We start from the raw sequence: 230,686 nt of genomic DNA on the forward strand, positions 1-230,686 counted from the left end.
GGTGTCGCAACGCACTCGGTCTTTAATGCTTTGGTATTGAAAGCCTTCTAGGCGCAGGTAGTGGCGCAGGGTGTGGGGGTGTAGCTCTAGGGCTTTGGCTATTTCATTAAAACTGGGGTTGTCGGCTACTCTCGATTCTAGCTCGGTGCTGGTTTTGTAATACCAGCTTTTCTGGGTATAGCTTTGAGTGATCATGGCGAGGTTGGCGTGCTCAAGAAACTTAGTCAAAGCCTGCGGTGATTTGCGTATATTTTGATTGAGTAACGATGCCGAAAAATGGATTTGGGAAGTTGCTTGCTCATATTGAATATTTTGGCACAAAAATAGATTCCAATATTCGGCGGCCTGCGGGGTTTCGGCAAAACAGAAGTCGACCCTGTGCAAGGGTATCTGTCGTGCAATTAACCAGTTGGCCGTGCGGTGGATATAGAATAAAAATGACTCATATAGATACGGGTCGAAGTCTTGCTGTGGTTCGCTTGGCAGCAAGGATATTGTTGCGTTGTCACCGCTAACACTGAGTCGCGTTTCTAGCCCCCAGGGGATTAAGCGGTAAAAGCGACTTAAACGCGCTAAGGCTTCGCCTAGCGTGGTAGTGCTGGCGGCAAGCTCGGTCATGGTTGCCCAGCAGCCTAGTTTTTGTGCTTGCTGACCAAAGCCCATAAGCTCGTCATTCATGGCCTGCATGGTGTCACGCAGCAGATTTGCGTAGTTCTCTGCGGGTATGCGGGCGCTGTCTTTGCTGAGCAAATTGGCGCTTATGTGGTTCTTGGCGAGCAGGGCTCTCTGGATCTGTGGTTGCTGGTGTAGATTCTGGAGGCACTTGTGTACAAAGTAGATTGAGATGGTGGGCGATCTCATGGCGATTGACTCATAAATACCGAGCTTGAATTGTAACAAAATGTCTATTTTTTGTCAGGCCTACGTCATTGTTGTGGCCGCGCGATTTCACCGACAATAGGCGTTTTGTTTGTAGTGTTATCACATTTGGCCGTGCAGCGTGTCTCGCGGCTTACTTCTTAATCAAACTTGCGCGTGGCGCGGGGAGTCGATATGAATATTCAAGGTAAAGTAGCCGTTGTTAGTGGTGGTGCGTCAGGAATGGGTTTGGAAATTGTCCGTCGCTTAGTTAGCCTCGGCGCCAAGGCAGTAATATTCGACTTGAACGCCACCGCAGGCGCAGCGGTAGTTGCCGAATTGGGTGAGTCTGTGGTGTTTGCCGAGGTTAATGTTACCAGTGAAGACTCTATTAAGGCTGGTATTGAGCAGACCATGACCGCCTTCGGTGCTATTCATATTTGTGTTAACTGCGCGGGTATCGCTACCGGTAGTAAGACTTTGGGTAAAGATGGACCGTTCCCATTGGATTTGTGGAACAAAACCTTGGCGGTAAATTTGACTGGCACCTTTAATGTGCTGCGTTTGTGCGCTGAGCAAATGGCAAAAAATACCCCTGAAAACGAAGACGGCGTGCGTGGCGTGATTATGAATACGGCCTCGGTAGCGGCGTTTGAAGGCCAGGTTGGGCAAGCGGCGTACAGCGCGAGTAAAGGTGGAATTGTTGGCATGACTCTGCCAATTGCCCGTGACCTATCAAGCATTGGTATTCGCGTTAACTGTATCGCGCCCGGTTTGATCAATACTCCAATGTTTGAGTCGCTACCTGCACCTGTGTATGAGGCACTGAGCAGCACGCCACTTTTCCCGAAACGTCTTGGCCGCGCTACTGAAATTGCTCACATGGTGACGAGCGTGATTGAGAACGATTATATCAACGGCGAATGCATTCGCATGGATGCCGGTTTGCGAATGCAGCCTAAGTGATGTCTGAGCTTTGAGGGAAGTCTAGGCTTCCCTTGAGCTCAAGTTGGCCTAGCATGTAGTAAGTGCATCTGGGATATATCCCTAATTAATACTAGGGGTAGCTGGCAGTATTTAATAAAGCAGGCGATCAATATGAATTTAAATCTATCGGAAGAGCAGCAGTTTATTCAGCAAACTGCACGGGATTTTGCCGAGAAGGAGCTGGTCGACAATGCCGTCAAGTTGGACGCCGGCGAGGGCAAAAGCGAGTTTTTAGCAAATCTTAAAAAATTAGCTGATTTGGGCTTTATGGGTCTGAATGTTAATGCCGAGTACGGTGGCACTGAGGCCGGCTCTGTTGCTTTTAGCTTGGCCATTAGCAGCATTGCTCGGGGTTGCGCATCTACCGCTGTAACGGTGTCGGTGACTAATATGGTGGCCGAGGTAATCCAGTCGGTGGCAAGTGCCGAGCAGAAACAGAATTATCTGCCCAAAATTTGCTCTGGCGACTATTTGGCCGCGGGCTTTTGCCTGACTGAATCTGGCGCCGGTTCTGACCCCTCGGGCATGAAAACCACAGCGGTGCGCGATGGCGACAGTTGGGTGCTAAACGGCTCCAAAGCCTATATCACCAGTGCTGAGTACGCTGGGGTATTTGTGGTGTGGGCGGTAACCGACAAAGAAGCACCTCGCGGCAAGGGTATTTCCTGCTTTTTGGTTGAGCGCGAAACTGCCGGTCTTACGGTAGGGCCAGCTGAAGAGAAGATGGGACAGAAGGGCTCGGCAACCAATCCGGTGTATTTCGATGATTGCCGTATACCCGCCAGCGCTTTAATGGGCACGCTGAATCGCGGCTACCAAGTGGCCTTGGGCGAGTTGGCGGGTGGTCGCATTGGTATTGGTTCACTGGCTTTAGGTTTAGGTGAAGCGGCCTTGGATTACGCCAGAGACTATGCCAAAGAGCGTCAGCAATTTGGTCAGCCGATTGCGAACTTTCAAGGTTTGCAGTGGATGTTGGCCGATGCCTACACCGAAATGGAGGCGGCGCGTTTGCTATTAATGCAAGCGGCGTTCACCAAAGAGAGTGGCGGCGATTTTGGCAAACAGGCCTCGATGGCGAAATTGTTTGCCTCGGAAGCCGCTAATCGGGCTTGTTACACCGGCCTGCAAATTCTGGGTGGCAATGGTTATAACCGTGAATATCCGCTGGAGCGTTTGGCCAGAGATGTGCGCATTACCAGTATTTACGAAGGCACCAGCGAAATTCAGCGCATGATTATTTCGCGCAGTATTTTTAGCTGAGTAGCGCGCTTTACCCTTGCTTTACCGTTAGTTAGAGCTTGCCAGTGCTTGTTGTTTTAAGGTGCTGGCCAGTTCCTCGCCCAAGTATTTTTCAATAAGGTAGTGCACGCCATACAGCACCGGCGTCATGACTACTGCCATCAAAAACTTGTAGATATAGTTCACCACGCCTATCGCGAAAACCAGCTGTAAACTCCAATCGGCGCCTATATAAAAAGCGATGAATAACACCACAAAGCTGTCGATAAACTGGCTAACGAGGGTTGAGCCGGTGGCGCGCAGCCATATCCAGCGCTCGCCAGTGATTTCTTTTACCCGATGAAAGACCTGCACATCAATAATTTGGCCAAGCAAAAAAGCCACCAGTGAGCCGAGAATAATCCACAGGCCCTGACCAAATACCAGCTTAAATGCCGCGTCGTAATTGCTTACTAGCGCCCGTAAATTATCTTGTTCGATTTGGGGTAGTGCCGGATTAATGTGTGATTGGGGCCAAAAATCGGCGGGTACCAAGCGAATACCAATAAAGAACATGGCAAAGGCGTAAACAATTAAACCGGCGGTGAGATAAGACAATAATTGCACGCCGCGCTTGCCGTAGTACTCATTAATAATGTCGGTAAGCACAAACACAAAGGGCCACAGCAAAACCCCCACGGTGAGGTTGAATGAGAGGTGCTCAATGCCAAATATATTCAGGTCCAGCGGGTTGATGCCGAGGCTGTGTTCTAGCGAGAATATTTTTACACCGATCAATTCGGCAATCAGGGCGTTCGCCACAAAAAAGCCGCCCAGCAGAATAAACAGGCGGGTGGCCTTATTGTTAAGGGTATTGTTAATCATGGACGTATCCTAGTGGCGAAATCGCTGAGCGGGAATACTGGCGCCGAAATGAGGTAATATGGCGGTTCAACACATTTTACATTAATTGGCGTTGAGCTAAAGGCTTTGTATTTTACAGGCTTGGTATAGTGCAGCGACGAGTGTATTGCTAGGTGAGTTTCTATGTTCGATAAACACCCCGCGCCCTTGGTGCTAATCACCGGCGCCTCGCAAGGTATTGGTGCAGCGATTGCCAAGTGCTTTGCCACGGCAGATTTCCCCGTGCGCCTCGCGCTTGTTGCCAGAACCGCTAGCCGCTTAAAACAGGTCGCCGCCGAATGCACTGGCGCAGAAGCGGTAAACGTTTACGCTGTGGATGTTAGCGATGCCGAGCAGGTTGCTGAATTCGCAAAAACTCTTAAAACAGAAATGGGCGACGTAGACGTGCTCGTCAATAACGCTGGCAGCTGGCTGGGCGCGAGTATTGTCGATATGGCTGTTGCAGACTTTGACCGCATTATTGCCGCCAATTTACGCAGCACCTTCTTGCTATCTAAAATGGTATTGCCCGCCATGATGGCGCGCCAATCGGGAGATATTTTTACCATGTCGTCAACCGCGGGCTTTGAAGGCTACGCCGGTGTGTCGGCCTATTGTGCGGCCAAACACGGGGTTAGCGGCTTTACCAAGGCGCTGCGCGAAGAAGTGCGGGGTGCAGGGGTGCGGGTGTGTTGCGTGTCGCCAGGGCCAACTTACTCGCCATCGTGGCAGGGCAGTGGGGTGAACAAAGAGCAGTTGATGCCGGCAGAAGATGTGGCTAAGGCATTTTTAGAAATTTATAAGCTAGATCGCAATGTGGTGGTAGAGGATATTGTGTTGCGCCCACAAGCGGGTCATATCACCAGCAACTAATCCAATAGCGTAAAGCGGCTGGCTGGCAATCCACCGCTTATTGTTAACTACGTATTTTAGAAAACTCCTCGTCCATACGCATAAACATATAAATTCCCATTTTATTTTCTTCCTCAGAAAAGTTTGCGTTAATGCGCTTAATCACCTCGCAGGCACTGGCGATCATTTCGTCGCAGTGTTGTTTGCCGGCTGGGGTCATTTCGATTAGCTTTTCGCGGCCTGAATTTGGGTCTTCCAGAATAGTGATGTAATTCAATGGCTCTTTGGCAAGCGCACGTAGCGCTTTAGAAACGCTGCTGCTGGTAATGTCATACCAGTTGGTCATCAATTTAACGATGTCTTTGCGACGAATAACAGACTCATCTCGGCGCTGCGCTTCCGACCGCAGAATCCACATAATCACGGTTTGGTGGCGATCTAGGCGGCCACACTCCATTAAGCCGGCCTCAATTTTCATCCCTATCGAAAAATGGATGGGGTAGAAATAGTCCAAAAACATATTGGGTGCATTATCTGCTGTAACAGGTACGTCGGCAGCGGTTTTCCAATGGTTTTTCAAAGCGAGCCTCAATATATTGATTTGTATGTGAATTTAGTGACGAAAGCAGTCTAGTGTCAAGATATTTGAATTAAGGTACTTGGTTTATTGGAAACTATTTCCTGTTGACACTATTTCTTATAAGTATTACATTTCGTGAAAATGATAATACGAGTAAGCAATGAACACTTTATCTTTAGACTCAAATTTACAGGCGGCCTTTGGCACGCTTCGCCGTGGCTATGCCGATGAGCGCTTTCCCAGTTTAAAGACCCGCGTAGACCGGCTCACTCGTTTACGGGCGTTGTTGGTAGAGAACGAAACTGCGCTGTGCGCTGCGTTGTCAGCCGATTTTGGCTATCGCTCGGCAGATCAAAGCTCCTTTGCGGAAATTACCACCACCATCAAGTCGGTGAATTACGCCCTTAAGAATCTTAAATTTTGGATGCAGGCTTCGCGGCGCAGCCCCGATTTCAGCCTGTGGCTGAGTGGTGCTAAAACCTTGACCCAAGCCTTTCCAAAAGGTGTGGTGGGTATTGTCAGCCCGTGGAATTTCCCGATAAATCTTGCGCTGTCGCCGCTGGTGTCGGTGTTGGCGGCGGGCAATCGGGCCTTAATAAAACCTTCGGAATTTACCCCAGCCAGCTCGGCCTTGCTTGCGGAGCTTATTGCCAAATATTTTGCCGACACCGAGGTTGCCGTGGTGTGTGGTGAGGCGGCGCTGGCGCAGCAATTTGTAACACTGCCCTTTGATCATCTTATTTATACCGGCGGTGAAACCGTGGCCCGCCATATTATGGCCGCAGCAGCCGTTAATTTGGTGCCGCTAACCTTGGAGTTAGGCGGCAAGTCGCCGGTGATTGTTAGCGAGTCTGCCAACTTAAAAAAGACCGCGCAGCGCATCGCCTTTGGCAAGTATTTCAACGCTGGCCAAATCTGTATTGCCCCAGATTATTTGATGATCGCCGCCGACCGGCTCGAAGAGTTTCTTAACTGCCTGCGCGAAGCGGTAGCAGCAATGAACGCCAACGCCGGCTCGGTAGACAGCGTCACCGTGATTAACGACCGCCATCGTCAGCGCCTGGCCGGATTGGTGGCCGATTCTGCGGCGCAGGGCGCGCGGGTCGTCAGCTTTGGCGATGACATTGGCGAACACGCTTACCAGCTGAATATTGTTATTGATGCCCCTGCAAATACCAAAATCTGTAGTGACGAAATTTTCGGGCCGCTGCTGCTTATTAAAACCATCGGTAATTTAGACGAGCAACTATCTGAAATTCGCCGTGGTGGCCACCCTCTGGTGATTTATTACTTTGGTAGCGATGACCGCGAATTTAAGGCTATTGCCGAGCAGACTTGTTCTGGCGCACTAGTAAAAAACGACGTGATATTTCAATACGCCAATGATGACCTGCCCTTTGGCGGGGTGGGCCGCAGCGGTATGGGTAAGTATCGCGGCCTCGACGGCTTTAATGAGTTTTCACATACACGGGCGATATTTAAGTCTGGCTGGCTGGATATTTCCGGCTGGGTGACGCCGCCCTACACCCCCCAGTTCAGAATACTTAATAAAATAATGAGGAAGATATGAGTAGTCATGTACTTGAAAATAGCGCAGATGATTTGAGCCTAGTCGTTGCCAATATGCTGGCGCCGGAATGTATTCAAAATCCCTATCCGGTGTATAAAAAACTCCGTGGCCAGCCGCCGGTAAATGGTTTGCTCGACTACCCGCCGGGCACAGTGCCAGGGGTGGATACGCCATTTCCCGCGTGGGTGATTACCCGCTATGCAGATGTGGACTATGTGCTTAGCAATCCCGATATTTTTTCATCGGAAGATCCTATGCAGGCAAATTCCAGTGCGCCGAGCTTAATGTTGGTCAATCACGATAAGCCGCGCCATACCGAATTGCGCAATCTCGCCAAAATGGCGTTCACCCCTAAGCGAATTCACGACAATATTGTGGCGCGATTGCGCAATGACGTTAGCACAATTATCGACCACAACCTTGGCGTAACCATCGATTTTATGACCGAGGTCGCGGGGGTGATTCCCGCTATGGTAATGACCTATTTGATGGGCTTACCCAAAGAAGATTACAAAAAACTCGTGCGCTGGGCCAATGCCTTTATGGTGTCTTCAGATTTTACGCCCGAAGAGCGGCAAAGCTGTAATGAAGAGTTATTCCATTACTTTGTTGCCAAAGTGGGGGAGCGCTACCACAACATAGAAGCGGGTAATGAGGTTACAGACGACTTAATGACCGCCTTTATCACCGCCGAGTACGAGGGCAATGGCCTGAATAAGGAAGAGGTAATTTTGTTCTGCATCACCTTGGTGGTGGCTGGCGCCGAAACGACGACCTATTTCCTCGGCAATTTGATGGGCGTGCTGCTAGAAGACAACAGCTGGTTTGAACGCCTCAAGCAAGACCGCAGTTTAATTCGCCCCTTTATGGAAGAGAGTCTGCGGCGCGATGGTCCGCCGCAGCGTTTATTCCGCTGTGTTACACAAGACTGCGATATTGGTGGCCAGCAGATTAAGTCTGGCGATTGGGTGGCCTTTTTTATGGCTGCGGCCAATCACGATGAGTCGGTATTTGAAAATCCCGAGCAATTTAATATCAATCGCAAAAATGCCAACAAACACTTCACCTTTGGTCGTGGTATTCATCATTGCTTGGGCGCGCCTTTAGCGCGTATTGAAGGCGAGATTATGTTGAATATGATTTTAGATAAATGCACCGGAGTGGAGGGCAGCTTGTTAAATTCTAGCCGTCAATCCGGCGGTTTACTGGCCTATGGCTTTAGTACCTTGCCCTTAAAATTAGCGTCAAGCTAACTTGGTAAACGCGTTTCGAATCAATAATGATGGTATTTAATAAAAGGAAATAGCAATGACTGATAGCGACGTAAAGACTCTTGAAGCAGCCAACTTAGCCCTAACCAAAGAAATTTTTGTGCGCTTTGGTAGTCACGATGTCGATGGCATTGTAGAGCTGCTACACGATGAAGCGACCATCGAGTTTTACGGGCCAGCGGCGATCCCTTATGCCGGTGAATACCATGGCAAAACCGAGTGCCGAAAGTTTTTTAGCACGGTGTTGTCGTCTGTAGATATTCATGTGTTTGACGCCGATGAATTTATTTGTGAGAACGACAGGGTGATTGTGGTTGGCAAACTTAGACTGACCACCAAAACCAATGGCAATGAAATTAAGTCGCCCTTTGTGCATGTGATTACCTGCAAAGACGGACGCTGGTTGTGGTTCCGCGACTTTATGAACACCGCCGTTGCACAACAGGCGTTTGCTCCCAATGGCGTTTAATCATCGCAGTGTTTATCGCTCAGATGTCGGTTTGTTCGTGCTGCTGGCCACGCCGGTGCTCAATGACTATGTTGTCGAATTGTTATTGGGTTTTGGCGAAAGTGATATTTATCGCGGCGGCGCCAAGGCTGCGATAAATACCTTTGTTGGGGTTGCTGGGGTGCTTGGGCTTGGCTTTGCGCTATTACGGCTGCAATTGGCAGATTCGCGGGCAATAGTCGGTATTAGCTTGTTTGTAAAAACGAGCGCCGCAGCTTGGTTGTTGTTTGCCTATATGCAGGGCGTGTCGCCGGCGTTTATGGCCTTGGCGGCAGCCGATTTTATGTCGGCGCTGCTTTTATTGAGGGCATTAGTGAGTCGAAATGAGTCTTAATTTATAAGCTAATAAAAGCAAACCTATAAAAATTGCAATGTATATAACAATAAATAGTTTTATAAAAATGGTGAGTGCCCAATGAGAATTCAATACAAAAAACTGTGTTTAGCAATGATTGCAAGCGCGGGAACGGTGGCTTCTGTTCCCAGCATGGCCGCTGGCCAAGGCAGTCGTTTAATAGAAGAGGTGATGGTTACTGCCCAAAAGCGCGAGGAAGATTCCCAAGATATTCCCATTATGATTAGCGCCTTTAGCAGTGAAAAACTCGATGCCATGGGCGTGGAGTCGACAGCCGATTTACAAAAAGTAACGCCTGGCCTGACCTTTACTTATGCCTATGGCTACACGGTTATTTATTTGCGTGGGGTGGGCAGTGATGCGTTTTTGCCCAATGCAGACCCCAGTATTGCCACCTACATCGACGGCATTAATATTGGTCCTAGCCAGGGTAAGCAAGACACCCTTGGCGCAGTAAAACGGGTGGAAGTACTTAAAGGCCCGCAGGGCACCTTGTTTGGTCGCAATGCCACTGGCGGCGCCATTAGTATTATTACCGAAGATCCGCCAGAGCAGTTTGGTGGTTACTTAAAAACTGAATTCGGTAACTACAACGCTCGGGAAAATCAGCTCTATTTCGGCCTGCCAATTGGTGAGCATTTTGGCGCTACCGTTTCCTTGTTTGAGAGCTATCAAGATTTGTACGGCCGCAATGAAGTTTACGGTGAAGCTGGGCCAATGCGCGATGAGTTTGCCGAGGGCGCCCGTGTGAAATTGCGCTGGGACCCTACCGACAGCTTTGCCATGACCTTAATTGCCGCATACGGAAACCAGTTTTCGAGCAATTCGCTGTCTCAGGAAAACACGCGGCCATCGCCGCTATTGGGTGGCGGTGTAGAGCCAGATGAGCTAGATCGGGTGTGGCACAATAATGATCTGGGCGGCAACTCCACCATGAACGAACTCTACGGCGGTATTGTTGAGTGGCATCCTGGTCCGGTAGACGTGAAGTTTATTTACTCAGAAAATTACGCGGTGGTTGACGAGGCCCATTACGATTTAGACTCTACCGAAAAAGCCGAGGCCTATTTTTACAGCGCCGATCAGTTTAATGATCAGAAAACCTATGAATTGCAAATCTTATCCAATGAAGACACTTGGCTGGCCGACGACGTTGAGTGGGTAGCGGGGCTTTATCGTTTAGAGGGCGAGGGCGGTTTTGGCAGCTTATACCTCACCTTGAATGCGGCCGGCGTGGCGGCGTCTGCACTGGGCTTGCCGAGTTTGTTGGCGCCAATTATTGGCCCGCTATTAAACTCCACGCCAGATATTGTGCTCGGTAACGGCGGTATTCTCACCACCGAGTCGAATTCTGCGTATGCGCAGGCAACGTGGTTTACCACTAATTGGTTAAATATTACTGCGGGTGTGCGCTATCAAGAAGAAGTGCGCGGCATTACCAATAGCTATTTAGACGTGGTTAGCCCGCTGGCGGGTGACCCGCCAAACGAGTATTACCGCTCCGGTGATCGCTCGCAAAATACTCGGCTCTCTAATTTTAGCGCGCCGGATTTAGAAGAGAATACCGTGTCGCCGCGTATTGCCCTGCAAATATTCCCCACAGAGAATATCCAGTTGTTCGCCTCGGCGCAGCGTGGTTACAAAAGCCCTACCTACAATATTGTTAACTTCTTTACTAACCCCGACCCAGTCGAGCGCGAAGAGGCCACCGCTTTTGAGCTGGGGATTAAGACGGACTTGATGGATGGCACACTGCGTTTAAACGGCGCGTTGTTTAAAACCAAAATAGACGGTTTGCTCACCGCTCTGGTGGCGATTCCCTCTGGCGGGGTGGTGACGTTTAAAAACGCCGGTACTGGCGAAATTGAAGGGGCCGAGATTGACTTCCAATGGCAGCCAATGCCGAGTTGGAATGCGGGTTTAGTGATTACCGGCGGTGCCACCTATTTAGATGCGATTTATACAGACTATAAAGACGGCGCTGGCTTTGATGACGACACCGGCCTGTACTTTGGTTCCGATAGCCTAGTGGGCGACACTTCTCGTGACTTTAGCGGCAACCGCATTGTGCGCACGCCACGCTTTAGCTCCAGTGTGTCGGCCAACCAGTTTGTGAGTTTAGGGGATATTGGCGACCTCGAGTTTGGCGTTGACTACTACTTTAACGGTGGCTACAACACCACGCCGCAAAACTCGCCCTTTTACGAGCAGAGCCAATTCGAAACTTGGTCTGCGCGAGTTTCTTATTTTTACGATCCCCTCGGCTTGCAGCTAACGGGCTTTGTAAATAATGCGAAGGACGAACAATACACCCAAGCAATGGTGCAGCAAGACTTTGGTCGCACCGTTACCCTAGCGCCGCCGCGCACATATGGTCTGCGGCTAAAGTGGGATTTTGGCGGTTAATGATGCTTGCCTTGCCGGAGCCTCTACCTGTGGGACGATGGGCGAGTGCTTCGGTTTTTTAATAATACTGAAAAGGATGAAGTGATATGACAAAGATAAAAAATTACGCTTGCTTAAAGCGTACCCTTGGATGTTTCACCTTGTCGTTAATGGTGAGCTCGGTGAGTTTTGCCCAAGAGGGCGTGGCGAATTTGTTCAGCCTGAGCGCGGGTCCTGGTGCGGCGTTGTTTGCACCAGTACTGGACTTGGGGCTGTTGCCGCGCAGTGTACAAAACGGCGGGGTGGTGTTTCAGACTGGTGAAGATATTGTACTGGGCGACTTAGGGCCGGTAGGGACGGTAATTGGTTTGGGCGGGCCATTAAAGGGCCAATTAATTCCGGTGCTGGATGTGCTAATGGAGAATCCACTGGGCCTGGGTGATTATTTGCTGGCGGGGGGTACGCTAATTTCTACTGAGCTTGCGCTGCCGCCAATACCGATTGTAAACGCGCCATTAACGGGCTTGTAAGCTCAGCGTAGCAAAGGTCTTAGCATTCCCTCTAGGCCGTTGAGTTTGATTTCGTACATGAGGCCCAGCTGCTCGCCAAGCTTTCCTGCCGGAAAACCCTGTTTGTGAAACCACACTAAATAGGGCTCCGGCAACTCTAGTAATTTTCGGCCCTTGTATTTACCAAAGGGCATCACTTGATTAACCGCGTCGATCAATTGCTGAGGGTTCTGCTCAAGATCCATTAGTGCTCGCCAGTGATATTGTTGTCGGCAAGGGCGCTACTTTCTGAGCTTTGCCACAAACTGGCGCCTAGGGCGATGAGCCGCAGCTGCTTTTCGGCAAGATTGATCAGCTCCGCGTCATCTTCGCCGCGGGGTCTCGCCATCAATTGTTGGTTTACGATTTGAATCATGGACCTGATCATTAAGTTGGCGAGCATCCGTAAATCGGCCTCACTCCAGTTTTCATTGGCAACGATGCGACCTAAGTCACGGGCGAGTTCCGCCTCTAATTGTTTGAATTCATCATTGATTGCGTCGCGGACACAGGCAACACCACCAAAGGTTTCGCGAGCAATAAACTGAAACTGACGGCGGTGGGCGCGCACGTAAGTGATAAATGTCTCTACTGAGCGGCGAATGATCAATTCTTTTGGCAGCGGGTTGGCGCGTACGGTGATAAGCATCGCGCGCAGTGTGCTGAAAGAGGATGTCACCAGTTCCAGTCCAAGGGTATTCATGTCTGGAAAATGTCGGTAAAAGGCGCCGGGGGTAATGCCAACCTCGCGGGTGACCTCACGAAGACTAATCGCATCGAAACTCTTGTCGCGGCTAATGAGTTCCAGTACCGCTTCGAGCAGTGCCTGACGTGTGTTGATCAGGGTGTCACTGTGGCTGCGGTGGCGTTTTTGGGGGCGACTCATTGAGCGTACTCTGGCTGTGCTAGGTTAATGGGTTTAAGTGTACAAGCCTCAGCAGGCTGAGGCTACGACTTGTATTTAAACCTAGCCCAGGGCTAGAGGTTTTAGGCTGCTAAAGGGCGTGGCGTATTGCGTGGTGGTAGCGCTAACTTAAAGATCTTCATCCATACCGTGGCGTACTGGCTATATAGCGGGCCAGTATTGTAGGGCAGGCCGTATTTTTCGCAGATTTGGCGAACTTCTACTGACATTTCTGCATAGCGGTGAGCGGGTACATCTGGAAATAGGTGGTGTTCAATCTGGTGCGACAGATTGCCACTCATTACATGGAAAAGCTTGCCGCCGCTGAGATTGGCTGAACCAAGCAATTGCCGGTAATACCATTGGCCGCGACTTTCGTTTTCGCAGGATGCTTCGGTGAAGGTGTGTACACCGTCGGGAAAGTGGCCGCAAAAAATTATGGAGAAGCTCCAAATATTGCGTATAACACTCGCGCTGGCATTGGCGGCTAGAATGATCGGAAAGAATGGCCCAGCTAGGGCGGGATACAGAATAAAGTCTTTTCCCCAAATTTGGGCAGTTTTGCGAAGTGACTGCTTTAACTTTGGCCACACGTCTTTAAAGGTTTTGCGGCCAGCGCGAAGACTGTCCATTTCGACGTCGTGTAGGGCAACACCCATATCAAAAAGCAGCATCAGCAATGTCGCGAAAACTGGGTTGGCAAGATAGGCTGGGTGCCATTTTTGCGCGGGATCCATGCGTAAGATTCCGTAGCCGATATCCCGATCTTTACCCAAAATATTGGTATAAGTGTGGTGCTCGTAATTATGTGAATTTGCCCACTGTGAACCTGGACAGTTAGTGTCCCAGTCATAGTGGCGTGAATGAAAGCGTGGGTCGCCCATCCAGTCGTACTGGCCGTGAATGATATTATGGCCAATTTCCATATTGTCGAGAATTTTGGCAATGCCAAGCCCAATGCTACCGGCGCTTAATAGCAACCAGAATAGCGGCCAACTGGCGATGTTTAGTGCAATACTAAAGCCGAACAGCTCGGCGGGTAAAAATAACAGCGATGCAAAAATACTAAGGCGAGCGCCAATGGTGAGCAGGTCGTGAATTCGCATCAGTTTTTTGATGTAGCGGGCATCACGCTCGCCGCGATCGGCAAGGGCGCGCTGCTTTACGGCTTCTATTTCGCTGCCAAAGGCATCGAGTAACTCTGGATTCATTGTTGTGGTATTCGAATTCATTCTAGTTTCTCCTGTAATGTGGCTCACTATATGGCGAGGCTGACATCACCAAGTGGCTGGGAAATACACAGGCGAATATATTCTTCGCCGTGGCTTATTTCACCGCTATTCATATTGCGTACGCTGCCTTCGGTTTTAAGGCAGCTACAGCTGTGACAAATGCCCATGCGACAGCCCGCTTGGGGCTGTAGACCAGCGGCTTCGGCTTGTTCCAGCAAATTGCGATTGTCGCTGCTTACTTCACATTGGCTGCTTTTAAAAGCCAGTTTGCCAACGACCTCGGTATTCCCCGATACATTGATTACCGGCTTAAAGCGCTCGGCGTGGAATTTTTCGGCGTGGCCAAACTGTTTATATTCCTCGCTTACGGCCTGAATTAAAGACTCCGGCCCGCAAACAAAGCACTCGGGTAAGCTCACTGCTGCGGTGTGCGCACTAAGGGTGTTTTGAAAACTCAATGCCTTGAGTAAATGATGCTGGTTGAAATGGCCACTCAACTCACTGCTGCCATCGCTAAAAACGGGTAACAGCGAGAAATGTTGATTGGCGCTGGCAAGTTCTTGTAGGCGCTTAATGAAGATGGTGTCGGCTTCGCTGCGGTTGTAGTAGAGCAGGGTGATACCGCCTTGGTAGCCCTTTTTTAGCGCTGCTTCTACCATTGCCATGATTGGCGTAATACCGCTGCCAGCTGCGATCATTAGCATGGCGTCGGGCAACTGCACCGGTAAAACAAAGTCGCCCATCGGCGGCGATAAACGGATTATGTCGCCCACGTTTAATTTGCTGTTGATGTGCTTGGAAACCAAGCCATCGGCCTGCGCTTTTACGGTAATCGCGAGGTGGCCAGCGCGGCGGTTTAAGGAGTAGCTACGGCTATGCAAGCGACCGTTAATTTCGATATACAACTGGCAAAATTGACCTGAGCGAAAGCCCGGCCAGTCGCCATTTGGCGAAAGCTCTAGTGTTACTGAATCGCTGGTTTCACGGTGAATTGCAGTGATATAAGCCGGGATTCGATTCTGATCCAGCGACCACATTGGATTTAATGCCTCTAAATAACGGCCCATGCCATTGGGGGCTGCGAGGGCATTAATTAGCCGAGAGTCGGCAATTTTCCGCCAAGTACTACGCGATGGATTGGTGCTGAGGTTCATTGCTTTCTCCTTGTGGTGGGGCCTGCTAAAAGATTTATTTGTGAACATGTGTGCACTTTATGGGTGGCAAGGTGTTAAGTCAACAGGTGTTCACAAATAATTAATATGGTGTTCTAACTCGCTTGTATGGCTTTTTTTATTTAAATATTTGAAAAATATAGTTTTTATTGGATATCTGATAGCAATTACGGTAATTGATCTGCTGCTGCGGCGAATTATTACCAATAAATTTACGGCGATATGCTTGGCTACTGAATTGCCAGCGGTATGTGTAACTGGGATTGCCAATAACAATTCTGTTAAACTTCGCCCCCCAGTATCCGCCTAGAACGAGATTGAATATGACGGAACAAGCTTCTGCCCAGCAGGTGGTTCGCGATCATTTGGCCAAGATCCACGAGCAGCCTCAGGTGCCCGCCGCTGAGCGCGTTGAATTGCGAGACAAAATTAAGCGTTTATTGAACGAGCGCAATGCAGTGCTGGTTGCCCATTACTACACCGACCCAGAGATTCAGGCCTTGGCCGAAGAAACAGGCGGTTGTGTCTCCGACTCATTGGAAATGGCCCGTTTTGGCCGCGACCATCCAGCATCGACCTTGATTGTTGCTGGGGTCAAGTTTATGGGCGAAACCGCAAAGATTTTGTCGCCAGAGAAACAGGTGTTTATGCCGACCTTGGAGGCAACCTGCTCTTTAGACATCGGCTGCCCTATTGAAGAGTTTTCGGCATTCTGCGACCAGCATCCGGACCGCACGGTGGTGGTGTATGCGAATACGTCTGCTGCGGTAAAAGCGCGAGCCGACTGGGTTGTGACCTCGAGTATTGCGCTAGACGTTGTAGACCATCTCGACAGCGAAGGCCAAAAAATTCTGTGGGCGCCAGACAAACACCTCGGTGATTATGTGCGCCGCGAAACCGGCGCCGATGTTTTACTGTGGGACGGCGCCTGTATTGTTCACGAAGAGTTTAAAGCCCAAGGTATTCTCGATCTTAAAAAGGTCTACCCCGACGCCGCGGTGCTGGTGCATCCCGAGTCGCCAGAGAGCGTGGTCGCGCTGGCTGATGTAGTGGGTTCCACCACTCAAATTATTAACGCGGCGCGGGATCTGCCCAATAAGCAAATGATCATTGCCACCGATCAGGGTATTTTCTACAAGCTGCAACAGCTGGTGCCGGATAAGGAATTTATTATTGCGCCCACGGCAGGCAGTGGCGCGACTTGCCGCAGCTGCGCAAATTGCCCGTGGATGGCCATGAATGCCCTCGATAACCTCGCCTATGTCTTAGAACATGGCGGCAATGAAGTGCATGTTGACCCCGCCCTTGGCGTGCAAGCCATGAAGCCGCTCACGCGGATGTTGGACTTTGCCGCGGCCAAGCCCAAGTCTTGAGTAGCTCGCCAGCAGCGCCAGTATTCTTCAAAACCAGCGCCGCCTGCGATGCCATGGCGGCGCGCTTGGGTTTAACCTTAGTTAAAAAATGGCTCCCCGACCCAGAACAGCTGTATGTTTTTTTTGAGCAAGGCCGCTTGGGCATCGGCCTAGCGCCATCGCAAAGAGAAAACCCGGTCGCCGTAGATTTTGCCTACGCACTGCAGCACCGCCACCCCGGCAAAGAATTATTAATCAAAGCGCTAGGCGGCAAGCGGCCGACGGTGGTAGATGCCACCGCCGGTCTCGGCCGCGACAGTTTTGTGATGGCCAGCAATGGTTGCACGGTAACAATGTGTGAGCGCATGCCGGTGGTCGCTGCGCTGTTAGAAGACGGCTTAATGCGCGCCAATATCAGTATTGATACCATGGAGTTTGCCGCGAGAATGGCCTTGGTGAAGGCTGGCGCGGTGGACTATCTTGAACAACTCGGCGAGGGCGACTGCCCCGATGTGGTGTATTTAGACCCGATGTTTCCGGTGTCGGGTAAATCAGCCTTGGTTAAAAAAGAAATGCGACTCTTCCATTCTCTAGTAGGTTTGGATGAAGACAGCGCCGCTTTGCTGGATATTGCCCTGCAAAGAGCGCGGCATAGAGTGGTGGTTAAACGCCCGCCGAAAGCTCCGTATTTAGCCGAGCGCAAACCTCAGCTGTCGGTGGCGGGCAAGGCGGTGCGCTTTGATATTTATCCGCTTAGGGCGTTTCCTAAGTAACTGGAAGCGGAATGCTATACGTTAGACGATGAACGCAAAAGCTTGGCCTAGTGCTGGTTTCTTAATATTAGGCTAGCAACTCTTTTAACATTCCCTCATACATCAACGACAGCTTATCTAAATCTTCGGCTTTAACGCATTCATCTACTTTGTGGATGGTGGCGTTAACGGGCCCGAGTTCGACCACTTGCGCGCCTGTTGGGGCAATAAAGCGGCCATCGGAGGTGCCGCCGGCGGTAGATAAAATGGTGTCCTTACCCGTTACCGCTTTTATGGCGTGCTGGGCGGCTTCTACCAGCGGGCCTTCTGAGGTGAGGAAGGGTTGGCCGCTTAGATTCCAGTCTATTTGGTAATCCACACCGTGGCTGTCGAGTATGGCATGGGTGCGTTCTTTTAATATCTCGGCGGTGAGTTCGGTTGAAAAACGAAAGTTAAAAACCACTTCCAGCTCGCCGGGAATGACATTGGTGGCGCCAGTGCCGCCATTGATATTGGATATTTGGAATGAGGTGGCGGGGAAGAAATCATTGCCTTCGTCCCACTGCTCCGCAGCCATCGCCGCGAGTGCTGGGGCGGCTACATGGATTGGGTTGTTGGCTAAATGTGGGTAAGCGACGTGGCCTTGGATGCCCTTGACCGTCATTACGGCGCCCAGCGAACCACGGCGTCCATTTTTAATTACATCGCCAACATGGTCGGTTGAGGACGGTTCGCCAACCAAACACCAGGTGATTTTTTCGTTTTGCTGTTCTAGCCACTCAACTACTTTTACGGTGCCGTTAATCGCTGGGCCTTCTTCGTCGCTGGTAATTAAAAAAGCGATACGGCCGCTGTGGTCGGGATGGGCGGCAACAAAGTTTTCGCAGGCGGTGATCATCGCCGCGAGGCTGCCCTTCATGTCGGCGGCGCCGCGGCCCCGTAACATGCCGTCTTGAATTACCGCATTAAACGGCTGGGTTTGCCAGTTGGCGGCGGGGCCAGTTGGCACTACATCGGTATGACCAGCAAAGCAAAATATTGGCCCGCTGCGGCCGTGTACCGCCCAGAAATTGTCAACGTCACCAAAGCGCAGCGATTGGCACTCAAAGCCAATAGCGCTTAGCCGCGCCATCATAATGGTCTGGCAGTCGGCATCGGCAGGGGTCACCGAGGGCCGTTCAATGAGCTCGCAGGCGAGTTGCAGGGTTGGGGAGAGGGCTGTCATAGAGTGTCGGCTTCTGTAGCGTAAATTGGTGTTGCGGCGGGCGCAGAGATAAGCGGCGTATTCTAGCAGAAGTTTGGCAGTGGGCCGAATACCTCAGGTGCTCAGTGGCGTAGTTAGCCATATTAGACGCCGCTTTTGGCGACTAAAATAATTTTAAAGCTGTCATAAAACCGTCCCGAAACTGTCATTGCTCCCCTATAGCATTCTCTTTGCCGCTGGCGAGGTGGCTTATATACCTAACAGTGTAAAGGGATTGAGATATGAATCGTTATATAAAACAGCATGGCACGTATTCGAATCAATATCAGCAGGGGCTTAGGGCTGAAATCTCTCGGCAGGTCGATGATTTTTTAAATAAGGGCGGCAAGATAGAACAATTGCACGGCCCGCAGTTTCAGCCCCACAGGGCGGTGCGCATAAGCAATGCGCTAATCACTGAAGCCTTGTAACAGAATAATAAAAAAACGCTGGTTAGCCCTAGAATATAGGGCCCGCCAGCGTAATTGATTACGTTATGCGCTTCTGACCTGAAAGCCTTAGAAGATAATTAGGCAAGCTCTAATTGCCATGACAAGCAAGGCTAGTGAAGTCAGCACAAATAGGCCAAAGCGGACCAAGACGACATTCGTTGTGGCGTGAACCAAGCTGTGGACGATACGACCACCAACATAAAACCACGCCAATATTAGGTTCAAACCTTCGCCTGCACCAAGCATTGCCAAAACCAAGGCCGTTGCATAGAAAATGGTGGGTTGTTCCATTAAGTGGTTGTAGTTGTCGGCCTTCCATTGAATGTGGGGAGGCATTTTCTCGCCTAAATCTTTGGTGCGTTTACCTGCATCGCGCCCTAGCTTTAATTTGGGAATGGCGGGTAGGCGGGTCCCGGCCATCCAAAACATCATCACAAAGCTCCACAGCACCAAAATCATAACCGGCGCTAAAATTGCTGAGGGTTCAAACATAGTGGTTTCCTTCTTATTAAAATGTCGCTAAGAGAGCGGTTATTGTACCGCGAGTATTACGTTGGTGTGCAGCTGTTGGATGTCCTGCAGCTGCCGTAGTTTAGTGTACCTTACGTTCGCTGGCACTGCTTTTGCGCTTGCCCCTTGGGGTATCAAGCTCAAATTCTATCCAATTCATATTATTGCCGGGCAGGTAGCCGACGCTGCGCAGCTTGTCGCGAATCAATTGCTTTAAGGCCAAGCCCTCGGCGCTGCTAGCAATTGCTTTAAGGTCGGCGTCGGGATCGAACACGCAGCGCACGGTTAGGCTCTGTTGAATGTTGCCGTAGTCCAATTCATGGCTGAGCCAGCGGAAATCAGCAATACTGCTCAGGGCCTCGTCGCAGGCTTCGGTTAATACCTCAATAATGTCGTTTTCGGCTTTCTTGTCTTTTTTACGCATAGTACTGGCTGATCTTGGGGATTCGGGTTGCCCAGTATAAGGGAAATACCAGCGTAAAGGGGGCACAGCGGGAGGTGTCGCACTTAGTTGGGGATTTGCGGTCAGAGGCTTAGTGATGATCTTTCTTACCTAGATTCAGTGGCTTGTAAGGGGCGTCGTTTTAATTTGTTTCATTGAAGGACTTAATTATGAAAATAAAAGCGCTTTTAGGAATTATGTTGGCCTCGGGCGTGCTACTGGCTACCGCGCCGGCAATGGCTAAGCAAGAGGGCAAGTCTCTGCCACCTGGCTTACAGAAAAAAGTGGCTGAGGGTCGCTCACTACCGCCAGGGTGGCAGAAAAAGTTGGCGGTGGGCCATCATTTAGACCGCGATATATACAGTCATGGTCGCATCGTTGATCCTGTCGATAATTACGGCTATATCACTGTCGAGATTGAAGACCGGCGCCTGCGTTTACTTGCTGCCACTTTAGAAATTATTGAAATTTTGCACTAACTAAGCGTACCGGTGTTTTCGCTATATCCGTTTATAAAGAGGTGGGCAAATGAAAATTCACGGCAAACTTAATTATCTTGAAATGGCTGCGGTGGATATAGAGGCGACCAAGGCATTCTTTAGTAGTGCTTTTGATTGGCACTTTACCGATTATGGTGCAGATTACACTGCTTTTTCTGACGTAGGTTTAGATGGTGGTTTTTACCGCGCGCCACTGTGTAGCAAAGCTGAGCAGGGCGGCGCGTTGCTCGTGTTTTATAGCAGCACCTTGGAGGAAACCCGCAATGACGTAGTGCGCGCTGGCGGCATTATTCTCAAGGAAATTTACGATTTTCCTGGCGGCCGCCGTTTTCATTTTGCCGAGCCGAGCGGTAATGAATTTGCGGTGTGGTCTGAGCCTGCGTAAGTCATTAAGGCCTGTTGGCTCAGGCCTTTTCTTCTTGCCACTCAGTTTCGACAGCCTTGTTCGCATAGGCTTCATCGACCCATTCAGGATGCTTGTAAAGAATGCGTAGATCTTTATAGCGCCATACGTCTTGCGCCATTTCTACCCAGCCGTGAGTCTGTAAATACCAAGGGTTATACGGTTTGGCCGGCATATGAGTGACGCCATATTTAATTTCACCGGCATCGCTTTCGTCGCGGAAAGTATTGAATATTCTGTCCCAAAAAATAAAGATACCGCCAAAGTTGCGGTCGATCTGTGCAGGGTTACTGCCGTGGTGTACTCGGTGGTGAGAAGGGGTGTTCATGAATTTTTCTAAGAAACCTAATCTGCCAACTTGCTCAGTGTGCAAAAAGAATTGGTAGAGTAAATTGCCTTCAATTGCGAATAACACCCAGTCTTTATCAAAGCCAATTAAGGCGGCGGGTAACCACCACAATATCCAGGTGCCCGACAGGGCGAAGGTGAAATTTTGACGCAGGGCGGTTGAAAAGTTCATGTGCTCTGAGGAGTGATGGGTTATATGGCCACTCCAGAACCAGCGCACTTTATGCATCATGACGTGGTTTACAAAAAAGCAGAAATCTATAAATACGATCAGAGCCAAAATACTGAGTACTGAGGCCTCGGGCTGCCACTGTAAACCCCACTCGTAAACACTTAAATAGAAAGCCTGTATAAATAACGCAATGGCGATGCCATCGACCACTTTGTAGGAGAATCCCGCCGCCAAATTGGCCAGTGTTTCGCGGGGGTGGTAAACCCCAGTTTGGCCAGTTTTACGCACATAAAGGTATTCGGCGCCGATAACCGCGAGGAATAATGCGCCAAAGGCAGTGACAAAAAACAGGGCGTGGAGAACGTCTTGCACGGTAAATCCTCGTTGTCGTAATTATTGAGCTACTAATACCTTACTCTTTGAAGTGTAGAGGATAAGTGGAATTATTGGGTAGAGATTGACTAAGCCAGACAGATTTTTGACATTTAGCGCCAATATGCCGATGATGTTTGTTTCTAATGGTTGGTGTTAGGAGTCGCAAACGTGACGACATTACAGCTAGCGCAATTGCAGGTAAGCGGGGATTTAGCGGGTTTACTCCGCGATTTCATGGAATCTGAGGGCGATATACACTGCGAGCTGTACACCCAATTACAGGCCTTTAGCGCCAGTAGTCGAATTAGTTTTGGCCAGTGGTGGGCTTTGTTAAGCCGCCTGCGGCAACGCTTTCCAACGCGTCACATCGGCTTAGAGCTGGGCCAGCGAGTTCGACCTGCGCACCTGGGTATGCTCGGCTATTTAACCCTTGCCAGCGACACCGTGGCGGAGGCTTTGTTGGAGTTTCAGCGTTATCAAGGCTTACTTCACGACGGTGATCGGGCCAGTATTGAGCTGCTTGAAGAGCGTATGGTATTGAGCTGGAGCGCTAATTACGGACCATCGACGAATTTATCGGATGAGGTATTGGTTGGCGGTCTTCTGCGCTTCGTGCAGTTGATGACCGGTCGCGACGATTTGCGTCCCCTCGCCGTGGACTTCACCTTTGTCGCGCCACTAGATACTCAAGCTTATATTGATGTGTTTGGCGCGCCAGTCCGGTTTGGACAGGCTTGTACCGCATTGGAGTTTCCGGTCGCGTATTTGGATTTGCCGGTAAGCAATAGCGATCCAGGTCTGAAATTATTGCTAGAGCGTCAGGCCCAAGCCGCGTTGGCGGTGCTGCCGCATAGCGAGGGCTTTATGCAAGGCTTGCGCAGAGCGCTGTTGCGGGCTATGCAGAGTGGCCGCGCCAATTCGGCGCAGGTTGCCACCAGCCTGAATATGTCAGAGCGAACTTTATTTCGACGGCTTAATGAGCAGGGCCTGAGTTTTAAAGTGATTTTGGCGCAAACCCGTACCCAGTTGGCTCAGGAGTATCTGCGGGACAAGCGGCTGACCTTAAGTGAAATTGCTCTGCTATTGGGCTATTCGGAACAAAGCGCGTTTAATCGTGCTTTTAAACGCGAGACGGGCTTGTCACCGCGTCGCTACCAGCAGCAAGCCGACGGCACTTAGTTATTTTTTGCGGCATTAAATAGCTTGCGCAGGGTTTCGACCCGCTCGCGATTGACCTCGAAATCGTAGTAGCCAAGGTATGAGGCGCTGCGCACCTCAGCCCGATTCGTATTTGGCTGATAGCGCAATTCGATATCGTCGCGGTAGCGCATAATTGCGCTGTGAGTGACGGCGTGCAGGTAATTAGCTTGGCGCTCGACTACTTTAGTGCGAGGCATGTTGAGCAGCGTTTCCTGCAATAACTGCCACTGCTCGGCGGAGTTAACGGTAAGAGCTGCGATGTGCTTGCTGCCCACCTCCAAGCTCGACACACAGCGTGGGGCGCTGGGGCAGGGGCCGAATTGGGTGTTGGCAGCATTTTGCATTGGTGCTGTGCTACAGGCGCTAAGTGCGCTGGCGGCGAGTAGGATGATTGATTTATACATTTGCTCTCTCCTGAACTCGCCTTAGATACGAGTCGCGTAAATGGGGTTGGCCCCCGAGTTTTACGTTAACGTATTCTTTTTAGAGCTTTTGAATTTATAGCCGCTTTTGCAAATTAGCAGCGGGTGATCAATTGCACATCAACATTGCTGGTGGCGTCGGAAAACCACACTGAACCTTCGTCGATGGTGCACTGCAATTTCATGGTGCGCTGTGCCATGGCGGTAAGTACGGCGGAGTCTTCGGTATTTACTTCAATAACCCGCACATTGCCGTAGCGGCTGATTTTACTGCTGTGCTCATCCCACCACATTTGCGCGGTGCGACCGCCGTAAATTAGCAGCACAACTTGCTTAGCAATGCCGCGGGCTTTGCGCATGCGTTTTTCGCTGGGCAGGCCGAGCTCGATCCATAAGTCGATTTCGCCGGTGAGCGACTTGAGCCATAAATCGGGTTCGTCGTCAGTGCTCAGGCCCTTGGTAAACTCCAGATGCTCATCGGCATAGAGCGCAAAGGCGAGTATGCGCAGCATCATACGTTCATCGGTTTCTGATGGGTGGCGTGCCACCGTAAACTGGTGGGTTTGATAATAGTGACGACGAATATCACTGACATCGAGGGTGGTTTTGAATAGCGTGGCATTTAAGGCCATGGTCTAACTCACGGTATTTCAGGAGGCCTTATTCTACGCTGTTTTTACCGTTAAAAGGCCGCTAGACCAATAATTACCAGTGCATAGCGCAGGCCTTTGCCAATGCCAACCAGTATAAAAAAGGCGGGGGCGGGCACTTTCATCATGCCGCCAACCACAGTCAAGGCATCGCCACCAATCGGCATCCACGACATGAGTAGGGTCCATTTCCCGTAGCGGGCAAACCAATTTTGGGCGCGCTGCAAATCGACTTTACGCGCTGGAAACCAGCGGCGGTCGGCGTATTGCACAAATTTAGATCCCATCCACCAATTCACGCCGGCGCCCAGGGTATTGCCGGTGGTTGCAGCCAGCCATAGCCAGCCAGGATGCAGACCTTCGCGCAATTGCGCGACCAAGAGTATCTCAGAGTAAAAGGGCAGTAAGGTGGCGGCGCCAAAGGCAACTGTAAAGAGTAGAAGATACGAAGAGATCACCGGCGCGCACTCGCTACTAAGTGCCTGAATAAATGTAATTGGCGCAATTGAAAGGGCAGGTATTCGGGGTGCCATTGCACACCAATGCGGCAGCGGTGCTCGGGATCTTCTACAGCCTGAATAATATAATCGGCGTCGCGACCTGCAACCCGTAAACCTTGGCCAAGGTCTTTAATCGCTTGGTGGTGAAGACTATTTATTTTGCACTGCTCTTTGCCAAAGATTTGAAAGAGTTTGCTATAGGTTTCTAAATGTAGGGTTTTACGTGGCAAGAGCATGCGCTTATTTGAGGTTAAACGACGCATCATCGTCAGGTCGCTGTGCAGGGTGCCGCCGAGCACCACATTCAGTAATTGCGCACCGCGACAAATACCCAGTATCGGTAAGCCGCGGCTGAGGCTGAGTTCTAATGCGATCATTTCGAAACGGTCGCGCTCGCGGTTGATGGGCGCTATTTCTGGCGCATCTGGCAAATATAAGCGTTGATCGATATCGTCGCCACCACTAATGATAATCGCGTCCAAATGGTCGGGGAGGGCGCTGCGCCTGGGGGTGAGTCGATAAGCCTCCGCGCCACAGCGCTGCAGCGCGAAGCGAATAAACCACCACGCCAGTGGCAGGCGAGTGTCGTCGCCGGTTACACCAATAAGTGGTCGATTCACAGCAGCTCCGGTATTAACCATTGGCTAACGCTGTGCGACCAATTGGTGAATAGATTTGCAGTGGGGTTATCCAAATAATTGCGATAGGCATGACACACGGTGTCTAGGCGGTTTTTGTCCATGGCCAAATTATCCACTTGCAGCCAGTCGCGGTAGGGATGAATTAAACCCCACTGCGGATCGTCAATTAAGCTATTGGGCAGACGGTAGTGCAGAGTGGGGCGGGCTTTGACGCGGTCGTCGTCGACTTTGGCGCGCAGCCGTGGCTCATCAATATGGGCGAACAGCGGCAGCATATCCAAGGCGCGGTTGCGGGTGGGATTGAACTCTAAGTAATCGTCGATTAGCTGGTCGATATTAGGTTGGTAACTTGGTTTGAGGATCTTGCGGATATAGTCCTTACCAAAGGGATCGACGTAGGAGGTTAGGCGGCGACTGAAGTCGACATCACAGCGCATTTTTAACCACTCATAGAGGCATAAAAAGGCGCGTAGGTAATTGAGTATGGTGCCCGCTTCACAGTTGGGCATTTCGGGATTGAGCTGTAAACCGAAGGCATTTTTAGCCGAGGCGTGGGTGCCTTGGGCATCGCAATTGCGCAGGTTTACAAACAGGTCTTCCAGCTGCCATAAGTCGCTCATGGCGATGGGGGGTGCAACGACTTCGAAAGGTACTAATTGCTTGGCAATGGCGCCAACAATGGCCTCGGCGAGCTCTTCTAAGTCATTAGTGTCCGCAGACTCATGGCGCTCGCGGCTGATACGTTTGATGTAGGAAAAGTCCAGTTCAACGCCAAATTGGCCCAGCGAGGTGTCGACAACATTTACCTCGTAGTCAGAGAGCGGTTCAGCGCTACCACCGTACTGTTGAATGATGGTGTCGACAATGCCGTCAATTTCCATGCCGGTAAATTCAATTTCAACCCCAAGCCGGCGCACTGCACCGGTCTGGGTGTGCAGTTGCATGGGTAGCGGCCAAAGTTGCTTGCGGTAGGCATCTAAGGGCTTAGTCATTGGTATTTCCTATGATATGGGCAAGTGGAAGGAGGCGTTCGGTGTGTTGGCAAACCACCTGAAATAGAGTCAGCAGCGGTACCGCCAGCAGTACCCCCGGGGCACCCCACAACCAGCCCCAGAAAAAAATCCATAAAAACACCACAATGGGGTTGAGGCTAAAACGAAAGCCGTGCACGAAGGGGTCGATAAACTGACCTACGGCGGCGGTAAATAATCCGTAGCCTAAGGGCACGGCGATCATGGCGGCGGCAGTTGGATAGCTGACTGCACTGACAATACTCAATAGTATTAAGGTCATGCTGACCCCGAGGTAGGGTATGAAGCGCAGCAGTGCTGCCACGGCGCCCCACAATGCGGGGTCGGGGAAATCAAATAAATATAAGGCTATAGCGGTAATGCAACCCACCGCGCCATTGACGGCCGTTATCGTCATTAGGTAGCGGGACATTTGTGTTTGCGCACGTTGAGCGATCTGAGTGACCACGGCTTTGTCTCTCTGGGTCGGTAAGCTGTGGATAAAACGACGCATTAATGCTTCCCCCGACGTTAGCAGGAAGAATAAAAGAATAATACTCAGGGTGCCGTAAACCCCAAAATTTTTCGCAGTTTCCCCGAGTTCTGAGCGCCAGCCCGCTTCGCTAATAACGACCTTTGTCACTTCAGGGTTGCTGGGGGTAGCGCTAAGTTCTTGGGCCAGTGAATCGATGCTACGGGTGGCGGCGTCAACGTCGGTGCTGTCGGTATTAACACTGCTGAGTTGCTCGCGAACGATCTCAACTGCTTCCGGTACCCGCTGCAGCCACTGGCTGGCGGGTTTGGCTAGGGCGTAAATACCACTGCCGGCGATGCCGAGGCAAATGCTCATTACTGCCAGCGCCGCGAGGCTGCGAGGTATTCGCAAAGTCTGTAAACGGACCACTGCGGGACTGAGTAACAGTGAAAAGATAAGCGCTAAGGTTATCGGCAGCATGACATCTCTGGCGACCTGTAAGGTGTACAGAATCGCGAGTATGGCAATGACTTTTAGCGGCCAGTCAGCTGAAGTATCAGGCATGGTTTTCACGGGAGGTTTTTTCCCTAGCGTTGGTGAATGCATTTGTAGGCGACGTTAGCGCGGGTCGCGAGGACCGGCAAACCACCAGATGGCTAGGCCTAGCACAGGTAGAAACAGAATCAATACAATCCATAATAGCTTGGTGGTAGAGCTTTCTTTGCTTTGCACGATATTGAGAATGGCCCAAATATCGGCAATAAAAATAAGAAATCCCAGTACCCCAGTGATCTGCAGTTCCATGTTCTTCCCCGTTTATAACGTAAAAAACTGTCGTTGCGCGATGAATAACAGCAGGTGGTGACAACGCAAGCTTAGAGTCGTCTTACCGCTAGGAGTTCACTGACTCGCAATCCACACTGCCAGACCAAGGTAAATTACATCGGAAAAAAGCGGACATCACGCTATTGCTATAAGGTATAGCAGCTTGCTGGAAAAGATGCGCACAGAGATAGTTAGCTTAAATTTAACATAGCGAGGGGGCAGTTTTTCCTCGCTATGTTATGTGGATATGGTCGCCGGAAAGCTACGCAAATTTTTTTTGATGCCCGCTTATATCTCGTTTTGTGTCTGAATTATTTTCTAAGAGTTTGCGGGCAGGCTGAACGCTACGCCATCTTCGCCAATAGTATAGTTTTTAAATATTTGTCTGCGCCATTAAGGTAAAGCGCTTTTCGCTCGGGAATAACCAGCGGCGGCACAGTATGGTAATACACTAAGTGGCCTACGTTCGCATCTCGGGCGGTTTCTGCGGCTTAGACGGGGCTGGCGTGATAATTCAAGATGTCATGTGTTATATGCTCCAACGGCATTATCAGTTTTATGGGCCACCTCGTTCATCATGGTGACCAAATTGGGTGCCAATGCTTCGTGCACGAGAAAGTCGATGTTATTCGCAAATTTTTTAATGTTGGCTGATTTTATTGGGCTGCCGCTAATCAGCAGTGCGCGCCCCTTATCGCTAAAGCGGTACGCAACCGCCGGATCAATTGGGGCGTGGTTAACCGCTAGGGTTTCAATGGTCAAATGCTACATCTGCAAGTAGCACCGTTAGCTCACCCAGTAAGTGCGAAAAGAAATAGGAGGCTTATTAATTTATTGTATTTTTTCATTATCTATTCCGGCATCAATTGGCGTTTATTTATATTAGAATGCTTATAATGGCATTCTTGGTGTCAATACTTGTGGGTAACATGTTATTTGTAAAGAAAGGAGTCAATGGCCGACTTATGTGCTGTGTTAAAAGTTGCTTTTCGACTGAATAATAATGATTGTCGCGCTATAAAGTGACAGTGGATAAAAGAGGTCGACCATGTCTGAAAACTTTAAAAATCAGGGCGGCGTATCAAACTCTGACCCGAGCCGACTATATCGCTGGCTGACCTCAAAACTGTTTATGTCAAGGCTTGCGAGTTTGCGCTACCAAGCTAAACTGCGCGCTAAATTTGAGCGCCGCCGTCTTAGTGCTGGCTCTCCACATATTGTGGAGTACTTTCATCAAGTTGATGATGGCTACAGCCACCTCAGCGCGCAGTTATTGGCGGCAATCAGTAAGCGCTACCACTTAGTGGTGGTCTGCCATTTGGTATCCGCGTCACAAGACGCAAATGCTCCTGAGCCCCAATTGCTGAGTGATCTTGCTCGGCAAGATGCCATTCACATTGCGCCACACTACGGTTTGCATTTTCCCAATGGCAACACCCAGCCGCCTAAGGCGCTTGTGGATCAAGCACAGGCGATACTGGCTAAGCAAACTGCGCAGGGATTTATTGATTGCCTCGCTGACGTGAGCACAGCGCTATGGAATCACGATCAGACTACGCTGGCCGCCCTTGCTGAGAGGCTAGGCGCTGCAAGCCCTGAAGTCACCGCGGCGCGTATTCAGCAGGGTAATGCGCAACGCGCTGTGCTCGGTCATTATTCTGGCGCGATGTTTTACTATGGCAAGGAGTGGTATTGGGGTGTTGACCGTCTCTACCATTTAGAAGCCCGACTGGCGACGCTCGGCGTCGATAAGCAGCCAGATGCCGCGCCGTTAGCACCACGTAAAGCGGTAGAAATCGGCGAGCTAAAAGATAATGGCTCGCTGACCTTTGAAATTTACCCCTCATTGCGCAGCCCTTATACCGCCATCATCTTTGATCGGGCACTAAAACTGGCCGCAGACAGTGGCGTTAAGCTAGTAGTGCGGCCGGTATTGCCAATGGTAATGCGCGGTGTTCCGGCAACGCGAGTCAAGGGGGCTTATATTATGACTGATTGCGGTCGTGAGGCGCGGGCGAGCGGCGTGCCATTCGGCCCTATTTACGACCCTATTGGTGACCCAGTGCGGCGCTGTTACGCAATCTACCCCTGGGCTTGTGAGCAGGGTAAGGGCAATGCTCTGCTCTCCAGCTTTTTGCGTTTGGCCTTTGCGGAAGGGGTGAATACTAATAAATTAAGTGGTTTGCAGGAGGTTGTCGAGCAGGCGGGATTGGACTGGCAGGTGGCTAAGGGCCAATTAGCAGAGACGCGCTGGGAAGCGATGGTCGAACAAAATCGGCTGGCTATGTACGAAGCTGGTTTATGGGGCGTGCCGAGTTTTCGTTTGTTAGATAAGGACGGTAATCAAGTGTTGGCGCTGTGGGGTCAAGATCGCCTTTGGTTATTTAGCCGCGAAATTCAGCGCTTGCTCAAGGCTGGCTGAGTTTCGCCGCGCTTGTTACGGCGCGGCGAATCCCTTACTTGTTTACAGCGTTAGACCACCGTCAACAACTATGCATTCGCCCGTGGTATAGCTGCTGGCGTTGGATGCCAAATACAGCACGGTGCCGGCCATTTCCTGTGGTTCGGCGTGGCGACGCATGGGGATTTTTTCCATGGCGGCTTCGTATATTTTATCGTGAGTAAAGAGTGCGCTGGCGAATTTGGTTTTTGTTAAACCGGGCAGTATCGCGTTGCAGCGGATATTGTGTTTCGCGCATTCTTTGGCAAAGGTCTTGGTCATATTGACCACGGCGGCCTTGGTAATAGAGTAAATGCCCTGCATATCACCGGGCTGTAGCGCGTTGACCGATGCAGTGTTAATAATGACGCCACCGCCGTTGTCGCGCATGATTTTGCCGCCTTCGACGCTCATAAAGAAATAGCCGCGTATATTTACGTCTACCGTTTTATTGTAAGCCGCCAAGTCGGTATCGAGTACGTCGCCGAAGTAGGGGTTGGCGGCAGCGTTATTCACTAGGATATCGAGCTTGCCGTGTTGCTTACGAATTGTTTGAAAAATATCGGCAATTTGTTCCATATCACCAACGTGGCAGGCCAAGGCTTCCGCGCGGTGACCGGCGGCAATAATACTATTGGCGACGGTGTGACAGTCGTCAATTTTACGGCTTGAGACAATAACATGGGCACCTTGCTCCGCCAAAAGTCGGGCAATGGCCTCGCCGATACCACGGCTTGCGCCGGTAACCAGCGCCACTTTTCCAGTTAAATCAAACAGATTAGTGCTCATATTATATGATCCTTGTTTTGCGATGAGGGCTTACACCTTACTACCTAATATTGTCAGTCGAGGTGTTTAAGCGCTTTGGGTCAGGTTTAGTAGCAGGCCGTTAATAATCTCTATGCAAGTTTTGACGCTTAGGCCCTGATGTTCTCTAAGCCGATGCCACATCTCAAAAGAGGCAATAGCATCTATGGCTTCCCTTTGTTCCGAGGCAATGGCCTTGAGTTCGGGTAACCAGTTATCGAGGTCTTTGCGTAAACCTTTCTGCACGCGGGCGTAGTTTTTTTGCAGTACTTCAAGACGCCAGCGCTGTGCAGTCGTCGCTAAGATAATATTGTAGTTTTGCTCGTAGACCTCGGCGTGACGCTCCACCGCATGCAGAATGCGCTCCTCAAGTGTGCCGCTGCGGTCGGCGTCGAGCATGGCCGCTTCGTATTGCCCGCGAATACTTTCATCAACTGCTTGGGCGAGGGCGCCCATGTCTTCAAAGTGGCGAAAAAAGGTGCGAATGCCGACGTTGGCGCGGTCGGTAATTTGTTGAGCCGTCGCGATCAGTACGCCTTCTTCGATTAATTCGAGGGCGGCATTAATGATGGCGCTGCGGCTGCGCTCGGTGCGTTGACGGCGGCCATCACTTTCTACTGGTGTTGCGTCTTTTGGCATAATTAATCGCTTAGCGAGTATGATTGTTGGAGCCGCGATAGGCGCAATGAGACGCTGTATTACAACGCGGGCTTTGAATTTAGGGCATTGTAACTAGTGGCATTGTTACTGTCTATTTGACTGGGGTATGCCACTAGTTTACCGAGTGCCTATTTTTGTAAGAGCTTATTTGCGTTGTCGGTAAATTTCTTTTGGGCGTCTTTGTCTTCTAATAAATTATCGAGACTAAACGGCACTTCAATGCCTTTTTGCATGCCGGGCTGCTCGCCCATGGTATTTAGCCAGCGTCCTAAATGATCGAGGCCGTCGACAGATACCCCAGACCATTTGTGGGTGCGCACCCAGCACCAATTGGCGATATCGGCTATTGAGTAATCTTTGGCAAGCCATTGGTTTTCGCTCAGGCGTTTGTCTAATACTTCGAATAAGCGGCGACTTTCATTTTGGTAGCGATCAATTGCCGCAGGTATTTTTTCAGGGAAATAGCGAAAAAATACATTCGCTTGGCCCATCATTGGTCCTACTCCGCCCATTTGAAACATAAGCCATTGCATGACCATTGCACGGCCTTTCGAGTCTGTTGGCAGTAAGCGTCCCGCCTTTTCGGCGAGGTGAATCATAATGGCGCCAGATTCAAAAATCGGGAAGTCGCCCAAGTCGCGGTCGACAATGGCGGGAATTCGCCCGTTAGGATTAATTGCTAAAAATTCCGGCTTTTTCTGTTCGCCCTCGGTGATGTTTACAAAATGGGTATTGTATTCAAAACCAAGCGCTTCCAAGGTGCAGGAGGCTTTGTGACCGTTGGGGGTGGGGGCGGTATAAAGGTCGATCATTATTGTGACTCCAAAATTGCGGGTAAATAACTTTTAGCTAAAATAATGGCGCTGCGCGTTTATTTTGCCGTGCAAACTTAGTGGAGGGGGTTACCCCACACTTCTAGATGATTGTGACGCTCAACGCGCCGTGTTACTCGCAGTGTGAGTAAGTCAGCTAAGCCGCAGGCTTTGAAAGCGTTTTGGATGAGGGCTTTATCTGTCTGCGGCGCCGAGTCAAAATGATCCTGCAAATTTTGTAATAAATAAAAGCGATATGGCAGTACCGCGGTGCGTAGCTTTATGCCCCGCCATGCAAATTCGGCATTGCCTATAAAGCGTTGGCTGGGCTTGTCGCAGCCATTGCTGCCTGATTTAAGATCTGGCCTTTCGGCAAGCCAGTTGTTGGTGAATTGAATATGTGCGGACATCTCAGGTAGGAAGTCCACGGCGATGTAATGCATTAGCGATTTGAGGGTATCTGGCAGTTCATTGTCGACTTCAAACTCCGCTTGGTCTGCACAGTGGTCTGCCCAGTTATTCTCTGGGGCATTCATCCGCTCTACCCAGCGCGCCACCAGCGGTGCATGCTGACGCATCAATTGGCCTGGCTTAGGGTCGCGGTACAAGTGAGCGTAGAGCGGCGCCATAAGCGCGTAGTCGCCCAGCGTCGGCTTAGCGCCGAGTAAATAGGGGTGTTGCCGCAAATGGGCTGAGAATAGATCTAAAAACTCGCGGTAGGAAGATTCAACAAGCGGCGCGCTATTTTCATTTACCCCAAAGGAAAGCGCGGCCTTGCGCATGAGCCCACTGCCGAAGTCAAAAATCTGTTGGTAGCTGGCATCGTCGGTGCCAGGTGGCGCCAAGCAAGCGAATTCTGAATGGAGGTAGTGTAAATTCACATCGTCAAAACTCCAGCGATAATGCATGGCGGGGCGGAGTAAACCCTCACCACCGTATAACTCAAAAAGATGGGCAACAGCTTGTAATAGCGGTGTTTTCGGCAGGCTTGGCGATAAGCTTGCGTGCACGTTTTCGAGGTAGCGAATAATGTCTGCGCTGTCTTGAATAATCTCGCCGTTAGGCGCTTCAAGTACGGGCATAATCATTCGCCCTAGCTGCGGAATAATGTTTTTTTGGTAGTGCGGATCAGATACCGCATACTCCACAAAGTCGATTTTTTGCTTGCGCAAGTAGCTACGCGCTTTCGCGGTATACAGCGAGGCGGGGATGCCGTAAAGCTTATAAGGTGTACTCATGCTTGCGCCTTGTGAGCGATAATCGTCGCTGGAAAATAACATTGTGGCACATTCTGTGTCAATATAATGCGGGAGCGATGGCCGCTACCGCTTCAGCGCAGTTAAAAGCGAATTAATAATACGTTTATGGCATCTATCTGCAGTGACTATAGTGGTGCTAAGTTCGAGTGTGACAAAGCGACTGTCGCGTACAGAGGAAAAGGTCTGTTGAATACCCCTTGGTTACGATTAAAAATATTGTGTCTTTTCGCTATTTTATACGCGCCCTTGGCCGTGGCCGATAGCGCTTGTGGGGCTTGCCATGCAAAAGAAGTCGCACTCTGGGAGCAGTCCCACCACGCCAAGGCCATGTTGCCCGCGACGCAGGAAACCGTTGCTGGGCGGACCTTTCATAACCTCAATTAGCTCACATCGGCGAGGTCGCCCATACCAATGCCTGAGCGCGACCGAAAGGCGCCGTCAATAAATAGGCCGGTGGCTGGCTCAAAATGGGGGATATTGCCGGCGTTGCCGATATTGCGAATTATAAAGGTGGTGGTCAGCGGGCTAATATTGGTGAGCACGATCAGTGACGGGTATACCGAATAGCATCTTTCCTAATGAGGTGTGAATACAGGTGTTATTTTTACTCATATCGACTTCCCGAGGGGGCGCCTAAAAGCGCGCTGGGGTGTCTATGATAACGTTGCTGAGACAAGAAATTTACACGGGGAGAGGCTTTCGAAAGACTTGCTTATAGTTGTTAGCGGAGAGCAGGGGAGTGTGCTGTGGGAAGTGGCTCTAGCCCCAAGGGGTGCTAGAGCCGATTTAATTGCGCTTAGTTGTGGGCGTGGAGCATTTCATTAAGCGCAATGGCTGATTTATTGGTTAACACCTCAACAGCACCATTCTTAGAATTGCGGCGGAACAGTAAGTCTGATTGACCAGATAGATCGCGAGCCTTAGTAGTGCCTGCAACTGCACCGTCGGAATCGACCATAGTGATTACTGAGCCTGCAGTGATGTAGAGGCCGGCTTCAATAGTGCAGCGATCACCTAGTGGAATACCGACGCCAGCATTGGCGCCAATCAGGCATTCTTTGCCCACTGAGATAATAATATTATTGCCGCCAGACAGGGTGCCCATAGTTGAGCAGCCGCCGCCAAGGTCGGAGCCCGCGCCAACCATAACACCTGCTGAAATGCGGCCTTCAATCATGCCGGGGCCTTCGGTGCCAGCGTTAAAGTTAACAAAGCCCTCGTGCATGATGGTAGTGCCTTCACCAAGGTAGGCGCCTAAGCGAACCCGCGCGGTGTGGGCGATGCGCACGCCGCTTGGCACGACGTAATTGGTCATTTTTGGAAACTTGTCCACGGACATTACTTCTAGCATTTCCCCTTTAAGGCGCGCATCGAGCTGGCGAGCCTTGAGTTCGCTCAGGTCTACCGCGCCTTTATTTGTCCACGCGACATTGGGTAGAGCGCCAAACAGGCCGGTAAGGTTGATCGTTTGTGGTTTAACGAGGCGGTGAGACAGCAAATGCAGCTTTAAATAACCTTCGGGTACGGAGCTTGGTGCGTCGTCGGTAGTGAGCAAGGTGACGACCAAGGGCTGGCTACCGCTGGCTAGTTGCACTGCGAGTTCGGCTTGGTCTTTATTGCCGGCGGCTTTAAGGGCCTCGGCAATTTGTGCCATTTGGTCTTTGGTGACTGCGCTGGCAGTATTGCCTTGTACTGGTTCGAGAACACTGAGGATGGCGTCTACCATTTTGGCCGCAGGTGCTAGTAGGGGTTGGGGGTAGAAGGTATCTAGCCACTCGCCTTTACGATTTTGGGTGCCGAGGCCGAGGCCGAGTGCGAAATATGTCTGGGTCATTTGCAGTGTCTCTTAAAGTGTTTAAAGGGTGTGGTGGGTGAACAGCGACTGGTAATGATCGGCTTTAAAGCCGAGGTGTAACGCGCTGCCGGTGTCCAGCAGGGGGCGCTTCATCAGTGTCGGATGTTCCAAAAGTAATGGAATAGCGGTGTCTATGCACAGCCCTTCGCGTTGGGCCGGACTAAGCTGTTTCCATGTTGTGCTGCGCTTATTGACTAAGGCATTTACGCCTAGGTCTTGCAGCCAAACTTGTAATTGCGGCTCGGTCAGCGGGGTTTCGCGCACATCGTGAAATGTAAAGTCGACATTGTGCGTTTCTAGCCAGCGTCTGGCGGTGCGGACGGTGTCGCAATTTTTAATGCCGTAGAGTGTGGTGCTCATATTTCTGCTCTTGTTGGAAATGAGGGCGGAATTTACGGGCCGCTAAGGATAGCAAATTCCTGCGCGTGGATCACGACGAGGTATTGCTAAGGCTTGTAAACCGTCGGCGGTTTTTTACGCTTAGGGTATAAAGTAGTGCATATTTCGCACACGGTGCCGTCGCAGCCTCTGGCACTGCAGTATTCGCGGCCATAAAAAATAATTTGCAGGTGCAGCGGATTCCACTTTTCCTTAGGAAAGAGGAATTTGAGGTCTTTCTCCGTTTGCACCACGTTTTTGCCGTTTGTCAGGCCCCAGCGCTGGGCCAAACGGTGAATATGAGTGTCGACGGCGAAGGCGGGCACGCCAAAGGCCTGGGACATTACTACGCTGGCGGTTTTGTGACCGACGCCGGGCAGGGTTTCTAGCGCGGCCATATTTGCAGGAACGACGCCGTTGTATTTTTCAACGAGAATTTCTGACAGGCGTTTAATAGCGCTGGATTTTTGTGGCGACAGGCCGCAAGGGCGAATTATTTGGCGGATAATCTCCACATTTTGCTCGGCCATATCAAAGGGGTTGTCAGCTAACTCAAATAGCGCTGGGGTAATTTGGTTGACTCTGGCATCGGTGCACTGGGCAGACAGTAATACCGCAACTAAGAGGGTGTAGGGGTCTTTGTGGTCCAGCGGTATCGGTTGCTCGGGATACAGTTCTTGTAGGCGTTTTTCAATAAACGCAGCCCGTTCCTTCTTTAGCATGAGCCACGCTCAACTAGGCTTTGCACGTAGGCTTTTATGCGATGCGCGGCGTCGGCACATTGCTCTGTTTCGGCGACTAGGGCCATGCGTACGTAGCTTGCCCCCGGGTTGAAGCCGTCTACTTCTCGAGATAAATAACTACCCGGCAGTACTGTGACGTGCTGCTGCTCGAATAGGCCTTTTGCGAATTCGGTGTCGCTAATCGGGGTTTTGGCCCATAGATAAAAGGAGGCGTCTGGGCGGCTAACGTCGAGGCAGCCATCGAGAATCTCGAGCACCTCAGCGAATTTTTTGCGGTAGAGGTCGCGGTTAGCTTTAACGTGGTTTTCATCGCTCCACGCGGCAGTACTGGCTAGTTGGTGTTGAATCGGCATCGCGCAACCGTGATAGGTGCGGTAGAGCAAAAAGTCTTTGAGAATGGCGGCGTCGCCGGCCACAAAACCAGAGCGCAAGCCAGGCAAGTTGGAACGTTTGGATAGGCTGTGAAAAACTACGCAGCGCTGGTAGTTATTGCGGCCGAGTTCTGCGCAGGCTTGCAGTAAGCCGGGCGGCGGGCTGTCTTCGTCAAAATACAGCTCTGAATAACATTCGTCGCTGGCAATGATGAAGTCGTATTGATCGGCTAGGGCGATGAGCTCTTTAAGTTGCGCGCTGCTCATTACCGCACCGCTGGGATTGCCCGGGGTGCAGATGAACAGTAACTGGCAGCGCTGCCAAACGTCGGCACTCACTGCTGCAAAGTCGGGAATAAAACCATTCTCCACGCCGCAGGCTAGAAACTCTGGCGTGGCACCGGCTAGTAGCGCGGCGCCTTCGTATATTTGGTAAAAGGGGTTGGGGCTGCACACTAGGGCATTGGGACTGGAGTTAACCACCGTTTGAGCAAAGGCAAATAACGCCTCGCGGGTGCCGTTAACCGGCAGGATTTCGGTCTCGGGGTCGAGCATGCTCAGGTTAAAACGCTGGCATGCCCAGCGCGCGATCGCGTTTCTTAACTCTGGAATCCCCTTGGTGGTGGGGTAGTTGCTGAGTTTGTCGATATTGTTAGTAATGGTTTTGGCGACAAAGGCCGGCGAGGCGTGCTTGGGCTCGCCGATAGACAAGGCAATATGCGCGAGTGCGGGTGGTTGTAGTCCGGCAAATAAGTCGCGTAATTTTTCAAAGGGGTAGGCTTGCAGTGCCAATAAGTTGGGGTTCATAGGGGCTTGCTACTCGCTTTCTCGTCTAGTTCTCGGCAAATTGCCTGCTGTATTTCTTCGCAGAGCACAGGGTCGTCAATGGGCCGCTGATTTTGGTCGGTGATAAAAAATACGTCTTCAACCCGTTCGCCGAGGGTGGCGATTTTGGCATTTTGTAAGCGAATGTCGTATTGGTTGAAAATTCGGGCCAAGCGTGCGAGCAAGCCCGGGCGGTCGGGAGTGATGACTTCGAGCACGGTGTGGCCCTTGTTAAGATCGGTGGCCATGCTGGTTCGGGTTGGGATTGAAAATAGACGCATTTGCCTAGGTGTGCGCCGATTGATCGTGGTGGGGAAACGTTCTGGATGCTCTAGATGTTCCTGCATAAATTCAATGATGTGGGCAATGCGGCTGGGGTTGTCGCCAATGGATTCCCCTTCCGAGCCCAACACATAGAATGTATCTAGGGTAAAACCGGTTCCGCTATTGTAGATGCGGGCATCTTGAATGCTTAGGTCCAATTGCTCTAGTGCTTCAGCGAGTAGGGCAAATAGACCTACTTGGGCTTTGGTGTGCACAAAGATCTGGGTTGCGCCCTCGTGGTCGAGCAGGCCGCCTTCTTTGACGAGCACCACGCTGGCATTGGCGCTAGTGCGCTGGGCGATAGCGCGGGTGTGCCAAACGATGTCGTCGATTTGCTCGCGAATAAAATAATCTTCGCCAGTATCCGCCCATAGGGTGCGAATTTCGGTTTCGGTAAAGCCATAGTCCTCAAGTTTTTCAATGGCACCAGCTTGGGTCTCATCGATCCACTCCTGTTTGTCGATGGGCGTCTCGAGGCCGCGGCGCAGTGCGCGCCGCGTTTCAGCGTAGAGTTGGCGCATCAATGACGCACGCCACGATGTCCATAAATTGGGGTTGGTGGCGTTGATATCGGCCACCGTCAAACAAAACAAATAGTCGAGGTGCTGAATGTCGCCCATGGTCAGCGCAAAATCGCGAATCACCTCTGGATCTTGAATATCTTTGCGCTGTGAAACTGAAGACATTTCGAGGTGTTTTTCTACCAGCCAGGCCACCAAATTGCCATCGCGTTTATTTAGGCCGATGTATTCACAAAACTCCCGCGCATCCACGGCGCCAAGACTGGAGTGGTCGCCGCCACGGCCCTTGGCTATGTCGTGGAATAAACCCGCTAGATAAAGCAGTTCGTGCTTGGGCAGACGCTGCATTATTCGGCAGGCCATGGGGTATTGGGCGACCATACTGGGGTAGCGGAAGCGGCTGATATTTTTAATCAGCTCAAGGGTGTGCGCATCAACCGAGTATATGTGGAAGAGGTCGTGCTGCATTTGCCCAACAATATGGGCAAAGGCGGGTATAAATTTGCCGAGAATACGGAAGCGCTTCATGCGTCGCAGGCTCAGTGCAACCCGGTTGGGCGAGCGCAATAGTTCTAAGAAGTAGCGCTTGTTTTTAGGGTCAGCGCGGAAGCGGTCGTCAATTAAATGCCGCGACTTACGGATTAGGCGAATGGTGCTCGCTCTAACGCCGTCGATGCCCTCGTGATTGGCCATCAGCACAAATATTTCCATTAGCGCTGAGGGTGTCTTAGTAAAGACTTTGTCGTTGGCCGCTTCAATATGGCCGTTTCGAATGCGAAAACGGGGGTTAATCTCTAATACGGTTTCGGCTTCGCACGCGCGCAGTATGGTTTCGTCAAAGTGCTGCATAAGCACGTCATTGAGTTCGCCTAGGTGCATTGCCCAGCGATAGTATTGCTGCATAAATTGTTCAACGGCGAGCCTGCCATTGCCATCGGTAAAACCGAAAGATTCCGCAAGGGTGCGCTGATGGTCGAAGAGAAGGCGATCTTCTTCGCGGCCGGCCAAGAGGTGCAGGGCAAAGCGTACCCGCCATAAGAAATCCTGGCCTTCTTTCAGGGTGTCTAGCTCGTCTTGGGTGAGGAATTGACGCTCTAGCAATTCGTCGATAGATTGCGCGCCAAAATGCCGTTTGACCACCCAGCCAATCATTTGAATGTCGCGCAGGCCGCCCGGCGAGCTTTTAACGTTGGGTTCTAGATTGTATTCGGAGTTGGCAAACTTGCGGTGACGATGGATTTGCTCGTCCCATTTGGCCCTAAAAAACTCGCTACTCGGCCAAATTTGATCAGGGCCAACACAGTTTATTAAGTCCTCGTAAATTGCGTCGTTGCCGGCGAGTGGACGAGACTCCATGAGGTTTGTGGCAACGGTGATGTCGTCGGCGGCGGTTTGCTGACACTGGCTGATCGTTCGGACACTGTGGCCAATTTCGAGATTAATATCCCATAACAGAGTGATCAGGCTTTCGATATTGTCGCGGTAGTCGCTGGCATCGTCGGTAGTTAATATCAATAAATCGATATCGGAATAGGGGTGCAGCTCACCGCGGCCGTAGCCACCTACGGCAATTAGGCTGATGTCATCTCGCCACTGGTAACTGGCCCAAATGTTTTGCAATAAGGCGTCCATACGGCTTGAGCGCAGGGCAACTAAATCGCGTATATTTTCTTTGGCCTCAAAGCGGGTCTTAAGGTCTTTGGCTAACTCTTTTAGGTAGGTTTTATATACCTTGATCGGTTTGCTGGTGCTTGGGTCTTGCTGGCTGAGAAACTGAGGATCCGGTAGGGCAGCAATACTCATTTTAATTCCTGGTAAAAAGGTTCGTCAGGGCGCGCGGTAAGCACTTCTACGCCGTCGGCAGTTACTACCATGGTGTGCTCCCACTGGGCGGACAGGCGGCGGTCTTTGGTGGTTACCGTCCAGCCATCTTTCATGTTGAGCTTGGTTTGCTTTTTACCGGCATTGATCATAGGTTCGATAGTGAAGGTCATGCCTTCTTTTAATACCAAGTCATTGCGGCGGTTGTAGCCCTCGCCGTAGTGAAGAACTTGCGGGTCTTCGTGAAAGACTAGGCCGATGCCGTGGCCGCAGTACTCTTCAACCACGCTGTAGTGCTTGCCGCGGGCATGCTTGGCGATAATGGTGCCAATATCGCTGAGTTTGCAGCCTGGTTTTACGATTTCTATGGCTTGATATAGGCATTCTTGCGCAACCACGCAAAGGCGTTTGGCGTGTTCGGGCACATTGCCAACATAAAACATGCGGTTGGTGTCGCCATGCCAGCCGTCTTTGATCACGGTTACGTCAATATTAAGAATGTCGCCGTCTTTTATTACTTTCGTATCTGAGGGGATACCGTGGCAAATAACCTCATTTAAAGAGGTGCACACCGACTTGGGGAAGCCGTTGTAATTAAGCGGTGCGGGGATGGCGTTTTGAACATTAACAATATAGTCGTGGCAGATGCGGTCTAACTCGCCGGTGCTGATACCCGGCTGGACGTGGGGAGTAATCATTTCAAGCACGTCGGCAGCCAAGCGGCCAGCAATGCGCATGGCGGCGATTTGCTCGGGGGTTTTAATGCTTACATTCATAACATGGGTCCGTGCGCGGAATAAATAGGGCGACTAAAGCTCGCTATTGTAAACCATCGCTTTGGGAGTGGCGAAGGTAGTGAGGATTTTTACGTTTGAAAGCGGTTTTGGCTTTATGTGGCAGGGGCTCTGTGGTATAAATACGCGCCCCAATTATGGCTCAAGCTGTAATTGGTTAAACGACGCGCAAAAACCGACACGTAATCCCGGGTGCTCTAGCTTAGCTGGGGTTGGCTTACGGGGTTTTTGCAAGTTAGTAACCCGATGTTAATTAAGGAAAAATCATGTCACATATAAGCATGCGTGAAATGCTGCAAGCCGGCGTTCACTTTGGTCACCAGACTCGCTACTGGAACCCAAAAATGGGTCCCTATATTTTTGGTGCCCGCAATAAGATCCACATAATCAATCTTGAGCACACTGTTCCTGCGATGAATAACGCGCTGGACGCAATTGCCAAGATGGCTGCAAATAAGAACAAAATCCTGTTTGTTGGTACCAAGCGTGCTGCAAGCAAGATTATTGGCGAGCAAGCTACCCGCGCTGGTATGCCTTTTGTGAGCCACCGCTGGTTGGGCGGCATGCTAACTAACTACAAAACTATTCGTCAGTCAGTGCGTCGTTTGCGTGAGCTTGAAGCCCAGCAATTAGACGGTACGTTTGACAAATTGACCAAGAAAGAAGCCCTGATGCGTCGCCGTGATATGGAGAAGCTTGAGCGCTCCATCGGTGGTATCAAGGATATGGCTGGTCTGCCAGACGCATTGTTCGTAATTGATGTTGACCACGAGCGGATTGCTATTCAAGAAGCCAATAAGCTGGGTATTCCAGTATTTGGTATTGTTGATACCAATAGCAACCCAGATGGTGTTGATTTTGTTATTCCTGGTAACGACGATGCGATTCGCGCTATCAAACTTTATGTTACTGCTGTTGCCGATGTTGCTATTAGTGCAGCGGCAAACGATGGCGTAGCAAAAGATGAGTTTGTTGAAGTTGCTGCTAGCCCAGAAGGCGAAAGCGCTGCCGAGTAAATCTCGCCGCTAAGCAGTCTGCGAAAGGGGGCAAGGCCCCCTTTTTTTGGATATTTATTGAGCGGGTCTCTTTGCTGGGGCTGCGCTTGAGGTCAAACAAGAGGATTTTAGGATGGCTGTATCAGCATCAATGGTTAAAGAATTACGCGATCGTACTGGCCTGGGCATGATGGAGTGCAAAAAAGCACTGAATGAGTCCAATGGTGATATCGAGCTGGCAATTGAAGAGTTACGTAAATCAAGTGGCATGAAAGCGGCTAAAAAAGCCGGTCGTACTGCTGCTGATGGCGTTGTTACTACTAAAGTTGCTGAAGACGGTAGCTACGGCGTAATAGTAGAAGTTAATAGCGAGACCGATTTCGCAGCTCGCGAGCCAGGTTTTCAGGCTTTTGCCGCACTGGTTACTGATAAAGTGTTTGCCACCAAAGAAACTGACATTGCAGCTCTGATGGCTGGCGAGTTGGAGTCTGCTCGTGAGGCGCTGGTTCAGAAAATTGGTGAGAACATTAGTGTGCGTCGCGCTCTGCTGGTGACTGCTGAAGATGGCGTTGTTGATAGCTATGTTCACTCTAATAACCGTATTGCGGTATTGGTTGCATTGAAAGGCGGTGACGCTGAGCTGGCTCGCGATGTGGCAATGCACGTTGCTGCGGTTAACCCGCGTGTTGCTAAGGCAGAAGACATGCCTGCTGAAGAAATTCAGAAAGAGCGTGAAATCTTCACTGCTCAAGCGGCAGAAAGCGGCAAACCTGCTGAGATCATTGAAAAAATGATCGATGGCCGGATCCGTAAGTTCCTGTCAGAAAGCTCTCTGGTTGATCAGGCTTTCGTTAAAGACCCTGAACTAACTGTAGGCAAATTGCTGAAAAACAGCAGTGCTGATATTCAAGAATTCATCCGCTTTGAAGTGGGTGAAGGTATTGAGAAAGAAGAAGTAGATTTTGCCGCCGAGGTGGCTGCTCAGCTGAAAGGCTAAGCCACTTAGTAAATCGGGGCCTGCGGGCCCCGATTTACTATAGGCGATATACAACTGTGACAAAAAAATATCGTGCAATGTGGTGGAGTAAACGATGTCTAGCCAAAGTCGGGATAAGAAATACAAGCGCATACTTCTGAAGTTAAGTGGCGAGGCTCTAATGGGGAGCCTGGGATTTGGTATTGATCCCAAGGTCTTGGACCGCATGGCGCTCGAAGTAGGGCAGTTAGTTGGTATTGGTGTGCAGGTTGGTCTGGTGGTGGGCGGCGGTAACTTATTCCGTGGCGCAGCATTGCAGACGGCGGGGCTCGATAGAGTTACCGGCGATCATATGGGCATGCTGGCAACAGTTATGAATGCGCTGGCGTTACGTGATGCGCTGGAACGCAGTAATATAAAATCCTCGGTAATGTCGGCAATTCCCATGAGCGGTGTGGTAGATCACTATGATCGCCGTAAAGCAATTCGGGCATTGACGCGTGGTGAGGTGGTTATTTTTGCCGCAGGCACTGGCAATCCGTTTTTTACAACGGATTCCGCAGCGGTGCTGCGGGGTATAGAAGTTGACGCCGACCTAGTGCTCAAGGCAACTAAGGTTGATGGGGTGTATAGTGCAGACCCAATGCGTGATCCAGACGCAGTAAAATACGACTACCTCAGCTATGATGAGGTGCTGGATAAAAAACTCGAGGTAATGGATCTTACGGCAATCTGCTTGTGTCGTGATCACAATATGCCTTTACGAGTATTTGCCATGGAGCAGCAGGGTGCTCTTTTGAATATTGTTGTGGGTGGCGAAGAGGGAACGCTAGTGGCTACCGCAAAGCGCGAGGAGAAGAAAGCGTGATTAATGAACTGAAAGAAGATGCCAAAGTACGTATGGCAAAGGCGATTGAAGCCCTGGGTAGTAATTTCAATAAAATCCGTACCGGTCGCGCGCACCCGAGCTTATTAGACGGCGTGCGAGTATCGTATTACGGTACTGATACCCCGCTGTCGCAGGTTGCCAATATTGGCATCGAAGATGCGCGCACGCTTACCGTTACACCTTGGGAAAAGAATATTGTTCCCGATGTTGAAAAAGCCTTGATGAAGTCAGATCTGGGTTTGAACCCCAGTACCGCTGGCAGCGTGATTCGCATTCCAATGGCAATGCTTACCGAAGAAACCCGTAAAGGTTACATCAAAACCGCACGTGCTGAAGCCGAGAGCGCGCGGGTGTCGATTCGCAGCGCCCGTCGGGATGTGCTTTCTGATATAAAAGACCTCCTAAAAGAAAAAGAAATTAGCGAAGACGATGAGCGTCGCGCGCAGGACGAAGTGCAGAAAATCACCGATCAGTTTATTGCAGAAGTTGATAAGGCACTTGCGGCCAAAGAAACTGATTTGATGGTTATCTAAGCGGCGAAATTCCTTGTCATGGTAGTAAGTACGCGGTCCGCCGCATCCCCAAGTGTTCCGCGTCATGTTGCCATCATTATGGATGGCAACAATCGTTGGGCTAAGCGTCAAGGTCTAAAGTCGTCGGCGGGGCATCGCGCCGGTGTCGAAGTGATTCGGCCACTACTCAAGCTGACTCGCGAACGCGGCGTTGAGATAGTGACCTTGTTCGCTTTTTCCAGCGAAAACTGGCAGCGTCCCACGCTCGAAGTTCAGGCTTTGATGCGCTTGTTTTCCAGTTATTTGGATTCAGAAACCAAACAGCTTCACGCCGACGGTGTGCGCATGCGTTTTATTGGCGAGCGCAGTCAATTTTCGGCTAGTCTGCGCAAACAGATGGACTACAGTGAGCAGCTAACGCGCTTCAATAGTGATACTCAGTTAGTGATTGCGGTCGATTACGGCGGTCAGTGGGATATCGTGAATGCTGCAAAGTCGCTGGCGGAACAAGTGCAGGCAGGAGAATTAACGCCAGCAGACTTTAGTGTTGAGCTGTTTGATAAACAAATGTCGCTTGCTGATGTCGCCAAACCGGATTTGTGTATACGCACAGCCGGCGAGCAGCGCATCAGTAATTTTTTATTGTGGCAGCTGGCCTATAGCGAGCTGTATTTTACCGATTGTTTCTGGCCGGACTTCGACGCTGCCGAGCTGGATCGTGCGCTACATGCCTATGCCCACCGCGACCGCCGTTTCGGCGCTCGCGATAATGAGAATGACGCGGCAGGCACGGAGTAGGGGAGTCAATTTATGCTGAAGCAACGGGTCATCACCGCGGTGGTGATTGTTTTAGTGCTATTTACGGCGTTAGCCTATTTGTCGATGCCAGCCTTGTCTGCGGTATTTGGCCTTGTTGTGCTAATGGCTGCTTGGGAGTGGGCGAATCTAAGTGGTTTTTCTAGTCGCCTTGGTCGCAGTGTGTATGTGGGTTGCTGCGCACTGGTAATTGCGCTGGCTGGGCAACAAACCGCTATATTTGGCGAGCTAAATTTTATCATTTTGCGAGAAATACTCGTGGCCGCCTGTGTGTGGTGGGCTATCGCTCTGCTGTGGGTTAAAGCCTACCCCTTGAGCGCTGGCTTGTGGGGCTCTAAAGCAATGCGCAGCGTGCTGGGCTTGCTGGTGCTGGTTCCAGCTTGGTTGGCGCTGAGCTATTTGCGGAGCTTAAGCGGCGGTGTTTATCTTATTTTAGTGGTTATTGGTCTAGTCGTTGCCGCGGATGTTGGCGCGTATTTTAGCGGCCGCGCCTTTGGTAAGGCTAAGCTAGCGCCTGCGGTGAGCCCTGGAAAATCGTGGGCCGGATTTTGGGGCGGCTTGCTTAGCAGCGTATCCTTAATGGCTGGGCTGTGGGTCGTTTGGCCGGGCGGTATGCCAGTCGGCTTAGTGCCTGTATTGTGCCTTGCGATTGTCACAGCGCTGGCTTCGGTATTAGGTGATTTACTGGAAAGCATGGTTAAACGTCATCGCGGGATTAAAGATAGTGGTAATTTGCTGCCGGGCCACGGCGGTATTATGGATCGAATCGACAGTATTACAGCCGCTGCCCCTGTATTCGCTCTCGGCCTAATCGTAATAGGGTGGGTGTAATGCAGTCGGTTACCGTATTAGGATCGACGGGGTCTATTGGGCTAAGTACGCTCGATGTACTTGCTCGCCACCGCGATCTTTACTCTGTCTATGCTTTAACCGCGAATACCAGTGTCGATGAGCTCTTTGCCCAAATTATTGCGTTTGCTCCAAGATACGCGGTTTTACGGGGCGAGGGTTTGGCTGCCGAGCTTGCTAAGCGCCTAATTGCGGCCGGTAGTGCCACGAAGGTGTTAAGTGGCGAATCGGGCTTGTGTGAGGTTGCCGCCGCCGCCGATATTACCATGGCGGCCATTGTTGGCTCGGCGGGCTTGCTGCCAACACTGGCAGCGGTAGAGGCCGGTAAAAAGGTTTTGCTGGCCAACAAAGAATCACTGGTCATGGCTGGGCGCTTGTTTATGGACGCGGTGGCACGGAGTGGCGCCGTCTTATTACCGATCGACAGCGAACATAATGCGATATTTCAGTGTCTTCCCTTAGCGTGTGACGCGGGTATAAAGGCGCAGGGTGTGCAGCGAATTTTACTCACCGGTTCCGGCGGCCCATTCCGTTCGACGCCACTTGCTGAGCTTGCCACGGTTACGCCAGATCAGGCTTGCGCGCATCCCAATTGGTCGATGGGACGCAAAATTTCGGTTGATTCAGCAACCATGATGAACAAGGGGCTTGAGTTAATCGAGGCCTGTTGGTTGTTTCATACCGATCCCGCCAGTATTGATATTATTATTCACCCGCAGAGTGTTATTCACTCCATGGTTGAATACGTTGATGGCTCAGTGCTGGCGCAGCTGGGTAATCCGGATATGCGTACACCTATAGCTCATGCTTTGGCTTGGCCTGAGCGGATTCACTCCGGGGTATCGAGTCTGGATATTATTAGTCAGGCGCGGCTAGATTTTGAAGCGCCAGACGAAGTGCGTTTTCCTTGTTTGCGTCTCGCTCGAGAAGCAGCAATTCGTGGTGGTACTGCACCAGCGGTATTGAACGCTGCGAATGAAATTGCAGTTGCGGCATTTTTGGAAGGCGAACTCGCGTTTGCTAGTATCGCCAAGCTGATTGCTGAGGTGATGGCAGAACACGTTATTGTTGAACCGCTGTCGCTGGCCGATGTCCAACAAGCCGATGCGTCTGCGAGGGCCTTGGCTGAAGCGATTGTTGCTGGTAAAACATTGGTTTAAGTTCGAATAAAAATGTTAATTGGCCTAGGTTTAGGTTTGCTTTAGGGCTCAAATACAAGGGACGACAGGCGTGCTGGATATTTTGCAAACAATTGTTGTGACCATTGCGACCTTGGCGATATTGGTTGCTGTTCATGAATTTGGTCACTTTTGGGTGGCTCGACGCTGTGGTGTCAAGGTATTGCGTTTTTCGGTGGGCTTTGGTCGGCCGCTCCTGAAATGGACTGACCGCAGCGGCACAGAATACGTGGTGGCCGGGATTCCCTTGGGCGGCTATGTGAAAATGCTGGATGAGCGCGAAGCCCCGGTGCCAGAAGAGCTGCAAAGCCAAGCGTTTAATCGCGCGTCGCCAAAGTCGCGGATTGCCATAGCCGCAGCAGGTCCGCTAGCGAATCTCATTTTGGCGGTGTTTGTATACTGGCTTATATTTTTAAATGGGGTAAGCGGCGTAGCGCCCATCGTTGCCGAAGTTGAAGCGGATTCATTGGCCGCCCGCGCAGGGATTGTTGCTGGGCAGGAGTTTATTGCGGTCGACGGCAAGGCAACGCCAACTTGGGAAGCGTTGCAGATGCAGCTGTTGGAGCGAATTGGTGAAGACGGTGATATTCATTTCTCCCTCAAATACCCCGATTCCGATTTGATATACCAAAGCACCGTGACTTTGAATGGCTGGATGCACGATGTAGACGAGCCTAACCCAGTGCGGGAATTGGGCGTTAGTTTGTATATGCCCACTTTGCTGCCCACGCTCGACCAAGTGATGCCAGGTAGCCCTGCTGAACGCGCTGGAATGCAAACCGGCGATGTGGTTTTGAGTATTGACGGCAATGCCGTTGGCACGTGGAATGAATGGGTTGAGTTTGTTCGCGGCATCCCTGAGCAAACCGTCAAGATTGTTGTTGAGCGGGCTGGTCAGCAGCGCGAATTACAGATTACACCTGAGCGCAAACTGGATGAGGCGAATAAAGCCTACGGTTATGTTGGGGTGAGCGTGGCTATGCCAGAATGGCCTGAAGAGATGCTCCGTAACGTGCAATATGGCGTGTTTGGTGCAGCGACAGCTGCTGTAGATAAAACCTGGCAGATGAGTGTTTTTACATTGACATCCATTAAAAAGATGCTGACGGGCTTGTTATCGCCGAAAAACTTGAGTGGACCGATAACCATTGCTAAAGTGGCGAGCTCCTCAGTGCAGTACGGCTTCTTTTCTTGGCTGACGTTTTTGGCGCTATTGAGTGTTAGTCTTGCCGTACTGAACTTGCTACCAATCCCTGTGCTAGACGGTGGGCATATTGTTTATGCTCTTGTGGAGTGGGTAATTGGTAAGCCGGTAGCAGAGCAAGTACAAGTCTGGGCGAACCAGCTGGGCTTGGTGTTGGTAGTTTTTGTCATGGTATTTGCTTTATATAACGATGTGTTGCGGCTGTAATTTATAGTTTACGCGATGCTTTTTGTCTTACATATTGGCGCTGTTGGTTTAGTTTTAGCAGCCGCCCCGAGCCTTGGTTTTTAGCTGTTGATGAAACGCTTTTTAGCACTTAGTCTTTTTCTGTGGTCGGCGAGTTTTTTCGCCTCGGCCCAAGATTCACTCGCCGTGTCGGATATTCGCGTAGAAGGTTTACAGCGCATATCGTCGGAAACTGTGTTTTCGGCACTGCCGATTAGCGTTGGTGATCGTCTAGATCCTCGCGCCTTGGCTAATGCCTCACGAGCATTATTCAATACTGGTAATTTCGACGACATTCAAATCGGTATCGATGGCGATGTGCTGGTAGTGCGGGTGGTTGAGCGCCCAGCGATCAGTGCGATCAATCTCGAGGGTAACAAAGCCCTTGCTACTGAAGCACTGATGGACGGCTTAAAAAATGCTGGCCTTGCCGAGGGGCAGGTTTTTAAACGCTCTACCCTCGAAACCATGGGCATGGAGTTAACCCGGCAGTACGTATCCCAAGGCCGTTATGATGCGAGTATTGAAACTGATGTGGTGGCTGAACCCCGCAACCGCGTATCGATCAGTATTAATATAGATGAGGGCAGCAATGCGACCATCGAACACATTAATATTGTTGGCAACACCATTTACGACGACGACACCTTACTCGATTTGTTCGAATTGAAAACCGGCGGTTGGTTGTCATTCTTTAGTAGTAGCAATAAATACTCCCGCGAAAAATTAAAGGGAGATCTTGAAAAGCTCAACTCTTATTATCTCGATCGCGGTTACTTATTATTTAATGCCGATTCCGTTCAAGTTGCCATTAGCCCCAACCGCAAGTCGGTTTACATTACTGTCAACGTGGAAGAGGGCGAGAAATACACGGTCAGTGGTGCGGAGTTGTCAGGTGACCTAGTGTTGCCAGAAGAAGATTTGTCGCGCTTTGTCTTGATTCAAAAAGGCCAGGTATTTTCGCAGGCACTGGTAACAAGTACCGAAGAATTCCTAACTAAGCGCCTGGGCAACGAAGGCTATAACTTTGCCAAGGTTCGCGGTATTCCCGAGCGCGATGAAGAAGCGAAAACGGTTGCCCTGAAGTTCTTTATTGATCCCGGTAAGCGTACCTATGTGCGCCGCATAGATTTTGAAGGCAATTCACGGACTTCTGATGAAGTGTTGCGCCGCGAGATGCGTCAGTTTGAAGGCGCACCAGCGTCGGCAGATAAAATAGAATTGTCGCGGGTGCGACTAGAGCGTTTGGGTTATTTCAAAGAAGCCAAAGTCGATACCCTCGAAGTACCCGGTACTGACGACTTAATTGATTTGCGCTATCAGGTTGAAGAACAGAGTTCAGGCAGCCTTGGTGCCAGCGTTGGCTTCTCCCAAGATAGCGGCTTAATGCTGAGCGCAAATATTCAGCAAAACAACTTTTTTGGTACTGGCCAACAGGTTGGCTTTGGCGTGTCACGCAGTGATTTTGCCACCAGCGCTAGCTTTAATTATATGGATCCATACTTCACTGAAGATGGTGTGAGTCGCGGCTTTTCGATGTATTACCGGACCACCGATTACGAAGAGATCAACGTCGCCAGCTATACCACAGATACCTATGGCAGCAGTGTGAACTTCGGTTATCCAATTTCAGAAACCGAACGTTTAGGCTTTGATTTGGGTGTCAATCGTACGTCGATCACTGCTGGCGTGAGTGCGGTAAAAGAAATTAAGACCAGCCCGCGCATACTCGATGTAATTGATAATTACTTTGTTAGTACCAGAGATGTTACCACCGGTAAATATACGGTGGCGGAAGTGCTCGAAAACATCAGCAGCCTTGATCCGAGCGCCTTGACGCCATCAGAAGAAGAGGGCTTTCTTGATAAATACGGCGACGAGTTTGATAACTTTACTGCAGGCATGTCATGGCGCCAGTCCACTCTAAACCGTGGTCTTTTGGCAACCCGTGGTGCGTCCCAATCCCTGTCGGTAGAAGTTGCGGTGCCGGGTTCCGATCTTGAGTACTTCAAGCTGGGTTATGAAGGTCAGCTCTATGTGCCCTTAAGCAGCAGCTTTACTTTCCGGTTCCGCACTCAGCTTGGCTACGGTGATGGCTACGGTAAATTAGATAGCCTGCCGTTCTATGAAAACTTCTATGCCGGTGGCTTTGGCTCGGTGCGTGGTTATAAGAGTAATACGCTTGGGCCACGAAGCTCGACGGCAGATATTTACCGTATTAGCCAAGCGGCTACGGCAATTGATGCCGACGGTAATGCCCGAGCTCTATCAGCGCAGGGGGCTTATGTTTTAGATCCGACGACTGGTTTGCTTGTGGTTGATAGTGCCACTTCTTATAATCGCGACCCTGATCCCTTCGGTGGTAACGTATTGGTAGAAGGTAGTATTGAACTGTTGTTCCCGCTGCCGTTTGTGAAAGACCAGCGCTCGGTGCGCAGTGGCTTCTTCTTTGACGCCGGTAATGTATTCAGCACTAGCTGTAGCTCAACTCAGCTTAACTGTACTACCCCAGGCGTCTCTGATTTACGTTACTCGGCAGGGATCGGCGCAACATGGATTACCGGTTTTGGTCCCTTGACCTTTAGTTTGGGTCGAGCGCTAAATCCAGAAAAGATTGATGATACTGAAATCTTTCAGTTCTCATTGGGTCGTAGTTTCTAATTAATAGTAAAATAACGAGCAGGAGTTTTTCATGAAGTTTTATAAGATAGTTGCCGTTGCTGTAATGGCTCTTTGGGCTTGCGGAGCTGTTGCCGAAGGACGGATTGCGGTATTTGATGTTGAGGCAGCTGTGCTCAATACCGATATGGCGAAAAAGCGTTTAACCGCGATGCGCAATCAGTCTGAATACAAAAAGAATGTATCCGAACTTGAAAGCTTGAAGAAAAACTATGACAAGCTGGTAGAGCAGTTCCAGAAAGATTTTGACATTTTGAGTGTTGAACAGCGCCAGACTACCAAGAACAAAATTGATGCGGCGCGCGCCGATGGCGAGCATTTGGCACGTAAAATTGAGGGTGCAAACCAGCAAGAAGCGCAGTCAATTCTTCAGGAGTTGGGGCCCAAATTGCAGCAAATTCTGCCTCAGCTAGTGAAAGACGAAAACATTGGTTTGTTGTTGCCACGCAAATCGGTACTTCATGCCGATAGCAGCTATGATATCACTGCTAAAGTGGCGGATAAGTTGAACCAAGCTAAGTAATGTCTGGACGAAAAACATTCAGCTTAGCTGAGCTTGCACAGGCCTTGGAACTCGAGTTTCAAGGCGAGGGGGAGACGCGATTGCTTGGCATTGCGCCTCTCGCTACCGCAAATGCCGGTTATCTTAGTTTTTTGTCGAATATCAAGTTTAAAGCCGCGTTGCAGGCAAGCTCTGCCAGCGCGGTGATACTCCACCCTGAAATTGCCGTGAGCTACACTGGAAACTGCTTACTTAGTTTTAAGCCCTATCTCAGTTATGCGCAGGCAAGTGCCTTGTTTGACCCTTTGGAAAAACCCCGCGCCGGTGTGCATCCCAGCGCTGTAGTGGTGGCCGAGGACGTCGACGACTCGGTTGCGATAGGAGCCAACTGTGTTATTGAGCAGGGCGCGCAGATTGGCGCCGGCACAGTGATTGGTCCTGGTGCCGTGGTGGGCGCTAACTCGCGAATTGGAACAAACTGTTTTATTCATGCCAATGTGACGATATACCACGGCGTGAGTATTGCCGATGATGTAATAATACATTCTGGCGTTGTGATAGGTGGCGATGGCTTCGGCTTTGCTCCTAGTTCAAGCGGTTGGCAAAAAATTCATCAACTCGGCGGCGTTCGTATTGGCAATCGCGTTGAAATAGGTGCTAATTCTTGTGTCGATCGCGGTGCCCTTGAGGACACGGTGATTGGCAATGATGTAATTTGTGATGACTACACCATGATCGCCCATAATGTGGTGATTGGTGATGGTACGGCGATGGCTGCGGCTTGTCAGGTAGCCGGTAGTACCGTGATTGGCAGTGGCTGCACATTTGCAGGGAATGTAGGTGTGGTCGGTCATATTACGATAGCCGATCAGGTTCATATTACTGCCAGAACGCTGATTACCAAATCAATTTTGAAACCTGGCTCTTATTCCAGTGGTACCGGAATGATGGAAACGGGGCTTTGGCGGAAAAATGCCGCGCGCTTTGCGAAACTCGACGAATTGTATCGGCGGGTTGTATCCCTAGAACAACAGTTAAAAATTCAAGAGAAGGACGAAGGCTGAGCCATGCTAATGGATATCAATGAAATCAAAGAATATTTGCCCCAACGCTACCCGTTTTTGTTGGTTGATCGGGTGCTCGAGTTAAATTTAGGTGAGTCGATTGTCGCCCTTAAGAATGTGACAGGTAATGAAAATCACTTCAATGGGCACTTTCCAGAACTGCCGATTATGCCCGGCGTATTGATTATTGAAGCGATGGCACAGGCCGCTGGTATTCTTGGGTTTAAGACCCTAAATAAGAAGCCGGCTGAGGGCTCTATTTACATGTTTGCTGGTGTCGATAAGGCGCGTTTTAAGCGTCAGGTGGTACCTGGTGATCAATTGATTCTGAAGGCTCAGTACGTTTCCGATAAAAGTGGCTTGTGGAAATTTGAGTGCCAAGCCTATGTTGATGATAAGTTAGCCGCTTCTGCGACGATATTGTGTATCGATCGGAAGAGTAAGTAACTGTGACTGAGAATATTCACTCGACTGCGATTATTGATCCGCGTGCGATTATCGACCCCAGTGCGGTGATCGGCGCTGGAGTAACAATCGGTCCTTGGACCATGGTTGGCGCCGATGTTGAAATTGGTGAAGGTTGTGAGATTCGCTCCCATGTAGTGCTCATGGGACCGACCAAAATTGGTAAAAATAATCGCATTTTCCAATTTTCAACGGTTGGCGATGACACGCCAGACCTTAAGTATAAAGGCGAAAAAACCGAACTGATTATCGGTGACGATAATGTGATCCGCGAGGGCGTTACCATTCATAGGGGCACGATTCAGGATTGTGGCAAAACGATTATTGGCAATAAAAACTTATTGATGGCCTATGTTCATGTAGGTCACGATTCGGTGATTGGCGATAACTGTATTCTGGTTAACAATGCCTCGCTTGCCGGCCATGTGGTAGTGGGGGATTGGGCAATATTGAGCGGTTATACGCTCGTTCATCAATTTTGCTTGATTGGAGCTCACAGCTTTGCGGGCTTTGGCTGTGGCATTAGTAAAGATGTACCCGCATACGTTACCGTTAGTGGCACGCCTGCTGAAGCGAAAACGATTAACACAGAAGGTCTCAAGCGCCGCGGTTTCAGCGCCGACAGTATCGCGGCTATTCGTCGCGCCTATAAAATTATTTATCGCCAAAACAACACGGTAGATGAAGCTTTAACGGCCTTGGTGCCGTTGATCGCCGAATTTCCCGCAGTGCAGTTAATGGCGGACTCTTTGAAACAATCTCAGCGCGGCATTGTGCGTTAAATCGCGTCTTACAGCCGCGCAAAATGGCAATTCTATGACTGCATTACGAATCGGTATTATCGCTGGAGAAGCCTCTGGCGATATTTTAGGCGCTGATTTAATCCGCGCAATCAAATCGCGCCACCCCAATGCAGAGTTTGAAGGGGTTGGCGGTCCGCTCATGATTGAACAGGGTTGTCGTAGTCTTTGTGAAATGGATCGCTTGTCGGTTATGGGTATCGTAGAACCTCTGAAGCGTTTGCCGGAGTTGCTGCGCTTGCGTCGCTTACTTAAATCGCATTTTTTAAGCTGGCAGCCTGCGATTGTCATTGGCGTTGACTCGCCAGATTTCACCCTGAATATTGAGCGCTACGTGCGTGAGCGCGGAATTAAAACACTGCACTATGTAAGTCCCTCAGTGTGGGCGTGGCGGCAGGGTAGGGTTAAGGGCATAGCTAAGGCGGTGGATCATATGCTGACCTTATTCCCCTTTGAAGCGCGCTTTTATAAAGATCACGGTGTACCTGTGACCTGTGTTGGCCATCCCCTTGCCGACCAAATACCGATGGATGACCAGCGCGGTCTCGCTCGCGCGGAACTCGATGTCGAAGATGGTCATCCGGTGTTGGCCATACTGCCTGGTAGTCGCGGGGGAGAAGTGGCGCAATTAATTAAGCCCTTTCTCGATACCGCACAGTGGCTGCGCCGCGCTCAGCCCAATATAGAATTTTTAATTCCTGCAGCCAATGCCGAGCGCAAAATGCAGATTTTGCAGGCTATTGCGGCCTTCTCCAACGACCTGCCGGTGCGTGTGGTCAGCGGTCAGTCGCGAACTGTGATGGCGGCTGCCGATGTGGTGTTGATGGCATCAGGGACCACAAGTCTTGAGGCCTTGCTTCTGCAACGGCCGATGGTGGTTGCCTACCGATTTGGAAAATGGTCGTATAAATTACTTTCGCGCCTAGTTAAAACACCTTTCTTTTCACTGCCCAATTTATTAGCCCAGCGGGGTTTGGTGCCTGAGGTATTGCAGGATGAAGTGTGCGCAGAAGTGATGGGGCCTTTATTACTGGAACAGCTCAATAATGCCAATCACCGTGAGACCTTGATTAATGAGTTTCAGAACATCCATCGCCAGTTAGCGCAAGGTGCTAGCGAGCGGGCCGCTGATGTGGTGCTTGCCTGTGCTGGAGTGAGCAATGTCTGAGATTGATGATTTATTTGCTGAATTTGATGTGCCGACTCTCACCGCCGGTGTGGATGAAGTAGGGCGTGGCCCACTGTGCGGTGATGTAGTAACAGCGGCAGTTATTCTTGATCCCGCCAATCCGATTGTTGGTTTAAAGGATTCGAAAAAGCTCACCGAGAAGCGTCGCGAGGCGCTGTTTCTTGAAATTCAGGAGAAAGCCCTGAGCTTTTGCATTGCCAGAGCCTCGGTAACTGAAATAGACGAGATCAATATTTTACAAGCGAGCTTACTGGCGATGCACCGCGCAGTGGCTGGTTTGTCGGTGCAGCCTGAATATGTTTTGGTTGATGGTAATAAAGTACCGAAATGGCCTTATCGCGCCGAAGCTGTGGTGAAGGGAGATAGCCGAGTGCCTGCGATCGCGGCAGCGTCAATTCTCGCAAAAGTTACTCGGGATCGGGAGATGATTGAACTGGATAAACAGTACCCTGGTTACGGTATTGCCGGTCACAAAGGTTATCCAACCAAGGTGCATATGGAAGCGCTGCAGCGCCTAGGTGTAACGCCAATTCACCGCCGCAGCTATGCTCCAGTTCGCGCTGCGCTAGAGGCTGAGCAATGATGAATGACAGTTTTGTTCACCTGCGGGTGCACTCCGAATATTCGCTGGTTGATGGTCTAACTCGAGTAAAGGGGCTTACCAAGCGGGTGGCTGAGCTGGGCATGCCTGCGGTGGCGCTCACTGATTTAAATAATTTTTACGCGCTTATTAAATTTCAAAAGTCAGCGATGGGCGCCGGAATAAAGCCTATTTTTGGCTGTGACTTACTGATGCGTGATGACGATGACCCAGATCAAACTTCGGTCATTTGTCTTTTGGTGCAAAATGAAAAAGGCTATCGCAATCTTACCGAGCTGATATCCCGTGCCTATCAAGATGGCCAGTATTTAGGTAAAGCCTACGCCTATCGCAGTTGGGTCGAACAGGCCAGTGAAGGTTTAATTGCCTTGTCTGGTGGGCGCGAGGGCGATGTCGGTCAGGCCTTACTTAGTGGTAAGGCGGACAATGCCCAGCAGAGTTTGTCGCGGTGGTTAGCGGTATTTCCAGACCGCTTTTATCTGGAATTACAGCGCACCGGTCGTCAAAACGAAGACGATTATCTGCACGCCGCCGTCGAGTTAGCCGAGCGTAATGACTGCCCTGTGGTTGCCACCAATGATGTGCGCTTCCTTGATGCTGATGAATTTGAAGCTCACGATGCGCGGGTTTGTATCAGGGATGGTCGAGTTCTGGATGACCCTCGTCGGCCGCGGAGTTATAGCGATCAGCAATTCTTGCGCAGCCCAGAGGAGATGGCCGAGCTATTTGCCGACATTCCAGAGGCGCTACAAAACAGCGTGGAAATTGCCAAACGCTGCAATCTCACTATTAAACTGGGTACTTATTATTTGCCGGAGTACCCGATTCCGGAAGGGCAGACCCAGGAGACATTTTTTCGTCAGCTCTGCCACGATGGCCTCGATGCACGCTTAGACTTTCTATTCGATCGCAATTCACCGGATTTTGAGGCTTATCAAACGGAATATCGTGAGCGCCTAGAATTTGAGCTCAATGTTATTTTGCAGATGGGTTTTCCTGGTTACTTTTTGATCGTAATGGACTTTATTCAGTGGGCCAAGGATCACGATATTCCGGTTGGTCCTGGTCGAGGTTCAGGTGCCGGTTCGCTGGTTGCTTACGCGCTTAAAATTACCGATCTTGATCCCATTCAATACGATTTGCTGTTCGAGCGATTCTTGAATCCCGAGCGGGTATCGATGCCGGATTTTGACGTCGACTTTTGTATGGAAGGTCGAGATCGGGTTATTAATTACGTGGCCGACAATTATGGTCGCGACGCGGTAAGCCAGATTATTACCTTTGGCACCATGGCGGCTAAGGCGGTAGTGCGCGACGTGGCGCGAGTGCAGGGCAAGGCCTATGGTCTAGCCGATAAGCTGTCGAAAATGATTCCCTTTGAAGTGGGTATCACTCTAGCGAAAGCCTATGAGCAGGAAGAAGTGCTTCGCGAGTTTTTAGGCGCAGATGAACAAGCCCAAGAAATTTGGGATATGGCCACCCAGTTAGAGGGCGTGGTGCGCGGAGTGGGTAAGCACGCGGGCGGTGTGGTTATCGCACCCTCTAAACTGACCGATTTTGCGCCGCTGTACTGCGACGATGCGGGCGGCGGACTGGTTACGCAGTTTGATAAAAGTGATGTTGAAGAAGCGGGCTTGGTTAAGTTTGACTTCTTGGGGCTGCGTACTCTCACCATCATTCATTGGGCATTAAAAATTGTAAATGCTCAGCGCGCCAAGCTCGGTGAAGAAGCCCTCGATATCATGTCGATTCCGCTCCAGGATCGGCCAACATTTGAGATGTTAAAGCGCGCCGAAACCACCGCGGTATTCCAGTTGGAATCTCGCGGTATGAAGGATTTGATCAAGCGTCTGCTGCCCGACTGCTTTGAAGATATTATCGCACTGGTGGCTTTGTTTCGGCCTGGTCCGTTGCAGTCAGGTATGGTTGATGACTTCATCAACCGTAAGCACGGCCGTGCCGAGCTAGCTTATCCCCATCCTCAGTACCAACACGAATGTTTGAAGCCCGTACTTGAGCCGACTTACGGCATTATTCTGTATCAGGAACAGGTTATGCAGATCGCCCAGGTGATGGGCGGTGTTAGTTTGGGTGGCGCTGACTTATTGCGGCGAGCAATGGGTAAGAAAAATGCTGCAGAAATGGATAAGCAGCGGAGCTTGTTTCAGAACGGTGCTGTAGAAAAGGGTTTCTCCGAAGAGCTGGCGTCGAATATTTTTGACTTGATGGAAAAATTCGCCGGCTATGGTTTTAACAAATCCCACTCTGCTGCTTACGCCTTGGTTTCTTACCAAACCGCGTGGCTGAAAACCCATTATCCCGCACCGTTTATGGCGGCGGTAATGAGCTCGGAATTGGACAATACCGACAAGATCGTTATCTTCATTGAAGAATGTCGGGAAATGAAACTGGACTATAAGTTGCCTTCGGTAAACGAAGGTGAATATATGTTCACGGTTAATGATCGCGGCCAGATTGTGTATGGCTTGGGCGCAATAAAAGGTTTGGGTGAGGGGCCGGTAGAAAATATTATTGCCGCGCGCAATAGCGGTGGCCCCTTTAAAAATCTTTTCGAATTCTGTGAGCGCACCGACCCCCGTAAAGTAAATAAGCGCGCAATTGAAGCATTGATTCGCTCTGGCGCTTTTGATGATCTCGGTGAGGATCGCGCAGTGCTTATGGCGGCCATGCCCGATGCGGTGCAAGCGGCAGAGCAGGCCGCGAAAAATGTCGAAAGCGGCATGATGGATTTGTTCGGCGGCAGCCTTGCTCTTGAAGACGAAGACGTCTATGCGAGCTTTAAGGATGTAAGGCGCTGGACCACCAAAGAGCGCTTGCTCGGCGAGAAAGAAACCCTCGGTCTCTATGTTACCGGTCATCCGATAGATGATTACGAGGCTGAGTTGCGGCGCTTTGTGCCGCGCAAGATAGTCGATCTCAACCCAGAAAAACATCCCCAGACGATTGCGGGCTTGGTGATGAGCATGCGCACTATGAAAAACAAGCGCGGCGACACCATGGCCTTTGTTTTGCTCGATGATCGCAGCGCGCGGATCGAAGTGGCTTTATTTAGTGATGCCTATGATTCCTGCCGTGAAAAGCTGATAAAAGACACCGTGATTGTGGTAGAAGGGGTGTGCAGCAACGACGAATATAGCGGCGGCAAAAAAATGCGTGTCAAAGCCGTGCGCAGTATTGCCGAAGCACGCGATCAACACGCGCGGGAATTACAGGTGTCGATGTCGGCCGAGAAAGTTGATGATGAGGCGATTGCGCGCTTAAAAGGCGCTTTAACTGTTGCAAAGGGTGGCCGTTGTCCGGTGGTGATTAATTATCAGCGCGCGGAAGGACGGGGGCAGATTCGCCTAGGTGACAATTGGCGGATCCTGCCAAATGATGAATTATTACTGCGATTAAGTGAAGAGTGTGGCGCAAATAACGTGGTCATCAATTATGATTAACGTATAATCAGTTCCATGAATAGGTCTATTCATCTGCTAGTGATGTAGGCTTCACTGACGACGACAAGTGACAAAAGAGAACAATGAATCCCAACTATCTTGATTTTGAACAACCCATTGCGGAGCTGGAAGCCAAGATTGAAGAGCTACAGCTGGTCGGCAGCGATAATGATCTGAATATTAGTGAGGAAATCACTAAACTTCGGGAAAAAAGCAGTAAGTTGACCGAAAAGATTTTTTCTAATCTAACCCCGTGGAATGTCGTGAAAATTGCCCGACACCCCATGCGTCCTTACGCGCTGGATTATATTCGCCGGATTTTTACCGATTTTGACGAGCTGCACGGCGACCGTCATTTTGGTGATGACCCCGCAATAGTTGGTGGTATCGGCAAAATCAACGGTATGCCAGTAATGGTGATTGGCCAGGAAAAAGGCCGCGGCGTTACCGAGAAGGTAAAGCGTAATTTTGGTATGCCTAAGCCAGAGGGCTATCGCAAGGCTTTGCGCCTAATGGAGTTGGCTGAGCGCTATAAATTGCCGATTGTGACCTTGATTGACACCCCAGGGGCCTACCCTGGAATCGACAGTGAAGAGCGTGGTATCAGTGAGGCTATCGCCCAGAACTTGGCGGTAATGTCGCGTCTGAAAACCCCAATAGTGTGTATCGTTATTGGTGAAGGCAGCTCTGGTGGTGCCTTAGGTATTGGTGTGGGCGATCATATTGCCATGCTGCAATACTCAACTTACTTCGTTATCTCCCCAGAAGGCTGCGCCAATATTATTTGGAAGAGCACTGAGTTTGCGCCCGATGCTGCTGAGGCAATGGGTCTGACCTCAACAATTCTCGAAGAGCTGGGTATTGTTGATGCCACGATCCCTGAGCCCCAAGGTGGTGCCCATCGCGATATCGACAGCAGTGCCGAGCGCGTGCGCGAGCATCTCCTTGCGCAGATCAAGCGTCTGCAAGCCCTGCCTGAAAAAGAGTTGTTAGAGATCCGCTATGATCGCCTGATGTCCTACGGCACCAGCTGATTAAGGCTGCGACGTGGTGAGGGGCGTGGAGTCGGCAATGGCGGAGCTGCTGCCTCTCATCACAAAATCACTCGCGCCGTATTTAGATCGGCGGGTTTGGTGGCTGGCTTTTAGCGGCGGCCTAGATTCTCAAGTATTACTGCATTTAGTTTGGCGTTTACGTGAAGATGCACGCTCCAGCAACACCCCCTTTCCGGAAATTCGCGCAATTCATGTTAATCATCAATTACAGGCGGCTTCGGCAGCTTGGGCAGTGCAGTGTGAGCAGCAATGTGCTGTTTACCATATTCCGTTTACTTTAAAAGTCGTAACTGTATCGGGGCGCCGCCGCGGAGTTGAGGATTTGGCGCGGGACGCCCGCTACCGAGAGTTTGAGACAGCTTTAGATAGCGGTGATTTGCTGCTTTTGGCTCATCATCTCGATGATCAAGCTGAAACGCTATTACTACGCCTTCTGCGTGGTGCGGGGGTGAATGGCTTGGCGGCAATGCCAGCGAGTCGCGCGCTGGGGGCGGGCGAGTTATGTCGGCCGCTGCTGGCGACGCCGCGCGCTGCGCTAGAGGCCTATGCTGCGGCCCAGCAGCTAACCTGGCTAGATGATCCCAGTAATTTCGATACTCACTATCGGCGTAATTTCTTGCGCCAGCGAGTGCTGCCGCTGTTTGCACAACACTGGCCAGATTATCGTCAGAGTTTTGGTCGCGCCGCTGCATTGCAAGCCGAGGCGGCGCAATTATTACATGGCTATATCAATCAAGACTTAGCGGGCATGTGTGCAGATGATGGTTCGCTAGATTTACGGGCGTTGGCGCTACTGCCGGATATTCGTCAGCGTGCGATACTTCGCCAGTTCATTATAAATCGTAGCGAATTGGCGCTGTCGTCGGCCCAGCTTGAGACTATTGCCGCTCAATTTCTTCAATCTAGCGCTGATCGTCAGCCCGCATTTCGGCTGGCTGCTGGCGTTTTGTTGCGGGCTTATAATCAGCATTTATTTTGTGAAACGGCTGTGGCCGAAACGTCGAGTCCGCTGCCCAGCGAATTGGCGTGGGACCTTAATAGCGAGCTTCTAATTCCCGGTGTTGGTCGTTTAGTCGCTACGCGAGGGGGTGTTTTTGTACCGACGGAACCCGTGTTAATTAGATTTCGGCAGGGCGGTGAGCGCTGCCGCTTGGCTGGTCACGCCCATCACCGACCACTTAAAAAGCTTCTGCAAGAGTGGCGCTTGCCGCCATGGCAGCGTGAGGTGCTACCGCTAATCTATTGTGGGGGCGAACTGGCGGCGGTTGCCGATTTGGCTGTTTGTGATGGTTTTAGTGCAGCAGTTGGTGAGGAGGGTTGGAAGATCCGGTGGGTGCCGGAAGCACTGACCTAATCGTTTGGGTCTGCTAGAATGCGCAGCTCGTAAAAAGAGCGCCAGCCATGACTACAGTAGAACAATCTCCCGCTAACTCTCAGGATAATCCCTTAGATAATATCCGCATTGTGCTCGTAAATACCTCGCACCCAGGTAACATTGGTGCGGTAGCCCGCGCTATGAAGAATATGTGCCTGAGCCAGCTTTATTTAGTTGAACCGAAAAAATACCCGCATGATGAGGCGACTTGGCGTGCCGCGAGTGCCGACGATGTGCTTAATTCGGCGATAGTTTGTGGCACATTGGATGAGGCTATTGCCGATTGTCAGTTAGTGATTGGCACCAGTGCCAGAGAGCGCACCGTACCTTGGCCCTTGCTGGATCCGCGCCACTGCATGGAGCGCGGCTACGCCGAGGCGGCGGCTGGTCACAAAATTGCCCTGGTGTTTGGTCGTGAAGATCGTGGCTTGACGAATGAGGAGTTGCAGCGCTGCAATCTACACGTTCATATTCCTGCCAATCCAGAGTATAGCTCACTGAATATTGCCATGGCAGTGCAGGTTTTGGCTTACGAGGTGCGGATGCAGCATCTCAGTGGTGAGCTCAATAATAATGATATGGCGGACTGGGATGTGCCGGTTGCTGGCGCTCAAGATCTAGAACGCTATTTGGTTCATCTTGAGGAAACTCTGCGCGATATCAAATTTTTGCGTCCCGAGGCACCCAAAAAATTAATGACCCGCCTGCGCCGTCTCTATCAGCGCACTCGACTCGATGAGATGGAAGTTAATATTCTGCGGGGCATTCTCACCTCGACCCAATACTGGGTGCGTAAAGCCAAAGCGGAAGAAATAGTTGATGTGGGTAGTGTTGCTGAGCCAAATAGTGGTGTTGATGGGGCGGAGTGATTATAATCCTCGCTTCCCACCGATTTAAGTCCTACTAAACTCCTTGGTTATATAGTTGACCAGTTTGCTTGGTTATTGCATAATTGCACCGTAGATTAAACGGGTATGGCTATGCGATTGACGACAAAAGGACGTTATGCCGTAACAGCAATGCTGGATTTGGCGCTGTACGGCGACCGCGGTCCGATAAGCTTGGCAGACGTGTCTAGCCGGCAGGATATATCACTGTCCTATCTAGAGCAGTTGTTTGCTAAGTTGCGACGCAAAGAACTGGTTTCCAGTAGTCGTGGGCCAGGTGGTGGTTACCGCCTGAGTCGCCCCAGTGAAGAAATATTCGTCGCCGATATTATTGATGCGGTAGACGAGCGGGTAGATGCCACTGGCTGCGCTGGCAGTAGTGACTGCCAGGATGGCCACACCTGCTTAACCCATAATTTGTGGACTGATTTAAGTGATCAGATCCACCATTTTTTAAGTGACATTAGTCTCGCCAGCTTAGTTGAGCGGCGCGACGTGCAATCAGTTTCGGCGCGTCAGTTACAAAAGGCGCGCAATGCGCAGTCAATTATTCTGACTGCGGTAGATTAGTCATTCGCTTGGTGCCGCTGGTAGCCGCATCAAGGTTTTGGAGAAGTGTATGCAATTGCCGATTTATTTAGATTACTCTGCAACCACACCGGTTGATCCTCGTGTGGCTGAGCAGATGATGGCTTGTTTGACCACGACCGGTACCTTTGGTAACCCGGCGTCACGCTCGCATATGTTTGGTTGGAAGGCGGAAGAAGCCGTTGAGAACGCCCGTCGCCAAGTGGCTGACCTGCTCAATGCTGATCCGCGTGAAATTGTTTGGACTTCCGGTGCTACCGAGTCAAACAACCTTGCGATCAAAGGTGCTGCGCACTTTTACAGCAAAAAAGGTAAGCACATTATTACCTCCAAAATCGAGCATAAAGCGGTGCTTGATACCTGTCGCCAATTAGAGCGCGAAGGTTTTGAAGTTACTTATTTAGACCCAACCGAAAAAGGTTTGATTACCGCTGAGGCGATTTCTGCTGCGCTGCGTGATGACACAGTTTTGGTCAGCATAATGCACGCCAACAATGAAATTGGCACCATTAATGATGTCGCAGCGATTGGCGAAGTATGTCGCGCAAACGGCGTGGTGTTTCATGTTGATGCGGCGCAAACCGCGGGTAAAGTCGTTATCGATATGGCGACGATGAAAATTGACTTGCTGTCGATGTCTGCCCATAAAATGTACGGTCCCAAGGGTATTGGCGCTTTGTATGTAAGCCGTAAGCCCCGCATCCGTTTGGAGGCGCAAATGCATGGTGGTGGTCACGAGCGCGGTATGCGTTCGGGTACGCTGCCAACCCACCAAATTGTGGGCATGGGCGCGGCCTGTGAGCTTGGCCGTTTAGAAATGGCTCAAGATGCAGAGCATGCCTTGGCCTTGCGCAACCAGTTTTGGAATGGCCTGAAAGACATGGAGCAGGTTTTTGTAAACGGTGACTTTGAGCAGCGTTTGCCTGGTAATTTGAATGTCAGTTTGGCTTTTGTTGAAGGTGAGTCGCTGATTATGTCGCTGAAAGATCTGGCGGTTTCGTCTGGCTCTGCTTGTACCTCGGCGAGCTTAGAGCCGTCTTATGTGTTGCGGGCGCTGGGTTTGAATGACGAGTTGGCGCACAGCTCACTGCGTTTCTCTTTTGGCCGTTTTACTACGGCAGAAGAAGTTGACTACGCGATTAAACAGGTGCGCGCAGCAGTTGAAAAATTACGGGAATTGTCGCCTTTGTGGGATATGTATCAAGATGGCGTCGATTTAGACAGTATTGTATGGGCAGCTCACTAAGCGGCTAAGATTGAGAGGACGATATTATGGCTTATAGCGAAAAAGTACTCGATCACTACGAGAATCCACGCAATGTCGGTAAGTTTGACGATAGCGCTGATGAAATTGGCACCGGCATGGTCGGTGCGCCGGCCTGCGGTGACGTTATGCGTCTGCAGATCAAGGTGAATGAGCAGGGCGTTATAGAAGATGCCAAGTTTAAGACCTATGGTTGCGGCTCGGCGATTGCGTCTAGCTCATTGTTAACCGAGTGGGTTAAGGGCAAGACCCTTGACGAAGCGGCGCAGATTAAAAACACCGAAATCGCTCAAGAGTTAGCGCTGCCGCCAGTGAAAATTCACTGTTCAGTGTTGGCCGAAGATGCGATCAAGGCCGCGGTTGCTGACTACCGTCAGAAACGAACCGTATCCTGAATTGATCGCTCGCATTAGATATTAGGGGAGAGTGCATGCCAGTTACAGTAAGCAGTGCAGCAGCTAGTCACATTAAAAAGCAAATGCTTGGTCGTGGCCGAGGTTTGGGGATTCGCGTAGGTGTGCGGACTTCAGGCTGTTCCGGTATGGCTTATGTGTTGGAGTTTGTTGACGAGCCCCAAGCCGAAGATCAGGTCTTTGAAAAAGATGGCGCTGCGGTGTATATCGACCCTAAAAGCATGGTTTATTTAGACGGCACTGAACTGGACTTTGTTAAGGAGGGTCTTAATGAGGGCCTGAAATTTAACAACCCCAATGTGTCGGCTGAGTGCGGCTGCGGTGAGAGCTTCACTGTCTAGCGGCATTGCCGGCTGGCCAAAACCTATGTCTGTATTTAATCCCCAAGAAAATTACTTTGCGCTGTTGGGCGTCCCTCAGGCTTATGAAATTGAGGTGCCTGCCTTGACGAGCAGCTATCGCGCGCTGCAGCGCGAGGCGCATCCCGATCGTTTTGCCAATGGCTCTGAGCGCGATTTACGCTTGGCAGTGCAGCAGTCCTCGTTCATCAATGAAGCTTATGAAACCTTGGTGTCGCCAACGCGACGGGCTGCCTATTTGCTGAAATTGGCCGGGGTGAATAGCGATATGTCATCCACCACGTTTCAAGACCCTGAGTTTCTTATGCAGCAAATGCAGCTGCGCGAGGAATTATCGGAATTACAGGATGCCAAGGACCCAGAGCAGGCGCTAGACGCGTTTTATCGGGATTTAGACGGCGCCGCGAATAGTCAGAAAAGTACTTTTTCACAAGCCTACAATCAACAGCAGTTCGACTCAGCACTGGCCGCTTACGCCAAGCTTCAGTTTTTAGAAAAGCTGCGCAGTGAAGCTGAACTGAAAGAGAGCGAATTGCTCGACTACTGATAAAAGGCGTGTAAAACGCCGGGAGTTCAGAAACCCCTTATGGCCTTGATGCAAATTTCAGAACCTGGACAAACCCCCGAGCCGCATCAGCGTAAGCTGGCGGTGGGCATTGATCTGGGCACCACCAATTCGCTGGTTGCCAGCGTGCGCAATGGCAACGCTGATACTCTGGCGGACCTTAGCGGGGAGCATTTACTGCCGTCAGCGGTGTATTACTCCGAAACCGGCGAAACCGTAGTGGGCGTTTCGGCTTTAGCTGGTGCTAGTACTGATCCCCGCAATACCTTGTTGTCAGTTAAGCGTTTCATGGGCCGCTCTTTCGCAGATTGTTCCGCGGCGGCCGGGGCAAAAATGTTGCCCTATGAGTTGCTGGATCAAGGCCAAGATATGGTCAAGATTCGCACTCGTGCTGGCGATATTTCGCCAGTGCAGGTATCAGCAGAGATCTTAAAAAGTCTCGCCAGCCGTGCAGAAGAAACCTTAGGCGGCGAGCTGACTGGTGCGGTGATTACCGTGCCCGCTTATTTTGACGACGCCCAGCGCCAAGCTACCAAAGATGCGGCCAAAATTGCCGGTATTAATGTGCTGCGCTTGCTCAATGAGCCAACGGCAGCTGCAGTGGCCTATGGCCTAGATCAGCAAGATGAAATGGCTATCGCCGTTTTTGATTTGGGCGGCGGCACCTTCGATATTTCGGTGTTGCAGCTCACCAAGGGTGTATTTGAAGTGCTGTCCACTGGCGGTGATTCAGCCTTGGGTGGCGATGATTTTGATCACGCTATTGCCGATTGGTTTGTTGCTGAAACGGGTTTACAAGATTTGGATGTGTTCCAGCAGCGCAGCTTGTTGACTGCTGCGCGCAAGGCCAAAGAAGCCTTAAGCGACCTTGATGCGGTTGACTTGGTACTGGGCGAATTGCACCAAAGCCTGAGTCGTGAACAGTTTAATACACTGGTTGACCCCTTGATCGACACTGCAATCCGCGCCTGTAAGCGCGCCCTGCGCGATGCCAAATTGCGCAGTGAAGACATTGCCAATGTGGTGATGGTTGGGGGTTCCACTCGGGTGCCCCGTGTGCGCGAGCGAGTGGCGCAGTGGTTTGGTCGCGAGCCCTTGGTTGATCTCGATCCGGATAGGGTTGTCGCCTTGGGCGCGGCCCAGCAAGCCGATCAATTAGTTGGTAATCGCAGCGGCGACGAAATGTTGTTGCTCGACGTAATACCGCTGTCTTTGGGTATTGAGACCATGGGCGGCTTGACCGAGAAGGTGATTCATCGTAACACCACCATTCCCGTGGCGATGGCGCAGGAATTTACCACCTTTAAAGATGGTCAAACCGCGATGGCCATTCATGTGGTGCAAGGCGAGCGTGAGCTAGTTGAAGATTGCCGCTCACTGGCGCGCTTTGAATTGCAGGGTATTCCGCCGATGGTCGCGGGCGCAGCGCGTATTAAAGTGAAGTTTCAGGTTGATGCCGACGGTTTGTTGCAGGTATTTGCCACTGAAGAGAGCACTGGGGTCGAGAGTCATATTGCGGTTAAGCCTGCCTATGGTTTGAATGACACTGATATTGCTGACATGCTCAAATCTTCTTGGGAAGCGGCGGTGCAAGATAAGGACGCCCGCGCACTGCGTGAACAGCAAATAGAGGCGGACTCTTTATTGCAAGCTTTGTCGGCGGCCTTGTTGCAAGACGGCGAAGCGATGCTCAGTGAAGTCGAGCAAAAGGATTTGTTAGCTAAAATGGAAGTGCTGCACCATGAGCGTGAGCAGGGCACAGTGGCCAGTATTGCCAAGCATATTGAAATCGTCGGTGCAGCCAGCGAGCTGTTCGCCGAACGGCGCATGGATGCCAGTATTAACCAAGCACTCGCCGGCCGGCGAGTAGACGAATTGTAAGGAAGCCACGATGCCACGCATCATTGTATTGCCAAACGAAGCGCTTTGTCCTGAAGGTGATGTGCTTGAGGCCGCTAGCGGCGAAACCATTTGCGACGTTATGCTCGCCAATGGTATCCATATTGAGCATGCCTGCGAGAAATCCTGCGCCTGTACAACCTGTCATGTCATTGTTCGTGAGGGCATAGACTCGCTGGATGAGGCTGATGAGCTTGAAGAGGATATGCTGGATAAGGCCTGGGGTTTAGAGCCAGATTCGCGCCTTAGCTGTCAGGCGGTGGTCAGTGATCGCGACTTAGTGGTCGAAATTCCCCGCTACACTATTAATATGGTGTCTGAACAACATTAATGGCCCGCAGGGCATAGGCTTAAAGAGAGGCTGGGTATGGGGCTGAAATGGACAGATGTGCTGGATATTGGGATTGAGTTGGCGGAGAAGTTCCCCGATGTTGATCCAACTTACGTTAATTTCGTCGATTTGCGGCAGTGGGTGATTGAACTGGACGATTTCGACGATGACCCAAAACGCAGCGGTGAGAAGGTGCTGGAAGCGATTCAATCCGCATGGCTCGACGAGCAGGACTGAATTATCCGTCAGCAGCCGGGGCTAATTCTGGTAGAAAAACTATTCTGGGTCGAAACCCATACTATATCCTGCTGTCTGAGCCTCACTCGCGTACCTATTTGACTCTAATACGCGTATAATTCGACGATTTTTCGCGCTGGGCAACTTTGCCCGTTGTTATTGTTTTACTTTTTTGGAGAAAGACCGATGGGCGTTCAACGTACCCTTTCCATTGCCAAGCCTGATGCTGTTAGCAAAAACGTTATTGGTGAAATTTACAGCCGTTTTGAAAAAGCCGGTTTAAGCATTGTTGCCGCTAAAATGCTGCGTTTGAGCCGCGAACAGGCTGAAGGCTTTTACGCTGAGCACAAGGGCCGTCCTTTCTTTCCAGCGCTGATCGACTTTATGACCTCTGGTCCTGTCACTGTGCAGGTTTTAGAAGGCGAAGGCGCGGTACTGAAAAATCGTGATCTGATGGGCGCTACCAACCCAAAAGAAGCAGCGGCTGGTACTATTCGCGCTGATTTCGCTGAATCAATCGATGCTAATGCGGTACACGGTTCAGATTCAGAAGAATCTGCTGCGCGTGAAATTGCGTTCTTTTTCGCTACCAGTGAGCTGTGTGACCGCGTTTAAGCACGTCCACACTCATTGCAGGGCACGATCATGGCAACAGAAAATCAAACCGAAATCACCGAGCTTGTAGCGCAGCCCCGAGTGAATTTACTCGGGATGTCTCGCAAGAATATGGAGGCTTACCTCAGCTCTATTGGTGAAAAGCCATTTCGTGCCCAGCAGATCCTCAAGTGGATACATCACTCGGGGATCGATAATTTTGATGAAATGACCAATCTCGGCAAACCCTTGCGGGCCAAGCTCCAGGAGCTTGCCGAGATTCGTCCCCCGACCGTAGTAAAACAGCTCGACTCCATCGACGGCACCCGCAAATGGGCGGTAGAAGTGGGTGGTAATAACCTCGTTGAGACTGTATTAATTCCCGATGGTCAGCGCGGTACCCTATGCGTGTCCTCGCAAGTGGGTTGCAGCCTCGATTGCAGTTTTTGTGCAACGGGCAAACAGGGTTTTATGCGTGACCTTACCGCCTCAGAAATAATAGGTCAGGTATGGTTGGCGATTAAGTCTTACGACGGTTTCAACAACGGCAATAAGCGTATTGTGACCAATGTGGTCATGATGGGCATGGGCGAGCCACTGCTGAATTTTGACAATGTGGTGGAGGCCATGAGCCTCATGCTCGACGATTTTGGATACGGTTTGTCTAAGCGCAGAGTCACCCTGAGTACCTCGGGAGTTGTGCCCATGCTAGATAAGCTTGGTGATGTATCCACGGTATCCCTTGCTATTTCGCTACACGCACCTAATGATGAATTGCGCAGTCAGCTGGTGCCTATTAACAAAAAATACCCTATTGCCGAATTGCTGGCCGCCAGTAAGCGCTATATTGCCAAGCAAGAAGATACTCATCGTGTTGTAACTATTGAGTACACTTTGATCGCAGGGGTTAACGACAGTGTAGAGCACGCCAAAGAATTGGCTGAGGTATTGCGGGACCTGCCTTGTAAAGTAAATTTAATTCCCTTTAACCCGTTTTCGCTGTCGAATTATAAACGGCCAAGCAATAACGCGGTAAATCGCTTCTGGCTAGTGATGACTGAGGCAGGTTATGTAACGACCGTGCGCACGCCGCGCGGTGACGATATCGACGCCGCTTGCGGCCAATTAGCTGGTCAGGTTCAAGATCGTACCAAACGCAGTGAGCGTCATCGCCAAAAGGCAGAGCTAGCGCAGCCGATTCGCCTAGTTTAATTTTTAAGGGAGCGTACTGCATGTCGTGGTTAAGAAAAAAAGGCATCACCGTATTAGCCCGAGTTACGCTAGCGGCGCTGACACTGGTCGTACTACAAGCTTGTGTTACCACCCAAGATGGCGGTTTTGCGTCAAAAAAAGATGAGCAGAAGGCCTTCGATACCTCACTGCAATTAGCGCGCAACTACATCTCGCAGGGTAATTGGGCCCAGGCCAAGCGCCATCTGCAGTACGTAGAAGAAAAAGATAAGAACAACCCAGAAACATTGGAAGCACTGGCGTTGGTATTTCAAAATACCGGTGAGCTGGAAATGGCTGAAAAATATTATCAGCGCTCAATTGCTATGGCGCCTAAGGTGTCGCGGGTTAGAAACAATTACGCAGCGTTTCTCTATGCGCGCGGACGCTACGCGGAAGCAGCGAGTCAGCTAGAAGTAGTGGTGCAGGAATTACTGTACGAAAAGCGAGTTGAGGCATTTGTTAATCTCGGTCGCTGCTATATGCAATTAAATGAATTGCCCAAAGCAGAGGAAGCCTTTAAGCGCGCTTTCCTCATGCAGGGTGATGATGCCAATGTGTTAATGTCTTTGGCTGAAGTGTATTTTCGGATGGAACGATTTGCCGAAGCTCAGCGCTATTACGATGCTTTTCGTAGTAAAAACCCTAATCAATCTGCCAGCGCATTGTGGTTAGGAATTCGCTTGGCCGATAAATTCGATGACAAGAATACCCATGCTAGCTTTGCGTTGGCACTGAAGAATTTATATCCTAAATCGGAAGAGTATCTTCTGTATAAAGCCTATATAGAGCAAGGTCGTTAAGGACATATTCATGCCGGGAAATCAGCAATACTACCCGGGGCCACCGGGTTCAGTTCTATACGATGCACGCATTAGTGCAGGTAAAACGGTGCTTGAAACTGCCGAAGCGCTGAATTTACTAAACAGCTACGTTGAAGCGCTTGAGAATAATGATTACTCACGCTTTAACTCACCGCTCTTTGCGCGGGGATATATTAAGAGTTACGCCCGTTATATGGGCTTAGACGAAGTGCCGTTGCTCAAAGACTGCGACAGAATTTGCCGCCGTGAAGAAGAGAGCAAAGAGCAAAAACCTGCTCGGCTTCAGAGCCAAGCGCGAGCGCCGGGCAATGCAGGGTTGATTTCAGCTTTACTGCTGACGTTGTTTATTTGGTGTCTCTCGGTGTGGATTTATGGCGGCACCCCTGAGCCCGAATTGTCGGTTACGGTATTGCCAGAGCGTATGGCGCCATTAACGTCAATTCACAGCGAACCCTCTTTAGGTGAGGTTTTGCTAGGTGGCGACAGTGATACCGCAAAAGCGGAAGACAAAATTCAGCCAGTTGACGGCGACGGTAAATTAGCTGCGCTGGAATTTGAATTTAGCGAGTCGGTATGGGTGGAATTGCGCGACGTGCAGAATCAGCTGGTGCTTAGTGGCGTGCAAGAAAAAGGCGAGAAACTGGATCTTCAAGTGCAGGGTCCAGTCACGATTAGCATGGCGTATTGGCCAGCAGTTGTCAGCCGTTACAATGGTAGGAAAGTAGAGTTGAACGCTTTGGTAAATAGTAACGCAGTACGTGTACAGGTAGGTGAATTATGAAAATGGCCTCTCCGATAAAGCGTCGAGTATCTCGGCAAATTCATATCGGTAACGTCGCCGTGGGTGGTGATGCGCCGATTTCTGTGCAGAGTATGACCAATACCGAAACCTGTGATGTTGCTGCCACCGTTGCTCAAATTAAACGCTTAGAAGCAGCCTGTGCTGATATTGTTCGGGTTTCTGTGCCGAGTATGGAAGCGGCGGAAGCGTTTCGCGAAATACGCAAGCAAGTGTCGGTGCCGCTAGTAGCCGATATTCATTTCGACCATAAAATTGCGATTAAGGTTGCCGAATACGGCGTGGATTGTCTGCGTATTAACCCAGGTAATATCGGCCGCGAAGATCGAGTGCGCGCCGTTATCGACGCCGCCAAATACCACAATATTCCGCTTCGCATCGGCGTCAATGCTGGTTCTTTAGAAAAGGAACTACAGCGTAAATACGGTGAGCCAACCCCTGAGGCCTTGGTAGAATCTGCCATGCGCCATATCGATATTCTCGATAAATTAGATTTCCAGAATTTTAAGCTCAGCGTTAAGGCCTCCGACGTATTTATGGCCGTGGCAGCTTACCGCCAGATAGCCACTCAAATTGACCAGCCCCTGCACTTGGGAATTACCGAGGCGGGCGGCCTGCGTGGTGGCACGGTTAAATCGGCGGTAGGCTTAGGTCTGCTGCTAATGGACGGCATTGGCGACACTATTCGCGTGTCATTAGCCGCCGACCCAGTCGAAGAAGTGAAAGTTGGCTATGAGATTCTAAAGAGCCTCAAACTGCGGACTAAGGGCATCAACTTTATTGCCTGCCCGAGCTGCTCAAGGCAGAATTTTGATGTGATCAGCACCATGAACGAGCTGGAAGCACGTCTTGACGATGTAACCATTCCCCTTGATGTGGCGGTGATTGGGTGCATCGTCAACGGTCCCGGCGAGGCCAAAGAGGCCGAAATCGGCTTAACTGGCGGTACGCCAAATAATTTGGTGTATGTGGCGGGTAAGCCAGATCATAAAGTAAAGAATGAAGGCTTGGTGGATCATCTCGAGAAACTGATTAGGGAAAAGATCGCCGTTAAAGCAGAACAGGAAAAAGACCTTATAGCACGCAGCTAAGGCTTTTCGCATTTATTTAGCAGTGCTGCGGCAGCGGCAAACAGGAATCAGTTTTGGCACGTATACAATCAATTAGGGGTATGAACGATATTCTGCCCACAGAAACGCCGTTGTGGCAGTATCTGGAAGGCCGCATTCGCGATGTTCTCAGTCGCTATGCCTATAGTGAAATTCGTTTCCCCATTGTTGAGCACACCGAGTTATTCAAGCGCTCCATTGGTGAAGTAACCGATATTGTCGAAAAAGAAATGTATACCTTTGAAGACCGCAATGGCGACAGCCTAACCCTGCGTCCAGAGGGTACGGCCAGCTGTGCGCGGGCCTGCGACCAGAATGGTTTGTTGCATAATCAGATTCAACGCCTGTGGTATACCGGCCCAATGTTTCGGCACGAGCGCCCCCAAAAAGGTCGTCTGCGTCAGTTTCATCAAGTTGGTGTAGAAACCTTTGGTATGACTGGGCCAGATATCGACGCTGAATTGATATTGCTCAGTGCGCGTTTGTGGCGAGAGCTTGGTATTAGCGAGGCGCTAACCCTGGAGCTAAACAGTATTGGCAACGCCGAGTCGCGTGCCAATTACAGACAGGCGCTGGTTAATTATTTGTCTGGCTTTAAAGACGATTTAGACGAAGACAGCCTGCGTCGGTTGGGTACGAATCCGCTGCGTGTTCTCGACACCAAAGACCCCAAAACCAGAGGAATCTTACTGGCTGCGCCGGTGCTGGCAGATTACCTCGACGAGGTGTCGCGCACGCATTTTCAGGGTTTGTGTGCACGTCTTGACGCCGCCGGTATTCCCTATAAGCTCAACCCGCAGTTAGTGCGCGGGCTGGATTATTACGGTCTTACAGTGTTTGAATGGACTACCGATAAACTCGGTGCTCAAGGTACCGTGTGTGCCGGTGGTCGCTACGACGGTTTGGTTGAACAACTCGGTGGCAAGGCAACCCCCGCAGTGGGCTTTGCTATGGGCATCGAGCGGTTGTGCTTATTGCTAGAAACCTTAGCTGTTGTGCCAGAAATGCCGGCTTTGGCCGATGTATTTATTGTATCTGTGGGCGAGGGCGCTGAAATTGCAGCGCTGACGATTGCTGAACAATTGCGTACCGCCTTGCCCAGTGCAAGGGTGTTGATAAATTGTGGTGGTGGCAGTTTTAAAAGCCAGTTTAAAAAAGCCGACAAAAGCGGCGCGGCAGTCGCGATTGTGCTTGGCGAAGATGAACTGGCCAAGGGGCAAGCGGCAGTTAAATCACTGCGCGGCACCCAGAGCGAACAACAGTTAGTGGCCTTGGCCGATTTGCCTGACTACATTGGCAAACATTTTTTTAACACGGTTTAAAAGTTAATTTTTACATATTGTTTTTTTTAAGACTCTATTTTTAAGGCACTGCCTACGTCGGAGAGGAAGTTAAGTGGAAACGTTTCGCACAGAAGAAGAACAAGTCGAAGCCATTAAAAGATGGTGGCAGGAAAACGGTAAGTCGACGGCTTTTGGTATTGCCCTAGCATTGGCAATTGTTTTTGGCTGGAAGGGTTGGCAGGGACATCTGAAGGATCAAGCCGCGCAAGCGTCGAATATTTTTGACAATTTAATGTTGGCTGATGCCGCTGTGCAGCGTGATGGCACAAGCCAAAGTACAGCTAAGCATTTGGCGGATACCTTAAAAGATCAATATAGCAGTTCTAGTTACGGCCAATTCGCCGGCTTGTATAAAGCGAAATACGCAGTCCAAGAAGGCGATTACGAGGCTGCGGCTAGCGAATTGGAATGGGTGTTGGCTCAGCGTCCAGACGCAGCCTTAAAAGCGCAGGCGCAGCTGCGCTTAGCGCAAGTGCATTTTGCATTGCAAGACAACTCTGCGGCACTTGCGTTGCTAAAAGACGTGGCCGACAGCGGCTATGCAGCACAGGCAGCTGAATTGCGTGGCGATATTTTATTTTCTCAGGGCGATAAAACTGGTGCTTTGAGCGCTTATCAAGAAGCCAAACGTTTGAGTCAAGCGCAGGAAATACCAAGTAATAATGCTTTGCTTGATTTAAAAATTAACGATTTAAATGTCGCCACCAATACTGCAGAAGGGGCTCAATAATGGCTTTACTACGCAAGCTCAGTGTCGTGCTGGCTACGCTAATGGTTGTTGCCTGTGCCTCTGATCCAACAAGTCGAGACCCAGCAAATCTCACGGATTTTGACGCTGAAAAAAAGCTGAAAGAAGCGTGGTCTTATTCTTTGGGTGACGGCCAGGCCGAAGCGTTTCACCGCATTGCGCCAGTGATTGACGGCGACGAAATTTTTATTGCTTCGTCCAACGGTAAAATTGCTGCCCTGAATAAAAATACCGGTAAGAAAATCTGGAAAAAATCCCATGATTTACGTATCTCCGGTGGCGTTGGCGTGTCGGGTACCATGTTGTTCCTCGGCACTTCAGATGGCGAAGTAGTCGCCCTAGACCGCCTGACCGGTAAAATCATTTGGACAACTCCCGTTAACAGCGAAGTGCTTAGCGCGCCGCAGAGTGACGGTGACGTGGTAGTTGCGCAAACTTATAGCGGTGAAGTTCACGGTTTTAGCGCTGCCGATGGCAAATTGCTGTGGAGCTACGCGGCGCAGGTACCGCGCTTAACCTTGCGCGGCACGAGTACGCCGCTAATTGTGCGCGGCGTGGTCATGGTTGGTTTTGCCAATGGCCGTGTTGTCGCCTTTGATATTGAAAACGGCGCTGTGCGCTGGGAACAGCGAATTTCGGTTCCAAAGGGAAGTACCGAAATTGAGCGTTTGGTCGATGTTGATGGCCGTCTCTTGGCATTAGAAGATGGTCAAACCGTGGTAGCCACTGGCTATCAAGGTCAGGTTATGGGTATTGATATTGGCAGTGGTCGTCCGCTGTGGGTTAAAGAAACCTCCAGTTATGTGGGCGCGGCCAGTGCGCTGGGGAATATCTACGTAGTAGATGCCGATGGCAGCGTCAATGCCCTTGATGGCAATGGTCAAGGTGCTCGCTGGACGCAAACAGTTTTGGCGCGCCGGGAATTAACTGAGCCGGTCGCCTTTGACGGTGCGATTGGGGTAGGTGATTTTGAAGGCTATTTACATATGTTAGCCCAGGTTGATGGTCATTTATTGGCGCGTACCCGCGTTGATAGTGACGGCCTGCGTGCGCCTATGATCGCCGATGGTAAATTATTGTATGTCTACGGAAATAGCGGCGAACTCGTCGCTTATAAACTGCAAGACCGTTAATTTTTGATACGTTTTATACCGGCTGTGTGCCGAGCAGAGTTGTAAAATATTATGGTTCCAGTAATCGCCTTGGTAGGCCGACCCAATGTCGGCAAATCAACTCTGTTTAACCGGCTCACAAAAAGCCGCGATGCATTGGTGGCTAATTTCCCCGGTCTCACCCGCGACCGTAAATACGGCGAGGCAAGCCACGGCAGCCGTCGTTATATTGTTATTGATACCGGCGGTATCAATGGTGACGAAGAGGGCATCGATGGGCCCATGGCGCAACAGTCAATGCAGGCCATTGATGAAGCCGATGCAGTCTTGCTTATGCTGGATTCCCGCGCCGGTTTAATGCCCGCCGATGAAGGTTTGATAAAGCATCTGCGCAGCTGCTCCAAGCCTGTGTTCTTTGTGGCCAATAAAGTCGACGGCGTCGACGCCGAAGTGGCCAAAGCTGAGTTTTACAAAACTGGCGCAGAGAATATCTACCCCTTAACGGCGACTCAGGGCAAAGGCGTGCGCGCCTTGATGGACGACGTGTTGGCCAAGTTCCCCCAAGAGGCGGAAGACAAGCAGGCGGCGCTAGCAACGGGTAAAAAAATTGCCGTGGTCGGTCGACCCAATGTGGGCAAATCGACCTTGGTCAACCGTATGCTCGGTGAAGATCGGGTGGTGGTGTATGACCAGCCGGGTACAACTCGCGACAGCGTATATATAAACTACCAGCGCGAAGGTGAAGATTATACCCTGATTGATACCGCCGGTATTCGCAAGCGCAAGCACATCTCAGAAGCGGTCGAAAAATTCTCGATTGTTAAGACTCTAAAGGCGATAGACGACGCCAATGTCGTCATCCTTGTTATGGATGGTCGCGAGAGTATCGTCGATCAAGATTTACATTTGCTCGGTCAGGTGGTTGATTCTGGGCGCGCAGTGGTCGTTGCTATCAATAAATGGGACGGCCTTACCGCGGATCAGAAAAACCATATTAAAAGCGAGTTGGATCGTCGCTTACAGTTTATCGATTTTGCCGAGATTCACTTTATCTCTGCGCTGCACGGCACCGGTGTTGGCCATCTTTATGAATCAGTAGAGAAGGCCTATGAGTCGGCAACCCGGCAATTACAAACGCGTATGCTCACCACCATATTGGAAGGCGCAGTACACGATCATAATCCTCCGATGATCAATGGCCGTCGTATTAAACTGCGCTACGCACACCCAGGTGGTCAGAATCCGCCAATTATCGTTATTCACGGTAATCAGACCGAAAAAGTACCGGGCAGCTACACCCGTTACTTGGAGAAAGTATTTCGTCGTGAGCTCAAAATGATGGGTACGCCCATTAAAATTGAGTTTAAAACCTCAGAAAATCCCTATGAGGGTAAGAAAAATGTCCTCACTAAGCGGCAAATTGAGCATAAACAACGATTAAAGAAATTTACTGCCAAAAAATCCAGCAAAAAGAAAAAGTAAGTCTCGCGGTGATTAAGTCACCGCAATACAGGGCTCGAGGTGCGATCCTTAGGCCCTGTCTGAATCTAATCCTATTATGACTAATACCGCCAATAAGCCCGATCTTGATAGCGCCGAGCACATCACTGCTTTTGTCGAGGCATTCTACGCGCGCTTACTGACCGACCAGCGCTTGGCGCCGATATTTGTCGATGTTGCCAATATTGATATTCGTGAGCACTTCCCTCGTATACAAGCTTATTGGAGAAAATTGCTATTAGGCGAGGGCGGCTATCATCGTCACACCATGAATATCCATCGTCAGTTACACGGTAAACAAGCGCTGCTAGCCAGTGACTTTGAACTTTGGCTAGCGCATTTTGTGGCGACGATTGATGAGCATTTTTGTGGTGATAAGGCTGAGCGTGCTAAGAAAGTTGCCAGCAGTATTGCCGCTAATATGGCTAAGGCTTTGAACGTCTGAGGTCAGCTTGCAATACGCTGGACGGGAGACGCTAAGAAATATCTGAGGTCTGACGCTTTTAGCGTCTCTCGTCTCCCATCAAGCATGCAGCCGCTGTCATTCTTGTGGTTCCGGCAGCCTAATAATATAAACAGACACCGCCATGGCAGTAATCACCATCGTCACCGACACCCAGAAAATTTTAACAATAATGAGTGCACTGCTCAAAATCATAATCCACAGCATGCTGAGAATAAGCACTTTTATGCTCCGTGGAATACCTTGGCCGTCTAAAAAATAACGAATATAGCGGCCCCACCAACGGTGTTCCGTAAGCCAAATATAGAAGCGCGGTGAACTGCGTAAAAAGCAGGCGGCGCTAAGCAGCAAGAATGGCGAAGTGGGAATTACTGGTAGCAGTAAACCAATCATGCCAAGCGCAAAGGATATCCAGCCAAGGCTGAATAGGGCGTAGCGAATGATGGGGTTGCGGTGTTGGTATGGGGTTTTCATTGTTGGTGATTAAGCCCTCGTGCAGATATTTTTTCTGCCACTACTCTAGAGTAAACCCTAGCGCTTAGGCAAAGCCAAATTTTGCCAAGTGCTCAGATCGACGTTTATGCCATTAATATGTGTTTATTTTAGTGCTTAGGGCCTTTATGTTTATCAGGTAAAATCCCTGGGGTGCGAAGTTTTCCGCTCTACTAATAATATGGAACTGGCTATGCAGTTTAACCTTGCCGATTTATTTGAAGCAGTGGTCGATACGGTACCAACGAGGGACGCTCTGGTGTGCGGTGACAGTCGCCTCAGCTTTGTCGAGCTAGACCGTGGCGCTAACCAATTGGCCCACTATCTGGCCCAGCAAGGTGTTGCGGCGGGGGATCATGTTGGCCTGTATATGTACAACGGCAATGAATACCTCGAGGCTATGCTGGCCTGCTTTAAAATTCGTGCGGTGCCAATCAATGTTAATTATCGTTATGTAGAATCAGAGCTACTGTATATTTTTGATAATGCCGATATGGTGGCCTGTATTCACCATCGCGAGTTTGTCCCCGCAATTGCGGCTGTGCGCGAAGCCGCCAAAACCCTTAAAGTTCTGGTGGCAGTAGAAGACCATAGCCGCGCTGATTTGGCGATGATCGGCGCGGTGGAATACACGGCTGCAAAGGCTGGCCAAAGTAGCGACCGTGGTTTTACTCAGCGCTCCGGCGACGATTACTTTGTTATTTATACCGGTGGCACTACGGGCATGCCAAAAGGGGTGATGTGGCCTCATAAGAGCATCTTCTTCGCTGCAATGGGCGGCGGTGGTCATTTTTCGCCCTTAGGGGCGTGTGAACAGCCTGAGGACATTGCAACTAGAATCACCGAGTGGCCAATGCGGGGAATTGCCCTTGCGCCGTTAATACACGGAGCCTCGTGGTGGTATGCGTGTATTCAGCTATTGGCAGGCAATGCCTTGATCTTAAATCACAATCGCTCCTTTGATGGCGCGGCAGTTTGGCAGATAGTCGCCGATGAAAAGGTCAACACCTTGCAGATCGTCGGCGATGCTATGGCTATTCCGCTTTTAGAAGCCCTTGCCAAGACCCCTGATCGCTGGGATTTGTCCGCCGTTTTTAGCATCGGTTCAGGTGGCGCAATTTTCTCTGAGGTTAAGCAGGCGGCCTTTAAAAAGTATTTTCCTAATGTATACCTTACTAATAGTTTTGGTTCTTCCGAAAGCGGTCAAATGGGCATGGATAACGGCAGCAAGAAAACCGCAGCAGGTTTGGGTAATGTCAGTCGCAGCGATTATATGGACGTAATTGTGGTAGAGGCCAATCCGCCACGTCGTGCTGAACTTGGTGAGACCGGTATTTTTGCCCGTTTGGGCTATACCTCCGCAGGGTATTACAAGGATCCAGTTAAAACCGCTGAGACGTTTATTGAACTAGAAGGCAAGCGTTACTTGCTGACTGGCGATGCCGCCAAGCTTGAAACAGATGGTTCTATTACGGTTTTGGGACGGGGCAGCAATTGTATTAATAGCGGCGGTGAAAAGATTTTTCCCGAAGAAGTGGAAGGTGCGTTAAAGGCCCATGACGGCGTCTATGATGCACTGGTCATTGGTCTTGGCGATGAGCGTTTTGGCAGTCGAGTGAGCGCGATAATCCAGCCCCGGCAAGGCAGTGCGCTTGACTTATATAGTATTCAAGAGCACTGCCGTAAACATATTGCGGGCTACAAAATTCCTAGGGAAATTCACCTTATTGCTGAGCTGCCTAGGGCACCTAGTGGCAAGCCGGACTATAAAATGGCTAAGGCCTATGCCGAGAGTGGCAAAGGTGCGGTAGCCTGACATACAGATTGCGACGCCACGCGATATGCGTCTAAAAGCGTTTCTCAGTACTTAGTCGCCACTGATAGTTGGATATGCCGTCGCTGCGGTCTAAGGGTTTAACTATGTCCATGTGGAGTACGCCGTGGGCCCCTTCTTCTTTATTACCTGTTCTGGTGGGGGACAAGCGCAGGCCAATGCCAATATCTTTAATCCAGCCGGTATTTCCTGAAGTTTCAGCGAGCGCGGAACCGTTAGCGTCGCCCCAGGCGCGGCCAGCGTCAAAGAACACCGCGGTGCCGGCATGAAATAGCGAGAACCACTCCCGCTCACCAAAAAAGTGTTGTTCCATGGTAAATAGTACTTTGCGGTCGCCGGTTTGGTAATGACTTGGGTAACCGCGCATGCCGGTGTCGCCGTCGAGTACAATATTGTGGTCTTGATAGAGGCTATAGCCTTTCGACGCCGATAATTGGGTCAAAAATTGGCCGTAGCTTATGTTTTTCCAATACCAGGACACGTCACTCTCTAATACGCTGTCTACAAGGCCGTTGTCGGTGTAGTGGCCATTAAATACGATGTTATGCAAAATCATATGGTTTTCATTGAGTATTGTGCCGACGTTATTTTCTGCCTGAATAATATAGCCGTCGTCGTTGCTATTGAGGTTTGATGTTACAAAGCCAAAGCGGGCCCGAAATTGATTGCCAAGGTTGAAATATTCAGCGCGATTTATCTGCCGAACATTGCTGGTTTTTATATAGCCGTCATGAATATTTTGGTACTCAAACCACAGGCTTTTGTTTGAGCGTCCCTCCGGTAATACCCTCGATGTGAGCGAGTCCACGCTTGGTGTGAACAGGTCTTCTTCCTTGCTGACACCTAGAATTACGCGGTTGGCGTATTTACCGTCGACTGAAAAAGAGTCTATCCGACGGCCGTAATTGGCAGAGTTAACTATTTTACGGTGGCCAAAATTGGCAATTTTTTCCCCGCCAACATAGCTAGACTCCGACATAGTGGTGTCATCGTGGTTGACCTCGCCAGTCCACTTGGTGCTTAAATCTAAAAAAGGGCGGTTAAGGGTAATGCGCTTTTCGATACCGTCGTCATTGTCTGAATAGCGCAGTCGGAGTTGGCTATTGTAGGCGCCGGTATTGGGATCGTGGTAATCGATAATGCTGCCAGAGCGCTGTTCATTACTGAACTGCATAATTGACACCGCTTTACCGGTGCCGAGAAAATTACTGTCTTCAAAGCCGTAGTTGGAATTGCTGTTACCTCCAGAATGCGAAAAACTGAGCTTCGGTTTTAAGGTCCATACATCGCGGACCTCGACATTGACTTCGCTTTGGCCAGTGCAGGGATTTTGGACGTGTTCTACCGAGGCTTGGTTGAGATAGCGGCGGGTATTAAGGCTGCGCTCACTGCTGTCTAATAGGTTTTGATCTATTGACTCATCGACCTTGAATAATAAGTCATCACGAATAACTTTTCTGCTGGTTGGAATGTGTAGACGGTTAGCCAAGCGAAACAGCCAATTATTTTCTTTTGGATTTTCTTCGTCAAATATAGGTTTAACCACTATGTTGATCGTGCCTATATTTGGGGGGCGATTGCTAGTGGAGGCAGTACTGTTGGGTTTATCTATAGCCGGTTCTGGCATATTTAAATTGTGCGGCTGATATTTAACGTTATTTCGTTTCTCCTGTTTTATCAAACATTCTTTTTTAGCTTCAAAGTTGTTGCTATCTTGGGCGAAAGCGGGCGGGCAGCTACTTGTACCTAAAACCGTTAGCAGTATGACTGCCGGAGTTTGCCGAGGTATAAGCATTGGGAATCCCATTTATTATTACCACAATGCCTGCAGGCTATACCTCAATTATTAAGCAATGCTTAAGGAAGCGCTGAATAATGACAGCGTTTGGAATTAGAGACGGCAGAGATGCGTGAGATGAGCATTTGTTCGCGCTTAAATCTCCATTTTTATACTCTGGCGGCGTCCCTGTCACTAGCGATCTAATCCGGCACTTGCTGACAAATTGAACATGGTGATAAAAAGGGCGTAGGCTTGGCTTCAGGCGCCACGTTTTTTACGCATAATGCCTTCTTGGGTGCTGCTGGCGACTAAGCGGCCGGCTCGATCATAAATTTTACCGCGCACAAAACCTCGTCCATTAGAGGCGCTGGGGCTGTCCATGTCGTAGAGTAACCAGTCGTTAAAGTCGAAGGGGCGGTGAAACCACATGCTGTGGTCGATGGTGGCCATGCGCATGTCATCGGTCATAAATAGGATGTTGTGAGGTTGACTGGCGGTAGATAAAAAGAAAAAGTCAGAGGCATAGGCTAGTAAGTAATTGTGAATACAGCGGTTGTTTGGCAGCGGGCCGTTGGGCCGCATCCACATGCGTTTGCTTGTGCTGGGGTGGTTTGGGTCGTTATGACTGGCGGCGCGAAAGTCGATGGCGCGCACAGCATTAAATTTTGGCAGCCACTCTTCTGGCGCCAGGCTTATTGCCTCTGCAGATAACTCTAGTTCCTTGGGCAGTTCTTCGGCTGGCGGTACTTCAGGCATTGTCGACTGATGGTCAAAGCCGTCGATATTCAGCTGGAAGGAGCTGGTCATAAAGAAAATTGGCTGGCCGCGCTGCACTGCTTTTACTCGGCGGTTAGATATAGTGCCGGCGTCTAGATTGCTTTCTACCTCAAAAATAATCGGGTAATCGGGGTTTCCTGGCCGCAGAAAATAAGAGTGAAATGAGTGAATGTGGCGGTCGGGCTCTACCTGCTGAGCTGCTGCTGAAAGTGCCTGGGCAATTACTTGGCCACCGTAAACTCGGCCCCAATCGGTGGCTTCGGACTGGCCCCGATATAGATTCTCGTCAATCTTCTCTAAGGTGAGTAGCGCGATAAGCTGCTGTAAGGGATCAGACATAAAAATAACTCCATTAATTTCCATGTCAGCATACCAGCGAATCCATTTTCATAAAGTAGTTTTAGCGTAGCTTTATGCGCTAGTCATCAGCCCTTTTAAAACCTCGCGGACCGGATCAGGTATTGCTACAGGGCGATTACTTTTGCGATCAACATACACATGTACAAAGTGGCCTTTGGCGGCAGCGGTGGATTCGTCGTTACGAAATAAGGCGGTTTCATAGCGCACACTGCTATTGCCTAAGTGAATGACTTTCAGTCCTACACTTACTTGATCGGGAAAACTCACCGAGGAGAAATACTGGCACTGGGTTTCAATGACGAGGCCAATAGCGGCGCTAGTGGCAATGTCGAGGGCGCCGCTGGCAATCAAATGTTGATTTACCGCGGTGTCGAAAAACGAATAATAAATCACATTGTTTACATGCTGGTAGACATCGTTGTCGTGCCAGCGGGTTTGGATCTCACAGAAATGAGGGTATTCATCGCGGCGAGGAAGGGCGGGCTTATCGCTCACAAGGCCTCCTTATAAAGGTTTAGTGCGTCGTTCAATTGAATTTCGCGGGGATTATTAATCAGTAAGCGGCTTTGCTTCATCGCGTCTGCAGCTAAAGCCGGAATATCTCGGTTGCTAATACCAACATCCCTAAGGCGGGTGGCTATTCCCAGTTCCGCGGGGATATTTTGTAAATACTCGATGAGCATGCTGGCGCGCCGGAAATTACTGCCGCCGGCAGCGGGGTAGACCACGTCGGCAAGTTCGGCATACAGGGCCTCGGCATCACTCATATTAAAGCGCAACACCGGCCCGAGCATGAGGGAGTTTGACAAGCCGTGGGGTACATGGAACCGCGCCCCCACTGGATAGGCTAACGCGTGGACGCCGCCGACAGGGGCGTTGGCGAAGGCCATACCCGCTAAACAGGCGCCCAGCAGCATATTCTCCCTAGCCTGAATGTTATTAGGGTGTTCGCAGGCAGTGAGAATATTGGCCGAGAGCAAGCGCAGCGCATCTTTAGCGAGGGCGTCGGAAATCGGGTTTTTAAGGCGTTTACTGGTATAAGACTCAATGGCGTGCACCATGGCATCAATGCCGGTGGCGGCAGTCGCCGGCGCCGGCAGGCCAAGGGTTAGGCGGGCATCGAGGAGGGCGATATCGGGTAGCAGCAGGGGTGATACCACACCTTTTTTCTCGTTTTCGCCGGTGGTTACAATGGCAATGGCGGTGACTTCGGAACCGGTTCCAGCGGTGGTCGGCACCAGTATTAAGGGTAGCCGTGGTCCCTTAGCTTGGTTGACACCGTAGACCTCGGGCAGTTCTTGGCTGCCTCTGGCGAGTAGGGCAATTAATTTGGCTACGTCCATGGAACTGCCACCGCCAAAGCCAATTATACAGTCGGCATTGGCTGCCACAGCGGCGGCGATTCCGGCGTAAATGACAGACTCGGGCGGGTCGGCAAGCACCTCTGAAAAAATATTCACGGCGATATGCTGTTGTTTAAAGTTTTCTAGGGCGCGGTCGAGTAGTTGCGCGCCAAGCACACCAGGGTCCGTGACGATCAGTGCTGATGCGCAGTCCATGGCTTGCACTCGCGCGGCAAGATTAATCGCCGCGTCGCGCTCTACAATAATAGACTTGGTGGTGTGAAACTCAAATGTACTCATTGCTAGGCGCCCTCAACAGCGGGTGAATCATTATTATGCTGTGCCTGTTTATAGTGCTAAAAATGTTAGCGAGTAAATCTTAAAACCGGTACCCCAAACTCAGTTTGGCAATAGGGAAAAATTTAAGAGACTCCATGTCGTGTTCTAATTCCCGTTCCTCTTGGTCTAATTGCGCGCGGCAGGTGCTGGCGGTATTACAGGAGCCTGACGATTGAATGTCGACCTTGGCTTTGCCTAAGTAGGCAAAGCCAAGGTCGCTGCTGAGAAACCATGTGTTATCAGGTTGAAATACCCAGCCAATACCGAGGTAGGGCGCGATGGACTGTTCAAAGTCGATCGCAATCCGCAGTTCGTCAATGTCACTGCTGGGTACACTGGCGCTGCCTATTTCGCAATTACTGGCAATAGGCGCTGCTCCGGAGGTATTGGTTTGGCAGTTGGTGACTAATTTGGTGGCGCTATTATTAAGTAGCAAGCCGGCGCTGAGCCGCAGTCGCGCTTGGAATGGATACCAGTCTGCAAGTACGCTGCCATTTTTAAGATTTAAATTACCGTTGTAATTTAGCTCGTCACCGGGCACGCCGTTTTCGTCCTCGGGCTTAAAATCAAAGTCAGTTGCAAACTGCTGCCACCCCGCCCGCCAGCCGAGGCTTGGCGTGAATTTGTAGCCAAATTCCACTCCGGGGCCAATAGTTGATATGTGGGCAGTTACGCTTATATCTGCCTGCGCAGTATTTGCGATGATTAGGCCTGCGGCAAGGGCAGTTACGATGTGCGCTCGCGTTTTGGAATAGCTAGGTGTGGCAAGGCTGGTAAACGTCAAAGTATCTCCCGTTAATAGCGCTAAGCTTCTGTGAGCAAGTTAAAGTATATGGGCAATGTGTGTACGGAAAACATTATAGTCGAGTGACGGTATAGGTCTATGGCTAGTACTAGGCGCTTATCCTAGCGTTAAGCACGGCATATATTTGGCTCGGAAACTTTGTCGATGACCAGTAAAACCTCCGCGTACTAGTGTTAAGCGCTGTTCGGCTCGCTTACACTAGGGTTTTCTTTTGCGCCAATAATAATGCCTGTGTCCAAACCGTCACCCATAAATACAGTTACCGCGGCCATGCGCACCGTGCATAGCTCTGCATTTAAAGCCTTGTTGCAAGCGGCGCAAGCCTTAGGTGTAAATGTTGCTGAGCTTGTTGCTGCAGTAGGGCTTACGCCGGTAGGCTTGAATGACGCCGAGCGGCGCTATCCCGTGGCAGATTTATACACACTGCATGAGCTGTTTGCGCGCCGAAGTGGCATTCCAGATATCGGTGTGTATATTGGTCGCATAGATTATATTCGCCATTTAAACCTGCAATTGTACGCCTGCTCCGGCTGCAGCACTTTTCGCGAATACCTCAATATTATGCCCAGTGTGCTGAGTATTGTAGGTGATATTGGTGAGTTTAAAGTGCGCCGCGATGGCGAGTTTATTCGCCTCGACTGGGAAGTGCTCACGCCACCAAACAACAATCAACGCTATGTCAGTGACGCCTCGCTTACCGTTGCTGCGGCCATTGTTAACTCGGCTTGTGTTCGTCAAATTCCGATCCGCGCGGCACATTTTAATTACGCGCAGCCAGATGACCTCAGTGTCTTGAAGCAGGCATTTGGCGACAACTTGCACTTCGCCAAAGCCAAGAGCTGTTTGTACTTAGACGCCGCCAGCCTCGATTACGTATTGATTCGGCCCGATAGCGAATGGGCGTTGGCTCTAGCCCAGCCAATTCGCCATTTGTTTGAAGACGGCGAAGATAACGACTTTATCGTCGCGCTGCGCAAAACTTTACTCAAGCTGCTACCGAGCGGCGATATCGGTTTAGATCGGGCGGCGTCATCACTCAATATCTCGCGCCGAACTTTGCAGCGGCGCTTGGCCGACGCCGGCACCCAGTATTTGCAGCTGCTGCAAAATTTGCGCTCCACACTGGCAGTTCAGTATTTACATGACGAGCGCCTAAGTATCACTGAAATAGCTTTTTTATTGGGATATATGGATCAAAGCTCCTTTTCTGCGGCCTTCCGCAGCTGGCATGGGCAGTCACCGCGAGATTTCCGGAAAAAATAGTTTTTGCTGGCTAGTGGAACGACGCGCGGCATAAAGTGCTACGACCACCGCATGGTAGTATTATCAGCGAGAGCGTTGTAATGATTGAAACCTTTATTTTCCCTGAGGTGCATGTCGCCGTTGCTTGCGGCGTGAATAGCCGCACTTGGACGAATAATCACTTAGCCTTAAAGTATTTTGTGTGAAAAAAGTAGCAGTGACGGTTAGCGTCGAGATTCAGGTGAGTTAGCTGTTTGTAAGATCTCGGACTGTGTAAAACACCTATATTTAAGCTCGCGAGTTGAGCTTAAGGACAAAAAAGACGATAGTGTTAACCGTGATTTCGCTTAGCAGGGCTAGGTGTGTCGCCAGCGCTAATAAGTTACATACAGGATAAAATAATGAGTAATGATATCGCCCCAGTCAGTGTTCGCCGTCAAGGACGCGTGCTGTACGTCACCCTAAGCCGTCCCGCACTTAAAAATGCCATCAACGAAGATATGATCACAACCCTGTACCGCAGTCTGCGTGACGCAGCGCAGGATGACAGTATTGGCGCGGTGGTACTCGAAGGCTCTGGCGATGCATTTTGTGCGGGTGCCGATATCAAAAACTTGGCCCTTGGCGCCGAGCACACTCGTAAATATTCTACCGAAGTACTGTTGCGAGTGGGTGCTGAGGCGGCGATGTTGCTGCATGAAATGCCCAAACCGACAATTGCGATGATTCGTGGACCCGCCATGGGCGGCGGTTTGTCATTAGCGCTAGCCTGCGATTTTAGGCTTGCCGACAGCAGTGCCAGCCTAGGCTATGCCCATACCAAAATTGCTTTGTCGGGGGATTTTGCGGCCGCTTATTTCCTAAGCAAATGGATGGGCGCGGGCAAGGCGCGGGAGTTTTGCCTGTTAAATCCGGTCTACGGCGCTCAAGAGGCCTTTGCTAGTGGCTTGTTGAGTAAAGTCTGTGACGACGCTGAATTAGAGAGCGATGTGGCTAAACTGGCCACTCGTTTGGCCGAAGGCCCCACTAACGCCTTGGCTTGTATTAAGGCAAATCTAAAGAATGCCCAAGAAATGAGCTGTGAAAACTACATTGCCGAGGAAATTAAGAACTTTCAGCGCTGCCGCAATAGCGATGAGCACCGCGAAGCCTTGAAAGCCTTTATTGAAAAGCGTGAGCCGAATTTTCCTCGCCAAGCACAGGGCTAGCCTACAGCGCTAACCCCCACGATTTTATTATCTCACCGTCACAAAACACCCGCGCTCATTGCATGGCCGCGGGTGTTTTGAGTTTTGGTAGGCTCATTTCCTCCACTTAGGCGTTTTTTGGTTAGTCAACGTCGCTGATTGTCTATTTTGGTATTCAGTTGCTTTATTCTGACTGTTAATGGTATTTTTTAGACTCAAAATATCATTTTAGAGCATTATTTAAGCAAAAATATTTGATGCTAGCCGTGTTTAAAATAAAATCTTCGCCAAGCTGGGTCTAGACTGTTATTAAAGCTGTTGCGGCGTTAATAACAGGAAGTGTCGATTATGGCCCTGTCTAAATTTGCATTAAACATATCCCTTGAAGATAAGTATCGCCTCGACAGTACCCGTGCCTATATGACTGGTATCGAGGCCTTGGTTAGGCTGCCCATGCTTCAGCATCAGCGGGACGTAGAGCGCGGTTTAAATACGGCGGGCTTTATCTCTGGCTATCGCGGCTCGCCACTGGGTAATCTCGATCAGGCCTTGTGGCAGGCCAAGCCCTATCTCGATAAACACCATATTCAGTTTGTGCCCGGCGTGAATGAAGACATGGCGGCGACGGCCGTGCGCGGCAGCCAAGAAGTTGGCTTATTCCCCGGTGCTAAATACGACGGTGTATTTGGCATGTGGTACGGCAAGGGCCCAGGGGTTGATCGCAGCATGGATGTGATCAAACACGCCAACGCGGTGGGCACCTCGCGTTATGGCGGGGTATTGGCGGTGGCGGGGGACGACCACGCCGCTAAGTCATCGACATTACCGCATCAGTCAGAACATATGTTTATGGGCGCCTCAATTCCGGTTTTGGCGCCCGCCAATGTGCAAGAGGTTTTAGACCTTGGTATTTTCGGCTGGGAGCTATCGCGCTATGCCGGCTGCTGGGTGGGCTTTAAGGCCATTACCGAGAATATGGATTCGGCAATATCAGCGGTGATAGATGCGCACAGGGTAAACATTATTTTACCAGAAGACTTTGAAATGCCAGAAGACGGCGTACACGCTCGCTGGCCAGACTCGCCACTGGCGCAGGAAAAGCGCCTTAATAAATACAAGATCTATGCGGCGCGGGCGTTTGCGCGGGCCAATAATCTCAATCGCATTGTGATCGACAGCCCTAAAGCGCGCCTCGGTATTGTGACCAGCGGCAAGGCCTATCTCGATGTTTTGCAGGCACTCGAAGATTTGGGTATCGACCAGCAACAAGCCGCCGCCATCGGGCTGCGGGTGTATAAAGTTGCCATGCCCTGGCCGCTGGAGCCGGAAACCACCCACGAATTTGCGCGAGGACTGGAAGAAATCCTGGTGGTCGAGGAAAAACGCTCGATTATTGAAGACCAAATTACCGGCCAATTGTATAACTGGCCGGTGGAAGATCGCCCCCGTGTGATTGGCGAGTTTGACGAGCACGGCGCAGACTTACTGCCCAACCTCAGTGAGCTAACTCCGGCCATGGTGGCGCGTGCCATTGCCTCGCGAATTCGTCGTTTTTACAAAAGCGAAGAAATCGAAAAGCGCCTCAATTTTTACAATCAAAAAGAGCAGTCGATTGCCAATAAACAGGGCGTTATCAATCGCACGCCCCATTACTGTTCTGGTTGTCCTCACAATACCTCTACCCAAGTGCCCGAGGGCAGCATCGCCCTTGGCGGCATTGGCTGCCATTATATGAGTACGTGGATGCCCTCGCGGCCAGCAATCACCTTTACTCAAATGGGCGGCGAAGGGGTGACCTGGGTAGGGCAGGCGGCCTTTACCGAGAATAAGCACGTTTTTCAGAACCTCGGCGACGGCACTTATTTCCACTCCGGCAGCTTGGCTATTCGCCAGTCCGTTGCCGCTGGGGTCAATATCACCTACAAAATTTTGTATAACGACGCCGTTGCCATGACCGGCGGTCAACCTATTGATGGCAGCTTGTCGGTAGCGCAGTTAATTTTGCAATTGCGCGGCGAGGGCATAAAGCGCATTGCGCTGGTGTCTGATCATCCAGAACAATATGACACGCCCGGCGAAGCGGGATTAAGCGTTAATCACCGCGACGACTTACTCAGTATTGAAGAAGAGCTGCGCGAGATCGAAGGCGTGTCGGTGCTGATTTACGAGCAAACCTGCGCGGCAGAAAAACGTCGGCGCCGCAAAAAAGGCACCATGGTCGATCCCGATCGCCGTATTTTTATTAACGAGGCGGTGTGCGAAGGCTGTGGCGACTGCGGTAAAAAATCCAACTGCCTGTCGGTATTGCCAAAAGAAACCGAGCTGGGCCGTAAGCGCCAAATCGACCAAAGCGCCTGTAATAAAGATTACTCCTGCGTTAATGGATTCTGTCCGAGTTTTGTGTCGGTGATAGGCGGCGGGCTTAAAAAGCAAAGCGTGAATACCGCCAGTGCCGATGGCTTTGGGGCATTACAAGAGCCGACCCTGCCCAGCTTAAATACCCCGTGGAATTTAGTGGTAACCGGCATTGGCGGCACGGGTGTGCTCACCATTACCGCGGTGTTAGCCATGGCCGCCCATGTTGAAGGCAAGGGCTGCGCGACTATGAATCAAACTGGTCTCGCGCAAAAATTCGGCCCAGTGGTCAGCCATTTACGGGTTGCCAATCATCAGGAAGACATCAATGCAGTGCGTATTCCGGCGGGTGATGCCGATCTGTTACTAGGCTGCGATTTGGTGGTGTCGAGTTCCGATGAGGCTATCGCCAAGGTCAATATCGAGCGCAGTTTTGCTGTGATTAACGATACCGAGATGACCACTGCCGATTTTGTTTATCACCGCGATGCCCAATTCCCCGCCGATACCATGAAGCGGCTCATAGTTACCGAAGTGGGCGAGGGCAAGGTTGATTTTATTCAGGCCTCAGAAATCGCCAGTCATTTACTGGGCGACAGTTTGGCGACTAACTTCTTTATGCTGGGTTATGCCTTTCAGAAAGGCTATGTGCCGATCAGCTCAGAAGCGATTGAGCACGCGATTAAACTCAATGGTGTCGCGGTAGCGTTTAATCAGCAAGCCTTCTTGTGGGGGCGTCGCGCGGTCGACAATATGGCCGCAGTAATGGCCGCCGCTGGTGTGGCGGTAGAGCAATGGCAGCCCCTAGAAAACCTCGATGACATTATCGAATTCCGTTACCAGCATTTAATTAAGTACCAAAATCTTGCCTATGCTCAAGACTTTCGTCGTAGGGTCGAGCAAGTGCGCTCCAAAGAACTTGAAGTGAGCGGCGCAGCCGGCGACTTAACAGAGGCGGTAGCGCGCTCGCTGCATAAACTGATGAGCTATAAAGACGAGTACGAAGTCGCGCGGCTGTACAGCGATGGCGATTTTATGAAAAAGCTCAAAGCCAGTTTCGATGGCGATTTTAAGCTGCAGTTTCATTTGGCGCCGCCCATCTTCTCTAAACGTGGTCGCGACGGCTTGCCCAAAAAACGGGTGTTTTCAGCGTGGATGTTCACGGCATTTAGCTACTTGGCAAAGCTTAAAGGCCTGCGCGGCAGTGCTTGGGATATTTTTGGCTACAGCGCCGAGCGCAAAGATGAACGAGCTTTGCTCGCCGAGTTTCAGCAAGACCTAGATAGTTTTATTGGCCAAATCAACGCCGATAACTTGGCACCCATTACTGAAATTATTGCTTTGGTCGACGAAGTTCGGGGTTTTGGCCACGTAAAAGAGCAAGCGATTGCTCAATACCGCGTGCGCCGTCAGCAATTGCTTGGGCGGCTGCGGGGCGATGTTGTGCAATTAGTCGATGTAGGCAATGCCGCCTGATTGCTAGTTGCTTTGTGGTACAAGGAGAACGTAATGACAGTGTTTAATTCGCCTTCCTTTGACGGTCATGAGCTGGTGGCCTTTAAGGACGATGCCCGCAGCGGCTTGCGTGCCATAATTGCGGTGCATAATACCAACTTAGGGCCAGCCTTAGGCGGTTGTCGGTTTTACCCCTATGCCTCTGATGAGCAGGCGCTAGAAGACGTGTTGCGTCTGTCGCGGGGCATGAGCTATAAATCAGCCTTGGCGGGCCTGCCCTTGGGCGGCGGCAAGGCGGTGATTATTGGCGATCCGGCCAATCAGAAAAGCCGCCAGCTGCTATTGGCGATGGGCGAGTTTATCGAGGGCTTGAGCGGACAATATATTACGGCTGAAGATTCCGGCACCGGCGTTGCCGACATGAAAGTTATTGGCGAGCGCACCAGTTATGTTTCGGGCGTGATGGAGGGTAGCCGTTTTGGCGGTGATCCCTCGCCCTACACTGCGCAGGGTGTGTTTTGCGGAATTAAGGCGGCCTTGGCGTTTCGCCATAAAGCGAATTCGCTGCGCGACGTGCGAGTGGCTGTTCAAGGCGCGGGCTCGGTGGGCCGCCATTTAACGGCGCTGCTAGTAGAGGCGGGGGCTGAGGTGTTTATTGCTGATATTAACGCCGCCAATTTAACCCTAGCTAAAGTATTGGGTGCTAAGCCTGTTGCCGTTGGCGAGCTGCTGAGTATGGATGTAGATGTACTGGCACCCTGTGCAATGGGGGCGGTGCTTGATGAGCAAACCGTGGGAGTGATTAAGGCCGGTATTGTTGCGGGCGCCGCAAATAATCAACTAGCGAATCCTATTCAGGGAGAGCAGTTGCGTCAGTTGGGTATTTTATACGCCCCAGACTTCGTGATTAACGCGGGGGGCATTATTGATGTGTACTATCAGCGGGCAGAGGGCTCTTCAGACAAGTCCGCCGCGCAGGTCGAGACAATCGGCAATACATTACAGCGCATTTTTCGCCGCGCCGAACAAAGCGGTGAAACGACTGCGCGGGTGGCAGAATTGCTTGCCGAAGAGCGCTTTCTTACACCAGTAAAAATCGCTGCGGCCTAAAAAGCCGCAGCGATGATATACCGGTTTTTCTTACTTGCTTAGCGGAACTGCGCGGTAGCGGCGCGGTATTCCTGTTCCAGCTTTTGAATCAGGTCTTTGGTTGACGGCGTGTCGTGAATGGCGCCCACACCCTGACCGGCAGACCAAATCTCTTTCCATGCGCCACCAGTTTTTTCGCCGCTTTTATTGTCAGCGTCGGTGGTTAATTCTTCGCCAAAGTCGATGTGGCTTGGCGCTTCTAGTTTATTTGGGTCGAGGCCGGCATTAACGATGCTGGGCTTCAAAAAGTTGGCAAATACACCAGATATATTTGGGGTGTAAACGATGTCACTAGAGCCGCTGTCGACAATCATCTGCTTGTATTCAGGCTGTACCAAACTCTCTTGGGTGTTGATGAAGCGGGTGCCCATATAGGCAAGATCGGCGCCCATTGCTTGGGCCGCGGCAATATCATTGCCCCGCGAAATCGCACCGGCCAATAACAGCGTTTTATCAAAAAATTCACGTATCTCTGCGACTAAGGCAAAGGGGTTGGTGCTGCCTGCGTGGCCACCGGCACCGGCGCTAACGGCTATCAATCCATCTACCCCAGCACCTGCCGCTTTGCGAGCGTGACGGGCGTTAATTACGTCGTGAAAAACCAGGCCACCGTAGCCGTGCACGGCGTCAATCACTTCTTTGGCGGCGCCCAGCGAGGTGATAATAATGGGCACCTGATGCTTAACACACAGCGCTAAATCTGCACTTAGGCGAGGATTAGTTTTGTGCACAATCAAATTAACTGCGAAGGGGGCTGGTTTTTCACCAGTAGCTTGCTCATGGGCTTGCAGGGCAGTATTAATACTGACTAACCACTCTTCAAAACCTTCACTGCTGCGTTGGTTTAATGCGGGAAAGGAGCCGACCATGCCAGCCTTGCAGGTTTCTATTACTAGCTCCGGCCCCGAGGCCAAAAACATGGGGGCGACCACGGCGGGTAGGCGAAGGCGGTTTTCCAGTAGCTTGGGAAGACTCATAGTGCTAAACACTCTTATCGGTGAAATCGAAGTGTCACTTTAGGGCTTATTGCGTCGCGGGGGTAGTGTCAGTATTGACATTAAAAGTGTTGATAGTGACACTAACTACTTTTGCAGTGGAGAAATTTGCAGTGGCCAAGGTTTACGTTATTGCCTACGAGGGCTGCTATGCCGGTAGTTTGTCCAACCCCCAAGACTTGTATATGGTCGCTAACGCCCATTGGCGAGAGCAGTATCAGGGTAGGGAGGGTGAGTTTGAATGGCAAACCTTATCCTTAGGCGGCGAGCCAGTTGTTACCGCATCCCATCTTAAAATTGCGGTAGACGGCCCTTTTGTCGATCTTGAGACGGGCAGCATTATCGTCGTGCCAGCAATGGCCTATCCTGGCGGTAGAGAATTGAATAAAAAGCTGGAATCCCTGAGTGAGATTATTAACTGGCTGGTAAAACAATACGCTAATAACTGCATTATCTGCACCCACTGCACAGGCAGCTTTATTTTGGCGGAAAGCGGTTTACTCAATGGTCACAGCGCCACCACCAGCTGGTGGCTTGCTGAACAATTTCGCCAGCGCTATCCCGAAATTACATTAAAGGCCGATCAATTGGTGGTCGACGAAGGACGTTTGCTGACCGGTGGCGCCAATGGCGCCGAAATGTTGGCCGCACTGATTATGGTCGAGCGGTATATGGGCCGGGCGGTAGCCTCGCAATGCGCGCGAACCTTGCTGGTAGATACCAATTTAACCCAGCAGGCACCGTATCTTATTCTGCCCCGACAGAAGCAGCACAGCGATTCGCTTATGCTAGAAATTCAAGATTACTTAGAAAAAAATCTGAGTGATGCCTTTTCTTTGGAACGCTTGGCGCAGCGGTTTTGCATCAGCTCTCGAACCCTGATGCGGCGCTTCAAAGAGGCTGTGGGCGACACCCCCAATAGTTATTTGCAAAACCTCCGAATTGAGGCGGCTAAGAAATTATTTGAAGCCACCAGCCTGTCTACCGACGCGGTCATGCTGCGGATTGGCTATGCCGATACTAGTTCGTTTACCCGTCTCTTTCAGCGTAAAACCGGATTAAGTCCCCGCGCTTATCGCATGAAATTTGGTCTTGCTCCGCGTGGCGAGCAAATAAGCTCAATGTAGTGGCTGACTAATCGCTACTGTTGGCGCTACGTCAATAAATGGGTTGCGCCAGCCCATCAACTTAGCTTTGGCTCGAGCAAGTCGCAGCTCCTGCTCGGAGACAGGGTCCTGTCTCGCCCAAGCCTCGTAAAGCTGGAGATTTTTTTTGCTTATTTTTAAACCATATTGCTTGGCCATATAGAAATAACTGCGGGCGATATCGCCGCGGATATCTGGTCGGGGCTCGGCACGCCGCTCTTTAAAGGCGATTTCAATATCACAGGCACCATAGGCGCGGGCCTCGCCGCTTACCATGCCAAACCCAAAATTTGAGCGGTCGCCATTGACTTCACCAATGGCAGGCACCAAGTTGAAAACGTCTGCTTCCATGGCTTTAAATATAGGGTCTTTTCGACAAGCCTTGCGACCGCCTGTTTGCCAGCACTGTAGCTGATGACCAAACTCCCAAGCCGAGACGATGTGCTCCCATTCGATTCTGGCTGCGCGCTTGGCATTTTTTCGGGGTGTGTAGGCACAGCTTTTGTGATGGGCTAATAGTTTGTTTTTACCGCCTACTTTTTGTTCAGAGTAGCTGCAGTCGCAGTAGAAGCTCTGCTCTGCTTGTTCGTTTTTATAAAGACGAATTAAGCTTTTTTTGGCTGCTGAAAAGCTTTTCGGAGGGGTGTTGTTAGTGGCAAAGCTCGGTAGGTGGAAGATTAGTAATAGAACAAGGAACGTAACTCTGGGCACAAAAAAACCTTATATTTGTGGTGCGACGGGTTTTCCGGCGCAGCGGGGCGGGCAATATAAGTGAGATCAGTGCGAATTAATACTGTTGTTAGATTTTTGTTTTAAGGATGAAAATAAGTGTTTCGGTTTTGGCGGGGGTCAGTGCTCGCTATAGTTGCTATTGAATGTTTCGGTTCCCATTGCCTCAATTTGCAAATCGATCATTTTATTAAACGCCAGTAAAATATTGGAGTAATCTTGCGGCGCATGGAGTTCGTTTAGCGCACACACTCCAGCTTCTATTGTCGACAGGCCGTCAGCGCGGGGCGAGCGTCTTATTTTATATTGGCTATTATTGTGAGCGGTAATAGCAAAACGGGGTAAGGTGTTTAACCACGGATTTAAATGCATCAAGCGGGTAACTTTTCGCCAAGTACCATCGAGCAAAATAAGATTTTTAATTGTATTGGGGTGAATGTTGGCGACGCTTATGCTGTTCTCATCTGGAAAAATTAATACGCTGTCGCGCTGCCAATTTTCGCCGAGAATTAGCACAGGCTCAAAGGTTTCGCCAACAATAAGCTGGGCGCCAATGACTGATTTAGCGAGCAGTGGTGCAGATGATAATGCGTGCTTAGCTTCCTTGGGGTCTTGCAGAATAAAGAGACGGTAAGCGCAGTCGCGCACCACCATAACATCGCATAGGCAGGTGCGCAGGGGGCGCTCGCATTGGGGGCAGAGCTGTCGTTTACTCACGTTATAGGCCTGTTAATCGCAGTGAATGGGCTTGCTCGCAAAGTTGGCAATGCGTTGGGATTCAAGGATTTTCCGCATATCATCGGGAATGCTGCTGGGTTTGCCATTAAGGGTATAGATCATTACCGCTTCGCATAAACCGATACATTTGGCTGTTTGAAACAAGGCTTGATGTAGCCGGTAAGAGCTATTGCCAATATGGCCGATACCCGTGCGGATCTCGACGGGCTCGGGGTAGTGGCCCTCGGCGAGGTACTGCAGACGAGCTTCGATCAATAGGATTTTATCGGCGGAGTCGGGTTTGAAAAAATCTTTGCGGCCCGTGATGTGGAGTTGCATACGGGCGCGGGCGCTTTCATAAAAGCCAGCGATTGCTAAATTGTTGAGATGAGCATAGGCGTCCATATCACCAAACTGAGTGTCTATACTCACGGTGAATGGGTAGGTTTCTGCTAGTAATAAGCTGGGATCGGTTTTTTTTGCCATGGTTTGACGGGGCTCGCGATTCGCATGTGGCGTCAATTTTACCCTGACTGAGGCATATAGCCACGTCGATTTTAAAATACGCGATGAAGCCTCATTTCTGAGAAAAGTTAGTTTGCGGGTGATATAGGCTAAGATTGCTTGTAGCAGCGAGAGCTGTTTATTAGCAGCAAGGTCTGGCAGGCTGGGAATACATAACAAGGAGTTACACGGTGAGAAAACGTGAATGCATGCTGGTGCTGTTTGCGATGTTATTTGCCGGCTGTAGCGGCGACAGCGCACGTAGTGGCCTTACTGGGTATGTGGAAGCTGAATATATTTATATCAGCAGCCTAGAAACTGGCTGGATTACAAGTAGCGCCGTCAGTGAAGGTGATCGTGTAAGTGCTGAGCAAGTGCTGTTGAGCCTAGACAATGAACGGCAGGCTTTTGATCTGGCAGAAGCGACGCAGCGTGCGGCCGCGGCTCAAGCGCAATGGCGAGATTTACAAAGCGGCGCGCGGCCAGAAGAGCTAAAGCGTCTGGATGCGCAGCTTGCGGAAGCCAAAACTAGTTTAACGCTCGCCGATATAGAGTTGCGCCGACTGCGCGATTTACTAAGCAAAGGTGCGACGTCTGAAGCGGTGCTGGATAAAGCAAGTGCTGAATATTCGGCGGCCAAAGCGCGGGTCGATAGCGCCACAGCGAGTATTGGTGTTGCTAAGTTGGCGGCGCGAGAAGAGGCCTTGATTGCGGCCAAAGCGGCTGCAAACGCTGCTGAAGCAGTGCTGGCAAAAGCGCAGTGGCGTTTTGAGCAGCGTAGCCTTGTTGCGCGCCAAGCAGGCTTAGTTACTGCGGTGTATTATCGCCAAGGCGAACAATTGCCCGCTGGCGCACCGGCGCTGGCACTTTTGCCCGCCAACGGCCTAAAAATTCGTTTTTTTATTCCCCAGTCCCGGGTCGTGGAGTTTGCGCCGGGTACAGTGGTGAGTATTCATCAAGACGGCAATCCTGAAATACTTAGCGCAACGGTGTCCTATTTAGCTGAACAAGTAGAATTTACGCCGCCAGTAATTTACAGCGTCGCCAACCGCGAGAAACTGGTGTTTATGGTGGAGGCGCGCTTGCCGCCAAATAGCGGCTTACACGCCGGTCAGCCGGTTGATGTGAGCTTGTTATGAGTGGCTGCTATGAGTGAGCTAGCCATCGACGTGCGGGGCTTAAGTAAGCATTTTGCCAGCAAGGCCGCTGTGAGTGATGTTGATTTACAAATGCCTCGCGGCCAAGTGTGGGGCTTTCTCGGCCCCAATGGCTCGGGTAAAACCACCACCATTCGCATGCTCTGCGGTTTGTTAAAGCCTAGTGCCGGTGAGGGTAGTTGCCTTGGCTTTGACTTGCGCCGTGAGGCCGAGGCCATTCGTCGCCAAACAGGCTATATGACCCAAAAATTTTCCTTTTGGGCAGATCTTAGCGTGCGCGAGAATCTAGACTTTGTCGCACGTATCTATCAGCTCGACAAGAGGCGGCAGTGCGTAGATGAAACCCTGGCAGTGCTCGGCCTAGTTCACCGGCAACATCAACTTGCGGGGGCCTTGTCTGGCGGCTGGAAACAGCGCTTGGCGCTCGCCGCCGTTACCATGCATAAACCTAAGTTATTGCTTTTAGATGAACCGACAGCTGGCGTAGACCCTCAGGCGCGGCGGGATTTTTGGGATCAAATTCATCGCCTGTCTAATCAAGGCATGACGGTGCTGGTGTCGACCCATTACATGGACGAGGCCGAGCGCTGCGATCATATTGTGTATCTAGCTCACGGCAAATTAATTACCGAGGGCAGCGTCCCAGATATTATTGACCAATCTGGGCTGGTGAGCTTCCGGGCCGAGGGCAGGGGCGTGCGAGGTATAGAGCCACTGATGGCCGTGCAGCCTGGAATCGAACACGCGGCGTATTACGGCGCTGCGTTGCATATTAGTGGCCACGACCGCGTGGCATTAGAAGCGGCAGTCGCCAGGGTCGCAGATCAAGGCTATGGGTGGCAGGAAATTAAACCCAGTTTGGAAGATGTATTTATAGCACTAATGGAGCAGAGCGGTGGCGATAAGAGGGCCCACCGATGATGCGCTTCGGCCGCAGTCTGGCGCGGATTAACGCGGTATTTATCAAAGAACTCATCCAAATGCGTCGCGACCGGCTGACCTTTGCGGTGATGCTGGCCATACCTATTTTAGAATTGGTGCTATTTGGCTACGCAATAAACACCGACCCCAAACACTTGCCCACGGCGGTGTATGCCGCGGAGTACACGCCAGTGGTGCGCAGTATTCTTAGCGGTTTGGAAAACTCCGAGTACTTTGATATTAGTACTAATAATAGTGACCCCCGCGCCAGTGATTACCTACTGGCGAGCGGCAAAGTGGTTTTTATTGTCGAAATTCCGGCGGGCTTTAGTCGCCAATTAATTCGCGGTGAGCGGCCGCAACTATTGGTGTCGGCAGACGCGACTGATCCGGTTGCGGCGTCTAATGCTTTGGGGCGCTTATCGACTATCGTCAATCAGGCGCTGCTCAAAGATTTGACTGGCCCACTGGCGCATTTGCAGGCCGGTAAGGGCGCGGTAGATTTGGTGGTGCATCCCCGTTACAACCCCGAGGGCATAACCCAATACAACATTGTGCCGGGCTTGTTGGGGGTTATTCTAACCATGACGCTAGTGATGATTACCGGCATGGCGATGACCCGCGAGACTGAGCGCGGCACTATGGAAAATTTACTGGCCATGCCAGGTTCGCCCTTTGAGGTAATGATCGGCAAAATTCTGCCCTATGTCGGTGTGGGTTCGGTGCAAACCGTGATTGTGTTGGTGGTGGCCCACTGGCTGTTTGCGGTGCCGTTTATTGGCAGTATCGCCTTGCTGGTCTTAAGCGTGGCAATTTTTATTTTGGCGAATCTCGCACTGGGTTTTACTTTTTCGACGATTGCTCAGTCGCAAATTCAATCGATGCAGCTGACTTTCTTTTTCTTTCTGCCCTCGATTCTTTTGTCTGGCTTTATGTTTCCGTTTCGCGGTATGCCGCACTGGGCGCAAATGATTGGGGAGGTGTTACCCCTTACCCATTTTTTGCGGGTAGTGCGGGGTATCATGCTTAAAGGCGCGGGCATCCAAGAATTGGTTTACGACTTGGCGGCCATCTTGGTATTTATGCTGGTAGTTAGCTCTGTGGCCATGCTGCGCTATAAGCGCACCTTAGATTAAACGACGGAAATATGATGTCGCTCTAGACCACTACAGAGCTCTTAAGATTCCAGCATCGACCCTAGCGCGACAGGCGTGTAGAGTATTCTTTTGTTAAGAAATACAGATGTAAAGGACCCGCTAGATGAACGATGCACTGACGATAGTCAATAAAACCGCGCCGGTAATGCCGGTAGCACAGTTCAAATCGCTGGATCATGCCAAGGCTTGTGCCGAATTATTTGCCGAGGCGGGGGTGCCAGCGGTTGAGGTAACTTTGCGCCATACCGACGCATGGCAAATGGTCAAACTATGTAGAGACCTAATGCCAAACGCGCGGATTGGCGTAGGTACGGTGCTAAATCGCAGACAAATGTTGCGCGCCGTTGATGAAGCCGATTTTGTTATCAGTCCGGGTTTTTCCCGCGAGCTGTCGATGCTGGCCCATAAAACCCTCACCACCTATATTCCTGGTGTGGCTACCGCAACAGAAATCATGGCTGCGATGGCCGAAGAACACCGTGTTTTTAAATTGTATCCCGCGGAGGCAATTGGCGGCGTCACCTTGTTAAAATCCCTGGCGGGCCCCTTTCCTGATGCGGTGTTCTGCCCAACAGGGGGCATAAGCCAAGCGAACTACCACGACTACCTAGCGCTGCCCAATGTGCACTGCGTGGGTGGTAGCTGGATTGTGCCCAGTGAAGAGGCTCTGGCGAAAGACCGCAAAGGCTATTTAGCAATGTTAAAAAGCCTATACCAGCGGTCACTTTAGCTACGCTGATTACGGCGCCCAGTATATGTCGACGGGTACGCGCTGCTGGTGTAGCACCATCGAAATAGGGAAGTCGGCGTCTTTGGCCAGCGCGCGCTCCAGCACATCGCGCTTGGCCTTACCAAATACCTGAATCACAATGCGCTCGCTGTTCAACACTGCCGCTGGGGTTAACGATATTCGAGAGTAGGGTGCGGCACCAGGGTGAACCGCAGTGCAGTGCTGTTCGTGGGCGGCCATTAGCATTGGGTATTCTGGGGCGTCGTGAAACCACGAGGCGGTGTGACCATCATTACCCATGCCAAGATGAACGACGCTCAGCGGCCACGTCAGCTCAGTTAACTGCTCTTCGCAGGCATATTGACCATCATTTACATCGGCGGCTTCGTTTTTTAGGGGCAGGTAGCGGCTATTGGCAGCAAGACCGCTGAATAGGGTTTTATTAAGCATGGCTTGGTTGCTGTCGTGATGACTCTCTCCGAGCCAGCGATCGTCAACCAGCAAGGTTTGAATTTTAGGCCAGTCCAGTGTTTGCTTGCCAAGTAGGGTGAGCATTTCGGCAGGAGTCGAACCGCCAGACACTGCGAGGCTGGCCGCTTTGTGTTTGCTCAGCACGGCATTTAAATATTTGCCAATATCATTGCTCAACACGGTATTTAGTTCGTCGCGGTTGGGCAGTAAGATCAGGGTGGGTTTATTATTCATGCCAGCTTCTCCCGTGTTTTTCTGGTAGTGCGAGCGCAGCGTTAGGCCCCATAGAGCCGGCCGCATAGGTTTTGGGCTTAATACCTGCTTCCTGCCACGCGCTAATAATACTGTCTACCCACGCCCAGCAGGCCTCCACCTCGTCGCGGCGCATAAACAGGGTTTGGTCGCCCTCTAGTACATCTAATAATAGTCGCTCATAAGCTTCATGGGCCTGTAGTTCATCGTGTAAATCTGCATCCAGATTTAATTCAACTTGTTCCAACTTTAATTGACGGCCTAAGCCGGGCTTTTTGTTGACCTTGTATAGGGTAATGTTTTCTTCAGGCTGCAAGCGTATTACCAACTTATTGGGCAGGTCGTTGGGGTCGCCTTCAAATAAGCTAAAAGGATGTTTTTTTAGCTCAACAACAATCTCAGAAAAACGTCTGCTCAAGCGCTTGCCGGTGCGCAAATAAAAGGGCGTGCCCTCCCAGCGCCAATTGTGGAGGTCGGCTTGCAAGGCGACAAAGGTCTCGGTGGTTTCGCTGTCTTCAAAGCCGGTTTCGTCGAGAAAGGCAGCGACGGGGGCGGCGTTTACTGCGCCCGCAATATATTGGCCGCGCACGGTTTTAGCTTTAACATTGGCGGCAGTGATTGGTCTAAGAGCTTGCAGTACTTTTACTTTTTCATCACGAATCGTATCCGCGCGCAGATTGGCGGGCGGCTCCATCGCCACTAAACATAAAAGCTGTAAAAGGTGGTTTTGTACCATATCGCGCAGCGCCCCAGTTTTGGCGTAAAAGTCGCCACGGCCCTCAACGCCAATATCTTCGGCCACGGTAATTTGAATATTGTCGATATATTGGCTATTCCAGAGCGGGCCAAATAGGGCATTGCCAAAGCGCAGCACCAGTAAATTTTGGACCGTTTCCTTGCCAAGATAATGGTCAATTCGGAAAATGTTTTTCTCTGGGAAGACCTGCAGTACTTCGTGGTTAATTTCGGTACAGCTGGCTAAGTCGTGGCCCAGCGGCTTTTCTAATACAACTCTCGACTGACCGTTAACAATGCCAATGCTGTGTAGATTTCGGCAAATGCTCGTGTACAAAGTAGAATGAGTGGCCAGGTAAAAAACGGTGGCCGCGTCCGCGTGCTGGTTAATCGAATCGCTGAGGCGATGATAGTCTTTAAGGCAATTTACATCCAAGCTGACATAGCAGAGCTTGGCAGCAAAATTCTGCCAGTGCTGCTCGTCCCAAAAATGCGCGGGTAAAAATTCGCGCATTTTGGTTTTTACTTGTTTGCGGTAATCGTCATGGCTAATGTCGGCTCGGCCCAGTGCCATAATCGAGCAGACGTTATCTAGAAAGCCTTCGCGCTGTAATTTGTAAAGGGCGGGTTGCAGCTTGCGCAGGGCGAGATCGCCGGTGCCACCGAAAATAACAAGTTGAGCTGATTGGCTTTGGGTCATCGCTTCACTCTTTAATATGGCTTATTGCAATGTAATAGGCGTTATTGAGTACACGTTGATTAGTATTGGCGCCGAGTATCTCGGTATTTTTAGCATAGAGCTTTTATCTGGTCATTCATACCGCTAGGCGATGTTAAACCTGTGTGCTACAGCGCCGTGGCGTGCAACACACAGTGTGAAACACCAGTGCTCGGATTAAGTATGGTATAAAAAACCAAATTCGCTTTCGGCGCCCATATTCTTGGAGAAAAACATGTTAATTCGGCCTGCTCAGAGTGATGACAACCTAGCCGCTACCAGTTTGGTTTTTTTGTCGGGGCCGGTTGCCTTTGAGCATATTTTTAATCGCGCTCACGGTCCAGATGTTCGTGAGTTTTTAGGCGCTGAGTTTGCTAAATCGGCGACCATGTTCAGTTACCGTCATCATTTTGTGTACGAGCGAGACGGTCAGGTGATCGCCACGATTGGCGGCTTTGATAAACCGAGCCACGACGGTACGTTTATAGGTAATGCCAAGGCGATTTTTACTCAGTACGGCTTGCGGGGTATTGCAAAGGGCTTATTGTTTGAACTGCGTCTGGTGAAGCCGCCACGTAAAGGCTGTTACTACTTGTGCCATATTGCGGTCAATCCTCAGTGGCGGGGCACAGGCATCGCGGCGCAGCTCATTAATTTCATGGATGCGCGGGCAGTCGAACTCGGTTATCCCGTTTTGAGTTTAGATGTCGCGGAATTAAATGCTGGCGCCTTGCGTCTATATCAGCAAATGGGTTTTAAAATTGTAAAACGCAATAAAAGCTATAACAGCGTATTAGACAACCACCTCTACATGGAAAAGTCACTTGACGGTGTTTTGTGAATATGAAGAAGTGAATTAGGGGGGAGGGCTACAGTTCTCGAAATACGCAGCTCAGGCCTTGCCGAGCTGTTGGCCACCGAGTGTGCTGGGAGTTTCGCCACTGGCGCCATAAATAGGGGTGTCGTTATTGCTGGCCCCCAAAATTTCTAATGCTCGCTTACCGTATCGCGCTTGGCTAGCAATGTCGGCGCCAGCTTGGGTGTTTAAAGCTTGGCAGCGACTGAGGGTGTTTAAAGCTTCTTGCCATAGCGTTTCTAGCGCGGTGTCGGCAGTGCCACTGACTAACTGCCGGCGCCGCACTTCTAAAAGCTCGAGATTCTGAACCAAGTCCATCTTCTGCTGAACTACCGCCTCCAGCTGCTCAGGTTCCCGCGCTAACTTTAAAATCAGGGCTTCTTCGCCCAGCAGTGATTCTAAGCGCTGGGCCTCGCTGTGAATGGTATGCAGTACGTCGCTCAGTTCATTGCTCATATCAGCTGCCGGTTAGGGCTTCCATATTAACTAGCGCTGCTGCCACTTTATTGGCGTCGATGGTGAATTCACCATTGCGAATTGCAGTTTTAATCGCCTCGACCTTTTGGCGGTCAATGCCGTCGCTGCTATTTACCTGGGCGCGGGTGCGCTCCACTAGTGGGGTTTCCACTTGGGGCGCTTTTGCTGTGTCGGCAGCAGCAGGGCTGGCTACAGTGCTGTCTGATTTGCTGGCACCGGTACGCCCACCATCTAGCTTGCGGGCCTGACTCAGTGACGAGCCATCTATACGGTCAACCATTTTTATATCCTCTTTAAATAGCTTTCGCCTGTGGTATCGGCACTATCTGGTAGAACTTTAGCACGAATTTACGTTGCAGCGCATGGGGACTTGTCCCGATCACTCAATTGAGAGCGACGCTGTTTTCGGATGTTACAACACCCTCTAACTGCTTGCCGGAATTGAGGTTTTTGACCAGTATCCGGCTGCCTAGGGCGCCGTCTTGCATGGCTATGCCCATCATGCTCACGCTAACGGGACCATCGCTGCTATTTAGTTGAACGCGCTGCCCCTTATTCACAATGCTACTGGCGCTAACCATATTCGGGGTGAGCACCGCGCCCTGGGCAATACTCTGGCGGCTTTGATAGCCACCCTTATCGCCCAAAGACTGTAAATAGCCGTAGCCAAGGCTGGTGATATCACGTTTTGCCCAGCTCACGTCGCCAGCGCTAATGGTGGTGCCCGGTGCTATGGGGTGCCGAGCAACCATGACTTTGGCGTAGGCCTCTACGGTAACCGGTAAATAAATCTTCCACGGTTTGGCGCCGGCGGTACAGCGCACGCCAACAGTTGTTCTGCGTTTGATCTTGGCACCACTTGATAAGAACGCTTGGAGCTTGCCTGGGCAGCTGCTGAGCTTGGTGCGGGGGTCGAGTTTTTGCGCGGTGATGATGGTGCTGAGCTGCTGCCAAGGATGACGGCTGGCAATATAGTTCTCGGCCGTAGCGGCAATCCGGCTGTGGCTTTCGCTAGGCGCGCCGCTACTGGCTGCGCTGAACACGCAGAGGGCGATACCCAATAGCAGTTTGCAGGGGGCAGTGGTTTTCATGGTTGTGTATTGGCCCATGGCTGTTAATCCACTCATTGCATTCGCTCGCGTCAAAGATTTGTCGGTAAGTCGATAACTGCAATGCCTGTGCCAGTCTTGGTTGCTAGATAAGTGACTAGATTGGCTGCTGCTTATTGAGTGGCGTGCGGGGGGTATAAAAAATAAAGCGGATGGCACTTGCCGGATTTTTGCCGATCAGCGGCAAAAACTTGCCGTTATTTTGGCAGTGACCCAATTTGATGATTTTAAGTTATTGAAAAATAACAACTAAATTATATGGCACGGCCTTTGCCTTGATCCATTGCAAAAGCGGCAAAAAGCAGAAAACCTGCCTTGAACCGATTAACGGCTGCAAACCGAATAACTTTAGCGAAATGGTAAGAAAATGGCGATTAATTTTGATAAAGCCTTAGGCGTTCACGAGCAAGCACTGCTGTTGCGGCAAAAGCGCAACGAAGTCTTGGCCGCCAATATTGCCAATGCCGATACCCCTGGCTACAAGGCGCAGGATATTGATTTTCGCACTGCTTTATCAAATTCAGCGGCAGCTAGGGATCAACCAACCCTGGCGCTAAAAGTGACCAGCGCGGGCCACCAGCGCCGCGCCGATGGCAGTGCCGACGCTTTAGCGGCGTCTTTGAAATATCGTCAGCCCTATCAGCCATCGCTAGACGGCAACACGGTTGAAGGCCATATCGAACAAGCCGAGTTTGCCGACAACGCCATGCGCTATCAGGCCACGCTATCGTTTTTGGGCAGTCGCCTCAGCGGGCTTAAATCCATACTTCAGGGAGGCCGATAGATCATGGCTAATCCACTCGATATCGCCGCATCGGCAATGAATGCGCAAATGATGCGTCTTAATACCGTGGCCAGCAATATGGCCAACGCCGACTCAGTCGCGGGTAGCGAGGCCGAGGCCTATCGCTCGCGTCAGGCGGTGTTCTCTACGGTAATGGACCAGCAGCGCGAAGTGGCGGGGGTGGCAGTAACTGGCGTTGTTGAGAGCAATGCGCCAGTGATGAAACGCTACGAGCCCGGACATCCTCAAGCTGATGTCGACGGCTATGTGTACGCTTCGAACGTCAACACCATGGAAGAAATGGCCAATATGATGTCGGCATCACGCTCATTTCAAAATAACGCTGAAGTTTTTTCTACCACCAAAACTTTGATGCTGCGCACCCTGCAGCTTGGCCAGCAGTAGGAGTCTGAATAATGGAAGTGCGCACCCTAGAACAACTGCAAATGCAGACCGCGACCAGTAAGACGAAGAAAGATGCATCGTCGCTGGACCAAGACGATTTTATGAAGTTGATGCTGCAGCAGCTAAAAGCTCAGGATCCTTTCAAACCCACGGACAACACCGAATTCATTAGCCAAATGGCCCAGTTGACCTCGGTTAGTGGCATCAGTGAAATGAACGAAAACCTCAGTGCGCTAACGGGTTCGCTGTATTCGGCGCAGCTGCTCGATTCATCCTCGCTGATTGGTAAAGACGTGCTCGTGGAGTCTAGCGTTGCTGCGCTGCCTAGCAGCGGTAGTGTGCGAGGTCAGGTTGAATTGCCCACCAGCACCACGGCCTTAGATATCGAAATTTTGGCGCCCAGTGGCGAGGTTATTGGCAAGGTGCCAATGGGGCCCCAGGCTGCCGGCACCAGCGCTTTCGAATGGAATGGTATTGGCTTAAATGGCGAGCGCATGCCGCCGGGCAATTATCAGATCCGCGCCAACTATTTAAACGGCAACAAAGTCGAGGCACTGACCACGGAAATGCGCAGCGGGGTCATTAGTGTCAGTGTGCCGGTGGGCGGTGGTAGTTCTCAGGTGCAAGTACAAGGGCTGGGTACGGTCAGTCTGTCACAAATTAAAGAGATTAGCTGAGTTGCGATTGCGCTATTCAGAGAATGACAAAACTATTCCCTCAGTAGGAGTTACATTATGAGCTTTCGTATCGCACTCAGTGGTTTAAACGCAGCGCAATCGCATTTGGATGTGACCGCGCACAATATTGCCAACGTAAACACCACCGGTTTTAAAAGCTCGCGAGCTGCTTTTGCCGATGTGTACGCCACCGCCAATAACGATGTCACCAAAACCACGCCTGGCGCTGGTGCTCGTCTTGCTACCATCACCCAGCAGTTCTCCCAGGGTAATGTTGATTTTACCGATAACAACCTCGATCTCGCGGTGAGTGGTGAAGGCTTCTTCACCATGAAGGGCTCTGGCGGTGTGACATACACCCGCGCTGGCGCCTTTAGCGTCGACCGCGAAGGCTTCGTGGTAAACAATAATCTGGAGCGTCTGCAGGTGTTTCCACCAACGGGTAACGGCGGATTCTCTACCGGCTCGCTTAGCGATTTACAGTTAGAAGTAAACGAAAATGCGCCCCAAGAAACCTCGCGCGGCCAGATTGGCGTTAACTTGCCAGCCAATGCACCAGTGCCAACAGTTGCGCCTTTCGATCCAACTCTGCCGGCCAGTTATAACCACGCCACGTCCATGACGGTGTACGACTCATTGGGTACCCAGCACACCGCGACCCTGTATTTTGTACGCGACGCGGCGGCTAATACCTGGAACCAGCAGCTCTATGTAGACAACAATGCCGTGGGCGGCGCTAACACGCTCTCGTTTAGTAATGCTGGGGTATTGCAGACACCCGCAAATGGCTTGGTGACCTATCCAGCCTATGATCCTGGTACGGGCTCGGAGGATTTGAATTTGTCTTTCGACTTTAATGCCAGCACCCAGTACGGCCAAGAATTTGGTGTTAATAATCTTCAGCAAGACGGTTTCACCACCGGTCGCTTAACTGGCATTGAAGTTGCCTCTACTGGTGTAGTGTCGGCTCGTTATACCAACGGTCAGTCGACCCAGTTAGGTAAAATTGCGATGGCTAGTTTCACCAACCCCAATGGTTTACAGCAGCAGGGTGACACCTCTTGGGCAGAGACCTTTTCGTCAGGTAGTCCACGGGTTGGCGAAGCGGGTACCTCTAACTTTGGTTTGCTGCAATCCGGCGCCCTAGAGAGCTCTAACGTAGATTTGACCGAGCAGTTGGTTGAGATGATTACCGCTCAACGTAACTTCCAAGCCAACACCCAGATGATCTCTACCGCCGATGCGGTAACCCAAGCGATCATCAATATCCGTTAATTGAGGGCGGTTTAGGCCGCCATTAATCGGGAGTTTTTATGGACAGATTACTGTATATCGGCATGACAGCGGCAAAGAATACGCAGCTGGCCCAAACCACTAACGCCAATAATTTGGCGAACGTGAGCACGGCGGGTTTTCGTGGCGATTTCCAGAACGTTCTGTCTCAGCAGGTTGAAGGCCCTGGTATGGCGACCCGTTTTAATTCGGTGTATCAGGGTGAAACCTCAGATTTCTCGGTGGGCTCTATTATGGCCACCGGCCGCCAGCTGGATGTTGCCATTCGCGGCGATAAAGGCTGGTTTGTGGTAACCGCGCCAGACGGCAGCGAAGCCTATAGCCGCCGAGGTGATTTTCATATTACTAGCGACGGCATGCTGCTCAACGGCGCCGGCCAGCCAGTGATGGGTGACGGCGGCCCGGTAGCGATTCCCGAGCACGAAAGCTTGATGATTGGCGAAGACGGCACGGTTTCGATTGTGCCGCTGGGGCAGGGCTCTGAATCACTGTCGACGGTAGACAGAATTCGCTTGGTCGACGCCGCGCCGAATCAGTTGCAGAAGGGTGAGGACGGCTTAATGCGCATGCGCAATGGTGGCAGCGCGCCAACCTCCTCAGATATCCGCATCAGCTCCGGTAATTTAGAAGCATCAAACGTGAATAGCGTCGACGCCATGGTGAATATGATTTCACTGGCGCGGCAATTTGAAATGCAGGTCAAGGCCATGAGCACCGCCGAAACGGTTGCTGAAACCGGCAGCCGCTTAATGCGCTTGGAATAACAAGGGGTTATTTATGAATTCATCACTATGGGTCGCTAAAACCGGTCTCGATGCCCAGCAAACTCGGATGCAAGTAACCAGTAACAACTTGGCCAACGCCAATACCACTGGCTTTAAACGTGATCGAGCATCCTTTGAAGACCTGCTCTATCAAAACATGCGCCAAGTGGGCGGCCAGACCTCGCAGCAAACCCGTTCGCCAAGCGGCATGCATATCGGTACTGGTGTGCGGGTAGTGTCTACAGAAAAAATACACCAGCAGGGCACTTTGAATCAGACCAATAATTCCTTGGATGTTGCCATTGAAGGTAAGGGCTTTTTCCAAGTGCAAATGCCAGACGGCAGCATTGCCTACACCCGCGATGGTTCTTTTCAGCTCGACGACCAGGGCCAGATTGTTACCAATACCGGCAATGTGGTTGATCCTGGCATGACCGTACCCCAAGGCACCTTAAGCATCACCATTGGTTCCGACGGCGTAGTGAGCGCGGTATTGGCTGGCGGCGCTGCGCCAGTGCAGGTTGGCAGCTTTCAGCTCGCCGACTTTGTGAATCCATCGGGTCTGCAAGCCCGCGGCGAAAACTTGTATATGGAATCGGCCTCTAGCGGCTCGCCACAAACCGGCACACCTGGTTTAAGCGGTTTAGGTCGGATTCAGCAGGGCGCCCTTGAAGGTTCTAACGTAAACGTAGTGGAAGAGCTGGTGAATATGATTGAAACCCAGCGCGCCTACGAGATGAACTCCAAGGCCATCGCCACCAGCGACCAAATGATGCAGTACGTGAATAACAATCTGTAATTCGCGATTTATAGCAGGGTAATGCTTATGAACATTCAACAGACTCAAGGCCTCAACCGTATCAAGACTGCATTTGCGGTTTTGGTGGTGGCGCTGCTGTCGGCGTGTTCATCGGCGCCTGCCAAAGATACCTCTGCCGACTACGAATCTGCCGCGCCGCCAGTGGCTCCTGACGATGGCCAAAATATGGGCTCTATCTACCGCTCTGGTTACGGCATGACCTTGTTTGTCGACCGCCGCGCGCGTCAAGTCGGCGACATCATTACGGTCACTCTCGAAGAGAAAACCGACGCCAGTAAGTCGTCAAGTACCGCCACGGGTAAAGAGAGCAATATCTCGGTACCGACCGTGACCTTGTTTGGCCGTGGCGTCACCAGCGGCGGCACACCGATACTCACCACTGGCGTGTCGTCTGATCAAGATTTCTCTGGTCAGGGCAGTAGCACCCAGAGCAATAGTTTAACCGGTAGTATCACCGTGACCGTGTCAGAAGTGCTGCGCAATGGCAGCCTGCGAGTGCGGGGTGAGAAGTGGGTCACTATCAACCAAGGTGAAGAGTTTATTCGCATTAAAGGTGTTATCCGTCCCGAAGACATTGGTGCCGACAATGCCATACCGTCTTACAAGGTTGCTGATGCCCGTATTACTTATAGCGGCAAAGGTGCGCTGGCCGACGCTAATTCCATGGGTTGGCTGGGGCGTTTGTTCCAGTCTGTGTTGTCACCCTTTTGAGGACGGCTGCAATGTCAGTGTTTAAATCAAATTCATCGTTGCGCAAAATCGCCGCTGTTTGCAGTATTGCGCTAGTGTGTTTCGCGCCGTTAGCGCAAGCCGAGCGGGTTAAAGACCTAGTTAACGTCGCCGGTGTGCGAGAAAACCAATTAGTGGGCTACGGCTTGGTTGTTGGTCTTAGCGGCACTGGTGATCAAACCAGCCAGGCGCAATTCACCATTCAAAGTATTCGCAATATGCTCACCGGCTTTGGCGTGCGTATTCCCGATAACGTTAGCCCCCAGCTTAAAAATGTGGCGGCGGTAACCGTACACGCGAGCTTGCCAGCCTTTGCCAAGCCAGGCCAAACCTTAGACGTAACTGTGTCTTCTATTGGTAACTCGGCCAGCTTGCGCGGTGGTAGCTTGTTGATGGCGCCGATGATGGGGGCAGATGGTCAGGTTTACGCAGTGGCCCAGGGCAGTTTGCTGGTTGGCGGTTTGGGTGTGGCGGGTGCCGATGGCTCTAAAGTCACTGTGAATATTCCCAGCGCGGGCCGTATTCCCAATGGTGCGATTATCGAGCGAGCGGCGCCAAGCGCGATGTCGGCCAATGGCGAAATTATGCTGAATCTCAAAAAAGCCGATTTCACCACCGCGCATCGTCTGGTAGAGGAAATTAACAGCAAATTTGGCGCCGGTACCGCCAGTGCTATGGATTCCGCGACGGTTAAGGTGATGGGTCCCAGTAATGCCGACCGCAGCGTAACCTTTATTTCGATGCTCGAGACCTTAGAAATTACGCCCGCTGAGGCGATTGCGAGGGTGGTGGTTAATTCCCGCACAGGCACCATCGTTATTGGCGGCAATGTGCGGGTTATGCCGGCGGCCGTTACCCACGGCTCCTTAACGGTGTCGATCACCGAGCGGGTCGATATCAGCCAGCCAGGCGCTTTTAGTGGCGGCCAAACTGTGGCGGCACAGGAGTCGAGTATTGACGTGCAGGAAACCGGCTCGCGGATGTTCTTGCTAGATGCCGGCGTGACCTTAGAGGAAATTGTTAAAGCGATTAACAAAGTTGGTGCCGCGCCCAGCGACTTGGTTGCCATTCTCGAAGCCCTAGACCAAGCCGGTGCCCTGCGCGCTGAGCTGTTAGTGATCTAAAGGAGCGACGGCGATGGATGTTAAAGCCAGTAGCAATTACCACGACTTTTCAGGTTTGGCCGCGCTGCGCCGCGACGCGGTGGCCAATCAAGAAGAGGCCATTGCGCCGGTCGCCAAACAGTTTGAAGCCTTATTTTTGCAAATGATGCTAAAAAGCATGCGCGCCGGTGTGCCAGAGGGCGGATTGTTCTCTGACGAGAGCACCAAAATGTACGAAGAAATGCTCGACAGTCAGCTGTCGGTCACCCTTGCCGAGCAAGGTGGCATTGGTATGGCAAAATCAATTTCGGCGCAGCTTTTGGGTCCAGAAGCAAATGGTTCAGAGGTAAGCGGTCCTAAAGCCATTAATCCTGACGGTAGCGGGGGTGGCATAAGTGGCGAGGGCGCGGCGTTGCGCAGCAAGCTTCAACAGCTAAGCAAGCAGAGCCACAACAGCAGCATTCAAGATTTCAGTTTGTCTGCCGATAAACTGTAAATGAATAAGGGGTAACACATGGGTGACATGCTAGGTAATGCCCTGTCGGCGCTGGTGTCGTATCAGCGCGCGCTGGCCACCACCAGTCACAATATTGCCAATGCCGACACTGAGGGCTATAGCCGTCAGCGGGTAGACTTCGCCACGCGGGTGCCCCAGCAATTGGGCAGCACCACAATTGGCTCTGGGGTAAAGGTTGCCTCTGTAAGCCGCGTGTACGACAACTTTACCGCCGGCCAATTGCGCAGCGCCCAAGCGGCGTTCTCGGCGGTGGACAATAGCTACCAGTTGGCATCCCAATTAGATAACGCCCTAGCCGACCCCAATTTGGGTTTGGGCGCGTCGCTGTCGCGCTACTACAACAGTATTCAAGGTGTGGCCGACGATCCATCGTCGATCTCATCTCGCCAGCTGATGCTCGCCGAAGCCCAGGGCTTGGGCGATCGCTTCGCTGATTTGTCGGCCCAGCTCGCCAGCCTTAGCCGTGAAGTGAATGTGCGCATTAGTACCTCGGTTAGTGATATCAATGATTTGGCTACTCAGGTGGCAGATATCAATTTGTTGATCAGCGAATCCAAGGGTAAATTCGGTACCACGCCAAATGACTTGCTCGATCAGCGCGATCAGGCTTTATTGTCGTTAAACGAATTAATTGGCATTAAATCGGTTGAGCAAAACGACGGCACGGTTAGCGTGTTTGTGGGTAATGGCGAGGCGCTGGTACTGGGCGATCGCACCATAAAAATGAATGCGGTTTCTAATGTATTTGAGCCTGGTCGCATCGAAGTCGCAATGGATTTAGGCGGCGGTAATGCCGTGATTAGCGGTAGCCTCAGTGGCGGTAGTTTGGGCGGCAGTTTGAATTTTCGCGATGGCCTGCTCGACGAAACCCGCAATGAACTCGGCCGCATTAGCTTGGCAGTGGCCAGTTCAATGAACGAGCAGAACCGCGCCGGTATCGACCTGCGCGGCAATCAAGGTGCAGATATTTTCTCGGTGCCAGATCCCGTCGTGCATCGCAGCATTAATAACAGTAGCGCCACCCAAATGACGGCGCAAATTACCGACTTGTCACAGGTGACCGGCAACAATGTATTAATGCGTTTTAACGGCAGCAGCTGGTCATTTTTCGATGAAGCCAACGGTCAGCCCGTGAGCGGCGTAACCGGTAGTGGCAGCGTTGCTGACCCGTTCCAGCTTAGTGGTGTGCAATTTAGTCTGAACGGCGCTGCAGCGGCGGGGGATCAATTTGTGTTACGGCCCACCGAGGGCGCCACCGCCGGTTTAAAAATCGTACTAACTGACCCCGCGGGCATCGCAGCGGCCGCCGCTACCCGCAGCTTAACGGGCAGCAATAATATTGGCACTGGCAGCATCAGCCAGACCAATGTTGTCGACAGCAGCGACCCGAATCTACTAAACAATGTCGATATTGAGTTTTTGAATGCCAATACCTACCAAGTTAATGGTAGCGGTAGCTTCAGCTATACACCTGGCACTGATCTAAATATTAACGGCAATCAATTTGTGCTTAACGGCAGCCCGGTTGCGGGCGACCACTTTTTTATTGGCGCCAATACCAATGCCGTGGGTGATAACCGCAATATTCTAAAACTGGCCGGTGCGGAAAACCTCAAGCTCCTTAATGGCGGTACGGTGAGTGTACAAGACGCGGTAAACGGTTTGGTCGGTGATATTGCTGTGGCCACCCGCAGCGCCCAAATTAATAAGCAGTCTCAAGAAAACTTACTCACCCAAACCCGCGCCCGTTACGAGAGCGTATCTGGGGTAAATTTAGACGAAGAGGCGGCCAATCTGCTTAAGTTTCAGCAGGCTTATCAAGCTGCCGCACAGGCCACCAGTATCGCCAATGATTTATTTCAGAACCTGATGAGCGCGTTTCGTTAATAGCTAGGATAACAACAGTGAACGGCGGGGCAGCGCAAATGACACAGAGAGCAGACGTATGAGAATCTCAACCAGTCAGATTTACGCCAATGGGGTCAACAGCATGTTGAGCCAGCAGGCCAAGCTGTCTAAAACTCAGCTGCAGGTTGCCACCGGCCAAAAAATTCTCACGCCCTCAGACGACCCCGTTGGCACCGTGCGAAGCTTAGAGCTGACCCGCGCCAAAGAAAAAACCGAGCAGTACGAGCGCAATGGCAATCTGCTAGACAGTCGCCTCCGTCTAGAAGAAAGTATTGTTAACAATAGCATCGATGTATTACAGCGCGTGCGGGAGCTGTCAATCCAAGCCAATAATGCCACTCAGAGCAATGAGTCTCGCCAGTCAATCGCCTCTGAAATGCGCCAGCAGCTCGATAATTTACTGAGCTACGCCAACACCAAAGACAGCAGCGGTCACTTTATTTTTGCCGGTTACCAAGAGGGCAGTTCCCCGTTTTCTAAAACCACCAGCGGCTATGTGTACAACGGCGATGACGGTCAGCGTCAATTGCAAGTTGGCCCTGCCCGCAGCCTGCCAGACGGCGACCCAGGCTCTGAAGTGTTTATGAATATTCTCAACGGCAATGGCAAATTCCAAACCGCTACCAATCCCACAAATACCGGCGGCGCGGTTATTGATGCTGGTACGGTGACAGACCTCAGCCAGTTTAATCGCGAATCCTTTACCATTCGTTTTGTCAGCGACACTCAATACGAGGTGCTAGATGCCGGTGGCGCAGTAGTGAGCAGCGCTGCTTACCAAGACGGCGGCGATATTGCCGCGGGTGGCATGTCTGTAAAAATTAAAGGCCCTGCGGCGGCTGGCGACGAATTCAGCATAGCTCCAGCTCAGCGCCAAGACTTATTCTCTATGGTAGAAGCGCTGGCGGTATCACTAGAAACCCCGCGCAATAGCAATAGTGGCCGAGCCCTGCGAAATAGCGAAATCAATAACGCCATTAGCAATATCGACCAAGCAATGGATCACCTCATTAACAAACAAACTGGCATTGGCTCGCGTCTGCAATCCCTAGAGCGGCAATCAGACATTAACGCCGGCGCCAGCCTGCAAATAGCCGAGAACCTGAGTTTGGTGAACGATTTAGACTACGCCGAAGCGATCTCGCGTTTTAGCCAGCAACAAGCGGCATTGCAAGCGGCTCAGCAGGCGTTTAGTAAGGTGCAGGGCTTGTCGCTGTTTAATTATCTCTAAGTGAAGGGCGGACGTCGGGTGTCTGAGGCAACGGCGCTGAATGCTGGACGGGAGACGGAAGGCGCTAAGACTGGTCTTGCGTGATGTTCTCTCTTACGGAGTCATACCTGCGCAGGCAGGTATCCATGTGAGCGAAGCGAATGCCCTTGGTTGCGGAATGCTGGACGGGAGACGGAAGACGCAAAACCCCATCAGACGTCTGGTGTCGGACGTCTGACGCAAAATCGGTTACGGCTAAGCACCAAGTCATACCTGCGCAGGCAGGTTTCCATATGAGCGAAGCGAATGCCGTTTGCTGCCGAATGCTGGACGGGAGACGGGAGACGCAAAACCCCGTCAGACGTCTGGCGTCGGGCGTAAAACCGGTCTTGGCGCCTTACTACGGCTAACCACCGAGTCATACCTGCGAAGGCAGGTATCCATATGAGCGAAGCGAATGCCTTTAAGCGCCTGTCGTCAGACACTCAGCATCAGACTTCCCAACGCAGACCCTCATTTTTCCAATGGCGACAATGGTGAAGCGTCGTGCTAAATTTCTGTCAGACCTGCGTAGGCAGGTATCCAAATGAGCGATAGCGAATGCCCTAAAGCATCCGGCGTCAGACACCAGACCTCCGACTCAATAAAAAACTCAGGAATCACCAGTGAGTAAAAAGCCCAAAAAATCTGGTAAAAAAAGCATCAAGAATGCAGTCGTTCTCCCGCCTGAATTCCAATCGGTTTTTAATCAAGCCCTAGCTCATCATCAGCAAGGCCAGCTACAACAGGCAGTCGATGGCTACAGCCAGGTACTAAGCCATGAGCCTAATCATCCTGATTCATTGCATTTAGTCGGGCTAATCTTTCAAAGCAGTGGTGATCTTCTGCAGGCGCAGGAGTACATTCAGCGCGCAATTAAGTTAAATCCGAAAGTGGCGGGATATCAGTATAACCACGGGGTGGTGTTACAAGGCCTTGAAAAACACAGTGAAGCGGTTGAGGCTTACCGTTTAGCCATCCGCTTAAAACCTGATTATGCGCAGGCCTATGAAAACCTTGGGGTGGCTTTACAAGACCTAGACAATATAAAAGCAGCGCTGCCGGCTTATGAGCAAGCATTAAAGCTAAACCCAAAATCCCAAATAGCGCTAAAAAATTTAGGCACTCTGTATTTTAAAATCGGTAAAACGCCTGAATCTTTGCAGCACTTTGATAAGGCGCTTGCGCTGAACCCTGCAGACCCCGAATTGCACATGAAACGCTCAGGGAGTTTGTTGCGAATGGGGCAATGGACGGAGGGTTGGCAGGAATACCGCTGGCGCTTCAGTGCACCGACATTTTTAGAAAATAATCCTGTTCGTTCCTTTGGTTTACCGCATGCTGAAATGAATAAAATCGCGAATCAGCGCGTTTTGATTAGTTGTGAACAAGGCTTGGGTGACGAAGTGATGTTTGCCTCTTGTGCAAACGATTTCGCTGAACACGCGGGGCAGTGCACCTTGGAGTGCGATCCTCGTTTAGTGCAGATGTTTACTCGCTCATTCCCTAGTGTGAGCGTTGTTGCCAAAAATAGCTTTGATGCCAATACGCTAGATTGCCGTATTTCAGCGGGAGATTTGCCGCATTATGTTCGAAATAAGGATGCAGATTTTAGAGGGGCAGCCTACTTGTGTGCCGACACTGAGCTGCGGGGAGCGTGGCGTGAGCGCCTCTCGGCTTTGTCACAACCTCTGAAAATCGGTTTTTCGTGGCGTGGCGGTGCTGAAACGCGGGCGGTCGCAGCACGTAGTATTGATCTTAAGTACTGGAAGCCCTTGTTCAAGTCTTTAAATGCGAATTTTGTGAATCTACAGTACCGGACAAGCCCTCAGGAACTTGCAGAGTTAGCCGAAATAGCCGGTGATACCCTATGTCATTTCGACGACCTAGATGCTTTTAATGACATAGAGGCCTTGGCTGCTCTGATCTCCGAGCTGGATTTAGTTATCTCAGCCGATAATGCCACCGTACATTTAGCTGGCGCACTTGGGGTGCCGGTTTGGATATTGCTTCCCGAAGGTCCGGAGCGCCGGTGGGTCGATGGCAGAGATGACAGTGTTTGGTATAACTCTGCGCGATTGTTTCGCAGCTCGGCAACAGGGAGTGCCGGTTGGAGCAATGTCTTTAAGGGTGTTTTTGGGCAGTGCAATGATTTTGAACCAAAAGCTTTAAGTGATTTGGAATTTGACGATCAAGGTGTAGTAAATCGGTATTCGGTTTCGCAATGCGACTCCACCGGACTTCCCAAACTCGCTTTGCTTCTAAATGATACGTCTGACTGGTATCACTGGGGCTGTAGCGGTACTAGCCTCGCAATTCACGCGGCTTTGCGCGAGCGGAATTACGTGGTGGAAGGCGTGCCAATTGCCAGAACCTGTCAGCTGCAGGGTTTACCGAATAGTTTTGAAGAATTTGAGCTTGATGATGCTTTTTTGCGTTTTCAGTCCGTAAACGCTCAATTGTGTAATCAGCTAGCCGCCGCCGATGTAGTGGTCATAAATGGCGAAGGTAGTTTGCATGGCCAAAATGCTACGGCCCTAGGCTTACTATATTTGGCTTATATTGCTAAAAGTCGGTTCGGTAAGTTCGTTCAACTTATAAATCACTCTTGCTATCCCGATGACGGACTAGGAAATAAGGAGTCGCCTCTCGTTAATTTGTATGCACAGGTGTACCGGCAGCTCGATTTCATTGCGATTCGAGAAGGGGTGAGCTTACGGCAAATGAGTGCGTTAGGGCTGAAATGCCAGCAATCATTTGACTGCTTGCCGCTATTTATCGACGCCTCTGGCATTGAGCCAAATACGCTGCTAGCTGGCGGCCCAGTTGTGCTGGCTGGTTCAGTAATTTGGCAGCAAAGTATGGGCGCTGAAATAGTTGATTTTGTTAAAACGCTGCACGCTAGTGGTCGCCGCATACAATTGCTTCTGGGGGCAAGTGCGCATATGGCCGCCGACGATATTTCTTTTGCTCAATGGATTCAGGCACAAGCACCAGGCTGCGCAGAACTTTGTTATGCCGCTACAGAGGCTGAGTGGTTGTCGGCCATTGCCAATGCCTCCATGCTGATATCGGGGAGGTTTCACCACAGTATTGCCGCAGCCTTTTTAGGTACGCCTTTTGTGGTGTGTGAGAGTAATACGCCGAAAATTGGCGGTTTATTGGAAATGTTGCAAATGCCTGATGCCGCGGTTCCGCAGGGTGATGGCTTAAGCGAACGCCTAATGGCAATGTTAGCCGAACGTGAAAAAGTACCGAGTGGATTTATCCTTAAATCTGAGGTTCGAAATAGCTTGTTAGCCGCTGCGCGGAATAATTTTTCACAGTTTTAGTTAGTGGTAAAGTTCAGTACTAGATTTTTTGGCCGCAAAGCTATTCGAAGTTGTATCCAAAATTCGAAATATCGTCGGCATATAAATTAGAAATTATGTCGACCATATGGCTTGTATATAAGCGCCTGTAATCCTTCTTGCTGTTGCTTGATATGTTTAGTTTTGGTACGTCCAAACTAATCTTTAAGTTCTCTGATATTACCTTTACCTCATTATCGAAGTCTTCATACTTAGCTATGTGATTTGCAATAATTTTACCAGAGCTATTCTGAAAGTATTCAACTTGGCTGCGATATGAGTGTAGTTTAGTAATCCATTCGATTTTTTCGTCCATGAGATTAATAAACTGTTCGAAGCTGTTAAGGGTTTTTGTAGGGGCAACTGGGTGAGATTCTACTAAGTAGTAATAAAGCGAGGCAGTTCGGTCCCATGGGTTGCGTACAAAGCCAAAAAGATCGAGTTTGAGCGACGCTGAGGGCGGTTGGCGCGAGCTATTAATCCTGGCGGGAAGTTGTGATAAAAATTCGTTTGCGGTTTCGTGCTTTGTTGATTGACTTCCCCAATCTGGACGATTTCCATCTAACTGGGTTAGTGCTTGGGTTAATGAGCTCCCGCCTGTTTTGGGTACGTGAACAAATACAAACCCATACTGCTCGTTGATGACCATTGTATCCCCTGTAATACGATCTGGATGAGCGATGTTGCTGTTCAATACGACGTCTAAGTCAATGATTTTATTAGATGTTCTTTTGTGGCGTTATTCTCTATTACTTTTCTAACATATAAAAGTGAAAAAGGACTAAAGTTATCTCCCTCACTGCCGTTAATTGGGTTGAAAGCAAACTACAGTCACTTTGACTGGTGCTTAATCAAAGACTTACGTCTTTATACCGCATAGAGTGGAAAGGAGAATTACCATGGCACTAAGCATCAATACCAACGTTGCCTCTTTGAATGCCCAGCGCAATCTGTCAAAGTCGCAAGAAACCTTGAATACTTCGCTGCAGCGCCTTTCTACTGGTCTGCGTATCAATAGCGCGAAAGACGATGCTGCCGGTCTGGCCATCTCTACCCGCTTCACTACTCAAATCAATGGCTTGAACCAAGCAGTTCGTAATGCCAACGACGGTATTTCACTGGCTCAAACCGGTGAGGCCGCGCTAGACGAAATTACCAACAACCTACAGCGGATTCGTGAGTTGGCGGTGCAGTCTGCTAACGCTACAAACTCTTCTTCGGATCGTGCCGCGCTTAACGCTGAAGTTTCTCAGCGATTAGCGGAAATTGATCGGATTGGTGGTCAGACCAGTTTCAACGGACAAAAAATACTTGACGGCACTTTCGGTAATGCAGCCTTTCAAGTAGGAGCGAACGTCGGTGAAACTATTAATGTTAACCTATCTACTGGTGTGAAAGCATCGCAAATTGGTAGGATCGCTTCGGCAACAGGTACTGTTACTAGCGCCGATTTACCTGCTAGTACCTTATCGATACAAGTGGGCGACGATACTGCCCAACTTGTAGGCGCTTCTACCGCAGGTACGAAATACATAGGCACCGATGTTGTGAATGCCGATTCAGGACAGGATGCATCTAGTGCCTTTGCGAAAGCTGCAGCAATTAATTCTGCGTCCATTCCGGGGTTGACAGCGACAGCGACAACGGAGGCCGCTGAAAATGTGTTTACTAATGTTGTGACAGCAACTGGGGAAACATACGATCTGGCGATAAATGGCACAAATGTTCTTAGTATACCTGAGCAGACAGCAGGACCTTTTACATCTTCAGATGCGATTGATGCGATTAACCAGTACTCAAATCAAACCGGTGTTATCGCTTCAGCTGGACCTAATGCGGGCGGGATAATTTTAACCGCAGCTGATGGTAGTAACATTGCCTTTGATCAAACTCTGGGCGGTGGCCTTGCTGCGGGCGGACTTGCAAGTACCGCATCGGTCTTTGGTGAGGTTTCTTTGACTGCGTCAGAGGCCATTACCGTAACTGGAGGGACGACAATAGGCTTGACTGGTGGCCCCTACAACGTTACTACCGAGACCTTAGATAGTGTAAACGTAAGTACCGTGGACGGTGCGAACGATGCAATATTCCGGGTAGACTCTGCTTTAACATCGATTAGCTCACTACGCAGCGACTTCGGTGCAGTTCAAAACCGCTTCGAGTCTACGATCACTAACCTGCAGACCATCTCTGAGAACCTGTCTGCATCACGTGGTCGGATCTTGGATGCTGACTTTGCGGCAGAAACCGCTAACCTGACTAAGGCGCAGATTCTGCAACAGGCAGGCACCGCGATCTTAGCCCAGGCCAATGCATTACCACAGGCCGCTCTGAGTCTGCTGCAGTAAGTCGCAGCCCGCTAGGACCCGCGCTCCTAAGAGCGCGGGAATTAACGGCCCAGACAGGGAGTTAACGGAAAAGACGACGGGGCCTAAAGGCTCTGTTCGTGTTTCTGATATAACTGTTTGATAGGGTGAGTAGGTTACATTATGGATACGAGCTTATCATTACCATCGGTAGCATCGAGCTACCCTAAGTCGGCGGGCAAAAGTCCTGCGGCGGCGGGAGCAGTTGCTCAAAATTTAAGCCCAGCGGTGAGTACAAATACCGGTGCCGCGAATCAATCTGGCGGCCGGTTTGTGCCGGTGTCAGGCGGCAAGGCTTTGCCGACCACGTCGAATTCTTCCCAGGCGGCGCCAAGTCGCACCGCTGAAAACGCAGCCGCGGCCCGTGGCGAAGAAGCCAAACCGTCCTCTGAGCTGAGCCGTTTAGCGGTGGCCTTGGTGGCGGAGTTTGATTCTACAGACAATATTGAGAAAACCTCGCAAGCGGTGGCTAAACTCAATGAAGTCCTTAAAGACCGTGAGCGCGACCTAGAATTCTCGGTAGATGACACTACCGGCCGGACTATTCTCAAGGTGATTCACGCCGAGTCTGGTGAGGTTATTCGGCAGATACCGCCGGAAGAATTGTTGAATATTGCCCGCACCTTTATTGAAGGCACCGGCAGTTTGATTAAAGATCAGGCTTAATTGGCGCGTAACGTGCATTATTGAGTTTGAGTGGCTAAATCGTTCACGTATTCGCGTGGAAAAGTAACAACAGGCCATGAGGGTTTGTAGGGCATTGATTTTCAGCTCTGCAAAGAATTTGGCTTAGCACCGCAGGTGCAGGAGACAGTATGGCATCGGTAACAGCATCAGGTATTGGATCAGGGCTGGATATCACGAGTATTGTCTCGCAGTTGGTAAATGCGGAGCGCGCCCCCCAGGAAAACCGCTTAGCCTCTAAAGAAGCGCTTATTCAGGCCCGTCTATCGGCCTATGGCTCGCTTAAATCGGCGTTAACCACCTTTCAATCTAGCCTTAGCTCCTTGAAAAACGCGGAAACCTTCACTAAGCGTTCGGCAACCTCTTCTGATACGTCTGTTTTTACTGCAACGAGTACTGATGCGGCTTCTGCCGGAACCTATTCTGTTCAGGTTGAACAGTTGGCGACTAAGCATAAAATTGCTTCTGCTGCTTATGCAGACAGCGCTACGGTTGTGGGTGCCGGTGATTTAACCTTCACCCAAGGTACAGAGTCATTTACCGTGACAATTGCTGATGGCGCGAATTCACTGCAAGAGATTCGTGACGCGATTAATAGCGCTGAAGACAACACCGGCGTGACGGCCAATATTGTGACCGATGAAGACGGCGCCCATCTGGTGTTTTCATCAACCAACAGCGGGGCAGAAAATGCCATTAAAGTGGATGTTGTTGAAAGTGGCGCTACTGGACTTAACCAATTAGCTTTTGATCCGAATAATGCGTCGCCAATGACCGAGAAAGCCGCGGCCTTGGATTCTAAAATTATTGTTGATGGTTTTACTGCCTACAGTGCTAACCAAAAATTTGAGGGTATGATTGAAGGTGTAACAATTGATGTTAAGAAGGCTGAGCCCGGTGAAACCTTTAGTTTGGCGGTAAAACTCGACACCGCGTCGGTGAAAAAGAGCATCGAAGGTTTTGTAAGCAGCTATAATACCTTAATCACTACGCTAAATGATTTAACGGCCTATGATGCCGAGGCGAATACCGCGGGCTTATTGCAGGGCGACTCGGCAACACGCAGCGTGGCCAACAAAATTCGCCAAGAAATGGGTACGATTGTTAGCGGTTTGGGTGTTGAATTAGATTCCTTGGCTGAACTGGGCATTACCACTGGCGATAAAGGCAAGCTTGAAATAGATTCGGCAAAGCTAACATCCGTGTTAGATACTGATTTTGCCAATATCGCTGGGGTATTTTCTGGTGACAATGGTTACGCCACGCGCTTAGATTCAGTCATTGGTGATATCACTGCGGGTGGAGGTATTTTAGACAACCGCACCGAAGGTCTGAAAAAGCAGGTAGAGCGGATTGCAGAGCAACGCGAAACATTGAATCGGCGGGTGGCGTCGATTGAGGCTCGTTATCAGGCCCAATTTTCGGCCCTAGATACTTTGCTAGGCCAGTTAAATAGCACCGGCACATTTTTAACTCAACAGCTCGATAATTTGCCCGGTTCGGTGTTTAAGAAGTAAGTAGTTTCCACTGTAAATAGCGGTAAATAAACGAAAATAGTACTAAAGAAAAGCCATGAGAAGCCGTCAATTAAGGTAAGCATTTAGGGCTTACCAAGAGGAAAAACAATGAGCTATTCAGCAGGTAGAGCGACCCAGGCATATGCATCCGTTGGCGCCCAGTCTTCAGTGGCGGCTGCCAGCCCGCACCGTTTAATTCAGTTGTTAATGGATGGGGCGCTAGACCGCTTAGCCGTTGCCAAGGGCCATATGCAGCGCAAAGATGTGTCACGTAAAATTGTTGCCATAGACCGTATTATGTCGATTGTCGACGGCCTGCGAATGAGCCTAGATCACAGCGTTAACGCTGAGATGACCGAAAACCTCGAAAACCTCTACGACTATATGAATCGCCGTTTGTTATTGGCTAATATTAATAACGATGAAAGTGCTTTAGATGAAGTGGCATCCTTACTTAAAGAATTGAAAGAGGCCTGGGATGCAATTCCCGCCGGAGTGACTGGTGCAGATGCTAATGCCAGTGCAAGTTACCAGGCCGAGACTGTGTAATAACGGTATTTGGAATACACTTGGCGGGTGTGTAGCCCGCCGCACTCGATTAGTGTTGCACGGGTGTTTTGCTGCTAATGATAGGTGATGAATGAATATTGATATGCTGCGAAGTTCTGAGGTGCTCGGTGCCCGTCAACGGCAGCTTCGCGATATATTGTTAATGAGCGAAAGCATTCAGCAGCTGGCCGACAATAACGACTGGGCTGAGGCTGTGGCGCAGCAAATTGATCGTCGGGCTCTAATGGATCTATTTTTTGCCCAAGCGTGTTCGCCGTCAGAGAGTCAGCAAGTGGCAGAGGTTATTGAAGCCGTTCTAGAGATTGACCAAAAAGTAGCCGATGTTTTATACCACCAGCGCAGCGCAATGCTAACCGATGCCAACCAATCCCGCCAAAATGTGCGTAATGTTGATGCCTATTTAAACCACAGTCTTGCTTAGTAGGAAGTTTGTGCACTCAAAACCTAAATCGTATTTTTAGCTCCTGGCCTGCCGGCTGATAGCCTTTTAGCCTCGCGATAAAGGCCTCTAACTTGTTTTAATGTGCCGCAACGTATAAAAACACTTGCGCTATCAACAGCTTAAAAATATGATTCTGACTAAATTAATAAGTGGTGAGGCGTGTGCTTTTAATAGGGACGTTAATTTAGAACACTAGGCGTTAGCTGTATAGCGACCTAGGGCTTTCCCGTATACCTTCTTGTAGACCAAGTCCCCATCATAACGACCATACTATATTCATCTTCTGGCTCGTTAACTTTGTATTTGTTATAGCTTGCTGCTATAAAAATACAATGTTTGTGAAAAGGTTCAGGGACGTCATGACCGCTTCCGTACAGAAAAATGATAATTTGATTCCGAGTAGGTGTGTTATCGCTGGTCCTAAAGTGATGGAGTCTGAACCCATGCAAGCCCTTGATGAGCTTATAAATCAGGTTTCGGGTTTCAATACATTGGTCCTTATTCGCGGTGAGTCTGGCAGTGGTAAAGAAGTCGTTGCCCGTCGTATTCACGCCGCGTCTGATCGTGCTGAAAAGCCATTTGTACCGGTTAATTGCGGAGCTATTCCTGCCGACTTATTAGAAAGTGAATTGTTTGGCCATGAGAAGGGCGCCTTTACTGGCGCGGTTGCGACCCGCAAGGGCCGTTTTGAAATGGCTGAAGGTGGCACCTTATTCTTAGATGAAATTGGCGATATGAGCCTGCCAATGCAGGTTAAATTATTGCGGGTTTTACAGGAGCGCTGCTTTGAACGCGTGGGCAGTAATCACACTCAGCATTGCGACGTACGTATTTTGGCCGCGACCCACCGCAATTTAGACGATATGGTGATTAGCGGCAGCTTTCGCCAAGACTTGTTTTATCGTTTAGACGTATTCCCGATTGATGTGCCTGCACTGCGAGATCACCCCCAAGACATTGCGGCGTTGATGAGCGTGTTTATGGCTAGGCTCGAAGCCAAAGGCATGACACCGCCTAAATTCTCTAGCAGTGCCATGCGTTCATTGCAGCAGCACGCCTGGCCGGGCAATGTACGGGAGCTGGAAAATTTAATGGAGCGTTTGGCGATTACCCACAGCGCCAAACTGGTTAAGTCTCAGGACCTTCCCATTAAATATCAAACATTTGGGGTTGTAGATGCTGATTTAGAACCCAGCCGCGATGACCAAGATGCCTTGATGTCGTCGCTTGCGGTATATCATGGCGACGATGACGATGATGTCGCCTTGGAATTGACAAGCAATGGCAGTCGACCGCCACTTCCCGACGAAGGTATTGATCTTAAAAGTTACCTACTCGAGATCGAGCAGTGGTTTATCAGCGAAGCCTTAAGAAAAGAGGGCGGGGTGATTACTCGCGCAGCTCAGCTCCTAGGTTTACAGCGGACTACACTTGCAGAGAAAATGAAAAAACTTGGCGTGTCTTAGCGCCGCTGAATACTTGACGGGTGAGGGGATACGCTTTTATTCGCTCCGCCCACCAACACCCGCTTTGGTCGGTATGGCGATAATATAATTCTAGCTACTTTACGATCTGGCAAGTCCAGGCTGCTTGGCCTGAGCGGCCCTTGCGTTCCCTGTCTCCCATCAAGCGTTATGCAAGCCCACGTCCGACGCCCTTTGTCCCTTGCTCCGCCAAAATTCCATCGCCAAAAAAATGGCTATTCCTCTTAATTTTATTTAACTCATTGTATTTAAAGGTTTTAATGTTGTGGCACAGCGTTTGCTTTATCAATGCAAACGCAGTTAAAAAGAGAGTTAGTGCCCATGATTAAGCGTAGCGATACTGACCACCAAAGCGAGCATCACAAATCCCTAACGGCAGATTATTACCGCGACTTATGTCGCCGTGAGTTGGCACTTAGCGGGCAGCAGTTGCGTGCAATTTTGGCTGGTCTCGGTAAAGCGGCGAATAGCGGCGTGGTATTGGGAGGTGCGCGTCATGACTGAGTTAATTGTGGCGGATGCGGCTTCTAAATCGGTAAAAGACATGGCGACGCGTGTGGCATTAACCGACGCGACGGTTTTGATAAGCGGCCAAAGTGGCGCCGGTAAAGAGGTGTATGCCCGCTATATACACGCTAACTCTCACCGTAGCAGTGGCCCGTTTGTGGCCTTGAACTGTGCGGCGATTCCCGAAAATATGTTAGAAGCGATGTTGTTTGGCTATGAAAAAGGCGCGTTTACCGGCGCTATTAATAGCCACGCCGGTAAGTTTGAGCAGGCGCAGGGCGGTACCTTGCTGCTGGACGAAATCTCTGAAATGGAACTTGGCTTGCAGGCTAAGTTACTGCGTGTGCTGCAAGAGCGTGAACTGGAGCGCTTGGGCAGCCGCAAAACCTTAAATTTGAATGTGCGGGTAATTGCGACCAGTAACCGCGATTTGCGTGAAGTGGTTAGAGCTGGCATGTTTCGGGAGGATTTGTTTTACCGCCTTAATGTATTTCCTTTACATATTCCGGAATTGGCAGCGCGCCGCGGTGATATTTTACCTTTGGCGTTGAGCTTTTTAGCCCGGGATAGCAGTGTCCAATGCGCTGAGAAAGTACTCACAGAAGATGCGCTTGAGAAAATGATGAGCTATCGCTGGCCCGGCAATGTGCGGGAACTGGATAACGTCATTCAACGTGCCTTGATTTTACGTCAGACCGATGAAATCACCGATCGCGATATTCAATTTGAGACTGGGATGAGCTTTGTTGGTGAGCAGGTTTATGGCGGTGACATGCAGTCGCGGGAGATGAGTGATCGTGATTCTAGCGGCGTAAAAGTACTAGACGGTTTTATGCGCGATCAGGAGCGCCGAATGATTAGCGATGCGCTGCGCTTAGGTCGCTCGAAAAAAGAAGCAGCAGAAATTCTTGGAATTAGCCCACGTACCCTGCGTTATAAATTGGCGCGGCTGCGCGAACAAAGCTACATCACGGGTTAAGGAGCATTATTATGTCAGACGGAATGAAAGTTGATCAGATCTTAAGCCAAATTCGCGCGCTGCGGGAGCAGGCTAGCGTTAGTCGGCCAGGCATGATTGAGGCCGACAGCTTTGCGGTTAATGCGCCTGGCAACGTTAATTTTGGCGCGATGCTAAAAAACTCGATTGATGCAGTGAATAGCACGCAGCAGAATGCCGGTGCGATGTCGGCGGCGTTTGAACGCGGTGATCGCGACGTGAGTTTGGCTGAGGTTATGGTGAATATGCAGAAATCTGACGTTGCGTTTAAGGCGGTGGTTGAGGTTCGTAATAAATTTGTGGACGCATATCAAGAAGTGATGAGGATGTCGATGTAATGCCTGTATTATGGGGTGTGTCATATCATTTTTTGAATCTAATTGAGCGTTTGCTAGTGCGAAGTGTGCTGAGGGTGGGTAATTAAAATGGCTGAAGCGAAAAGCAATCCGCTGACGAGTTTACTCGCCGATTTGGCAAAAAATGATGTGTTGCGTCAGCTGCTAATTCTGGTGGGTATTGCCGCCAGTGTGGCAATTGGGGTGGCAGCGGTAATGTGGTCGCAGGGCACGGATTACCGTACTTTGTATGCCAATGTTGCGCCTGAGCGTGCCGCGGGGGTTATCGATGCCCTAAATGCTGCGGGTATTCCCTATAAAATTCAGGAGCCAACTGGCTCTATTATGGTTCCCTCAGAAAAAATTCATGACGCGCGAATTAAACTAGCTGGTCAGGGTGTGATGCGCGATGGCACCGGTATGGCAATTCTTGAGCAAGAGCAGGGTTTTGGCGTTAGTGAGTTTATGCAGTCTAAGAAGTATCATTACGCTTTAGAACAGGAGTTGGCGAGCACGATTGAAAGTATGCACCAAGTGCGTAAGGCGCGGGTGCATTTAGCTATTCCTAAGCAGTCGGTGTTTGTGCGTGATCGCAAGCCCGCCAGCGCCTCGATAATGTTGGACATTTTCCCAGGCAGCAGCATCGACAAGCAAAATGTAAATGCCATTATGAATTTAGTGGCGTCGAGTATTACCGGCTTGTCGCCAGAGCAGGTGACTGTGGTAGATCAGCAGGGTAATCAGCTATCTGAGCAGGGCGACAAAGACGACTTGGGTTTGAGTTCACGGCAGTTTAGCTACCGTCAGCGTATTGAAAGTGCCTACGAAGACAGCATTGAAGATTTATTGCGCCCCTTGGCCGATGCTGGGCAGGTGCGGGTTAAGGTGTCGGCAGATGTTGATTTTTCTACTGGTGAAGAAAGCCGCGAGAGCTGGAACCCCGACCGCCAAGTGGTGCGCAGCGAGCAAATTAATGAACAGGGCCGCGCCGCCGCGGGTAATGCTGGCGCAAAAGGTATTCCCGGTTCGTTAACTAATGAGCCGCCGAGCATTGGTGGCCAGGTCACTGAAGGTGATGGTGGCAATAACGGTGGTAGTCGCTCTATTGTTCGCAACTATGAAATTGAAAGAGTGCTGAATCACACTACAACGCCAACCGGTTTAATTAAAAAACTGTCGGTGGCCGTGGTGGTCGCGAACCGGAGTTCGACGGTCGAGGAGGGGGGGGAGCCCACGTCGGTAGAGATAAGCGCCGCAGAGCTGGAAAAATTGAACCTGTTGGTGCGCGATGCAATTGGCTTTGATGCAGATCGCGGCGACCGAGTAACAGTGGTGTCGGCCGATTTTCAACCGCAAAATGCTTTTGATGATGAAATGTCGGCGCCGGGTTTTTGGGAGCAACCTTGGTTTGCGAACTTGATTCGCCAATCTTTTGCAGGCTTGGCGGTACTGATTATTGTGTTTGCCGTGCTTAGGCCAGGTATGCGTACCTTGATGCACAGCAATAGTTCGAGTGCCGCAGCGGCGGGCCAATTGCCAGCGGGTGCTGAGGTTGACAATGTTACCGGCGAGGTTTTGCATCCAGCGGTAGCCGCCCTCGGTGGCCCGCAAATGGCGCAGGCTCAACTCGGTAGCCGGATGGGTTTTGAAGAGAAAATGACAGAAGTGCGTTCGGTGGTAAATGAAAGCCCCGAGCGTGTTGCGCAAGTCATGAAAAAATGGGTGTCGGAAGAAAATGGTAAATCCTAATATGGCAGCAAGTTCTGGTGGTAGTGGCAGCGAAAAAGCGGCTTTATTTCTTTTGATGCTGGGCGAGGAGCAGGCGGCAAAAGTGCTTAAGTTTGTCGATCCCCATGAGGTTGAGGTGATTGGCACCGCGATGGCGGCTATTCGCAGTGTAGATAATGAGCGCGCTGAAGCCGTGGTAGATGATTTTAGAATGGCGATGCAATCTGAAACCTCTTTAGGGGTTGGCGTGCATGGCTATGTGCGTAAACTGTTCACGTCTACTTTGGGTGAGCAGAAGGGTGCGACCTTAGCTGATCGCGTGCTTGGCGACGAAGAGTCCCAAGAGATGAACTCGCTGCGCTGGCTCGAGCCCGATGCGCTGCTGCATATGTTAAAAGATGAGCATCCCCAACTTATCGCCATCACTATGGCGCATATGGATCAAGAGCAGGCTGGTGCAGTGCTAAAGCAGATGGCCCCAGACTTACAAGACGACATCGTTATGCGTATTGCTAATATGCAGACCATACCGCAAGCCGCAATGCGTCAGTTACAGACGGTGTTAAAGAAAAAGTTGTCGGTAACCACTACCTTTAAAAACCGCAAAATTGATGGCGCCTTGACCGTGGCGGGTATTATGAATGGCCTAGACCCCGAAGCAGAGACGCGAATTTTAGAGTCGGTGGCCAAGAAAAATGAGTCACTGTCGGAGAAAATTCAAGATCTGATGTTCCTGTTTAGCAATCTCATTAATATTCCCGACAAGGGTATTCAGTTACTGCTGCGCGAAGTGAGTTCCGATATTTTACCAATGGCGTTGAAAGGTGCTGACCAGGGTGTGCGTGACAAAATTATGGGTAATATGTCGAAGCGTGCGCGTGAAATGTTGATCGAAGATATGGACGCTCGTGGGCCAATGAAGCTAAGTGATGTGGAAGCGGCACAGAAAGACATTCTCGCGGTTGCCAGAAAATTGGCGGAGGCGGGGCAGATCGACTTGGGTCGCGGTGGCAGCGACGATTATGTCTAGCGCTGAAGTATAATTACCCAAATAGGCAGTTAAATAGACAACAAAGAGGCTGTTATGGCAGATGTGTTTCAAGTGTTTGTGCCACGGGTTATAGAAACCGATGGTGCTAGTGACTCATCTGCAGTAACCGATAGCAGCGATAATGCCCAGGGCTACCAAAGCTGGAAGCCTCCGGAAGTTAATGCGACCAGTATTCAGCGGCCCCACGCGGAAGTTAACACGCAACGCTCGGAACCAATGGTAAATGAGCCGCGTATGGCTGACGATACCATCGTTGCTGAAGATGTTAAAAATGCCATTGAAATGCAGAGGAAGCAGGCCTATGACGCTGGCTTTCAGCAGGGTATGGATGATGCCAAGCAGGAGTCTCAGCGTCTACTGGCCGAGCAAAGCCAGCAACTACAGCTGGCTTTAGCTGCATTGCGTGAACCTCAAAAGTGGATCGACAGCGAGCTAGAGCGCGAGCTGTTTTTAATGACCTTGGCCATATCAAAACAATTATTGCGCCACGAGTTGAGTTTGCGCCCCGAGTTAATTGAAAACCTTATTCACAAAGCAGTTGCAGCGCTGCCGTTAAGTAACGGTGGCTTTGAGATATTCCTTAATCCCGAAGATGCCGAGGTGCTGCGCGGCTTGCACGAAGATCGCAACGAGCCTTTAGACCCCGCATGGCGATTAATTGAAGACCCCGCAATAAGTCGCGGCGGCTGCCGAATTAACAGCGATCACTCTAGAATTGACGAGCAGCTTGAGACCCGTATTCAGCACGTTGTAGCTGAAATGCTAGGTGAGACCATGGTGCCGCAGCGCGCTGCAGATACCAATGAACGCGGGGTTAGCGGTGAGTAATCTATCTAGCGAGCAAATGCAGCAACGGTTTGCAATGTACCGCCAGCGTCTTAGCGGTGGTGAAAAGCTTATTGTTGAGGGGCAGCTCAAGCGGGTAGTGGGCACTATGTTGGAGGCTGAGGGCTGTAAGGCTCCTGTGGGCGGTTACTGCCTTGTTGAGGCCGCTGACGGCGATTGGCTGGAAACCGAAGTGGTGGGCTTTGCGGGCGATAAAATTCTGCTCATGCCGACAGGGGAGCTGCGTGGGGTAATGCCCAATGCTCGGGTGATACCCATTGCCAAGGGCTCAGATTTTCCTGTTGGCGACGAATTATTAGGGCGGGTGCTCGACGGCGCCGCTAAACCCCTCGACGGCAAAGGCCCGTTACACTGCCACCAAACTCGCTCGATTAATGGCACGCCCATTAATCCGCTGTTGCGCCAGTCTATTCGCGAACCATTAGACGTTGGCGTGCGCTCGATTAATTCACTGCTCACCGTGGGGCGTGGTCAGCGACTCGGGCTGTTTGCTGGCAGCGGGGTGGGTAAAAGTGTACTGCTGGGCATGATGACCCGCTTTACCGAGGCTGATGTGGTGGTGGTGGCGCTCATTGGTGAGCGGGGCCGCGAGGTGAAAGAATTTATCGACAGTATTCTTGGTACCGAAGATATGAAGCGGGCGGTGGTAATTGCGACACCGGCGGATCATCCGCCGCTGATGCGGATGCGCGGTGCGTGGCTGGCCACGTCGATTGCCGAGCATTTTCGCGATCAGGGCAAGCAAGTGTTATTACTAATGGATTCCCTCACCCGTTTCGCGCAAGCTCAACGTGAGGTTGCATTGGCCACCGGCGAGCCCCCAGCTACCAAGGGTTACCCGCCCTCGGTCTTTGCTCGTTTGCCTGCACTGGTGGAGCGCGCCGGTAACGGTGTGGTTGGTGGCGGCTCGATCACCGCGTTTTACACGGTATTGGCCGAGGGTGATGACCAAAATGACCCGATTGTGGATTCGGCACGGGCAATTCTTGACGGCCATATTGTGCTGTCGCGGGCATTGGCCGATGCCGGTCATTTTCCGGCGATTGATGTTGAGCGCTCGGTTAGCCGAGCAATGAACGATATTACCGATAAGAGTCACCAAGAGCAGGTGCGTTATTTTCGGCAAATGTACTCGCTCTACCAGCAGAATCGCGACTTGATCACGATTGGCGCCTATCAGCGGGGCAGTGATACTCGTTTGGATCACGCCGTGGCGCTTTGGCCAAACATGGTGAAATTTCTGCAACAGGCCTATGATGAAGCAGAGCCCTTTGACAGTTCCGTTGATCAGCTGAATGTTTTATTAGATGACGCATAAGCTACAGGTGGCTATATGAAAAAATCCCAGCGTATGCAAACTGTGAATGCTTTAGCCGAGCGTAAGGAGCAGGAGCAGGCCAAGCGCTTTGCGAAAAGCCAAAAGCACTACGACCACCAACAAAAAAAACATGATGAGCTGAAACAGTATTATCGCGAGTACGCGGATACCAGTCACAACCAAGCTGCCCAAAAATTAGATTTAAATCGCTTACAAGAAACCCGTCAATTTATGAGCAAGCTCGCCAAGGCTATCGCGCAGCAGGCCGAGGCTGTAGAACGCGCCGAGCTTAATCTGAACAATGAACGTCAAAACTGGATGGACAGCCGCTGTCGCGCCATGAGTTTAGAAAAACTGACCGATCGCTACCGCGCGCAAGAACAGCAGCAGCTCAATACCGAAGAGCAGCGCCAAGCAGATGACCTGAGCAGCCAGCGTTTTGTGTGGTCGGCACGCCAGTCCAGCGATATGGCATAGGCTTTGCTCTAATTCTAATATTGCCGGAAATTCGCCTAGGGGCTGCCGGCGCTAATTAAATTTATATAGGTTACCGACTATGCCGTCTAGCTCACTGCCAGCGCTGAGTAGCAGCGACGTAAATCAACAGAGCCGCGCTTCTGTAAAGGCGGAAAATTCGAGTAATCCAGGCTCGCAACTGCCCTTCAATCAACTACTTGCCGGTAAAATGGGCGGCGCTGCCGACCCTCAGCAAAGCGCAAGTGCAGCGGTGGATGCAGACGAAGCTCAGTTAGTGGCCAGCGACGCCGAGGCTGCCGCCAGCGCATTATTGCTCAAAGACGGTGGTGGCAAAGCCTTGCCGCTTACCGGCAAAGCCTTGCCGCTTATTACGCCGCAAATGACAGCTGGGGCCGAGCTGACTGATGCCGACGCCGATCTCGATGCAGAAAATGCCCTAGTGAATTGGCAGCAGGTCCAGATCGACTGGTCGCGTACTCAGCTTGGTACTGCTAAAGGCTTTGACGATAGCAGTTTGAACGGCGGCAATCGCGGTCAGCAGGCGGTAGATCAACTGTTATTGCAACAGGAAAAACTGCTCCAAGGTGAAAACCAGGCTAAGTCGAATCTGCTCTTGGCTGGTGTTAATAGTCAGGGCTCCCAGACAGCGTCGGCAGGCGGCTTCGCTGCGGCACTGCAGGGCGCGGTTGCCGCCGGTGAAGGTCTTGGCTTGGCGCAGGCAAAGGGCCTGAAAACTGAAAGCTTTACTGCGGAGGAAGACTTTGCTGAGTTGGCGGCTCTGTCGCAGCTGAAAAACAGCTTAAGTAGTGCCAGTGGCGCAGGGCCACGGGCGCCGGTCGCTTTAACAATGAATCAAAGTTTGGTCGACAACCCCGCGTGGGGGCAGGCTATGGCCGCACGGATTGGCATGATGATGAATAACGGCGTTCACACCGCAACCATGCAGCTGAACCCCGCTGAGCTGGGCAGTATTCATATTCAGTTATCCATGCAGGGCGACAATACCTCGGTGCAGTTTCAAACCCAGAACGGCGACACCAGTGATTTGATTGAAAAAATGTTGCCGCGCTTACAAAGCGGTTTAGAGCAGCAAGGTTTGCGCTTGGACGAGGTGAAAATCAGCCACAACCCGAATTTGAGTAACGGTGCCGCCACCAATGGCAATCAGCAATTTGCTGGCGAGTCAGCAGGGCAGGGAGATGGATCATCACGAGCGCAGGGGGCTGGTTTGGCCGGTACAGATAATCAGGAGGAAGAATCGCCTAGCCAATTGGATATGTCGACCGTTACGATGAATAAGACACTCGCCGTAGATTATTACGCTTAAACGCTTGTTTGGCGACCTGCTTAATTTACGGAAGATTTGTTATTAGGCTTCCCACCCGCTAAATTTTGACGTTGACCAAATTAATTTTCAGCGCCGGAACTTTCAACATCTTTAGACCACCAATTGCCGATGTTGCGCCCGCTATTAGGATTTGGCGGGCGGTATCATCGATGTCTTATACCGTGTCAGCAATTTGGGAAATACCATGGCGCAGCCCTTTTTATACAATTACGATAGTTTGATTATCACCGCTGTTTTGTTTCTCCTCATTATTTGTCTAAATGAGATGGGCTTTAGAGTAGGTCGCTTTGTGCAGCACAGTACTGACTCCGAGGTGAAAACGCTGACGGGCTCGATACAGGGTAGCATCTTGGGTTTGCTGGCTTTATTGCTCGGTTTTACTTTTAGTATGTCGATGCAGCGCTTTGATAGTCGTAGTGAGGCCTTGATTGATGAGGCGAATGCGATTGGTACCGCGGGCCTAAGGGTGGAGTTGCTGCCCGAGCAATTTCGCGAAGAGGCTCGCATACTATTGGCGCGCTATGTTGAAATACGTATTGGTATTGGCAAAGTTGATCTTAGTCACGCTGTCGAGCGCAGAAAATATAACCAGGATATTGCTGTGTTGCAAAATGAACTTTGGGCGCTTGCGGTGATGGCAACCAATGCTGATCCACGCCCAGTGACCTCTGGAGCATTCGTTAACTCTTTGAATGAAATGATAGATAGCCAAGGTAAACGTAATGCCTTGCAGCAGATGCGTGTTCCTGAAGTTGTGTTGTTATTACTGTTTGTTGTGTTTATTGCTTCTGGGGGGATGTTGGGTTATTCAAGTGGTTTGAGCGGTGCGCGGGTGATGGCGCCAACAGTGATGGTGTCGTTTTTAATTGCAATGATTGTCTTTATTATTATTGATCTTGATAGGCCAAAACGCGGTTTAATTCAGGTGGATCAAAGTAGTTTGCTGGCTTTACAGGCAATTTGAGCGGAGACGCTTTCTGATATTCAATAAAAAAGGGGCGTAATGCCCCTTTTTTATTGATGTTTGGCTGCGAGTGCTTACTTTAGTAGGTCGCGACCAATTATTAGCTTCATTACCTCGTTTGTACCCGCGTATATGCGCTGTACCCGTGAGTCCGCAAACGCGCGCGCCACAGGGTATTCCCACATAAAGCCGTAACCGCCGTGCAACTGCAGGCACTCATCAACTACTTTGCATTGCAAGTCAGTGGTGAGTAGCTTTGCCTTGGCGGCCATTACAGAATCAAACTTGTGTTCAATATGCAGTTCTAGGCAGCGATCAAGGAAGACTCTTGCCGCGCTTACTTGGGTTTCCAATTCGGCTAGTTTGAACTGGGTGTTTTGGAATGTGGCCACGGTTTTGCCAAAGGCGTTACGCTCTTTAACATAAGCAATGGTTTGCTCAAGAATAGCTTCGGCGCAGGCAATGGCGAGTATCGACACATTCAAGCGCTCTTGAGGCAGGTCTTGCATCATATAGATGAAGCCCATGCCTTCTTCGCCCAGCAGCTGATCTTTAGACACGCGCACGTCTTGGAAGAACAGTTCAGAGGTGTCTTGAGCCTTAAGGCCGACTTTTTCTAAGTTAGTGCCTTTGCTAAAACCGGGGGTGCCCGCTTCAAGCAAGAATAAACTAATACCCTTGGCGCCGGCGCTAGGATCGGTTTTGGCAACCACAATCACGAGGTCTGCGAGCTGGCCGTTGGTGATAAAGGTTTTAGAACCGTTAATGATGTAGTCGTCACCGTCTTTAACAGCGGTGGTTTTAATACCTTGTAAATCGGAGCCGGCGGCGGGTTCGGTCATGGCGATGGCCATGATGATTTCACCGGTAACGCATTTAGGCAGGTATTTTTGCTTTTGGGCTTCGCTGCCGTAACGCTCTATGTAGGGCACGGCGATGTCTGAGTGTAAGCCCCAGCCAATACCGGTTAGGCCCGAGCGGCCGCATTCTTCGTCAACAATGGCGTTGTAGCGGAAATCGACGCCAACACCACCGTATTCTTCGGCAACACTAGGCGAGAGAAAACCTTGCTCCCCGGCTTTGGTCCAGAGCGCGCGATCGACTTGGCCGTCTTTTTCCCACTGGGCGTGGTAAGGAGCGGCTTCAGTTTCTAAAAATTTGCGGACAGAGCCGCGAAACAATTCATGCTCTTCTTCGTAAACAGTTCTTGGGATCATCGCCATGGGGTATCCTCCGAAAGATAAGGTGGTTATTATTCTGCCTATGTTAGCAGAGTCAACTTGTAATGCTAGTGGATATTTTCTGCTGCAATTTACTGCCTGCTTTCCCCATGTGCTGTTGAGGATTGATATGAGTATTTGGAAACACACCGTTAGTTTAGACGAAGCTAATGCAATGATGGCAAATACCATTTGCGAGATATTGGATATTAAGGTTATCGATATTGGCGCCGATTATGTTGCCGGCACCATGCCAGTAGACAAACGCACCCATCAACCCTTTGGCATCCTCCACGGCGGTGCGTCGGTGGTATTAGCTGAATCGCTGGGCAGCTTCGCGGCTAATTTAGCCTGTGAGTCTGGCTTCGTCTGTGTGGGTTTAGACATTAACGCCAACCACATTCGCTCGGTGCGCAGTGGTTTAGTTACTGGCGTAGCCAAAGCCGTGCATGTCGGCCGCCGCACGCAAGTATGGGAGATTCGGATTGCCGATGGAGACGATAACACCGCGTGTGTGTCGCGACTGACAATGGCGGTGATAGAAGCTTAGTCGGAGGTCGGGTGTCTGACGTCAGACGTGAAGGCAGGGCATTGTTAGCATCTACTGTTGGCTGTGACAGCGTAATGCTTGACGGGAAAGGGGAGGCGCTTAGGCAAAAATCAGTGCGCGGTTTGGTTTTTGCGTCTTAGGTCTTCCATCTAGCATCTCCCCAGTGTTTCCCCAATACCTGTGCTGCTGTAAGCTAACGGCCCAATTTATTTTGAGGCCACAACAATGACCGCAGCACGCTTCCAACGCCTGCGTCAGGTTTTAGAATTCCGCCAGCCGGATCTTACGATTGTTACTGACAATGTTCACAAAAGCCGTAATCTCTCGGCGATTGTGCGCACCGCCGATGCGGCGGGTATTGGCGGTATGCATTGTGTTATTCCCGACAAAGACTACAAGGCCTTTCGCGGTACTGCTATGGGTTCGCACAGCTGGGTTAAGGTTGAGCGCGAGACCGATGTAACAGCTGCCTTAACGCCGTTTAAAGCACAGGGTTATCAAGTGTTGGCTGCGCATTTGGGCGAGGGCGCGCTTGATTTTCGCGAGCCGGATTACACGAAACCGACAGTAATTTTGATGGGCGCAGAAAAACTAGGCGTGAGCCCCGCAGGCTGCGAGTTGGCCGACGCATTTATTACCATTCCGATGATGGGCATGGTGCAGTCGTTTAATGTTTCGGTAGCGGCGGGAATAATCTTGGCTGAGGTACAGCGCCAGCGGCAGCTAGCTGGGCTTTACAGGCAGTGCCGTCTCGACGATGACGTCTATCAGCGGACCTTGTTTGAGTGGGCGCAACCGAAAATGAGCGAGTACTGCCGCGCCAATGGTTTGGCATACCCACCTTTAGATGAGGATGGTGAATTGCTCGATGGCTTAGGCTGGCAGTTGGCTGTGCGGGAAGGGCGGGCGCCAGTGGAGCTTGGGCGGACGTCGGATGTCTGAAATCGTGTTGCGGTATACTTGACGGAAGATGATAAACGCTAAAGGCGAGTCGGATGTCTGACGCTCAGTAAGTGGCTAAGAACATTCTTTTGCGTCGCCTATCTCCCGTCAAGTAGTGCGCGATTACTCTCCCATCTTGCTACACAAATGTACCCAAAATTCGACGGCTGTTTTGTTGTGGCGCTGTTTGGGTAGGGCAAAGTAAAACATTCGTGTCATATCGCGATTGGCGAGTTTTAAGGGCACTAAATCGCCATTGCGAAAATCATTTTGCAATACCACTTTGGACAGGCAGCCTATGCCGAGGCCGGATTCTACGGCACTTTTAATGGCTTCGTTGTGTTTGAATTCACGGTAAATTTCAATTTCTGGAAGTAAGCCGGCTAGGGCGCGGTCGAAGGTGTGGCGCGCGCCGGAGTCGGGTTCCCGCAAAATCCAACGGGCGGCTTTTATGTCTTCGTCATTGAGCACGCCTTTTTGCGCCAAGGGGTGGGTGGCGCTGCAAAATGCCACTAGCTCGTCCTCCTTCCAAGGGATGAGTTCTAGCTCGCGGTGCTGAACTTCGCGCTCGATCATACCTACGTCAACTTCGTAATTGAGTACCTTGGCGACGACCTCGGGGGTGTTGGCAGTGTCGAATTGCACGTCAGCGTCGGGGTATTGGTTCAGGTACTCGGCGAGGTAGCGCACCACCAAATGGTTGCCGATGGTAAAACTGGCGCCCACCCGCAGGTGGCCAATTTCACTGTGGAGCTTGAGAGCGTCGTCAAACTGCTGGCAGTGGGCAAACAGGGTTTCAGCTTTTTTGCGCAGGGTGTGGCCAATGGCGTTAAGTTTAATCTTGTTGCCTTGGCGGTCGAAGAGGGTGACACCATAGGCTTTTTCCAAACTTTGCAGGGCGGCGCTGGCGGCTGATTGCGATAGGTGTAGCTGGTCGGCGGCCTTGGACACGCTTTGAAATTTGGCAACGCTGAGAAAAATCTCTAATTGGCGAATAGTGAAATTCATCGGTATCTGACCTTGGTGATGGCGAATAGTCAGTATCGATAAAATCAATACTGACTATAATAATATCCTGTTTTACTTGTGATAAAAATGCTTTTACTATGGCGCCCTCAGAGTTAAGCGAGCTAGGCAGACCCACGCTTAATTTAAGACAGGTTATTCGATAAATAATTTGATGATCAGCAGCCCAGCGGAGTTGAATACATGACTGAAGTTAAAGCAACCAATGTACATTGGCACGACGGCGAAGTGAGCCGTGAAGACCGCAATGCCTTGTTAAAGCAAAAAGGTGCCACCTTGTGGTTTACCGGCCTGTCTGGCAGCGGTAAAAGCACCGTTGCCGTTGCATTAGAAAAAGCCCTGATGGACAAAGGCCATCTTTGCTATCGTTTAGACGGCGACAATATCCGCTTGGGCATTAACAAAAACTTGGGTTTTAGCGCCGAAGACCGCACTGAAAATATCCGCCGCATTGGCGAAATTTCTAAGCTGTTTGTCGACACTGGCGTTATCGTATTGTCTAGCTTTGTTAGCCCTTACCGCGCCGATCGCGATATTGTTCGCGACCTGCACGTGGCTGGCGATATGGACTTCATCGAAGTTCACGTTGATGTACCCTTGGAAGTAGCGGAAGAGCGTGACCCTAAAGGCCTGTATAAAAAAGCCCGCGCCGGCGAAATTAAAAACTTCACCGGTATTTCCGATCCCTATGAAGCGCCACTTAAGCCTGAGCTGGTATTAAACAGCCACGAGCAGAGCTTGGAAGAAGAAGTGGCAGTGCTGTTGGAAATGTTGGCAGCGCGCGGACTTATTTAAGGGAGACGCTGGGCGGGAGACGGTAAACGCAAAACTGCTTTGGTTTTAAGCGTCTCCCATCTCCCGTCCAGCATTTAGCCCAGCTGTAAGAACGAATTACTTTAATACCGTACTAGACCACCTAACGGAGCATCTATAAATGATCAAACCCCATGGCGCCGAAGAACTTAGCCCTTTATTTGTATACGACACTGAAAAACACCATGCCCTGAATGCCGAAGCGGAGACCCTGCCGTCACTGCTGGTTAGCTCTGCTGCTGCAGCTAACGCGGTTATGCTGGGTGCCGGTTACTTCACGCCCTTAAAAGGCTATATGAACCTTGCCGATTCACTGGCGGTGGCGAAGGACCTGTGCACTACCGACGGCCTATTCTGGCCCGTACCGATTGTTAACCTGACTAAAGATGCCCAGGGCATTACTGCTGGTCAGCGTATTGCTTTGCGCGACCCGAACGTTGATGGCAATCCAGTATTGGCGATCATGGACGTTGACGCGGTTGAAGTGGTTAGCAGCGAACAAATCGACTTTATGGCCGAGAACATCTTCGGCACCTTGGATGACAAGCATCCCGGCGTGCAGACCTTTAAAGCGCAGGGCAACACCATGTTGTCTGGCCCGATTCAGGTGCTGAACTTTTCATACTTCCAAGCTGATTTCCCAGATACCTTCCGCACTGCGGTTGAGATTCGCAATGAAATCGCTGAGCGTGGCTGGGAGAAGGTGGTTGCTTTCCAAACTCGCAACCCAATGCACCGCGCTCACGAAGAACTGTGCCGTATGGCCATGGAAGATCTGGGCACCGACGGTATCTTGATTCACATGCTGTTAGGTCAACTGAAACCAGGCGATATTCCAGCTCATGTTCGCGATGCGTCTATCCGTAAAATGGTTGAAGTTTACTTCCCTAAGAACACCGTAATGATCACCGGTTACGGCTTTGATATGTTGTATGCTGGCCCGCGTGAAGCGGTGCTACACGCACTGTTCCGCCAGAACTGTGGCTGTACCCACCTGATTGTTGGTCGCGACCACGCTGGTGTTGGCGATTACTACGGCGGCTTTGACGCCCAGACTATTTTCGACGAGAAAGTTCCCGCTGGTGCCATGGATATTGAGATTTACCGCGCCGACCACACCGCTTACTCTAAGAAATTAGACAAAGTGGTGATGATGCGTGATGCACCCGATCACGACAAAGAAGATTTTGTGTTGCTGTCGGGCACTAAAGTGCGTGAAATGTTGGGCAATGGCATTGCGCCACCACCTGAGTTTTCACGTCCAGAAGTGGCTAAAATTTTGATGGAATACTATCAAATCGAAGATGCTAAAGCGTAAAGATCTACCGCCTGCCTAGCTGCTCTTGAGTACTAGGTAGTGAGCTTAAAAAAACCGGCGCATAAATGCGCCGGTTTTTTTTGATTTCGTGTTTATATATCTGCTTTTAATAAGGCCGTTAAGCGCGCTTCGTCGTATGGCATCAGCGCCGATACAATAAGTTTGTGAGGCGCTTTGAATTCGCTTAAATAATAACGTGCTTTTTCTGCAATTTGTTGTTCGAGCAATCGTTCAAAACTGATATTGGATTTCGCTAGTTCAGCGTTTAGTTGATCTTCTGTAATGGCCATATAAAACGCGAGTTCATTTTGGCTGCAGCCGGCAAAGCTCAGGCGTTGGTCAATAATTAAGCGGGCGCGACCGATAAAGTCGCGGTTCTCTTGGAGGCCCTGTTGCAATATTTTAATTTGGGTTTCCATGCCGCGCATAAAATTTACATCGCAGGTGGCGACGCTGAATTCTAATGCGTCAATTGGAATGTGGATGGCATCATAGGCTTGTTCAAAGGCGAGCTCGCATTGGAAAAACTGCTGGAAAGTATCCGAAAAATGTCCCCCAAGGCTCTTACTGCTAAAGCTGATTTTACTTGGTCGCCAAAGTCTGCCCGACATATTTTTTAGCAGCATAAACATTTGTGCAATGCCAAATAAATTGCGCTGGCGCCAGTGTTCGCAGCTGGAACGCGTGGAGGTTTTAAATAAGATCAGCTGATCGTTGTCGATTTTATGCTGCCAGTGGCTGGTGTCTTGGTAAAAGGCGCTATATAGATGAGCTTTATCTAAACCGCTACGCAGGGTGGTGCTAAGCGACATAAGGCGAGCGGCTAGCCCCAGGTGTGGCGCTTGTAATTTGCGGGCAACGTGCAGCGCGAGATCGTGGCAGTGATAGTCTCGCGCTATAGCCTCTAAGATGCAGCCAAATAATAAACTGGGAACGAGTTTGCCAGGTGCTAGTAGCAGCGAGGGCGATAAGCCAAGCTTGTGCATCGTATCTTTAAGATCAATGCCTAGTGCGTTGCAGGCTTCTTCTAGGGCGTTAAGAATATCGCCATCTTGGCTAAGAATGTGTTTCATCGCATCTACTTAGTCATTATTCATAATTAATTGCTTAGCAAATTATGTGCCTAGTTATATGGTGGCAGTTCTTGCTCGCTTTGGGAATAAAGAGGTAAATTAGTGTAATCGCTGATAACATTGCAGTGGTAAACCCTAGTCAATAACAATAGCCGAATCGAGGGTATCTGTATGTCTGCCAGCAAAACGCATTTCCGCACCTGTAATTTATGTGAAGCCATGTGTGGTATCGCAATCAAGCTAGAAGACGGTGTAATCACCTCAATAAAAGGTGATGAAGATGATAGCTTTAGTCGTGGTCATATATGCCCCAAGGCCATTGCCCTTAAAGACTTATATGAAGACCCCGATCGCATCCGTCGTCCCTTGCATAAAGTAGACGGCGAGTGGCAGGAGCTGAGCTGGGAGGATGCGCTGGACAAGGTTGCCGCGCGTATTGCCAGTCTACAGGCCGAGCACGGTCACGATGCGCTTGGCGTATATCTTGGGAACCCCAATGTTCATAACACAGGCTCGCTGCTAATGAGCGGCGGCGTGTTGCGGGCCTTAAAAACCAAGAATAAATTTTCGGCTACCTCGGTAGATCAGTTGCCGCATCATATCGTGTCGTGGAAATTATTTGGTCACCAGCTGCGGATTCCAGTGCCCGATATAGATAATACCGATCACTTCTTAATGTTTGGTGCCAATCCACTGGCCTCTAATGGCAGTATTATGAGTGTGGCTGATGTTAAGCAGCGTCTGAAAGATGTACGCAAACGTGGCAAATTGGTGGTGGTTGATCCTCGCCGAACGGCGACGGCAGAGCTGGCCGATGCCCATCATTTTGTGCGGCCTGGCAGCGATGTGCTGGTGCTGCTCGCCATGCTCAACGTGTTGTTTAGCGATAATTTAGTGGAGCCGGGCACCATCGCAGAGCATCTTGACCAAGATCCCGCTGATCTCGCGTCGATATTTGCTGATTATAGTCCTGAGCAAGTCGCGCCGTTGACTGGTATGTCTGCCGAGGTGATTCGCGGTATGGTACAGGATTTTTGCGCTGCTTCGCAGCCGGTCATGTACGGGCGTTTAGGCGTGTCGGTTCAGGAGTTTGGCACCTTAACTCAGTACCTGATAATGCTCTTTAATATATTAACAGGGCGGCTAAATAGTGTTGGTGGGCTGATGTTTACCACGCCCGCGGTAGATATTTTGGCCCAGAGCGGTCGTGGCAATATGGGTCGCTACCACAGTCGCGTGCGAGGGCTGCCTGAGTTTAATGGTGAGCTGCCAGTGGCGACCCTGGCCGAAGAAATTACCACACCCGGCGCCGGCCAAATAAAGGGTATGGTACTAATCGCCGGCAATCCGGTGTTGTCGACGCCCAATGGCGAACAGTTGGATAGGGCGTTTGCCAAATTGGATCTACTGGTGGCAGTTGATTTTTATATTAATGAAAGCAGCCGTCACGCCGATTTTATTTTACCGCCGGTTAGCCCCTTAGAGCGCGAACATTACGATGTGATTTTTAATGTACTGGCGGTACGCAATAACGCCCGTTACGCCGAAGCACTATTTCCTCGGCCCAAAGATGGCCGCCACGACTGGGAAATATTGCTGGATCTGCAGGACCGGCTTCAGCCCCCGCACAGCCTCAAAGACAAGCTGGCTCGTAAAGCAGTTAGGCGTATGGGGCCGTCTGGTTTACTGGCCATATTGTTGCGCAAGGGCCCCTACGGTGGTGGCCGCAACCCCTTCGCGGGGATGAACTTGAGCAAGCTTAAAAAATCTCCCCATGGTATCGATTTAGGTGCATTAAAACCCGCGCCAGCAGGGGGTACCTATCATCGTGATGGCAAGATTCATTTGGAAACGGAATTTTTCTTAAAGGACTTAACGCGGGTAAAAACCCGATTTTTTAACCGCGAAGCGGGCATCGATAAATTTTTGTTGATTGGTCGTCGCGATGTGCGCAGCAATAATTCTTGGTTGCACAATAGCCACCGCCTCGTTAAAGGCAAGGATCGCTGTACGGTTTTGATCAACCCTGACGATGCGATGCACCTAAAGGTGGAAGATGGGCAGCAACTTCGGGTTAGCTCGCGGGTAGGCAGTATTGAACTTGCTGCAGTGATCAGCGACGAAATGATGCCTGGTGTTATTAGTATCCCACACGGCTGGGGGCATAATCGCAGCGGTACTCAATGGCTTGAGGCCGAGGCTCACGCTGGCGTGAGTGTGAATGATTTAACCGATGAAATGCATATTGATGAGCTGTCGGGCAATGCGGTTTTGAATGGGGTGCCGGTAACGTTGCAGGGCTTGGGGCGATCCTGAGCTTGGCTAAACGCTTGACGGAAGACGCTTTTATTCGCTTAGCTCACTAAGCCGCTTAAGAGCATTCTTTTGCGTCTCCCGTTTTCTTTCAAGCGTGGCTCGCGACACCAGACTTCCGGCATCAAGCCTTTTTCGTTGGCCGTTTACTGCGAATATACAGCGCCTCTACCTTTTGCCGCGCCCATGGGGTGCGGCGTAAAAATTTCAGGCTAGACGCTACGCTGGGCTCGTCGGTAAAGCATTTAATTTTAATGCGCCGCCCCAGCTCCTCCCAACCAAATTGCTGTTCAAGCTGAATGATTATCATCTCTAGGGTCATGCCGTGCATTGGGTCTTTTGAACCCGGTTTTGGCGCTGGCGGTGATGTGGTGCCTTTGGCTGGCTTAGTCATTGTTGTTGAGGTCAGCGCCTGGCGTAGTTTCAAGGTCATCGCTTGCAGTTTCTTCAGCACGGATTTCTGCTCGTTTAACACGGATTTTAAAGCCGCCGATAATTTTTCCATTGATGTTTTGCATGGCGATTTTTGCTTCGCCGGCCTTGGGCATGTTTACAAAGCCAAAACCCTTGGACAGGTTTGCGTCTTCATCTCTGACTAGTTGCAGTGATTGCACTGCGCCGTAAGCTTCAAAGAGGTCGAGTAGCTCGGCTTCGGTGGTGGTGCGGTTGAGGTTGCGAATCAGTAATTTCATGGTGTGGCCGTTTTAATGATATGCGCGAAGTATAGCGTTTATGGGCTTTAACTGCGCGTTAAAGCCCGCTGTAAACTGTGAAAATGGACTAATTCACAGGTTTTTTAACTTCTCTTCCATATCAGCGATGTCGCGCAGGCGCTGTTTGATGCGACCCTGCTGGATTTTATTGTTTGCTGTTAATTCGTAGGCGTAACGCAACTGCATTTTGGCTCGCTCAAATTGGGCCTGTAAAATAAAGTATTCGGCGCGGGCGATGTGCACACCAAGAATGTTGCCGGCAAGTCCCCGCACTTCGGCCAATTGATACCAGAGATTAGGGTCTTCAGGCCGCTCCCGCGATTGGCGGCTCAGCACTTGATCGGCGTCTTCAAAGCGATTGGCGCGCTGGAGAGCGTCGCTGAGCTTAATGGTGTAGGGGTTGTTATTAGGAGACAGCACCAATTGATTCTGCAGCAGTTCAATTGCGTCGTTGTAGCGTTTTTGGCCTAGTAGTACATCGGCTTTGGCCAATTGGTAGGCAATACGGCCGCTGTCGTCTTTGAGCAGTGGTGCTAATTGTTCGTCGGCCTCTGCCCAGCGATTTAATTCAAGTAGGGCAATCACCGCGCCGTAGCGGCGGGCTTCGCCGTTAATGCCGGTGTCGTTCTGCCAAGTTTTGAGTAAGTCTTCGGGTTTGTTGCTGTGTTGCAGGGCGGCGCGCATCCGCATTAGCTGGAAGTTAAGGTTGTCGGTGTACACCTTGCGGGGATACTGGCGGGCGCGGTTGGCGCTGTCACTGATCCGATTGTCGGTAAGCGGGTGGGTCAGCAAGAACTCCGGTGGCTTTGCGCGGGCGTAGCGCATATTGGCATTCATGTTAACGAACATGGACGGAATACCATTGGGGTCCATATTCGCCCGTGACAGGGTTTCCATGCCGAGTCGGTCCGCTTCTTGCTCGTGTTGGCGACTGAAGCGCAGCTGGCTGTCTAATGCGGCCGCTTGGGTGGCAGTAATGGCGGCAATGCCAGCGTCGGCACCGGCGGTGGCGGCCAAAACTACCCCGGCAAGTAAGCCTGCGAGGGTTGGTATGGTGCTTTGCTTGGCGTTATCTAATGAGCGGCTAAAGTGGCGCTGGCTAAGGTGGGCAATTTCGTGGGCCAGCACGCCGGCGAGTTGCGCCTCGTTGTCGGTATACAGAAAAATGCCGTTGTGCACGCCAACTACGCCGCCGGGTACGGCAAAGGCGTTAATGCTGGCATTGTCGACAATTACCGTTTCAAGACGGCGGTCCTTGAGCTCGCTATTGGAGGCGAGGCGATAGAGTAGGCCTTCGAGATAGTCTTGCATTAGCGGATCATTAACTGTTTTTACGCTATTACGGAACATTTTTAGCCACATCCTGCCCAAGTCGTGTTCCTGCTGAACCGAATAGCGTGAGGCGGTGACATCGCCAAGATCAGGAAGATTGTCGCTGGGTGAATTGTCGGCAAAGACGAGGCTAGCGAAGACAAAAAGACTGATGCCGAAAGTACGTTTGAACACAGATAATCCTTACCCAGCTGCATAGGAATGACATGATATGGCCCTTGATAATACAAGAGCACTGGCAGTATGACCGCATTATCACCTAAAAGTGCTAGCTTGGGCCATGATGCTGCGCAGGCTATACTAGCGACAATCTCTTATTGCATATTGAAATTATGACGCATATTGATATCTATTTAGACGCTTGCGGCTTAGATTGTCCGCTGCCATTGTTAAAAGCGAAACAAGCTTTAAATCGTATGGAAACTGGGCAAGTGCTGGAAGTGCTGGCAACGGATGTTGGCTCTTGGCGCGACTTTGAAGTGTTTGCCCAGCAAAGTGGTAATACATTGTTGCTCAGCGAAGAGCTGGATGCGCACTACCGTTATTTGTTGAAAAAGAAGTAGAACCCCACCCTCGTACCATTTTGTAAGGACCGCTTCATGCTGGGTATTGTTCGTTCGTGGTTTGATCGATTGTTTGCAGAGGAAGAAACAGTCGTTCTACTGTTACTCATCGTAGCGGTGTTGGTGTTGATGCTCACCCTAGGCAATGTGCTGGTGCCGATCGTAGCCAGCATTGTTCTAGCGTTTATGATGCAGGGTATTATTGCGCGCTTAAGTCGCGTGGGCGCCCCGCAATGGCTGTCTATCACAGTGGCCTACGCAATCTTTGTAAGTGTGTTTTTCGGGGTTTTGGTGGTGCTATTGCCACTGGTTTGGCAGCAGCTGATTAATTTGTTTCAAGAGTTGCCAACCATGTTGCGTAAGCTCCAGCATTTATTGCTGGTCTTGCCCGAACGCTCGGAGTTTGTCACCGAGCAGCAGATTCGTGAGTGGATGGCCATTGCCAGTAAAGAGCTCGGCTCCGCTGGTCAATACTTGCTAAGTTTCTCATTGGCTCAGTTGCCCAATGTTGTCGGCTTGTTGCTGAATATCGTGTTGATTCCGATTTTGGTGTTTTTCTTTTTAAAGGACAAAGTTGCTATTTTAGGCTGGCTGTCGAGCTTTCTTCCCAATCGCCGGCCCTTGTTGAGTGCTGTATGGTCAGAGATGAATGTGCAGGTCGCGAATTACGTGCGCGGTAAGGCCGTTGAGATTGTTATTGTGGGCGTAGTGTCTTACATCAGCTTTGAAGTCATTGGTTTGAATTATCCGGCGTTATTAGCTTTGCTGGTGGGTTTGTCGGTGGTCATCCCCTATATTGGCGCGGCGGTAGTCACCTTGCCGGTCTTGTTGGTGGGCTATATTCAATGGGGTTGGGGTGGGGAGTTTTTTACCCTGTTCATGGTTTACAGTGTGATCCAAGGCTTGGACGGTAATGTGCTGGTGCCGCTGTTGTTTTCTGAGGCGGTGAATATGCACCCAGTCGCCATTATTGTATCGGTACTGGTATTTGGTGGCATTTGGGGTATCTGGGGGGTGTTTTTTGCGATCCCGCTAGCAACGTTGGTGAAGGCCATTTTATACGCGTGGCCGCGGCCTTCGCGCGCAGCGCCACAGAACCTTGAGTCACCGGCAGCGTAATAGCTGTAGATGGTGTGCTTATTTGTTTTTTTATAAGGAAGCTTTGTGAGATATTTGAAATCGGCGTTTTTGCTTGTCCTCGTATTTCAGTTTTCAGCCTGTACATGGTTAGACAGCGCAAAGGAGCCGGTAGTCGTTGCCAAGCCGCTCAGCGATCAGCGCGAGTATCGTTACACGGAATTGCCGAACGGTCTCAAAGTTTTATTAATATCCGATGCTGGCGCAGATAAGGCGGCGGCCTCACTTGATGTAAATGTGGGCAGTCGCCAAGATCCTGAAAATTATCAGGGGCTGGCCCATTTCCTTGAACACATGCTGTTTCTGGGGACCGAAAAATACCCAGAGGCCGGCGCGTATCAAGCGTTCATTACCGCTCATGGTGGTAGCCATAACGCCTTTACCAGCTTTGAAGACACCAATTACTTTTTTGATATTAGCGCAGACTCACTTGAGCCCGCTCTGGATCAATTCGCCCAGTTTTTCGTGGGCCCGCTGTTTAACGCCGAGTATGTCGGGCGCGAAGTAAAGGCGGTTAATTCTGAGTATCGCGCGCGCATCAAAGACGATCGTCGTCGTGAGTTAGCGGTATTTAAGTCGCAGGTCAATCCGGCGCATCCCTTTGCAAAATTTTCGGTAGGCAATTTGCAAACCTTGCACAGCAGTGATGAGCAGGCTTTGCGTGAGCAGTTGTTGGCCTTCTATCAGAAAAATTACTCTGCCAATATCATGAGCTTGACGGTGATAGGTCGAGAGTCTCTCGATGCGCTAGAAGCGATGGTGTTGCCAAAATTTGCTGGTGTGAAAAATCAGCAGCGCGAGCTGACATCTATTGCCGAACCGCTGTTTAAATCTGAAGATTTACCCCGCTGGATAAATATTGAGCCGGTACAAAATCGCCGTGCACTGTCGGTTAATTTTCCGGTGGCCGATGCACAGCCTCACTGGCGTAGTAAGCCGCTTAATTATATTGGCAATATCCTAGGTCACGAGGGGGAGGGCAGTTTGCTGTCGCTCTTAAAAGCCAAGGGCTGGGCAGATAGTTTAAGTGCCGGTGAGAGTTTGAGCTACCAAGGCGGCGCGATGTTTGGCATTGAAGTGGCGCTAACGGAGGCCGGTTTAAAGCATACAGATGAAATTGTGGCGCTGATTTATCAGAGTATTGCCCAGCTGCGCGACGGCGGTGTTGAACGGTGGCGCTTTGCCGAACAGGCTGGGCTGGCAATTCAAGGTTTTATGTTCCGCGCCCAACCAGCGCCGATAAATGATGTAGTGCAATTGTCTATGGCTCTGCAGAAATACCCTGCGGCGGAAGTGATGCGCGCGCCATTTCTAATGGATGATTATCAGCCTAAATTGCTAACCGAATTTTTGGCGGCGATGCGACCAGAAAACAGTTTTATCACCTTGGTCGCGCCAGGCTTAGAAACCAATATTGAGGTTCCTCGCTATCAAGTGGCTTATAGCAAGCGGCCAGTCACTGCGGCCGAGTTAGCGGCGCTGCGTCCTGGGGTGTCGGGGCAATTAAGCCTGCCGGCAAAAAATAAATTTGTAGCCTCGGACTTTAGTTTAAAGGCGGGTGAGGGTGACGGAAAACCGGTGCAGATAGCCGATGCGTCGCTTGAGTTGTGGTTAAATACCGATGATGTCTTTGAATTGCCTAAGGGGCGTTTGTATTTGTTGTTGTCTTCTGCGCAGGCCAGTGGCGATGTGGCGGCTTTAGCGAAGACCGAAATGTGGCTGCGCATGGTGAAGGACGAACTCAATGAGCTCACGTACCCCGCCCAGCTGGCTGGTTTGGATTTTGATATCGGTGTGGATTGGCGTGGTATAGAAATCAGTATTGGCGGCTTTAACCAGAAACAAGGCGAGTTGCTAGAGCAAATTTTAGCGGCCCTGAAACAGCCGGTATGGCAAGAGAGCCGTTTTGCACGTTTAAAGGCGCAGCGTTTGCGGCAGTTTGAAAACGCCGCTAGACAATCGCCTTATCGGCAGTTAATCGGTGAATTGCCGCGGCTGTTAAATCGGCAAACCCCGAGTTTGACTGCTCACGAAGCGGCAACCCGCAATTTGACGATGCCAGTGGTAGCGGCCCATGTTAGTGAAGTGTTGAAATCGCTGCAGCTTCGAATGTTGCTCGATGGCAATTTCGATCGCCAAGAAGCCTTAGGTCTTGCGGCGGTGGCAAATAAGGTTTTACCCCAAAGTCAGGGCGGTCAAGTGCCGCTGCAGCATATTAGTCATTTGCCGGCTGGGGTTTCTCTGCGTGAATTGCCTGCCGAGCACGATGACAGTGCCGCGCTATTGTATTTGCAAAGCGCGCAAACCGGTAAGCAGGCGCGAGTTGCGATGGGTTTAACGGCGCAAATTCTCAGTGCAGATTTTTATCACCAGCTTCGTACTCGGAAACAGCTAGGTTATGTGGTGAGCGCCAGTGTTTATCCCCAGCGCGAAGTGGGTGGTTTGATATTTCTGGTGCAATCTTCGGTTGTGGATTCAGCTACTTTGCAAAAGGAGATAAACAGTTACCTGAAAGACTGGCTGCAAGGGGGCATTGATGAAGCCACTTTTGAACAGCATAAAGCTGGGCTTATTAAACGCCTGGGTGAGCAGCCTGAAAATCTCTGGGAGTCAGCGGGGCGCCATTGGCAGGACTTGCTAGAGAATTATTCGGGTTTTGACAGCCGAGACTTGCTGGTTGCTGCATTGACGGACTTAAGCTATACCGATTGGTTGGCGGCAGTGAAACGCGATTTGGCTGCAGACAGCCAGCGCGGGCTGCTAATTTATGCTGCGGGGAAATGGCCTGCTGCACGTCCGCAGGGCGAAGTAATTGATAGCGGTGATCAGTTTAAGGCGAAGTTGCCGGCCTATTCCTTTAAATAGGCCGTGCGAGCAAAGCGATGTATTATCAAACTTGGGTATGTCATTGTTTTTGATGGTTTCGTCATAAAATATTCATATAATAAATGGTAGTATTTTGTTGATTTATGGCTGTGAAGCTGCAAAAATCTCTTGCCCTTGAGTTACTGAAAACCAGTAACTCAAGAGTAAATAAAACCTATTATTCGGGTATTCGCTGACTCAAAAGGTCGGTGCTTAGCCCAGCCGGACCAGGTGATAACCGTCACTAACAGGCAGGATTCAAACATCGAGAGCTGATCGCTCTGCGTTGCGCCTTTGTAAACGGAACACTCTCAAGCTTAATGCTTGCTGGTCTGGACAGCCCACTGTTACTGCTAAGGACTGTGTATGTACCAAGACCAAGATTTGCGCGAAGACTTAGATCCCCAAGAAACCCAAGAGTGGCTCGAAGCCCTAGACGGTGTATTAAAAAACGGCGGTCGTGCCCGAACCGCATTTTTAATGAAACGCTTGGCCAAGCATGCAGCCCGTGCCGGCACCCAATTGCCCTCGGCGATCACCACCTCCTTTCGTAATACCATAGAGCCCAATGATGAACGTCGAATGCCTGGTGACTTATTTATGGAGCGTAAAATTCGCTCTATGATTCGCTGGAATGCATTGGCAATGGTGATGCGCGCCAACGATAACAACGAAGGTTTGGGTGGTCATATCTCCAGCTTCTCGTCGTCGGCGACCCTCTACGATGTGGGCTTTAACTACTTTTTCCGCGGTGGTGAAAAGGCCGATCTAATCTACTATCAGGGCCACAGTTCGCCCGGAATGTACGCGCGCTCTTATCTTGAAGGTCGCATTGATGAAACGCAGCTCGATAACTTCCGTCGCGAAGTCGACGGCGGCGGACTGTCGTCTTACCCACACCCTTGGTTGATGCCAGATTACTGGCAGTTCCCTACGGTGAGCATGGGTCTAGGCCCTATTCAAGCAATTTACCAAGCCCACGTAATGAAGTATCAGCACAGTCGCGGTCTGGTTGATCACGGCGATCGCAAAGTGTGGTGCTTTATGGGTGACGGTGAGAGTGACGAGCCGGAATCCTTGGGTTCAATTGCCTTGGCAGGCCGTGAAGGTCTCGACAACCTCGTGTTTGTGGTGAATTGTAATTTGCAGCGCCTCGACGGTCCTGTGCGGGGCAATGGCAAAATTATTCAAGAGTTAGAAGGCGTATTCCGCGGTGCAGGGTGGAATGTGGTTAAGGTTATATGGGGCCGCCACTGGGATAAATTGCTGGAAAAAGATAAGACTGGTTTACTGCGTCGGCGCATGAACGAGGTGGTTGACGGCGAGCTGCAAAACTATAAGGCCAATGGCGGGGCGTATACCCGTGAGCATTTCTTTGGCAAATACCCAGAGTTGCTTGAGTTAGTTAAAGATTTGTCTGACGACGATATTATGTATCTCAATCGCGGTGGTCACGATCCCTATAAAGTTTATGCGGCCTACGCTAAAGCGATGGAAACTAAAGGGCGCCCGACCGTGGTATTGGCGATGACCGTGAAAGGTTATGGCTTGGGTGAGGGCGGCGAAGCCCAGAACGAGGCCCACTCGGTCAAAAAGCTCGATTTAGAAGAGCTGAAGAAATTTCGAGATCGCTTTGGGGTGCCAATCAGTGATGAGGATTTGAAGTCGGTTCCCTATTACCGCCCCGCCGAAGATAGCCCTGAGATGGTCTATATGCGCAAGCGTCGGGAAAAACTTGGGGGCTTCTTACCCGCACGTCAGGCTGATTTTGAAGCCTTGAAAATTCCAGAGCTAGATAGCTTTAGTGCTCAGCTTAAAGCCACCGGTAAGCGTGAGATTTCCTCGACTATGGCGTTTGTGCGAATGCTGTCGAGCTTAGTGAAAGACAAAGAGATTGGTTCGCGCATTGTGCCTATCGTGCCCGACGAAGCGCGCACCTTTGGTATGGAAGGTATGTTCCGCCAGCTAGGAATTTACTCCTCTCAGGGCCAGCGTTATACCCCTCATGATTCTGACCAGATCATGTACTACAAAGAAGACAAGCAAGGTCAGATTTTGGAAGAGGGTATTACCGAAGCTGGAGCCTTCTCGGCATGGTTGGCGGCGGCGACGTCGTATAGCAATCATCACTACCCGATGATTCCGTTCTATATTTTCTACTCTATGTTCGGCTTTCAGCGAATTATGGATTTGGCCTGGGCGGCGGGTGACTCCCAAGCGCGGGGCTTCTTGCTGGGCGCAACCGCTGGACGCACTACCTTGAATGGCGAAGGTCTGCAGCATCAAGATGGCCACAGTCATTTAATGGCGAATATGATACCCAACTGTGTGTCGTATGACCCGACCTACTCCCACGAACTGGCGGTGATTATTCAAGACGGTATGCGCCGCATGTATCAAGACAAGGAAAACGTCTTTTACTATGTAACGGTGATGAATGAGAATTACGCTCATCCAGATATGCCAGAAGGCAGCGCCGATGGCATTATTAAAGGTCTGTATTGCCTTGCGCCAAGTGCTGTTAAAAAGCCAAAGCTAAAAGTTCAGCTGATGGGCAGCGGTACCATTTTGCGTGAAGTTGAAGCTGCCGCAGCGATGCTTAAGGCCGACTATAAGGTCGAAGCCGATGTATGGAGTGCGACCAGTATTAATTTACTGCGCCGCGACGGTTTGGATTGCGAACGCTGGAATATGCTCCACCCAGAAAGTGATGCTCGGGTGCCCTATGTTACTGAGCAGCTGCGCGGCCAGCAGGGACCGGTTATTTGCGCCACCGACTATATTAAATCTTATGGCGAGCAATTGCGGCCTTATATTGAATCGCGCTATGTGGTTTTGGGTACCGACGGTTATGGCCGTTCAGATACCCGCGCCAAACTGCGCGCCCATTTTGAGGTGGATCGTAATTATATTGTGGTGGCTGCCCTTAAAGCTTTGGCAGACGATGGTTTAATTGCATTAAGTGTCGTCAGTAAGGCTATTAAAGCCTTCGGTATTGACACTGAAAAAGCAAACCCACTGTATCGCTAATTAATAGAGAAGGATTTTTTTGTGGCTAAAGAAACGGTAAAAATTCCTGACCTCGGTGGCGGCAGTGTTGATGTTATTGAGGTGTGTGTGGCGGTCGGTGATGTGGTCGCCAAAGAAGACTCGCTCGTGGTTTTAGAATCAGATAAAGCGTCAATGGAGATTCCGTCACCCATGGCGGGTAAGGTTTTAAGCATTAGCCTTAAAGAGGGCGGGACCGTCGAAGCTGGTGACGTCATTCTTGAGCTAGAGGTTGAGACTAAGGCTGAAGCGAAAGAAGAGGCGACTCCCGCTGCGTCAGCCGCGCCGGAAAAAACAGCGCCGGTAGCAGAGCCGGCTCAGCCAGCTAAGCAGGAAAAAGGCTCGGCACGGGAAATGATTAAAGTGCCAGATGTGGGCAGCAGTGATGGCATTGATGTCATCGAAGTGTGTGTTGCGGTTGGTGACGTGATTAGTGAAGGCGACTCACTGGTGGTGTTGGAGTCTGATAAGGCTTCTATGGAAGTGCCGTCGCCGTTTAGCGGCAAGATCACTAAAATTGTAATGAAAGTCGGTGACAGCGCTAAGTTGGGTGCAGAAATCGCTGAAATTGAGCGGGAAGTTGCGGCGGCCGATGTGAGCGAAGCCAAGGCCGTTGTGGCGGAAGCACCGGCAAAAGAAGCGGCCCAGCCTGCGCCAGTATCCGCAGCGCCCGCTGCGAAGCCCGAACCTACAGTAACCAGTCATGCTGATGTGTACGCAGGCCCTGCGGTGCGGAAATTGGCAAGGGAGTTCGGCTTAGAACTTGAACAAATGGTGGGAACTGGCCCTAAAGCTCGAATCCTCAAAGAGGATGTGCAGCAATTTGTTAAGGACTTGGCCAAGGGTAAAGGCGCCGGTGCTACGATAGGTGGCGCTGGGCTACCGTCGATCCCCGATGTTGATTTCAGCCAATTTGGTGAAATTGACATTCAAGCGCGAACTAAATTGCATAAGCTCACTGCTGCCAATATGCATCGCAGCTGGATGAATTTACCTCATGTCACGCAGTTCGATGAAGTGGATATTGGTGAGCTAGAAGATTTCCGCTCTGGCCTAAAGCGCGAGGCGGAACAGCGGGGTGTTAAATTAACGCCGCTGCCGTTCTTGCTAAAGGCGGCTGCAGTCGCATTACGCGAGCATCCTAAGTTTAATGCCTCACTCAGTGCCGACGGGGAAAATATGGTGTACAAAAAGTACATTCATATTGGTATTGCCGTTGATACGCCGGCAGGATTGATGGTGCCGGTCATCCGTGATGTGGACAAAAAATCGCTTTGGGAGCTTGCGGCAGAAACTGCTGAGCTGGCGAAAAAGGCCAAGGAGCGCAAATTGAAACCGGCGGATATGCAAGGTGGCTGCTTTACAATCTCTAGCCTTGGCAGTATTGGTGGTACAGGTTTTACACCTATTATCAATGCACCTGAAGTGGCAATTATGGGCGTCTCTAAGCTGGCGATAAAGCCGGTGTGGAATGGCAGTGAGTTTGAACCGCGCAAGATGCTACCAGTGTCTTTGTCCTATGATCACCGCGCACTTAATGGCGTTGATGCAGGACAGTTTTTCACCTTTATGGGTGAGCTACTTGCTGATATTCGAAGACTGTTGCTGTGAGGCAGGGATAATACTTTTGCTTATTTCTGGCAAAGTTCTAAAAACCTTCTTCACTTACGGTGACGGAGGTTTTTTTTGGCTAAATAGTTTGTTTGATATGTTTGGCGTTAGAGTAGGCGATGAGGTCTAGGTGTAGTGATGAATCTAAATGAGCCTCCCTATTGTTGTGCGACTTGGCTTAGCTATTGCTAGTCACTATGTAAGTAAATGGGGCAAGTCTATGACTTATCATGTTTTTTGCTCCTTGGTGTGGCCTTGCACGACCGGGGAGTGCACCGTTATGGCGCCCACCCAGTTAGGCCATGTGTTTACAATGCTTTGGATACGATGCAAATGAGAGATAAGAAACACGAAGAATCTGACGGAATAGATTGGGATCGTTATCCATCCGGTGATTTTTTTGACGAAATGATTACCGACAAGGGCAAAGCTCGGCTTGCAAGTCGGAAAATAGTTAAGCTCCTTGGCGCGCTCAGCCGCGAAGAGTTGGAAAGTCGGCGGGTAGCGGCCGAGCGCACTGTTCGCGATATGGGTGTCAGTTTTACCGTGTATTCCGATGGTGAAAATATCGATCGGACCTGGCCCTTCGATTTAATTCCTCGTGTTATTAGCGAAAAAGAGTGGGAGCACACCGCCAACGGCCTTAAACAGCGGGTTAAAGCCTTAAATATGTTTATTAACGATGTGTACCACAATCAGCAAATTTTTAAAGATGGCGTATTGCCCGCTTACTTGATTAAAGACTCTAAAAACTTTCGGCCAGAGTGTGTGGGGATCAATCCACCTAAAGGGGTTTGGGCGCATATCTGTGGTTGCGACCTTGTGCGCGATTCAGACGGAAAATTTTATGTATTAGAAGATAATCTGCGGGTACCTTCTGGCGTGGCTTATATGCTGGAAAACCGCGAGGTCAGTAAACGCGTGTTGCCGGAGTTTTTTGAGACTAACGATATTCTGCCAGTCGACGATTATTCAACTAAACTCTTTAATATGTTGGCTTCGGTGTCACCGCGCCGTGTGCGCCAGCCCGAGATTGTGATTCTTACGCCGGGTATCTACAACTCCGCTTATTTTGAGCACGCCTATTTGGCCCAGCAGCTTGGTGTAGAGCTTGTTGAGGGTAGTGATTTATTCGTAGACGACGATGATTGTGTGTACATGAAATCGATTTCTGGTCTAGAGCGGGTCGACGTTATTTACCGTCGCATAGATGATTTGTTCTTAGATCCAGAAACGTTTTTACCCGATTCTATTTTGGGTGTGCCTGGCTTAATGCGCGCGTGGCGGGCGGGCAACGTGGCGCTGGTTAATGCACCAGGGGCTGGGGTGGCCGACGACAAAGTGGTCTACGCCTATGTACCGAAAATGATTGAGTATTATTTGGGCGAGGAGGCGATATTGCCCAATGTGGAAACTTATCTTTGCGACGACCCCGAACAATTGAAATATGTGCTGGCCAATATAGAAAAATTAGTGGTTAAGCCCGCCAATGAATCGGGTGGCTACGGCATGATGGTGGGGCCTCACGCCACTAAAAAGGATCATGAGGAGTTTCGGAAATTGGTAGTAGAGAACCCCCGTAACTACATTGCTCAGCCGACGTTAAAATTGTCGACGGCGCCGGTACTCACCGCTCCCGGCGAAGCTGAGCCGCGCCATCTTGATTTGCGGCCCTTTGTGCTACAGGGCAAAGACCTTGCTGTGACCACGGGCGGGCTTACTCGAGTGGCGCTAGTTAAAGGCTCTTTGGTAGTGAACTCCTCACAGGGTGGTGGCAGTAAAGATACTTGGATCGTGGCTGAGGGGAGGGCTAAATCATGATGCTGTCGCGAGTTGCAGAGCGAGTGTACTGGTTCGGTCGCTATCTCGAGCGGGTTGAGAGTATGGCGCGCCTTATTCAGGTGTACACAAGTTTGCTTTTTGATCTGCCGCGAGACACCGGTATAAGCTGGCACAATTTGGTTATCGCCAGTGGCAGCCACGTCGAATACAACCGCCGCTTTACTGTGCAAGACGAGAAGCGTGTGGTGAAGTTTTTGTTGGAAGACCTTAGTAACCCAAGTTCGCTGGCGTCCTCGCTGCGCATGGTGCGCGAGAATATTCGCACCACCCGCGATATGCTGCCACCAGAGAGCTGGGAGTTAATTAATGAATTTCAAATTTATGTTAATGAACATATGGCACAGGGCCTGAGTCGGCGTTATCGTCACGAGTTTCTGGGTGAAATCGTTAAAACCTGCCAGCAGATTAACGGTCTGATTGCTGACACTATGCGCCGTGACGCCGCATGGCATTTTTTGAATATGGGGCGCAGCTTAGAACGGGCCGATATGACGATTCGTATTCTTGAGGCCGGCGCCAGTATGTCTAGCGATTTTATCGAGAGTGATACCAATCATGTGCTCGACGTGGTTTGGGGGAGCGTGTTGGGTACCCTAAATGCCACTATGCCATATCGGCGGACCATGAAAGTAGCCGTAAACGGCGATGATGCCGCGCGCTTTTTGCTAGAAGATGAGTTGTTTCCGCGCTCAGTTCGTTGTGGACTGCTCAGAATGCGGGATTCGGCGGACTTATTGCCCAGTAATGAGACGGTTATTAAAAGTTTGAAGGCGTTAACTGATACGGTAACCAAGGGCAGCGACTATACTGACGTATCAGAGGGTTTTCCTGCGTATCTGACAGAATTAGAAAAAAGCTCTATTATTATCCATTCAGCCATTCAAGATACATGGTTCCAGCCAGCTTAGCTTGGGTGTGAGTAAGCAATACCGCAGGGCCCAGTATTTGCTCGACTTGGGTACTTGCGGTAGTCTTCCGCCCTTGTGATTTACTGCTGGTGGCAAAGCACAGTTTATTTTGCGAATGGCGATGTCTTGTCAATTTTAAAATAAACTCGAAATAGCGCGGTAGCGGTGTTCCCAGCTCTTGGGAAATTCCTTTTATTGATCTTTGTATTTTGGCATCGCATCCATGTTAACTGACCGTTTTGTTTACACTCCCCAGCATGAGCAGTACGACGAGGTTGTCGATAAAGACGGCCAGACCCGTGAACACTGGCATTATCCCATGCGGGTAATGAATGCTATGGGTATGGAAGCGTTAATCGAGCGGCAGCGTACTGCCAAGCGAATTTTGCGCGACGACGGTGCTAGTTATAGCCCCGGAGGTCAGCTCAACGTCAACCACACGTGGAATCTCGATTTACTGCCACTCATATTGTCTAGCCAAGAGTGGGAGGGCATCGAGAATGCCTTGCGCGAGCGTGCCGAGTTGCTGAATTTAATTCTCAGTGATTTGTACGGCGAGCGCAGCCTGATTACCAGTAAAGTTATTCCGCCGGCGGTGTTGTTTAGCCATCCAGGATTTTTGCGAGCTTGTGACGGTATCCGGCTGCCAGGAGAGCATCAGCTAATTTTCCACGCCTCTGACCTTGTGCGCTCGGCGAGCGGTGAGTGGCTGGTGATCGGCGACCGTACCCAAGCGCCCTCAGGTACCGGATATGCGCTGGAAAACCGCACTGTACTGCGGCGAGTGATGCCGAGTTTATTCCGCGACGCCCACGTTCACCGTTTATCCAATTTCTTTTTGCAGTGGCGCCGTAAACTGGCGGAGCTGAGCCAAACAAAAGACGCGCCCTTGGTGGTTTATTTAACCCAAGGGGCGTTTAAAGAAAACTCCTTTGAAGACGCCTATTTGGCTAATTACCTCGGCTATCCCCTGGTTCAGGGGCGGGATTTAACGGTGCGCAAAGGCGCGCTGTGGCTGAAGTCACTCGACGGCTTGCGACGGGTTGATGTGGTGTTGCGCCGCATTGACGACAGCGTGGCTGATCCGGTGGTGTCGCGGCAGAGTTTTGGTCAGGGTATTCCGGGTTTAACCGAAGTAGCCAGAGCGGGAGGAGTGGTTATTGCCAATCCGCTGGGTAGCGGTATTTTAGAAAATCCCGTGTTAGCCAAATATATGCCCGCTATAGCCCGTCATTTCCTAGGCCGAGATTTGCGCTTGAACTCGGTGCCTACTTGGTGGTGCGGTGATGCCGCCGATTTAGAGTATGTTAAAGCGCATTTTGACGATTTATTGATTCGCCATACCTGTCGAGTACCAGGGCGGCACAGCGTGTTTGTTGCGGAACTAAATGCTGAAGAGCGCAAAACGTTGTATGCCCAAGTTCTGGCTAACCCAGTAGATTACGTCGCCCAGAGTGCGGTTCGGCCGTCGCAGACACCAGCCCTAGATGGCAAGGTTTTCAGTAGTCGACCTTTGGTCTTGCGCGGTTTTACTGTGGCCAGCGGCAGTTCTTATTCCGTAATGCCTGGTGGACTGACTCAAATTGGCAGTCATACCGATACTCAGCATATTGTGAGTCAGTACGGTGGTGGTAGTAAAGACACTTGGATTCTCGCTTCTGAGCCAGAGGTCGAAGACAGTGTTTTTGAACCCGAAAAATTGGCGCGGCAGGCCCAAGCATTGGATCGTAACTTTAGCCTGCCCAGCCGTGTTATCGACAATTTGTTTTGGTTTGGCCGCTACGCCGAGCGGGCAGAGTCGGGTTTGCGTTTAGTGCGAACTGCCTTTGAAGAGCTAAACAGTATTGAGCCCTTGTCGCCGGAGAGTCGACGGGTATTGCTGTGCTCGGTAACCCATGTTACCGGCACGTATCCGGGGTTTACTGGTAAAGCGGCCGACTTTGACGCGCCAGAGCACGAGCTGCTGGATATTGTTTCCAATCGCGGTCGGCCGGGAAGTATCGCCCACTGTTTGGAAGCAATTCTACATTCGGCGGATGGTGTTAAGGAGTTGCTGTCTAACGATATGCTGCGCCTAGTAAACGATATTCGCGATGGCATGGAGTTTTTGAACAAGAATTTAGAAAGCAGTTTGCAAGCGGCTCCCGATGAATTGTTGGATCCACTGATTACCAGCTTGCTGGCATTGTCAGGGCTTAGCCAAGAAAGCATGGTTAGGGGCCGAGCGTGGCGTTTTATGGAAATGGGGCGTCGTTTAGAGCGGGCGCAGAAGACCGTGGAGCTACTCAGCCGAACGTTGGTAAAAAATGTGCGGGATGCTCAGAACGTCTCACTGTTAAAACCCGTGCTGGCAAGTTTGGAATCACGTATTGTATACAAACGCTATTATCGCAGCGGCTACCGTCTAGATAAGGGGATGGAGCTGTTGTTATTCGACAGTGAGAATCCACGCTCGGTGATGTTTCAGCTAGAAAGTTTACGTAATCACTTGGACGAGGTGGTTGGCCCCAATAAGACCATTCAGCTAAGTGAAGATATGCGCTGTATTTTACGGGCGACCAATACTTTGCTAATGACGCGTTTAGATGAATTGTCGGTGCGCGAAGCAAGCACCGGTGAGCACGCAAATCTGGGTGGATTGCTCAAGCAGCTCGATGCGGATCTTAAGGCGGCATCGCAAGCCTTGGCTGACCGTTACTTCGATCATGCGGCAGGGCCGCAGCCCGTTGAAATGAGTGGTAGGGGAATGGAATGAAATACCGAGTCAGACATTCAACACGCTACGAATACGCCGATCAGGTGAATCAGGGCTATAACGTGGCTTATCTTATTCCGCGCGAGTGCAATGGTCAGCGCGTTAATTTCAGCGATATTCGCATCGTACCGACCCCTGCCAGTAAGATTAAACGGGTGGATTATTTTGGCAACGTGGTATGCCATTTTACCGTGGAAAAACCACATCGCAGTTTGGAGGTGATTGTTGATAGCGAAGTTGAAATCGCGCCCTCCGAACCGCGTTTGCTCAGTGGCGGCATTACCTGTGCAGAGGTTCGCTCGGTATTGCTTAATGGCATTAGCAGCGAGGATGTGAAGGCCTCTGAGTTTTGTTTTGATTCGCCAATGATCGCGGTTAGCAATGAGTTAAGCGACTTTGCAAGGGATTTGTTTAGCCCTGAACGACCTTTTCTCGAAGCGGTGAGTGCGCTGAATTCGAGGATTTTTAACGATTTTAAATACGACCCTAGTTTTTCAACTGTGGCTACGCCGCTGAAAGACGTCATGGCCAATCGTCGAGGGGTATGTCAGGATTTCGCCCATTTGGCGATTGGGGCGCTGCGCGGGCTTGGTTTTGCCGCCCGCTACGTTAGTGGTTATCTCGAAACTTTGCCGCCACCTGGACAGGTGAAATTGGCGGGCGCGGATGCCTCGCACGCATGGTTTTCGGTTTATATCCCCGGTGATGATTGGCAAGATTTTGACCCTACCAATGACGTAATGCCCGCCGATCAGCACATTACTACGGCTTGGGGGCGCGATTATTCAGATGTTACGCCCTTGAAAGGTGTCGTTTTTGGCGGTGGTAGTAAACAGGTGTTATCGGTTGCTGTAGATGTGTCGCGGGTCGAATCGCCTGAAGATCGGGCATTGTTCGCGGCAAACGCGGTCGATATGCGTGGTGGGAATCAACAGAACCAGCAAGCGCAAAGCCAGCAGGCTCAGACTCAGGCAATTCCAACACCGACCCAAGTTTTGCAAACTCAGGCTTTACAGACTCAAACCCAATCACAATTGCCGCCGCGCAACCTGCTTTAGGCTAATCGGCTATATCATTTTGAGCGCGGCGTTAGCTCGTCGTTATTCATCATTCTGGCTAGGCCTGCTATTGGCCTCGCGTTGGTTCGCCCTTAAACACCGTCTAAAGTTAAATCTTTAATACGAAGTGGTGGATAGTTTGTCATTGGCGGCTATTATTCTGAGTAAAGTGCTTGATGTAATCTAGTCTTGTTTGGCGCAGTGGTATGGGTCGCAGGCAACGTGTGGGCTTGGTGGGTGTAAGTGGGGTGGGCAATATGGCTATTCTCGAAAATAAAATAGCGGTAATTACTGGCGGTGGCCAGGGGGTTGGCGCTGGTATAGCGCTTGCTCTTGCTGCAGAGGGTGCTGTGGTTGCCATTTTGGGACGCAATTTAACAAAGTTAGAGGCGACCTGTGCGGAAATTCACCATCGCGGCGGTGAGGCGCAAGCCTTTGTATGCGATGTGATGGTAGCTGAGGATATCGACGCGGCGGTAATGGAGATTGTTGATGAATTTGGCGGCATCGATATTCTTGTTAATAACGCGCAAATCATCCCTCTTGGGCGCTTGTTAGAAGTCAGTGACGAGGAGTATCAAGAGGGAATGGATTCTGGCCCACTGGCGACTTTTCGCCTAATGAAAGCCTGCTACCCCTTTTTGAGAGGCGATGGTTGTATTGTTAATCTTGCCAGCTCTGCGGCCATGCGTCCCGACTCCGCCGGTTTTGGCGCCTATGCGGCAGCTAAAGAAGCAATTCGCGCCCTCAGTCGCGCCGCCGCCTGCGAATGGGGTGAAGACAATATACGGGTGAATTGTATTATGCCTTTGGCGATGTCGCCGGCGATGAATCGCTGGGTAGAGAGCGGTAGTGATGACGTTGAAGCGTTTCTTGGCACGGTTCCACTGGGGAGGGTGGGCGATTGTGAAGAGGATATTGGCCGCGTGGTGGTGTTTTTGTGTGGACCGGATGCCAGCTATATCACCGGTCATACCCTGCCGGTCGATGGTGGTCAGGCGTTGATACGTTAGACTGCGTAAGCCGTTCTCGGCTTATCGCCCCCTAAGGTTTGAGTCTGCTTAAAGTTGGCTATGCAGCGGCAGCTCGGTCGTATTTTTGATTTCTGTCACCGCAATATGGGAGTGTAGTTCGCGGATCATGCTCAGGCAAAGTAGTCGGTCGCGGACAAAGCTTTCGTAGTTACGAATGTCTTTAACGATAATTTTTAGCATATAGTCCCATATCCCAGTCATGGTATAGCACTCGACGACTTCGTCAAAATTACTCACCGCTTTCTCAAACTCAACGAGGTTTTGCCGCCCCGAGGTGGTTAGGTTTACAGTGGCGAAGACGACTAAATCCATTCCCAGTGCATGGCGGTCGAGTACAGCAACTTTCTTGCGAATTAGGCCATCTTGCTCAATGCGATTGATTCTTCGCCAGCAGGGTGATTGCGACATACCGACAATGTCGGCGACTTCGCTTGAGGTTTTACTCGCATCGGTTTGCAGTATGCTGAGAATCTTGATGTCTTGACGACTTAAATCACTGTTCATTGATACGCCTTTGCTTGGTGATACCTAGTATTTCTTATACCTATTTGACCTAAATATAGAGGATATTTATCCTTGATTCCGAGTTTATTGGGGTTTTTAGGCATCAGTTCAATATTGAAGGTATATGTTTATGTTGGTGCGGCCCTTGTTCGATTGGCTTGGCCGACAATGGGCCTTGGCGCTTAAGACATCGTATTCTTCGTTAAAACTCGGTAATCTTGCCTGCATATACCAGTTTTTAGTAAGTTGGCGTCAATTACTTAGAAACACCTATAGCCAGTGCCTTAATGATTGATTAGAGTGATATTACGATTTATTGATGCTTGCAACAGTATCGAGCCGAATAGGACCTAATGTGAAGAAACTGGAAGATAAGCTGCGCCACGCGACTAGCTACGAAGAGTGGAAAGCGCTGGCAAAAGAGCATGATCGCTGTTCCGGTCGAGAGCACTGGAAAAAAGTCGACAAGACCAGTCTTTATGACTATGCCTCCATTCGCTCCCGTCTCGAACGTTTGCGGTATTTTCGTGAAAATGACGACAATATTGGCTTACTGTTCTCTCTAAACGAGGGTATTCACGGCAATATGGGTGGCATGGGTAAGCCTGTATTGTATGCTCGAGCTAAATTTGGCACTAAGCAGTTAGTGCATGACTATGTGGACGCGATTAACGATTCCTTGGATCACCTCGCCCAGCTTGATTCCGATCACCCAAACTTTCTAGAGCGCTTAGACTTCTTTCGCCGAGCTAATAAATGTTACGGTAAATCTGCTTTAATGCTCAGTGGCGGTGCGGTGCTGGGCAATTTTCATGTTGGTGTTGTTAAAGCGATGGTTGAGCAAGATCTGCTCCCAGATGTGATTTCAGGTTCCAGCGCCGGCTCCCTGATTGCTGCGGTATTGGGCACCCGTACCGACGACGAGTTAAAACATTTTCTTGATGCTGATAATTTGCGCAAAGTTTTATTGGCAGAGGTCGAGCTGGTCAATGGCCGGCTGACCGAGTCGTCGCCGCGGATTAACCACCAGCTCTTAAAAGAGAAAATTGCCAAATTAGTTCCCGATGTTACATTTCAAGAAGCATTTGAAATGACGGGGCGGCATATCAATATTTCCATCTCGCCATCTGACGTGCATCAAACATCGCGCTTACTCAATGCGATTGCATCGCCGAATGTTTATATTCGCAAAGCTGTATTGGCATCTTGTGCAGTACCTGGTATCTACCCCCCCGTTATGCTCGAGGCTAAGAATGTACATGGTCACCCGCAGCCCTATTTGGCCACCCGGCGCTGGATAGACGGCTCTGTGAGTGATGATCTGCCCGCCAAGCGTTTGGCGCGTTTGTATGGGGTGAATCATTTTATTGTAAGTCAAACAAATCCGATTGTGCTGTGGGCGCTTCACGACTCAAAGAGTGAGAATAGCGGCCTATTAACGTCGCTGCGCCAGCTCGGTGGTCGTACAATTAAAGAAGTGTCTAAGGTTGGCAGCAGTGTCGCGCGAAAGTATTTTAAAAATTCACCTCGTGTGCGGCGAATGAGCAATATTATCTATTCGGTAATTAATCAGGAGTACACTGGCGATATCAATATTATTCCACGCTACCGCTTTTTTGATCCGCGCAAACTGCTTACCGAGTTGACGCCCAAAGAATTGCAATTTTATATTCTTGAGGGGGAGCGGGCGACTTGGCCTAAGCTTGAGATGATTCGTGCTAGCACCAAGATAAGTCGTAAGCTTGCGCAGATATTGGAGCTTTATGAGGAGGAGGAATTTAGTCGTTTGTCGAATAGTAAGGCTAAGTTCAAGGGGAAGTCTCATCATCTTGGCGCGGAGCTTACGCGGCATAATGTTAGCGCGTAGTGCGATATTATTTTTTTGAAAAAAGCCTGCAACTGCAGGCTTTTTTGTTTTTGTCTGCTATAAAAGGGCGCGAGGAGTGAATAGTGATTTGGGGCTCAGTACTGGTGTTTAGTGGAGTCACAAGTGGTATATTTATACCGGTAGGGGTATAGTTGTGACCTGCTAGGCAGCACACGATTATTGCATCAGGTTGTGCTGGGCACAGAATCAATTGAAGGGTGAGTAATATGGTTGAAAGCACGATGTTTACGCCGTGGGAAGCTATAGCTGGGGGCTGCTTGATTGGCAGCGCCGCGGTCTTGCTAATGTGGTCGATGGGGAGAATAGCCGGAATTTCGGGCATTGTTGCCGGTGCCTTGACTGAGAGCGGTGGTGAGCGTAGCTGGCGCTTGAGTTTTTTGGCTGGTTTGTTCTTTGGCGCAATTGTCGCGGCGTATTTTAGCGGGGCGCTGGTTGGCGTGCAGAGTGTGGCTTCCATGCCCGTGTTGGTTGCTGCGGGCTTGTTAGTCGGGCTTGGTACGCGGATGGGCGGTGGCTGTACCTCCGGTCATGGGGTGTGCGGTATTTCTCGGTTTTCGCTGCGCTCTGTGGTTGCGACCATGGTGTTTATGGCTAGTGGTGGGGTAACCGTATTCGTGATTCGCCATTTGTTAGGAGAGGGCGTATGAGTCGCTTAATTGTATTGTTAGCCGGTGCTTTGTTTGGAGCTGGAATTACTATTTCGGGAATGGCTAATCCCGCTAAGGTGCAGAATTTCTTAGATATTAGTGGTAACTGGGATCCGAGCTTAGCTTTGGTTATGGGTGCAGCTTTGATGATTGCAACACCAGGGTTTTTCTTTGTACTTAAGCGGCAACGACCGCGCTTTGCAGAGGTTTTTGCTCTGCCAACGAAAAAAGATGTGGATGCCAAACTTGTGCTGGGAGCTGTTATGTTTGGGGCGGGCTGGGGTTTGAGTGGTCTGTGTCCTGCGCCTGCGCTGGTGGCGTTGCTTACTGGAGCCATGCCATTCCTTGTTTTTTTGCTGGCAATGTTCGGCGGTATGCTCGTGCATCGTTTTGTATTTGAAAGGTAAATTCAATAATAGTCGCCATATCGCCATTGGGGTAAGCTAGCTCTTGAAGTAAATCAGTTAAATAATAAAATTGATAAATACATGAGGGTGCGATATGGCGGTGAAATGTCAGTTTGATTGTGGAGTAGACGAAGTTTGGGCCTTGTTGTGCGACCCCGACTTTCGGGTGGAGCGGTGTATAGCGCTTGGCGAATTGAGTGCCGACTGTGATGTTGAGGTGGGCGAGGACCAAGTGATTGTTCGCATGCACCGCGAAGTAGTGCGTGAACTGCCATCGGTACTTGCTAAGATTTTTAATTCAAAGCAATCGCTAGACTTTGTTGAAACTTGGCAGCGGCAGCCTAATGGTTGGGCTGGTAGTTTGTCTATTATTATAAAAGGGCAGCCGGCCGAGTTAAAAGCCACGTGCTCGCTATTGGCTACCGCAACAGGCTGTGAGCATATCGTTGATCACCGTTGCAAGGCGAAAATTCCGCTGGTGGGTGGTAAAGTTGAGAAATTTGTTGTGGCGCAAACTGACGCTGGTGCGCTTGACGAGTTTAACTACTTAAAAAATAAACTGGCTGGCTAGTCATTTACTTGCTTTAAGCTAGTCTACGCAGCCATTGCTAAATGGCTGCGGTGTTCACTGATCGCGGCGCTGAGGTCAGCGGGTGTGTTAAGCCGTTTGATTCGCTCGAATAGTTGCTGTGCTTCTGGGTATTCACGGCGCAAATAACCTAGCCATTGCTTAATTGGCCCGCCAACATGGCGCGGCGCGCAATTCATTAAGCTGTCTTCGAACAGCGCTTCTACTAAATTCATTATTGCGCGCCAGTCGTGCCGTTGATAATCTTCGCCGCGTAATTGCGATTTAATTTCTAGCGCGAGGTCTGGGCGTGCGAGCAATCCGCGGCCTAGCATAACATGCTCGCAGCGACTCTGATCTTTGCAGCGGGAGTAGTCTTCGGGGCTCCATACCTCGCCGTTGGCAATAATAGGAATTGTAGTAAGCTCATGCACTTGGGCTAATAACTGCCAGTGTGCTGGCGGTTTGTAGCCGTCTTCCTTGGTGCGGGCGTGAATGGTTAGCGCGTTGGCGCCAGCTTCGCTAATGGCGGAGACAATCTCATGCAAACGACTGGAGTCCTTAAAGCCTAAGCGTATTTTTGCGGTAACTGGGATGTTGTCAGGCACTGCCCCGCGCATGGATTTTATTATTTGATACAAAAGTTCTGGTTCGTCGAGTAATACCGAGCCGCCGCGGTGGCGGTTAACGCATTTAGCTGGGCAGCCGAAATTGGTGTCGATGCCTGGTGCGCCAAGACTGGCTGCCCGTGCAGCATTTTCTGCCATTGGCCCAGGTTCGCCGCCAAGTAATTGAATGTAAACAGGTACCCCGCTGGGGGTTAGCCCGCCGTGGTCAAGTTCAGGGCAGAGACGATGGAATACTCTGGGTGGCAGCAGTTGGTCGCTGACCCGAACAAATTCTGTAATGCAGCGGTCTATACCTCCGACGGCGGTGATTAGGGCGCGCATACGAGCGTTGACAACGCCTTCCATCGGCGCGAGATGTAATTCCATAGCAGGGTTCATTGCCCAAAAGCGCTATTGTATATCAGTGGTCGCTGTGGAGAAAAATATCTAGATAGTGACTTGTTGCGTAAAGGCTGGTGTTGTTTAGTGCAGTGCTAAGTGAATAGGGGGTGGTGTGTTGTTAAAAGGGCTGCAAGCATTGGGCTTTGGGGTATTTACAGGGCTTGTGTTAGCGATGCTAGCTTGGCTGTCTCCGGTTCGAAATGCCGCAAGTGAAGAAGCGTTAATTTTCAATGCTGATAATGCCGACCTGTTTGGTGAGGATCCGTATTTTGAAAGCACCCTGCAATTACAAAAGCTTAGCGCCGATCAGCAGGGTCGCTTTGCGCTAATGTGGATCGACGGCAAGCGACAGAGTGTGCGTAACACCGATGTGTTGCTGCCGCCCTGCGTAAGCTTGAGAGAACTGTTTGATGATTCGGTGTTGATCGATAACTGCGGCAGTTATGCGCTGCTGAGTGTGGCTGGGGTGCCAGCTGATAACAATAAGCTTAGTGTGCGGCCTGTTGTTGGCGCCGAATTTGCTCCGGACTTACCCGTCATTATTGATTTGCGGCAAAATAAGGCGGTAATGGCTTTACTCGCCGATTATCATCAGCGGTTATATAAGCGACCGCTGTCGCTGCGCGGGCGGGTAAAGCTAAATGTCCAGGTCGAGGCCACTGGCGGGCGACGCTACTATCTTGCGCCTGGCGACGATAAGGCCTTGTTTGAGTTGTTGGCTTTACAGTCTGGTGATCGCGTAAAAGCGGTAAATGGGATTGCATTGTCTGCTAAAGAAGCGTTAACCGATATTTATTCGGACTTGTCTGAGCGCAGCCAAGTGGCGTTAACCTTGGAGCGAGAAGGGCGGGATCGAGTGCTATTATTGCGTTTTTGAAAAAAAGCGCTCGGCTTGCATTAAAATAAGTTTCTTATATTAGCTGATGCTAATAATTTGCTTGTTATTTCGATAGTATACGCCTCGGTTTGGCTGCTCGGCGTTAAATTGAGCGGTCTGATGAGAGTGATGAGCGGGCGCTAAGGTCATTTTAAGGAGATGTGTGTGAGCGAATTTAAACAGTGGGAATGCGTTATCTGTGGTTTTGTTTATAACGAAGCCGAGGGCTGGCCTGATGACGGTATTCCCGCAGGCACCGCGTGGGCTGATGTGCCCGAAGACTGGGAATGCCCCGACTGCGGTATCGGTAAAATAGATTTTGAGATGGTCCAAGTCTAAGCGGTTTTTTAGGCTAAATGGATGGTGGGCCGTGCTTGCGGGTGTCGGCCTCTGTTACACTCAGTAAATATATGTGTTGCTAGGGATTTGCCATGAAGAAAACAATAACATTGCTTGGTTTGTTGGTGTCGGTGACCTTGATGACCGCTTGCGCGCCAGAGATCGGTAGTGACGCTTGGTGTGCAGGCATGGAAAACAAACCGAAGGGCGACTGGACCGGAAATGAAGCCGCTGATTATGCAAAGCACTGCGTATTTAAATAGCACCAGCCCTAGGGGCTAAGTATTTTATGTAGCACAGCGGAATTGTGCTGTTGTGCAGGGTTTTGGCCTCTAATTATTACTAAGGATGATTGTAAGAAAAATGTCATATAATTCGGCTAGTATTCGGCGCTTCGTGACCTTGATGGGGAAAGTCTGAGACGTGGATCAGTCTGTGACATTAATAAAGCTGTTTTCCCCTCGGTTGGCCAAATGGTTGACGGTCTCATTGGCTGCTGTGCTTTTGGCCACTCTGGCGGGACTGTGCTGGCAATTGGTGGGTATGTTTCGCGAGATTCGATTGCCCATTGCCGGCGAGGTAGATGCGCCGAGCAGCAATACTTCTGCCCAGCAATACAATGTTCAGAGCCTGTTGGCGGTGCCCTTGTTTGGTCTTAGGCCGAGCACGCCAGTTGCAGGGGCTGAAATTCAAAAAGATATTCGCCGCAGCGCCTTAAAAATCACGGTAATTGGTTTAGTTGCTGGTAATGATGAGCGCGGCGTGGCGGTTTTGCGTCACGGCAGCAAAACCAAGGCCTATGGCATTGGCGAGAAAATCGACGTGCCGGGTACCGTTACACTTCTGGCGGTATTAGCTGACCACATTATTATTGAAAACAACCGTAAACAGGAAAAAATAGAGCTGGATCAAAAGGCCGCCGCGGCGGGTTTGCGAACAGCCGGGGCACCGCGCGCGAGCTATGCTGAGAACGTCGATTTGACTACGCCTGGTATCCGCGAATTGGTTGGCGACCCTCGCGATACCGTGCAAAATAGTCCTTTGCAGTTAGTTCGGTTTTTCTCCGTTAATCCGGTAATGGACGGCGGTAAGGTGACGGGTTATGCAGTAAAACCGGGTAGGGATGGACGTTTGTTTTCGCAGCTGTCCCTTGAACCCGGCGATGTGGTGTTATCGGTTAATGGTCAATCGTTATCCGATATGTCGCCACCAGAATTAATGAAAATGATGGAAAACACCAGTTCCTACGAGCTGCTGATAAAACGCGCAGATACCATACTCACCAAAAGATTTGATTTATGAAATCCTTGTTCTTGAAAATCAGCATAATATTTAGCCTATTCATTGTTTTGTCTGGCACGGCCATGGCCGAGCGCTTTGAACTGGATATGCAAAATGTCGATATTGGCGAGTTTATCGATACCGTGGCCAAGTTAACGGGCAAAACAATCGTTGTGGACAGCAGGGTGAAAGGTAAAATCACTGTGCAGAGTCACCGCAAACTCGATGCCGAAGAACTGTATCAAATATTTCTTTTACAGTTGGGCGTCGAAGGTTATTCGGCGATCGAGGTTGGCGACGGAATTCTCAAGGTAATTCCCAACCAAGCTGCAAAAATAGAAGGTATTGAAGTGCAGCTCGGCCGTGGCAATACCGGTCGTAGTGAATCCATCATTACGCGAATTGCCCAGCTACAAAATGCCGATGCCGACGAGTTAGTGAAGTCACTGCGGCCGCTGGTCGACAATAAGGTCGGTGTTATTACTAGCTACGCCGACTCCAATATTATTCTTATTACCGATCGTGAATCCAATGTGCGGCGCTTGATGTCGATTATTAATGCCATCAACTCAGTCGATTCACAGCTGATGGAAACTGTGGTTTTAAAGAATTCCTCTGCTGAAGAAGTCGAGCGTGTTCTTAGCAAGGTACTGTCCCAACAGACCCGCAAACGTGGTGCATCTAAGCCGGTGGTGGCAGCAGATTCGCGTACTAATACCTTAATTCTATTTGGTGACGACGAGGCGCGCAGCTATTTGCGACGCTTGGTAGCTGATCTCGATAGTGAGGTGAGTACCCAGTCTAATATTCGCGTGCAATACCTCAAATATGCAAAAGCAGTTGATTTGGCGCCTGTACTAAAAAGTATTAGCGATACTATCGTAAAAGGCGATGAGGCCGCAGGCCGTCCCGCCGCAGGTGGCGCTTCCTCGTCATTGATAAATATTGAGGCCCACGAGCAAACGAATTCTATTGTGATGTCAGGCAGCCCCCATATCATTACTGATTTGCTATCGGTAATTCGCGATCTTGATATTCGCCGCGCCCAAGTGTTGGTGGAGGCAATTATTATCGAAGTGTCAGATAATCGCGCCAAAGAGCTGGGTGTGCAGTGGTTATTTAAGGGCAGCAATGGCAGTAATCAGCCGGCCGGTGGCATTAATTTTGGCGGTGGCGCTTCGGGTAGCAGCAGCACTCCGGGAATTATTAGCTTGCTTGCTGGTGAAGAAGCGGCCGCTGCCGCTGCCAGTGGCGTGCGTGGCGCAGCGATTGGTTTGGGTAAACTGCGAGATGGTGCATTTAGCTTTGCTACTTTGTTAACCGCTTTGGCGAGTGATTCAGAATCAAATATTTTGTCTACACCTAGCTTATTGACCTTAGATAACGAAGAGGCGTCTATATTAGTTGGTCAGGAAATACCGGTGATTACCGGCTCTACTGCGAGCTCAACTAATACCAACCCCTTCCAGACGATTAGCCGTCAGGAAGTGGGTATTAAACTATTGTTTACCCCGCAGATTAACGAAGGAGATGCTGTTCAGCTTACGATAGAACAGGAAGTTTCCTCTTTGAGCCCATCAAATAATGCGGCCGATGTTATTACCGATAAGCGCACCATAAAAACCTCAGTATTGGTTAACGATGGTGCAACCATTGTACTGGGTGGCTTGATCGATGACCAAGTAACTGAGCAATCAGCAAAAGTGCCACTGTTGGGCGATATACCCATTTTGGGTCGCTTGTTCCGCTCTGATAGCACCAGTAAAGTAAAGCGTAATTTGATGGTGTTTATTCGCCCCACGATTGTTCGCGATCAGGCAACGCTCTCGGATTTAAGTGCTCGCAAGTACAACTTTATTCGAGCTGAGCAGCTGGTGAAGTCCGAACAGGGTATTAACTTATTCCCCTTCACTGATCTTGCGGTGCTACCGGAGTGGACCGGTATGGATGCCTCACCGGCAGATATACTGCCCCATAAACCTGTTCCGCCACCGATGTCTCCCGCTGAAGAAGCAGTAGAGAAACGCGGTTATGCGCCCCAAGATAAACGCAGTGAAATTCAAGGTGAAAAGCCGGTCGACACTGGTGTCGATGTGAATTGCGAGTCTGCGGACGACTGTGCCAGTAAGCCCGAATTGGTCAGCGCCAATGAGGCCGCTCACTGATATGTCTCAAACCTTGACTTATGCTTTTGCGCGCAGCAATCGGGTTCTTGTAGAAGAGAACGAACAAGGTGAGCTTAGCGTTTTATGCTGCAAGCAAACTCCGCCCGCTGCGCTTGCCGAAGTGCAACGGGTTATTGCCAAGCCCTTGCTGTTTAGCTTGTGCGAAGAGAAGTTTCTACAAGACAAAATTAATGAAACCTTTCAGCGTCAGCAGGGTGATGCCATGTCGGCGATGGGTGATATTTCCAGCGAAGTGGATTTAGACCGCCTTGCTGAAGAAATACCCGAATCCCAAGACCTGCTCGACGCCCAAGACGACGCGCCAGTTATTCGCTTAATTAATGCCTTGTTTGGCGAAGCGCTAAAGAGGGATGCCTCTGATATTCACATCGAAACCTATGAAAAAACCATGTCGGTGCGGCTGCGAGTCGACGGTATTTTGCAGGAGGTGTTAACCCCGAGCCACCGTTTGGCACCGTTGTTAGTGTCGCGGATCAAGGTCATGTCACGGCTCGACATAGCTGAAAAGCGGGTGCCTCAAGACGGTCGGGTGTCGCTGCGAATCGCGGGCCGCTCGGTGGATGTGCGGGTATCTACCATACCGTCAAATTACGGCGAGCGAGTGGTAATGCGCTTACTCGACAAACAAGCTGCGCGTATCGACATAGAGCAGCTCGGCATGCCGCCACGCACCCTCGATACCCTCAAAGATTTGTTGCAGCAACCTAACGGCATTATTTTGGTTACAGGTCCAACCGGCTCCGGTAAAACCACGACCTTGTATGCAGGCTTGATGGCACTCAATGATCGACGCCGGAATATTCTCACCGTTGAAGATCCTGTGGAATACGATATTGAAGGCATTGGCCAGACACAGGTTCACGCCAAGGTCGGTATGACCTTTGCGCGGGGCTTGCGCGCTATTTTGCGTCAAGATCCCGATGTGGTGATGCTCGGCGAAATTCGCGATCAAGAAACTGCGGAGATCGCCGTGCAAGCGTCCTTAACCGGTCACTTGGTGTTGTCGACCTTGCATACTAATACAGCGGTGGGCGCGGTGACGCGTTTGGTTGATATCGGCGTAGAACCGTACTTGATTGCCTCTAGTTTGAAAGGCGTACTCGCTCAGCGTTTGGTCAGAAAATTATGCCAAAGCTGCCGTCATCCCATTGTGCTGGATAAAGCTGAAGCGCGTTTGTTGGGTGACTCGAGCTTAGAAGGGCAGAATGCCTTCAATGCTGCCGGTTGTGACGAGTGTCAGCAAACCGGTTACCGCGGCCGCCAGGGTGTTTACGAACTGTTGGTTATCGATCGTGAGGTCGCTGAGCTGATTCATAATCGCGCTGGCGAACAAGATATTTTGCGTCAGGTTGGCGATCATATGCCGTCCTTGATGGGCGAGGGCCGCCGTTTAGTGTTAGACGGGCAAACCAGTCTCGACGAATTATTGCGCAGTGTTCGCGAGGGCAGCAATGCCGGCCTTTGAGTACCGTGCCCTCGACAGTGCTGGGGCCAATAAAAAGGGTATGATCGAAGCCGACTCTGGGCGTCAAGCTCGGCAGATGCTGCGCGATCAGCAGCTCTTTCCCATCGAATTAAAGCAAACCCGCGACAAAACCCGCGCCGATAATGCGCGCAAGTCCTTTGGTGGCGCGCGGGTCGGTATTGCTGATTTGGCTTTGTTTGTGCGCCATTTGGCAACCCTGATTCAGTCGGGCATTCCCTTGGAAGAGGCGCTGGCCGCCACCGCCAAGCACACTCGCAAGCCATATCTAAAACGAGTTGTACTCGATTTGCGGGCGCGGGTACTGGAAGGTCACTCTCTTGCCGACGGTTTAAATGAACATCCTCGGGTATTTAATCCCGTATTCCGCGCCTTGGTTAGCTCCGGTGAAAAATCTGGTGACCTGGGTTTAATTCTCGATCAATTAGCGGAATACACCGAAGACAGCCAAAAGCTGCGCGGCGTGATTGTGCAGGCGGCCTTATATCCGGTGGTACTGTGTTTGGTTGCCCTCGCCGTGGTGGGCGCACTGATGAGTTATGTGGTGCCCAAGGTTACAGCGCAATTTGCCCATTACGACCAGGCGTTGCCGACCTTGACTCGGGTTCTGATTACTTTGAGCGACGGTCTACTGGCTAACTGGCTGTATATTCTAATTGGAATTGTTGCGCTTGTGGCTTTTAGCCGCTGGTGGCTGCGCTCACCCGAGCGGCGCTTGCAGGCTGACCGCGCTATATTAAAGCTCCCTTTGTGGGGCTTGCTAATGCTGGAGCTAGACGCCGCCAGAATGCTGAGAACGTTAGCTATTTTAATGTCGTCTGGGGTGCCATTTTTAGAGACCTTAAAGGTTGCTTGCGACACCCTAAGTAATACTCACTTAAAAAAGAGTATGGCACTGGTGCGCGAGCAGGTGCGCGAGGGCAAAAGTTTTAGCCGCAGTCTTCAGGATGAAGCGCAACTTCCAGCGCTGGCGATTTATATGATCGCCAGCGGTGAAGCGAGTGGTGAGATGGAAGCGATGACCCAGCGCGCCGCGACTAATTTGGAGCGCGAACTACAAGCGCGGGTGCAGATGTTTGTCAGTTTGTTTGAGCCGCTGCTGATTGTGGTCTTGGGTGGCGTGGTTTTATCGATAGTTTTAGCGATAATGCTGCCGATATTACAGCTAAATAATTTGACACAGTTTTAGGAGTTAGTTGTGGAGATATTTAAGGTGCAAGCAAATCGAAATGTGGCCTGCGGTGCCAAATCGAGCCGCCAGTCGGGATTTACGCTACTTGAAATCATGGTTGTTATCGTGATTTTGGGTTTATTGGTTGCAGTGGTTGCTCCCAATGTTTTGCAAAACCAAGATCGCGCCATGGTTGAAAAAGCGCGGGCTGACATTTCGGTGCTAGAGCAGGCCTTGGATATGTATAAGCTTGACAACCATGTATACCCTACTACCAATCAGGGCTTACAGGCGCTGGTGAAAAAGCCGGAAACTGGTAACCAGCCCAAAAATTATCGCAGCGATGGCTATATAAAACGTCTGCCTGAAGACCCTTGGGGAACGCCCTATGTGTATATCCAACCGGGCGAGCACGGGCCATTCGATTTGTATTCTACCGGCGCTGATGGGGAAGAAGGTGGAGAAGATCTCGCCCGTGACATCGTCAACTGGCAGGAGTGAGGCGGGGTTTTCACTGCTTGAATTAATGGTGGTAATTTTCATCATTGGTTTATTGAGTGGTGTGGCTGCGCTGACTTTACCCTCTAGCGACGGCGGCGCGCTCTTGCAAAAACAGCGCTTCAAATTGATTGGCAGTTTGCGTAGTGCGCGCGCCGAGGCGGTATTTAGCGGCCACAGTTTAGGGCTGCTATGGCAGCGGCAGCGCGGCGAATTCTATGTACTCACCGCCGACGGTTGGCAAAAAATTGTGCAGGGCGTACTGGCTAAGAATATTGAGCTCGATGAACGCGTGCAAACCGAGCTGAGTGTGGGCGGGGAAGTGGTGAGTGAAGATATTGGCAAACCCTCTCGCCTTGATGAAGACGCCAGTGAGCAACAAATTAACCCGCAGCTGGTGTTTCTGTCTGACGGCCAAATATCGCCCTTTGAGTGGCTGCTATCTACCAGTGGTTCAGAGTCTTTGGCGTTTGATGAGCAGTTGACGGTTGAGCAGCCATGACCGTGTTTCTTCGGCGCAGGCAAAGAGGATTTACCCTCTTAGAAATAATGGTGGCACTAATGATTTTTGCTACAGCCGCCGTGACCCTAACTAAAAGTCTCACTGAGAGTGCCCGCAATATAGGGGCGCTGGAAGAGCGGCAGTTTGCCGATTTAGTTGCTGGTAATGTGTTAATTGATATTCTGCGCGACGGCTACGGCAATAATAATAGTGGCAAGGAAAGCATGGCGGGATTTGATTTTAAATGGCAGCGCAGTGTGGAGCAAACGCCGCATCCGAGTATCCGGCGCGTGGATATCAGTGTTAGCCTCCAAACCTCCAGCGATGTGCTTGCCACGCGCTCGGCGTTTTTACGTAAATGAATATGCAAACTGCATCGCGGCGGCAGAGTGGTTTCACCCTTGTAGAGCTCCTCATTGCCATCGGTATTATGGCCTTACTCGGTACCGCGGGCTCATTATTACTGAATAGCTCGCTTGAAAATCAGGCGTATATCGAACAACGTCAACAGAAGTTAGAACGTCTGGCACTGGCGTTGACAATTTTCCGCCGTGATATAGAGCAAATTAGTCAGCGTATACCCCGCGATGAGCAGGGCGATGTGTTGCCCGCTAATATTGTTGCCGAACAGATCGGCGAAGACAGTGAACTGGAATTTGTGCATGGTGGGCGACGAGTATTGCCAGGGCGAGGTCTAGGCAGCACCTTGGAGCGGGTGCGCTATGTAAAAGAAGACAAAGAATTAATACGCTACAGCGCCGGGGTGGCCGATCCTGCCGGCAACACCCACTGGCAGCGGCAGGTCTTATTAAATGATGTGTCCAGTTTTGTGGTGGAATTGTATGACGGCGAGCGTTGGTCGACCTTCTGGCCGCCGAGCACTCAGATTAATGCCACTCAGCCCAAAGCGCTGCGCTTAATCAGCACCGTGGGTTCGTGGCCAGATATTCGCCTGAATGTGCTGTTGCCGGAGTCATTGCTGTGAAATGGCAAACGGCTAAACAACGGAAGCCGGCAACTTTAGCGCGTAAAGATCAGCGCGGCGCCGCGCTCATGATGGTACTGCTGATTGTAGCAGTGATGGTGGTCGTGGCCGTTGGTTTAATTGACGGCGTCCGCTATAGCAGTCAGCGCTTATTAAATCAGCGGATTATGGATCAGGCCTATTGGTATGCATTGGGCGGCGAGCGAATTGCGGTTTTTGCACTCGAAGATATCGCTGGCGAAACAGTGGTTAACCTTGGTCAAGATTGGGCGCGTAAAGATATTGTTTTTCCGATTGATGGTGGTTCCATCGCAGGTTTAATTAGCGATGAACAGGCCTGCTTTAATATAAACTCACTGTATAAACAGAGCGCAGACAGCAGTGCTAGCGCCGAATTAAGCACAGCGGAGCGGGTTTTTACGGGTTTGTTAACTAACTTGGATATCTCACCGCAGCGAGCTGAGTTTATTATTGGCCGCACTCAAGATTGGATAGATGAGGATTTTTCGCCAGAGGGAATATACGGGGCAGAGGACTTAACTTATACCGCTAAAGACTACCCCTATTTGCCGCCAAATAATTTGATAGACTCCATTAGTGAACTTGGATTGTTCGCTGAATTTGAAGATGATGAGCAGGCGCGTATAAGCCCTTATCTCTGCGCATTACCCGAGGCGAATACGGTATTGAATATTAATACCGTGACGACGGCGCAAGCGCCATTAGTTGCAGCAGCGGTAGGTAATGTATTGAGTGTTGAGGCAGTGCAGGCAGTCTTAGAGCGCCGCCCTGAGCAGGGTTGGTCCGATGTTGCCAGCTTTGTCGGTGAACTGGGCTTGTCTGCGGAGGAGCCTCTACCGACTGTGTTTTTACAGGGTTTAGGCGTAACTTCGCGGTATTTTAAAGGGCTGGCAGATGTCTTCTATGAGCAGCGCCAGCTGCATTTGTACAGTCGAATGGTATTAAAAAATGGCAAGGCAGTTGTCTATGCCCGTGAGTATGGAGAAGTTTTTTGAGCGCGCTGTTGTTACTCGATTTACCCCTCGATTTAGAGGCTACAGTGCCGTGGCTGCATTGGGACAGTGAACGTCACTGCGTGATTGCCGAAGGCGTATTAGCCAATAGCGGCGAGTTGCCTAGCTTGGCTGAGAGCTGCGGCGCGGTGCCGTGTTACGCCTTGTTGCCGGGCGCAGCGATCAGCGCGCATAAGGTGGTTTTGCCTAAGGGCGGACGAGTCGGTATGACTGCCTTGCCGTTTCAGCTAGAAGATAAATTGTGTGCCGATCTTGACGACGTGCATATTGCGGCGGGCACCTTAGTGGCGAGACAAGCTAGCAGCGTATTAATTGCCGATCGCAAGTTGGTGCAAAGCTGTTTGGACACTCTCCGCCTCAGTGGTTTACGGGTTAAGGCCCTGTTGCCTGATTACGCGGTATTGCCTGCCAATACTGTGGTGATGGACGAGGAGACCGTGGCGGCGAATATCCATGGCCAGCCTGCGAGTATGCGCAGCGCCAACTTTTTTGTATGGCAGCAAGTGCTCGGTGAGGAGCTTAGTGTTGAGCCTCTGCGGGTTTATTGCGTCGGCGATTGTGATGGGAGTGCGCTGGCGGCGGGCGACCATATCGTTGAACGCAGTAAAACTCGGTTGCAGGCCTTTGCGCAGGGCTTCCAAGCTTGGCCGCTGTCACTGTTGAGCGGCCCTTATATTCTTCGGGACGAAAGTGGCGAGGCGCTGGGCCGCTTGCGTTGGCCGTTAATATTGGCGGGGGCCTTACTTGGTTTGCACTGGCTGAGTTTGGCGCTGCAAACGTACAACTTTAACCGCGAGGCTGAGGTCTTAAGTCAAGGTATGGACACGGTTTACCAGCAGACCTTCCCCGGTGCCAGAGTAGTAAACGCACGGAGTCAAATGCGCAGCCAATTAAATGCCCTTGAGAAGGGTGGCAGCAACGGTAATATGCTGCCTTGGCTAGACAAGGTAGCTGCCACCAGCAAGCTCAAACCTGGGGTGACGCTGAGCCAATTGAGTTATGAAAATGATCCCGCGGTAATGAAATTGGTACTTAAAGCCGCCTCCTATGAAGCCATTGACCAGTGGTTGGCAAGTTTAAAGGCGCAAGGTCTGAGTGTGGAACGCGGCGCTTTTGGCCAACAGGATGTAGGTATCGCAGGGCAGATTAGTATACGAGGTGCCAGCCAATGAAAGCACTAAACCAATTACTCGAAGGCCGCTCAGAGCGCGAACGCGTCATTCTGATTGGCGGCGTTGTGCTGGCTATACCATTAATGGTGTGGTTATTGCTGTGGCAGCCTCTGTTAAATGCGCGTAGTAATGCTGAATCGCGCGTAGAGCAGCGGCGCAGCGCCTATGTGTGGATGCAGCAAGCCGCCCAGCAATTTCAAGCGGTGCGAGGCAGAGTGCCACAGGCTAGCTCGGGGGCGGGCTCTCCTCAGCAGCAAATTACTGGCGCGGCCGCCGCGCTGGCAATTAATGTGAATCGTATCGAACCGCAGTCCTCCGGCCGCTATAGTTTGTGGGTGGCGAATACCGATTACAGCAGTGCCGTGCGGCTGATAGAGGCCCTGTCGGTGTCGGGAATGACTGTGTATTCAGTGAACATGAGTTTATTAGATGTGCCGGGTAATATTTCTTTGCGGGCATCAGTGGGGAGTGAGGGATGAGGCGTTGGCTGTGGTTTGTGTGTGGCGGCCTATTCTTTGTGCTGTGTTTGCTCGTTACTAGCCCCGCGTGGTTAGTGACTGATCTAGCCCTTAAAAAACTGCCACAGCTGGAGCTGGGCACCGTTAGTGGCAGTGTGTGGCGAGGCCGAGTAGACACCGCTAAGTATGGCGATATAACGGTTACGGACTTGCAATGGCAGTTATCATTAGTGGGTTTATTTCGCGGCGTGCCATTGGCGATTGACGTAGCTGGCCCAGTTGAAGGCCATGCCAATGTTGGTGTTGGCGGGAATAATACGCTGCGCCTGCGCGATGTGTCGGCGCAGGGCGGTATTGCTGAGTTGATGGCGGTAGCTAATTTGCCCAGTATGGGTTTTGACGGCGGCCTGAGTGTCGAGTTAGCGGAGGCCAGCATCACTAATACCGGATGTGTGGGTATAAGCGGTACGTTTACCTTGGCGTCGCTGCTTGGTGATATCGATGGTATAAGTGATATTGCGCCGGTAGCGGCGACCTTAAGTTGTGAGAATGGCCTACTTGCCGCGGTGGTGGATGAAAATAACCCTACACGGGTGCGGGGCAAGGTCCAGCTAATGAATAATGGCCGTCTCAAAGGGCAGCTAATGTTAACGCCAGCGCCAGAAAGTTTGTTATATAAAAGCTTAAGCCAATTTTTGGGTGCGCCGCGCAATAAAACCGATTTTGTATTGCGTTTTTAAATTGCGAGTGGCGTCGTTAACTTCCTGGTGGATCTATAAATTACGCGGTTTCGGCAGTTGCAGTCTCGCGCTGAGTAGCGTTTGGACTGGTCTCGCGGGGGACGCTCTGCCATTATTGTCGCTATAAAAGTACACAAAGCATCGGATGAAATATGGATACTTATATACTGGCAATTGATCAGGGCACAACCAGTTCGCGGGCGATTGTGTTTAATGCGCGCGGCGGAATTTGCGGAGTTGGTCAGCGGGAGTTTAGTCAGCATTACCCGCAGGATGCGTGGGTGGAGCATGACCCTGAAGAAATATGGCAAACCACCCTGAGTAGCTGTAAGGCGGCGATCGCCGCAGCGGGTCTTAGCGCCTCAGATATTTCCGGTATAGGCATCACCAATCAGCGCGAGACCACCGTGGTGTGGGATCGGGAAACCGGCGCGGCAATCTACCCCGCGATTGTCTGGCAGGATCGCCGTACCGCCAGTCAGTGTGCAGGGCTAAAAGCACAGGGCCTCGAAGAGCTGGTTGCCCAGCGCAGCGGTTTATTATTAGATCCCTACTTTTCTGCAACTAAACTAACGTGGATTTTAGATAACGTGGCCGGTGCTAGGCAGCGCGCGGAAGCGGGCGAGTTGGCCTTTGGCACTATCGACAGCTTTTTGCTGTGGCGTTTAACAAATGGTGCTGAACACGCCACTGACGCAACGAACGCGTCGCGAACTTTATTATTTAATATTCATCGCCAAGAATGGGACGATGAATTACTGGGTTTGTTTAAAATTCCACGTGTATTGTTGCCAAAAGTTAAAGACAGTTGTGACGATTTTGGTCGCTGTGATCCTCAGTGGTTTGGCAAAGAAATTCCAGTTTGTTCCTTGATTGGTGACCAGCAAGCGGCAACTGTGGGCCAAGCCTGTTTTAAACCCGGCATGGTCAAGAGCACCTATGGGACCGGATGCTTTGTGGTGTTGAACACCGGCACCGAAGCTCTGGCATCGAAGCACCGATTACTGACAACTGTGGCTTACCGAATCAATGGTGAGGTCACTTACGCCTTAGAAGGCAGTATTTTTGTCGCCGGCGCGGCCGTGCAGTGGTTGCGCGATGGCCTGCATTTAATAGGTTCCGCGTCAGAAACCCAGGCGTTGGCCGAAAGCGTAGCCAGCTCCAATGGCGTGTACATGGTGCCAGCTTTTACCGGCTTGGGCGCGCCATATTGGGACCCAGACGCGAGGGGCGGTATATTTGGGCTTACTCGCGATACGGGCATTGCGCATATTGCCAGAGCAACCTTGGAATCGGTGTGTTACCAAACTCGGGATTTACTCGAAGCGATGCGTGGCGATGGCGCAGACTTTGCGACCCTGCGGGTAGATGGCGGTATGGTTGCCAATAACTGGGTAGTTCAGCGTCTTGCTGATATCCTGGATTGCCGCTGTGAGCGGCCAATGGTTACTGAAACCACCGCACTCGGCGCCGCCTATTTGGCTGGCTTACAGTTGGGGGTTTACCAATCCTTAGACGAAATTGCCGAGCTGTGGGAGTCCGCCGACGGCTTTGATCCAGTCATGAACGAAGTGGATAGAGCGCGTCGTTACACTGGCTGGAAGAATGCCGTGGCGCGGGTGCGCACCCAGTAGTATTTGTATAGGGCGGTTCGTTTTGAACCGGCCTATAGGTCTATTATAGGTCGCGGATGCTTAGTGATAGATCCAGAGCGCTAATTGGCATCGGTCGACAAACATAATAGCCCTGCACATACTCCACGCCCATGTCGAGTACGATATCTAGTGATTGTCTATTTTCAACACCTTCTACAATGACCTTTTTGCCGAGATTGTGGCTCATCTCTACCATGGATTTAACTAGTACTCGATCACTTTCACGCTCATGAATAAAGCGAATAAAGGATTGGTCAATCTTGATATAGTCAACCGGCAGCTCACGTACGTATTCAAAGGATGTGAATCCAATGCCGAAGTCGTCAAAGGCGATTTTTGCACCCACAGATTTGAAATTGTTTAATAATTTCCTAGCTGCACTAATGCTTTCTAGTGCGTCGGTTTCAACAACTTCAAATATTAAGCGATCGGGGTTTGCGCCAGTTCGCTTCAAAATTTCTGCCAAGCGCTCTTCAAAGTCGGGTTGTTCTAAGGTCGGCGCAGTGATGTTAATGCTCAATCCAGTGGTAATGCCAGAATCCTCCCACGCACGCTGCTGGCGCATGGCTTTTTCCATTACCGAAAAATCAAGTCGTGGCATCATCCCTGATTCTGCGGCAATACCAAGAAACTGTGCCGGCGAGATAAATTGACCTTCGTCATCGAGCATTCGCACCAAGCATTCGCAGTGGCTGATGCTGTTGGTGTTGAGGTCGAGAATAGGCTGATAAAACAAAACCAAACGATTGCCGCTTAAGGCTGCTTGTAATTGTTCTTTCATTCGATATTTTTCGTGGCGAGATACACGACTGGTGTCGTCTGATTCAGCAGCATAGTAGAGGCTGCCCCGTACCTTGCTTTTTACCTTGCCCATGGTTGACGTGGTGTTCGAAATGAGCTCGTCGATGCCGCTTAAGCCCTCGTCGTAGCTGTCGACTACGATCGAAACGCAAATTTCTTCGGTGAGGCTGCCCTTTGTAAAAGCGTAACGGGTTAACGCTTCGAGATTAAGGTCCTTAACGGATTTTCCTGAGGCCAGTGAGTGATGGACAATTGCGCAGAACTCACCGGATCCCGTTCGTGCAATCGGGCAGTCTTCGGGGAGTACTTGAGCTAAGTGGGCTGCTAATTCATTGAGTAAATGATCGCCGGCATCGAAACTGAAGCGGTCGTTGAAAATAGCGAAGTCGTCAATGTCGAACATCACCAGCTCGATCAGATCTTCGTCGCGGTGCTTGTGAATGTAATCATTTGCTAATTCGGTAAAGCTACTGCGATTAAGCAAACCGGTAATACGGTCGTGCTGCCCTAGCCAGTGGAGGCTTTCGGCGGCCTCTTTGCGTTCGGTAATATCAATGCCCATCGACAAAATATGTGGTTCGTCGTTAACGTGCAGACAGGTATGAGTCCACAAAAAATAGAGCTTACGCCCATCATCGGTAAAAAATGGCATTTGGCCCTGCATTTTTTTGCCAGTGGTGTCGGTAATACTTTGTAGGCTGGAGGAGAGTGATTTACTTTGATGTTCGTTTCTTACCCAGGTATTGATGTTTGCATTAACGGGTGCTTTTAGGTTTTGCCCAGTTAATTCACGGCCCATTTTGTTGATGTTGCGGATAGTGCCTTTGGTGTCGTGAATTATTACCGCCAGCGGCGAGGTGTCGAGCAGCATTTCGGTAAAAAACTTAGCTTCAGTAAGGGCTTCGATTTTTGATTTAAGTTCGTCGCGATGCTGATTGACGCTCGCGTCCATTCTTTCTAAGGAATCGATTACATCGCCGATAGTATTTTGGAGGATATCTATTTCGTCTGAGTATTTTTGCCGAGAATGGCGCTGGTTTAACAGTTTTTTTGCGTCTGCAAAGCGTCCCTCTGGAAGCATTGGTAGAATTTTGGCCAGCCGCATTAAGCGGTCGAGTGAGGGTTTTAAAATAAGGCTTATAAGAATAATGATTAGAAATAGGGTGATCAGGGTCGAGAAAAAGATGTCTTTGATGGCTTGAACAATTAACGCTTGAATCTGAGACTGATCTTTGATGATGGCAATATAGGTAATGCTGTCGTCATTATTTTTTAACGGTAGAAATCGGGCGCTGTAAAAGCTACTAGCGGAAATATCAAAAAAATCTTTGGTTTCGCCTGGGAGAATCTTTGTTGCTTCAATAATATTGGTAATTACTGCGCTGGTGCTCGTGGCGTGGCTGGCCGCGATTAACTCTTTCAGTGCTAAGGAGTTTCTCTGCTGGGTCATTGTCATTAGGGCAATGTCGGCGCGGGTAATTTCAAAAAAGTCTTGGGTCAGCAGCGCGGCTGAGCGATTAATATTAATAATCAGTTCACGGCCATCATTGGTGATAATTGGAATAAAAACACTTTGAAAGCACTGTTTATTGCAGCTCAGTTTTGAAATAGGGCGGTGGTTACGATTGAGTAAATTTACTGAATTAGTGATTTGGGTCGGACTGGGCTTAATTGTTGATCCGTCTTGAATCGACGTAAACAAAATCTCGCCCTTACTATTAAAATAATAGATCGATTCAATGCCGGATAGTAACGAGGGAGGGGTATTACTGCCCTCGGTAATCTCTTGTTTGCTGGGAATGGGGTATTGGTCTGCTAAACGGAATAATTCATTACTGGAACGGTCGCTAATTGCATTGAATGTTTCCTCTAATTGGTCGAGGTTTTCGGTCACTGCTGCGCGGTGAGTCTGAACGGTTTGTACATAGCTTACGTAGCCGCGCCCGCCCATAACAAGGGCTACTGCAAAAAATAACACGCCGCTGAGCTTGCGTTGCAAGCCTAATTTTACCGTAGGGCTTGTCGGTGCTGAGTCGGGTTTTGTTAGTTCTGTAGTTTTTTTCACGCTTAGAATCGATACCCTACCATTACCGCAAAAATTTCGGTGCGTTCGGCCAGGGGCATATTGCCTGCATTGTCGATGCCTGGAATTCCTGATGTGCCGCGGATACCGTATACATCGGCATCAATGATCCAATTGGCTGCTGGGGTCCAGCGTACCCCAAATACCAAGTTATGACTGTCGGTTTCATTACGATTGTCGCGGTCGAGAACGCTCATTTCATAGCGGCCGGTTAGGGTTATCTCGTGATTTAAACGATACTGTGCCTGTATATAAGCTGCTTCAATTTCTTGGCTAAAGGCTTGCCCAATTTGATACTCGACTGAAATTAAGCTGTATTCGCTCGTAAAGGTCCACATGGCGAGGTTCTTTTGTGCCGATAGCACATAGCCGTTGGCATCGAGACTGACGTCGCCATTAGCTGGGTTAATTGAATTCAGCGCTAAACTAACATTCAACATGGAAATGCCGAATTTGCTGTCGCCACCATTTCTGGAATGTTGTAATTGGGCAAAGATTGGATTCTTTAATTCGCCTTTGTGGATGATGGCTGAGCTTTGGCCGAATATATTCTTAATAATGTCGGCTGATAGGCTCTTGGTGCGACCAAGGGTAAACGTGAAGGTGGTAGAGTTTTCGTCGGCATCCCAATAGCTGTAAAGCTGAGCGCCGTCGGCCGAGAACAATAACTCTCGCAGTCCGTTGCCCTCAAAATAAACAGCTTGGGGCATAAGAATGCTAGGGCGAGTGAATATCACGTCGCGGGTGTCATTGTAAAAGCCGAAGGCGTTACGTACCCGGCCTAGTCTAAAACCAAGGCCAGACATATCGTTTTCCACCGCTTTAATGTCGGCAAACAGAAAGTCAATTTTTAAGTCGCCATTATCGGTATTGCCCGCATCGCGGCTGAGTATTTGGCCGGCGAAATTCAGGTTTGGAGTGACTCGCCAGGTGCTGTTAATGGCGGCTTCCATATAGTCGGTGCTGCCGCGCTGGCTGTCGCCGTAAAAATTATTACCATCACTTAATATGTAAGCTTGGGAAATAAAGCCGTGCACCTGTAAGTCATTATTGGGGAGGGCTTGGCTTAGGCTAGCGATACTTAGTGTGCATAGGCTGAGTAATGCACTTAGAGATGAGGTTTTGATTGTATGAGGCATTGTTTATTGCTCGCTGTTTGTTCGAAGAACGAACAGGTTGGCGGAAAAATTGCTTATATCGGCGACGTCGATTGGGCTGTTAGAGGCATAACCGATGGCGCCGGGTGTCGATTCAATCATTAACTGCAGTTGATGTTCATTCTCAACTACCGTTGGCGGGATGCCGGTGCCGCTGAAGATGAGCCTGTCCCACTGTTCGCGCAGTACATAGGGGTAAATCTTCAGTATTGATTTGCAAAACTGCTGATGCAGTGGATTTTGGTCGGGGAGGACAAAAACTTTAATCGGTGTTTTGTCGTCCCAGCTGCGTTTACGAACAGTGAATATGGCGCGAAGGCTGCTGGTGTTGAGCTCACCGCTGCGCACCTCGGTATTGGTTAATATCGTTACTCCAGCGTTGTTCAAGGCTGTTTGGAATACTTCGGCATAGCTTGTTTGGCTCAATAATAAAAAGCCTAGGCAGCTAGCGAGGGCAAACGTAGGCAGTCGTAAGCGAGGGATACTTCTTGTTGAATTCCGTATTTTCACAAATCTTCCCGTTTCGAGCGCATTTTTTGGTTGGCTTCCGCGTCTATTGCTGGGTGGATGTTGCTGTTCTGGCTGTTTCAGTTTGCTCATTTAAGCTGAATTTTTCCAAAAAGACAGTAATTCGATTGGCGTTTACACCCAAGTCTCCCTTGCCAAACCGTGATGCAGACCGCAAGTCTATACGTGCCCCCGTGCTAGTGGCTTGTATCCTGACGACAATGTCATCGATAAAACCAAGCCAAAAACTACGAGACTGAGCTTCAATATGGCCTTCTTGTTGATAATAGACCAGCCATCCCATTTCGCTAGCTATTTTTAAGCCTAGATTATGCGCTTGTGCAACGGATAACGAGGTTTGGTGGGTTTTGATCTTGGGGTAGGCCTGCTCTTGTAGTGCTACATTGGTGCTCGTATAAATAACTGAGTTATCTTTTGGCTTACGTATTTCGGCCGCTTTAAGAAAATCGGGTGGCCGCTGGGTGTCGGTGCTGATGTCATTAATTAAAGGGGCTCCGGCGCCGCGAAATAGGCTGAGGCTTAAAAAAGCAATGGCGGGCAGGGCGATTAAAGCTGCGTTGCTTAATTTACGACGCCCTTGAGGATTTGTGGTACGCCGAGTAAATAGGGCTGAGGCGCAGATGCTACAAAAACTTAGCAAGCCTGCAAAACTAAATAGAATTAGGCCAATTTGATAGTTGATGAATTGGTAGCGAATGCCTGCGGTGGCGATGCCTAGTAGCACAAGTGAAGTTATGGCGATTTTGTGGGTAAAACTCGGAATGCTCATTTTCGCACCGGTGTGAATTTTGGGAATCTTATCAAAGGCTAATAGACTTGTATCGTTTAATTTATACTGCAATGAGTATACCTAGGTGGGTATAGTAAACGAAGCCTGAATTGATGGCGGAGATATGCTAATAAACGTAGGTAGGGGTGAAAAGCGACGGCTGCTAGGCTGCGGATGTGGGGCTAAACTCGAGATGGGTTCGCTGGGTAGTTGCCTTTATGTCGGTATCGGTCTGCATTGGTCTAAATGTGCTGCGAACACGATTTTGTAAATTGGTTAATTATGATAAAACAACTGGAACTCTCGTGGCGAGGGCAGCTTCGCAAGGAATGTCAAACGGGTTATTTCAAGGCTTTAATACATTTTTTGGCGGAACGCGAAAATGCTGGCGCCAAGATATACCCGCCGAAATCTATGTGGTTTTCCGCCTTTTCCCAAACACCTTTTACCGGCGTTAAAGTGGTTATTCTCGGTCAAGATCCTTATCACGGGCCAGGGCAGGCCCATGGCTTATGTTTTTCGGTGTTGGCGGGAGTGAAAATTCCTCCGTCACTGAAGAATATCTATAAAGAGCTGGAGCGTGACCTTGAGATACCCATTCCCATGCACGGGTGCTTAGAAAGCTGGGCTGCGCAAGGAGTGCTGTTACTAAATACGGTACTTACTGTAGAGGAGGGGCTGGCGGGCGCTCATCAAAATCGCGGCTGGGAGTATTTTACCGATGCGGTTATCGACGCCCTAAACACTGAGCGCGAGGGCGTGGTATTTATGTTGTGGGGCGCCCAAGCGCAAAAGAAGGGCGCAAATATCAATGACAAGCGTCACTTGGTATTGCGGGCCCCTCACCCATCGCCCTTGTCGGCTCATCGCGGATTTATAGGCTGTGGGCATTTTTCACAGGCTAACACGTACTTGTGTGGCAAAGGCCAGCAGCCGATCAACTGGCAGCTGCCGCTGTCAGTAGATTCAGGGTGTCAACTTATTCCTTAGGCATGTCTACCATAATGGCTTCAAGAGTGTCGGCCAAAAAGCGGCTGGCAGCAATCTCCATGGCGCGACCAAGCTCAGCATCGACGACCTTTTCGGCGAGCGGCCGGAGTCGCCAAATAAGCTCGGCGATTTTAGGCAGCTCTTCTTTTGGTGGCAGTTTTTGCTCAGCATAGGGCTCTAGTACGTGCTGAGAGACTAATTTAACGAATTCATCGGCCACTCTTTGCACATTGCCCCGCATCATTCGCAATATATCCAGTAATTCATCTAGCGGAATACCGGTGGCGCAGAGTTCTTCGGCAACTTTGAGGGTGCTCATGCTAGAAATACGCATTTGAGTGCCAGAGACGCTGAATAAGCCGAGATCGTGAGCACTTTTAATTGCCGACGGGGTGAGTTTGGTACCAAACATCTTGGCGAGTTCGGTCATGGCTAGCGTAGTCGGTGCCTCATTGGTCCACGGCGAGTTAACGGCGGTCTCGATGCCGAGTATTTCACTCAGTCCCACACCTTCTTCTAATGCCGCCAGCAATTCTTTGATTGAGGATAGGGTGTAGCCCCTATCTAGCAGGTTGGCGATGAGACGTAGGCGCGATAAATGGTGGTTGTTGTATACCCCCTTGCGGCCATTTAGCGCAGGAGGTGGGAGTACGCCGCGATCTTGATAGGCGCGGATATTCCGAACCGTGGTGTTGGCGGCAATGGCTAACTCTTCAACCGAGTAGTCGCGCTGGGTTTCGGGCTCGGGGCTGGCATCAGCCAGAGGGTTGGCCTGCGGTAAAAGTTGCGCCATGGTGCTGATCGTTTCTTCGGGAAATTTCATTGTGACTGCTATTGCGTCTCCGCCGTGGTGGGGCTGTGTCTTCGTTCAGGTCTTGATTCTCACTAAAGCCCGCGTGAATTGCAATTAATGGGGTGATTGACATCGCTGCTTTGTCGGATCAGCCAATGTTACCGCTTGTTAATGGTGGCACTGTAAATAAAATTCTTGACTAGTTTTTAATCTAATATTAATGTCCCATTAATAAATGATACATATATTCAAGTCATATAAAAATAATCGATTAGAGGTTTCTTATGAGTAATCGCTCCATTTCAGCTCTGTGCTGGCCGTTTATTGTTTGTGCTTTGCCATCGGCGGTCGATGCGGCGATGCTCGAGGAGGTCGTGGTCACCGCCCAGCACCGCACCCAAAGTTTGCAAGATGTTCCAGTGTCGGTGAGCGCAATTGGCGGCGACAAAATGATGGAAGCTGGCATTAATCGCATGGAGGATTTGCAGGCATATGTTCCCAATTTAACCGTTACCGAGAGTGGTATTAGCACCGATATTTATATCCGGGGTATTGGCACCGGCATGAATCAGGGCTTTGAGCAATCGGTAGGTATGTATGTTGATGGTATTTATTACGGCCGAGCGCAGCTAGCTCGCGCGCCATTTCTCGACTTGGCAAGGGTAGAGGTGTTGCGCGGCCCGCAAAACATCTTGCATGGTAAAAATAGTATAGCCGGTGCTGTGAACCTAATTACGGCTGATGCTACCGAGTACTTTGAAGGTTTGCTTTCGACGCTGTTCGAGCCAAATTTTGACGAAAAAGTCTATGACTTGATGTTGTCTGGCCCTTTGACGGACACGGTTGGTGTGCGTTTCTCTGCTCGCTTGCGTGAGTACGGCGGTTTTATGGAGGACTTGTTCCAAAATATAGATGGCCCTCAATACGATCAGCAAACCTATCGGTTAAAAATGAACTGGCAGGCAACTGACGCGACCAAGGTTGCTTTGAAAGTGGAGCTTGGTAGTTTCGACTCGCTAGGTCGTCAGGGGGAGATTATTAATGATGAGCCCTCGACCTCTGATGTATTTTTGTTTACCGGCCGTACCGAATCAGAAATTCTCGATGATACCCAGTTCCCTGGGGTTGTAAATGTGGATACCGATGAGTCAGTTCGCAATAATTATCAAGATTATAAATCGGCCACTAATGGTAACTACAGTAATAACGACACCACTAATTTAACATTAAACCTGACCAATATTACTGAAGATGGCCATGAGTTTACTGCCATCACAGGCTATCTGCATTATGAATACAATGATCTCTGCGATTGTGATGCGACCCCCGCTAAATTATTTAAGCTAGAGTTGGCTGAAGATTACTCTCAGTTCAGCCAAGAGCTGCGCTGGGTTTCCCCTGCTGGAGAGGATATTGAATACATTGGTGGCATCTACTTGCAGCGTAATGAACTCGATTTTCGCGATAAATTAATTCAAGACTCCGATGTGGTGGTGCAGCTGCTTAATGCCGCTGATTACACCGAAGCCGGTGCGCGCGGTGATATCGACCCTAATCCACTAGGCGGTTCGCTAGAGGAGATTGCAGGTGTTGGCGACGCCGGCAATGCAGTTGAAAATATAACTGCTCCGCGGCAGTTTTTAAGTACATCAAATATCTTTTCTGCTTTTTTGCAAGCCACCTTTCACTTCGGTGACGATTGGCGGATGACCTTGGGTGGGCGCGAAACATTCGAGAAAAAAACCGGTCGGCGCAAGCTTGATTTGGCTGATTTGGATGGTAATTCACTGCCGATTGGCGAGGTCGATACGGTCTCTGCTATCTCATTTTCTGCTGAGCGTCACGATCTTCGCGGGAGCCGTACCGAAAACTCGTTCTCGCCACTGTTGAATTTTCAGTGGGATTATTCGCCAGACGGCATGGCCTACTTTACTGCTACCAAGGGTGTTAAGGCGGGGGGCTTTGATGCGCGCTCTAATATGTCGCCAAGCGATGAGCCGACGCCTGCGAATCCTAATGCGCTAATTACGAACCAGCGGGTTTTGGTAGGCACGTTTGAATACGAAGAGGAGGAGGCGAGCAGTCTCGAGCTGGGTCTGAAAACGGGCTTGCTGGATGGCGCAGCGGAGATAAACCTTGCCGCGTTTTATACCCAGTACGAGAATCTTCAGATCAGTATCTTCGATGGCACCCTTGGTTTCAACGTAGGTAACGCCAAAGAGGCGGTTACCATGGGTATTGAAATGGATGGTCGCTGGCAGTTAACGGATTACTTGAGCCTTGGTGGAGCGCTCGCGGTTATGGAGTTTGAATTTACCGATTTTGAAAATGGTCAGTGTCAGCAAGATCAAGCGCCGACGTCTGCTAATGGCGTGAATTGTGATTACACAGGTATGAGTAATCAGTATGTTGCAGATTGGTCGGGTACTTTTTTGGTGGGCTATGTAAGACCAATTAGCCAAACCTTGGGGATTGGTATGGGTTTGGATTTTGTATTTACGGATAAGTACAACCCATCTTCAAACCTAGATCCGAGGGTTGAACAAAATGGTTTTATTAAAGTAAATGGCCGCTTGGGTATTGGTGCGATCGACAAACACTGGGAGTTGGCGCTGGTTGGTAAAAACCTCACTGACGAAGTGATTATTGTTTATGCCGCCGATACGCCTTTGTCTAAGACTATTTTCGGCGCTACTAGTCACACGGGCTTCTTAGAGCCGCCTCGCTCAATAGCTATGCAGTTTACCTATCGTATGTAAGTTGGGGCAGTGCTGCTAGTCAGCGCTGTTGCTCTCGAATTTAATTGCTTGGTGCTGAATTAATGTTAAATCTAAAAAATATTTTATTATGTCTCGGTTTGATTTTTTCCACGGGTGTTGCTCATGCTGCTGAATGGGAACTTGCCAAGGACGCGGATAATATAAAGGTCTTTACTGCGGTGATCGCGGGTTCGGACTACAAGGCTTTTCGCGGTGAAACTATTATTAATGCGGAGCTTAATCAGCTGATGGCAGTATTGGATGATACCGCCAATTTTGTGCAGTGGATGTATAACTGTAAAGCGCCGAAACTGCTTTATAAAGCAAGTCTATTGGATCGCTACCAGTACCTGCAAAATGACTTTCCGTGGCCTGCCAAAGATCGAGAGATGATTTTGCGCAATGAAATCAGTCAAGACCCGCAGAGTCGTGTTACAACTGTAAAGTTAAGTTCGGTCGTCGCTGATAAATTGCCGGCGGCGGCTCAGCAATCGCTACCAAGCGTTGACGGTGTTGTGCGTATGGGTGAGGTTAATGGTTTTTTCGAGTTGACTCCCCTAGACGCTATTCAGACCAAGGTGGTATTTCAGCTGCATTTAGATCCGGGTGGTGGCTTGCCGTCGGGCTTGGTGAATAGTCAAATTGTCGACAACCCTTACGAAACGCTCAAGGCGCTGCGCACACAAGTAGCACGGCCAAAATACGCTAATTTCAACCCCTTCTGAATGGCTCGCCTCTAATACCCGTGATGGTGTATTTCGCTATAGCGGCAATTTGCTCAACACCTAATTACTTGCTCATTATTCAACCAAAAAGCTTGACACTGAATGATGTCACATATACTGTTACATCATTAAGTGTTACATAATAAAATGGTTTTAAAAAGGAGTGTGTTATGGAAGGTCGCAACAAAACAATAGTTCAGCCCGTGCGTCGTAATCTAGAATTTAATCTACCTAAAGAGCGTATTGGTGATTGGCACGCTGGTGGTGCTCATATAACCCACTTTTTTAATGCCTTATCTATTTTTTTCCCGGACGGGGAGCGGTTTTTTATCGACAGTGTTCGCCACTACCGAGGCCGTATTCAAGATCCCGAATTAAAAGAATCAGTGCGCGGATTTATTGGGCAAGAAGCTATGCACGGGCGCGAGCATGAAGAGTATAACCAAGCGCTAGTTGATAAAGGTCTACCTGCGGATCGCTACGGCCGAATTGTTGTGCGTCTACTCGGCTTTTTTACTCGTTTTACACCCAAAATATCGCAACTTGCTGGAACAATAGCGCTTGAGCATTTAACTGCGATTCTAGCCAATATGGTGCTTAGTGAGCCTCGTATTCTTAAGAATGCTGAGCCGCGGTTTGCCGCGCTGTGGAAGTGGCATGCGCTGGAAGAAACCGAGCACAAAGCCGTTGCCTACGATGTGTTTCAACAGGTAACCGGTGGTGGTTTATTGGCCTACATTCAGCGCTGTACTGCGCTGTTAACGGCAACATTTATTTTTTGGTTGATGGTGATTCCTTTTCATATCGGTCTCGTGCGTAAAGAGGGGCAAGCGCTTAATTTACGTGGTTGGCTTGGTGTGATTAATTTTCTATGGGGCTCGCCGGGGGTCCTGCGTCGTACTATTCCCGATTGGCTCGACTACTTTAAACCAGGTTTTCATCCTTGGGATCACGATAATGCCCACTTCCTTGCCGGTGTCGATGCCTTGGTCACGGAAGTTGATGCTTATGGCGCAGTCGCGGGTGCGGGTGCGGCAGCATGACAGGTGCTAATGCCCAAAGGGAAGAAAATGACGCGGCGCTTGTGCTGTTTAAGGAGCTAAGTGAACAGTTTCACAAAACCCCGCTAAGCACAGTGGATCCCGTTTTGGTGCGGGCGTGGCGTCCTAGGACCAGTTTATGGCAGCGTATGCTGCCATTGTTTGCACTGCAGGCAGGGCTTAAAACGGAATATAGTCAGGTTGATGGTCATCAATTGCATTATTGGGTGGGTGGTCTTTTGTCAGGTCCGGTGGTGGTGCTACTGCATGGCTTTGGCTCTAATAAAGAAAACTGGGCATTTCTTACTGGTAAATTAGCTAAGAAATACCGCCTGTTGGTGCCGGATCTTCCTGGTTTTGGGCAAAGCGACTTTGTGCCCAGTGCCGATTACCATCTTGCTGCACAAGCCGACAGGGTGGCCGCATGGTTGAAGGGCTTAGGTATTGAATGTGCACATTTCGTGGGTAGTTCTATGGGCGGCGCAATCGCTGCGCAAGTTGCAGCTCGGCACCCAAGTTTAGTCGCGAAGTTGTGTTTAATGAATGCGGTGGGCGCCCCTGGCAAACATCTTACCCAATTGGAAAGTGGGCTTGCCGCCGGGGTGAATTATTTGGCGCCGACCCGCGCTAAAGACGCGTGGCAATTATTTGCGATTGTCCTGCACCCCCAGCGGCGCTTGCTTGGTCTGCTTTTTTCATTATTGATGGGCGGGGTAATGAGTCAACGCAAAATGCCCAATGATTTTTTGTTCTGCAAATTGGTCGACTCTTTTGCGGATACTTACCGCCAGTTGCCATCGATCTCTGCGCCAACCTTGGTGTTGTGGGGGGATTCCGATCAAGTGTTAGATGCGAGCTGTGCCGAGGTGTTTTGCGAACGGATTACAGGCGCCAAAGCCATGGTTTTACCTGCAGTTGGTCACCTTCCTATGTTGGAGGTGCCAGGCATTACCGCCCGAGTATTGCACGATTTTTGGCGCGCTAATTAGAAGCGAGAATGACTATGTCTAATAATAATGATGCCACCGCTGTGCGGGAGGTCGCCATCATTGGTGCCGGATTCGGCGGTATTGGTTTAGCGATCCGCTTGCAGCAGCAAGGTGTTCAAGATTTTGTGATTTATGAACAAGCGGCAGATGTTGGCGGCGTATGGCGCGACAATATTTATCCTGGTGCCGCTTGTGATGTGCCATCGCATTTGTATTCCTTTTCTTTTGAGCCCAACCCAGATTGGGGGCGCAGCTACGGCCCGCAAGAAGAGATACATCGCTATTTGCAGCACTGCGCTAAGAAGTATCAGTTAAGCAAGCATATTAAGTTTAGCACCGCGGTGCGTGCACTCGATTTTTGTGAAAACACTGGCTTGTGGAAAATTACCTTGGCGAATGACCAACACGCCAAGGCGCGTGCGGTGGTGCTGGCGATAGGCGCGCTAAATATACCTCAATACCCAGAAATAGAGGGCATTGAAAAGTTTGGCGGCAAAATTATGCACACCGCTGAGTGGGATCCCGATTATGCGCTTGAGGGCAAGCGCGTTGCGGTGATCGGTACCGGTGCTAGCGCTATTCAGGTGGTGCCGGCGATTCAGCCTGAGGTCGCGTCACTTGCTTTGTTTCAGCGCACGCCGCCATGGGTTATGCCAAAATTTGACCGTCCTCAGAGTGCGGCTCGGCAGGATCGACTGCGGCGTTGGCCAGTTCTGCAAAAAGTGATTAGAAGTCTGCAATATTTACTGGCCGAAAGTGTGGTGCCGGCGTTTATGTGGGACAGTTTCCTAACGCGGTTTGGCGAGTCAATGGGACGGCGTTATTTGCAGAAGGTCGTCGCTGATCCTCAGCTTAGAAAACAGCTTACGCCGAATTATGCGATGGGCTGTAAGCGAGTGCTGTTGTCTGATAATTATTATCCAGCGCTGACGCAAAAGAATGTGAGTTTGCTGAGTGCAGGGGTTAGCCATCTTGATGAATCTGCGATTTACAGTAGTGACGGTAACCGTCTAGAGGTAGATGCTATTGTGCTTGCCACCGGATTTAAAGTGCCAGTGTCCGGCGCGCCGATGCCAGTGCGGGGCTTAGCTGGGCGGGAACTCAATGATGATTGGGCGACAGGCTCCCAAGCGTACAAGGGGGTGGCCGTATCTGGCTATCCAAATTTGTTGTATATCATGGGCCCGAATACGGGGCCGGGAAATACCTCGGTTATCTTTTATATCGAGTCGCAAATTCATTATATTTTGCAGTATTTACGGGCCTTGCGCGCCAATCCCAATGAATATATGGATGTAAAGTCTGGGGTCCAAAAGAACTTCAATGAAGATGTGCAGCGCCGTTTCAAGGGCACAACGTGGACCTCTGGCTGTAATAGTTGGTATTTAACTGCCGACGGTAAAAACACCACTTTGTGGCCGAGCTTCTCGTGGCAGTATCGCTTGCGCACTCGTCATTTTGCGAGTGTGGAATACGAATTTATAGAGGTAGGCAGCGCGAGTGCTTGTGAATCAGAATCTGGCGACGAGCTAGCGGCGCTGGGTTAGCGATGTAGTGCAAGGGGGTACGGGTGAAAAATTTTAAGAATAAAGTCATCGCGGTTACGGGTGCGGCGTCGGGTATCGGCCGCGCCTTAGTTGAAGGTTTGCTTGCCGGTGGCGCAAGAGTTGCAGCTTCTGATGTTGATGATGCTAATTTGCAAAGATTGCGAGAATTTGGCGTGGCAGCCGACCTGCTGCTATCCAAGGTAGATGTCAGTGATCAGGCTGCAATGCAGCGGTGGGTTGTAGAAATTAAGGGCCATTTTGGCGCGGTCGATGGGGTGATTAATAATGCAGGGGTGGCGCTAAGTTGCCATGCGGCAGATCAACCTCGGGCGCAAATGGAGTGGTTGTTTAATATTAATTACTGGGGGGTGATAAACGGCGTCGAAGCTTTTTTGCCGGAGCTGTTACGTCGCCCAGAGGCCTGTATCGTCAATATTTCATCGCTGTTTGGCTTGATGTCGGTGCCGTCGCAGTCTGCTTATAATGCGGCAAAATTTGCGGTGCGCGGCTATTCTGAATCACTAAGGCAAGATTTGCGGAACACCTCGGTAAGCGTGGTGACGGTGCACCCTGGTGGGATTCAAACCAATATCGCCAATAACGGTCGGCATCTGCACTCGATAACCGGCAAGGCTGAGGATCGCGAAAAAACCGCTGCTTTATTTAACAGCATTGCGGCGACTAGTCCAGAGCAGGCTGCTAAAAAAATCATGCGCGGTATGCAGAAGTCTAAGGCGCGAGTGTTGATCGGTAGCGATGCGTGGTTGTTAGATAAAATTCAGCGCCTGTTTCCCGCTTGCTATGACCGTTTGCTCGTGCCGGTGATGAATATCGGCACGCGCATGGCCTTAAAGCGAGTTTGAGGCTTAGTCTTTACTGGGGATGGCGTAGGGTAGTTCAGTTACCGTGAGTAGCGTTGAGCTGTCGGAAAAATGAATTTGCTTACCGGCCACGGCGTCTTCAGTTAGCACCGCCAAGAGCGCACTGCTCTGATCGCCACCGACCATGCTCACTAAATTGCCGATACTTTGCTCGGCGTCGCCACCAAATAATTCCGTTCCCGCTGGGTAGTTAAGCCCACTAGCGGGAACTGTTGCTTTATAAAGGCGGCGCTTGAGTTTGCCGCGGTATTGCATGCGGGCAACCACTTCTTGGCCGGTATAGCAGCCTTTGCTAAAGCTGACCCCACCAATCACTTGGTAGTTCAGCATTTGCGGAATAAACATGTCTTGGCTGCTAGCGCAGACCTCGCCGATACCTGCTGCGATATTAAGCGACTCCCAGTAGTCTGCATTGCAAATTTGAGCAGTTGGGCTGAGTTGCTGCCAAATATCGGTCGCTTGGTCGCAGGGCCCCCAGTATTCAAAGCGCTCACCAGCCTCGTCTAGCTGCACAACAATACCCTTGTCGCTGCTGACCTGTGCCATTGCTTTTTTCGGTAGCTGCTCAAAAATAGCCTGTAAATTTTGACGGGCCAATTTACCGCTAATACCGATGGCAACGCGCTCGTCGCTGGCATTGCGGATCTTGGCTTTGGAAAAAACAATGTATTTGGCGAGAGTGTCGCGGCCGCTGTCTGCGGTGTCGGCACTTAGCCGCAGCAGTGCTATTTCTGGGCTGGCCATGCCGGCAGTGAAGCTAATGACCATGCGGCCTTTTATATTGCAGTAGCTGCCTAGCGAAGCTTGCTCGGTGCTTATTGTTCGCCAGTCGCAGGTGGTTTGGCCCTGCAAAAACTTACTGCAATCTGGGCCTTCTATGGCGAGAAAGCCATATTGACTGAGCGGGCTGAGTTGTAGCAGGTCTGGATTTATTTGCGGCTGAACGTCGGTTTGCCAATAGCGACCGTCTCGGATTTCGCTGGCTGGGTGCTGGGTGCTGAGGTACTGCCAAAATGTGTTCATAGTGTCTCAATGGTATCGCTGTCGAGATTAAATGCGTGGCTGAGTTGCACTGCTGTGTGCTGAGCGCAGATTGACGCTATAATACGCGTTTTGCGCGCAGTTAGCTTAAGCGGGCAGTGACGTAGTGGAAAATAATGGTTTCGGAAAACGAGTTCAAGCGAATTTGCTGGGCCTGCCGTCGTGGCATGCTGGAATTAGATCTGGTTATGGAGCCCTTTGTCCAAAAGCGCTTTCGTGACCTTGATGAGGAGGATCAGCAGCGCTTTATTAAGCTGCTAGAGTGTGAAGACACAGAGCTGTTTAGCTGGTTTCTGGGCCGCGTTGAGCCTGAGGATCCAGAGCTCGTGAAAATTGTACGAATGATCAATGCGTACGCCAAAGCCTCTGCTTCTTGAGTTAAAGCCCTCGCGCTGGCTTGCCGCTTATCTATTACTGGTACACGGCTTGGTGGGCGGGGTTTTGCTGGTGATTTTGCCAAGTGCGCTAGCAGCGCTCGGCTTGCTTGCTGCAGTTTTAAGCGCCCGTTACTATTGGCGGCGGTATATTGATTTTGCCGTTCCAGATGCCGTGCCCCTGCTAAAATTTGCAGATAATCGCTGGCAGATTTTATGTCCAGGCGCGCAAAAATTTGAAAGTGTGGAATGGTTGGATGCTACGATTCTGCGCTATTTGGTGGTGCTGCGTTTTCGCGATTTGGCGGGGCGGGGTGTAAATGTCAGTATTTTGGCTGATCAGTTAGACCCCGAGGTTTTTCGTCGCTTGCGTCAAGTAGCCGGCTTTGCGCGGCTGTCTCATCCCCTTTAATTGAGCACCTTTCTGTAATTTTTTGGGGTGAGAATGGTGTCTACTGGAGTGTCGAGGGTCTCAGGGTAGTCAAGCGTAAAGTGTAGGCCGCGGCTCTCTTTGCGCTCCATAGCTGAGCGAATAATCAACTCGGCAACCACTGCAAGGTTGCGCAGTTCAAGCAAATCATTGCTTACTTTGTAATTGGAATAATACTCGTCAATTTCCTGCTGGAGCAGGGCGGCGCGGTTTAAGGCGCGCTGCAGGCGTTTATTGGTGCGCACAATCCCCACGTAATCCCACATAAAGCGGCGCAGCTCATCCCAGTTGTGAGATATGACTACGTCTTCGTCGGAGTCAGTGACTTGAGACTCATCCCACGGCAGCGCTATTTCGGGTAATGGCAGGCTATCGAGCTGTGCTTGAATGTCCTTGGCCGCCGATGTGCCGTAAACAAAACATTCCAGCAACGAGTTACTGGCTAGGCGATTGGCGCCGTGCAGGCCGGTGAAAGAAGTTTCGCCAATGGCGTATAGCGCAGGGATGTCGGTGCGGCCGTTTTGGTCGACCATTACACCGCCGCAGGTATAGTGGGCTGCCGGTACTACCGGTATTGGTTCGCGACCAATATCAATGCCGAGCTCAAGGCAGCGGGCTTTGATGGTAGGGAAGTGCTCAAGCAAAAATTCTGAGGACTTATGGCTAATGTCTAAATAGACGCAGTCGCTGCCGAGGCGCTTCATCTCATGGTCAATGGCCCGTGCCACTACGTCGCGGGGCGCTAGCTCGCCGCGTTCGTCGTAGCGAAACATAAAGCGTTCACCCGTGGCAGACAGCAGTTTGCCGCCCTCGCCGCGAATGGCTTCGGTTATCAAAAAGGATTTTGCCTTGGGGTGGTAGAGGCAAGTTGGGTGAAACTGATTGAACTCCATATTGGCAATTCGACAGCCCGCGCGCCATGCCATGGCGATACCGTCGCCGCTGGCGCCGTCGGGGTTGCTGGTATAGAGATAGGCTTTGTTAGCGCCGCCAGTTGCTAAAACCACTACTTTGGCGTGGAACAATCCGACGTGACCGCTGTCTCTATTGAGCACGTAGGCTCCGTGGCAGCGATTGTTACGCACCACTAAGTCGATGGCGACATGCCCAGTGAAAATTTCTATATTTGGATTTTCTAGGGCGCGCTGCGTCAGTGTTTCTGATACCGCGCGGCCAGTGGCGTCTGCGGCGTGAATGATTCTACGCTGGCTGTGACCGCCTTCTCTGGTAAGATGGAAGGCGTCGCCGTGTTGTTCATAGCGACTAAATTGAACGCCTTGGGACAGTAGCCATTTAATACTGTCACTACTATTTTTAACCGTAAAGCGCACGCTGTCCTCGTGACAGAGCTGAGCGCCAGCGATGAGGGTATCGCTTACATGTGCGTCAACGGTGTCGCCGTCGTGAAGAACGGCGGCAATTCCCCCTTGTGCCCAGTAGGTAGAGCCTGCATTAAGTTCGCCCTTGCAGATAACTGCAATGCGAGCGCTGGCGGCAAGATGGAGCGCCAGAGTGAGACCTGCGGCACCGCTGCCTACCACCAGAACGTCGTGGGAGTGGTAATGGTTCATTGCTGGTATTTGCTCCTGCCACAGTGCGGCTATAATATGCCGCTGGGATGTGAATTGGCGCAAAGTATACTGATACGCCGTCGCCTTACCAATATTTGCCTGCAGTTTGGTCGCATAAAAAGGTTTAACTGCCGAAAAGGGATACGATGACAGAACTTCTTTTGACCATCACGGTCTATTCAACAGATGCTGCCGAAGGGCTGACGGTGAGCAAATATGGCCCAGCCTAAACAGACGGATCAGCAGCTGGTTGAGCGAGTGCAAAAAGGCGACAAACGCGCTTTTGACCTCCTTGTTCTTAAATACCAGCATAAGATATTTGGTTTGATTTCACGCTACGTGAAAGATAACGATGAGATTCAGGACGTCGCTCAAGAAGCCTTCGTTAAGGCGTATCGAGCCCTGCCCAAGTTTCGCGGAGACAGTGCTTTTTATACGTGGTTATACCGGATTGCCATTAACACGGCTAAAAACTATCTGGTTGCCCGCAACCGCCGTCCGCCGGGTGTGGATGTTGATGCCGCCGATGCGGAGTATTTTGATGGCCCCTCCGCCCTCAAAGATATCGAAACACCGGAGAACCATCTATACGGTGAAGAGCTTAGAAAGGTGGTCCAGGATGCGATTAAGGCACTACCCGAGGATTTGCGTTCGGCTTTGAGCTTGCGTGAGTTCGATGGCTTAAGTTATGAAGATATTGCATCGGTCATGGACTGCCCGGTGGGTACGGTTCGGTCACGAATATTTCGTGCCCGTGAGGCAGTGGATGTGCGAATTAAGGCCCAGATTAGTGGCGAAGAGGTGGAAGTATGAGCGATACCGTTAGAGAATCACTGTCAGCACTGATGGATGGTGAGACCAACGAGCTTGAGTTGCGGCGTATTCTTAGTGCAGACCAAAATATGGTTCGTCGCGAATGGGCTGACCTGCATCGTGGCCAAGAGCTAGTGAAAGGCGATGATCAGCGTTTCGCCGGCTGGGATATTTCAGCGCGGGTGATGTCTGAGATTGCCGATGACGAAACGGCGAAGGGCGGTATAGGCAGCTGGAAACAAGTGATTTCTGGTTTGGCTGTCGCGGCCAGCGTCGCCACGGTAGTTGTTGTGGGCTCAATGGGGGGCGATATGTTCGGCGGCGCAACACCTAAGCTTGCCGATAATAATGGCATGAGCGGCCGAGTTTATCCTGCTACAGCCTCTGCGGCAGTTGGTGGTGTGGCAGTTAGCGCTCAGGCTCAGGGGTCACCTGCTGGTCCGCTGCTTAATGATGATGCCGAGGCGCGCAAGCGTTTTGAAGCGTATTTGCGCAAGCATACTGATCGGGCTGCGTTTAATAATGGTCAGGGCATGGTTTCTTATGCCCGCGTGGTATCTCAGGAGTCTAAATAGCGTGAGATTGCGGCTTGCTGTTGTTGCGATGAGTTTGATGTTTGGTAGCGCCTATACCATTAGCTTGGAGTCTGACGCGGAAAGTCAGGAGTTCAGCGCTGGAGTAGGCAGCGAGTTACTTAACCAGATGACGCACAGTCACCGCGAGCTCAATTATCGCGCAATTGTTAGTTATCAGGTGGGCGATCAGTTGAATAGCTATCGTATTACCCATACTGTTCGCGATGGCAAAGAGTTTGAATCTCTTGAATCCCTTGATGGGAGTCATCAGGATCTGGTCTATCACGGCCACGACATCAACTGCGTTCATCCTGGCCCGCAATTAATTCGCCTGTTTGGCGGCGAAGAGGAACAGGGCTTCTATCGTTATTACGATCTCGATGTGAAAGGTGCGGCGCGTGTTGCCGGTAGAGAAGCCGTTACGCTGATGATTCGCCCTCGTGACGTTTATCGCTTGGGCTATAAATTATCTCTCGATAAAGAAACCGGTTTGCTCTTGCGTTCGGATATTGTTAACCAGCAGGGTAAGGTTTTAGAACGATTTCAATACGTTATGCTGGATTTGAATATTTCTGCTGATGAGCCAGTAGTTGCTGACGCGCGTGAAGTACAGCATCGTGATATTAAACCGGATGGCGTCGCGGTGCAGGCGATAGCGCGTCGCTGGCAGCCAAATTGGATTCCAGCTGGGTTTACCTTGGCGCAATCGGAAAACAACGACGAAGCTGCGATGACCTATACAGACGGCTTGGCAGTGATGTCGGTGTTTGTGGAGCCACTGGTGAACACCGAGGCGGGGCAGGCAGTTATTGCCGAAGGCGGCATGCGTCGCGGCGCCTCGGTAAGTTATACGGTAGCTTTTCCTGATCAGGGCCGCTTTGCTACGGTGGTAGGTGAAGTGCCCATGTTAACGGCCAAGCAGGTGGCAAAATCCTTAACGTGGGCTGTGCAGTGATTAGCGAAACAGGGCGTGTTGTGGGTATCGATCAGGATGCGCTGTGGGTCGAAACAATTCAGCGCAGTACCTGTAGCAGCTGTAGCGCGCAAAAGGGCTGTGGCCAGGGATTGATGAACAAGGCGCTGGACGGTCGTCGGAACCAGTTGCGGGTTAAGCTTGGTGGGCAAAGTGCTGATGATTTTCAGTTGGACGATCAGCTTGAGATTGGTATTCCAGAGCGCGCCTTAGTTGGCGGTGCAATGGTCGTGTATTTGTTGCCTTTATTTACGATGTTGGCGGCGATGGCAGGGGTTAGTCATTATTTTGTGGGTGACGTTGCTGCAGCAATTGGCGCCTTGCTTGGTTTTGTGGCGGGCATGGTACTGCTCGGGCTTCATGCGCGCTTGATTAGCGATAATCCAGCATATCAACCTCAGATTTTGGCAAAAAAGCCATCTGTAACCGCTCAGTCGGTGTCGGTATACGATTCCTCCTATTCAGTTTAAGTCTATTCATAGCTTACAACCCTGCCTTTGCGCTACAATCGCGGCCCTGAATTTTCATTATTTTCGTAGCCCTGAGGTATAAACCGAGCGTGCCTAGTCTCGATTTGATTCGTAATTTTTCTATCATCGCCCATATTGACCACGGTAAATCGACCTTAGCGGATCGTTTTATACAAACCTGTGGCGGCTTGACCGCGCGTGAAATGTCCGCGCAGGTTCTCGATTCCATGGATATTGAGCGGGAGCGGGGCATTACCATTAAAGCCCAATCGGTCACCCTTAATTATCTGGCTGACGACGGTAAAACCTACCAGTTAAATTTCATCGACACGCCAGGTCACGTCGACTTCTCCTATGAAGTTTCGCGCTCGCTGGCGGCCTGTGAGGGGGCGTTACTTGTGGTTGATGCCGCTCAGGGTGTTGAAGCACAGTCGGTGGCTAACTGTTACACGGCAATAGAGCAGGGCCTTGAGGTTTTACCTATTCTTAATAAAATGGATTTGCCCCAAGCGGACCCCGATAAAGTTAAGCACGAAATTGAAGAGATTATCGGTGTTGACGCCTCCGAGGCGGTAGCGGTGTCTGCCAAGTCTGGGATGGGTATTCACGAAGCGCTGGAACATTTGGTTGCTAAAATACCGCCGCCAGTTGGCGATACAGATGCACCCTTGCAGGCGCTTATTATCGACTCTTGGTTCGATAACTACCAAGGTGTTGTTTCTCTTGTTCGCGTTAAAAATGGCACTCTCAAGCGTGGCGATAAAATCATCAGCAAGACCTTGGGCAAACCACAGATTGTCGACGTGGTGGGTATCTTTACACCCAAACAGACTTCGACCGGCATTCTTAAAGCGGGTGAGGTAGGCTTTATTATCGCCGGTATTAAGGATATTCACGGTGCGCCGGTGGGGGACACCTTTACCCATGCATCAACACCAACTGTGCCAGCTTTGCCGGGTTTTAAAAAGGTAAAGCCGCAGGTCTATGCTGGTCTATTTACTGTTTCGACCGAAGATTACGAAGATTTTCGCGATGCACTCAGTAAATTAACACTGAACGATGCGTCCTTGTTTTATGAGCCCGAGAGCTCTGATGCACTGGGTTTTGGATTCCGCTGTGGTTTCCTTGGCACCTTGCATATGGAAATTATTCAGGAACGCCTAGAGCGAGAATATGATTTAGATCTGATTACCACTGCGCCGACGGTTATTTATGAAGTCCTAAAGAAAAATGGCGAAATAGTCATGGTCGATAATCCCTCGTCTATGCCTGATCCGGGTGAGCTTGAAGAAACTCGCGAACCGATTGCACGTGTAAATATTCTGGTGCCACAGGAGCACTTGGGTAATGTGATAACGCTGTGTGCATCGAAACGCGGTATCCAGAAAGACATGCAGTTTTTAGGGCAGCAGGTATCGCTTAATTGGGAAATTCCGATGAGTGAGGTTGTACTGGACTTTTTTGACCGTTTAAAATCAGTAAGCCGCGGTTTTGCCTCATTGGATTATAGTTTTGAGCGTTTCGAAGCTGCTAATCTAGTAAAACTTGATGTGTTGATAAACGGTGATCGAGTAGATGCGCTAGCAATGATTGTCCACCGTGATATCGCCCAGAGCCGCGGCCGCGCGTTAGTTGAAAAAATGCAGGAATTGATTCCACGACAAATGTTTGACGTGGCTATTCAGGCGGCGATTGGCGGTCAGGTAATTGCTAGGCAAACGGTTAAAGCGCTGCGTAAAAACGTGACGGCAAAGTGTTACGGTGGCGATGTGTCTCGTAAACGCAAGCTGTTAGAAAAACAAAAAGCGGGTAAAAAGCGCATGAAGCAGGTGGGTAATGTTGAAATCCCCCAGTCGGCGTTTTTAGCTGTGCTCAATATTGATGGTTAAAGGAAAATAGCCGCATGGTAAATTTGATTCTGATCTCTGTTGCGGCGCTATCTTTAGTCGTATGGTTATTTCAAGAAATTAAGGGCCGCAGGCAAATGCAGCAGGCTCTGCAATGGTGTTCTGAAAAGCGCACCGCGAGTGATGCTGCAAGCCTGCGTCAACAAGCCCTGCCAAGCTGGTTGGAGTGGAGCTATAGAGTTGTGCTGCTTGGCTGGTTTGCGTGGATTGCCAGTGTCGTACTTATTAAGGACGGCGACTTTGCCTTAGCACTAGTAGTACTGACCATTATTGCAGGAATAATCGGTGGTCTTGATCGCTTTGTTTTTGAAAAAGGCCGCCAAGCTTATGTCAGCGCCGGTAAAGTGGCGGTGTACATCACTTATTTCATTAAACAAGATCAAGAGTCGCTCAAAGCTGATTTCGGTGGTGCGCTGCCGATTGCTGAAAACGCACGATCTTTTTTTCCAGTGCTGCTTGTGGTGTTGGTTTTACGTTCCTTTGTAATCGAACCCTTCCAAATTCCGTCCGCGTCAATGGTGCCGAGCTTGGAAGTGGGTGATTATATACTTGTTAATAAGTTTAATTACGGGCTGCGTCTGCCGGTTGTGGGTACCAAAATTTTTGAGGTGGGTGAACCTAAGCGCGGTGATGTAATGGTGTTTTTCCCGCCAAACGATAATCGCTATTTTATAAAGCGAGTTGTGGGCCTGCCTGGCGATGAAATACGCTATATTAATAAACAGCTATATATTAATGATGAGGCCGTTCAGCAAACTTTGCTGGCGGAAGTGCCGCCGCTACAGCCAGTAACTCAAGTGCTAAAAGAACAGTTGGATAATGTCGACCATTTAGTTCATCACGATAAGCGGATTTATCGCGGTGATTTTGTTACTACCGTTAAGCCTGGTCATTATTTCATGATGGGCGACAATCGCGATAATAGTAGTGATAGTCGCGTGTGGGGCCAGGTGCCCGAACAGAATATTGTCGGTCAGGCCTTTGCGATCTGGATGCACTGGGAGTCGTTTAATGATTTGCCGAACTTTAATCGCGTGGGCCGAATTCGCTAGCGAGAGTAGGAAACAATTATGAGAAAAAAGCAGCAGGGTATGAGTATGCTTGCCGCCCTATGTGTGTTGGGGGTGGTGTTGTTTTTTGCCACGGTAACCGTGCGGCTGGCGCCTATTTATGTGGACTACTGGACATTAAAGCGCATTATTGATGATGTCGCGAGTGAGAGCCGTAGCAGTGATGCGACCCCAGCGGGGATTCGAAAGGAGTTGTCTAGCCGCTTCATTACCAACCGTATTGAATCGATCTCACTGAGAGATATTAAAATTAGCGCCGATAAAAAAGGGGTGCTTATTGATGCTCGCCATGAAAAGCGAGTGCCCCTCATGTTTAATGTCGACGCTGTGGTGCGCTTTGATGAAGCCCAGTTTTTGGTACCTCACAGTTGAGCTTAGCTAGCCTCGACCAGCTCTGCCAAAAGATTGGCTATGAGTTTAAAGATACTAGTTTGCTGACGATGGCTGTGACCCATCGCAGTTTTAGTGCCGATAACAATGAGCGAATTGAGTTCTTAGGCGATTCGCTCTTGAATATGATTATTGCAGAAGCCCTATATCGACGCTTTCCAGGCATAGATGAAGGTGACCTTAGTCGCATACGCTCGGTTTTAGTGAGCGGAAAAACCCTTGCGACGATCGCCCTTGAGTTTGATTTGGGGCGTTACTTGCGTTTAGGTGCCGGTGAGAAAAACAGTGGTGGCCAGCGCCGCGCATCAACGCTTGCGGATGTAGTTGAGGCCTTGATCGGTGCAATTTATTTAGAATCTGGTTTTGATGTGTGTCGGGAGCGGGTGCTGGCTTGGTTTGCACCGCGCTTATCGGCCTTGAATCCAGAATCTAGCCATAAAGACGCCAAAACGCGGTTGCAGGAATTATTGCAAGCGCGCAAACAACCTTTGCCGAATTACCAACTAATTGAAACGGCTGGCGCTGACCACCAGCAAACTTTTGTGGTGGCCTGCTCGGTAAGCTTATTAACCTCGTCTGTTTCTGCCTCAGGTAGTAGCCGGCGCAAAGCCGAACAGGCAGCCGCCGAACAGGTGCTGTTGGCATTAAAGGAAGTAGAATGAGTGCTAGTGGAGAGAATACCGAGATGAGCGTACAGCGCTGTGGATATGTGGCTATTATTGGCCGCCCAAATGTCGGCAAATCAACTTTGCTGAATCATATATTGGGGCAGAAGCTTAGTATCACCTCGCGTAAACCCCAGACGACACGCCATCAAGTGCTTGGTATTAAGACCGAAGGGGAGGTCCAGGCGATTTATGTTGATACCCCCGGTATGCACTTGAAGGAAGAAAAAGCACTTAATCGCTATATGAATAAGGCGGCAAGTTCAGCGATTAAAGATGTGGATCTTATTTTGTTTTTGGTAGACCGCGATCGTTGGATCGATGACGATGATCTCGTATTGAAAATACTTGAGAATGCGCGTAGCCCAGTCGTGCTGGTGATTAATAAAGTCGATCGGCTTGATGATAAGGGGCAGCTTCTGCCCTTGATTACTAATTTGCAGAGTAAATACAAGTTTGCCGACGTAGTGCCAGTATCCGCCCTGCAGGGTCATAATCGTGAAGAACTTGAGAAAGTTATTGCACGCTTTTTGCCCGAAAGTATCCATATGTTTCCAGAAGATCAAATTACCAACCGCAGCGAGCGTTTTTTGGCGGCGGAGCTGGTGCGTGAAAAAATTATGCGTCAGTTGGGTGAGGAAATTCCCTACTCAATGACGGTGGAAATCGAAGAGTTTACTGAATCGCCACGCTTACTTGAAATCAGTGCTCTGATTTTAGTTGAACGCGACGGACAGAAAAAAATTATTATTGGTGAGGGCGGCAGTCGTCTTCGTCAAATTGGCACGGAAGCCCGTAAAGACATGGAGCGGGCTTTTGACAATAAGGTCATGCTGCGCCTGTGGGTAAAGGTTAAATCAGGCTGGTCAGACGATGAGCGTGCGCTGCGCAGCCTCGGTTATACCGATATTAATCTGAAGTAATTATGAATCGTGTCGAAGGCGAACTGTGTTTTGTTTTACATATTCGCCCTTACCGTGACACCAGCGCCTTAGTTAATTTATTTAGCCCAAATTACGGGCGGTTTACCTGCGTTGCCAAAGGCTTGCGCGGGGCAAGTCGTTCGCGGCAATCTTGGCGAGCGGCCCTGCAGGCATTTAATCTTGTTAGTGTTAGTTGGCAGGGGCGAGGTGAATTAAAATCCTTAATTGATGCCCAGCATCAACAGACCTTTAGCTTGCAAGGCAAAGCGTTATTTTGCGGCTTGTATGTAAATGAATTGCTGGAGCGCCTGCTACATCAGCATGACCCACAAATTGATGTTTTTGTCTTATATACTCAGTGCCTCACCCAGCTTGCGGTTGGCGAGGACCTTGAGACAAGTTTACGCTGCTTTGAATTTGGCTTGTTGGACGTTTTGGGCTACGGGCTAAATTTTTCGGTTTGTCATCGTACCGGCTCGGCTATTGTAGCCGAGCAATCTTATCGTTTTTTAGTGGGAGAAGGTTTGGTGTTAGCTGAAGAGGCGAGTGAGGCGGTGTTTTCCGGTGAGGTTCTATTGCAACTCGCGCGGGGTGGGTTTAATCGCGATACCTTGCCAGCCGCTAAGCGTCTTGCTCGCCTGGCTTTGCTTCCATTGTTAGGCGGTAAACCGCTACGCAGCAGGGCGCTATTTGCGCCCGCCAGCAAGGCCAAATAGCTTAGCTGTCAAATACAGCGTCGAGTTCATGTTCATCCTGCCAGCGTAATAACTCATCTATGGCCGTCGCTAAATTGGCAATGTCAGTATCGAGAGCTTGATGGTCGTTGAGGCTTTGCTCAAGCTGAATTACCGTTGCATTTAGGGCCGGAGTGCCGGTATAGCAGCAAGCACCTTTAAGGGTGTGGGTGATGTCTGCAATAACGTTGCGGTCATCGTCTTGCTGGGCTGTTAATAGATGAGTTTTGTGTTGGGGAAGGCTTGCTAACAGCATGCTCAACATTTCTGTGGCCAAGGCGGGCCGGTCTTTTGCCAGTTTCAGGCATTGCGCTATATCTACTGGCCGAGAATCTGTACTTGCTCGACTTTCATCTAGGTAGCGATTAAATAATTCAGCGAGTTGGTGGTCAGTAATTGGTTTGCTGAGATAATCATTTATACCTGCTTCGCGAAGCTGTACGGGGTTTTCCGGCGCCAAGTAAGCCGATAGCGCGATAATTGGCGTGTCTCGATTTAAGCCTGTGCTGCGGATATAGCGGCTGGTTTCGATGCCGTCCATATGTGGCATCTGAATATCCATAAATATAAGGTCAAAGCAGTTTTCTTGGCAGCGCTGAATTGCGTCGGCACCACTTTTTGCCATTGTCGTTACTGCGTTTAAATCCGCTAAAAAACTCGCAAGGATGTGCAGGTTTGACGGGTTGTCATCTACTGCCAATACCGACGTTGAAGAAAACTGCTTAACTTTACCGGGGGCTGGGTTTTTTGTTTCACGGTTAAGTGCGTCGAATAATTTAATGTGTGAAATGGGTTTGTTTAAATAACGGTGATCTTGGTGTTCATCGGCATCGTGGCTATAGGGGCTGAGGATAATAGCTGGGCGGTCTAGCTTAGCAATGAATTGCCGAGTGGTATCGTCTTGCTCATCACTGCTGATAACTAGGTAGTCGCAGTCAGTTTGTAGTTCGCTAATATTCGTGCAATGAATAGTACTTAGCCCCCAGTTGTCGAATAACATCTGTAGTGACTGGGCATGCAGGGGGCTGGGGTCGTAAAGTGCAAGATACTTGCCGCGCAGGGCGCTGAAGTCGCGCATACGAATGGCATTGTTGACGATCGTAAAGTTAATCGTAAACCAAAAGGTTGCACCCCGTCCTAACTCGCTTTCAATACCAATTTCGCCGCCCATTTGCTCTATAAGGCCTTTGACAATAACTAAGCCGAGCCCAGTGCCGCCATACTCCCGGGTTATTGACGCATCGGCCTGACCAAAGTCTTTAAAAATTTTCTTCTGCTGATCTTTGGATAAACCGATGCCGGTATCGCTGATCTGGATGGTTACGGCGGCGTGCTGCTCACCATTGCTAATGCTTTGGACGTTGACGAGTATGTGGCCGGCGGGTGTGAATTTGATGGCGTTATTAATTAAATTTGTAAGTATTTGTCTGAGTCGTAGCGCGTCTGATAAAACGGTTTCCGGCGTGCCTTCTTGAATGGTTAATATTAATTCAAGTTGCTTTCCAGCACTATCAGGAGCGAGTAATTGCAAGGTGTCTTCAATCACTTCGCGGAGGTTTACTGGTGCGCTGTCGAGAACTAATTTTCCGGCTTCGAGCTTGGAAAAATCGAGAATGTCATTAATGATGGTCAGCAAGCTATTGGCTGAACTGTGAATGGTTTCAATAGCTTCGCGCTGACGAATTTCAAGTTCAGACTTCAATAGAATATTACTGAAGCCAATAATGCCATTGAGTGGAGTTCGAATTTCGTGACTGGTATTAGCAAGGAATTCTGACTTAACTCGGCTGGCGTTAAGGGCTTCACGGCGGGCCAAGTCGAGCTCTATATTTTGTACTTCAACGGTTTCTAAAGTCTCGCGTAAATCTGTATTGCTCTGCTCAATACTGCGCTGCAAATCTTGTAATTCATTCTGATGGGCGTTATTCAGTAAATTTAATTCTTCTGCAATTTCACTGAACTCGTCATTGCCTGGAACATGGGCATGAAAATTTTTGGGGCCGCTGGCCATGCGGCGAACGGCTTGACGGAGCGCATTTAAATCCCGTGTTAGCGTTTGGTTGATATAGCTGCTTAACGTGATACAGATAATAAACGCGCAGATTAAAAAGGTGGTGCCAATTAGCAAGGTTTGATACTGGCGGATCTCTAAGTGTTGCCAATTAAACTGCATAGCTACCCAGCCGGAGGGCGCGGCTTGCGCGTCATTTTCGCTATTCGACTTAATGATGGGTTGCAGGATTATCAAGCCATCATCTGAAAAATAAAGTTGGGCGGTAGGCTGCTTTTTAGCAATTTGTGCCTGGGGTAGGTCGGAGCGCGGTCCGGCTTGGGCGATAAGGTTTAAATTGGCATCGTAAATCCCCACTGCTCTAACGGCCGGTTCTTCTAGTGCGGTGGTGGCAATTTGCTGGAGTGTGGCTCCGTGATCACTTAGCAGCATGTGCTCAGCAATAATGGCGAGGTGCTCGCTGGAAGTTTTGGCGCGCTCGGTCATGATGTTGCGCAGCTCGTGGATCTGGCTGTACATCAGATAGGCGCTCATGCCAAGGGATAGCGCCAACACCGGCAGCAGGCCCATAACCAAAATTAGTTTTCGTATTCCTAAGCGCCTGGGCATTGCTTGGTGGAGCCTTCTGGGGTTGGAGTGGTATTATCATGACCGAAAAATACGGACGCTGCTATTATTGTGCAGAGTTAGCAGTGCTGCAATGACGCTGGGGCAGAAGTGCGAAATTGCTGGGCTAGTGTAGTACTGCATTAAGCGACAAAGAGGTTTAAGCCCTTGTTATGAAAGACTTTCCAACTATTGAACAATATATAGGCAATACCCCGTTAGTACGCTTGCAGCGTTTGCCGGGCAAGACCTCCAATACCATACTTGTCAAGTTAGAAGGGAATAATCCCGCGGGTTCGGTCAAAGACCGGCCGGCAATGAGTATGATTGATCATGCTGAGCAGCGCGGCATGATCTCGCCAGGCGATACATTAATAGAGGCAACCAGCGGTAATACCGGCATTGCCCTAGCCATGGCGGCAGCAATCAAGGGCTATAAGATGATTCTTATCATGCCCAACCACATGAGTGTGGAGCGCAAGTTGGCGATGGCGGCCTATGGTGCGAAATTGCTGGAGGTGTCCCAGGAGTCGGGAATGGAAGGTGCTAGAGACTTGGCATTGGAAATGCAGGCTGCTGGAGAGGGTAAGGTTCTCGATCAATTTTCCAATAGCGATAATCCCCGAGCACATTACGACGGTACAGGTCCTGAAATATGGCAGCAAACTGACGGTCGCGTCACTCACTTCGTCAGTTCGATGGGCACAACGGGCACCATTATGGGCGTGTCTCGCTATTTGAAAGAGCAAAACCCAGCAATAGAGATCATCGGTCTGCAACCGGATGGCTGTTCTAGTATTCCTGGGATAAGACGTTGGCCCGAGGCGTACTTGCCAAGTATTTACGATTCGCTGCGGGTTGATAAGGTCATCGACATGGACCAAATAACGGCTGAGACAACGATGCGCGCACTGGCCGCAGAAGAGGGTATTTTTTGCGGGGTGTCATCGGGAGGGGCGGTCGCGGGTGCGCTGCGAATTAGTGAGATGGTAGAAAATGCGATTATTGTCGCTATTATTTGTGATCGCGGCGACCGGTATTTATCGACCGGTGTTTTTGACGCGGCCTTAAAATAACAAGGCCCTAGCGCGTGTCTATGCTGCAACTGGTGGGAACTAATGGTTAAAGTAAGGGAAGATTTTCCGTTATTAGATAATGGTCGGGTGGATATAGCGAACTGGATTGCTCGGCTACCTATAGATGTTCAGGTTATTGACCCTGCTCAATTACAACGAGCGATGGGCGTTGCCGAAGCGTGTGCGGCGTTGCCCACACCAGTTGATGCGCCAAAGGCAGAAGGCTTAAGCAGTTTTTATACCGCATTGGAAATGGTGGAAATTCTCGCTGATTTACATCTCGATCAAGACAGCTTGATTGCAGCGACCTTGTTCAGAGCGGTGCGTGAAAATCGCCTGAGCTTGGCGGAGTTGGAGCGTGATTTCGGCCGTTCTGTCGCTAAATTAGTTGACGGCGTGCTGGGGATGGCGGCAATTTCTCGAGTTAATGCCGAGTTAGACGCTCCTGTGCTTGGCCAGTCCGAGGCCCAGAGTGAAACCATTCGCAAAATGCTGGTGGCACTTGTTGATGATGTTCGCGTTGCACTTATCAAACTCGCGGAGCGGACCTCGGCAATTCGGGCGGTAAAAAACAAACCAGACAAGCGTTATCGGGTTGCGCGTGAAGTAGCCGATATTTACGCGCCTCTAGCTCATCGCTTGGGTATCGGTCATATCAAATGGGAGCTCGAAGATTTATCTTTTCGCTATTTGCAGCCGCTTGCTTATAAGAAAATAGCAAAATTGCTCGATGAGAAACGTCTCGATCGTCAGCATTATATTGACGATGCTATTGCGATGTTAGAAAAGGCGCTTAGGGAAGATAATATTCAGGCCGATATTGCGGGTCGCGCTAAGCATATTTACAGTATTTGGCGAAAAATGCAGCGCAAAGGCATAGGCTTTTCACAGGTTTACGATATTCGAGCGGTGCGGGTGTTGGTGCCAGATACCAAGTCTTGCTATGCGGCGCTAGGCTTGGTGCATGGTCTGTGGCGTAATATTCCCAATGAGTTCGACGACTATATCGCCAATCCCAAAGATAATGGGTATCGCTCCTTACACACAGCAGTTATAGGCCCTGATGGCAAGGTTTTAGAGATTCAAATTCGCACCCGCTCGATGCACGAAGAAGCTGAATTTGGGGTGTGTTCGCACTGGATGTATAAAGGTACCGACAAAGGTGCAAAAACCAGTAATAGCTACGATGAAAAAATTGCGTGGTTGCGTCAAGTGTTGGATTGGCATGAGGAGAGTGGCAGCAGCAGCGACGTAGCAGAACAATTTACTCACACCCAAGATCGGGTTTATGTTTTTACTCCCGACGGGCATGTAGTTAACTTACAAAATGGCGCAACGCCACTGGATTTTGCCTACCATATTCATACAGAGGTGGGTAATTGCTGTCGAGGCGCCAAGGTCAACGGTCGTATCGTTCCGCTCACCTATACGCTAAAGACTGGTGAGCGGGTAGAGATTCTAACGGGTAAAGACAGCGAGCCGCGCCGCGATTGGCTGCAAAGTAATTTGGGTTATCTAAAAACCTCACGAGCCCGAACCAAGGTCCAGCATTGGTTCCGATTACAGGCTAAGGAGGACAATATCGTTGCCGGTCGAGCTTTGCTAGATAAAGAGTTTAAACGCCTAGCGTTGAATAGCATCGACTACAAGTATTTGGCCGATCAAATGCACTGCGCCAGTGTTGACGATATGTACGCCTCCGTGGGGGCAGGTGAAATAAGTACATTCCAGTTGATTAAAGCCGCTCATAACCTGGCGGGTAGAGAGGGTGAGTCCAGCCAGTCCCTTGTGAAATTGCGGCCGCCGAGTACCAAGAGTAATGATGGTAGTCAGATTAGAATAAGTGGTGTCGGCAATTTAATGACCTATTTCGCCCGCTGCTGTAAACCCTTGCCGGGTGAAGCTATTGCGGGTTACATCACTGTCGGTCGGGGGGTTAGCGTCCACTTGCAGGATTGCAATAAGCTACTGCAATTGCAGAGCGTAGAGCCCCAGCGAATTATTGCGGTAGATTGGGCCGACGCCCAAATTGAAACCTATCCCGTTGATATCGAGTTAGAAGCCTATGATCGCCAGGGGTTGTTGCGAGATATCACGCAGCAGCTGGCCACCGAGAAAGTTAACGTTATCTCAATGAGTACCGTTACTGATACCGCTCATCATATGGCAACTATGAACATTCGTCTTGAAATTCGCGATCTGGCCACCTTGTCTGACTTATTTAACCGTCTCAATGGCCTTCCGAATGTGGTGGCGGTTAGACGAATTAGAGAAAACTAATCGTGAGCTACACTATTGCGGATTTACAGTACCTAATGAGTCGCTTGCGCGACCCAGAAACCGGTTGTCCTTGGGATTTGAAACAGACGTTTTCAAGTGTGGTGCCTCATACCCTTGAGGAGGTTTACGAGTTAGTTGATGCCATCGAGCAGGGTGATAGCGAACAAATACGCCAAGAACTAGGCGATGTGTTATTTCAGGTGATTTTTTACAGTCAGTTAGCGGCAGAGTCTGACGATTTTAGTTTTGCTGATGTGGTAAATGACATCGTTGCTAAATTACTGCGCCGTCATCCCCATGTTTTCCCCGATGGTCAGCTGACGTCAGTGCGGAATGCCGATGCGCCGGCAGACGCAGCCATTAACGCGCGCTGGGAAGAAATTAAGCAGCAAGAGCGCGAGCAAAAATCCCAACTCAGCGCGATGGATGATGTGCCCAAGGCGCTGCCCGCGCTCACTCGTGCGGCAAAGCTGCAAAAGCGCGCGTCGCAAGCGGGTTTCGATTGGACGGAATTAAGCGATGTTATAGCCGCGCTTAGAGCTGAAATCGATGAGTTGGATGAGGCGGTAGCGCTTGCTGATCCCGAGGAAATCGCGGACGAGATGGGCGATGTTATATTTTCGGCTATTAATGTAGCCCGCCACTTAAAGTTGGATGCCGAAGCGGTGACGCGTGGCGCCTGTCGTAAGTTTGAGCGCCGCTTTCGGTTTGTTGAACAGCGTTGTCGCGACACTGGCTATAATGGTGAAAAAGGACAAGAAAATAGTCAGTTGGAGTTGTTTTGGCAGGAAGCGAAGGCGACCGGTCTTTAAATTGAATAGCGACAGTCTTTTGTGTGGACGGTTTTGCAAGTAGCAGGCTGGCCTTTGGTGAGCCAAGGTCAGCCCTAATTTCAAGGTTTAAATTTAATGGTTTTCTTGGTGTTTGTAGCGATTGAGATGTTTTTCCGTTAGGGAAAGGTAGCGGGGGGTTGGGCCTATGTCTTCGTACAGCGGATCGCCCAGTTCATCTGTGGCAACGACTTTAGAGCCCTGCTGATAGGGCATAACGCTTTCCATCTCATCGAGAGCCGCGCTTAACAGGTCAGTAATAAGCTCCTCTATATTGCGGCGTGGGTATAGTTCGGCCAAAGCATTGAGCCGTGCGGCGTCTTTAATGGAAAGGCGAACTTCGTAGCAATCAGCAGTAAGCGTGCCGCCTGCGGTTTCTTCCCATAGAGATAACAATTCTCGTACTTTCATAACGCGATACCTGTCATCCGGGGGCGGAACTGAAATGAGCCGCCCATAAATAAAGCATACCTATGTAGGGTGCTTTTTTGCTAGCATTATCGGTGTAAATACTATTCCTAATTGTTAAGGAACTCTTTGGGATATAGGGCCTGCATGTCGGCTGCGTTATAGGCCAGTTATATGATGGGATACGCTGCTTTTGAATGGCAGGACTTCGCTTTGAGCCTTGCTATATTTCTATCGAACACTTAAGTGGCGTCGATATTAGTCCTCTGCTAGAAGGGGATTCTTTGTTTTTTCAGGGAAGTTTGGCGTGATTTACAGGGGTTGCGGTCTTGTGCTTTGGTCGTAGAAAGCGCCATAAGTCTTGTGTGCTGGGCCATTGCTGTGTATCGTTGTGCGCTTTTGCTGCGGCGGCCCCTACGGCGCAGGCTATGAATTTGATATTATTGGGGAGTTTCCCGCTATGCGCGTTATATTATTGGGCCCTCCGGGGGCAGGTAAAGGTACTCAAGCACAGTTTATTTCCGAGAAATTTGCCATACCGCAAATCTCTACCGGTGATATGTTGCGCTCGGCTGTTAAGGCCGGTAGCCCATTGGGGCTTCAGGTAAAGGAAGTCATGGCTTCCGGTGGCTTGGTATCGGATGAAATCATTATTGCGCTGGTTAAAGAGCGTATTACAGAAGCGGATTGCAGTAATGGCTTTCTGTTTGATGGGTTTCCACGAACTATTCCCCAGGCAGAAGCGCTTATCTCTGCCGGTGTGAATATCGATAATGTGGTCGAAATAGCCGTTGCCGACGAAGAAATCGTGACGCGGATGAGCGGTCGTCGCAGCCATGAAGGTTCTGGACGTACATACCACGTTATTTACAATCCACCTAAGCAAGAAGGGCTGGATGATATTACTGGCGAAAAGCTTGTACAGCGTGAAGATGACCACGAAGATACAGTGCGTAATCGCTTAAACGTATATCACGAGCAAACTAAACCGCTGGTCGCCTTTTATAGCAGCCTAACAGGTGACGATGCGCCTAAATACTCGCGAATCGAGGGTGTGGGCTCGGTTGATGAAATTACACGTAGAGTGTTCGCTGCGCTCGCAGACTAAATTTTTATCATAGTCTTAATAAAGGGCGCCTGCGGGTGCCCTTTTTTTATTGTTACTAATTAATCAGGCTCTATTTCCCCTTCTTCGTCATTTTAAAAGTGAGTGAACACATGAAGTCAGGAATCGTTTTTGTAAACTTAGGTACGCCGACGGCGCCGACCCCAGCGGCGGTTCGGATATTTCTAAAACAGTTTCTTTCCGATCGTCGGGTGGTAGAAGTCCCTCGGATTATTTGGCTGTGTATTCTTTATTTGATTATTCTGCCGTTTCGGGCCCCTAGGGTGGCGCGGGCATACCGTCAAATATGGATGAATGATATTTCACCGCTGCGCTATTTTTCACAACGGCTGGTCGATGGTGTCGCTAAACAGGTTGCCGAACGCTATCCTCAGCAGGATATCGACTTTCGCTTGGCCATGACCTACGGACAAACTTCGATTTCGGTTGCTATTGAAGAGCTGCTAGCCTCTGGGTGCGAGCGTTTGTTTTTCCTGCCCTTATTTCCACAGTATTCGGCCACGACGACGGCGGCGGTACACGATGAAATTACTCGTGTGTTTTCTCGTTATCGCGATATTCCCCAATGGTCTTGGTTGCGCAGCTATCATGACCACCCAGTTTATATTGACGCTTTGGCACAAACGGTTAAAAAGCATTGGGCTGAGTCAGGCCAAGGCGAGCTTTTGCTTATGTCTTTTCACGGAATTCCTAAGCGCAATGTTGAGTTGGGCGACCCATATCAACAACATTGCGAAGAGACCGCCGCGGCTCTGGCAAAAGCATTGAATTTGAATGACGATCAGTGGCAGCTGAGCTATCAATCGCGCTTGGGGAAAGCCGAATGGCTGCAACCGTATACCGACAAAACCGTTATTGCTTTGGCGCAATCTGGCTTGAAAAAAATAGATGTTATGTGTCCAGCTTTTGCCGTTGAATGTTTGGAAACATTAGAAGAAATAGACGGTGAAGTGCATGAATATTTTATCGAAAATGGCGGCGAAGCATTTCGTTATGTCGCCTGTCTAAATGACAGCGAGTCGCATCAAAAACTGATGATTTCTCTCAGCAAGTCATTTATTGAAGAAAAAAACCAATTATTTTCGTAAAAAAGTAAGAATTTGTACGTAAATCAATGACTTTTTTTTGCGTTGGTTATTTTATGTGCTATTTTTACTACAATTAAATCAGCATCGTCGTCGCCAAGGAGAATTAATGATGCCAGCCGCTAAAAAAAACCGCGTTAAAGCAGCCCCTGCTAAACGTAAACCAAGAAGTAAAAATGTCGCTTTAGTAAATCCTCTCGTTATCAAAGCAGAGGAAGGTTTAAAGAAAGTTGAGGCCATGGTCGCCAATGAAAGACGCGCTTTAGCCGCGGCAAAAACTAAAATTGAAGCTGCTCGGGCAAAGGCGAAAAAAACCGCTCGTGCTGCAGACAAAAATGCAGTTAAGCGTGCAGTTGCCGCTGCTGATAAAGTAAATGGAAAACTGAAAGCCGCGCGTGCTAAAGCAGCTGCGAGCAAAGCAGATTTAGCAAATGTTAAAGCGGTTGCCAGAATCAAAGCTTCTGAAACAGCGATTAAACAGAAAGTGGCTGAGCGTTCACAGGCTCTGAGTAGTAAGGCCGATGCCGATTTGGCAAAAGCAGTTAAATTGTTTGAACAGCGTTTCAAAAAGAAACGTGCAGCAGCCAATAAAGCCAAAATTGCTTTAATTGAGAAGAAATTACTCGCTAAGCACAAATTAGCGGTTAAACAATTAAACGCTAAAATTAATGGTAGTAAGCCTAAAAAAGCAGCAGTTAAGAAAGCACCGGCTGCAGCCGCCGTTAAAGCTGCTCCCGCTGTGAAAAAAGCGCCTGCGAAAAAGAAAGCAGTAGCCAAAGCACCAGCGAAGAAAGTTGCTGCTAAAAAGGCACCAGCCAAGAAAGCTGCAGCAAAACCCGCTGTTGCTAAAAAGGCCGCGGCTAAGAAAACTGTAGCGAAAAAGACAGCCGCGCCAAAGGCAGCGAAAGCAGCTGTGGTAAAAACGCCTGCAGCACCGAAAAAGCCTCGCGTAAAGCGCGCTCCAGCTAAAGCGAAAGCTGCGGCAGCCGCGCCAGTAGAAAGCCCAGTAAGTGCACCAGCTGCAACTGAAACGCCAAGCAGCTAATTTACACTTTGCTGTTAAACAAAAAAGGGAGGCTTAGCCTCCCTTTTTTGTGCCTGAATTTTAAGTTTGTGACGTAATGTCGTCAATGGTATTGAGGTTTTGAAAAGCCTGTTGTTGGCCGCTAAAGTCGGCGCTGACAGAATTGCACTGGCGATACCACTGATTAACGCTGCGGCCACCGCTGGCGAGGTAGCCGCCTAAGTTGTCGCTCAGCTGTGTATTGAGTAAGGCGAATAAATACTGGTCGCGTTCGCCGTCGCTGGCGTAAGTGATGTCGGCGTGGTGTTTGTGGTGCGTTTGGTATAGTTTTGCGAGCAGGTCTAGCGGCGGGCAGGGGCTGTCGCAGGGCAAGATGAAGGCGTAGGGCGTATGCACTGCTCGCAAAGCGGCATAAATCCCTGCCAGTGGCCCTTGGAAGCCGCTGATGGTGTCCATAACTGTGTCGGCGTAGTGTCGATAGCGATCTTGGTTGCGGTTACAGCTAATTATAATGCGCTTTATATCTTGCGGCACAGTCTTTAAAACATGCTCGATAAGTGGGGTGTCATACCATTGCAGTAAGCCTTTATCTTGATTGTTCATGCGTCTGCCAGCGCCGCCGGCGAGAATGACGGCGGTGATCGATTCGGGGTGATAATTACTGTTTTCGTTTATCGTCATTGTTTTTAATACTGCGCTAATTTATGAAGCGCATAATCCCAATGTGGTATGATTCTGGGCATTCATTTTACTCTGATTTTTTCCAGTGGTTTTTTCTTCATGAGCAGTTTACTCGCGATAGAGGCTTCAACAGAAGCGTGTTCGGTTGCCTTATTGCATCAGGGCAAGGAAGTAGAAGATTTTCGAATGCTGCCCCGGGCCCACACCCAGTTTTTATTACCCATGGTAGCCCAGATTCTCGCTGAGGCGGGGCTTAATCTTGGTCAAATTGATGCGATTGGTTTTGCCGCTGGGCCAGGTTCTTTTACTGGTTTGCGAGTTTGCGCAGGTGTGGTACAGGGCTTGGCATTTGCACGGGATCTTCCGGTTGTCGGCGTGTCCACTTTGCAAGCGATGGCTCAGCATGCCTTGTTGGAATATCAACTCAGCGACGGCGATGTTGTTTTGCCCACACTTGATGCACGTATGGATGAAGTGTATTGGGGGCAATATAAAGTTGCGGCGGGATTTGCGGATGTGCTGATCGCAGATAAACTGTGCCCACCAGAAGATGTAAGGATTGCAGACGTAGCCGCGCGCCTGATCGGTGTCGGCAGTGGCTGGGGCTATGCCCCACGCTTTGCGGTAGACCAGGCTCCTGCGACAATTGATAGAGATGTTTATCCTCGGGCTAGCGCGGTACTGCGGTTGGCGGCGCGTGAATTTGCCGCTGGCCGCTATGGCACTGCAGAGCAGGCGCAACCGGTTTATTTACGCGACAGTGTCGCTTGGCAAAAAAGCTAATATTTGACTAAGGAAAATCACAACAATGGATGCGTTTCGAGCGGTAGTACTGGCGGCGATTCAAGGGCTCACTGAATTTTTGCCGGTTTCAAGTTCTGGGCATTTAGTGCTGCCGCAAACCTTATTTGGATGGGAAGACCAAGGCTTAGCCTTCGATGTAGCAGTGCATGTCGGTTCGCTGTTGGCGGTATTGTGGTACTTCCGAGCTGAGGTGAGGGGTATTTTAGGGGATTGGTTTGGCAGCCTGCTTGGCGGCGGGCAAAGCGACAATAGTCGCTTGGGATGGATGGTAATTGTCGCAACGATCCCTGCGGTGATTGCTGGGCTTATTTTTAATGATTTTATTGAGCTTAATTTGCGTACTGGTTATGTGCTAGCTACAACCACCCTGGTCTTTGGCATTATTTTGGGTGTGGTTGATCGCTACGCCAAACACAGTCGTCACCTTGCTGATATAGGTTTGCGCATTGCGCTGATTGTTGGCTTTGCTCAGGCAATTGCTCTAATTCCCGGCACCTCACGCTCGGGGATTACCATTACCGCTGCATTAATGATGGGCTTAAGCCGCAGTGATTCGGCGCGCTTTTCTTTTCTATTGTCGATGCCGATTATCGCCGCAGCGGGCTCTTACAAACTCTTGGAATTAATACAAAGTAGCGCCGCTGTGCCTTGGCGATATTTGTTTATTGGTTTTGCGGTATCTGCGGCTACCGCCTATGCCTGTATTCACGTATTTATGAACTGGGTTGAACGTATGGGTATGATGCCCTTCGCAATCTATAGGGTGATCTTGGCGGCGATTTTGTTTGCGGTGTTGGCGAATTAAGTATTGCTACGTAAGGTTGCTAAAATGTGTAATTACCATATTTGGAAGCCAGTGCCTTGGAGACTCAAATAATGCAGGTGTGCTTTATAGGCTTGGGGGCAATGGGCTATCCCATGGCCGGTCATTTGCAAGAGAAGGGTTTCGCGCTGTCGGTATACAACCGAAGTGGAGCCAAGGCTGCGCAGTGGTCTGAACAATATGGGCGTGGGGCCAGCGACAGTCTGGCTGCGGCCGTGGCGGGCGTTGAGGTGGTTGCGCTATGTCTTGGCGCCGACGAGGATGTGCGCGAAGTATTAACTGGGCCGCAGGGGGTGTTTGCGCTTATGGCTGCGGGTGGTATTGTCGTTGATCACACCACTACCTCGGCTGCATTAGCGCGCGAGATGGCGGTATTAGCCGCTGACTACGGTCATTCTTTTATTGATGCGCCGGTATCTGGTGGTCAAGCTGGCGCCGTCAACGGTCGCTTAACGGTTATGGCTGGTGGTGATGCCAGCGCGTTTGCGCGGGTAGAGACGGTTTTGGCCGCGTATGCCGCGCGTTACCAGCTGCTCGGCCCAGCGGGCTCTGGGCAGCTGGCTAAAATGGTCAATCAAATTTGTATTGCGGGATTGGTTCAGGGCTTGGCCGAAGGTATGCATTTTGGCGCTCAGGCGGGGCTAGATATGGCAGCGGTCGTCGATGTGATTGGCGCAGGCGCTGCGCAGTCGTGGCAAATGGATAATCGCGCTAAAACCATGTTGGCGGGTGAATTTGATTTTGGTTTTGCGGTGGATTGGATGCGCAAAGACTTGGGGTATGTGCTCGACGAAGCGCGTCAGCGCAAACTTAGTTTGCCTGTTACTGCACTTGTAGATCAGTTTTATGCGCAGGTACAGAATTTGAATGGCGGCCGTTATGATACCTCCAGTTTATTATTGGCTTTACAGCAGGGCGCAAAAAAGGCGTAAAACGGTTAGTTTGGATGAGTGATATGCAAAAATTTAATGACGGTTTATTGTCGTTTCTAGATCAAAGCCCAACTCCATTTCATGCTGTTGAGGCGATGCTAAAGCGCTTGCGGGCAGCTGGTTTTGAAGCATTGGACGAGCGGGAAGAGTGGAAGTTAAAGCCTGGTGGTCGCTATTTTGTGGTGCGTAATGGTTCCTCGGTCGTTGCGTTTTGCTGTGGACAGAGCAATTTGCAGCAGCGCGGCTGGCGCATGGTCGGCGCACATACCGACAGCCCCAATCTTAAGGTAAAGCCGAATCCTGAGTTGCATCGTCACGGTTACTTTCAAGTTGGCGTGGAAGTGTACGGCGGCGCTTTACTTAATCCTTGGTTTGATCGAGATCTTGGTTTGGCGGGTCGTGTAAATTACGAAAATGCCAAGGGTGAATTGTGCAGTTGCCTGCTCAATATTACGCGTCCTGTGGGGCTGATTCCGAGCTTGGCGATTCATCTAGATCGCGAGGCGAATAATAGCCATGCCGTGAACCCCCAAAAAGATTTACCTGTTGTGTTGTTGCAGAGTGCAGATAAAGAAGATTTCCGCGCACTTATTGCCACCGAGCTTGCCACGCAAGGTTTTGCAGACGTTGCTAAAGTATTGGATTACGAATTAAGTTTTTACGACTGTCAGCAGGCGGCCTTGGTGGGGTGGAATGGCGACTTTATTGCCAGCGCGCGTTTGGATAATTTGCTGTCATGCTTTGTTGGCTTGCAAGCGCTGTTAAATAGCGATGCCAATAGCCACACAGTATTAGTTTGCAATGACCATGAAGAGGTCGGTAGCCAGTCGGCGGTCGGGGCGCAGGGCCCAATGTTAGAGTCGGTGCTGCGACGCATTGCGGGTGATGAAGTTAGCTGGCAGCGGACAATGGCCAATTCCATGATGATTTCTGCGGATAACGCCCACGGTATCCACCCCAATTTCAGTGACCGCCACGATGCCAATCACGGTCCGCTTCTTAACGCGGGGCCGGTAATTAAAAACAATGTAAATCAGCGTTACGCAACTAACAGCGGAACCAGCTCGCTCTTTCGCCGCTTGTGCGGCGATGCAGCGGTGCCAGTGCAAAGCTTTGTGGTGCGCAGCGATATGGCCTGCGGCAGCACCGTAGGACCACTGACGGCGGCGGCGATTGGGGTTAAAACCTTGGACGTTGGCGTGCCGACTTTTGCGATGCACTCGATTCGCGAATTGGCGGGCAGTCAGGATGCGTATAATTTGGCTAAGGTATTGACGGCGTATTATGGCCTAGAGAGCGTAAATACCGGCGATTGAGCGGTGCGTACTGAGAGCTCGACCGCCAGTATCAGTTGGTGGCGCAGCCTTAGTCGCGATTGAAGTCGGCTTTGCGCTTTTCGACGAAGGCGCTGAGACCTTCTTTGCCTTGGCTGCTGCCAACCGCTTTGGCAATGCCGCGGCTTTCTAATTCCAGCTGAGTCTCTAAGGTATTACTGTAGCTCGACAGCAGTAAAGATTTGATCTCACCGTGGGCGATGCTCGGACCTGCCGCCATTTTCCGCGCGAGGGCGTCGGCTTCTGCGGCGAGGTCATCGCCACTAAGGACTTTGGTTAGCATGCCCCAGTCTAAAGCCTCGTCGGCGCTGAGTACGCGATTGGTCAGCATTAGTTCTTGCGCGCGGCGTAGGCCAACAAGGCGAGGGAGGAAATGGGTAGAGCTGCCGTCGGGGCTGGCGCCGATGCCAGTGTAAGCCATGGTGAATTTGGCGGTGTCAGCGGCAAGCACTAAGTCGCCGGAAATAGCCAAGCTAAAGCCCGCGCCGGCGGCAGTGCCGTTAACGGCGACAATCAGCGGCGCTGACATTCTGGCAAAACGCGCGTTCGCAGAATGCAGGTAGGCGGTTATTTCCTTGATGTATAGGCCAACATCATCGCCGGCTTGATGGAAACTCATCACATCGCCGCCAGCGCAGAACATTTTGCCACTGGCGGTAAGGATCACAGCACGAATATCTTTGTCTTCGTCGCAGCGCATTGCGGCCAGCATTAGCTCGCGAGCCATTTCTATGTTTAGGCTATTGGCTGCATCGGGGCGGTTTAGGGTGATTTTGGCGACGCCGTCGGCTTGTTCCCACAGCAGGGTATTATAATCGTGCATAGTTAGATCTCTGTACTGATGAAAATTGCTGCCAAGAGAGTAATAGAGGCCAGTGCTAGGGTCAATTTGCTTTATTGGTCACTGTCTTATTTGTTTAGGAGTAGAGCCGGTTGATGCGGGTTTTAGTTTTATCGGCCTATCATGCCGACAGTCATCGCAGCTGGCTCGATGGCTTAATGCGCCATATGCCCGATGTGGAATGGACGGTACTCACCTTGCCGCCGCGGTATTTTAGCTGGCGAGTTCGCGGCAATAGTTTGTCGTGGGCTATGTTAAATCGCGATACCTTGGCGGCGGATTATGATCTGATTTTGGCAACGTCGATGACTGATTTATCGGCGTTGCGGGGGCTAGTGCCAGAGATTTGCCGCTGGCCGACTCTAGTGTATTTTCACGAAAATCAATTTTCCTATCCGGCAAGTGAACAGCAGCGCGACTGGCTTGAACCGCAAATGTTAAATATATACACCGCCTTAGCTGCCGACAAAGTGATATTTAACAGCGACTATAATCGTCAAACTCTGCTCGATGGCAGTGATCAGTTATTGGCAAAGCTTCCAGATTTTGTACCGCGCGAGCAAGTTCGCTCACAACTAGCACAGGCGGTGGTGTTACCGGTGGGAATTGAGCCCCTAGCCGAGCCTAGGCAAGTTCGTGTCAGCGGCGACAGGCTTAACGTGTTGTGGAATCATCGCTGGGAATACGATAAAGGCCCAAGCCGCTTGCTAGCGCTTGTGATGGAGTGCGACAAGCAAGGCTTGGCTATCGATTTTTACTTTGCCGGCCAGCAGTTTCGCCAGCGTCCGCCAGAATTTGATGCGATCAAACAGTGCGTGGAAAACAGCGCGTGCTTAGTCTTAAAACAATTTGGTTTTGTCGCCGATGGGAACCACTACCAAGATTTACAGCGTTCCTGCGATGTGGTTTTGTCGACAGCTATTCACGATTTCCAAGGTTTGGCGGTTTTGCAGGCGGTGGCGGCGGGCTGTGTACCCTTGGTGCCGGATCGCTTGTGCTATCCCGAGTGGTTTGCCGAGGACTATCGCTATTTAAGTAGCGAGGATGATGGCGCAGACGCAATTGTCTTGGAAGCGCGGGGGGCGGTGCAAAAATTGGGGCAGTTACTGAGTAGGAAAACTCGTGGCGAACTACCGCTGGTTGATGTGTCGGCGCTAACGTGGCCGGTGTTAATTCCGGCTTATCGGCAATTGCTGCAAAATATGCTAATCACTTAGCGCGCCGAAAGCGGAGTGCAGCCGTTGGCAGCCTCCTCTGCGGTGACATGCCGCTGGTGAGTCAGTATCATAAGCGCTTTTACGCATAGGGCGAGGCTGCCCTGAATTAAAATACATAGGACATTATTATGGGCAAGCAGCGGGTACTTACCGGAATCACCACCACCGGCACACCGCATTTAGGTAATTATGTGGGCGCAATTCAACCGGCTATCGCAGAGAGCCAGCGCGGTGAATACGACGCGTTTTTCTTTCTTGCTGATTATCACGCCTTAATTAAAAGCCATGATCCCGCTGTGGTTCATCAGTCTAGCCGTGAAATTGCCGCAACTTGGTTGGCTTTGGGCTTGGATACCGATGCCACCACCTTTTACCGCCAGTCTGATGTGCCAGAGATCACCGAGCTGAGTTGGATCCTAACCTGCGTGTGCGCCAAGGGGCTGATGAACCGCTCTCATGCGTATAAAGCCGCGGTGCAGGACAATGAGCAGAAGGGTGAAGACGCCGACTTCGGTGTCACTATGGGGTTGTTCAGTTACCCCATTTTAATGGCCGCCGATATTTTAACGTTTAATGCCAGCAAGGTGCCGGTGGGGCGGGATCAGATTCAGCATATCGAAATGGCGCGGGACATGGCCCAGCGCTTTAATCATTTTTACGGTGAAACCTTTGTGTTGCCAGAGGCCGTGGTTGGTGAAGATGCCGCTGTGCTCAGCGGTTTAGACGGTCGTAAAATGAGTAAAAGCTACGGCAATACCATCCCATTATTTTTGCCAGAAAAGAAATTGCAAAAGCATATTAATAAGATCAAAACCAATTTATTGGAGCCTGGCGAGCCCAAAGATCCTGATAGTTCAACCGTGTTTGAGATTTGGCAAGCTTTTGCCAATCCTGAACAAGTAGCGGAAATGCGCCATAAATTTGCCGATGGCATTGCCTGGGGACAGGCCAAAAAAGAATTGTTTGAATTGATTAACTCCCATGTGGCGCCTGCTCGTGAGCGTTATGAAACATTGCTACTGGATAGCAGCTTGCTTGAAGCAGAGCTGCAAAAGGGCGCCCAAAAGGCGAGGGCGCATGCGGCGCCAATGCTGGCTAAAGTGCGTAAGGCGGTTGGTCTAGCGGCATTTTCATGATGTAGAACTAGACTACGCAGATATACAAACGCTTAAAATGAGGCGTCAAAAGATAAGCCGGCGGGGCTGAGGCTGAATACCAGCTTGTTACTTTTGCGAAACTGCAATTGTGCCGGCTGGGTGTCGAACTTAAATTTTGTGTTGATTTTTTTTGCCGCCGGCCAAGGGCTGGTGTCTGCGGTTTTTTCACTGCTATTAAAATGTAAAGCGGCCCACATGGTCGTCAGCGAGCTTAATGTGTTTTTTGTGGTTCGTTCGGCGTGTGCGAAATGCGCGCTGCCAAAAGATAGAGCGAAGGCGAGTATGACAAGGCTGCTTAAACTCATTGCACAATCTCAGTTTGCCAGTGAATCTTTAATATAACGACTTAATTAAGTCGTTATATAGGGAGGCTGCATAGCTGTGATTAAGATCACACAAAAAGTGTATTTACGGCCCGAACGGGCCGTATTTAGGGTGTTTTAAAAGTCTAAACCCAGTTCAAGGTAGGCTGCTCGGGGTTCGCCGACAAAGTAACGGTAGTTACCAAAGGCATAATCTGCGCGTTCGGCGTAATCTTCGTCACTTACGTTGTTAATTCGCAGTACGGAGTACAGTTGCTGGCTTAATTGCTGGCGCCAGCGCAAGTTGCCAAGCGTGTGGCCTGGGTAGCGATGATCGTTGTTGCCATCAAGAAAATATTCACCCAAATACTGTACTTCAAACTCAATTGTGGTGGCGTCAAAGGGCTGCCAGCGGAGGCGCGTACTTGCCAATTGGCGGGGGGCGGTATCAAGCTCATTGCCTTCTGGCGCAAGCGCATCGTTGCCGTACTGGTGTTTGCTATAGCTGGCTTGCAGCTGCCATTGCAAGCTAGGGCTGAGCTGCCAGTTAAAATCGGCTTCAATACCGCGATCTAGGGTTTTGCCATTATTGATATTGCGGCGGTCGCTGTCTTGAATAATAACATCGTCTTTTTGCATCCAATACAAGGCTACACGGTAGCTCAGGGTGGGCCATGTTCCCCTGAAACCGGCTTCTAGGCTATTAAGGGATTCTTCATCGAGTTCGGCGCTGAGTTGCTGGGCCTGCAGGCGGTATAGCTCGGCAGCCTGAGGTGCGCGGAAGCCGTGACTGGCATTGGCGAGAATGTCGGTGTTAGTACTGATGCTTTGTATGAGGCCTAGGTTAAATGAGCTGTTGCGAAAGCGTTGCTTGTCGTCGATTGGCCGTGCGTAGCGACAGGTACCAGACGGACAGGCACTGCCATCGGCGGCGGTATTGCCGCTCAGCATATTGTTCTGGTAATCGTAGAATTGAATGTCGTAACGCGCGCCAAAATTAATTTTGGTGCGCTCTGCTGCCTGCCAGTCGCCGCCAATAAACCACGCGCTGTATAAGGCATCTACATCGTAGTCGTACTGCTGGCCGGTGGGGAAGGAGGCAAAGCTCGGCTGCGCTTGGGATTGCTCAAGATAGGCCTTAGTCACTTCCATGTCGAAGCCGTTGTAGAGCGTGACGTTTTCACTGTAATTTTGATAAAAGGCGGTTTGCACGCCAACGCTGCGCTCACCATTCTCTTCTAGTGGCGTGCCTGGCAGGAAATGCTGTAAAAATTCC

The 230,686-nt window shown here is 50.4% G+C and carries 225 protein-coding genes and 1 pseudogene (2 of these 226 cut by a window edge); 159 read left to right on the forward strand and 67 right to left on the reverse strand.

Annotated features, from left to right (window positions below):
- Nucleotides 1-861 carry the 5' portion of an AraC family transcriptional regulator gene (locus tag AB4876_RS00720; RefSeq protein ID WP_368379744.1) on the reverse strand. The gene continues 141 nt to the left of window position 1, outside the view, so the window shows 861 of its 1,002 coding nt (coding positions 1-861); it begins with the start codon at nt 859-861; the stop codon falls past the left edge of the window.
- A 192-nt stretch (nt 862-1,053) separates the two neighbouring features.
- On the opposite strand from AB4876_RS00720, the gene AB4876_RS00725 reads away from it, so the two are divergent.
- Together AB4876_RS00725 and AB4876_RS00730 are read left to right on the forward strand one after the other, a co-directional pair.
- A complete protein-coding gene (locus AB4876_RS00725) occupies nt 1,054-1,824 on the forward strand; it encodes an SDR family NAD(P)-dependent oxidoreductase (RefSeq protein WP_368379745.1) in 771 nt (256 codons plus the stop codon).
- 132 nt (nt 1,825-1,956) lie between these two features.
- A complete protein-coding gene (locus AB4876_RS00730; protein ID WP_368379746.1) occupies nt 1,957-3,105 on the forward strand; it encodes an acyl-CoA dehydrogenase family protein in 1,149 nt (382 codons plus the stop codon).
- 27 nt (nt 3,106-3,132) lie between these two features.
- On the opposite strand, the gene AB4876_RS00735 is transcribed toward AB4876_RS00730, so the two are convergent.
- Nucleotides 3,133-3,948: a queuosine precursor transporter gene (locus tag AB4876_RS00735; protein ID WP_368379747.1), complete on the reverse strand. Its 816-nt coding sequence runs from the start codon at nt 3,946-3,948 to the stop codon at nt 3,133-3,135.
- 162 nt (nt 3,949-4,110) lie between these two features.
- Here AB4876_RS00735 and AB4876_RS00740 point away from each other — a divergent pair, with 162 nt between their 5' ends.
- Nucleotides 4,111-4,839: an SDR family oxidoreductase gene (locus AB4876_RS00740; RefSeq protein ID WP_368379748.1), complete on the forward strand. Its 729-nt coding sequence runs from the start codon at nt 4,111-4,113 to the stop codon at nt 4,837-4,839.
- Between the two features lie 43 nt (nt 4,840-4,882).
- Here the strand turns inward: AB4876_RS00740 and AB4876_RS00745 are convergent, their stop codons facing one another.
- A complete protein-coding gene (locus AB4876_RS00745) occupies nt 4,883-5,398 on the reverse strand; it encodes a winged helix DNA-binding protein (protein ID WP_301030225.1) in 516 nt (171 codons plus the stop codon).
- A gap of 160 nt (nt 5,399-5,558) precedes the next feature.
- Here AB4876_RS00745 and AB4876_RS00750 point away from each other — a divergent pair, with 160 nt between their 5' ends.
- The 6 genes from AB4876_RS00750 (at nt 5,559) to AB4876_RS00775 (ending at nt 12,017) form a co-directional block, all read left to right on the forward strand.
- Entirely contained in the window at nt 5,559-6,968 is a 1,410-nt protein-coding gene (locus AB4876_RS00750; RefSeq protein ID WP_368379749.1) for an aldehyde dehydrogenase family protein, read from the forward strand.
- Nucleotides 6,965-8,221 carry a cytochrome P450 gene (locus tag AB4876_RS00755; protein ID WP_368379750.1) on the forward strand — a complete coding sequence of 419 codons (1,257 nt, stop codon included), beginning with the start codon at nt 6,965-6,967 and terminating at the stop codon, nt 8,219-8,221. The genes AB4876_RS00750 and AB4876_RS00755 overlap by 4 nt, the downstream gene beginning before the upstream one ends.
- Nucleotides 8,222-8,276: 55 nt before the next feature.
- Nucleotides 8,277-8,708, forward strand: a complete 432-nt coding sequence (locus AB4876_RS00760; protein ID WP_368379751.1) for a nuclear transport factor 2 family protein — start codon at nt 8,277-8,279, stop codon at nt 8,706-8,708.
- Nucleotides 8,698-9,081: a hypothetical protein gene (locus tag AB4876_RS00765; protein ID WP_368379752.1), complete on the forward strand. Its 384-nt coding sequence runs from the start codon at nt 8,698-8,700 to the stop codon at nt 9,079-9,081. Before AB4876_RS00760 ends, AB4876_RS00765 begins: the two co-directional genes overlap by 11 nt.
- Nucleotides 9,082-9,162: 81 nt before the next feature.
- Nucleotides 9,163-11,508, forward strand: a complete 2,346-nt coding sequence (locus AB4876_RS00770) for a TonB-dependent receptor (protein WP_368379753.1) — start codon at nt 9,163-9,165, stop codon at nt 11,506-11,508.
- 86 nt (nt 11,509-11,594) lie between these two features.
- On the forward strand, nt 11,595-12,017 hold the full coding sequence (locus AB4876_RS00775) for a hypothetical protein (RefSeq protein WP_368379754.1): 423 nt from the start codon (nt 11,595-11,597) through the stop codon (nt 12,015-12,017).
- Between the two features lie 2 nt (nt 12,018-12,019).
- Here the strand turns inward: AB4876_RS00775 and AB4876_RS00780 are convergent, their stop codons facing one another.
- The 4 genes from AB4876_RS00780 to AB4876_RS00795 all read right to left on the reverse strand — a co-directional run bounded on the left by AB4876_RS00780 (nt 12,020) and on the right by AB4876_RS00795 (nt 15,325).
- Nucleotides 12,020-12,241, reverse strand: a complete 222-nt coding sequence (locus tag AB4876_RS00780) for a DUF3820 family protein (RefSeq protein ID WP_008246857.1) — start codon at nt 12,239-12,241, stop codon at nt 12,020-12,022.
- Nucleotides 12,241-12,921 carry a TetR family transcriptional regulator gene (locus tag AB4876_RS00785; RefSeq protein WP_368379755.1) on the reverse strand — a complete coding sequence of 227 codons (681 nt, stop codon included), beginning with the start codon at nt 12,919-12,921 and terminating at the stop codon, nt 12,241-12,243. Before AB4876_RS00785 ends, AB4876_RS00780 begins: the two co-directional genes overlap by 1 nt.
- A gap of 101 nt (nt 12,922-13,022) precedes the next feature.
- Complete coding sequence (locus tag AB4876_RS00790; protein WP_368379756.1) at nt 13,023-14,171, reverse strand: fatty acid desaturase family protein; 1,149 nt, start codon at nt 14,169-14,171, stop codon at nt 13,023-13,025.
- 26 nt (nt 14,172-14,197) lie between these two features.
- Entirely contained in the window at nt 14,198-15,325 is a 1,128-nt protein-coding gene (locus AB4876_RS00795; protein WP_368379757.1) for a ferredoxin reductase, read from the reverse strand.
- Nucleotides 15,326-15,666: 341 nt separating this feature from the next.
- Here AB4876_RS00795 and nadA point away from each other — a divergent pair, with 341 nt between their 5' ends.
- Nucleotides 15,667-16,716: a quinolinate synthase NadA gene (gene nadA / locus AB4876_RS00800; RefSeq protein WP_368379758.1), complete on the forward strand. Its 1,050-nt coding sequence runs from the start codon at nt 15,667-15,669 to the stop codon at nt 16,714-16,716.
- Nucleotides 16,713-17,468 (forward strand): class I SAM-dependent methyltransferase, encoded by a 756-nt coding sequence (locus AB4876_RS00805; protein WP_368379759.1) that lies wholly within the window; start codon nt 16,713-16,715, stop codon nt 17,466-17,468. The genes nadA and AB4876_RS00805 overlap by 4 nt, the downstream gene beginning before the upstream one ends.
- Nucleotides 17,469-17,535: 67 nt before the next feature.
- Here the strand turns inward: AB4876_RS00805 and dapE are convergent, their stop codons facing one another.
- A complete protein-coding gene (gene dapE, locus AB4876_RS00810; RefSeq protein WP_301030237.1) occupies nt 17,536-18,672 on the reverse strand; it encodes a succinyl-diaminopimelate desuccinylase in 1,137 nt (378 codons plus the stop codon).
- Between the two features lie 260 nt (nt 18,673-18,932).
- On the opposite strand from dapE, the gene AB4876_RS00815 reads away from it, so the two are divergent.
- A complete protein-coding gene (locus tag AB4876_RS00815) occupies nt 18,933-19,121 on the forward strand; it encodes a hypothetical protein (RefSeq protein WP_301030238.1) in 189 nt (62 codons plus the stop codon).
- An 87-nt stretch (nt 19,122-19,208) separates the two neighbouring features.
- Here the strand turns inward: AB4876_RS00815 and AB4876_RS00820 are convergent, their stop codons facing one another.
- On the reverse strand, nt 19,209-19,634 hold the full coding sequence (locus AB4876_RS00820) for an MAPEG family protein (protein ID WP_368379760.1): 426 nt from the start codon (nt 19,632-19,634) through the stop codon (nt 19,209-19,211).
- Nucleotides 19,635-19,734: 100 nt separating this feature from the next.
- Nucleotides 19,735-20,076, reverse strand: a complete 342-nt coding sequence (locus AB4876_RS00825; RefSeq protein ID WP_368379761.1) for a hypothetical protein — start codon at nt 20,074-20,076, stop codon at nt 19,735-19,737.
- A 188-nt stretch (nt 20,077-20,264) separates the two neighbouring features.
- Here AB4876_RS00825 and AB4876_RS00830 point away from each other — a divergent pair, with 188 nt between their 5' ends.
- Both AB4876_RS00830 and AB4876_RS00835 read left to right on the forward strand, forming a co-directional pair.
- Nucleotides 20,265-20,573 carry a hypothetical protein gene (locus tag AB4876_RS00830; RefSeq protein ID WP_368379762.1) on the forward strand — a complete coding sequence of 103 codons (309 nt, stop codon included), beginning with the start codon at nt 20,265-20,267 and terminating at the stop codon, nt 20,571-20,573.
- Between the two features lie 49 nt (nt 20,574-20,622).
- Nucleotides 20,623-20,979 (forward strand): VOC family protein, encoded by a 357-nt coding sequence (locus AB4876_RS00835; RefSeq protein ID WP_368379763.1) that lies wholly within the window; start codon nt 20,623-20,625, stop codon nt 20,977-20,979.
- A 19-nt stretch (nt 20,980-20,998) separates the two neighbouring features.
- Here the strand turns inward: AB4876_RS00835 and AB4876_RS00840 are convergent, their stop codons facing one another.
- Nucleotides 20,999-21,889, reverse strand: a complete 891-nt coding sequence (locus AB4876_RS00840) for a sterol desaturase family protein (protein WP_368379764.1) — start codon at nt 21,887-21,889, stop codon at nt 20,999-21,001.
- Between the two features lie 171 nt (nt 21,890-22,060).
- On the opposite strand from AB4876_RS00840, the gene AB4876_RS00845 reads away from it, so the two are divergent.
- Nucleotides 22,061-23,071 carry an AraC family transcriptional regulator gene (locus AB4876_RS00845; RefSeq protein WP_368379765.1) on the forward strand — a complete coding sequence of 337 codons (1,011 nt, stop codon included), beginning with the start codon at nt 22,061-22,063 and terminating at the stop codon, nt 23,069-23,071.
- Here the strand turns inward: AB4876_RS00845 and AB4876_RS00850 are convergent.
- The 8 genes from AB4876_RS00850 to AB4876_RS00885 form a co-directional block, all read right to left on the reverse strand.
- Nucleotides 23,068-23,496 (reverse strand): DUF1499 domain-containing protein, encoded by a 429-nt coding sequence (locus AB4876_RS00850; RefSeq protein WP_368379766.1) that lies wholly within the window; start codon nt 23,494-23,496, stop codon nt 23,068-23,070. The two genes, AB4876_RS00845 and AB4876_RS00850, sit on opposite strands and share 4 nt — an antisense overlap.
- A 113-nt stretch (nt 23,497-23,609) precedes the next feature.
- Nucleotides 23,610-24,146: a YaeQ family protein gene (locus AB4876_RS00855; protein ID WP_368379767.1), complete on the reverse strand. Its 537-nt coding sequence runs from the start codon at nt 24,144-24,146 to the stop codon at nt 23,610-23,612.
- 50 nt (nt 24,147-24,196) lie between these two features.
- Nucleotides 24,197-24,622 (reverse strand): YqaA family protein, encoded by a 426-nt coding sequence (locus AB4876_RS00860; protein ID WP_368379768.1) that lies wholly within the window; start codon nt 24,620-24,622, stop codon nt 24,197-24,199.
- On the reverse strand, nt 24,619-25,284 hold the full coding sequence (locus AB4876_RS00865) for a gamma-glutamyl-gamma-aminobutyrate hydrolase family protein (RefSeq protein WP_368379769.1): 666 nt from the start codon (nt 25,282-25,284) through the stop codon (nt 24,619-24,621). Before AB4876_RS00865 ends, AB4876_RS00860 begins: the two co-directional genes overlap by 4 nt.
- Nucleotides 25,281-26,297, reverse strand: a complete 1,017-nt coding sequence (locus AB4876_RS00870) for an amidoligase family protein (protein WP_368379770.1) — start codon at nt 26,295-26,297, stop codon at nt 25,281-25,283. The genes AB4876_RS00865 and AB4876_RS00870 overlap by 4 nt, the downstream gene beginning before the upstream one ends.
- Nucleotides 26,290-27,354 (reverse strand): AI-2E family transporter, encoded by a 1,065-nt coding sequence (locus tag AB4876_RS00875; protein WP_368380106.1) that lies wholly within the window; start codon nt 27,352-27,354, stop codon nt 26,290-26,292. The genes AB4876_RS00870 and AB4876_RS00875 overlap by 8 nt, the downstream gene beginning before the upstream one ends.
- Before the next feature lie 54 nt (nt 27,355-27,408).
- Nucleotides 27,409-27,594 carry a PLD nuclease N-terminal domain-containing protein gene (locus AB4876_RS00880; RefSeq protein ID WP_368379771.1) on the reverse strand — a complete coding sequence of 62 codons (186 nt, stop codon included), beginning with the start codon at nt 27,592-27,594 and terminating at the stop codon, nt 27,409-27,411.
- A 543-nt stretch (nt 27,595-28,137) separates the two neighbouring features.
- Nucleotides 28,138-28,377, reverse strand: a complete 240-nt coding sequence (locus tag AB4876_RS00885; RefSeq protein WP_368379772.1) for an MBL fold metallo-hydrolase — start codon at nt 28,375-28,377, stop codon at nt 28,138-28,140.
- Nucleotides 28,378-28,663: 286 nt separating this feature from the next.
- On the opposite strand from AB4876_RS00885, the gene AB4876_RS00890 reads away from it, so the two are divergent.
- Nucleotides 28,664-30,037: a DsbA family protein gene (locus tag AB4876_RS00890; RefSeq protein ID WP_368379773.1), complete on the forward strand. Its 1,374-nt coding sequence runs from the start codon at nt 28,664-28,666 to the stop codon at nt 30,035-30,037.
- A 42-nt stretch (nt 30,038-30,079) separates the two neighbouring features.
- On the opposite strand, the gene AB4876_RS00895 is transcribed toward AB4876_RS00890, so the two are convergent.
- The 4 genes from AB4876_RS00895 to AB4876_RS00910 all read right to left on the reverse strand — a co-directional run bounded on the left by AB4876_RS00895 (nt 30,080) and on the right by AB4876_RS00910 (nt 33,572).
- Nucleotides 30,080-30,844 (reverse strand): SDR family oxidoreductase, encoded by a 765-nt coding sequence (locus AB4876_RS00895; RefSeq protein ID WP_062383859.1) that lies wholly within the window; start codon nt 30,842-30,844, stop codon nt 30,080-30,082.
- 66 nt (nt 30,845-30,910) lie between these two features.
- The gene (locus AB4876_RS00900) at nt 30,911-31,501 is read right to left on the reverse strand and encodes a TetR/AcrR family transcriptional regulator (RefSeq protein ID WP_368379774.1); all 591 of its coding nucleotides are present in this window, start codon (nt 31,499-31,501) and stop codon (nt 30,911-30,913) included.
- 149 nt (nt 31,502-31,650) lie between these two features.
- Nucleotides 31,651-32,334: a glutathione S-transferase family protein gene (locus tag AB4876_RS00905; RefSeq protein WP_368379775.1), complete on the reverse strand. Its 684-nt coding sequence runs from the start codon at nt 32,332-32,334 to the stop codon at nt 31,651-31,653.
- A 77-nt stretch (nt 32,335-32,411) separates the two neighbouring features.
- Entirely contained in the window at nt 32,412-33,572 is a 1,161-nt protein-coding gene (locus AB4876_RS00910; RefSeq protein WP_368379776.1) for a glutathione S-transferase family protein, read from the reverse strand.
- A 126-nt stretch (nt 33,573-33,698) separates the two neighbouring features.
- On the opposite strand from AB4876_RS00910, the gene AB4876_RS00915 reads away from it, so the two are divergent.
- Entirely contained in the window at nt 33,699-33,977 is a 279-nt protein-coding gene (locus tag AB4876_RS00915; protein ID WP_368379777.1) for a multiheme c-type cytochrome, read from the forward strand.
- On the opposite strand, the gene AB4876_RS00920 is transcribed toward AB4876_RS00915, so the two are convergent.
- The 7 genes from AB4876_RS00920 to map all read right to left on the reverse strand — a co-directional run bounded on the left by AB4876_RS00920 (nt 33,974) and on the right by map (nt 41,207).
- Nucleotides 33,974-34,135, reverse strand: a complete 162-nt coding sequence (locus AB4876_RS00920; protein ID WP_368379778.1) for a hypothetical protein — start codon at nt 34,133-34,135, stop codon at nt 33,974-33,976. The genes AB4876_RS00915 and AB4876_RS00920 overlap by 4 nt on opposite strands.
- A 254-nt stretch (nt 34,136-34,389) precedes the next feature.
- The gene (gene dapD, locus AB4876_RS00925; protein ID WP_368379779.1) at nt 34,390-35,427 is read right to left on the reverse strand and encodes a 2,3,4,5-tetrahydropyridine-2,6-dicarboxylate N-succinyltransferase; all 1,038 of its coding nucleotides are present in this window, start codon (nt 35,425-35,427) and stop codon (nt 34,390-34,392) included.
- A gap of 21 nt (nt 35,428-35,448) precedes the next feature.
- Nucleotides 35,449-35,808, reverse strand: coding sequence for an arsenate reductase (locus AB4876_RS00930; protein WP_368379780.1), 360 nt, complete (start codon nt 35,806-35,808; stop codon nt 35,449-35,451).
- A gap of 86 nt (nt 35,809-35,894) precedes the next feature.
- Nucleotides 35,895-36,548: an endonuclease III gene (gene nth / locus AB4876_RS00935; protein ID WP_368379781.1), complete on the reverse strand. Its 654-nt coding sequence runs from the start codon at nt 36,546-36,548 to the stop codon at nt 35,895-35,897.
- Nucleotides 36,542-37,747, reverse strand: a complete 1,206-nt coding sequence (gene dapC, locus AB4876_RS00940; RefSeq protein ID WP_368379782.1) for a succinyldiaminopimelate transaminase — start codon at nt 37,745-37,747, stop codon at nt 36,542-36,544. The genes nth and dapC overlap by 7 nt, the downstream gene beginning before the upstream one ends.
- Nucleotides 37,744-40,413, reverse strand: coding sequence for a [protein-PII] uridylyltransferase (locus AB4876_RS00945; protein ID WP_368379783.1), 2,670 nt, complete (start codon nt 40,411-40,413; stop codon nt 37,744-37,746). The genes dapC and AB4876_RS00945 overlap by 4 nt, the downstream gene beginning before the upstream one ends.
- Entirely contained in the window at nt 40,410-41,207 is a 798-nt protein-coding gene (gene map, locus AB4876_RS00950; protein ID WP_368379784.1) for a type I methionyl aminopeptidase, read from the reverse strand. Before map ends, AB4876_RS00945 begins: the two co-directional genes overlap by 4 nt.
- 284 nt (nt 41,208-41,491) lie before the next feature.
- On the opposite strand from map, the gene rpsB reads away from it, so the two are divergent.
- The 37 genes from rpsB (at nt 41,492) to AB4876_RS01135 (ending at nt 78,307) form a co-directional block, all read left to right on the forward strand.
- Nucleotides 41,492-42,241: a 30S ribosomal protein S2 gene (gene rpsB, locus AB4876_RS00955; protein ID WP_368379785.1), complete on the forward strand. Its 750-nt coding sequence runs from the start codon at nt 41,492-41,494 to the stop codon at nt 42,239-42,241.
- Between the two features lie 112 nt (nt 42,242-42,353).
- On the forward strand, nt 42,354-43,217 hold the full coding sequence (gene tsf / locus AB4876_RS00960) for a translation elongation factor Ts (protein WP_368379786.1): 864 nt from the start codon (nt 42,354-42,356) through the stop codon (nt 43,215-43,217).
- Between the two features lie 94 nt (nt 43,218-43,311).
- Complete coding sequence (gene pyrH, locus AB4876_RS00965) at nt 43,312-44,064, forward strand: UMP kinase (protein ID WP_368379787.1); 753 nt, start codon at nt 43,312-43,314, stop codon at nt 44,062-44,064.
- Nucleotides 44,061-44,618 carry a ribosome recycling factor gene (frr, locus tag AB4876_RS00970; RefSeq protein ID WP_301028864.1) on the forward strand — a complete coding sequence of 186 codons (558 nt, stop codon included), beginning with the start codon at nt 44,061-44,063 and terminating at the stop codon, nt 44,616-44,618. The genes pyrH and frr overlap by 4 nt, the downstream gene beginning before the upstream one ends.
- Before the next feature lie 18 nt (nt 44,619-44,636).
- The gene (gene uppS, locus AB4876_RS00975) at nt 44,637-45,395 is read left to right on the forward strand and encodes a polyprenyl diphosphate synthase (protein ID WP_368379788.1); all 759 of its coding nucleotides are present in this window, start codon (nt 44,637-44,639) and stop codon (nt 45,393-45,395) included.
- Between the two features lie 12 nt (nt 45,396-45,407).
- Complete coding sequence (locus AB4876_RS00980) at nt 45,408-46,244, forward strand: phosphatidate cytidylyltransferase (RefSeq protein WP_368379789.1); 837 nt, start codon at nt 45,408-45,410, stop codon at nt 46,242-46,244.
- On the forward strand, nt 46,244-47,422 hold the full coding sequence (gene ispC / locus AB4876_RS00985; protein ID WP_368379790.1) for a 1-deoxy-D-xylulose-5-phosphate reductoisomerase: 1,179 nt from the start codon (nt 46,244-46,246) through the stop codon (nt 47,420-47,422). The genes AB4876_RS00980 and ispC overlap by 1 nt, the downstream gene beginning before the upstream one ends.
- Nucleotides 47,423-47,492: 70 nt before the next feature.
- Entirely contained in the window at nt 47,493-48,851 is a 1,359-nt protein-coding gene (rseP, locus tag AB4876_RS00990; protein ID WP_368379791.1) for an RIP metalloprotease RseP, read from the forward strand.
- 90 nt (nt 48,852-48,941) lie between these two features.
- A complete protein-coding gene (gene bamA, locus AB4876_RS00995) occupies nt 48,942-51,530 on the forward strand; it encodes an outer membrane protein assembly factor BamA (RefSeq protein ID WP_368379792.1) in 2,589 nt (862 codons plus the stop codon).
- Nucleotides 51,531-51,561: 31 nt separating this feature from the next.
- Nucleotides 51,562-52,071 (forward strand): OmpH/Skp family outer membrane protein, encoded by a 510-nt coding sequence (locus AB4876_RS01000; RefSeq protein ID WP_368379793.1) that lies wholly within the window; start codon nt 51,562-51,564, stop codon nt 52,069-52,071.
- Nucleotides 52,071-53,114, forward strand: coding sequence for a UDP-3-O-(3-hydroxymyristoyl)glucosamine N-acyltransferase (gene lpxD / locus AB4876_RS01005; RefSeq protein ID WP_368379794.1), 1,044 nt, complete (start codon nt 52,071-52,073; stop codon nt 53,112-53,114). The genes AB4876_RS01000 and lpxD overlap by 1 nt, the downstream gene beginning before the upstream one ends.
- Before the next feature lie 3 nt (nt 53,115-53,117).
- The gene (gene fabZ / locus AB4876_RS01010) at nt 53,118-53,561 is read left to right on the forward strand and encodes a 3-hydroxyacyl-ACP dehydratase FabZ (protein ID WP_368379795.1); all 444 of its coding nucleotides are present in this window, start codon (nt 53,118-53,120) and stop codon (nt 53,559-53,561) included.
- 29 nt (nt 53,562-53,590) lie between these two features.
- The gene (gene lpxA / locus AB4876_RS01015; protein WP_438273395.1) at nt 53,591-54,361 is read left to right on the forward strand and encodes an acyl-ACP--UDP-N-acetylglucosamine O-acyltransferase; all 771 of its coding nucleotides are present in this window, start codon (nt 53,591-53,593) and stop codon (nt 54,359-54,361) included.
- Between the two features lie 34 nt (nt 54,362-54,395).
- Nucleotides 54,396-55,547, forward strand: coding sequence for a lipid-A-disaccharide synthase (gene lpxB, locus AB4876_RS01020; RefSeq protein ID WP_368379797.1), 1,152 nt, complete (start codon nt 54,396-54,398; stop codon nt 55,545-55,547).
- Complete coding sequence (rnhB, locus tag AB4876_RS01025) at nt 55,540-56,151, forward strand: ribonuclease HII (protein ID WP_368379798.1); 612 nt, start codon at nt 55,540-55,542, stop codon at nt 56,149-56,151. Before lpxB ends, rnhB begins: the two co-directional genes overlap by 8 nt.
- Nucleotides 56,151-59,630, forward strand: a complete 3,480-nt coding sequence (gene dnaE / locus AB4876_RS01030; RefSeq protein ID WP_368380107.1) for a DNA polymerase III subunit alpha — start codon at nt 56,151-56,153, stop codon at nt 59,628-59,630. The genes rnhB and dnaE overlap by 1 nt, the downstream gene beginning before the upstream one ends.
- A gap of 83 nt (nt 59,631-59,713) precedes the next feature.
- On the forward strand, nt 59,714-60,664 hold the full coding sequence (gene accA, locus AB4876_RS01035) for an acetyl-CoA carboxylase carboxyl transferase subunit alpha (protein WP_368379799.1): 951 nt from the start codon (nt 59,714-59,716) through the stop codon (nt 60,662-60,664).
- A gap of 37 nt (nt 60,665-60,701) precedes the next feature.
- Entirely contained in the window at nt 60,702-62,039 is a 1,338-nt protein-coding gene (gene tilS, locus AB4876_RS01040; protein WP_368379800.1) for a tRNA lysidine(34) synthetase TilS, read from the forward strand.
- Nucleotides 62,040-62,086: 47 nt separating this feature from the next.
- A complete protein-coding gene (trmJ, locus tag AB4876_RS01045; protein ID WP_368379801.1) occupies nt 62,087-62,929 on the forward strand; it encodes a tRNA (cytosine(32)/uridine(32)-2'-O)-methyltransferase TrmJ in 843 nt (280 codons plus the stop codon).
- A gap of 111 nt (nt 62,930-63,040) precedes the next feature.
- On the forward strand, nt 63,041-63,517 hold the full coding sequence (locus AB4876_RS01050) for a Fe-S cluster assembly transcription factor (protein WP_040803085.1): 477 nt from the start codon (nt 63,041-63,043) through the stop codon (nt 63,515-63,517).
- A gap of 49 nt (nt 63,518-63,566) precedes the next feature.
- Entirely contained in the window at nt 63,567-64,781 is a 1,215-nt protein-coding gene (locus AB4876_RS01055; RefSeq protein WP_368379802.1) for an IscS subfamily cysteine desulfurase, read from the forward strand.
- Between the two features lie 26 nt (nt 64,782-64,807).
- Nucleotides 64,808-65,194, forward strand: a complete 387-nt coding sequence (gene iscU, locus AB4876_RS01060; protein WP_344935558.1) for a Fe-S cluster assembly scaffold IscU — start codon at nt 64,808-64,810, stop codon at nt 65,192-65,194.
- Between the two features lie 35 nt (nt 65,195-65,229).
- On the forward strand, nt 65,230-65,553 hold the full coding sequence (iscA, locus tag AB4876_RS01065) for an iron-sulfur cluster assembly protein IscA (protein WP_368379803.1): 324 nt from the start codon (nt 65,230-65,232) through the stop codon (nt 65,551-65,553).
- A 25-nt stretch (nt 65,554-65,578) separates the two neighbouring features.
- Nucleotides 65,579-66,118 (forward strand): Fe-S protein assembly co-chaperone HscB, encoded by a 540-nt coding sequence (hscB, locus tag AB4876_RS01070; protein ID WP_368379804.1) that lies wholly within the window; start codon nt 65,579-65,581, stop codon nt 66,116-66,118.
- Between the two features lie 39 nt (nt 66,119-66,157).
- Nucleotides 66,158-68,017 carry a Fe-S protein assembly chaperone HscA gene (gene hscA, locus AB4876_RS01075; protein WP_368379805.1) on the forward strand — a complete coding sequence of 620 codons (1,860 nt, stop codon included), beginning with the start codon at nt 66,158-66,160 and terminating at the stop codon, nt 68,015-68,017.
- Between the two features lie 10 nt (nt 68,018-68,027).
- Nucleotides 68,028-68,366: an ISC system 2Fe-2S type ferredoxin gene (gene fdx, locus AB4876_RS01080; RefSeq protein ID WP_368379806.1), complete on the forward strand. Its 339-nt coding sequence runs from the start codon at nt 68,028-68,030 to the stop codon at nt 68,364-68,366.
- A 36-nt stretch (nt 68,367-68,402) separates the two neighbouring features.
- Nucleotides 68,403-68,603 (forward strand): Fe-S cluster assembly protein IscX, encoded by a 201-nt coding sequence (gene iscX, locus AB4876_RS01085; RefSeq protein WP_368379807.1) that lies wholly within the window; start codon nt 68,403-68,405, stop codon nt 68,601-68,603.
- Nucleotides 68,604-68,789: 186 nt separating this feature from the next.
- The gene (gene ndk / locus AB4876_RS01090) at nt 68,790-69,218 is read left to right on the forward strand and encodes a nucleoside-diphosphate kinase (protein ID WP_301028891.1); all 429 of its coding nucleotides are present in this window, start codon (nt 68,790-68,792) and stop codon (nt 69,216-69,218) included.
- Between the two features lie 30 nt (nt 69,219-69,248).
- Nucleotides 69,249-70,409 (forward strand): dual-specificity RNA methyltransferase RlmN, encoded by a 1,161-nt coding sequence (gene rlmN / locus AB4876_RS01095; protein WP_368379808.1) that lies wholly within the window; start codon nt 69,249-69,251, stop codon nt 70,407-70,409.
- A 20-nt stretch (nt 70,410-70,429) separates the two neighbouring features.
- A complete protein-coding gene (gene pilW, locus AB4876_RS01100) occupies nt 70,430-71,230 on the forward strand; it encodes a type IV pilus biogenesis/stability protein PilW (protein WP_368379809.1) in 801 nt (266 codons plus the stop codon).
- 10 nt (nt 71,231-71,240) lie between these two features.
- Nucleotides 71,241-72,032: a helix-turn-helix domain-containing protein gene (locus AB4876_RS01105; protein ID WP_368379810.1), complete on the forward strand. Its 792-nt coding sequence runs from the start codon at nt 71,241-71,243 to the stop codon at nt 72,030-72,032.
- Nucleotides 72,029-73,141 carry a flavodoxin-dependent (E)-4-hydroxy-3-methylbut-2-enyl-diphosphate synthase gene (gene ispG / locus AB4876_RS01110; protein WP_368379811.1) on the forward strand — a complete coding sequence of 371 codons (1,113 nt, stop codon included), beginning with the start codon at nt 72,029-72,031 and terminating at the stop codon, nt 73,139-73,141. Before AB4876_RS01105 ends, ispG begins: the two co-directional genes overlap by 4 nt.
- Before the next feature lie 53 nt (nt 73,142-73,194).
- Nucleotides 73,195-74,481: a histidine--tRNA ligase gene (hisS, locus tag AB4876_RS01115; protein WP_368379812.1), complete on the forward strand. Its 1,287-nt coding sequence runs from the start codon at nt 73,195-73,197 to the stop codon at nt 74,479-74,481.
- 73 nt (nt 74,482-74,554) lie between these two features.
- The gene (locus AB4876_RS01120; protein ID WP_368379813.1) at nt 74,555-75,232 is read left to right on the forward strand and encodes a YfgM family protein; all 678 of its coding nucleotides are present in this window, start codon (nt 74,555-74,557) and stop codon (nt 75,230-75,232) included.
- Complete coding sequence (gene bamB, locus AB4876_RS01125) at nt 75,232-76,383, forward strand: outer membrane protein assembly factor BamB (protein ID WP_368379814.1); 1,152 nt, start codon at nt 75,232-75,234, stop codon at nt 76,381-76,383. Before AB4876_RS01120 ends, bamB begins: the two co-directional genes overlap by 1 nt.
- A 51-nt stretch (nt 76,384-76,434) precedes the next feature.
- On the forward strand, nt 76,435-77,844 hold the full coding sequence (gene der / locus AB4876_RS01130) for a ribosome biogenesis GTPase Der (protein ID WP_368379815.1): 1,410 nt from the start codon (nt 76,435-76,437) through the stop codon (nt 77,842-77,844).
- A gap of 76 nt (nt 77,845-77,920) precedes the next feature.
- Nucleotides 77,921-78,307 carry a group III truncated hemoglobin gene (locus AB4876_RS01135; RefSeq protein ID WP_368379816.1) on the forward strand — a complete coding sequence of 129 codons (387 nt, stop codon included), beginning with the start codon at nt 77,921-77,923 and terminating at the stop codon, nt 78,305-78,307.
- A gap of 96 nt (nt 78,308-78,403) precedes the next feature.
- On the opposite strand, the gene AB4876_RS01140 is transcribed toward AB4876_RS01135, so the two are convergent.
- A complete protein-coding gene (locus AB4876_RS01140; RefSeq protein WP_368379817.1) occupies nt 78,404-78,799 on the reverse strand; it encodes a YbaN family protein in 396 nt (131 codons plus the stop codon).
- Nucleotides 78,800-79,010: 211 nt separating this feature from the next.
- On the opposite strand from AB4876_RS01140, the gene AB4876_RS01145 reads away from it, so the two are divergent.
- Complete coding sequence (locus AB4876_RS01145; protein WP_368379818.1) at nt 79,011-80,633, forward strand: acyl-CoA synthetase; 1,623 nt, start codon at nt 79,011-79,013, stop codon at nt 80,631-80,633.
- A gap of 31 nt (nt 80,634-80,664) precedes the next feature.
- On the opposite strand, the gene AB4876_RS01150 is transcribed toward AB4876_RS01145, so the two are convergent.
- The 5 genes from AB4876_RS01150 to AB4876_RS01170 all read right to left on the reverse strand — a co-directional run bounded on the left by AB4876_RS01150 (nt 80,665) and on the right by AB4876_RS01170 (nt 86,034).
- The gene (locus AB4876_RS01150) at nt 80,665-82,197 is read right to left on the reverse strand and encodes a BamA/TamA family outer membrane protein (RefSeq protein ID WP_368379819.1); all 1,533 of its coding nucleotides are present in this window, start codon (nt 82,195-82,197) and stop codon (nt 80,665-80,667) included.
- A gap of 492 nt (nt 82,198-82,689) precedes the next feature.
- Nucleotides 82,690-83,547: an acyl-CoA thioesterase domain-containing protein gene (locus AB4876_RS01155; protein WP_368379820.1), complete on the reverse strand. Its 858-nt coding sequence runs from the start codon at nt 83,545-83,547 to the stop codon at nt 82,690-82,692.
- 72 nt (nt 83,548-83,619) lie between these two features.
- Nucleotides 83,620-84,063, reverse strand: a complete 444-nt coding sequence (locus AB4876_RS01160; protein ID WP_368379821.1) for an acyl-CoA thioesterase — start codon at nt 84,061-84,063, stop codon at nt 83,620-83,622.
- A complete protein-coding gene (locus tag AB4876_RS01165; protein WP_368379822.1) occupies nt 84,060-85,211 on the reverse strand; it encodes an iron-containing alcohol dehydrogenase in 1,152 nt (383 codons plus the stop codon). The genes AB4876_RS01160 and AB4876_RS01165 overlap by 4 nt, the downstream gene beginning before the upstream one ends.
- 79 nt (nt 85,212-85,290) lie before the next feature.
- Nucleotides 85,291-86,034, reverse strand: coding sequence for a hypothetical protein (locus tag AB4876_RS01170; RefSeq protein ID WP_368379823.1), 744 nt, complete (start codon nt 86,032-86,034; stop codon nt 85,291-85,293).
- Nucleotides 86,035-86,280: 246 nt separating this feature from the next.
- On the opposite strand from AB4876_RS01170, the gene AB4876_RS01175 reads away from it, so the two are divergent.
- From AB4876_RS01175 to AB4876_RS01190, 4 genes are all read left to right on the forward strand, one after another.
- A complete protein-coding gene (locus AB4876_RS01175; protein WP_368379824.1) occupies nt 86,281-87,318 on the forward strand; it encodes an AraC family transcriptional regulator ligand-binding domain-containing protein in 1,038 nt (345 codons plus the stop codon).
- A 380-nt stretch (nt 87,319-87,698) separates the two neighbouring features.
- Nucleotides 87,699-88,505 (forward strand): enoyl-CoA hydratase-related protein, encoded by an 807-nt coding sequence (locus AB4876_RS01180; RefSeq protein WP_368379825.1) that lies wholly within the window; start codon nt 87,699-87,701, stop codon nt 88,503-88,505.
- Nucleotides 88,506-88,832: 327 nt separating this feature from the next.
- Nucleotides 88,833-92,315, forward strand: coding sequence for an indolepyruvate ferredoxin oxidoreductase family protein (locus AB4876_RS01185; RefSeq protein WP_368379826.1), 3,483 nt, complete (start codon nt 88,833-88,835; stop codon nt 92,313-92,315).
- A 33-nt stretch (nt 92,316-92,348) separates the two neighbouring features.
- A complete protein-coding gene (locus tag AB4876_RS01190) occupies nt 92,349-93,404 on the forward strand; it encodes a Glu/Leu/Phe/Val family dehydrogenase (protein WP_368379827.1) in 1,056 nt (351 codons plus the stop codon).
- A gap of 38 nt (nt 93,405-93,442) precedes the next feature.
- Here AB4876_RS01190 and AB4876_RS01195 read toward each other — a convergent pair whose 3' ends face one another.
- Nucleotides 93,443-94,420 carry an NAD(P)H-dependent flavin oxidoreductase gene (locus tag AB4876_RS01195; RefSeq protein ID WP_368379828.1) on the reverse strand — a complete coding sequence of 326 codons (978 nt, stop codon included), beginning with the start codon at nt 94,418-94,420 and terminating at the stop codon, nt 93,443-93,445.
- 95 nt (nt 94,421-94,515) lie between these two features.
- Here AB4876_RS01195 and AB4876_RS01200 point away from each other — a divergent pair, with 95 nt between their 5' ends.
- On the forward strand, nt 94,516-95,565 hold the full coding sequence (locus tag AB4876_RS01200; RefSeq protein WP_368379829.1) for a GlxA family transcriptional regulator: 1,050 nt from the start codon (nt 94,516-94,518) through the stop codon (nt 95,563-95,565).
- Here the strand turns inward: AB4876_RS01200 and AB4876_RS01205 are convergent.
- From AB4876_RS01205 to AB4876_RS01215, 3 genes are all read right to left on the reverse strand, one after another.
- On the reverse strand, nt 95,557-96,294 hold the full coding sequence (locus AB4876_RS01205; RefSeq protein ID WP_368379830.1) for an endonuclease: 738 nt from the start codon (nt 96,292-96,294) through the stop codon (nt 95,557-95,559). The two genes, AB4876_RS01200 and AB4876_RS01205, sit on opposite strands and share 9 nt — an antisense overlap.
- A 138-nt stretch (nt 96,295-96,432) precedes the next feature.
- Nucleotides 96,433-97,029, reverse strand: coding sequence for a tRNA-uridine aminocarboxypropyltransferase (locus AB4876_RS01210; protein ID WP_368379831.1), 597 nt, complete (start codon nt 97,027-97,029; stop codon nt 96,433-96,435).
- A 12-nt stretch (nt 97,030-97,041) separates the two neighbouring features.
- A complete protein-coding gene (locus AB4876_RS01215) occupies nt 97,042-97,515 on the reverse strand; it encodes an acyl-CoA thioesterase (RefSeq protein WP_368379832.1) in 474 nt (157 codons plus the stop codon).
- Nucleotides 97,516-97,724: 209 nt separating this feature from the next.
- On the opposite strand from AB4876_RS01215, the gene AB4876_RS01220 reads away from it, so the two are divergent.
- The 4 genes from AB4876_RS01220 (at nt 97,725) to eda (ending at nt 101,498) form a co-directional block, all read left to right on the forward strand.
- Nucleotides 97,725-98,672, forward strand: coding sequence for an HlyD family secretion protein (locus tag AB4876_RS01220; protein ID WP_368379833.1), 948 nt, complete (start codon nt 97,725-97,727; stop codon nt 98,670-98,672).
- Nucleotides 98,673-98,681: 9 nt separating this feature from the next.
- Entirely contained in the window at nt 98,682-99,611 is a 930-nt protein-coding gene (locus tag AB4876_RS01225) for an ABC transporter ATP-binding protein (protein WP_368379834.1), read from the forward strand.
- A complete protein-coding gene (locus AB4876_RS01230) occupies nt 99,608-100,747 on the forward strand; it encodes an ABC transporter permease (protein ID WP_368379835.1) in 1,140 nt (379 codons plus the stop codon). Before AB4876_RS01225 ends, AB4876_RS01230 begins: the two co-directional genes overlap by 4 nt.
- 124 nt (nt 100,748-100,871) lie before the next feature.
- Nucleotides 100,872-101,498 (forward strand): bifunctional 4-hydroxy-2-oxoglutarate aldolase/2-dehydro-3-deoxy-phosphogluconate aldolase, encoded by a 627-nt coding sequence (gene eda, locus AB4876_RS01235; protein ID WP_368379836.1) that lies wholly within the window; start codon nt 100,872-100,874, stop codon nt 101,496-101,498.
- Between the two features lie 9 nt (nt 101,499-101,507).
- On the opposite strand, the gene pgl is transcribed toward eda, so the two are convergent.
- Both pgl and zwf read right to left on the reverse strand, forming a co-directional pair.
- Nucleotides 101,508-102,203, reverse strand: a complete 696-nt coding sequence (gene pgl, locus AB4876_RS01240) for a 6-phosphogluconolactonase (protein WP_368379837.1) — start codon at nt 102,201-102,203, stop codon at nt 101,508-101,510.
- Nucleotides 102,196-103,656 (reverse strand): glucose-6-phosphate dehydrogenase, encoded by a 1,461-nt coding sequence (zwf, locus tag AB4876_RS01245; protein WP_368379838.1) that lies wholly within the window; start codon nt 103,654-103,656, stop codon nt 102,196-102,198. The genes pgl and zwf overlap by 8 nt, the downstream gene beginning before the upstream one ends.
- A 253-nt stretch (nt 103,657-103,909) precedes the next feature.
- Between zwf and AB4876_RS01250 the strand changes: the two genes are divergently transcribed.
- On the forward strand, nt 103,910-104,515 hold the full coding sequence (locus AB4876_RS01250; RefSeq protein ID WP_368379839.1) for a GNAT family N-acetyltransferase: 606 nt from the start codon (nt 103,910-103,912) through the stop codon (nt 104,513-104,515).
- Between the two features lie 51 nt (nt 104,516-104,566).
- Here AB4876_RS01250 and AB4876_RS01255 read toward each other — a convergent pair whose 3' ends face one another.
- The 3 genes from AB4876_RS01255 to flgA all read right to left on the reverse strand — a co-directional run bounded on the left by AB4876_RS01255 (nt 104,567) and on the right by flgA (nt 106,134).
- Nucleotides 104,567-104,986, reverse strand: coding sequence for a flagella synthesis protein FlgN (locus AB4876_RS01255; RefSeq protein ID WP_368379840.1), 420 nt, complete (start codon nt 104,984-104,986; stop codon nt 104,567-104,569).
- A 1-nt stretch (nt 104,987) separates the two neighbouring features.
- On the reverse strand, nt 104,988-105,287 hold the full coding sequence (gene flgM, locus AB4876_RS01260; RefSeq protein ID WP_368379841.1) for a flagellar biosynthesis anti-sigma factor FlgM: 300 nt from the start codon (nt 105,285-105,287) through the stop codon (nt 104,988-104,990).
- Between the two features lie 103 nt (nt 105,288-105,390).
- Complete coding sequence (gene flgA, locus AB4876_RS01265; protein WP_368379842.1) at nt 105,391-106,134, reverse strand: flagellar basal body P-ring formation chaperone FlgA; 744 nt, start codon at nt 106,132-106,134, stop codon at nt 105,391-105,393.
- A gap of 349 nt (nt 106,135-106,483) precedes the next feature.
- On the opposite strand from flgA, the gene flgB reads away from it, so the two are divergent.
- The 12 genes from flgB to AB4876_RS01325 all read left to right on the forward strand — a co-directional run bounded on the left by flgB (nt 106,484) and on the right by AB4876_RS01325 (nt 119,697).
- Nucleotides 106,484-106,900 (forward strand): flagellar basal body rod protein FlgB, encoded by a 417-nt coding sequence (flgB, locus tag AB4876_RS01270; RefSeq protein ID WP_368379843.1) that lies wholly within the window; start codon nt 106,484-106,486, stop codon nt 106,898-106,900.
- Between the two features lie 3 nt (nt 106,901-106,903).
- Nucleotides 106,904-107,305 carry a flagellar basal body rod protein FlgC gene (flgC, locus tag AB4876_RS01275; protein ID WP_368379844.1) on the forward strand — a complete coding sequence of 134 codons (402 nt, stop codon included), beginning with the start codon at nt 106,904-106,906 and terminating at the stop codon, nt 107,303-107,305.
- A gap of 11 nt (nt 107,306-107,316) precedes the next feature.
- Entirely contained in the window at nt 107,317-107,982 is a 666-nt protein-coding gene (locus AB4876_RS01280; protein WP_368379845.1) for a flagellar hook assembly protein FlgD, read from the forward strand.
- Nucleotides 107,983-108,039: 57 nt separating this feature from the next.
- Nucleotides 108,040-109,257 carry a flagellar hook protein FlgE gene (flgE, locus tag AB4876_RS01285; protein WP_368379846.1) on the forward strand — a complete coding sequence of 406 codons (1,218 nt, stop codon included), beginning with the start codon at nt 108,040-108,042 and terminating at the stop codon, nt 109,255-109,257.
- Between the two features lie 38 nt (nt 109,258-109,295).
- Nucleotides 109,296-110,039: a flagellar basal body rod protein FlgF gene (locus tag AB4876_RS01290; protein WP_301026618.1), complete on the forward strand. Its 744-nt coding sequence runs from the start codon at nt 109,296-109,298 to the stop codon at nt 110,037-110,039.
- A gap of 13 nt (nt 110,040-110,052) precedes the next feature.
- Nucleotides 110,053-110,838: a flagellar basal-body rod protein FlgG gene (flgG, locus tag AB4876_RS01295; RefSeq protein WP_368379847.1), complete on the forward strand. Its 786-nt coding sequence runs from the start codon at nt 110,053-110,055 to the stop codon at nt 110,836-110,838.
- A 27-nt stretch (nt 110,839-110,865) separates the two neighbouring features.
- The gene (gene flgH / locus AB4876_RS01300; protein ID WP_368379848.1) at nt 110,866-111,570 is read left to right on the forward strand and encodes a flagellar basal body L-ring protein FlgH; all 705 of its coding nucleotides are present in this window, start codon (nt 110,866-110,868) and stop codon (nt 111,568-111,570) included.
- 11 nt (nt 111,571-111,581) lie between these two features.
- Nucleotides 111,582-112,712, forward strand: a complete 1,131-nt coding sequence (locus AB4876_RS01305; protein WP_368379849.1) for a flagellar basal body P-ring protein FlgI — start codon at nt 111,582-111,584, stop codon at nt 112,710-112,712.
- A gap of 13 nt (nt 112,713-112,725) precedes the next feature.
- Entirely contained in the window at nt 112,726-113,187 is a 462-nt protein-coding gene (locus AB4876_RS01310; protein WP_368379850.1) for a rod-binding protein, read from the forward strand.
- 18 nt (nt 113,188-113,205) lie between these two features.
- On the forward strand, nt 113,206-115,095 hold the full coding sequence (gene flgK / locus AB4876_RS01315) for a flagellar hook-associated protein FlgK (protein WP_368379851.1): 1,890 nt from the start codon (nt 113,206-113,208) through the stop codon (nt 115,093-115,095).
- 58 nt (nt 115,096-115,153) lie between these two features.
- Nucleotides 115,154-116,347 carry a flagellar hook-associated protein FlgL gene (gene flgL, locus AB4876_RS01320; protein WP_368379852.1) on the forward strand — a complete coding sequence of 398 codons (1,194 nt, stop codon included), beginning with the start codon at nt 115,154-115,156 and terminating at the stop codon, nt 116,345-116,347.
- Nucleotides 116,348-116,991: 644 nt separating this feature from the next.
- Nucleotides 116,992-119,697, forward strand: a complete 2,706-nt coding sequence (locus AB4876_RS01325; RefSeq protein ID WP_368379853.1) for a tetratricopeptide repeat protein — start codon at nt 116,992-116,994, stop codon at nt 119,695-119,697.
- Between the two features lie 40 nt (nt 119,698-119,737).
- Here the strand turns inward: AB4876_RS01325 and AB4876_RS01330 are convergent, their stop codons facing one another.
- Nucleotides 119,738-120,364: a sulfotransferase family 2 domain-containing protein gene (locus AB4876_RS01330; RefSeq protein ID WP_368379854.1), complete on the reverse strand. Its 627-nt coding sequence runs from the start codon at nt 120,362-120,364 to the stop codon at nt 119,738-119,740.
- 250 nt (nt 120,365-120,614) lie between these two features.
- On the opposite strand from AB4876_RS01330, the gene AB4876_RS01335 reads away from it, so the two are divergent.
- From AB4876_RS01335 to AB4876_RS01410, 16 genes and pseudogenes are all read left to right on the forward strand, one after another.
- Complete coding sequence (locus tag AB4876_RS01335) at nt 120,615-122,063, forward strand: flagellin N-terminal helical domain-containing protein (RefSeq protein ID WP_368379855.1); 1,449 nt, start codon at nt 120,615-120,617, stop codon at nt 122,061-122,063.
- Nucleotides 122,064-122,204: 141 nt separating this feature from the next.
- Nucleotides 122,205-122,747 carry a flagellar protein FlaG gene (locus AB4876_RS01340; protein ID WP_368379856.1) on the forward strand — a complete coding sequence of 181 codons (543 nt, stop codon included), beginning with the start codon at nt 122,205-122,207 and terminating at the stop codon, nt 122,745-122,747.
- 149 nt (nt 122,748-122,896) lie between these two features.
- Complete coding sequence (gene fliD, locus AB4876_RS01345) at nt 122,897-124,282, forward strand: flagellar filament capping protein FliD (RefSeq protein ID WP_368379857.1); 1,386 nt, start codon at nt 122,897-122,899, stop codon at nt 124,280-124,282.
- Nucleotides 124,283-124,390: 108 nt separating this feature from the next.
- Nucleotides 124,391-124,831 carry a flagellar export chaperone FliS gene (fliS, locus tag AB4876_RS01350; RefSeq protein ID WP_368379858.1) on the forward strand — a complete coding sequence of 147 codons (441 nt, stop codon included), beginning with the start codon at nt 124,391-124,393 and terminating at the stop codon, nt 124,829-124,831.
- 91 nt (nt 124,832-124,922) lie between these two features.
- Nucleotides 124,923-125,273 (forward strand): flagellar protein FliT, encoded by a 351-nt coding sequence (locus AB4876_RS01355; RefSeq protein ID WP_368379859.1) that lies wholly within the window; start codon nt 124,923-124,925, stop codon nt 125,271-125,273.
- A gap of 449 nt (nt 125,274-125,722) precedes the next feature.
- Entirely contained in the window at nt 125,723-126,760 is a 1,038-nt protein-coding gene (locus AB4876_RS01360) for a sigma-54 interaction domain-containing protein (protein WP_368380108.1), read from the forward strand.
- 339 nt (nt 126,761-127,099) lie between these two features.
- Nucleotides 127,100-127,282, forward strand: a complete 183-nt coding sequence (locus AB4876_RS01365; RefSeq protein WP_368379860.1) for a hypothetical protein — start codon at nt 127,100-127,102, stop codon at nt 127,280-127,282.
- A 43-nt stretch (nt 127,283-127,325) separates the two neighbouring features.
- Nucleotides 127,326-128,264, forward strand: a pseudogene (locus AB4876_RS01370) (sigma-54 interaction domain-containing protein); the annotation flags it as partial.
- An 11-nt stretch (nt 128,265-128,275) separates the two neighbouring features.
- Complete coding sequence (gene fliE / locus AB4876_RS01375; RefSeq protein ID WP_368379862.1) at nt 128,276-128,620, forward strand: flagellar hook-basal body complex protein FliE; 345 nt, start codon at nt 128,276-128,278, stop codon at nt 128,618-128,620.
- Between the two features lie 87 nt (nt 128,621-128,707).
- Complete coding sequence (gene fliF, locus AB4876_RS01380) at nt 128,708-130,366, forward strand: flagellar basal-body MS-ring/collar protein FliF (protein WP_368379863.1); 1,659 nt, start codon at nt 128,708-128,710, stop codon at nt 130,364-130,366.
- A gap of 1 nt (nt 130,367) precedes the next feature.
- Entirely contained in the window at nt 130,368-131,375 is a 1,008-nt protein-coding gene (gene fliG, locus AB4876_RS01385) for a flagellar motor switch protein FliG (RefSeq protein WP_368379864.1), read from the forward strand.
- 54 nt (nt 131,376-131,429) lie between these two features.
- A complete protein-coding gene (locus tag AB4876_RS01390) occupies nt 131,430-132,224 on the forward strand; it encodes a FliH/SctL family protein (RefSeq protein ID WP_368379865.1) in 795 nt (264 codons plus the stop codon).
- 16 nt (nt 132,225-132,240) lie between these two features.
- Nucleotides 132,241-133,560 (forward strand): flagellar protein export ATPase FliI, encoded by a 1,320-nt coding sequence (gene fliI, locus AB4876_RS01395; RefSeq protein WP_368380109.1) that lies wholly within the window; start codon nt 132,241-132,243, stop codon nt 133,558-133,560.
- A gap of 15 nt (nt 133,561-133,575) precedes the next feature.
- Complete coding sequence (gene fliJ, locus AB4876_RS01400) at nt 133,576-134,037, forward strand: flagellar export protein FliJ (protein WP_368379866.1); 462 nt, start codon at nt 133,576-133,578, stop codon at nt 134,035-134,037.
- 79 nt (nt 134,038-134,116) lie between these two features.
- Nucleotides 134,117-135,364, forward strand: coding sequence for a flagellar hook-length control protein FliK (locus AB4876_RS01405; RefSeq protein ID WP_368379867.1), 1,248 nt, complete (start codon nt 134,117-134,119; stop codon nt 135,362-135,364).
- 205 nt (nt 135,365-135,569) lie between these two features.
- A complete protein-coding gene (locus AB4876_RS01410) occupies nt 135,570-136,349 on the forward strand; it encodes a bestrophin-like domain (protein WP_368379868.1) in 780 nt (259 codons plus the stop codon).
- 74 nt (nt 136,350-136,423) lie between these two features.
- Here AB4876_RS01410 and AB4876_RS01415 read toward each other — a convergent pair whose 3' ends face one another.
- Nucleotides 136,424-137,566, reverse strand: coding sequence for an acyl-CoA dehydrogenase family protein (locus tag AB4876_RS01415; protein ID WP_368380110.1), 1,143 nt, complete (start codon nt 137,564-137,566; stop codon nt 136,424-136,426).
- A gap of 133 nt (nt 137,567-137,699) precedes the next feature.
- Here AB4876_RS01415 and AB4876_RS01420 point away from each other — a divergent pair, with 133 nt between their 5' ends.
- Together AB4876_RS01420 and trmH are read left to right on the forward strand one after the other, a co-directional pair.
- Nucleotides 137,700-138,119 (forward strand): hotdog fold thioesterase, encoded by a 420-nt coding sequence (locus AB4876_RS01420; protein WP_368379869.1) that lies wholly within the window; start codon nt 137,700-137,702, stop codon nt 138,117-138,119.
- A gap of 225 nt (nt 138,120-138,344) precedes the next feature.
- Nucleotides 138,345-139,061: a tRNA (guanosine(18)-2'-O)-methyltransferase TrmH gene (gene trmH / locus AB4876_RS01425; protein ID WP_368379870.1), complete on the forward strand. Its 717-nt coding sequence runs from the start codon at nt 138,345-138,347 to the stop codon at nt 139,059-139,061.
- Between the two features lie 123 nt (nt 139,062-139,184).
- Here the strand turns inward: trmH and AB4876_RS01430 are convergent, their stop codons facing one another.
- Nucleotides 139,185-140,069, reverse strand: coding sequence for a LysR family transcriptional regulator (locus tag AB4876_RS01430; RefSeq protein WP_368379871.1), 885 nt, complete (start codon nt 140,067-140,069; stop codon nt 139,185-139,187).
- A gap of 201 nt (nt 140,070-140,270) precedes the next feature.
- Here AB4876_RS01430 and cysC point away from each other — a divergent pair, with 201 nt between their 5' ends.
- Nucleotides 140,271-140,882 carry an adenylyl-sulfate kinase gene (gene cysC / locus AB4876_RS01435; RefSeq protein WP_301026644.1) on the forward strand — a complete coding sequence of 204 codons (612 nt, stop codon included), beginning with the start codon at nt 140,271-140,273 and terminating at the stop codon, nt 140,880-140,882.
- Nucleotides 140,883-141,021: 139 nt separating this feature from the next.
- A complete protein-coding gene (gene sat / locus AB4876_RS01440; protein ID WP_368379872.1) occupies nt 141,022-142,218 on the forward strand; it encodes a sulfate adenylyltransferase in 1,197 nt (398 codons plus the stop codon).
- 92 nt (nt 142,219-142,310) lie between these two features.
- Here the strand turns inward: sat and AB4876_RS01445 are convergent, their stop codons facing one another.
- Complete coding sequence (locus tag AB4876_RS01445) at nt 142,311-143,291, reverse strand: AraC family transcriptional regulator ligand-binding domain-containing protein (RefSeq protein WP_368379873.1); 981 nt, start codon at nt 143,289-143,291, stop codon at nt 142,311-142,313.
- 171 nt (nt 143,292-143,462) lie between these two features.
- Between AB4876_RS01445 and AB4876_RS01450 the strand changes: the two genes are divergently transcribed.
- On the forward strand, nt 143,463-145,607 hold the full coding sequence (locus AB4876_RS01450; protein ID WP_368379874.1) for a molybdopterin oxidoreductase family protein: 2,145 nt from the start codon (nt 143,463-143,465) through the stop codon (nt 145,605-145,607).
- A 121-nt stretch (nt 145,608-145,728) separates the two neighbouring features.
- Here AB4876_RS01450 and AB4876_RS01455 read toward each other — a convergent pair whose 3' ends face one another.
- From AB4876_RS01455 to AB4876_RS01465, 3 genes are all read right to left on the reverse strand, one after another.
- Complete coding sequence (locus AB4876_RS01455) at nt 145,729-146,037, reverse strand: VF530 family protein (protein ID WP_368379875.1); 309 nt, start codon at nt 146,035-146,037, stop codon at nt 145,729-145,731.
- Entirely contained in the window at nt 145,991-146,296 is a 306-nt protein-coding gene (locus tag AB4876_RS01460) for an RNA recognition motif domain-containing protein (RefSeq protein WP_368379876.1), read from the reverse strand. Before AB4876_RS01460 ends, AB4876_RS01455 begins: the two co-directional genes overlap by 47 nt.
- Nucleotides 146,297-146,389: 93 nt before the next feature.
- Entirely contained in the window at nt 146,390-147,823 is a 1,434-nt protein-coding gene (locus AB4876_RS01465) for a M48 family metalloprotease (RefSeq protein ID WP_368379877.1), read from the reverse strand.
- Between the two features lie 158 nt (nt 147,824-147,981).
- On the opposite strand from AB4876_RS01465, the gene AB4876_RS01470 reads away from it, so the two are divergent.
- From AB4876_RS01470 to AB4876_RS01515, 10 genes are all read left to right on the forward strand, one after another.
- Entirely contained in the window at nt 147,982-148,212 is a 231-nt protein-coding gene (locus tag AB4876_RS01470; RefSeq protein ID WP_368379878.1) for a sulfurtransferase TusA family protein, read from the forward strand.
- A 36-nt stretch (nt 148,213-148,248) separates the two neighbouring features.
- Entirely contained in the window at nt 148,249-149,331 is a 1,083-nt protein-coding gene (locus AB4876_RS01475) for an AI-2E family transporter (protein ID WP_368379879.1), read from the forward strand.
- Between the two features lie 45 nt (nt 149,332-149,376).
- The gene (locus tag AB4876_RS01480) at nt 149,377-152,214 is read left to right on the forward strand and encodes an insulinase family protein (protein WP_368379880.1); all 2,838 of its coding nucleotides are present in this window, start codon (nt 149,377-149,379) and stop codon (nt 152,212-152,214) included.
- Between the two features lie 384 nt (nt 152,215-152,598).
- The gene (aceE, locus tag AB4876_RS01485) at nt 152,599-155,244 is read left to right on the forward strand and encodes a pyruvate dehydrogenase (acetyl-transferring), homodimeric type (RefSeq protein ID WP_368380111.1); all 2,646 of its coding nucleotides are present in this window, start codon (nt 152,599-152,601) and stop codon (nt 155,242-155,244) included.
- Nucleotides 155,245-155,265: 21 nt separating this feature from the next.
- The gene (gene aceF, locus AB4876_RS01490; protein WP_368379881.1) at nt 155,266-156,873 is read left to right on the forward strand and encodes a dihydrolipoyllysine-residue acetyltransferase; all 1,608 of its coding nucleotides are present in this window, start codon (nt 155,266-155,268) and stop codon (nt 156,871-156,873) included.
- 333 nt (nt 156,874-157,206) lie between these two features.
- On the forward strand, nt 157,207-158,694 hold the full coding sequence (locus AB4876_RS01495) for a circularly permuted type 2 ATP-grasp protein (RefSeq protein ID WP_368379882.1): 1,488 nt from the start codon (nt 157,207-157,209) through the stop codon (nt 158,692-158,694).
- The gene (locus AB4876_RS01500) at nt 158,691-159,623 is read left to right on the forward strand and encodes an alpha-E domain-containing protein (RefSeq protein WP_368379883.1); all 933 of its coding nucleotides are present in this window, start codon (nt 158,691-158,693) and stop codon (nt 159,621-159,623) included. The genes AB4876_RS01495 and AB4876_RS01500 overlap by 4 nt, the downstream gene beginning before the upstream one ends.
- 223 nt (nt 159,624-159,846) lie before the next feature.
- Complete coding sequence (locus tag AB4876_RS01505; protein WP_368379884.1) at nt 159,847-162,378, forward strand: circularly permuted type 2 ATP-grasp protein; 2,532 nt, start codon at nt 159,847-159,849, stop codon at nt 162,376-162,378.
- A complete protein-coding gene (locus tag AB4876_RS01510) occupies nt 162,375-163,436 on the forward strand; it encodes a transglutaminase family protein (protein WP_368379885.1) in 1,062 nt (353 codons plus the stop codon). The genes AB4876_RS01505 and AB4876_RS01510 overlap by 4 nt, the downstream gene beginning before the upstream one ends.
- A 206-nt stretch (nt 163,437-163,642) precedes the next feature.
- The gene (locus tag AB4876_RS01515) at nt 163,643-164,449 is read left to right on the forward strand and encodes an SDR family NAD(P)-dependent oxidoreductase (protein WP_368379886.1); all 807 of its coding nucleotides are present in this window, start codon (nt 163,643-163,645) and stop codon (nt 164,447-164,449) included.
- A gap of 48 nt (nt 164,450-164,497) precedes the next feature.
- On the opposite strand, the gene AB4876_RS01520 is transcribed toward AB4876_RS01515, so the two are convergent.
- Nucleotides 164,498-164,974, reverse strand: coding sequence for an Lrp/AsnC family transcriptional regulator (locus AB4876_RS01520; protein ID WP_368379887.1), 477 nt, complete (start codon nt 164,972-164,974; stop codon nt 164,498-164,500).
- A gap of 355 nt (nt 164,975-165,329) precedes the next feature.
- Here AB4876_RS01520 and AB4876_RS01525 point away from each other — a divergent pair, with 355 nt between their 5' ends.
- From AB4876_RS01525 to AB4876_RS01540, 4 genes are all read left to right on the forward strand, one after another.
- Nucleotides 165,330-166,841: a DUF3336 domain-containing protein gene (locus AB4876_RS01525; RefSeq protein ID WP_368379888.1), complete on the forward strand. Its 1,512-nt coding sequence runs from the start codon at nt 165,330-165,332 to the stop codon at nt 166,839-166,841.
- 227 nt (nt 166,842-167,068) lie between these two features.
- A complete protein-coding gene (locus AB4876_RS01530) occupies nt 167,069-167,509 on the forward strand; it encodes a YeeE/YedE family protein (protein ID WP_368379889.1) in 441 nt (146 codons plus the stop codon).
- Nucleotides 167,506-167,916 (forward strand): DUF6691 family protein, encoded by a 411-nt coding sequence (locus AB4876_RS01535; protein WP_368379890.1) that lies wholly within the window; start codon nt 167,506-167,508, stop codon nt 167,914-167,916. Before AB4876_RS01530 ends, AB4876_RS01535 begins: the two co-directional genes overlap by 4 nt.
- Before the next feature lie 94 nt (nt 167,917-168,010).
- Nucleotides 168,011-168,487, forward strand: coding sequence for a DUF2505 domain-containing protein (locus AB4876_RS01540; RefSeq protein WP_368379891.1), 477 nt, complete (start codon nt 168,011-168,013; stop codon nt 168,485-168,487).
- Between the two features lie 23 nt (nt 168,488-168,510).
- On the opposite strand, the gene AB4876_RS01545 is transcribed toward AB4876_RS01540, so the two are convergent.
- Nucleotides 168,511-169,479, reverse strand: a complete 969-nt coding sequence (locus tag AB4876_RS01545) for a tRNA dihydrouridine synthase (RefSeq protein WP_368379892.1) — start codon at nt 169,477-169,479, stop codon at nt 168,511-168,513.
- 127 nt (nt 169,480-169,606) lie between these two features.
- Here AB4876_RS01545 and AB4876_RS01550 point away from each other — a divergent pair, with 127 nt between their 5' ends.
- The 16 genes from AB4876_RS01550 (at nt 169,607) to glpK (ending at nt 183,854) form a co-directional block, all read left to right on the forward strand.
- Nucleotides 169,607-170,371 carry a hypothetical protein gene (locus AB4876_RS01550; RefSeq protein WP_368379893.1) on the forward strand — a complete coding sequence of 255 codons (765 nt, stop codon included), beginning with the start codon at nt 169,607-169,609 and terminating at the stop codon, nt 170,369-170,371.
- A gap of 159 nt (nt 170,372-170,530) precedes the next feature.
- Entirely contained in the window at nt 170,531-170,710 is a 180-nt protein-coding gene (locus AB4876_RS01555; protein WP_368379894.1) for a rubredoxin, read from the forward strand.
- A 92-nt stretch (nt 170,711-170,802) separates the two neighbouring features.
- Nucleotides 170,803-170,973, forward strand: a complete 171-nt coding sequence (locus AB4876_RS01560; RefSeq protein WP_368379895.1) for a DUF3012 domain-containing protein — start codon at nt 170,803-170,805, stop codon at nt 170,971-170,973.
- A gap of 172 nt (nt 170,974-171,145) precedes the next feature.
- The gene (gene gspC / locus AB4876_RS01565; RefSeq protein ID WP_368379896.1) at nt 171,146-172,012 is read left to right on the forward strand and encodes a type II secretion system protein GspC; all 867 of its coding nucleotides are present in this window, start codon (nt 171,146-171,148) and stop codon (nt 172,010-172,012) included.
- Entirely contained in the window at nt 172,009-174,156 is a 2,148-nt protein-coding gene (gspD, locus tag AB4876_RS01570) for a type II secretion system secretin GspD (RefSeq protein WP_368379897.1), read from the forward strand. The genes gspC and gspD overlap by 4 nt, the downstream gene beginning before the upstream one ends.
- Before the next feature lies 1 nt (nt 174,157).
- Nucleotides 174,158-175,642 (forward strand): type II secretion system ATPase GspE, encoded by a 1,485-nt coding sequence (gspE, locus tag AB4876_RS01575; protein ID WP_368379898.1) that lies wholly within the window; start codon nt 174,158-174,160, stop codon nt 175,640-175,642.
- Complete coding sequence (gene gspF, locus AB4876_RS01580; RefSeq protein WP_368379899.1) at nt 175,629-176,849, forward strand: type II secretion system inner membrane protein GspF; 1,221 nt, start codon at nt 175,629-175,631, stop codon at nt 176,847-176,849. The genes gspE and gspF overlap by 14 nt, the downstream gene beginning before the upstream one ends.
- A 24-nt stretch (nt 176,850-176,873) precedes the next feature.
- The gene (gspG, locus tag AB4876_RS01585) at nt 176,874-177,332 is read left to right on the forward strand and encodes a type II secretion system major pseudopilin GspG (protein WP_368379900.1); all 459 of its coding nucleotides are present in this window, start codon (nt 176,874-176,876) and stop codon (nt 177,330-177,332) included.
- On the forward strand, nt 177,307-177,831 hold the full coding sequence (gene gspH, locus AB4876_RS01590) for a type II secretion system minor pseudopilin GspH (RefSeq protein WP_368379901.1): 525 nt from the start codon (nt 177,307-177,309) through the stop codon (nt 177,829-177,831). Before gspG ends, gspH begins: the two co-directional genes overlap by 26 nt.
- On the forward strand, nt 177,828-178,193 hold the full coding sequence (gspI, locus tag AB4876_RS01595) for a type II secretion system minor pseudopilin GspI (RefSeq protein WP_368379902.1): 366 nt from the start codon (nt 177,828-177,830) through the stop codon (nt 178,191-178,193). The genes gspH and gspI overlap by 4 nt, the downstream gene beginning before the upstream one ends.
- Nucleotides 178,190-178,816 (forward strand): type II secretion system minor pseudopilin GspJ, encoded by a 627-nt coding sequence (gspJ, locus tag AB4876_RS01600; protein ID WP_368379903.1) that lies wholly within the window; start codon nt 178,190-178,192, stop codon nt 178,814-178,816. Before gspI ends, gspJ begins: the two co-directional genes overlap by 4 nt.
- Nucleotides 178,813-179,832: a type II secretion system minor pseudopilin GspK gene (gene gspK / locus AB4876_RS01605; RefSeq protein ID WP_368379904.1), complete on the forward strand. Its 1,020-nt coding sequence runs from the start codon at nt 178,813-178,815 to the stop codon at nt 179,830-179,832. Before gspJ ends, gspK begins: the two co-directional genes overlap by 4 nt.
- Nucleotides 179,829-181,022: a type II secretion system protein GspL gene (gene gspL / locus AB4876_RS01610; RefSeq protein WP_368379905.1), complete on the forward strand. Its 1,194-nt coding sequence runs from the start codon at nt 179,829-179,831 to the stop codon at nt 181,020-181,022. The genes gspK and gspL overlap by 4 nt, the downstream gene beginning before the upstream one ends.
- Nucleotides 181,019-181,501, forward strand: coding sequence for a type II secretion system protein M (locus AB4876_RS01615; protein ID WP_368379906.1), 483 nt, complete (start codon nt 181,019-181,021; stop codon nt 181,499-181,501). Before gspL ends, AB4876_RS01615 begins: the two co-directional genes overlap by 4 nt.
- Nucleotides 181,498-182,220 (forward strand): type II secretion system protein N, encoded by a 723-nt coding sequence (gene gspN, locus AB4876_RS01620; RefSeq protein ID WP_368379907.1) that lies wholly within the window; start codon nt 181,498-181,500, stop codon nt 182,218-182,220. Before AB4876_RS01615 ends, gspN begins: the two co-directional genes overlap by 4 nt.
- A gap of 152 nt (nt 182,221-182,372) precedes the next feature.
- Nucleotides 182,373-183,854 carry a glycerol kinase GlpK gene (gene glpK, locus AB4876_RS01625; RefSeq protein WP_368379908.1) on the forward strand — a complete coding sequence of 494 codons (1,482 nt, stop codon included), beginning with the start codon at nt 182,373-182,375 and terminating at the stop codon, nt 183,852-183,854.
- A 43-nt stretch (nt 183,855-183,897) separates the two neighbouring features.
- Here glpK and AB4876_RS01630 read toward each other — a convergent pair whose 3' ends face one another.
- From AB4876_RS01630 to AB4876_RS01645, 4 genes are all read right to left on the reverse strand, one after another.
- Nucleotides 183,898-186,741 (reverse strand): EAL domain-containing protein, encoded by a 2,844-nt coding sequence (locus tag AB4876_RS01630; protein ID WP_368379909.1) that lies wholly within the window; start codon nt 186,739-186,741, stop codon nt 183,898-183,900.
- Nucleotides 186,742-186,743: 2 nt separating this feature from the next.
- Nucleotides 186,744-187,898 carry a hypothetical protein gene (locus tag AB4876_RS01635; RefSeq protein WP_368379910.1) on the reverse strand — a complete coding sequence of 385 codons (1,155 nt, stop codon included), beginning with the start codon at nt 187,896-187,898 and terminating at the stop codon, nt 186,744-186,746.
- A 3-nt stretch (nt 187,899-187,901) separates the two neighbouring features.
- A complete protein-coding gene (locus tag AB4876_RS01640) occupies nt 187,902-188,342 on the reverse strand; it encodes a hypothetical protein (protein ID WP_368379911.1) in 441 nt (146 codons plus the stop codon).
- Nucleotides 188,343-188,469: 127 nt separating this feature from the next.
- A complete protein-coding gene (locus AB4876_RS01645) occupies nt 188,470-189,213 on the reverse strand; it encodes a DUF1499 domain-containing protein (protein WP_368379912.1) in 744 nt (247 codons plus the stop codon).
- A gap of 282 nt (nt 189,214-189,495) precedes the next feature.
- On the opposite strand from AB4876_RS01645, the gene ung reads away from it, so the two are divergent.
- Nucleotides 189,496-190,203 (forward strand): uracil-DNA glycosylase, encoded by a 708-nt coding sequence (gene ung, locus AB4876_RS01650; RefSeq protein ID WP_368379913.1) that lies wholly within the window; start codon nt 189,496-189,498, stop codon nt 190,201-190,203.
- Here the strand turns inward: ung and AB4876_RS01655 are convergent.
- Nucleotides 190,193-191,026, reverse strand: a complete 834-nt coding sequence (locus AB4876_RS01655) for a MerR family transcriptional regulator (protein ID WP_368379914.1) — start codon at nt 191,024-191,026, stop codon at nt 190,193-190,195. The genes ung and AB4876_RS01655 overlap by 11 nt on opposite strands.
- A gap of 254 nt (nt 191,027-191,280) precedes the next feature.
- Between AB4876_RS01655 and AB4876_RS01660 the strand changes: the two genes are divergently transcribed.
- The 6 genes from AB4876_RS01660 to AB4876_RS01685 all read left to right on the forward strand — a co-directional run bounded on the left by AB4876_RS01660 (nt 191,281) and on the right by AB4876_RS01685 (nt 198,919).
- The gene (locus tag AB4876_RS01660) at nt 191,281-193,755 is read left to right on the forward strand and encodes a TonB-dependent receptor (protein WP_368379915.1); all 2,475 of its coding nucleotides are present in this window, start codon (nt 191,281-191,283) and stop codon (nt 193,753-193,755) included.
- A gap of 62 nt (nt 193,756-193,817) precedes the next feature.
- Nucleotides 193,818-194,480 carry an START domain-containing protein gene (locus AB4876_RS01665; protein ID WP_368379916.1) on the forward strand — a complete coding sequence of 221 codons (663 nt, stop codon included), beginning with the start codon at nt 193,818-193,820 and terminating at the stop codon, nt 194,478-194,480.
- 170 nt (nt 194,481-194,650) lie between these two features.
- Complete coding sequence (locus tag AB4876_RS01670) at nt 194,651-195,523, forward strand: metal-dependent hydrolase (protein WP_368379917.1); 873 nt, start codon at nt 194,651-194,653, stop codon at nt 195,521-195,523.
- A complete protein-coding gene (locus AB4876_RS01675) occupies nt 195,520-196,509 on the forward strand; it encodes an alpha/beta fold hydrolase (protein ID WP_368379918.1) in 990 nt (329 codons plus the stop codon). Before AB4876_RS01670 ends, AB4876_RS01675 begins: the two co-directional genes overlap by 4 nt.
- A 14-nt stretch (nt 196,510-196,523) precedes the next feature.
- The gene (locus AB4876_RS01680) at nt 196,524-198,056 is read left to right on the forward strand and encodes a flavin-containing monooxygenase (protein WP_368379919.1); all 1,533 of its coding nucleotides are present in this window, start codon (nt 196,524-196,526) and stop codon (nt 198,054-198,056) included.
- Between the two features lie 23 nt (nt 198,057-198,079).
- Nucleotides 198,080-198,919 (forward strand): SDR family NAD(P)-dependent oxidoreductase, encoded by an 840-nt coding sequence (locus AB4876_RS01685; RefSeq protein ID WP_301026694.1) that lies wholly within the window; start codon nt 198,080-198,082, stop codon nt 198,917-198,919.
- A 3-nt stretch (nt 198,920-198,922) separates the two neighbouring features.
- On the opposite strand, the gene ygfZ is transcribed toward AB4876_RS01685, so the two are convergent.
- Nucleotides 198,923-199,960, reverse strand: coding sequence for a CAF17-like 4Fe-4S cluster assembly/insertion protein YgfZ (gene ygfZ, locus AB4876_RS01690; RefSeq protein ID WP_368379920.1), 1,038 nt, complete (start codon nt 199,958-199,960; stop codon nt 198,923-198,925).
- A 134-nt stretch (nt 199,961-200,094) separates the two neighbouring features.
- On the opposite strand from ygfZ, the gene AB4876_RS01695 reads away from it, so the two are divergent.
- Complete coding sequence (locus tag AB4876_RS01695) at nt 200,095-200,355, forward strand: FAD assembly factor SdhE (protein WP_301026696.1); 261 nt, start codon at nt 200,095-200,097, stop codon at nt 200,353-200,355.
- Nucleotides 200,327-200,764: a protein YgfX gene (locus AB4876_RS01700; protein WP_368379921.1), complete on the forward strand. Its 438-nt coding sequence runs from the start codon at nt 200,327-200,329 to the stop codon at nt 200,762-200,764. Before AB4876_RS01695 ends, AB4876_RS01700 begins: the two co-directional genes overlap by 29 nt.
- Here AB4876_RS01700 and nadB read toward each other — a convergent pair.
- Nucleotides 200,761-202,353: an L-aspartate oxidase gene (gene nadB / locus AB4876_RS01705; protein WP_368379922.1), complete on the reverse strand. Its 1,593-nt coding sequence runs from the start codon at nt 202,351-202,353 to the stop codon at nt 200,761-200,763. The genes AB4876_RS01700 and nadB overlap by 4 nt on opposite strands.
- Before the next feature lie 216 nt (nt 202,354-202,569).
- Here nadB and rpoE point away from each other — a divergent pair, with 216 nt between their 5' ends.
- The 10 genes from rpoE (at nt 202,570) to recO (ending at nt 210,855) form a co-directional block, all read left to right on the forward strand.
- Nucleotides 202,570-203,166: an RNA polymerase sigma factor RpoE gene (gene rpoE, locus AB4876_RS01710; protein WP_368379923.1), complete on the forward strand. Its 597-nt coding sequence runs from the start codon at nt 202,570-202,572 to the stop codon at nt 203,164-203,166.
- Nucleotides 203,163-203,741 carry a sigma-E factor negative regulatory protein gene (locus tag AB4876_RS01715; RefSeq protein ID WP_368379924.1) on the forward strand — a complete coding sequence of 193 codons (579 nt, stop codon included), beginning with the start codon at nt 203,163-203,165 and terminating at the stop codon, nt 203,739-203,741. Before rpoE ends, AB4876_RS01715 begins: the two co-directional genes overlap by 4 nt.
- 1 nt (nt 203,742) lies before the next feature.
- The gene (locus AB4876_RS01720; protein WP_368379925.1) at nt 203,743-204,696 is read left to right on the forward strand and encodes a MucB/RseB C-terminal domain-containing protein; all 954 of its coding nucleotides are present in this window, start codon (nt 203,743-203,745) and stop codon (nt 204,694-204,696) included.
- Complete coding sequence (locus AB4876_RS01725; protein WP_368379926.1) at nt 204,693-205,184, forward strand: SoxR reducing system RseC family protein; 492 nt, start codon at nt 204,693-204,695, stop codon at nt 205,182-205,184. The genes AB4876_RS01720 and AB4876_RS01725 overlap by 4 nt, the downstream gene beginning before the upstream one ends.
- 89 nt (nt 205,185-205,273) lie before the next feature.
- Nucleotides 205,274-207,073, forward strand: coding sequence for a translation elongation factor 4 (lepA, locus tag AB4876_RS01730; RefSeq protein WP_368379927.1), 1,800 nt, complete (start codon nt 205,274-205,276; stop codon nt 207,071-207,073).
- 14 nt (nt 207,074-207,087) lie between these two features.
- Nucleotides 207,088-208,143 carry a signal peptidase I gene (gene lepB / locus AB4876_RS01735; protein ID WP_368379928.1) on the forward strand — a complete coding sequence of 352 codons (1,056 nt, stop codon included), beginning with the start codon at nt 207,088-207,090 and terminating at the stop codon, nt 208,141-208,143.
- 18 nt (nt 208,144-208,161) lie between these two features.
- Nucleotides 208,162-208,533, forward strand: coding sequence for a DUF4845 domain-containing protein (locus tag AB4876_RS01740; RefSeq protein ID WP_368379929.1), 372 nt, complete (start codon nt 208,162-208,164; stop codon nt 208,531-208,533).
- Nucleotides 208,530-209,213 (forward strand): ribonuclease III, encoded by a 684-nt coding sequence (rnc, locus tag AB4876_RS01745; RefSeq protein WP_368379930.1) that lies wholly within the window; start codon nt 208,530-208,532, stop codon nt 209,211-209,213. Before AB4876_RS01740 ends, rnc begins: the two co-directional genes overlap by 4 nt.
- Nucleotides 209,210-210,139: a GTPase Era gene (gene era / locus AB4876_RS01750; RefSeq protein WP_368379931.1), complete on the forward strand. Its 930-nt coding sequence runs from the start codon at nt 209,210-209,212 to the stop codon at nt 210,137-210,139. The genes rnc and era overlap by 4 nt, the downstream gene beginning before the upstream one ends.
- A 2-nt stretch (nt 210,140-210,141) precedes the next feature.
- Nucleotides 210,142-210,855: a DNA repair protein RecO gene (gene recO, locus AB4876_RS01755; RefSeq protein WP_368379932.1), complete on the forward strand. Its 714-nt coding sequence runs from the start codon at nt 210,142-210,144 to the stop codon at nt 210,853-210,855.
- Between the two features lies 1 nt (nt 210,856).
- On the opposite strand, the gene AB4876_RS01760 is transcribed toward recO, so the two are convergent.
- Complete coding sequence (locus AB4876_RS01760) at nt 210,857-213,493, reverse strand: ATP-binding protein (protein WP_368379933.1); 2,637 nt, start codon at nt 213,491-213,493, stop codon at nt 210,857-210,859.
- Between the two features lie 170 nt (nt 213,494-213,663).
- Between AB4876_RS01760 and cysM the strand changes: the two genes are divergently transcribed.
- The 3 genes from cysM to mazG are packed head-to-tail and all read left to right on the forward strand — an operon-like array spanning nt 213,664 to nt 217,658.
- A complete protein-coding gene (cysM, locus tag AB4876_RS01765; RefSeq protein WP_368379934.1) occupies nt 213,664-214,566 on the forward strand; it encodes a cysteine synthase CysM in 903 nt (300 codons plus the stop codon).
- A gap of 42 nt (nt 214,567-214,608) precedes the next feature.
- Entirely contained in the window at nt 214,609-216,846 is a 2,238-nt protein-coding gene (relA, locus tag AB4876_RS01770) for a GTP diphosphokinase (protein WP_368379935.1), read from the forward strand.
- Nucleotides 216,847-216,848: 2 nt separating this feature from the next.
- On the forward strand, nt 216,849-217,658 hold the full coding sequence (mazG, locus tag AB4876_RS01775; RefSeq protein WP_368379936.1) for a nucleoside triphosphate pyrophosphohydrolase: 810 nt from the start codon (nt 216,849-216,851) through the stop codon (nt 217,656-217,658).
- A 93-nt stretch (nt 217,659-217,751) separates the two neighbouring features.
- On the opposite strand, the gene AB4876_RS01780 is transcribed toward mazG, so the two are convergent.
- Nucleotides 217,752-218,087 (reverse strand): type 1 pili tip component, encoded by a 336-nt coding sequence (locus tag AB4876_RS01780; RefSeq protein WP_368379937.1) that lies wholly within the window; start codon nt 218,085-218,087, stop codon nt 217,752-217,754.
- A 457-nt stretch (nt 218,088-218,544) separates the two neighbouring features.
- Here AB4876_RS01780 and adk point away from each other — a divergent pair, with 457 nt between their 5' ends.
- From adk to AB4876_RS01795, 3 genes are all read left to right on the forward strand, one after another.
- Nucleotides 218,545-219,192, forward strand: coding sequence for an adenylate kinase (adk, locus tag AB4876_RS01785; protein ID WP_368379938.1), 648 nt, complete (start codon nt 218,545-218,547; stop codon nt 219,190-219,192).
- Nucleotides 219,193-219,302: 110 nt separating this feature from the next.
- Nucleotides 219,303-220,298 (forward strand): ferrochelatase, encoded by a 996-nt coding sequence (hemH, locus tag AB4876_RS01790; protein ID WP_368379939.1) that lies wholly within the window; start codon nt 219,303-219,305, stop codon nt 220,296-220,298.
- A 37-nt stretch (nt 220,299-220,335) separates the two neighbouring features.
- On the forward strand, nt 220,336-221,340 hold the full coding sequence (locus AB4876_RS01795; protein WP_368379940.1) for a hypothetical protein: 1,005 nt from the start codon (nt 220,336-220,338) through the stop codon (nt 221,338-221,340).
- A gap of 60 nt (nt 221,341-221,400) precedes the next feature.
- Here the strand turns inward: AB4876_RS01795 and mobA are convergent, their stop codons facing one another.
- On the reverse strand, nt 221,401-222,000 hold the full coding sequence (gene mobA, locus AB4876_RS01800; RefSeq protein WP_368379941.1) for a molybdenum cofactor guanylyltransferase MobA: 600 nt from the start codon (nt 221,998-222,000) through the stop codon (nt 221,401-221,403).
- 99 nt (nt 222,001-222,099) lie between these two features.
- Between mobA and tsaB the strand changes: the two genes are divergently transcribed.
- The 4 genes from tsaB (at nt 222,100) to AB4876_RS01820 (ending at nt 225,875) form a co-directional block, all read left to right on the forward strand.
- A complete protein-coding gene (gene tsaB, locus AB4876_RS01805; protein ID WP_368379942.1) occupies nt 222,100-222,783 on the forward strand; it encodes a tRNA (adenosine(37)-N6)-threonylcarbamoyltransferase complex dimerization subunit type 1 TsaB in 684 nt (227 codons plus the stop codon).
- 25 nt (nt 222,784-222,808) lie between these two features.
- Nucleotides 222,809-223,609 carry an undecaprenyl-diphosphate phosphatase gene (locus tag AB4876_RS01810; protein ID WP_368379943.1) on the forward strand — a complete coding sequence of 267 codons (801 nt, stop codon included), beginning with the start codon at nt 222,809-222,811 and terminating at the stop codon, nt 223,607-223,609.
- A 71-nt stretch (nt 223,610-223,680) separates the two neighbouring features.
- On the forward strand, nt 223,681-224,559 hold the full coding sequence (locus AB4876_RS01815; protein WP_368379944.1) for an NAD(P)-dependent oxidoreductase: 879 nt from the start codon (nt 223,681-223,683) through the stop codon (nt 224,557-224,559).
- 14 nt (nt 224,560-224,573) lie between these two features.
- Nucleotides 224,574-225,875, forward strand: coding sequence for a M18 family aminopeptidase (locus AB4876_RS01820; RefSeq protein ID WP_368379945.1), 1,302 nt, complete (start codon nt 224,574-224,576; stop codon nt 225,873-225,875).
- Nucleotides 225,876-225,924: 49 nt separating this feature from the next.
- On the opposite strand, the gene AB4876_RS01825 is transcribed toward AB4876_RS01820, so the two are convergent.
- Nucleotides 225,925-226,716 carry an enoyl-CoA hydratase/isomerase family protein gene (locus AB4876_RS01825; protein WP_368379946.1) on the reverse strand — a complete coding sequence of 264 codons (792 nt, stop codon included), beginning with the start codon at nt 226,714-226,716 and terminating at the stop codon, nt 225,925-225,927.
- A 113-nt stretch (nt 226,717-226,829) separates the two neighbouring features.
- On the opposite strand from AB4876_RS01825, the gene AB4876_RS01830 reads away from it, so the two are divergent.
- Together AB4876_RS01830 and AB4876_RS01835 are read left to right on the forward strand one after the other, a co-directional pair.
- Nucleotides 226,830-227,951: a tRNA-queuosine alpha-mannosyltransferase domain-containing protein gene (locus tag AB4876_RS01830; protein ID WP_368379947.1), complete on the forward strand. Its 1,122-nt coding sequence runs from the start codon at nt 226,830-226,832 to the stop codon at nt 227,949-227,951.
- A gap of 128 nt (nt 227,952-228,079) precedes the next feature.
- Entirely contained in the window at nt 228,080-229,087 is a 1,008-nt protein-coding gene (locus tag AB4876_RS01835; protein ID WP_368379948.1) for a tryptophan--tRNA ligase, read from the forward strand.
- 32 nt (nt 229,088-229,119) lie between these two features.
- Here AB4876_RS01835 and AB4876_RS01840 read toward each other — a convergent pair whose 3' ends face one another.
- Nucleotides 229,120-229,413: a hypothetical protein gene (locus tag AB4876_RS01840; RefSeq protein ID WP_368379949.1), complete on the reverse strand. Its 294-nt coding sequence runs from the start codon at nt 229,411-229,413 to the stop codon at nt 229,120-229,122.
- 135 nt (nt 229,414-229,548) lie between these two features.
- Nucleotides 229,549-230,686, reverse strand: partial view of a TonB-dependent receptor gene (locus AB4876_RS01845; RefSeq protein ID WP_368379950.1) — the 3' portion only. Its footprint extends 911 nt past the window's final position; only the last 1,138 of its 2,049 coding nucleotides appear in the window; the start codon falls outside the window, past its right edge; its stop codon occupies nt 229,549-229,551.

It is taken from the genome of Zhongshania guokunii (assembly GCF_040892635.1).
Lineage (GTDB): Bacteria > Pseudomonadota > Gammaproteobacteria > Pseudomonadales > Spongiibacteraceae > Spongiibacter > Spongiibacter guokunii.

Bases quoted from the DNA above. Each gene is read 5' to 3' on its own strand.
- AB4876_RS00725 (WP_368379745.1), top strand. From the start codon at position 1,054: ATGAATATTCAAGGTAAAGTAGCCGTTGTTAGTGGTGGTGCGTCAGGA.
- AB4876_RS00730 (WP_368379746.1), top strand. From the start codon at position 1,957: ATGAATTTAAATCTATCGGAAGAGCAGCAGTTTATTCAGCAAACTGCA.
- AB4876_RS00735 (WP_368379747.1), bottom strand. From the start codon at position 3,948: ATGATTAACAATACCCTTAACAATAAGGCCACCCGCCTGTTTATTCTG.
- AB4876_RS00740 (WP_368379748.1), top strand. From the start codon at position 4,111: ATGTTCGATAAACACCCCGCGCCCTTGGTGCTAATCACCGGCGCCTCG.
- AB4876_RS00750 (WP_368379749.1), top strand. From the start codon at position 5,559: ATGAACACTTTATCTTTAGACTCAAATTTACAGGCGGCCTTTGGCACG.
- AB4876_RS00755 (WP_368379750.1), top strand. From the start codon at position 6,965: ATGAGTAGTCATGTACTTGAAAATAGCGCAGATGATTTGAGCCTAGTC.
- AB4876_RS00760 (WP_368379751.1), top strand. From the start codon at position 8,277: ATGACTGATAGCGACGTAAAGACTCTTGAAGCAGCCAACTTAGCCCTA.
- AB4876_RS00765 (WP_368379752.1), top strand. From the start codon at position 8,698: ATGGCGTTTAATCATCGCAGTGTTTATCGCTCAGATGTCGGTTTGTTC.
- AB4876_RS00770 (WP_368379753.1), top strand. From the start codon at position 9,163: ATGAGAATTCAATACAAAAAACTGTGTTTAGCAATGATTGCAAGCGCG.
- AB4876_RS00775 (WP_368379754.1), top strand. From the start codon at position 11,595: ATGACAAAGATAAAAAATTACGCTTGCTTAAAGCGTACCCTTGGATGT.
- AB4876_RS00780 (WP_008246857.1), bottom strand. From the start codon at position 12,241: ATGGATCTTGAGCAGAACCCTCAGCAATTGATCGACGCGGTTAATCAA.
- AB4876_RS00785 (WP_368379755.1), bottom strand. From the start codon at position 12,921: ATGAGTCGCCCCCAAAAACGCCACCGCAGCCACAGTGACACCCTGATC.
- AB4876_RS00790 (WP_368379756.1), bottom strand. From the start codon at position 14,171: ATGAATTCGAATACCACAACAATGAATCCAGAGTTACTCGATGCCTTT.
- AB4876_RS00795 (WP_368379757.1), bottom strand. From the start codon at position 15,325: ATGAACCTCAGCACCAATCCATCGCGTAGTACTTGGCGGAAAATTGCC.
- nadA (WP_368379758.1), top strand. From the start codon at position 15,667: ATGACGGAACAAGCTTCTGCCCAGCAGGTGGTTCGCGATCATTTGGCC.
- dapE (WP_301030237.1), bottom strand. From the start codon at position 18,672: ATGACAGCCCTCTCCCCAACCCTGCAACTCGCCTGCGAGCTCATTGAA.
- AB4876_RS00815 (WP_301030238.1), top strand. From the start codon at position 18,933: ATGAATCGTTATATAAAACAGCATGGCACGTATTCGAATCAATATCAG.
- AB4876_RS00820 (WP_368379760.1), bottom strand. From the start codon at position 19,634: ATGTTTGAACCCTCAGCAATTTTAGCGCCGGTTATGATTTTGGTGCTG.
- AB4876_RS00825 (WP_368379761.1), bottom strand. From the start codon at position 20,076: ATGCGTAAAAAAGACAAGAAAGCCGAAAACGACATTATTGAGGTATTA.
- AB4876_RS00830 (WP_368379762.1), top strand. From the start codon at position 20,265: ATGAAAATAAAAGCGCTTTTAGGAATTATGTTGGCCTCGGGCGTGCTA.
- AB4876_RS00835 (WP_368379763.1), top strand. From the start codon at position 20,623: ATGAAAATTCACGGCAAACTTAATTATCTTGAAATGGCTGCGGTGGAT.
- AB4876_RS00850 (WP_368379766.1), bottom strand. From the start codon at position 23,496: ATGTATAAATCAATCATCCTACTCGCCGCCAGCGCACTTAGCGCCTGT.
- AB4876_RS00855 (WP_368379767.1), bottom strand. From the start codon at position 24,146: ATGGCCTTAAATGCCACGCTATTCAAAACCACCCTCGATGTCAGTGAT.
- AB4876_RS00870 (WP_368379770.1), bottom strand. From the start codon at position 26,297: ATGACTAAGCCCTTAGATGCCTACCGCAAGCAACTTTGGCCGCTACCC.
- AB4876_RS00875 (WP_368380106.1), bottom strand. From the start codon at position 27,354: ATGCCTGATACTTCAGCTGACTGGCCGCTAAAAGTCATTGCCATACTC.
- AB4876_RS00880 (WP_368379771.1), bottom strand. From the start codon at position 27,594: ATGGAACTGCAGATCACTGGGGTACTGGGATTTCTTATTTTTATTGCC.
- AB4876_RS00890 (WP_368379773.1), top strand. From the start codon at position 28,664: ATGTCTGAAAACTTTAAAAATCAGGGCGGCGTATCAAACTCTGACCCG.
- AB4876_RS00895 (WP_062383859.1), bottom strand. From the start codon at position 30,844: ATGAGCACTAATCTGTTTGATTTAACTGGAAAAGTGGCGCTGGTTACC.
- AB4876_RS00900 (WP_368379774.1), bottom strand. From the start codon at position 31,501: ATGCCAAAAGACGCAACACCAGTAGAAAGTGATGGCCGCCGTCAACGC.
- AB4876_RS00905 (WP_368379775.1), bottom strand. From the start codon at position 32,334: ATGATCGACCTTTATACCGCCCCCACCCCCAACGGTCACAAAGCCTCC.
- AB4876_RS00910 (WP_368379776.1), bottom strand. From the start codon at position 33,572: ATGAGTACACCTTATAAGCTTTACGGCATCCCCGCCTCGCTGTATACC.
- AB4876_RS00915 (WP_368379777.1), top strand. From the start codon at position 33,699: ATGGCATCTATCTGCAGTGACTATAGTGGTGCTAAGTTCGAGTGTGAC.
- dapD (WP_368379779.1), bottom strand. From the start codon at position 35,427: ATGACCCAGACATATTTCGCACTCGGCCTCGGCCTCGGCACCCAAAAT.
- AB4876_RS00930 (WP_368379780.1), bottom strand. From the start codon at position 35,808: ATGAGCACCACACTCTACGGCATTAAAAATTGCGACACCGTCCGCACC.
- nth (WP_368379781.1), bottom strand. From the start codon at position 36,548: ATGCTAAAGAAGGAACGGGCTGCGTTTATTGAAAAACGCCTACAAGAA.
- dapC (WP_368379782.1), bottom strand. From the start codon at position 37,747: ATGAACCCCAACTTATTGGCACTGCAAGCCTACCCCTTTGAAAAATTA.
- AB4876_RS00945 (WP_368379783.1), bottom strand. From the start codon at position 40,413: ATGAGTATTGCTGCCCTACCGGATCCTCAGTTTCTCAGCCAGCAAGAC.
- map (WP_368379784.1), bottom strand. From the start codon at position 41,207: ATGAATGTAAGCATTAAAACCCCCGAGCAAATCGCCGCCATGCGCATT.
- rpsB (WP_368379785.1), top strand. From the start codon at position 41,492: ATGTCACATATAAGCATGCGTGAAATGCTGCAAGCCGGCGTTCACTTT.
- tsf (WP_368379786.1), top strand. From the start codon at position 42,354: ATGGCTGTATCAGCATCAATGGTTAAAGAATTACGCGATCGTACTGGC.
- pyrH (WP_368379787.1), top strand. From the start codon at position 43,312: ATGTCTAGCCAAAGTCGGGATAAGAAATACAAGCGCATACTTCTGAAG.
- uppS (WP_368379788.1), top strand. From the start codon at position 44,637: ATGGTAGTAAGTACGCGGTCCGCCGCATCCCCAAGTGTTCCGCGTCAT.
- AB4876_RS00980 (WP_368379789.1), top strand. From the start codon at position 45,408: ATGCTGAAGCAACGGGTCATCACCGCGGTGGTGATTGTTTTAGTGCTA.
- ispC (WP_368379790.1), top strand. From the start codon at position 46,244: ATGCAGTCGGTTACCGTATTAGGATCGACGGGGTCTATTGGGCTAAGT.
- bamA (WP_368379792.1), top strand. From the start codon at position 48,942: ATGAAACGCTTTTTAGCACTTAGTCTTTTTCTGTGGTCGGCGAGTTTT.
- AB4876_RS01000 (WP_368379793.1), top strand. From the start codon at position 51,562: ATGAAGTTTTATAAGATAGTTGCCGTTGCTGTAATGGCTCTTTGGGCT.
- lpxD (WP_368379794.1), top strand. From the start codon at position 52,071: ATGTCTGGACGAAAAACATTCAGCTTAGCTGAGCTTGCACAGGCCTTG.
- fabZ (WP_368379795.1), top strand. From the start codon at position 53,118: ATGCTAATGGATATCAATGAAATCAAAGAATATTTGCCCCAACGCTAC.
- lpxB (WP_368379797.1), top strand. From the start codon at position 54,396: ATGACTGCATTACGAATCGGTATTATCGCTGGAGAAGCCTCTGGCGAT.
- rnhB (WP_368379798.1), top strand. From the start codon at position 55,540: ATGTCTGAGATTGATGATTTATTTGCTGAATTTGATGTGCCGACTCTC.
- dnaE (WP_368380107.1), top strand. From the start codon at position 56,151: ATGAATGACAGTTTTGTTCACCTGCGGGTGCACTCCGAATATTCGCTG.
- accA (WP_368379799.1), top strand. From the start codon at position 59,714: ATGAATCCCAACTATCTTGATTTTGAACAACCCATTGCGGAGCTGGAA.
- tilS (WP_368379800.1), top strand. From the start codon at position 60,702: ATGGCGGAGCTGCTGCCTCTCATCACAAAATCACTCGCGCCGTATTTA.
- trmJ (WP_368379801.1), top strand. From the start codon at position 62,087: ATGACTACAGTAGAACAATCTCCCGCTAACTCTCAGGATAATCCCTTA.
- AB4876_RS01050 (WP_040803085.1), top strand. From the start codon at position 63,041: ATGCGATTGACGACAAAAGGACGTTATGCCGTAACAGCAATGCTGGAT.
- AB4876_RS01055 (WP_368379802.1), top strand. From the start codon at position 63,567: ATGCAATTGCCGATTTATTTAGATTACTCTGCAACCACACCGGTTGAT.
- iscU (WP_344935558.1), top strand. From the start codon at position 64,808: ATGGCTTATAGCGAAAAAGTACTCGATCACTACGAGAATCCACGCAAT.
- iscA (WP_368379803.1), top strand. From the start codon at position 65,230: ATGCCAGTTACAGTAAGCAGTGCAGCAGCTAGTCACATTAAAAAGCAA.
- hscB (WP_368379804.1), top strand. From the start codon at position 65,579: ATGTCTGTATTTAATCCCCAAGAAAATTACTTTGCGCTGTTGGGCGTC.
- hscA (WP_368379805.1), top strand. From the start codon at position 66,158: ATGGCCTTGATGCAAATTTCAGAACCTGGACAAACCCCCGAGCCGCAT.
- fdx (WP_368379806.1), top strand. From the start codon at position 68,028: ATGCCACGCATCATTGTATTGCCAAACGAAGCGCTTTGTCCTGAAGGT.
- iscX (WP_368379807.1), top strand. From the start codon at position 68,403: ATGGGGCTGAAATGGACAGATGTGCTGGATATTGGGATTGAGTTGGCG.
- ndk (WP_301028891.1), top strand. From the start codon at position 68,790: ATGGGCGTTCAACGTACCCTTTCCATTGCCAAGCCTGATGCTGTTAGC.
- rlmN (WP_368379808.1), top strand. From the start codon at position 69,249: ATGGCAACAGAAAATCAAACCGAAATCACCGAGCTTGTAGCGCAGCCC.
- pilW (WP_368379809.1), top strand. From the start codon at position 70,430: ATGTCGTGGTTAAGAAAAAAAGGCATCACCGTATTAGCCCGAGTTACG.
- AB4876_RS01105 (WP_368379810.1), top strand. From the start codon at position 71,241: ATGCCGGGAAATCAGCAATACTACCCGGGGCCACCGGGTTCAGTTCTA.
- ispG (WP_368379811.1), top strand. From the start codon at position 72,029: ATGAAAATGGCCTCTCCGATAAAGCGTCGAGTATCTCGGCAAATTCAT.
- bamB (WP_368379814.1), top strand. From the start codon at position 75,232: ATGGCTTTACTACGCAAGCTCAGTGTCGTGCTGGCTACGCTAATGGTT.
- der (WP_368379815.1), top strand. From the start codon at position 76,435: ATGGTTCCAGTAATCGCCTTGGTAGGCCGACCCAATGTCGGCAAATCA.
- AB4876_RS01135 (WP_368379816.1), top strand. From the start codon at position 77,921: ATGACTAATACCGCCAATAAGCCCGATCTTGATAGCGCCGAGCACATC.
- AB4876_RS01140 (WP_368379817.1), bottom strand. From the start codon at position 78,799: ATGAAAACCCCATACCAACACCGCAACCCCATCATTCGCTACGCCCTA.
- AB4876_RS01145 (WP_368379818.1), top strand. From the start codon at position 79,011: ATGCAGTTTAACCTTGCCGATTTATTTGAAGCAGTGGTCGATACGGTA.
- AB4876_RS01155 (WP_368379820.1), bottom strand. From the start codon at position 83,547: ATGTCTGATCCCTTACAGCAGCTTATCGCGCTACTCACCTTAGAGAAG.
- AB4876_RS01165 (WP_368379822.1), bottom strand. From the start codon at position 85,211: ATGAGTACATTTGAGTTTCACACCACCAAGTCTATTATTGTAGAGCGC.
- AB4876_RS01175 (WP_368379824.1), top strand. From the start codon at position 86,281: ATGCCTGTGTCCAAACCGTCACCCATAAATACAGTTACCGCGGCCATG.
- AB4876_RS01180 (WP_368379825.1), top strand. From the start codon at position 87,699: ATGAGTAATGATATCGCCCCAGTCAGTGTTCGCCGTCAAGGACGCGTG.
- AB4876_RS01185 (WP_368379826.1), top strand. From the start codon at position 88,833: ATGGCCCTGTCTAAATTTGCATTAAACATATCCCTTGAAGATAAGTAT.
- AB4876_RS01190 (WP_368379827.1), top strand. From the start codon at position 92,349: ATGACAGTGTTTAATTCGCCTTCCTTTGACGGTCATGAGCTGGTGGCC.
- AB4876_RS01195 (WP_368379828.1), bottom strand. From the start codon at position 94,420: ATGAGTCTTCCCAAGCTACTGGAAAACCGCCTTCGCCTACCCGCCGTG.
- AB4876_RS01215 (WP_368379832.1), bottom strand. From the start codon at position 97,515: ATGGCAAAAAAAACCGATCCCAGCTTATTACTAGCAGAAACCTACCCA.
- AB4876_RS01225 (WP_368379834.1), top strand. From the start codon at position 98,682: ATGAGTGAGCTAGCCATCGACGTGCGGGGCTTAAGTAAGCATTTTGCC.
- AB4876_RS01230 (WP_368379835.1), top strand. From the start codon at position 99,608: ATGATGCGCTTCGGCCGCAGTCTGGCGCGGATTAACGCGGTATTTATC.
- eda (WP_368379836.1), top strand. From the start codon at position 100,872: ATGAACGATGCACTGACGATAGTCAATAAAACCGCGCCGGTAATGCCG.
- pgl (WP_368379837.1), bottom strand. From the start codon at position 102,203: ATGAATAATAAACCCACCCTGATCTTACTGCCCAACCGCGACGAACTA.
- zwf (WP_368379838.1), bottom strand. From the start codon at position 103,656: ATGACCCAAAGCCAATCAGCTCAACTTGTTATTTTCGGTGGCACCGGC.
- AB4876_RS01250 (WP_368379839.1), top strand. From the start codon at position 103,910: ATGTTAATTCGGCCTGCTCAGAGTGATGACAACCTAGCCGCTACCAGT.
- AB4876_RS01255 (WP_368379840.1), bottom strand. From the start codon at position 104,986: ATGAGCAATGAACTGAGCGACGTACTGCATACCATTCACAGCGAGGCC.
- flgM (WP_368379841.1), bottom strand. From the start codon at position 105,287: ATGGTTGACCGTATAGATGGCTCGTCACTGAGTCAGGCCCGCAAGCTA.
- flgA (WP_368379842.1), bottom strand. From the start codon at position 106,134: ATGAGTGGATTAACAGCCATGGGCCAATACACAACCATGAAAACCACT.
- flgB (WP_368379843.1), top strand. From the start codon at position 106,484: ATGGCGATTAATTTTGATAAAGCCTTAGGCGTTCACGAGCAAGCACTG.
- flgC (WP_368379844.1), top strand. From the start codon at position 106,904: ATGGCTAATCCACTCGATATCGCCGCATCGGCAATGAATGCGCAAATG.
- AB4876_RS01280 (WP_368379845.1), top strand. From the start codon at position 107,317: ATGGAAGTGCGCACCCTAGAACAACTGCAAATGCAGACCGCGACCAGT.
- flgE (WP_368379846.1), top strand. From the start codon at position 108,040: ATGAGCTTTCGTATCGCACTCAGTGGTTTAAACGCAGCGCAATCGCAT.
- AB4876_RS01290 (WP_301026618.1), top strand. From the start codon at position 109,296: ATGGACAGATTACTGTATATCGGCATGACAGCGGCAAAGAATACGCAG.
- flgG (WP_368379847.1), top strand. From the start codon at position 110,053: ATGAATTCATCACTATGGGTCGCTAAAACCGGTCTCGATGCCCAGCAA.
- flgH (WP_368379848.1), top strand. From the start codon at position 110,866: ATGAACATTCAACAGACTCAAGGCCTCAACCGTATCAAGACTGCATTT.
- AB4876_RS01305 (WP_368379849.1), top strand. From the start codon at position 111,582: ATGTCAGTGTTTAAATCAAATTCATCGTTGCGCAAAATCGCCGCTGTT.
- AB4876_RS01310 (WP_368379850.1), top strand. From the start codon at position 112,726: ATGGATGTTAAAGCCAGTAGCAATTACCACGACTTTTCAGGTTTGGCC.
- flgK (WP_368379851.1), top strand. From the start codon at position 113,206: ATGGGTGACATGCTAGGTAATGCCCTGTCGGCGCTGGTGTCGTATCAG.
- flgL (WP_368379852.1), top strand. From the start codon at position 115,154: ATGAGAATCTCAACCAGTCAGATTTACGCCAATGGGGTCAACAGCATG.
- AB4876_RS01330 (WP_368379854.1), bottom strand. From the start codon at position 120,364: ATGGTCATCAACGAGCAGTATGGGTTTGTATTTGTTCACGTACCCAAA.
- AB4876_RS01335 (WP_368379855.1), top strand. From the start codon at position 120,615: ATGGCACTAAGCATCAATACCAACGTTGCCTCTTTGAATGCCCAGCGC.
- AB4876_RS01340 (WP_368379856.1), top strand. From the start codon at position 122,205: ATGGATACGAGCTTATCATTACCATCGGTAGCATCGAGCTACCCTAAG.
- fliD (WP_368379857.1), top strand. From the start codon at position 122,897: ATGGCATCGGTAACAGCATCAGGTATTGGATCAGGGCTGGATATCACG.
- fliS (WP_368379858.1), top strand. From the start codon at position 124,391: ATGAGCTATTCAGCAGGTAGAGCGACCCAGGCATATGCATCCGTTGGC.
- AB4876_RS01355 (WP_368379859.1), top strand. From the start codon at position 124,923: ATGAATATTGATATGCTGCGAAGTTCTGAGGTGCTCGGTGCCCGTCAA.
- AB4876_RS01360 (WP_368380108.1), top strand. From the start codon at position 125,723: ATGGAGTCTGAACCCATGCAAGCCCTTGATGAGCTTATAAATCAGGTT.
- AB4876_RS01365 (WP_368379860.1), top strand. From the start codon at position 127,100: ATGATTAAGCGTAGCGATACTGACCACCAAAGCGAGCATCACAAATCC.
- fliE (WP_368379862.1), top strand. From the start codon at position 128,276: ATGTCAGACGGAATGAAAGTTGATCAGATCTTAAGCCAAATTCGCGCG.
- fliF (WP_368379863.1), top strand. From the start codon at position 128,708: ATGGCTGAAGCGAAAAGCAATCCGCTGACGAGTTTACTCGCCGATTTG.
- fliG (WP_368379864.1), top strand. From the start codon at position 130,368: ATGGCAGCAAGTTCTGGTGGTAGTGGCAGCGAAAAAGCGGCTTTATTT.
- AB4876_RS01390 (WP_368379865.1), top strand. From the start codon at position 131,430: ATGGCAGATGTGTTTCAAGTGTTTGTGCCACGGGTTATAGAAACCGAT.
- fliI (WP_368380109.1), top strand. From the start codon at position 132,241: ATGCAGCAACGGTTTGCAATGTACCGCCAGCGTCTTAGCGGTGGTGAA.
- fliJ (WP_368379866.1), top strand. From the start codon at position 133,576: ATGAAAAAATCCCAGCGTATGCAAACTGTGAATGCTTTAGCCGAGCGT.
- AB4876_RS01405 (WP_368379867.1), top strand. From the start codon at position 134,117: ATGCCGTCTAGCTCACTGCCAGCGCTGAGTAGCAGCGACGTAAATCAA.
- AB4876_RS01410 (WP_368379868.1), top strand. From the start codon at position 135,570: ATGGCGCAGCCCTTTTTATACAATTACGATAGTTTGATTATCACCGCT.
- AB4876_RS01415 (WP_368380110.1), bottom strand. From the start codon at position 137,566: ATGATCCCAAGAACTGTTTACGAAGAAGAGCATGAATTGTTTCGCGGC.
- AB4876_RS01420 (WP_368379869.1), top strand. From the start codon at position 137,700: ATGAGTATTTGGAAACACACCGTTAGTTTAGACGAAGCTAATGCAATG.
- trmH (WP_368379870.1), top strand. From the start codon at position 138,345: ATGACCGCAGCACGCTTCCAACGCCTGCGTCAGGTTTTAGAATTCCGC.
- AB4876_RS01430 (WP_368379871.1), bottom strand. From the start codon at position 140,069: ATGAATTTCACTATTCGCCAATTAGAGATTTTTCTCAGCGTTGCCAAA.
- cysC (WP_301026644.1), top strand. From the start codon at position 140,271: ATGACTGAAGTTAAAGCAACCAATGTACATTGGCACGACGGCGAAGTG.
- sat (WP_368379872.1), top strand. From the start codon at position 141,022: ATGATCAAACCCCATGGCGCCGAAGAACTTAGCCCTTTATTTGTATAC.
- AB4876_RS01445 (WP_368379873.1), bottom strand. From the start codon at position 143,291: ATGAAACACATTCTTAGCCAAGATGGCGATATTCTTAACGCCCTAGAA.
- AB4876_RS01450 (WP_368379874.1), top strand. From the start codon at position 143,463: ATGTCTGCCAGCAAAACGCATTTCCGCACCTGTAATTTATGTGAAGCC.
- AB4876_RS01455 (WP_368379875.1), bottom strand. From the start codon at position 146,037: ATGACCTTGAAACTACGCCAGGCGCTGACCTCAACAACAATGACTAAG.
- AB4876_RS01460 (WP_368379876.1), bottom strand. From the start codon at position 146,296: ATGAAATTACTGATTCGCAACCTCAACCGCACCACCACCGAAGCCGAG.
- AB4876_RS01470 (WP_368379878.1), top strand. From the start codon at position 147,982: ATGACGCATATTGATATCTATTTAGACGCTTGCGGCTTAGATTGTCCG.
- AB4876_RS01475 (WP_368379879.1), top strand. From the start codon at position 148,249: ATGCTGGGTATTGTTCGTTCGTGGTTTGATCGATTGTTTGCAGAGGAA.
- AB4876_RS01495 (WP_368379882.1), top strand. From the start codon at position 157,207: ATGAGAGATAAGAAACACGAAGAATCTGACGGAATAGATTGGGATCGT.
- AB4876_RS01500 (WP_368379883.1), top strand. From the start codon at position 158,691: ATGATGCTGTCGCGAGTTGCAGAGCGAGTGTACTGGTTCGGTCGCTAT.
- AB4876_RS01505 (WP_368379884.1), top strand. From the start codon at position 159,847: ATGTTAACTGACCGTTTTGTTTACACTCCCCAGCATGAGCAGTACGAC.
- AB4876_RS01510 (WP_368379885.1), top strand. From the start codon at position 162,375: ATGAAATACCGAGTCAGACATTCAACACGCTACGAATACGCCGATCAG.
- AB4876_RS01515 (WP_368379886.1), top strand. From the start codon at position 163,643: ATGGGTCGCAGGCAACGTGTGGGCTTGGTGGGTGTAAGTGGGGTGGGC.
- AB4876_RS01520 (WP_368379887.1), bottom strand. From the start codon at position 164,974: ATGAACAGTGATTTAAGTCGTCAAGACATCAAGATTCTCAGCATACTG.
- AB4876_RS01530 (WP_368379889.1), top strand. From the start codon at position 167,069: ATGGTTGAAAGCACGATGTTTACGCCGTGGGAAGCTATAGCTGGGGGC.
- AB4876_RS01535 (WP_368379890.1), top strand. From the start codon at position 167,506: ATGAGTCGCTTAATTGTATTGTTAGCCGGTGCTTTGTTTGGAGCTGGA.
- AB4876_RS01540 (WP_368379891.1), top strand. From the start codon at position 168,011: ATGGCGGTGAAATGTCAGTTTGATTGTGGAGTAGACGAAGTTTGGGCC.
- AB4876_RS01545 (WP_368379892.1), bottom strand. From the start codon at position 169,479: ATGGAATTACATCTCGCGCCGATGGAAGGCGTTGTCAACGCTCGTATG.
- AB4876_RS01555 (WP_368379894.1), top strand. From the start codon at position 170,531: ATGTGTGTGAGCGAATTTAAACAGTGGGAATGCGTTATCTGTGGTTTT.
- AB4876_RS01560 (WP_368379895.1), top strand. From the start codon at position 170,803: ATGAAGAAAACAATAACATTGCTTGGTTTGTTGGTGTCGGTGACCTTG.
- gspD (WP_368379897.1), top strand. From the start codon at position 172,009: ATGAAATCCTTGTTCTTGAAAATCAGCATAATATTTAGCCTATTCATT.
- gspE (WP_368379898.1), top strand. From the start codon at position 174,158: ATGTCTCAAACCTTGACTTATGCTTTTGCGCGCAGCAATCGGGTTCTT.
- gspF (WP_368379899.1), top strand. From the start codon at position 175,629: ATGCCGGCCTTTGAGTACCGTGCCCTCGACAGTGCTGGGGCCAATAAA.
- gspI (WP_368379902.1), top strand. From the start codon at position 177,828: ATGACCGTGTTTCTTCGGCGCAGGCAAAGAGGATTTACCCTCTTAGAA.
- gspJ (WP_368379903.1), top strand. From the start codon at position 178,190: ATGAATATGCAAACTGCATCGCGGCGGCAGAGTGGTTTCACCCTTGTA.
- AB4876_RS01615 (WP_368379906.1), top strand. From the start codon at position 181,019: ATGAAAGCACTAAACCAATTACTCGAAGGCCGCTCAGAGCGCGAACGC.
- gspN (WP_368379907.1), top strand. From the start codon at position 181,498: ATGAGGCGTTGGCTGTGGTTTGTGTGTGGCGGCCTATTCTTTGTGCTG.
- glpK (WP_368379908.1), top strand. From the start codon at position 182,373: ATGGATACTTATATACTGGCAATTGATCAGGGCACAACCAGTTCGCGG.
- AB4876_RS01635 (WP_368379910.1), bottom strand. From the start codon at position 187,898: ATGCCTCATACAATCAAAACCTCATCTCTAAGTGCATTACTCAGCCTA.
- AB4876_RS01645 (WP_368379912.1), bottom strand. From the start codon at position 189,213: ATGAGCATTCCGAGTTTTACCCACAAAATCGCCATAACTTCACTTGTG.
- ung (WP_368379913.1), top strand. From the start codon at position 189,496: ATGATAAAACAACTGGAACTCTCGTGGCGAGGGCAGCTTCGCAAGGAA.
- AB4876_RS01655 (WP_368379914.1), bottom strand. From the start codon at position 191,026: ATGAAATTTCCCGAAGAAACGATCAGCACCATGGCGCAACTTTTACCG.
- AB4876_RS01660 (WP_368379915.1), top strand. From the start codon at position 191,281: ATGAGTAATCGCTCCATTTCAGCTCTGTGCTGGCCGTTTATTGTTTGT.
- AB4876_RS01665 (WP_368379916.1), top strand. From the start codon at position 193,818: ATGTTAAATCTAAAAAATATTTTATTATGTCTCGGTTTGATTTTTTCC.
- AB4876_RS01670 (WP_368379917.1), top strand. From the start codon at position 194,651: ATGGAAGGTCGCAACAAAACAATAGTTCAGCCCGTGCGTCGTAATCTA.
- AB4876_RS01675 (WP_368379918.1), top strand. From the start codon at position 195,520: ATGACAGGTGCTAATGCCCAAAGGGAAGAAAATGACGCGGCGCTTGTG.
- AB4876_RS01680 (WP_368379919.1), top strand. From the start codon at position 196,524: ATGTCTAATAATAATGATGCCACCGCTGTGCGGGAGGTCGCCATCATT.
- ygfZ (WP_368379920.1), bottom strand. From the start codon at position 199,960: ATGAACACATTTTGGCAGTACCTCAGCACCCAGCACCCAGCCAGCGAA.
- AB4876_RS01695 (WP_301026696.1), top strand. From the start codon at position 200,095: ATGGTTTCGGAAAACGAGTTCAAGCGAATTTGCTGGGCCTGCCGTCGT.
- AB4876_RS01700 (WP_368379921.1), top strand. From the start codon at position 200,327: ATGCGTACGCCAAAGCCTCTGCTTCTTGAGTTAAAGCCCTCGCGCTGG.
- nadB (WP_368379922.1), bottom strand. From the start codon at position 202,353: ATGAACCATTACCACTCCCACGACGTTCTGGTGGTAGGCAGCGGTGCC.
- rpoE (WP_368379923.1), top strand. From the start codon at position 202,570: ATGGCCCAGCCTAAACAGACGGATCAGCAGCTGGTTGAGCGAGTGCAA.
- AB4876_RS01715 (WP_368379924.1), top strand. From the start codon at position 203,163: ATGAGCGATACCGTTAGAGAATCACTGTCAGCACTGATGGATGGTGAG.
- lepB (WP_368379928.1), top strand. From the start codon at position 207,088: ATGGTAAATTTGATTCTGATCTCTGTTGCGGCGCTATCTTTAGTCGTA.
- AB4876_RS01740 (WP_368379929.1), top strand. From the start codon at position 208,162: ATGAGAAAAAAGCAGCAGGGTATGAGTATGCTTGCCGCCCTATGTGTG.
- era (WP_368379931.1), top strand. From the start codon at position 209,210: ATGAGTGCTAGTGGAGAGAATACCGAGATGAGCGTACAGCGCTGTGGA.
- recO (WP_368379932.1), top strand. From the start codon at position 210,142: ATGAATCGTGTCGAAGGCGAACTGTGTTTTGTTTTACATATTCGCCCT.
- AB4876_RS01760 (WP_368379933.1), bottom strand. From the start codon at position 213,493: ATGCCCAGGCGCTTAGGAATACGAAAACTAATTTTGGTTATGGGCCTG.
- cysM (WP_368379934.1), top strand. From the start codon at position 213,664: ATGAAAGACTTTCCAACTATTGAACAATATATAGGCAATACCCCGTTA.
- relA (WP_368379935.1), top strand. From the start codon at position 214,609: ATGGTTAAAGTAAGGGAAGATTTTCCGTTATTAGATAATGGTCGGGTG.
- AB4876_RS01780 (WP_368379937.1), bottom strand. From the start codon at position 218,087: ATGAAAGTACGAGAATTGTTATCTCTATGGGAAGAAACCGCAGGCGGC.
- adk (WP_368379938.1), top strand. From the start codon at position 218,545: ATGCGCGTTATATTATTGGGCCCTCCGGGGGCAGGTAAAGGTACTCAA.
- hemH (WP_368379939.1), top strand. From the start codon at position 219,303: ATGAAGTCAGGAATCGTTTTTGTAAACTTAGGTACGCCGACGGCGCCG.
- mobA (WP_368379941.1), bottom strand. From the start codon at position 222,000: ATGACGATAAACGAAAACAGTAATTATCACCCCGAATCGATCACCGCC.
- tsaB (WP_368379942.1), top strand. From the start codon at position 222,100: ATGAGCAGTTTACTCGCGATAGAGGCTTCAACAGAAGCGTGTTCGGTT.
- AB4876_RS01810 (WP_368379943.1), top strand. From the start codon at position 222,809: ATGGATGCGTTTCGAGCGGTAGTACTGGCGGCGATTCAAGGGCTCACT.
- AB4876_RS01815 (WP_368379944.1), top strand. From the start codon at position 223,681: ATGCAGGTGTGCTTTATAGGCTTGGGGGCAATGGGCTATCCCATGGCC.
- AB4876_RS01820 (WP_368379945.1), top strand. From the start codon at position 224,574: ATGAGTGATATGCAAAAATTTAATGACGGTTTATTGTCGTTTCTAGAT.
- AB4876_RS01825 (WP_368379946.1), bottom strand. From the start codon at position 226,716: ATGCACGATTATAATACCCTGCTGTGGGAACAAGCCGACGGCGTCGCC.
- AB4876_RS01830 (WP_368379947.1), top strand. From the start codon at position 226,830: ATGCGGGTTTTAGTTTTATCGGCCTATCATGCCGACAGTCATCGCAGC.
- AB4876_RS01835 (WP_368379948.1), top strand. From the start codon at position 228,080: ATGGGCAAGCAGCGGGTACTTACCGGAATCACCACCACCGGCACACCG.
- AB4876_RS01840 (WP_368379949.1), bottom strand. From the start codon at position 229,413: ATGAGTTTAAGCAGCCTTGTCATACTCGCCTTCGCTCTATCTTTTGGC.